This is a genomic window from Actinacidiphila glaucinigra (assembly GCF_900188405.1).
Classification (GTDB): Bacteria; Actinomycetota; Actinomycetes; order Streptomycetales; family Streptomycetaceae; genus Actinacidiphila; species Actinacidiphila glaucinigra.
On the sequence record NZ_FZOF01000017.1, the window covers coordinates 1 to 182,918 of the forward strand.

142 protein-coding genes and 4 pseudogenes are annotated in these 182,918 nt (G+C 72.6%); 86 read left to right on the top strand and 60 right to left on the bottom strand.

Annotation, left to right across the window (positions count from 1 at the left end; all coding sequences use genetic code 11):
* Window positions 1-264, bottom strand: a pseudogene (locus CHF15_RS27495) (RNA-guided endonuclease TnpB family protein); the annotation flags it as partial.
* A gap of 145 nt (window positions 265-409) precedes the next feature.
* Between CHF15_RS27495 and CHF15_RS27500 the strand changes: the two are divergent.
* Window positions 410-718 (top strand): annotated as a pseudogene (locus CHF15_RS27500) (VOC family protein); the annotation flags it as partial.
* Between the two features lie 25 nt (window positions 719-743).
* Here the strand turns inward: CHF15_RS27500 and CHF15_RS27505 are convergent.
* On the bottom strand, window positions 744-2,024 hold the full coding sequence (locus CHF15_RS27505; protein ID WP_245939068.1) for an MFS transporter: 1,281 nt from the start codon (window positions 2,022-2,024) through the stop codon (window positions 744-746).
* A gap of 417 nt (window positions 2,025-2,441) precedes the next feature.
* Here CHF15_RS27505 and CHF15_RS27510 point away from each other — a divergent pair, with 417 nt between their 5' ends.
* The 7 genes from CHF15_RS27510 (at window position 2,442) to CHF15_RS27540 (ending at window position 18,226) form a co-directional block, all read left to right on the top strand.
* A complete protein-coding gene (locus CHF15_RS27510; RefSeq protein ID WP_245939069.1) occupies window positions 2,442-6,233 on the top strand; it encodes a S8 family serine peptidase in 3,792 nt (1,263 codons plus the stop codon).
* Window positions 6,234-6,434: 201 nt separating this feature from the next.
* Complete coding sequence (locus CHF15_RS27515) at window positions 6,435-9,872, top strand: phosphocholine-specific phospholipase C (protein WP_089226571.1); 3,438 nt, start codon at window positions 6,435-6,437, stop codon at window positions 9,870-9,872.
* Window positions 9,873-10,407: 535 nt separating this feature from the next.
* Complete coding sequence (locus CHF15_RS27520) at window positions 10,408-11,514, top strand: maleylacetate reductase (RefSeq protein ID WP_179279989.1); 1,107 nt, start codon at window positions 10,408-10,410, stop codon at window positions 11,512-11,514.
* Window positions 11,507-12,394 (top strand): dioxygenase family protein, encoded by an 888-nt coding sequence (locus CHF15_RS27525; RefSeq protein ID WP_089226573.1) that lies wholly within the window; start codon window positions 11,507-11,509, stop codon window positions 12,392-12,394. Before CHF15_RS27520 ends, CHF15_RS27525 begins: the two co-directional genes overlap by 8 nt.
* A complete protein-coding gene (locus CHF15_RS27530; protein WP_089226574.1) occupies window positions 12,375-15,299 on the top strand; it encodes a BTAD domain-containing putative transcriptional regulator in 2,925 nt (974 codons plus the stop codon). Before CHF15_RS27525 ends, CHF15_RS27530 begins: the two co-directional genes overlap by 20 nt.
* Before the next feature lie 106 nt (window positions 15,300-15,405).
* Entirely contained in the window at window positions 15,406-15,900 is a 495-nt protein-coding gene (locus CHF15_RS27535) for a flavin reductase family protein (RefSeq protein ID WP_245939070.1), read from the top strand.
* A gap of 94 nt (window positions 15,901-15,994) precedes the next feature.
* Window positions 15,995-18,226, top strand: coding sequence for a LuxR C-terminal-related transcriptional regulator (locus CHF15_RS27540; protein WP_089226576.1), 2,232 nt, complete (start codon window positions 15,995-15,997; stop codon window positions 18,224-18,226).
* Here the strand turns inward: CHF15_RS27540 and CHF15_RS27545 are convergent.
* On the bottom strand, window positions 18,199-19,713 hold the full coding sequence (locus tag CHF15_RS27545; RefSeq protein WP_089226577.1) for a 4-hydroxyphenylacetate 3-hydroxylase family protein: 1,515 nt from the start codon (window positions 19,711-19,713) through the stop codon (window positions 18,199-18,201). The two genes, CHF15_RS27540 and CHF15_RS27545, sit on opposite strands and share 28 nt — an antisense overlap.
* Before the next feature lie 158 nt (window positions 19,714-19,871).
* On the opposite strand from CHF15_RS27545, the gene CHF15_RS27550 reads away from it, so the two are divergent.
* From CHF15_RS27550 to CHF15_RS27615, 14 genes are all read left to right on the top strand, one after another.
* Window positions 19,872-22,697 carry a helix-turn-helix transcriptional regulator gene (locus CHF15_RS27550; protein ID WP_089226578.1) on the top strand — a complete coding sequence of 942 codons (2,826 nt, stop codon included), beginning with the start codon at window positions 19,872-19,874 and terminating at the stop codon, window positions 22,695-22,697.
* A 588-nt stretch (window positions 22,698-23,285) separates the two neighbouring features.
* A complete protein-coding gene (locus tag CHF15_RS27555) occupies window positions 23,286-23,879 on the top strand; it encodes a malonic semialdehyde reductase (RefSeq protein WP_089226698.1) in 594 nt (197 codons plus the stop codon).
* A gap of 355 nt (window positions 23,880-24,234) precedes the next feature.
* Complete coding sequence (locus tag CHF15_RS27560) at window positions 24,235-24,711, top strand: cupin domain-containing protein (protein WP_245939071.1); 477 nt, start codon at window positions 24,235-24,237, stop codon at window positions 24,709-24,711.
* A 465-nt stretch (window positions 24,712-25,176) separates the two neighbouring features.
* Window positions 25,177-25,953 carry an HpcH/HpaI aldolase family protein gene (locus CHF15_RS27565; protein ID WP_245939080.1) on the top strand — a complete coding sequence of 259 codons (777 nt, stop codon included), beginning with the start codon at window positions 25,177-25,179 and terminating at the stop codon, window positions 25,951-25,953.
* Complete coding sequence (locus tag CHF15_RS27570) at window positions 25,950-26,681, top strand: CoA transferase subunit A (protein ID WP_089226581.1); 732 nt, start codon at window positions 25,950-25,952, stop codon at window positions 26,679-26,681. Before CHF15_RS27565 ends, CHF15_RS27570 begins: the two co-directional genes overlap by 4 nt.
* On the top strand, window positions 26,678-27,337 hold the full coding sequence (locus tag CHF15_RS27575; protein WP_089226582.1) for a 3-oxoacid CoA-transferase subunit B: 660 nt from the start codon (window positions 26,678-26,680) through the stop codon (window positions 27,335-27,337). Before CHF15_RS27570 ends, CHF15_RS27575 begins: the two co-directional genes overlap by 4 nt.
* The gene (locus CHF15_RS27580) at window positions 27,334-28,488 is read left to right on the top strand and encodes a thiolase domain-containing protein (protein ID WP_089226583.1); all 1,155 of its coding nucleotides are present in this window, start codon (window positions 27,334-27,336) and stop codon (window positions 28,486-28,488) included. The genes CHF15_RS27575 and CHF15_RS27580 overlap by 4 nt, the downstream gene beginning before the upstream one ends.
* Window positions 28,485-28,877: a Zn-ribbon domain-containing OB-fold protein gene (locus tag CHF15_RS27585; RefSeq protein WP_089226584.1), complete on the top strand. Its 393-nt coding sequence runs from the start codon at window positions 28,485-28,487 to the stop codon at window positions 28,875-28,877. The genes CHF15_RS27580 and CHF15_RS27585 overlap by 4 nt, the downstream gene beginning before the upstream one ends.
* Complete coding sequence (locus tag CHF15_RS27590; RefSeq protein WP_089226585.1) at window positions 28,874-29,785, top strand: cupin domain-containing protein; 912 nt, start codon at window positions 28,874-28,876, stop codon at window positions 29,783-29,785. Before CHF15_RS27585 ends, CHF15_RS27590 begins: the two co-directional genes overlap by 4 nt.
* A gap of 46 nt (window positions 29,786-29,831) precedes the next feature.
* A complete protein-coding gene (locus tag CHF15_RS27595) occupies window positions 29,832-31,184 on the top strand; it encodes an MFS transporter (RefSeq protein WP_089226586.1) in 1,353 nt (450 codons plus the stop codon).
* A 21-nt stretch (window positions 31,185-31,205) separates the two neighbouring features.
* Window positions 31,206-32,420 carry an MFS transporter gene (locus tag CHF15_RS27600; RefSeq protein ID WP_107418576.1) on the top strand — a complete coding sequence of 405 codons (1,215 nt, stop codon included), beginning with the start codon at window positions 31,206-31,208 and terminating at the stop codon, window positions 32,418-32,420.
* Window positions 32,383-33,384 (top strand): cyclase family protein, encoded by a 1,002-nt coding sequence (locus tag CHF15_RS27605; RefSeq protein ID WP_089226588.1) that lies wholly within the window; start codon window positions 32,383-32,385, stop codon window positions 33,382-33,384. The genes CHF15_RS27600 and CHF15_RS27605 overlap by 38 nt, the downstream gene beginning before the upstream one ends.
* A gap of 41 nt (window positions 33,385-33,425) precedes the next feature.
* Window positions 33,426-34,370: a DUF6282 family protein gene (locus CHF15_RS27610; RefSeq protein WP_089226589.1), complete on the top strand. Its 945-nt coding sequence runs from the start codon at window positions 33,426-33,428 to the stop codon at window positions 34,368-34,370.
* A 59-nt stretch (window positions 34,371-34,429) separates the two neighbouring features.
* Window positions 34,430-35,212 carry an IclR family transcriptional regulator gene (locus tag CHF15_RS27615; protein WP_179279990.1) on the top strand — a complete coding sequence of 261 codons (783 nt, stop codon included), beginning with the start codon at window positions 34,430-34,432 and terminating at the stop codon, window positions 35,210-35,212.
* Between the two features lie 55 nt (window positions 35,213-35,267).
* On the opposite strand, the gene CHF15_RS27620 is transcribed toward CHF15_RS27615, so the two are convergent.
* Both CHF15_RS27620 and CHF15_RS27625 read right to left on the bottom strand, forming a co-directional pair.
* The gene (locus CHF15_RS27620) at window positions 35,268-36,188 is read right to left on the bottom strand and encodes a MurR/RpiR family transcriptional regulator (protein ID WP_089226591.1); all 921 of its coding nucleotides are present in this window, start codon (window positions 36,186-36,188) and stop codon (window positions 35,268-35,270) included.
* 62 nt (window positions 36,189-36,250) lie between these two features.
* Window positions 36,251-38,044 (bottom strand): serine hydrolase domain-containing protein, encoded by a 1,794-nt coding sequence (locus CHF15_RS27625; RefSeq protein WP_089226592.1) that lies wholly within the window; start codon window positions 38,042-38,044, stop codon window positions 36,251-36,253.
* 531 nt (window positions 38,045-38,575) lie between these two features.
* On the opposite strand from CHF15_RS27625, the gene CHF15_RS27630 reads away from it, so the two are divergent.
* The 3 genes from CHF15_RS27630 (at window position 38,576) to CHF15_RS27640 (ending at window position 45,606) form a co-directional block, all read left to right on the top strand.
* Window positions 38,576-40,594, top strand: a complete 2,019-nt coding sequence (locus tag CHF15_RS27630; protein ID WP_089226593.1) for a HEAT repeat domain-containing protein — start codon at window positions 38,576-38,578, stop codon at window positions 40,592-40,594.
* An 815-nt stretch (window positions 40,595-41,409) separates the two neighbouring features.
* Window positions 41,410-44,814 carry a S8 family peptidase gene (locus tag CHF15_RS27635; protein ID WP_089226594.1) on the top strand — a complete coding sequence of 1,135 codons (3,405 nt, stop codon included), beginning with the start codon at window positions 41,410-41,412 and terminating at the stop codon, window positions 44,812-44,814.
* 168 nt (window positions 44,815-44,982) lie between these two features.
* Window positions 44,983-45,606 carry an isochorismatase family protein gene (locus tag CHF15_RS27640; RefSeq protein ID WP_089226595.1) on the top strand — a complete coding sequence of 208 codons (624 nt, stop codon included), beginning with the start codon at window positions 44,983-44,985 and terminating at the stop codon, window positions 45,604-45,606.
* A gap of 92 nt (window positions 45,607-45,698) precedes the next feature.
* Here the strand turns inward: CHF15_RS27640 and CHF15_RS27645 are convergent, their stop codons facing one another.
* Entirely contained in the window at window positions 45,699-46,886 is a 1,188-nt protein-coding gene (locus tag CHF15_RS27645) for an alpha/beta hydrolase family protein (RefSeq protein WP_220093335.1), read from the bottom strand.
* A 354-nt stretch (window positions 46,887-47,240) separates the two neighbouring features.
* Here CHF15_RS27645 and CHF15_RS27650 point away from each other — a divergent pair, with 354 nt between their 5' ends.
* Window positions 47,241-47,693 carry a MarR family winged helix-turn-helix transcriptional regulator gene (locus tag CHF15_RS27650; RefSeq protein ID WP_179279991.1) on the top strand — a complete coding sequence of 151 codons (453 nt, stop codon included), beginning with the start codon at window positions 47,241-47,243 and terminating at the stop codon, window positions 47,691-47,693.
* 21 nt (window positions 47,694-47,714) lie between these two features.
* Here CHF15_RS27650 and CHF15_RS27655 read toward each other — a convergent pair whose 3' ends face one another.
* From CHF15_RS27655 to CHF15_RS27665, 3 genes are all read right to left on the bottom strand, one after another.
* Window positions 47,715-48,494 carry an SDR family NAD(P)-dependent oxidoreductase gene (locus CHF15_RS27655; protein ID WP_245939072.1) on the bottom strand — a complete coding sequence of 260 codons (780 nt, stop codon included), beginning with the start codon at window positions 48,492-48,494 and terminating at the stop codon, window positions 47,715-47,717.
* A gap of 227 nt (window positions 48,495-48,721) precedes the next feature.
* On the bottom strand, window positions 48,722-50,230 hold the full coding sequence (locus CHF15_RS27660; protein WP_089226598.1) for an FGGY-family carbohydrate kinase: 1,509 nt from the start codon (window positions 50,228-50,230) through the stop codon (window positions 48,722-48,724).
* 218 nt (window positions 50,231-50,448) lie between these two features.
* The gene (locus CHF15_RS27665; protein WP_089226700.1) at window positions 50,449-50,814 is read right to left on the bottom strand and encodes a DoxX family protein; all 366 of its coding nucleotides are present in this window, start codon (window positions 50,812-50,814) and stop codon (window positions 50,449-50,451) included.
* 106 nt (window positions 50,815-50,920) lie between these two features.
* On the opposite strand from CHF15_RS27665, the gene CHF15_RS27670 reads away from it, so the two are divergent.
* Together CHF15_RS27670 and CHF15_RS27675 are read left to right on the top strand one after the other, a co-directional pair.
* On the top strand, window positions 50,921-51,295 hold the full coding sequence (locus tag CHF15_RS27670) for a winged helix-turn-helix transcriptional regulator (RefSeq protein WP_089226599.1): 375 nt from the start codon (window positions 50,921-50,923) through the stop codon (window positions 51,293-51,295).
* Window positions 51,296-51,486: 191 nt separating this feature from the next.
* Window positions 51,487-52,236 (top strand): lysophospholipid acyltransferase family protein, encoded by a 750-nt coding sequence (locus tag CHF15_RS27675; protein WP_089226600.1) that lies wholly within the window; start codon window positions 51,487-51,489, stop codon window positions 52,234-52,236.
* A 178-nt stretch (window positions 52,237-52,414) separates the two neighbouring features.
* Here the strand turns inward: CHF15_RS27675 and CHF15_RS27685 are convergent, their stop codons facing one another.
* A complete protein-coding gene (locus CHF15_RS27685) occupies window positions 52,415-52,969 on the bottom strand; it encodes a winged helix-turn-helix transcriptional regulator (protein ID WP_089226602.1) in 555 nt (184 codons plus the stop codon).
* A 110-nt stretch (window positions 52,970-53,079) separates the two neighbouring features.
* Here CHF15_RS27685 and CHF15_RS27690 point away from each other — a divergent pair, with 110 nt between their 5' ends.
* Both CHF15_RS27690 and CHF15_RS27695 read left to right on the top strand, forming a co-directional pair.
* Window positions 53,080-53,385 carry a putative quinol monooxygenase gene (locus tag CHF15_RS27690; RefSeq protein ID WP_089226603.1) on the top strand — a complete coding sequence of 102 codons (306 nt, stop codon included), beginning with the start codon at window positions 53,080-53,082 and terminating at the stop codon, window positions 53,383-53,385.
* Between the two features lie 56 nt (window positions 53,386-53,441).
* Window positions 53,442-54,209, top strand: coding sequence for an SDR family oxidoreductase (locus CHF15_RS27695; protein WP_089226604.1), 768 nt, complete (start codon window positions 53,442-53,444; stop codon window positions 54,207-54,209).
* Here CHF15_RS27695 and CHF15_RS27700 read toward each other — a convergent pair.
* The 3 genes from CHF15_RS27700 to CHF15_RS27710 all read right to left on the bottom strand — a co-directional run bounded on the left by CHF15_RS27700 (window position 54,199) and on the right by CHF15_RS27710 (window position 57,865).
* Window positions 54,199-54,927, bottom strand: a complete 729-nt coding sequence (locus CHF15_RS27700; protein ID WP_089226605.1) for a DinB family protein — start codon at window positions 54,925-54,927, stop codon at window positions 54,199-54,201. The two genes, CHF15_RS27695 and CHF15_RS27700, sit on opposite strands and share 11 nt — an antisense overlap.
* A 160-nt stretch (window positions 54,928-55,087) precedes the next feature.
* Window positions 55,088-56,113, bottom strand: a complete 1,026-nt coding sequence (locus tag CHF15_RS27705) for a C40 family peptidase (RefSeq protein ID WP_089226606.1) — start codon at window positions 56,111-56,113, stop codon at window positions 55,088-55,090.
* A 504-nt stretch (window positions 56,114-56,617) separates the two neighbouring features.
* The gene (locus CHF15_RS27710) at window positions 56,618-57,865 is read right to left on the bottom strand and encodes a phosphodiester glycosidase family protein (RefSeq protein WP_245939073.1); all 1,248 of its coding nucleotides are present in this window, start codon (window positions 57,863-57,865) and stop codon (window positions 56,618-56,620) included.
* A 251-nt stretch (window positions 57,866-58,116) separates the two neighbouring features.
* Here CHF15_RS27710 and CHF15_RS27715 point away from each other — a divergent pair, with 251 nt between their 5' ends.
* Window positions 58,117-58,545, top strand: coding sequence for a DUF6210 family protein (locus CHF15_RS27715; RefSeq protein ID WP_089226607.1), 429 nt, complete (start codon window positions 58,117-58,119; stop codon window positions 58,543-58,545).
* Between the two features lie 111 nt (window positions 58,546-58,656).
* Here the strand turns inward: CHF15_RS27715 and CHF15_RS27720 are convergent, their stop codons facing one another.
* The 5 genes from CHF15_RS27720 to CHF15_RS27740 all read right to left on the bottom strand — a co-directional run bounded on the left by CHF15_RS27720 (window position 58,657) and on the right by CHF15_RS27740 (window position 63,879).
* Window positions 58,657-59,889, bottom strand: a complete 1,233-nt coding sequence (locus CHF15_RS27720) for a L,D-transpeptidase (protein ID WP_089226608.1) — start codon at window positions 59,887-59,889, stop codon at window positions 58,657-58,659.
* Window positions 59,890-59,915: 26 nt separating this feature from the next.
* A complete protein-coding gene (locus CHF15_RS27725) occupies window positions 59,916-60,713 on the bottom strand; it encodes a hypothetical protein (RefSeq protein ID WP_089226609.1) in 798 nt (265 codons plus the stop codon).
* 394 nt (window positions 60,714-61,107) lie between these two features.
* Window positions 61,108-62,337: a CU044_5270 family protein gene (locus tag CHF15_RS27730; protein ID WP_089226610.1), complete on the bottom strand. Its 1,230-nt coding sequence runs from the start codon at window positions 62,335-62,337 to the stop codon at window positions 61,108-61,110.
* Window positions 62,334-62,918, bottom strand: a complete 585-nt coding sequence (locus CHF15_RS27735; RefSeq protein ID WP_089226611.1) for an RNA polymerase sigma factor — start codon at window positions 62,916-62,918, stop codon at window positions 62,334-62,336. Before CHF15_RS27735 ends, CHF15_RS27730 begins: the two co-directional genes overlap by 4 nt.
* 514 nt (window positions 62,919-63,432) lie before the next feature.
* Complete coding sequence (locus tag CHF15_RS27740) at window positions 63,433-63,879, bottom strand: nitroreductase family deazaflavin-dependent oxidoreductase (protein ID WP_089226612.1); 447 nt, start codon at window positions 63,877-63,879, stop codon at window positions 63,433-63,435.
* 252 nt (window positions 63,880-64,131) lie between these two features.
* Between CHF15_RS27740 and CHF15_RS27745 the strand changes: the two genes are divergently transcribed.
* Window positions 64,132-65,754, top strand: coding sequence for a flavin monoamine oxidase family protein (locus CHF15_RS27745; protein WP_089226613.1), 1,623 nt, complete (start codon window positions 64,132-64,134; stop codon window positions 65,752-65,754).
* A 99-nt stretch (window positions 65,755-65,853) separates the two neighbouring features.
* On the opposite strand, the gene CHF15_RS27750 is transcribed toward CHF15_RS27745, so the two are convergent.
* The 5 genes from CHF15_RS27750 to CHF15_RS27770 form a co-directional block, all read right to left on the bottom strand.
* Window positions 65,854-66,573 carry a helix-turn-helix domain-containing protein gene (locus tag CHF15_RS27750; protein ID WP_089226614.1) on the bottom strand — a complete coding sequence of 240 codons (720 nt, stop codon included), beginning with the start codon at window positions 66,571-66,573 and terminating at the stop codon, window positions 65,854-65,856.
* Window positions 66,574-66,662: 89 nt separating this feature from the next.
* Window positions 66,663-67,934, bottom strand: coding sequence for an MFS transporter (locus CHF15_RS27755; protein ID WP_089226615.1), 1,272 nt, complete (start codon window positions 67,932-67,934; stop codon window positions 66,663-66,665).
* Window positions 67,931-69,082 (bottom strand): PLP-dependent cysteine synthase family protein, encoded by a 1,152-nt coding sequence (locus tag CHF15_RS27760; RefSeq protein ID WP_089226616.1) that lies wholly within the window; start codon window positions 69,080-69,082, stop codon window positions 67,931-67,933. Before CHF15_RS27760 ends, CHF15_RS27755 begins: the two co-directional genes overlap by 4 nt.
* 110 nt (window positions 69,083-69,192) lie before the next feature.
* Window positions 69,193-69,633, bottom strand: coding sequence for a hypothetical protein (locus tag CHF15_RS27765; protein WP_143681644.1), 441 nt, complete (start codon window positions 69,631-69,633; stop codon window positions 69,193-69,195).
* A 61-nt stretch (window positions 69,634-69,694) separates the two neighbouring features.
* Window positions 69,695-72,094: a glycoside hydrolase family 65 protein gene (locus tag CHF15_RS27770; protein ID WP_089226618.1), complete on the bottom strand. Its 2,400-nt coding sequence runs from the start codon at window positions 72,092-72,094 to the stop codon at window positions 69,695-69,697.
* A 350-nt stretch (window positions 72,095-72,444) separates the two neighbouring features.
* Here CHF15_RS27770 and CHF15_RS27775 point away from each other — a divergent pair, with 350 nt between their 5' ends.
* From CHF15_RS27775 to CHF15_RS27795, 5 genes are all read left to right on the top strand, one after another.
* Complete coding sequence (locus CHF15_RS27775; protein WP_089226619.1) at window positions 72,445-72,714, top strand: SHOCT domain-containing protein; 270 nt, start codon at window positions 72,445-72,447, stop codon at window positions 72,712-72,714.
* A 33-nt stretch (window positions 72,715-72,747) separates the two neighbouring features.
* Window positions 72,748-73,389: a CBS domain-containing protein gene (locus CHF15_RS27780; protein WP_089226620.1), complete on the top strand. Its 642-nt coding sequence runs from the start codon at window positions 72,748-72,750 to the stop codon at window positions 73,387-73,389.
* Between the two features lie 18 nt (window positions 73,390-73,407).
* Window positions 73,408-74,070 carry a helix-turn-helix domain-containing protein gene (locus CHF15_RS27785; protein WP_089226702.1) on the top strand — a complete coding sequence of 221 codons (663 nt, stop codon included), beginning with the start codon at window positions 73,408-73,410 and terminating at the stop codon, window positions 74,068-74,070.
* Window positions 74,071-74,694: 624 nt separating this feature from the next.
* Complete coding sequence (locus CHF15_RS27790) at window positions 74,695-75,330, top strand: CBS domain-containing protein (RefSeq protein WP_089226621.1); 636 nt, start codon at window positions 74,695-74,697, stop codon at window positions 75,328-75,330.
* A gap of 75 nt (window positions 75,331-75,405) precedes the next feature.
* On the top strand, window positions 75,406-76,083 hold the full coding sequence (locus CHF15_RS27795; protein ID WP_089226622.1) for a helix-turn-helix domain-containing protein: 678 nt from the start codon (window positions 75,406-75,408) through the stop codon (window positions 76,081-76,083).
* Window positions 76,084-76,131: 48 nt separating this feature from the next.
* Here the strand turns inward: CHF15_RS27795 and CHF15_RS27800 are convergent, their stop codons facing one another.
* A complete protein-coding gene (locus CHF15_RS27800) occupies window positions 76,132-76,923 on the bottom strand; it encodes an SAM-dependent methyltransferase (RefSeq protein ID WP_089226623.1) in 792 nt (263 codons plus the stop codon).
* Between the two features lie 570 nt (window positions 76,924-77,493).
* Between CHF15_RS27800 and CHF15_RS27805 the strand changes: the two genes are divergently transcribed.
* Both CHF15_RS27805 and CHF15_RS27810 read left to right on the top strand, forming a co-directional pair.
* Window positions 77,494-81,225, top strand: coding sequence for a S8 family serine peptidase (locus tag CHF15_RS27805; RefSeq protein WP_245939075.1), 3,732 nt, complete (start codon window positions 77,494-77,496; stop codon window positions 81,223-81,225).
* Between the two features lie 460 nt (window positions 81,226-81,685).
* Window positions 81,686-85,117, top strand: a complete 3,432-nt coding sequence (locus CHF15_RS27810; RefSeq protein WP_089226624.1) for a CARDB domain-containing protein — start codon at window positions 81,686-81,688, stop codon at window positions 85,115-85,117.
* Between the two features lie 77 nt (window positions 85,118-85,194).
* Here the strand turns inward: CHF15_RS27810 and CHF15_RS27815 are convergent, their stop codons facing one another.
* Entirely contained in the window at window positions 85,195-86,649 is a 1,455-nt protein-coding gene (locus CHF15_RS27815; protein ID WP_089226625.1) for an MFS transporter, read from the bottom strand.
* 165 nt (window positions 86,650-86,814) lie between these two features.
* On the opposite strand from CHF15_RS27815, the gene CHF15_RS27820 reads away from it, so the two are divergent.
* The 6 genes from CHF15_RS27820 to CHF15_RS27845 all read left to right on the top strand — a co-directional run bounded on the left by CHF15_RS27820 (window position 86,815) and on the right by CHF15_RS27845 (window position 92,056).
* Window positions 86,815-87,255 carry a MarR family winged helix-turn-helix transcriptional regulator gene (locus CHF15_RS27820; RefSeq protein ID WP_089226626.1) on the top strand — a complete coding sequence of 147 codons (441 nt, stop codon included), beginning with the start codon at window positions 86,815-86,817 and terminating at the stop codon, window positions 87,253-87,255.
* A gap of 138 nt (window positions 87,256-87,393) precedes the next feature.
* Window positions 87,394-88,089, top strand: a complete 696-nt coding sequence (locus tag CHF15_RS27825; RefSeq protein ID WP_089226627.1) for an SDR family oxidoreductase — start codon at window positions 87,394-87,396, stop codon at window positions 88,087-88,089.
* 144 nt (window positions 88,090-88,233) lie between these two features.
* The gene (locus tag CHF15_RS46740) at window positions 88,234-88,605 is read left to right on the top strand and encodes a ClpX C4-type zinc finger protein (RefSeq protein WP_089226628.1); all 372 of its coding nucleotides are present in this window, start codon (window positions 88,234-88,236) and stop codon (window positions 88,603-88,605) included.
* Window positions 88,606-88,824: 219 nt separating this feature from the next.
* Window positions 88,825-89,295, top strand: coding sequence for a cation:proton antiporter regulatory subunit (locus CHF15_RS27835; protein ID WP_089226629.1), 471 nt, complete (start codon window positions 88,825-88,827; stop codon window positions 89,293-89,295).
* Window positions 89,296-89,297: 2 nt separating this feature from the next.
* The gene (locus CHF15_RS27840; RefSeq protein ID WP_089226630.1) at window positions 89,298-90,554 is read left to right on the top strand and encodes a cation:proton antiporter; all 1,257 of its coding nucleotides are present in this window, start codon (window positions 89,298-89,300) and stop codon (window positions 90,552-90,554) included.
* A 179-nt stretch (window positions 90,555-90,733) separates the two neighbouring features.
* Window positions 90,734-92,056, top strand: a complete 1,323-nt coding sequence (locus tag CHF15_RS27845) for an MFS transporter (RefSeq protein WP_245939076.1) — start codon at window positions 90,734-90,736, stop codon at window positions 92,054-92,056.
* Here CHF15_RS27845 and CHF15_RS27850 read toward each other — a convergent pair.
* The gene (locus tag CHF15_RS27850; protein ID WP_089226631.1) at window positions 92,022-92,909 is read right to left on the bottom strand and encodes a LysR family transcriptional regulator; all 888 of its coding nucleotides are present in this window, start codon (window positions 92,907-92,909) and stop codon (window positions 92,022-92,024) included. The two genes, CHF15_RS27845 and CHF15_RS27850, sit on opposite strands and share 35 nt — an antisense overlap.
* Window positions 92,910-93,222: 313 nt before the next feature.
* Here CHF15_RS27850 and CHF15_RS27855 point away from each other — a divergent pair, with 313 nt between their 5' ends.
* The 7 genes from CHF15_RS27855 to CHF15_RS27885 all read left to right on the top strand — a co-directional run bounded on the left by CHF15_RS27855 (window position 93,223) and on the right by CHF15_RS27885 (window position 105,587).
* Window positions 93,223-100,572 (top strand): non-ribosomal peptide synthetase/MFS transporter, encoded by a 7,350-nt coding sequence (locus CHF15_RS27855; RefSeq protein WP_245939077.1) that lies wholly within the window; start codon window positions 93,223-93,225, stop codon window positions 100,570-100,572.
* A 79-nt stretch (window positions 100,573-100,651) separates the two neighbouring features.
* A complete protein-coding gene (locus tag CHF15_RS27860; protein WP_089226632.1) occupies window positions 100,652-101,572 on the top strand; it encodes a pyridoxal-phosphate dependent enzyme in 921 nt (306 codons plus the stop codon).
* Window positions 101,562-102,515, top strand: a complete 954-nt coding sequence (locus CHF15_RS27865) for a fatty acid desaturase family protein (protein WP_089226633.1) — start codon at window positions 101,562-101,564, stop codon at window positions 102,513-102,515. Before CHF15_RS27860 ends, CHF15_RS27865 begins: the two co-directional genes overlap by 11 nt.
* A 118-nt stretch (window positions 102,516-102,633) precedes the next feature.
* Window positions 102,634-103,272, top strand: a complete 639-nt coding sequence (locus CHF15_RS27870) for a helix-turn-helix domain-containing protein (RefSeq protein ID WP_089226634.1) — start codon at window positions 102,634-102,636, stop codon at window positions 103,270-103,272.
* Window positions 103,273-103,349: 77 nt separating this feature from the next.
* The gene (locus CHF15_RS27875) at window positions 103,350-103,886 is read left to right on the top strand and encodes an NUDIX hydrolase family protein (RefSeq protein ID WP_179279992.1); all 537 of its coding nucleotides are present in this window, start codon (window positions 103,350-103,352) and stop codon (window positions 103,884-103,886) included.
* Window positions 103,887-104,055: 169 nt separating this feature from the next.
* Window positions 104,056-105,081 (top strand): baeRF2 domain-containing protein, encoded by a 1,026-nt coding sequence (locus tag CHF15_RS27880; RefSeq protein ID WP_089226635.1) that lies wholly within the window; start codon window positions 104,056-104,058, stop codon window positions 105,079-105,081.
* Window positions 105,082-105,143: 62 nt separating this feature from the next.
* Window positions 105,144-105,587, top strand: a complete 444-nt coding sequence (locus CHF15_RS27885; RefSeq protein WP_245939078.1) for an ATP-binding protein — start codon at window positions 105,144-105,146, stop codon at window positions 105,585-105,587.
* A 70-nt stretch (window positions 105,588-105,657) separates the two neighbouring features.
* Here CHF15_RS27885 and CHF15_RS27890 read toward each other — a convergent pair whose 3' ends face one another.
* Window positions 105,658-106,389 carry an SDR family oxidoreductase gene (locus CHF15_RS27890; RefSeq protein WP_089226636.1) on the bottom strand — a complete coding sequence of 244 codons (732 nt, stop codon included), beginning with the start codon at window positions 106,387-106,389 and terminating at the stop codon, window positions 105,658-105,660.
* A gap of 191 nt (window positions 106,390-106,580) precedes the next feature.
* Here CHF15_RS27890 and CHF15_RS27895 point away from each other — a divergent pair, with 191 nt between their 5' ends.
* On the top strand, window positions 106,581-107,420 hold the full coding sequence (locus CHF15_RS27895) for a helix-turn-helix transcriptional regulator (protein ID WP_089226637.1): 840 nt from the start codon (window positions 106,581-106,583) through the stop codon (window positions 107,418-107,420).
* 96 nt (window positions 107,421-107,516) lie between these two features.
* Here CHF15_RS27895 and CHF15_RS27900 read toward each other — a convergent pair whose 3' ends face one another.
* Window positions 107,517-109,997 (bottom strand): XRE family transcriptional regulator, encoded by a 2,481-nt coding sequence (locus CHF15_RS27900; protein WP_265737411.1) that lies wholly within the window; start codon window positions 109,995-109,997, stop codon window positions 107,517-107,519.
* Between the two features lie 178 nt (window positions 109,998-110,175).
* Between CHF15_RS27900 and CHF15_RS27905 the strand changes: the two genes are divergently transcribed.
* Both CHF15_RS27905 and CHF15_RS27910 read left to right on the top strand, forming a co-directional pair.
* Window positions 110,176-110,631, top strand: a complete 456-nt coding sequence (locus CHF15_RS27905) for a carboxymuconolactone decarboxylase family protein (RefSeq protein WP_089226639.1) — start codon at window positions 110,176-110,178, stop codon at window positions 110,629-110,631.
* A gap of 200 nt (window positions 110,632-110,831) precedes the next feature.
* Entirely contained in the window at window positions 110,832-111,182 is a 351-nt protein-coding gene (locus CHF15_RS27910) for a hypothetical protein (RefSeq protein ID WP_089226640.1), read from the top strand.
* Window positions 111,183-111,283: 101 nt separating this feature from the next.
* Here CHF15_RS27910 and CHF15_RS27915 read toward each other — a convergent pair whose 3' ends face one another.
* The 3 genes from CHF15_RS27915 to mmsA all read right to left on the bottom strand — a co-directional run bounded on the left by CHF15_RS27915 (window position 111,284) and on the right by mmsA (window position 115,325).
* Window positions 111,284-112,402, bottom strand: a complete 1,119-nt coding sequence (locus CHF15_RS27915; RefSeq protein ID WP_089226641.1) for a substrate-binding domain-containing protein — start codon at window positions 112,400-112,402, stop codon at window positions 111,284-111,286.
* A gap of 80 nt (window positions 112,403-112,482) precedes the next feature.
* Window positions 112,483-113,781, bottom strand: a complete 1,299-nt coding sequence (gene mmsB / locus CHF15_RS27920; RefSeq protein WP_089226642.1) for a multiple monosaccharide ABC transporter permease — start codon at window positions 113,779-113,781, stop codon at window positions 112,483-112,485.
* On the bottom strand, window positions 113,778-115,325 hold the full coding sequence (mmsA, locus tag CHF15_RS27925; RefSeq protein WP_089226643.1) for a multiple monosaccharide ABC transporter ATP-binding protein: 1,548 nt from the start codon (window positions 115,323-115,325) through the stop codon (window positions 113,778-113,780). Before mmsA ends, mmsB begins: the two co-directional genes overlap by 4 nt.
* Window positions 115,326-115,590: 265 nt before the next feature.
* Here mmsA and CHF15_RS27930 point away from each other — a divergent pair, with 265 nt between their 5' ends.
* Window positions 115,591-116,781 (top strand): ROK family transcriptional regulator, encoded by a 1,191-nt coding sequence (locus CHF15_RS27930; protein WP_089226644.1) that lies wholly within the window; start codon window positions 115,591-115,593, stop codon window positions 116,779-116,781.
* 53 nt (window positions 116,782-116,834) lie between these two features.
* Here CHF15_RS27930 and CHF15_RS27935 read toward each other — a convergent pair whose 3' ends face one another.
* The 4 genes from CHF15_RS27935 to CHF15_RS27950 all read right to left on the bottom strand — a co-directional run bounded on the left by CHF15_RS27935 (window position 116,835) and on the right by CHF15_RS27950 (window position 120,453).
* Complete coding sequence (locus CHF15_RS27935; RefSeq protein ID WP_089226645.1) at window positions 116,835-117,455, bottom strand: TetR/AcrR family transcriptional regulator; 621 nt, start codon at window positions 117,453-117,455, stop codon at window positions 116,835-116,837.
* Window positions 117,455-118,339, bottom strand: coding sequence for a class I SAM-dependent methyltransferase (locus CHF15_RS27940; protein ID WP_089226646.1), 885 nt, complete (start codon window positions 118,337-118,339; stop codon window positions 117,455-117,457). The genes CHF15_RS27935 and CHF15_RS27940 overlap by 1 nt, the downstream gene beginning before the upstream one ends.
* Before the next feature lie 123 nt (window positions 118,340-118,462).
* Complete coding sequence (locus CHF15_RS27945) at window positions 118,463-119,797, bottom strand: sensor histidine kinase (RefSeq protein WP_089226647.1); 1,335 nt, start codon at window positions 119,795-119,797, stop codon at window positions 118,463-118,465.
* Window positions 119,794-120,453 carry a response regulator transcription factor gene (locus CHF15_RS27950; protein WP_089226648.1) on the bottom strand — a complete coding sequence of 220 codons (660 nt, stop codon included), beginning with the start codon at window positions 120,451-120,453 and terminating at the stop codon, window positions 119,794-119,796. The genes CHF15_RS27945 and CHF15_RS27950 overlap by 4 nt, the downstream gene beginning before the upstream one ends.
* A gap of 114 nt (window positions 120,454-120,567) precedes the next feature.
* On the opposite strand from CHF15_RS27950, the gene CHF15_RS27955 reads away from it, so the two are divergent.
* Entirely contained in the window at window positions 120,568-121,179 is a 612-nt protein-coding gene (locus CHF15_RS27955; protein ID WP_089226649.1) for a PepSY domain-containing protein, read from the top strand.
* A gap of 20 nt (window positions 121,180-121,199) precedes the next feature.
* Here CHF15_RS27955 and CHF15_RS27960 read toward each other — a convergent pair whose 3' ends face one another.
* The 4 genes from CHF15_RS27960 to CHF15_RS27975 form a co-directional block, all read right to left on the bottom strand.
* A complete protein-coding gene (locus CHF15_RS27960; protein WP_089226650.1) occupies window positions 121,200-121,823 on the bottom strand; it encodes a histidine phosphatase family protein in 624 nt (207 codons plus the stop codon).
* Window positions 121,824-121,914: 91 nt separating this feature from the next.
* Window positions 121,915-122,754 (bottom strand): MBL fold metallo-hydrolase, encoded by an 840-nt coding sequence (locus CHF15_RS27965; RefSeq protein WP_089226651.1) that lies wholly within the window; start codon window positions 122,752-122,754, stop codon window positions 121,915-121,917.
* 6 nt (window positions 122,755-122,760) lie between these two features.
* The gene (locus CHF15_RS27970) at window positions 122,761-123,276 is read right to left on the bottom strand and encodes a hypothetical protein (RefSeq protein WP_143681645.1); all 516 of its coding nucleotides are present in this window, start codon (window positions 123,274-123,276) and stop codon (window positions 122,761-122,763) included.
* A gap of 81 nt (window positions 123,277-123,357) precedes the next feature.
* Window positions 123,358-124,368 carry a helix-turn-helix domain-containing protein gene (locus tag CHF15_RS27975; RefSeq protein WP_089226653.1) on the bottom strand — a complete coding sequence of 337 codons (1,011 nt, stop codon included), beginning with the start codon at window positions 124,366-124,368 and terminating at the stop codon, window positions 123,358-123,360.
* Between the two features lie 251 nt (window positions 124,369-124,619).
* Between CHF15_RS27975 and CHF15_RS27980 the strand changes: the two genes are divergently transcribed.
* Window positions 124,620-128,381: a S8 family serine peptidase gene (locus CHF15_RS27980; RefSeq protein WP_245939079.1), complete on the top strand. Its 3,762-nt coding sequence runs from the start codon at window positions 124,620-124,622 to the stop codon at window positions 128,379-128,381.
* 148 nt (window positions 128,382-128,529) lie between these two features.
* Here the strand turns inward: CHF15_RS27980 and CHF15_RS27985 are convergent, their stop codons facing one another.
* From CHF15_RS27985 to CHF15_RS28005, 5 genes are all read right to left on the bottom strand, one after another.
* Window positions 128,530-130,233: an ABC transporter family substrate-binding protein gene (locus CHF15_RS27985; RefSeq protein ID WP_143681646.1), complete on the bottom strand. Its 1,704-nt coding sequence runs from the start codon at window positions 130,231-130,233 to the stop codon at window positions 128,530-128,532.
* Window positions 130,234-130,331: 98 nt separating this feature from the next.
* Window positions 130,332-132,446 carry an ABC transporter ATP-binding protein gene (locus CHF15_RS27990; protein WP_089226656.1) on the bottom strand — a complete coding sequence of 705 codons (2,115 nt, stop codon included), beginning with the start codon at window positions 132,444-132,446 and terminating at the stop codon, window positions 130,332-130,334.
* Window positions 132,443-133,471, bottom strand: a complete 1,029-nt coding sequence (locus CHF15_RS27995) for an ABC transporter permease (RefSeq protein WP_089226657.1) — start codon at window positions 133,469-133,471, stop codon at window positions 132,443-132,445. The genes CHF15_RS27990 and CHF15_RS27995 overlap by 4 nt, the downstream gene beginning before the upstream one ends.
* A gap of 78 nt (window positions 133,472-133,549) precedes the next feature.
* Window positions 133,550-134,518 (bottom strand): ABC transporter permease, encoded by a 969-nt coding sequence (locus tag CHF15_RS28000; RefSeq protein ID WP_089226658.1) that lies wholly within the window; start codon window positions 134,516-134,518, stop codon window positions 133,550-133,552.
* Window positions 134,519-134,837: 319 nt separating this feature from the next.
* The gene (locus CHF15_RS28005) at window positions 134,838-138,116 is read right to left on the bottom strand and encodes a GH92 family glycosyl hydrolase (RefSeq protein ID WP_089226659.1); all 3,279 of its coding nucleotides are present in this window, start codon (window positions 138,114-138,116) and stop codon (window positions 134,838-134,840) included.
* Between the two features lie 398 nt (window positions 138,117-138,514).
* Here CHF15_RS28005 and CHF15_RS28010 point away from each other — a divergent pair, with 398 nt between their 5' ends.
* Window positions 138,515-139,339 (top strand): class I SAM-dependent methyltransferase, encoded by an 825-nt coding sequence (locus CHF15_RS28010; protein ID WP_179279994.1) that lies wholly within the window; start codon window positions 138,515-138,517, stop codon window positions 139,337-139,339.
* 454 nt (window positions 139,340-139,793) lie between these two features.
* Here CHF15_RS28010 and CHF15_RS28015 read toward each other — a convergent pair whose 3' ends face one another.
* Window positions 139,794-140,525 carry a DUF7873 family protein gene (locus tag CHF15_RS28015; RefSeq protein ID WP_089226661.1) on the bottom strand — a complete coding sequence of 244 codons (732 nt, stop codon included), beginning with the start codon at window positions 140,523-140,525 and terminating at the stop codon, window positions 139,794-139,796.
* Window positions 140,526-140,604: 79 nt separating this feature from the next.
* On the opposite strand from CHF15_RS28015, the gene CHF15_RS28020 reads away from it, so the two are divergent.
* Entirely contained in the window at window positions 140,605-141,129 is a 525-nt protein-coding gene (locus CHF15_RS28020; RefSeq protein WP_089226662.1) for a GNAT family N-acetyltransferase, read from the top strand.
* Window positions 141,130-141,149: 20 nt separating this feature from the next.
* On the opposite strand, the gene CHF15_RS28025 is transcribed toward CHF15_RS28020, so the two are convergent.
* A complete protein-coding gene (locus tag CHF15_RS28025; protein WP_089226663.1) occupies window positions 141,150-142,118 on the bottom strand; it encodes an alpha/beta hydrolase in 969 nt (322 codons plus the stop codon).
* Window positions 142,119-142,270: 152 nt separating this feature from the next.
* Window positions 142,271-142,501, bottom strand: a pseudogene (locus CHF15_RS46745) (hypothetical protein); the annotation flags it as partial.
* 176 nt (window positions 142,502-142,677) lie between these two features.
* Between CHF15_RS46745 and CHF15_RS28030 the strand changes: the two are divergent.
* The 3 genes from CHF15_RS28030 to CHF15_RS28040 all read left to right on the top strand — a co-directional run bounded on the left by CHF15_RS28030 (window position 142,678) and on the right by CHF15_RS28040 (window position 145,424).
* On the top strand, window positions 142,678-143,538 hold the full coding sequence (locus CHF15_RS28030; RefSeq protein ID WP_089226664.1) for a hypothetical protein: 861 nt from the start codon (window positions 142,678-142,680) through the stop codon (window positions 143,536-143,538).
* Window positions 143,539-143,769: 231 nt separating this feature from the next.
* On the top strand, window positions 143,770-144,921 hold the full coding sequence (locus CHF15_RS28035; RefSeq protein ID WP_089226665.1) for a methyltransferase: 1,152 nt from the start codon (window positions 143,770-143,772) through the stop codon (window positions 144,919-144,921).
* A gap of 50 nt (window positions 144,922-144,971) precedes the next feature.
* Window positions 144,972-145,424 (top strand): archease, encoded by a 453-nt coding sequence (locus CHF15_RS28040; protein WP_089226666.1) that lies wholly within the window; start codon window positions 144,972-144,974, stop codon window positions 145,422-145,424.
* A gap of 22 nt (window positions 145,425-145,446) precedes the next feature.
* Here CHF15_RS28040 and CHF15_RS28045 read toward each other — a convergent pair whose 3' ends face one another.
* Window positions 145,447-146,859, bottom strand: coding sequence for an RtcB family protein (locus CHF15_RS28045; protein WP_089226667.1), 1,413 nt, complete (start codon window positions 146,857-146,859; stop codon window positions 145,447-145,449).
* Between the two features lie 229 nt (window positions 146,860-147,088).
* Between CHF15_RS28045 and CHF15_RS28050 the strand changes: the two genes are divergently transcribed.
* The 6 genes from CHF15_RS28050 to CHF15_RS28070 all read left to right on the top strand — a co-directional run bounded on the left by CHF15_RS28050 (window position 147,089) and on the right by CHF15_RS28070 (window position 152,213).
* Window positions 147,089-147,445 carry a PRC-barrel domain-containing protein gene (locus CHF15_RS28050; protein ID WP_089226668.1) on the top strand — a complete coding sequence of 119 codons (357 nt, stop codon included), beginning with the start codon at window positions 147,089-147,091 and terminating at the stop codon, window positions 147,443-147,445.
* Window positions 147,446-147,479: 34 nt separating this feature from the next.
* Window positions 147,480-147,647, top strand: a complete 168-nt coding sequence (locus tag CHF15_RS45095) for a hypothetical protein (RefSeq protein ID WP_179279995.1) — start codon at window positions 147,480-147,482, stop codon at window positions 147,645-147,647.
* 88 nt (window positions 147,648-147,735) lie between these two features.
* Window positions 147,736-149,616 carry a transketolase gene (locus CHF15_RS28055; protein WP_089226669.1) on the top strand — a complete coding sequence of 627 codons (1,881 nt, stop codon included), beginning with the start codon at window positions 147,736-147,738 and terminating at the stop codon, window positions 149,614-149,616.
* Window positions 149,617-149,943: 327 nt separating this feature from the next.
* The gene (locus tag CHF15_RS28060) at window positions 149,944-150,996 is read left to right on the top strand and encodes a hypothetical protein (protein WP_143681647.1); all 1,053 of its coding nucleotides are present in this window, start codon (window positions 149,944-149,946) and stop codon (window positions 150,994-150,996) included.
* 167 nt (window positions 150,997-151,163) lie between these two features.
* Window positions 151,164-151,613, top strand: coding sequence for an SRPBCC family protein (locus CHF15_RS28065; protein WP_089226671.1), 450 nt, complete (start codon window positions 151,164-151,166; stop codon window positions 151,611-151,613).
* Window positions 151,614-151,757: 144 nt separating this feature from the next.
* Entirely contained in the window at window positions 151,758-152,213 is a 456-nt protein-coding gene (locus CHF15_RS28070) for an ATP-binding protein (protein WP_179279996.1), read from the top strand.
* A gap of 46 nt (window positions 152,214-152,259) precedes the next feature.
* On the opposite strand, the gene CHF15_RS28075 is transcribed toward CHF15_RS28070, so the two are convergent.
* Entirely contained in the window at window positions 152,260-152,478 is a 219-nt protein-coding gene (locus CHF15_RS28075; protein ID WP_089226672.1) for a hypothetical protein, read from the bottom strand.
* Window positions 152,479-152,621: 143 nt separating this feature from the next.
* Between CHF15_RS28075 and CHF15_RS28080 the strand changes: the two genes are divergently transcribed.
* Both CHF15_RS28080 and CHF15_RS28085 read left to right on the top strand, forming a co-directional pair.
* Window positions 152,622-153,806, top strand: coding sequence for a serpin family protein (locus tag CHF15_RS28080; RefSeq protein WP_089226673.1), 1,185 nt, complete (start codon window positions 152,622-152,624; stop codon window positions 153,804-153,806).
* Between the two features lie 48 nt (window positions 153,807-153,854).
* On the top strand, window positions 153,855-154,394 hold the full coding sequence (locus CHF15_RS28085) for a precorrin-3B C(17)-methyltransferase (RefSeq protein ID WP_089226674.1): 540 nt from the start codon (window positions 153,855-153,857) through the stop codon (window positions 154,392-154,394).
* Between the two features lie 19 nt (window positions 154,395-154,413).
* Here the strand turns inward: CHF15_RS28085 and CHF15_RS28090 are convergent, their stop codons facing one another.
* The 4 genes from CHF15_RS28090 to CHF15_RS28105 all read right to left on the bottom strand — a co-directional run bounded on the left by CHF15_RS28090 (window position 154,414) and on the right by CHF15_RS28105 (window position 161,178).
* A complete protein-coding gene (locus CHF15_RS28090) occupies window positions 154,414-157,272 on the bottom strand; it encodes an FAD-binding and (Fe-S)-binding domain-containing protein (protein ID WP_089226675.1) in 2,859 nt (952 codons plus the stop codon).
* A 50-nt stretch (window positions 157,273-157,322) separates the two neighbouring features.
* Complete coding sequence (locus CHF15_RS28095) at window positions 157,323-158,501, bottom strand: anhydro-N-acetylmuramic acid kinase (protein ID WP_089226676.1); 1,179 nt, start codon at window positions 158,499-158,501, stop codon at window positions 157,323-157,325.
* A gap of 86 nt (window positions 158,502-158,587) precedes the next feature.
* The gene (locus CHF15_RS28100; RefSeq protein WP_089226677.1) at window positions 158,588-160,174 is read right to left on the bottom strand and encodes a sodium:solute symporter; all 1,587 of its coding nucleotides are present in this window, start codon (window positions 160,172-160,174) and stop codon (window positions 158,588-158,590) included.
* A gap of 8 nt (window positions 160,175-160,182) precedes the next feature.
* Window positions 160,183-161,178, bottom strand: coding sequence for an N-acetylglucosamine kinase (locus tag CHF15_RS28105; RefSeq protein ID WP_089226678.1), 996 nt, complete (start codon window positions 161,176-161,178; stop codon window positions 160,183-160,185).
* A gap of 205 nt (window positions 161,179-161,383) precedes the next feature.
* On the opposite strand from CHF15_RS28105, the gene CHF15_RS28110 reads away from it, so the two are divergent.
* From CHF15_RS28110 to CHF15_RS28130, 5 genes are all read left to right on the top strand, one after another.
* Entirely contained in the window at window positions 161,384-162,334 is a 951-nt protein-coding gene (locus CHF15_RS28110) for a MurR/RpiR family transcriptional regulator (protein WP_089226679.1), read from the top strand.
* 49 nt (window positions 162,335-162,383) lie between these two features.
* The gene (gene murQ / locus CHF15_RS28115; protein WP_089226680.1) at window positions 162,384-163,280 is read left to right on the top strand and encodes an N-acetylmuramic acid 6-phosphate etherase; all 897 of its coding nucleotides are present in this window, start codon (window positions 162,384-162,386) and stop codon (window positions 163,278-163,280) included.
* A 185-nt stretch (window positions 163,281-163,465) separates the two neighbouring features.
* A complete protein-coding gene (locus CHF15_RS28120) occupies window positions 163,466-165,880 on the top strand; it encodes a SpoIIE family protein phosphatase (protein ID WP_089226681.1) in 2,415 nt (804 codons plus the stop codon).
* A gap of 103 nt (window positions 165,881-165,983) precedes the next feature.
* Window positions 165,984-166,358 carry a DUF488 domain-containing protein gene (locus CHF15_RS28125; RefSeq protein ID WP_089226682.1) on the top strand — a complete coding sequence of 125 codons (375 nt, stop codon included), beginning with the start codon at window positions 165,984-165,986 and terminating at the stop codon, window positions 166,356-166,358.
* Window positions 166,359-166,544: 186 nt separating this feature from the next.
* A complete protein-coding gene (locus tag CHF15_RS28130; RefSeq protein ID WP_089226683.1) occupies window positions 166,545-166,925 on the top strand; it encodes a thioesterase family protein in 381 nt (126 codons plus the stop codon).
* Window positions 166,926-166,956: 31 nt separating this feature from the next.
* Here the strand turns inward: CHF15_RS28130 and CHF15_RS45100 are convergent, their stop codons facing one another.
* On the bottom strand, window positions 166,957-167,130 hold the full coding sequence (locus CHF15_RS45100; RefSeq protein ID WP_018557743.1) for a hypothetical protein: 174 nt from the start codon (window positions 167,128-167,130) through the stop codon (window positions 166,957-166,959).
* A 134-nt stretch (window positions 167,131-167,264) separates the two neighbouring features.
* Between CHF15_RS45100 and CHF15_RS28135 the strand changes: the two genes are divergently transcribed.
* Window positions 167,265-167,576 carry a hypothetical protein gene (locus CHF15_RS28135; RefSeq protein ID WP_089226684.1) on the top strand — a complete coding sequence of 104 codons (312 nt, stop codon included), beginning with the start codon at window positions 167,265-167,267 and terminating at the stop codon, window positions 167,574-167,576.
* A 15-nt stretch (window positions 167,577-167,591) separates the two neighbouring features.
* Here the strand turns inward: CHF15_RS28135 and CHF15_RS28140 are convergent, their stop codons facing one another.
* A complete protein-coding gene (locus CHF15_RS28140) occupies window positions 167,592-168,377 on the bottom strand; it encodes an SDR family NAD(P)-dependent oxidoreductase (RefSeq protein WP_089226709.1) in 786 nt (261 codons plus the stop codon).
* A 138-nt stretch (window positions 168,378-168,515) separates the two neighbouring features.
* Between CHF15_RS28140 and CHF15_RS28145 the strand changes: the two genes are divergently transcribed.
* Complete coding sequence (locus CHF15_RS28145) at window positions 168,516-169,484, top strand: LysR family transcriptional regulator (RefSeq protein ID WP_089226685.1); 969 nt, start codon at window positions 168,516-168,518, stop codon at window positions 169,482-169,484.
* A 34-nt stretch (window positions 169,485-169,518) separates the two neighbouring features.
* Here the strand turns inward: CHF15_RS28145 and CHF15_RS28150 are convergent.
* A pseudogene (locus tag CHF15_RS28150) lies at window positions 169,519-169,963 on the bottom strand (hypothetical protein).
* A 258-nt stretch (window positions 169,964-170,221) separates the two neighbouring features.
* Between CHF15_RS28150 and CHF15_RS28155 the strand changes: the two are divergent.
* On the top strand, window positions 170,222-173,938 hold the full coding sequence (locus CHF15_RS28155) for a S8 family serine peptidase (RefSeq protein ID WP_089226686.1): 3,717 nt from the start codon (window positions 170,222-170,224) through the stop codon (window positions 173,936-173,938).
* Between the two features lie 112 nt (window positions 173,939-174,050).
* Here the strand turns inward: CHF15_RS28155 and CHF15_RS28160 are convergent, their stop codons facing one another.
* Window positions 174,051-174,656 carry a TetR/AcrR family transcriptional regulator gene (locus CHF15_RS28160; protein WP_179279997.1) on the bottom strand — a complete coding sequence of 202 codons (606 nt, stop codon included), beginning with the start codon at window positions 174,654-174,656 and terminating at the stop codon, window positions 174,051-174,053.
* A 327-nt stretch (window positions 174,657-174,983) separates the two neighbouring features.
* On the opposite strand from CHF15_RS28160, the gene CHF15_RS28165 reads away from it, so the two are divergent.
* On the top strand, window positions 174,984-176,420 hold the full coding sequence (locus tag CHF15_RS28165) for an aldehyde dehydrogenase (protein ID WP_089226688.1): 1,437 nt from the start codon (window positions 174,984-174,986) through the stop codon (window positions 176,418-176,420).
* Between the two features lie 249 nt (window positions 176,421-176,669).
* Complete coding sequence (locus CHF15_RS28170; protein ID WP_089226689.1) at window positions 176,670-176,873, top strand: hypothetical protein; 204 nt, start codon at window positions 176,670-176,672, stop codon at window positions 176,871-176,873.
* 67 nt (window positions 176,874-176,940) lie between these two features.
* Here CHF15_RS28170 and CHF15_RS28175 read toward each other — a convergent pair whose 3' ends face one another.
* The gene (locus CHF15_RS28175) at window positions 176,941-177,648 is read right to left on the bottom strand and encodes a TMEM175 family protein (protein WP_089226690.1); all 708 of its coding nucleotides are present in this window, start codon (window positions 177,646-177,648) and stop codon (window positions 176,941-176,943) included.
* A 188-nt stretch (window positions 177,649-177,836) separates the two neighbouring features.
* Here CHF15_RS28175 and CHF15_RS28180 point away from each other — a divergent pair, with 188 nt between their 5' ends.
* From CHF15_RS28180 to CHF15_RS28190, 3 genes are all read left to right on the top strand, one after another.
* Window positions 177,837-178,271: a VOC family protein gene (locus CHF15_RS28180; protein WP_089226691.1), complete on the top strand. Its 435-nt coding sequence runs from the start codon at window positions 177,837-177,839 to the stop codon at window positions 178,269-178,271.
* Window positions 178,272-178,387: 116 nt separating this feature from the next.
* Window positions 178,388-179,293 (top strand): LysR family transcriptional regulator, encoded by a 906-nt coding sequence (locus CHF15_RS28185; RefSeq protein WP_089226692.1) that lies wholly within the window; start codon window positions 178,388-178,390, stop codon window positions 179,291-179,293.
* A gap of 68 nt (window positions 179,294-179,361) precedes the next feature.
* A complete protein-coding gene (locus tag CHF15_RS28190) occupies window positions 179,362-180,231 on the top strand; it encodes an alpha/beta fold hydrolase (protein WP_089226693.1) in 870 nt (289 codons plus the stop codon).
* 29 nt (window positions 180,232-180,260) lie between these two features.
* Here CHF15_RS28190 and CHF15_RS28195 read toward each other — a convergent pair whose 3' ends face one another.
* Window positions 180,261-180,869 carry a CGNR zinc finger domain-containing protein gene (locus CHF15_RS28195; RefSeq protein ID WP_220093336.1) on the bottom strand — a complete coding sequence of 203 codons (609 nt, stop codon included), beginning with the start codon at window positions 180,867-180,869 and terminating at the stop codon, window positions 180,261-180,263.
* Window positions 180,870-181,049: 180 nt separating this feature from the next.
* Here CHF15_RS28195 and CHF15_RS28200 point away from each other — a divergent pair, with 180 nt between their 5' ends.
* Together CHF15_RS28200 and CHF15_RS28205 are read left to right on the top strand one after the other, a co-directional pair.
* Window positions 181,050-181,910 (top strand): DUF427 domain-containing protein, encoded by an 861-nt coding sequence (locus tag CHF15_RS28200; protein ID WP_089226694.1) that lies wholly within the window; start codon window positions 181,050-181,052, stop codon window positions 181,908-181,910.
* A 43-nt stretch (window positions 181,911-181,953) separates the two neighbouring features.
* The gene (locus tag CHF15_RS28205) at window positions 181,954-182,676 is read left to right on the top strand and encodes an SDR family oxidoreductase (protein WP_089226695.1); all 723 of its coding nucleotides are present in this window, start codon (window positions 181,954-181,956) and stop codon (window positions 182,674-182,676) included.
* A 75-nt stretch (window positions 182,677-182,751) separates the two neighbouring features.
* Here CHF15_RS28205 and CHF15_RS28210 read toward each other — a convergent pair.
* A partial coding sequence (locus tag CHF15_RS28210; protein ID WP_143681648.1) for a zinc ribbon domain-containing protein occupies window positions 182,752-182,918 on the bottom strand: 167 nt, incomplete at its 5' end.

Here is a 182,918-nt window from a genome sequence, read left to right on the forward strand (position 1 = left end):
CGCCTTGATGTTCGCGTGCAGAGTTGTGTATGCGTCGCTGACCTTCTTGATCGTACGTATCGCTGCCTGGGCACCCAGCCCAGCGGCCTTCAGGTCCGCATAGACGAGCTTCTGCAAGCCGAACTTCGAAAACTCCCGCTCGGTGAAGGCAACCTCGGCAGCCCGGTCAGCGCCGGCGTTGCATGCGTGCAGCGTCGACCGCAACGCGACCGCCTGATCGGCGGTCGGCAGCAGCTTGACTTGCACGACAATCTTCACGCCCACGACCAGTACCGTATTCGCCCGGACTGACAATCACCGCCGATGACGGCCGACTTGAGGCGCAGCGAGGTCTGGGCATTTCACGCCCAAGCGTTCAGGACCCGATTCCTCCAGGGGCTGAAACCCCGGGCTTCCTCGGCAGAACACGGTGAAGGTCGCCAACAGCTGGCTCATCATGAACCCCGGCGGCGGCCCCACCCCCGACAAGCCGGACGTGACCCTGGAAGTGCCCCAGCGCACCGACCGTGTGTCCGGATTCCTGAACGTGCGCGTCGCCGACATCGCCGCTTTCCACGCGCATGCCGTCGCCAAGGGCACCCGCTTCCTGACCGAACCCCTGGACCGGGGATCCGAGCTGCGCTGCTACCTGCGCGACCCCGACGGCTATCTGATCGAGGTGGGGCAGGCGACCGGCCTGCTCCGCGGGATCCTCGCCGATCCGCCCGCGGGGTCGTGACGGGCCCGTCCCCCTCGCGCACCGGTCACGGCAGGGCTGCCTCCGGGGCGGCGTGGGGGACGGTACCGTCCGCGGCGGCGGGATACGCCGGAAGGCGTCGTACGTCCGGAACGCAGAGCAGGGCGATGGCGGCGGGGACCGCGATGACGGTCATCGCGTACAGGGTGGGACGTACGCCGAGGCTCTCGGAGACCGGGCCGGCGAGAGCCAGGCCCACCGGCATGAGGCCGGCCGACAGCAGGTAGTCGTAGGAACTCACCCGGGACAGGGCGGCCTCCGGCACGTGCGTCTGCAGCGCGGTCTCCCACAGGACGAAGAAGAGCGAGACCGCGACGCCGGTGACCGCTTCGAGGACCGCGATCAGGGCCAGCGAGCCGCCGCTGCCGATGATGACCGCCTGGCAGGAGGCCACGGCGAGCGCGGCGGCGCCCACGGCCATGGGGCGCGCGATCGTGAGGCGGTAAGCGCAGACGTCCCCGACGACGGCGCCGACGCCGAAGGCGGCGACCACCACCGACCAGCTCGCCGCGCCGCCCCATTCGCGTTCGGCCAGGACCGGTCCCAGTACGAACACCGACGGCAGCACGACGACGTGGTAGACCGCGATGGCCGCCATGCCGGACCACACCCAGGTACGGCTGCGCACCTGCCCCCAGCCGGCGCGCAGTTCCCCGAGGAACGTCGTCGCGGGGGCTGCCTGCCCTGTCACGGGTTCCGTCTCGCGGGGCCTCAGCCGGGCCAGGAACGCGGCGCTGACCGCGAAGGTGAGGGCGTCCAGGGCCAGTGCGCCGCCGGGGCCCGCCAAGGCGATCAGCCCACCGGCCAGTGCGGGGCCGAGCACGAGTCCGGACGACTGCACCAACCCCCGCAGGGCGTTCGCCTCGCGCAGCCGGTCGGGCGCGACGACCAGCGGCAGCAGGCCGGTCGAGGCGGGCATGAAGAACGCGTCCGCCGTGCCGAACACGACCATCAGCAGGGCGAGGGTGGGAACCCCGGCGACGCCGGTCAGCAGCAGCGCGGCGATGAGCCCCTGAGCGGCGAACCGCACCAGGTCGGAGAGCAGCATGATGCGGTGCCGCCGGAAGCGGTCCGCCCACACACCGCCCACCAGCGTGAAGAGCAGCATGGGCACCAGCGGGGCGGCGGCCACGAGTCCGACGTCGGACGCGGACCCGCCCGCCGAGAGCACGGCGAAGGGCACCGCCACGAACGACACCCGGTCGCCCAGCACCGACAAGGACTGCCCGATGAACAGGCGGGCGAACTGCGGCTCGTCACGCAGCACGCCGGGAATCACGGATTTCACGGGTGACCGATCAGGGGCAGGGGGACACAACGGGCAGCGCCCGATCGTAAGGAATACCGGCTCGCCGGTCACCTGGATTTCCCGGGGCGGCGGGCCGTGGCCCGCGGACGCCCGGGCGGCGTGTGGCGCCCTTGTGACATGGCCCAGTTGTGCCAGGCGGGATCGCTGACAGGGCCCGCCGGCGCACCGGATGATTCCGAACGGCTTCTGAACCGCAGTTGTACGAGGGTCCTCGGGCGCACTCGTGCGGGCTTCGCCCGCACGGGGCCCGGCCTCGCGTTCCCGCACCGTCGACGGCGGTGGGGTGCCACGACGACGGTCCAGGCCACCCGATCACGAACGCTCTGCCCGCGTGCCGGGATGACAGAAGGGGTGCAGACACCGATGAGACGGATCCGCCTTTGGGCGGCGATAGCGATGTCAGCGACAGTCGCGACGGGTGCTGTCGTGCCCGCCTCCGCCCAGGCCCCCTCGGGGTCCGGCGCACGGACGCCGGCGCCGCAGGACCGTACGACCACCGTGCGGTTGATCACCGGCGACCGGGTCACCCTCGGCGACGCGCCGAACGGCAAGAAGACGGCCTCGGTGCAGCGCGCTCCGGGTCGCGAGAAGGTGTTCTTCCAGATCGCCGAGAAGGAGGGCGCCCTGACGGTGCTGCCCTCGGACGCGGCGATGCTGGTCCGCACCGGGCGGCTGGACGCGGACCTCTTCGACGTGACGGCCCTGGTCGCACAGGGATACGACGAGGCGCACACCGACGCCCTGCCCATGATCGTGTCCACCCCGGAGGGCACCGCGCGTACGGCGGCCAGGAAGGCCGACGCGCTCGCGAAGTTCCACGAGGACTCCGCCGAGCCGCGGCACCTGGCGAGCATCGACGCCCAGGCGCTGAGCGTGGGCGCCGAGGATCTGGCCGCGTTCTGGAAGCAACTCGCGCCCCCGGCCGGTGCGTCCATGGCGAGCGCCGCCGCGGCGACCCCGAAGGTCTGGCTGGACCACAAGGTGCGTCCGACGCTGGACCGCAGCACCGCGCAGATCAACGCGCCCGCCGCGTGGGCGGCCGGATTCCACGGTGAGGGCGTCAAGGTCGCGGTCCTGGACACCGGCGCCGACCAGACGCATCCGGACCTGGCGGGCCGGGTGCGCGAGGCGAAGGACTTCTCCGACAGCGGCTCGACCCAGGACCACTTCGGTCACGGCACACATGTCGCCGCGACCGCGGGCGGCAGCGGCGCGGCCTCCGGCGGCCTGCGCAAGGGCGTCGCGCCCGGCGCCGACCTGCTGATCGGCAAGGTGCTCGGGGACGACGGCTTCGGCAGCGAGTCCCAGGTCATCGCGGGCATGGAGTGGGCCGCGGCCGAGGGCGCCAGGGTCGTCAACATGAGCCTGGGCGCCGACATGGAGACCGACGGCACCGACCCCATGAGCCAGGCGGTCAACGAGATCTCCCGCAGCAGCGGCGCGCTGTTCGTCGTCGCCGCCGGCAATATCGGCGAGCTGGGCGAAAGCACGGTGGGGTCGCCGGGCGCGGCCGACGCCGCCCTCACCGTGGGCGCCGTCGACCGCGACGACTCCCTGGCCTCCTTCTCCAGCCGCGGCCCGCGCCTCGGTGACAAGGCCGTCAAGCCGGACATCACCGCCCCGGGTGTCGGGATCGTCGCCGCGCGCGCCGCGGGCACGACCATGGGCACCCCGGTCGACGACAACTACGTCTCGGCCAGCGGCACGTCCATGGCCACTCCGCATGTGGCGGGCGCGGCGGCGCTGCTGGCGGGGCAGCACCCCGACTGGACGGGAGAGCAGCTCAAGGACGCGCTGGTCAGCACGTCCCACACGGTGTCAGGGCAGCTGCCGACCGAGCAGGGCGGCGGCCGTGTCGACGTCAAGGCGGCGTTCACCTCCCCCGTGACCGCCACCGGGACGGCCCTCCTGGGCCCGCTCGAGCGGGACGGGTCCCCGGTGGAGCGGGCCGGCGTGGTCCGCTACACCAACCACTCCGGCAAGGAGGTGTCGCTGAGCCTGCGTGCGGCGCTGACGGCCAAGGGCGGCAAGGAACTCCCCGCGCAGGCACTGACGCTGGGCTCCGACTCCGTCCGGGTCGCTCCCGGCGCGACCGTCGAGGTGCCGGTCGGCATCGACCCGGCGAAGGCGGGCCGCGGCTCCTTCTATGGCTACGTCACCGCCACGTCCGCGGACGGAGCGTCGGTCCACACCACCCTCAGCCTGTGGGTGCGCGCCCCGATGCACAAGCTCACCACCCAGTCCTACGGGCCCGACGGGCAGCCCACCGTGTGGTCCCTGCTGGACGTCTACGGAGGTGACGCCGAGGTCCGCTTCACCGACGTGGGGGTCGCCGAGGTCGAGGAGGGCACCTACCTCGTCGGCGGCACGCTGGCCGAGGACTCGAGCGACGGCGTCCGCCTGATCCAGGTCGTCGAACCCGAGGTGAAGGTCACCAAGGACACGACCGTCACCCTGGACGCGCGCAAGGCCAAGCTGGTGCGGGTGCAGACGCCCAAGCCCGCCGAGCGGCGCAACAACGTGACGTACCAGATGTACCGGAAGATCGACGGGGTCGAGCAGACGCTGGGCATCTACTACGAGGACGGCGGCGGGTTCGTGGACCTGTACGCGAATCCCACGTCGAAGGTCACCGAGGGCGCCTTCGAGTTCAACGCCCGCTTCGAGATGACCGCTCCCGAGCTCAGGACCGAGGTCCGCGGCGCCGACTTCGACCTCGAGCCGTTCTACGCCAAGCACTCCACGCCGTTCGACCCGCGGGGCGAGCAGCTGGTCGCGGTGGACGCCGGGACACGGGACAAGCCGGACCTGCGGCCCGCCACCGTGCGCGGCAAACTCGCCGTGATCCGCGACGAGTACGCGATGGACGGGTACGACCTGGCGGAGACGGCCGCGAAGGCCGGCGCCAAGGGCGTCGTGATCGTCCTGCCCGAGGGCCTCATCGCCTGGACCCGCTGGAAGCCGATGGACACCCGCTCCGCCCTGCCCGTCATCCGGATGACCGCGGGCGACGGCGCCAAGCTGCTGCAGTACATGAAGGGGCACAAGGCCGTCGTCGGCATCTCCGGCACGGTCACGAGCCCGTACCTGTACGACGTCGCGACGCAGTGGCAGCAGATCCCGCAGGACGTCACGTACACCGTCTCGGACCGCAACACCGCGCAGGTGAAGGCGTCCTACGCGAACAACGGCGACCTGCACTGGACCAGCGAGCAGCGCTTCAGCTGGCGCCCGTACACCGACGTCGCGTGGGAGACCTCGCGCTGGGTGCCGACGGGAACGCCCCGCACCGAGTACGTCACCGCCGGCGACACGCAGTGGATGCACGACGTCGACTTCATGACCGGCCCCGAGCAGTTCTTCGCGGGGGCGCTGGAGTCCGGCCTGCGTGACACCCCGCGCACCTTCAAGGCGGGCGAGAAGGCCACCGAGGAGTGGTTCAGGGCCGTGGTGCGGCCGTCCATCCCGCGCGGCTGGGACCGGCCCGCCGTCCGCGACGGTGACGTCCTCAGCCTGGCGATCCCGGAGTACACCGACGCGGTCGCCGGCCACTGGGGCCGCAAGCAGGTTCCCGCGTTCGGGGGAGGCATCGGCGGAAGGGCCGGGGCGCCCGGGACGATGGACGATCCGTCCTACCTGAAGGGCGACACCGTGGCGGCGGTCCTCTACCGCGACGGCAAGAAGGTGAGCGAGGCCGAGGACGCCTGGCGTGACTTCACCGTCCCCGCCGGCGCGGCCGAGTACCGCCTGGACCTGACGACCGAGCGCGACACCGAGTTCTGGCAGACCGGCACGAGGACCGCCACGTCCTGGACGTTCCGTTCCGGCACCGCGGCGAAGGAGACGCTGCTGCCGCTCCTTCAGGTCGACTACGGCGTCCCCGCCGACCTGGGGAACAGCGTCGGCGGCGGCAAGCGGCACGAGCTCGACCTGACCGTCAGGAACCAGGACGGCCTCGCCGCCCCCGCCGGGGTCAAGCTCAGGGTCGAGGCCTCCTTCGACGACGGCAAGACCTGGAAGGGCCAGGTCCGCGTCGAGGACTGCGGCCGCGACCGGTTCACCGCCACCATCGAACGGCCGGGCGACCGGCGTGACGGCGGGTACGTGACCCTGCGCGTGACCGCCACCGACAAGGCGGGCAACTCGGTCCGGCAGACCGTGGAACGCGCCTACCGGTTCGGCGCGTAGGCACATCCGTCCGACCGACGGAGCGGGTGCCGGGGGCGCGATCCCCGGCACCCGCTCCGTCATTTCCGGACCGTGTGCGTGGCCCATGCACGTGGACACGCCGGACCGGCAGGGGAACGTCCGGTGCCACCCGGTGAACGGTCGACGAAGATCGGTCACCCAGGGTTATGTCACGCGGCGGAGGCGACCTAGCCTCCGGGCATGTCTGACGTTTCCCGCCGTAAGGTCCTCGGCGCCCTCGCCGGTGGAACCGCGCTTTCCTTCCTGCCCCCTTCGCTGCACCAGGCGATGGCAGCACCCATGCCGCGCGGTGGCATGCGGGCCATCGAGCACGTGATCATCCTGATGCAGGAGAACCGTTCCTTCGACAACTACTTCGGAACCCTCAAGGGCGTGCGCGGATTCGGCGACCGCACTCCGCTGCGACTGCCCACCGGGGGAACCGTCTTCGAGCAGCCGCGGCCCGGCGGCGGCGAGGTCCTGCCCTTCTCGGCCCGGCGGGCCGCCCTCGACGCGGGCCGCCCCGAGAGCGACATCCAGTACCTGGGGTCGCTCGCGCACGGGTTCTCCGACGCCAACCAGGCCCGGGGCAACGGCTGGTGGAACGATTGGGTCGCCGCCAAGAGCCAGAGCACCATGGCCTTCTACGACCGGCACGACATCCCGCTGCAGTACGAACTGGCCGACCGCTTCACCATCTGCGACTCCTACTTCTGCTCCGTCTACGGTTCGACCAACCCCAACCGGAACTACCTGTGGACCGGCACGACCGGTTACGAGCCCGGCGGCGTCAACCGGGCCGTCACCAACGCCGCGTACGACTACGGCCACGCCGGCTACGACTGGACGACGTACCCCGAGCGCCTGGAGGCCGCCGGCGTCTCCTGGCAGATCTACCAGGAGTGGGACAACTTCACCGACAACGCGGTGGAGTACTTCCGGCCCTGGAAGGAGATCGGCCGGAAGGTACTGGCCAAGGTCAGCGGCCAGTTCGCCACCACCGAGCAGTTCTACGACAGCCTGTGGGACAGGACCGCGGACCAGCGCAAGGCCGCGCTGGCGGAGTTCCAGCAGGGCGTCGACGCGCTGACCGAGGCCGAGCGGCGGCTGTTCATGCGCGGCGCGTACCGCTCCGAGCCGGACACCCTCGTCGGGCGGCTCGCCTCGGACATCGAGAACGGCACGCTGCCGCAGGTCAGCTGGATCGTCCCGACGGCGGCCCTGTCCGAGCACCCCGGCAGTTCCACCCCGGTCGGCAGCGCCAACCTCGTCTACGACCTCCTCGACGCGATCGCCCGCGACCCCAAGACCTGGTCCAAGACGGCGCTGTTCATCAACTTCGACGAGAACGACGGCTACTTCGACCACGTGCCCGCGCCGGTCGCGCCGAAGCCGGCCTCCGGCAACGGCGACGACTGGTTCAAGGGAAGCCCCGTCGGTCCCGGCCCGCGCGTGCCCATGACGGTCGTGTCGCCCTGGACGGTGGGCGGTTTCGTCAGCTCGGAGGCCTTCGACCACACCTCGGTCATCCGGTTCCTGGAGAAGTGGACGGGCGTCCACGAGCCCAACATCAGCGCCTGGCGCCGCAGCGTCTTCGGTGACCTCACCTCCGCCTTCGACTTCGACCGCGCACAGCGGCAGCCCGAGGTGGAGCAGCCCGCCCGGGTCCCGGCGCCGATAGGCCGGTGGAACCCCGTCCCCCCGAAGGAGCAGTCGCTCCCGGAGCAGGAGTCCGGCACCCGCCGCACCCGCCGCTCCCCGTACCGGCTGTCCCTGCGTGCGGAGGTCACCCGCTCCGCCGTGGAACTGCGGCTCGGCAACGAGGGCGGCACCGGCGCGGCGTTCACCGCCTACCCCGGCGACGACTCCGCCCCGCGGGCCTGGACCGTGTCCGCGGGCAGGAGCGCGGTCGAGACGGTGGAGTTCGGCGCCGACGGCTACGACCTGCAGGTCCACGGCCCCGGATGGTCGGTGTGGGAACTGCGGGGCGCCGGTGTGGGCGGCGAGGCGTACCTCGTCGAGCACTCCGCGCCCGGCCAGGTGACGGTGGTGTGCTCCAACCCCTCCCCCACCACCCGGACGTTCCTCGTCGGCGAGTCGGCCCACTCCGGCGGCCACGGCGACCGCGTGGAGACCGTCACCCTCAAGCCCGGCAAGTCCCACACGGTGCGTCTGCGGCTCCCGGACCACGGCTGGTACGACGTGGTCGTCGTCGACCGGGACGACCCGTCCTTCCTGCGCCGCATGACCGGCCGGCTGGCCGACGGCAAGCCCGGCGTCACCGACCCGGAGACCGGCACGGCCCTCGCCCTGGCCGCGGCCATCGGCCTCCCGGCGTCGCTGCCGAACCTGGACACGCCGTTCGCCCAGGGCAACCCGACCGATGTCGTGGTCACCGTGCGGAACCAGGGCCGGCACCGGCTCGACGATCTGTCCGTCGCCCTTCTCGCCCCGTCCGGCTGGACGGTCCGGCGTGACGGCGGGGCACCGACCGCGCTCCGGGCCGGTGACTCGGCCGACGTGCGCTTCGAGGTCACGCCCGCCGGGAACGCCGCCGCCGGCCGGCTGGCCGTCGCCGCGCACGCCGACGGCGACGGGCTGCTGCGGATCGCCGACGCCCGCGTCCGGACCAAGGTCGCCCCGGCCATGAGCGTCACACTCACCGGTCCGGCGAGCTCCCCCGGAACGGACGGCACGGTCCTCTCGCCGGGCAGGCCGGTCACCGTGACGGCCACCGTCACCAACGCCGGCGGCACACCGCTCACCGGTGTGGCGGCCACGCTGGCCCTCCCCGAGGGCTGGACCGCCACCGCGAAGGGCGGCACGCCCACCTCGGTTCCGGCCCGCTCGTCGGCCTCGCTGGCCTGGGACGTCGTCGCGCCCGCCGCCGCGGCCCGCGCCTCGGGCAGCCTCAAGGCGAGCGTCACCGCGAAGCTGAACGGCGCCGACACGCAGGCGTCCGCGTCCCTGTCCGCCAAGACCGGTCCCGTCATGACCGGTCATCTGCTCGCGGAGGACTTCGAGTCCGTCGCCCCCGCGCTCGCCGCGGCGGCCGACCTGAGCCGGCCCGGCCTGCTCGGCTGGACCCGGACCGCCCCCGAGGGCTGGACGGTCACCAACGCGCCGGCCATGCCGCAGGGCACGCGGGAACTGCAGGGCTGGAGCTTCCTGTCCAAGCAGTTCTGGTTCCCCGCCGGGCAGGACCGCCCCAACTTCAGCCGGGGCCTCGGCGTGGTGGCCGTGGCCGATCCCGACGACTGGGACGACACCGGCAGCCCGTCCGGCCGGGGCACGTTCGACTCGACCCTCAGCACCCCAGCGGTGGCCATCCCCTCGGGCACGTCCACCCTCCACCTGGGCTTCGACTCCCACTACCGGCAGGAGAGCCCGCAGGAGGCCGAGGTCACCGTCACCTTCGACACAGCCGACCCGGTCCGGCTGCTCCACTACAGCAGCGCGACGTCCGGGAACACCAACCTGGGCCAGGACCAGCAGAACCGGCTCGTCCGGCTCTCCTGCCCCGTCCCCGCGGGTGCGACCACGGCGAAGGTCGGCTTCCGGATCTTCAACGCGGGCAACAACTGGTTCTGGGCGATCGACAACGTCCGTGTGGGCACCGGCCCCATAGCCGACGCCTGACCGGCCGTAGGCCGACCGCTTCCGGCGGGGCGGCGGGCATCAGCCCGCCGCCCCGCCGCGTGCGTTGAGGAGCGGGCGCGGAGCGGCAGGCCCCGAGCAGCGGGCGCGGGACTTCGGGCGTGAACACCGCGGCCGATTCGGTCGCTCCTCCGGCAGCGGGGCACGGGAACTCAGGCTGCCTTGACCGTTTCCCCAGGAATTCACGGCGAAGGTCCCCGCATACGTCGCCTCGGCCATGGGAACAGCGGCGCACCGGGCCCATCGACGGAAGCCGCATTGTCGAGGAATTCCGCGAATTGCGGTTCCAGTCGGACGCAGCCCGTAGTCTGCGGGGCTCGTGGGCACGTCGCACGGTGCGCGCATCGCCTGTTTGGGTGATATCCGCTCCCCTGGCCCCCCATGGGCAACCGGTCGTTCGTCACGCGAATGCGGTAATCGGTCCCGCCCGAACTCAATCGCGCGAAGCATTCGTTGACGCGTCACCTCGCGGACGACCAGACTCCATTTCCGGTGAAGAAATATGCGAGGGGCAGCCATGAAGTCGTTCGTGCACAGAGGACAGATCACGAAAGTGGTCTTCGGCAGCGGAACGCGCGCGGGGCTCGGCGGCGAGGTCGAGGCGCTGGGGCGCGGCCGGGCCCTGGTGCTGTGCACCCCCGGGCAGACCGCCCAGGCCCGGGAAGTGCGCGAGATCCTCGGGTCGCTCACCGCGGGTGTCTTCGACCAGGCGGCCGCCCACACCCCCGTGGCGGTCACCGGGAAGGCGGTCGACGCGGCGCGGGCCGCCGACGCGGACTGCCTGGTATCGGTCGGCGGCGGCTCGACGATCGGCCTCGGCAAGGCCGTCGCGCTGCGCACCGGGCTTCCGCACCTCGCCCTTCCGACCACCTACGCCGGATCCGAGATGACCCCGATCCTGGGCGAGACCCAGGAGGGCGTGAAGACCACCCGGCGGCTGCCCGAGGTCCTGCTCGACACCGTGGTGTACGACGTCGATCTCACCCTGACCCTGCCGCCCCACGTCGCGGCGGTCAGCGGGCTCAACGCCATGGCCCACGCAGTGGAGTCGCTGTACGCCCAGGACGGCGACCCGCTCGCCTTCCTGACGGCCGGTGAGGCTCTCGACGCCCTCGCGGTGGCGCTCCCGGCGATCCTGCGCGATCCCGCGGACACCGAGGCGCGGGCGACCGCGCTGTACGGTGCCTGGCTGGCCGGGACCTGCCTGGGCACGGTCGGCATGGCCCTGCACCACAAGGTGTGCCATGTCCTGGGCGGCTCCTTCGACCTGCCGCACGCTCAGACGCACGCCGTCGTACTGCCCCACGTCGTCGCGTACAACGCCCCGGCGGCCGAGGCGGCCATGGCCCGGATCGGCCGGGCGCTGCCCGGCCCCGATCCCGCGGGCGCGGTCTTCGACTTCGCGGGCGGCATCGGCGCCCCCAGGGCGCTGCGCGACCTGGGCATGCCCGAGTCGGGCATCGCCGAGGCGGCCGACCTGGTCGTCCGGGACGGCTACTGGAATCCGCGGCCCGTGCACCGGGACGCCGTACGCGACCTCCTCCGACGGGCCTGGGCCGGCGAACCGCCGGCCCGGGCCGCCTCCGACCGTTCCTACGACCCGACGGGAGCCCGTCATGCGTGACCTCACCGACACCACCATCACCGAGGCCGTCATCTCCACCGTCCGAGAAGCGAAGGACGCCCGCCTCGCCGCGATCCTCGAGGCGCTGGTCCGCCACGCGCACGACTTCGTCCGCGAGACCGGCCTCACCGAGCAGGAGTGGGCCCGCGGCATGGACTTCCTCACCCGCACGGGGCAGAAGTGCACGCCCACGCGGCAGGAGTTCATCCTGCTCTCCGACGTGCTGGGGATCACCATGCTGGTGGACGCGCTCGGCAACAGGCGCGCGGCGGAATCGACCCAGAACAGCGTCCTCGGCCCCTTCTTCCGCGACGACCGTCCGCAGGCGGCCGACGGCTCCGACATCTCCGCGGGACTGCCGGGCACACCCTTCTTCTTCGAGGGCCTGGTCACCGACGACCACGGCGCACCGGTCGCGAACGCCGGGGTCGACGTCTGGCACAGCGACGCGGACGGCCACTACGACGTGGACGTCCCCGGCCTGTCCGATCCGGCCATGCGGGCCCTGCTGCGCACCGACGGCGAGGGCCGTTTCCGCTTCCGCTCGATCCGCCCGTCGAGCTATCCCATCCCGGACGACGGGCCCGTGGGCGAGATGATGCGGGCCACCGGCCGGTCCGTCATGCGGCCCGCGCACCTGCACGTCATGATCGCCGCCGAGGGGTTCCAGCGCGTGACCACGATGCTCTTCCCCGCCGACGACCTGTACCTGGACCAAGACCCCGTCTTCGGCGTCAAGCAGTCTCTGGTGACGGACTACGCGAGCCACCCGGCCGGTATGGGCCCCTACGGCACGCGGACCGACGAGCCCTACACCCTGCTGCGTCACACCTTCGTACTCGAGCCGGGACGGTCGGCTCATGACCCGCGGCCTTCCTGACAGGCCGCTCCCGGGACTGCCGGACCTTCCCGCCGGCGTCGTCCCGCGGCCGCGGGTGACCCGCCGCATCCTCCAGGAACTGGCCGGGCATCCGGTGCTGGTCGTCGCGGCCTCCGCCGGGGCGGGGAAGACGACCGCGGTACTCCAGGCGGCGCGGGCAATGCCCGGCCCGGCCGCCTGGATCCCGCTGGGCGGCCTCGCCACCGGCGACATCGCCGCCGAAGCGCTCCGAGGTCGTCTGGCGCGGGCGGTGCCCGCCGACGGCGCGGGGCCGCCCGTGCTCGTGGTCGACGGGCTGGAGCACATCGCGGGCCGTGCGGCAGCCGAGGACGCGCTCAGCGCACTCGTCCTGCAACCGCCCCCGGGGCTGCGGCTGGTGCTCGTCACCCGGGCGGAGCCACCGGAGGGCATCGCCGGTCTCGGCGACGTCCATCGCGTGGCCTTCCTCGACGACACCGACCTCGCCTTCGACGTCTCCGAGGCCGCCCGGGCCCTGCGCCCCGCCGGACTCCAGGAGCAGGCGCAGTTCCGGGTGCGCGCCATGAGGGGCTGGGTCACGGGTGTCCTGCACGACTGGTGGACCACCGATCCCGAGGCCGCGGCCGGCAGGCTCGACCTCCTCTGCGCCGGCCTGGTGCGGCAGCTCACCGAGGCGGAGGCGGCACTGCTGGTCGCCACCAGCGTGCTGGACGAGGTGACCGCCGAGTCCGCCAACGCCCTCGGACTGTCCTGCCCGGACCGGACCATGACCGCCCTGCGCCACCGCCGGCTGCCGCTGGCCTGGTCCTGCGACGGCGCGCGCATGCGGCCGCTGCCACGGTTCCACGGGTACCTGCGCATGCGCGCCGACGCCATGGACGAGAACTCCCGGCGCGAACTCAGACGCCGCCACGCCCGGTTGCTGGAAGCGGCAGGCCGTCACGAGGAGGCCGTGACGGAACTGCTGATGGCGGGAGAACCGGCGGCGGCACGGCGCGCCGCCGAGCAGGTCCTGCCCGGCGTCCTGGACCGGCTGGACCTGGCCACGGCGGAGAGCTGGCTCGACCGGATGCGGCCCGTGCCCGGCCCGCCGGCCCCGGGGCTCGTATCCGCCGCACTGCGCGTCGCGTTCGGCCGCGAGCAGTGCTGGCGCGGGCTGCAGTTGGCGGACCAGCACGGACCGTCCTGGTGGGGCGGGCTGCCCGGGCGGCCCGGCGGCAGCGAGGACCTGGCGCTGCTGGTGTGGTGCTTCTGGCACGCGGGCAGGACCGACGAGGCCCGGCAGATGCTGCGCGTCATGCCCCCCGGCCGCCACCGCGACATCGCCGCGGCCCTGATGTCCCTGGCGGACGGCACCCCCCTCACACCGCTTCCGGACCTGCGGGCCGACGCGACGGGTCCGGTCGAGGTCATGCTGATGCGGATCGCCTACATGGGCGGCCGACTCGCCGAGTTGCAGGGCGATCCCGCTCCGCCCGGCGGTTGGCGCCGGGCGACCGGTGCCCCGTGGACCGTGGCGGCGCTCCGTGCGGCGGGACGCATCTCCCGGGCCGGCGAGATGTACACGTCCCTCGGTGACGGGCCCCGGCCGGTGTGGCTGACGGCGATCGACGACGTGGAGTTGATGGCGGACCTCGGACGGCGCGAGGAAGCCTGGGCCGCGCTGACGGCCGGACGCCAGGCCGTCGCGGCGACGGGCTCGCGCGTGTACGAGATCCTCAGCCTGCTGCTGGAGGCCAAACTGGCCCTGCGGCTCGACCGCGACGCCGCACGGGCCACCCGGGCGCTGGCCGAGGCGGCCCGCCACGGCAGTGCCCGCTACGCCTTCACCGGGGAACTGGCCGCCACCTGGCACGGACTGCAACTCCTCCTGGCGGGCCGGGACGGGGAAGCGGCCCACCGACTGGCCGTCGCGGTCGCCGCCATGACCACGGGCGACCGACTGCTGGAACTGCCCACCGCGGCCGTCTACCTGAGCGAGGCGATGTGGCGCGCCGGTGACGCGGAGGCCGCGGACGCCGCGGCCGACCTCGCCCTGGGTGTCGCATCGGCCCACGGGGGCCGCCATCTGCTGCTGCAGGCACTGGACGACGTCCCGGCGGTCGCCGTGCGCAGGGCCGACGCCGAGCCCTCGCACTCCTCCCCGTGGCACGAACTCGTGGCGGCGCTGTCGTCCGGGCGGGCGGCACTGAGCGCCCCCGTCTCTCCGCGGCTGGTCCTCGAGGAGTTCGGGGTGGTCCGGCTGTCCGCGGACGGGCGGGAGGTCCGTCCACGCCTGGCCAAGAGCACCGAACTGCTGGCGTTCCTGCTGAACAGACCGGCCGCGACCGCACGACGCGCGCTGCTGCTGGACTCCCTGTTCCCCGGCCGGAGCGACGCCGCCGGGCGCAGTTACCTGCGGCAGGCGGTGTACCGGCTGCGGGAGGTGCTGCCCGAAGGGGTGGCGCTGCTGCAGGAGGGCGACGTCCACCGGTTGACGCCCCATACGTCCGTGGCCGGGTCCTCGGGTGCCTTCGGGCGCCTGCTGGCCGAGGCCGGCAGGCAGGACGGCGAACACCGCTTCCACACCCTCCTGGAGGCGCTGCGGACGGCGGGGAGGGGCCCCTACTTCGACGGCGTCTCCACCCCGTGGCTGGACGCCCGGCGCGAGGAACTGGCGGCGGAACTCACCCAGGCGCAGGTCGACGCCGGCGCGGTCGCCCTGCGCCTGGGCCGGATCCGCGAGACCCGGGAGCTGGCGGGAGCGGCGCTGGAACGCGATCCGTACCGCGAGCAGGCCTGGCGGCTGGCGCTGGCGGGTGCCGAGGCGGCCGGGGACGACGGCGAACTCCTGGAGCTGTACCGGGGTTACCTGCGGGCCATGGCCGATCTCGGCGTGCGCCCGTCGCAGGAGATGAGACATCTGGTCGAGCGGCTGCGCCGATGAGACCTGAACCCTCCGCCACGGTGCGGTTTCCCCGGCATTAACAGGTGGCAGCGCACAGTTCACCACGTCCACCAGGGCTCGGCTCACTCCTTCCCGGAGGTCTCCCATGACTGAAACCCTCGACATGTCCGTCGCCTTCCGCGCCACGATGGGACGCCTGGCCACCGGGGTCAGCGTCATCACCACCAGGACCGCAAGCGCCCCCGTGGGCATGACGGCCAGTGCGGTATCCGCGCTGTCGCTGGACCCACTGCAGCTGCTCGTGTGCATCGGCAACCACCTGTTCACCCGCACCGCGATCGCCGAGCACGGACGCTTCGCCGTCAACGTCCTCGGCGAGGACTGCGAGCACCTGGCCCGCACCTTCTCCGCCCCGGTGCCGGACCGCTTCGCCGGCGTGGCCGTGGACGAGGACCACGGGGTGCCCGTGCTCAGGGACGCGATCGCCACGGTGGTCTGCGACGTCTCCCAGGCCCTGCCGGGCGGCGACCACACCATCTTCGTCGGCGACGTCCGGCACTTCGAGCACCGGGCCCAGGCCCGTCCGCTGCTCTATTTCGCGGGCGGGTTCGGTGTCCTGAGCCCGCAGAGCGGTCTCTGACGACCGCGCCCCCTCAAGTCCCCCCGGTGCCCGGTGCCGTGTCGTGCCCGCCGGGCACCGGGGGCCCCGACCGGCCGGCCCGATGGGAGGCCCCGTGCACACCATTGCCGCGTACAAGCTTCACCCGCCCACGCGGCCACGGCAGTTCGTGCCGCGGCCGCGGCTGCTGCGCCGCCTCGACGCGGCGACCGAACCCGTGCTCGTCGTCTCGGCGCCCCCGGGCGCCGGGAAGAGCGTGCTGCTCGCCGACTGGGCCCGCGCCCTTCAGGCCCGTGACGGCCGGGTGGCGTGGCTCGAACTGGACGCGTACGACAACACACCGGCACGCCTGTGGGCAGGGATCCTCTCGGCGCTGCGACCGTTGCGGCCCGGGCTGCCAACTCCCCCGCCGGCCGGGGCCTGGACGCTGGAGGCCTGGGTCGAGGACCTGCTGCCACGCCTCCTGGGCGCGCTGGGCGAAGGCGCGCCGCTGACCCTGGTGCTGGACGGGGTGGACCGGCTCACCGACCAGGCGGCCCTGCGCTGCCTGGGGGACTTCCTGACCGCGCTCCCCGACGGCGTACGGGCCGTGCTGGCCACCCGTCACCTCCCGGGGGCTCCCGTCCCGGCGCTGCGTGCGCGGGGCCTCGCCGCCGACCTCGGCGCGGACGAGTTGCGCTTCACCCTCGCGGAGGCCGCCGCCCTGCTGGCGAGCCGGCGCGGTGGCCCGCCGGGCGAGCGGGCCCTGCGCGAGCTGTACCACCTGACCGAGGGATGGGCGGCGGGCCTGTGCGTCCTGGGGCGCCCGCCCACCACGTCCGGGGCCGGTGCCCGCAGCGGCGACGGGGCCCGCGCCGTCGCCGACTACCTCGGCACCGAGGTGCTGGACCGGCTGACCACCGAGCAGCGCGCCTTCCTGGTGCGGACCAGTGTCCTGGACGAACTGAGCCCCGAGTCCTGCCATGCCGTCACGGGCAGCGACCACGCCGGAGTCCTGCTGCGGGAACTCGCGCGGACCGTCCAGCTGCTCCTGCCCTCCGCCACCGCCCCGGGGGCCTACCGGCACCACCGGGCGCTGCGCTCCGTGCTGGCCGGGCTGCTTGCCGCCGAGCAGCCCGGCGGGGCCGCGGCACTGCACCACGCGGCCGCGCGCTGGTGCCGCGAGCGGCAGCGCACGACGTCCGCCGTACGGCACTTCGTCCAGGCGGGCGACTCCCCCGGCGCGGTCGCCACCGTCCTAGACGCCTGGGAGGAGGCGCTGGCCGGGGGCCGGACCGCGGACGTCGCGCGGTGGCTCGGCATGCTGCCCGCTCGCGAGGTCCGCTCCGACGCCCGGCTGTGCGTCGTGGCGGCGATGACCTCGCTGTGCGAGGGGGACCCCGAGGCGGCGGAGCGCTGGCTCGACGTGGCGAGGGCCCGGCCGTCCTGGCAGGGAACCGTGGGGGAAGGGGGAACCGTGGCGCAGGCGGCGGCCGTGGCCCGGGCCCTCGTCCGCTGTCTGCGAGGGGAAGGCCAGGTCCCGCTCGCCGGAGGAGACGTCGAGGGTGCCTCCTCGCTGACCGGCTGGCGGGCGCTGGCCTGCGTCGCCCAGGGCACCGCACTGCTGTGGCAGGGACGTACGGAGGAGGCGGACGTCCGCCTCGCCGAGGCGGTCCGCGACGCGTACGGCGCCCGGCACACGCTGGTACTGGTCCGCGCCCTGGGCTCGCGGGCCCTGTGCGCCTATCTGGCCGGGCGCCCGGCACGGGCTCGAACCCTCGTGGATCAGGCGCTGGACGCGGCCCGCGCCGAGGGACTGACCGGCCACTTCACCGCCGCTCCCGCCCAACTGTGTCGGGCGGGGTTGCTGTTGGACGATCTGGCGCGTACCGAGGCCGCCGAGGTCCTGGCCGGCGCCACAAGGGCGCTCACGGCAACCGTCCACGGCGGCGAGCCGCCTCTGCGGGCCCTGGCCGGCGTCATCGCGTCGGGCCTGCCGGGCGGCCTTCGCGGCACCGTGCCCCTGCCCGCGCAGGAGGAAGAGGGTTCCGTTCCGCAGGTGCTCGGCGGTCTGATCGAGCGCCTGCGCGCGGCCCGGCCCACCCCGGCCACCCCCCTGCCGCCACGGGCGCAGGACCTGTCCCCCGGGGAACGCCGGATCCTGCGCGCGTTGTGCGGCCCGCTGACGCTGCGGGAGATCGCCGCCGAACTGCACGTGTCCCGCAACACGGTGAAGACACAGGTCAGTGCGGTCTTCCGGAAGCTCGGCACGCACAGCCGCAGCGGCGCGGTGGCCCGGGCCCGGGAGTGCGGCATGCTGCGACCCGGGCCCGGCACCGCCTACGAGGCGTCCTGCCGGCGGGCGTAGTCCGCCTGGGCCGTGTACGCGGTGTCCTGCTCCTCGGCGGCGCTCTCGATACCGCACACCTTCCGGGCGAGGTCGGCGATCGGCCCGCTCGGGGACAGTTCGGCACGCTTCATGGTGAGCGTGCGGATCGCCAGCAGTGGCGTGCCGTTGAAGTTCTCGAAGGTGCTGATGCGGTCGCCCCAGTCGGACAGGAACAGGTCGCGGATGACCCGGCTGATCCTGAGCCGGTCGTGCGGCCTGCCGACCGGACCGGTCTGCAGTGCCTCCAGCCAGGGCCGCAGCTCCGGGCGCTGCCACTGTCCCTCGGTCGGGAAGATCAGCGACGCCCGGCCGGCCAGGTCGATCACCTCGTTGACCATGCGGGCGATGTTCTCCAGGTAGTACGCCCGGCCGTAGTCGAACATCAGGACGTTCGGCTTGTACAGGCCGCCCGGGGTGGTGAAGCCCTCCTCCTCGCAGGCGATCACATGGGCCTTCAGCGTCTGGTGGAACCCGGCGAACTGCGAGATGCGCGCCTGCACCGGGGGCAGCTGGTACGTGCCGATGTGCTCGGTGATCAGCAGGGTGAGCCCCAGCATCAGCTCGGCGCGCACCATCTGCCGCACCAGCGCCTGGTAGTGCAGCCAGTCGAAGACGCGCTGCGGGTACAGCGCGGCGTGCTGGGGGTTGCCGATGTGGAAGACCCGGTCCCAGGGGATCAGCACGTCCTCGAAGAGGATGACGCTGTCCAGCTCGTCGCCCTGCGAGGCCAGCGGATGCTCGACGTCCTCGCCGTCGCGGACGTTGCTCTCCCGGCAGATGATGGTGACGCCGGGCGCGTTGGGCGGGACGGCGCCGAAGATGACCTGCTCCGGCTGGATGCCCGGGCGGTAGAACACGCCGACGTGGATCCAGTCGCCGAAGGCCGCGCCCGTGCCGATCGCCTTCACGCCCCGCACGGTGATGCCCTCGTCCGAGGTGGCCACCACCTTGAGCGCGGGCGACTCCGCCTGCGCGGACTCCCGGGAGCGGTCGGTCTGCGGGTCCACGAACGCCGGCGTCGTGTTGAGGTCGCCGTCCCGCACGAGCTCCCAGAAGCCGCGGATCCCCTCGGTGAGGTCCCGGCCACCGGTGCCCACGGCCTGGCTGCTCCACGGCTCCGGGTCGTCGACGTACGTCAGCAGGACGTAGTTGTTGACGTCGGGCGTGCGCGGGGTCGCGCCGCCGCCCAGCTCGCGCAGCACGGTCTCGATGTAGCGCCGCTTGCGCTTGAGGTCGTCCTTGCTGCGGTGCCGGAACCAGGTCATGGACCGGCGGACACCGCCCTCGTCCACGAACGTCATGACGTCCTGCAGGTCCGGGCGGTGGTGGAGGTCGTAGAACTCGGCGATCCGCCGGGCGTACGCCCTGGTCTTCGGGTGCGTGGCGACGTTGTCGACGAGTTCGTCGCCCACCCACAGCTGCCGGCCGTCGTCGAGCGCCGCCAGGTATTCCTTGCCTGTACGCACGTCGTGCTCCTTTCCGGGACACGCGATCTGGACGGGACGGAGCCTGCGCCCCGACGGGGTGAGAGCGAGCCCCGCCGCGGGACTTCACCCCGGGTGAAACCGCCGGTCACAGGCCCTCCGCCATTGAGGAGGCCAGGCACCTGCGGCACGATTGCGGCATGCACGATGCGGTCTCCCGGACGACGTACTCCCCCCACCTGAGGGGCCGCGACGACGAGATCGGCGCCCTGCGCGCGGCCTTGGACTCGGTCCTGCGCGGGGAGGGCACGTGCGTCCTGCTGGAGGGCGCGTCCGGCACCGGCAAGAGCGGACTGCTGACCCGCCTGGACGAGCTCGCCGGCGCGGCCGGGTTCGACGTCCTGTGGGTGCGGGCCGACGAACTCGACCAGTACGCCCCCCTGGCCGCCCTCCACTCCGCGGTGCAGGGCTCCGCCGCCCCTGCCCGCGGGGCCCCCGACGCCACCGGCGACCGGCGCCTGTGGCTGCTGGACGGCATCACCGACGCCCTGGAGGAGCGCTCGCAGCGCGCGCCGGTGGCGGTGCTCGTCGACGACGCCCAATGGGCGGACCCCGCCACCTTGTTCGCCCTGCGGACACTGCCCGGGCGACTGGCGGCGTACCGGGTCCTGTGGGTGATCGCCGTACGCTCCGACGCCGAGCGGGCCGACGTCACCCGGATGAGCCGGGTACTGCGCGATCGGGGGGCGCAGGGGCTGACCCTCGGGCCGCTCCCGGCCGCGGCACTGGGGCAGCTGGCGACGGACGTCCTCGGGGCCGCGCCCACCCCCGCGCTGTCCCGGCTGCTGGACGGCAGCGCGGGCAACCCCTTCCTGGCGATCGAACTCCTGCGCTCGCTCCGCGACGCCGACGCGGTCGGGTTCCACGGCGGCACCGCGACCCCCCTGACCCGGGAGATCCCCGCCGGATTCCGGCGCAGCGTCCAGGAGCGGCTGGACCGGCTCCCCGAGGACGCACGGCATCTGCTGCAGATCGGCTCGGTACTGGGCCGCGCGTTCGACCTCGGCACCGTCGCCCGGATGCTGGGCAGGCCGGTCGGCGGGCTGCTGTCCGCCGTGGACGCTGTCATGCGCGCGCAGTTGCTCGTCAGCGCGGGCCGCCGGTTCGCCTTCCGGCACGACCTGATCCGGCAGGCCGTCCACGACGAGCTCCCGCTGCCCGTGCGAGTGGCCCTGCACCGGGACGCGGCCGACGCCCTGCGGGAGGGCGGCGGAGACCGGGCGGAGATCGCCTGGCACCTCGTCCTCGCCGGCGGGACCGTCGACGACGCGTCCCTGCACACTCTGACCACCGCGGTCCGTGAACTGTCGCGGACCGTCCCCGGGTCCGCCGCCGACCTCGCGCGCCAGGCCGCGGACCTGCTGCCCGCCCATGACGCGCGGCGCGTCGAGCTGCTGACGAACGCCGCCGAACTCCTCGGCTGGACCCGGCGCGTCACCGAGGCGCTCGAACTGGTCGACGCCACCATCTGCGACGGACCGGCACCCGCCCAGGAAGCCGCGCTACGGCTGGTCGGCGGCGAGATCCACCAGGCCGCCGGCGACGACGCGGCGGCCATGGCGCATCTGGAGCGGGCCCTGGAGCTGCCCGACCTGCCCGAGGACCTACGCGTCCGGCTGCTCAAGGCCAAGGCGACCGCGCACATCCACCGCCGCGAGATCGCGGCCGCCGAGGAGACGGACACCGGGCTGGTCGAGGCGGCCTACCGCAGCGCAGATCCAGCCGTCGTCGTCAGCGCCATGGTCTTCCAGTCGCAGACCGCCTTCTACCGCGGCCGGCTCTCCCGCGCCCTCGAACTCGCCGAGCACTCCGCCCTGCGTGCCGCCACGACCGCCGACGGCCTGCGGCTGCGGCCGCCCCGCATCCCTGCGCTGTGGCTCGCCATCGCCCTGGTCTCCTCCGACCGGTTGGAGGACACAGCACGCGTTCTGCGCGAGGGCCGGCGGTCCGCCGAATCCCTCGGCCTCGGCTGGTCGCTGCCCCACTGGCACGCCTGCCAGGCCATCGCCCTGCTGGAAGGCGGCGCTCTGGACGACGCGGCCGTGGAGGCCGAAGCCTGCCTGACCGTCGCCGGCGAGCTGGAGACCGCCCGCGCGGTGCCCCTCGCCCGCGCGGTCCTGGCCCTGGTCGACACCGCCCGCGGCGACGTCGCCCAGGCCGGGGCCCATCTGCGGGCGGCCACGGCGGCCACCCCCGGCGCCACCCCCTACGGCCCGTGGACGGCGCTCGCCCACGCCCGCGTGCTGCAGGCCCAGGGCCGCGGCACCGCCGCCGCCGAGGCGCTCGGCGCCTTCCACTCCGGGGACCGGACGGCCTGGCTGCTCTCCCTGCCCCCGGGCCACTGGCCCGCGCTGGCCCGCACGGCGCTGCGCGGCGGGGACCGAGCGACGGCCGGGGCGGTGGCCGCGGTCGTACACACCCTCGCCGAGGAGAACGGCGACCAGGGAGTCGTCCTCGCCGTACGGGACCACATCGACGGGCTCCTCCACGACGACCCCGTGGCGCTGCGGGCAGCCGTCGCCGGGCACGGTCTCGACGGCCGCCTTCCGGCACTGGCCGCGGCCCACGAGGACCTGGGCGCCCTCCTGGCCGCGACGCGGGGCCGTACCGACGAAGCGGTCGCAGCGCTGGAGGAGGCGGCGCGACTCACCGCCGCGAGCGGGGCGGTCCACGACCACGAGCGCGTCCGCCGCCTCCTGCGGGACCTCGGAGTGCGCGCTGCCGGCATGCCCCGCCGGGCGGCCGCCACCTCCGGCTGGGAGAGCCTGACCGAGTCCGAACTGAAGGTGGTCCCGCTCGTCGCGGAAGGACTCACCAACCGGGCCATCGCCGACCGCCTCTACGTGTCCGTGCACACGGTCAACACCCATCTGAAGCACGTCTTCACCAAGCTCGGCATCAACACCCGTGTCGAACTGACCCGGTTGGTGGTGGAACGGGCGCGCTCCGGTACCGACCGGCCTTGAGGAAGCGGGCCGCCGAGATCCCTTGAATGGGCGATGCCCGCCCATGCCACCCCTCCCGATGCTGGTGACGGGGCAGGCCACCGGCCCGGTGGCCTCCTCACCCAGTTCCGGGAGTGAGTGACCATGACGACCCCACGCGGATACCGCGGCTCTCTCCAGGGCGTCGTGGCGGCCGGCGCGGCACCTCACGGCTACACCCTGGCCCTGTGGACGGCCACCGCGGTCACCGTGTCCGCACGGGACACCCCGTCCGCCACGGATGCGCTGGCGCTGCTCACCGGCGCCACGCTCACCTACGTGACGGTCGGGGCCGCCGCCCACGGCGGCCCCGGGCGGCCGCTGGCCCGCACGGCACCACCGGCCGGGCCCGTGTGGGCCGCACTGCACCTGCCCACGGCCGCCCTCGGCGCCGTGCTGAGTGCGCTGCTGGCGCATGTCCTCTCCGGCCTCCTGCTGTGGGGGCTGGTCGGGGCCACCGCCACCGGCGTGTACCTGCTCGGCTCGGCCGCCCAGTTCCGGTGGGCCGGGAGCGACCGGCGCCCCTCACCCCCGTCACCCGTTCCGACCGCACCGACCCGAGGAACCGCCATGACGCTCGTACTCGACCCCGCCGCACAGAACCTGCTCTTCCGTGAGGCGCGCACCGCCAACACCTTCACCGACACCCCGGTCACTGACGAGCAGGTCCAGGAGATCTACGACCTGGTCAAGTACGGTCCGACCTCCATGAACCAGCAGCCGCTGCGGATGGTCCTGGTCCGTTCCGACGACGCCCGGGCGCGCCTGGTCCGGCACATGGCCGAGGGCAACAGGAAGAAGACCGAGACCGCGCCGCTGGTCGCCCTGCTCGCCGCCGACAACGAGTTCCACGAGCAACTGCCGACCGTCTTCCCGCACTTCCCGCAGGCGAAGGACGTCTTCTTCACCGAGCGCACGGTCCGTGAGCGGTCGGCGGCCCTCAACGCCGCGCTGCAGGTGGGCTATTTCATCATCGGCGTCCGCGCCGCAGGCCTCGCCGCCGGCCCGATGACCGGATTCGACGCCGACGCGATCGACAAGGAGTTCTTCCCCGACGGCGACCACTCCGTCCTCGCCGTCGTCAACATCGGCAACCCGGGAACGGACCCGTGGTTCGCCCGCAACCCGCGACTGGCCTACGACGAGGTCGTCAGCACCGTCTGACGCGGGGCGGCGAACAGGCCGCGCTCAAGCCCCCGGGCCCCACCCCGGGGGTTCGGCGCACCCGGCCACGTCGGCGGCCCCGCACTCACGGCGGGCAAGGCGTGCGCGGCCCGGGTTCGCGATGCACCGCTATGGCGTACTCCGCACAGGGTCCTCGGTGAGGACGACGCGCTTACGGAACCGGCAGGAGAGGGCCGCGACCGGACGCATTCGCCTTTCCGGCCGGCATCCGCAGCCCGGGCGGACGGGCCGATTCCGTTTTAGGCTCCTCGATGGGTTCCGGACGCGGGCGAATTCGCGGACCGGATCGTGCACCGTACATCGGAGAATGTGAACAGGACAGGAGATCGCCGCCATGACCCGAATGGCGTTCCGTCGAGGCCTGCTCGCTCTGGGTCTGACCATGGCGGCGGTCGCCGCGTGCGCTCCCGCGGCAAAGGACGTCGACGGCGACGCACCGGCCGCCGCGGTCTCCTCGGCTCCGTCCACGAGGCCGCCCGACAAGCTGTCCATCCAGTTCGAGCAGGCCCTTCCGAACGTCAAGGGCAAGACGTTCACCTCGGCGATCGTCGACTACCCGCCGAACGGGAGTACGCCCCCGCACCACCACGGGCAGGCTTTCGTCTACGCCTACGTACTCAAGGGCGCCGTACGCAGCCAGCTCGCCGGCGAGGCCGTTCACACCTATCGCCAGGGCGATTACTGGATCGAGCCGCCGGGCGCTCACCACGTTCTGTCGGAGAACGCCAGCCGTACGGAGCCCGCGCAATTGCTGGTCGTCTTCATCAGCAATACGGGCGAAGCGATCAAGGTCAACGATCCCTCGAATTAGGACGCCGGCGGGGTAGGTGGCCCCACGACGGCCCGGTCCGCCACCCGCCGGCAGCGTCCTCGCGGGTCTCCGGCCGGCGCCCCACACCCCCCATAGCCTCACCGGCGGTTACGCCGTCCAGGTGCACCCGCCGGCCGCGCTACCGCGGCCGGCGGGTTCTTGTCGTGGGTAGCCGACCCACCGGGCCGGCGGTCTCTCGGCACGTCCGCCCGGCCGGCCTCCGGCCGTCCCCGGCATGACCGGATCAGGCCCTTCCCGCGTGCCGTCGTCCGCGCCGAACCGGGCCCCCCATCGGCCGCGAAGTGCGCAGTGCCGCCGTCCCGTTGGGCCCGTCGCCTGCCCCGGATTTCCGATCCCGTTCCGTCTCTTGCCCGGTCGACCCATCGGTGCCATGCTGCGTATCGCGAACAAGGTGTTCGCAATATGAACTCCTCCTGGTACTGCTGACCATCGGAGAGCGTGATCATGTTCCAGCAGTTGTTGAAGTCGTCCGGCCCTCCCGTGGTCGGCACGTTCGTCAAGATCCCCTCCCTGGAGATCGCCGAGATCATCGGCGAGGCAGGGTTCGACTTCGTCGTCATCGACACGGAGCACGCCCTGCTCTCGGTCCGCGACGTGTACTCCCTGGTGGTCCTCTACTCCCGCATGAACGTCGCGCCCCTGGTCCGGGTCACCGACCACGGGTACGGCGACGCCCAGCGCTACCTCGACGCGGGAGCGGCCGGGATACTCGTGCCGCACGTCTCCGGCGCAGCCCAGGCGGAGATGACGATGCGGCAGTTCCTGTTCCCTCCGGCCGGCACCCGGGGGATGGGGCTGGCGGCGCGTGCCGGGTTGTGGGGCGGCATCCGCGGCGGATCGGCCGAGTACGTCCGCGCGGGTCAGGAGGACGTCGCACGGATCGCGATGATCGAGGACCAGGGGGCGGTCGAGGACATCGAGGCGATCCTCGCCGTGCCCGGTGTGGACGCGGTGTTCATCGGGCCCGGTGACCTCTCGCTCAGCCTGGGGGTGCCCGGCGGCTCGCCTGCCGTGCACGAAGCCGTGACCAGGTCCATCAAGGCCGCGGTCCGCGCCGGTGTCCCGGTCGGCACGGTGGTCGCCGGCGAGGAGCAGATCCGCCTGCGGGCGGAGCAGGGCTGCCGGTTCATCCTGGTCGGCAACGACACCGGGATGGTCTCCGCGGCCGCGAGGCGCACCCTCGCGCGGGCGCGGGAAGCCCTGCCGGCGGCCGTCCGATGATCGACAAGATCCGGCCCGGCGCCGTGGACTGCCTGACCGGGATCCGCAGCGGCTCGTCCGTCGCCATCGGCGGGTTCGGCCAGACCGGTGTGCCTCTCGACCTGATCGACGCGCTCTGCGACCGCGACGTGCGCGGATTGCACATCATCGCCAACAACGGCGGCCGTGGCCTGCCCGGTGAGCGCGGGATCGGCAGGCTGCTCAAGGAGAACCGGGTCCGCAGGCTCTCCTGCTCCTTCCCGGTCAACCCCGACTTCTTCCGGCGGTACTTCGCCGGCGACGTCGAGATCGAACTCGTGCCGCAGGGCACCCTGGCGGAGCGGCTGCGGGCCGGCGGTTCGGGGCTCGGCGGTTTCTACACCCCGACGGCGGCCGGGACGATGCTCGCCGACGGCAGGTTCGTGGTCCGTTACGGGGAGGGCGGCGTCGTCCGGGAGACCCTGGCGCAGAAGGAGAGCCGGGTGATCGACGGCCGCACGTACGTGCTCGAGTCGCCGTTGCGCCCGGATTTCGCCCTGGTGAAGGCGCACTTGGCGGACCGCTACGGCAACCTCCGGTTCCGCCTGGGCGCCCGCAACTTCAACCCGCTGGCCGCGATGGCCGCCGGCTGCACGATCGTGCAGGCCGACCACATCGCACACGACGGCTCCCTGCCGCCCGACGACATCCACCTGCCGGGCCCGTTCGTGGACCACGTCGTGGAAACCGCAGGGGAGACGGTCCGATGACGACTGCGCAGCAGGGCCTGACCAGGGCGGAACTCGCCCGCCGCGTGGCCGACGACCTGGTGGACGGCTGGTGCGTGAACGTGGGCATCGGTGTGCCGCTGCTCCTGCCGGAACAGGCCACGCCGGGACGGGAGATCGTCTACCACTGCGAGCACGGCCTGCTGGGCGTCGGCCCGGCGCCCCAGGGCGCGCCGGACCCGGACGTCACCGACGCGGGCAAGAACCCCGTGACGCTGGTCGAGGGGGCGGCGTCGTTCGACTCGTCGCTGTCCTTCGCCATCGCCAGGGGCGGCAGGCTGGACCTGTGCGTGCTCGGCGCGCTGCAGGTCGGTGAGAACGGCGACCTCGCGAACTGGCTGGTCCCCGGCGGCAACCCCGGGGTGGGCGGCGCGATGGACCTGGTGGCCGGCGCCCGCCGCGTCTGGGTGATGATGACCCATCTCGACAAGCAGGGACGTCCCAAGCTGCGCAAGCGTTGCAGCTTCCCGCTCACCGGGCCGGGCGTGGTCGACCGCGTCTACACCGACCTGGCCGTGTTCGAGTTCGTCGACGGTGTCCTGACGCTGCGCGAGTGCGCCCCCGGAGTCACCCCGGAGCGGATCGCCGCGCTGACCGAGGCGGCCTACTCCGTCGATCTGCGAGGGGAGTCCATATGACGAGGCAGGTGTCCGCGCGCATAGCCGGAGCCTTCGAACACCCCCTGCGCAGGATCCCCGACCGCACCGTGCCGCAGGTGCTCGCCGAGGTCGCCTACGGCGCGCTCGCCGACGCCGGGCTCGGCGTCGCGGACGTCGACGGCTTCTTCTGCTCGGAGGTCCCCGGGCTCGGCTCGATCGCGATGGCCGACCATCTCGGACTGACCGATCTGTCGTACGTGGACGTCACGGAGGGCGGCGGGGCGTCCTACCCCATGCACGTGGGGCACGCCGCGGCCGCCGTGGCGGCCGGCAAGTGCCGGGTGGCCCTGATCGCGATGGCGGGGCTCCCGCTGAGCGGCGGGGGGACCACCGGCGGCGCCCGCGGTCCCGAGCACCCCTACGAGGCGGGTTACGGCGTCACCGTGCCCGCCGGATACGCCCTGGCGGCCCGGCGGCACATGCACGAGTACGGCACCACCTCCGAACAGCTCGCGGAGATCAAGGTGGCGGCCGCGCACCACGCGCAGTACAACCCGAACGCGTTGCTGCGCAAGCCGGTCACGATCGAGGACGTCGTCAACTCCCCGCTGATCTCGGACCCGTTGCGCCGGCTGGACTGCTGCGTCACGACCGACGGCGGCGGCGCGCTGGTCATCGTGTCCGAGGAGGTCGCCCGCACACTCCCCCGCCGTACCGTCAAGATCCTGGGGCACGGCGAGACGGTGAAGCACAGCGCGAACGGCCGGATCGACCTGACCCGCACCGGCGCCGCGGTGTCCGGTCCGCGCGCGTTCGCCGAGGCCGGGCTGACACCGCGGGACGTCGACTACGTCTCGATCTACGACTCCTTCACCATCACCGTGCTGATGAGCCTGGAGGACCTCGGCTTCTGCGAGAAGGGCAAGGGCGGTGGCTTCGTCACCGGCGGCACCCTGCGCGCCGACGGCCGGCTGCCGTTCAACACCGACGGCGGCGGCCTGTGCAACAACCACCCGGATTCCCGCGGCGGCATGATCCGCACCATCGAGGCCGTACGCCAGTTGCGCGGCGAGGCCGCGCCGCAGGTCCAGGTGCCGGACTGCCGGATCGCGCTGGTCCAGGGCCACGGCGGCAGCCTCGGCTTCCGCACCGCCGCGGCCACCCTGCTGCTCGGATCGGAGGAGGCATGACCCCGCACGACCCCGTCCTCGCCCGCCTGGAGGAGGGGCTGGCCGAGGGCCGCCTGGAACTCCCCCGCTGCGCCGGCTGCGGAACGCTCCTGTGGTACCCGCGCGCCCGCTGCCCGCACTGCATGTCGGACGCCCTCGCCTGGGAGGCGCTGTCCGGCAGCGGCACCGTCCACTCCTACACCGTCAACCACCGCGGTCAGGGCGAGTACGCCGGAAGAGAACCCTTTGTCATCGCCTACGTCGAGCTGGCGGAAGGCCCCCGTGTCCTCTCCCACGTGGACGCCGAACCGGACTCGCTGCGCGTCGGCACGCCCGTGCGGCTCGGCCGGGGGCTGGACCGCGAGGGACGCCTGCACCTGCGGTTCGAGCACGCCGAGGAGAACGCATGACCTACACCAAGGACGACCCGCGGTCCGCACTGTCCGCCAAGGCGCCTCCGCGGACCGGAGAGGCGATCGCCGCACCGGAGTTCCACGACTTCTCGATCACCGCGCCCGCAACCGTCACCGAGGCGGGCAGCCGGCAGTGGATCGTGCGGGGCCAGAACTTCGTGCTGATCCACACCCGGCCGGAGCCCGGAGACACGATCTTCTCGGCCGAGCTGGCATCCGAACAGGTCCTGCTGCTGATCGACCACACCAGCTCCGTGCACGGCTCCGGATCCGGCGAGGAGCACACGGTCACCGGCCCGGCGCTGGTCGTCGTCCCGCCCGGTGCCAGCGAGATCGTCAGCACGGGCACCGGGACGATCGTCCAGCTGATCCAGTCCGACGAGACGGAGTGGGCGCAGCGGGCGGCCAACGCCGACCGCTACGCCGAGCCGCACCCGCGGGTCGCACCGCTGGAGCCGTGGCCGGAGCCGGTCGGCGGCTACCGCTGGCGCACCTACCTGATGGCGGACGTGCCGGAGGATCCGCAGCGGTTCGGCCGGCTCTTCCGGACCCGCGCCTTCATGGTCGGCTTCTTCAAGCCGGGCGACGGCCCCCGTGATCCGCGCAGGCTCTCGCCGCACACGCACGACGACTTCGAGCAGTGCAGCCTGGTCGTCGCGGGCACCTACATCCACCACATCCAGACGCCGTGGGGCCCAGACGCCACGGCCTGGCGGCCGGAGGACCACGCTCGCGTCGGCAGCCCCTCGGTCGCCATCATCCCGCCGCCCACCGTGCACACCTCACAGGCCATCGGCTCCGGCGTGAACCACCTCATCGACATCTTCGCCGGGCCGCGCCACGACTTCTCCGCCCAGCCCGGCTGGGTGCTCAACGCCGACGAGTACCCCGCACCGGGCAACTGACCCCGTCCCCGCACACCGTGCCTTCAACGCCGAAGGGACCCTCGCCATGTCCTCCACCACCGAAGTCGCCAGATCCGCCGACACCGACCTACAGGCCCGCAGACGCCGGGCGATCACCAGCGCCTGGGCCGGATTCGCCGTCGACTCCTACTCCATCTACGTGGCATCGACGGCCCTGCTGCCCGCGATGGTCTACTTCCAGTCCAGCCTCTCCCCCAGCCAGCTCTCGGTCTTCGTCGGCATGACCTTCGCCGCGACCCTGATCGGCCGGCCGATCGGCGCCCTGCTGTTCGGTCACTTCGCGGACCGCATCGGCCGGCGCAAGGTCGGGTCGGTCACCATCTACGGGTTCGGCACGATCTCCCTGCTCATCGCGATGCTGCCGGGCGCCGAGGTCGTCGGCGCCACCCTGGCCACGACGCTGCTCATCGGGCTGCGGTTCATCGAGGGCATCTTCCTCGGCGGGGAGTACACCGCCGCCACGCCGATGGCGCTGGAGTACGCACCCCAGGGACGCCGGGGGTTCACCGGAGCGCTCATCCAGTGCTCGGCCAGCGGCGGCCCGTTCTTCGTGGCCGTACTCACGTCGATCGTCCTGCTGTTCGCGCCGAACGCCGGGCTGCACTCGCCGTACGTCCAGTGGGGCTGGCGGATCCCGTTCGTCATCGGCGCCCTGCTGTCCTGGGGCGTCGCCTGGTTCCTGCGCCGGCGGGTCGAGGACTCGGACGTCTACAAGGAGACGGCACGGTCCAAGTCGCCGTTGCGCGACATGCTCAAGGGCTCGTCCGGCCGGGCGTTCCTCCAGTCCTACCTCATCATGACCGGCGTCTTCTTCGCGGTGAACATGCTCGGCAGCGTCATGCCGCAACTGCTGCTGTCCAACAAGGGCTACACCGCGTCGGACCTGGCGCACACCCAGCTGGTCAACGCGTGGCCGGGCATGGCGACCTACCTCTTCTACGGCTGGCTGAGCGACCGGATCGGCCGCAAGCGCGCGCTCTACATCGCCGCGTCGACCACGGTCCTGCTGACACCGGTCACGCTCACCCTGATGGGCAGCGGGAACGTGCACGGCTGGCTCGCACTGACCGCCCTGGCCTCGCTGACCAACGTCTTCATCGTCGGCTCGCTCGGCGTGCTCCCGGCCTACATCAACGAGCGCTTCGCCACCGCGGTCCGGTCGTCGGGCTGGGGCGTCGCCTACAGCACCGCGGTCGTCATCCCCGCGTTCTTCTCCTACTACCAGCTGTGGCTGGCCCACCTGGTGCCCTTCCACTACACCGCGGGGATCCTCGCCGCGTTCGGCGGGCTGATCATCCTGGCGGCCGTCTCGGCGGGGCCGGAGACCCGCGGGGTCGACCTCAACACGGTGGGCGAACGAGCCGGCGCGAAGGCATGACACTCCCCACGAAGGCCAGGTATGCGCCCGGACAGGAAAGCCACGCCCGTCGCCGTAGCCGTGTTCGTCCTGCAGACCGCCGGCAGCGGTGTCGCGGTGTACGGCATCCCGGTCTACATCGCGGCGTTCCTGCGCTCGGGCACCGTGAGCGCGGCGGGGCTCTCGCTGGCGAGTACCGGCTTCTTCGTGGTGGGCGCGCTGACCGGGCCGGTGTTCGGCCGGTTCGGGCAGCGCAGGCCGAACCTGGTGATGCTGGGGGCGGTACTGGGAGGGACGGCGGCCATCGCGGCGATGGCCGTCCGTCCCACCGGGGCCGTCGTCATCGTGGCGTTCGCGACGCTGGGCGCCGTCTTCAGCGGCGGACTCGTCGTCGTCGGGACGATCGTGCTGGTACGAGTCTTCGACGGCCGGCCCACGGCCGGGATGGCGCTGGCAACCTCCGGCTCCTCGGCCGGCGGCATCCTGGTCTCGCCGGTGCTGGCGCTGCTGCTCACCACCCAGGCGGCGATCGCCCGCTCCTTCCTGGTCGTCGCGGCGGGCTTCCTGGTGATCAGCTGCGGCGCGCTGGCGCTCAGCTCGTGGGCGACGGCCCGGTCCGCTCCGGCACCTGCGCCCGCCGCCGCGGCGGGAACGGTGCCACTGCTCCGGCACTGGCCGTTGGTCGTGGCCTTCGGCCTGGTCAGCGCCTCGCAACTGGGCGCGACCTCCTACATCGTGGCGACCGGGCTGTCCCGGGACTTCACCGGCGCGCGCCTGGCGGTCTCGGCCGCCACCGGTGCGGCGGTCGCCTCACGATGGATCGGCAGCGCCGGTATCCGGCGGCTCGGCCTGCACCGCTGGACCGTGGCCAGCTTCTGCGCGCAGGCCGTGGGAGTGGCCCTGGTCGGGGTGGCGCCGTCCGGGTGGGTCCTGTTCCTCGGGGCCGTACTGATCGGGCAGAGCCTGGGCATCACCATCCTGATCCGCTCGCAGGTGATCGTGGAACTGTTCGGGATCGACGACTTCGCCCGGAAGTTCGCCCAGTTCCAGACGTGGACGAGCCTCGGCTCCGCGGCCGGCCCGCTCCTCCTCGGCCAGGTCTACTCGGCGACCGGGGACTACGTCCCGGCGTACCTCCTGCTGTTCCTGCTCAACGCCGTCGCCGTGCCGTTCCTGCTGCCGTGGATGCGCGCGTCCCGACCCCGATCCTGGAGGACCGATGAAGAACCCCGGCGCTCCGACCGTTCCCCGGTATGAGGAGCTGCTGCGCCGTACCGACGCCCCTCCGGGGTCGTCATGGCACCTGTTCGGCCCGGGCGACCAGCTCGGCACCCTGAACTTCCTTACCCCGCAGACCGCAATCGACGGCGCGGCCCTGGTCCGGCGCGGCCGGACGTTCAACCTGGACTACCCGATCAACACGTTCGTGCCCAGCCTGGCCGGCACGCGCCCGCCGACCGCGCACCACATCTTCGCGAACAACCCGCATCACCGGGACGACTGGCTGGACTCGTTCTACCTGCAGTCCACTTCACAAGTCGACGGACTGCGGCACATCCGCCATCCCCGGTACGGCTTCTACGGCGGCGTCGCGGAGGCCGACATCGACGAGGGCACGCCCTCGCTGGGCATCCAGCTGCTCGCCGAGAAGGGCATCGTGGGCCGGGGCATCCTCCTCGACGCCGTCCGCTGGTTCGACAGCATCGGCGAACCGCTCGCCCCGAACGCGCCCCGCGGCATCACGCCGGCCGATCTGGACGCCATGGCACGGCACTTCGGGGTCGAGGTCCGCTCGGGCGACATCCTGCTGCTGCACACCGGATGGGCCCGGCACTGGCTCGAGTCCACGCCGGAGCAGCGCGCCGCCCGCACCGGCAGCCCCGGCCTGCACCAGTCGGAGGAGATGCTCGCGTGGCTGTGGGACCACGGGATCTCCCTCGCCGCGTCGGACAACGGCGGCCTGGAGTCGTTCCCGGTCGATCCGGGCTCCGGCTGGGTGGACCCGGACGAACCGCCGCCCCCGCGCGGCCCCTCCCACAACGGCATGATGCACCGCCCGCTGATCGCGCTCCTCGGCCTGATCATCGGCGAGCTGTGGAAGCTCGACGAACTGGCCGAGGACTGCGCCGCGGACGGCACCTACGAGTTCCTGCTGACGGCCAAGCCGCTCAACCTGGAGGGAGGCGTCGGATCGCCTCCCAACGCGCTGGCCGTCAAGTAGCCATCACCCGGCACGAAACGACACGAGACGAGGACGAACGCATGACGCAGACGGTCAACGAGCTGTGGGACCCGACGCTGGACGCCGACCGGCTGAGGGCCGACCCGGAGGCCGACGAGTTGCTCACCGGCGCCGTGGACCTCCACACCCATCCCGGGCCCAGCCCGTTCCCGCGCAGGATGTCCATCATGGACGCCGCCGCCGACGCCGCGTCCCTCGGATTCCGCGCCCTGGTGGCGAAATCGCACCACCACAGCATGCAGACGGACATCCTGGCGCTGGAACAGGCCGGCCTGCAGGACATCCCGGTCAAGGTCTACGGGGGCGTCGCCCTCAACCACACCGTCGGCGGGCTCAACCCGTACGCGGTCGAACTGGCCCTGCGCATGGGCGGCAAGGTCGTGTGGTTCCCGACCATCGCGTCGCGGGCGCACCTGGAGTTCCACGCGCACAACCACAGCGGTTTCCCGGTCGCGGGCGTACCGTTGCGCGAGAACGAGCCGATCAGCGTGCTCGACGGGGCCGGCAGGCTCAACGCCGCCACCCGTGACATCCTGGACGTGATCGCCGCCGAGTCCGGGATCCTCAACTGCGGGCACCTGCCGGCCGCCGAGATCGACGTGCTGATCCCCGGGGCGCTCGAGGCGGGCGTGACGCGGATCGTGATCAGCCATCCCGACTTCGTCCTCGGCGCGTCGCCCTCGCTCATCGGCGACTGGTGCCGCAAGGGCGCCTTCGTGGAGCACTGCCTGGCGATGCTGGTCGGCCGGGAACCGAAGGACAGGCCGTTCGACCGGATCGCCGACTTCTACCGGGCGGCCGGTCCCGGCCGGACCATCCTCTCCTCCGACCTCGGTCAGAAGGGCAACCCGCTGCCGGTCACCGCGTACCGCAGGATGGTGCGCGTGCTGCTGGACGAGGGCGTGGCACCCGCCGACATCAGGTCGATGACGGGAGGGAACGCCGCCGGGCTCCTGTCCATTTGAACCGCGCGCCGGTCGCTCGGTAGAGTCCGCTCGGCGTGATGACGACGTGAGGAGTGGGCTTGAGCAGCGGGGGCGGCACCGGCGACATCCAGGCGGTGCACCGCGTCGCGGAGATCCTGCGTCTGTTCACGCTCAACAAGCCGAAGGTCACCGTGGCCGAGGCCGCCGCACAGATCGGCCTCAACCGGACCACCCTGCACCGCTACTTCACCTCCATGGTGCTCGACGAGATCCTCGAACGCGTGCCCGACGACGCGACGGCGTACATGCCAGGTCGGCTGCTGCTGCAGCTCGGCGCCGTCGCCCAGGGCCAGCGGCGGGTGCTGGACATCGCTCCCCGTCACATGGACGCGCTGTCGGTCGAGACCGGCCGCTCGGTGGTGCTGTCGCTGTGGGGTGCGTCCGGCCCGGTGGTCTCGCTCGTCTCGGAGGCCGGCACCCACCCGATCCTGATCACCGTCCGGATCGGTTCCACCCTGGGGCCCGACTCGGCGCAGACCCGGCTCTTCGTCGCGCTGTCCAAGGACGAGGAGCGGGTGAAGAGGTACCTGGCCCGGATTCCGGACGAGGCGCGGACCAAGCTCGAGGGCACGCTGGAACCGTGCCGGTCGCGCGGGCTCAGCCGGATCCGGGTGCCCTCCATCGACGGCGTGGTGCTGGCCGCGGCCGTCTTCGACGAACACGACGTCGCAGCCACCATTGCCCTGGTGGGCACCACGTCGTCGCTGCCGGAGCAGGCGCCGGAGACGGAGTCGGCGCTGCTGCGCGCGGCAGCCGCGATCACCGAGGAGTTGGGCGGCGCCGCGACCCGCGGGGCGGCCCTCACCGACGCCGCTGTCTGAGCCGGCCTCGGTCAGTGCCCGCGAGACCTTGCCGGCTCCGGGACGCCCGCCCTGCTCACCTCGGGCGCCTGCCTCCGGCCGGGCGTGGGCCGAGACGCTGCCCGCTCACGGCTTCGTACGTCGCCGCCAGGGCCTTCCCCGACTGCTCCGGATGCCGCTGGGCGATACCGATGAACAGGCAGTCGATGACCGTCAGCTGCGCGATGCGGCTGGCCGTCGCGCCCGACCGGAACGTGGTCTCGCGCGCCGCGGTGGTCAGCACGAGATCGGAGACCTCGGTGATGGGCGAGCGGGGGAAGTTGGTCAGGGACACCGTGGTGGCTCCGTGCCCCCGGGCCACGCGCAGCGCCTCGACGGTGTCGGCGGTGGCGCCGGTGTGGGAGAGCCCGAAGGCCACGTCCCCGGTCCCCAGCACGGCCGCCGACGTCAGCATGATCTGCGTGTCGCTCCAGGCGAAGCCGACCCTTCCGATCCGGTGCAGCTTCTGCTGGAAGTCGGCGGCCACGAAGGCGCTCGCGCCCACTCCGTACACGTCGATGCGTCCCGCGCCCGCCATCGCGTCGACCACGTCACCGAGGACCGCCACGTCCAGCTGCGCGCCGGTCTCCTCCACCGCCCGGGCGTCGGCGAAGGCGACCTTGCCGACGATGCCGGCCAGGTCGTCGGTGGAGGTGATGTCGTCGCCCAGGTGGCTCTCGGCGCGGATCCCGGCGCGGGCGGCCTCGGCGGCCATCGCGATCCGCAGTGCGGGATAGCCGTCCAGACCGATCGACCTGCAGAACCGGATCACCGTGGTCTCGCTGGTGCCCGCCGCGGCGGCCGCCTCGGAGATGCTCCGGCGGGCCGTCTGGGCGGGGCTGTCCAGCACCGCCCGGGCGACCCGCTGCTCCGCCCGGGCGAGGCCGGGCAGGAGCGAGCGGATGCGCACCAGGAGGGCGCTGTCCTGCAGGTCGTCGGCCGTGTTCTCGCTCACCACGCGGGAAACCTACTGAGGGCCTTGCCGCAGGTCAACGTGGAGCAGGCGCCGCGGCGCGGGCGTCAGTGCCCTCCGCCCGCCGGAAGCTCCCGCCAACCGGCCGAGGTCAGCGGGGCGTCCGGCTTGTCGCCGTCGATCAGGACGTGCGTTCCGTCGGTGACCCGCAGCCCGCCGAGGTTCACGCCGCGCCCCTCGTAGACCGAGTCGGTGGTGTAGCGCCAGCGCAGTTCGAGACCGGACGCCGCGTTCGGGACCTCCGCGTGCACCCGCCACCAGGCGCGTACGGCCTGCCCGGACAACGAGGTGACGCCGCCTGTGGGAGCACCGGTGCCGGTGACCTGCAGCGCCACGGGCTGCCAGGTGGCACCGCCGTCGGAACTCGCCTCGAGACGGAGGCGATCGGTCGATTCGGTGTTCACGAAGGACCTGAAGTCGACGTCGACCGTCCCGGAGGCGTTCAGCGGACCGGTGGTCAGTGTGCTGGTGGCACCGCCGCCCTGTCCCGAGAACCACGAGCGGCCGCCGCCGGGCGCCTTGACCGGCATCGCCTGGGCGAGGGCCCCGGCGATCCCGCGGCGGGCGGGGTTGGTGGAGGGGGTGGTGCGTGTGGCGTGGACCCGGTTGGTCAGCAGGATGGCGAACGACCGCGACTCGGGGTCGATGACCAGCGAGGTGCCCGTGAAGCCGGTGTGGCCCATCGTGCGCGGGCCGGACAGTCCGCTCATGTACCAGATCTGGTCCAGCTCGAAGCCGAGGCCGTGGGAGTCGCCGGGGAAGGCCTGGTTGAAGTTCTCCTCCAGCAGCGAGACTCCGTGCCGGCTGAGGACCCGGTGGCCGCGGTAGGTTCCGCCGTTGAGGATGGCCTGGGCCAGTACGGCGAGGTCGTCGACGGTGGAGAAGACGCCCGCGTGCCCGGCGACGCCGCCCATGGCCCAGGCGTTCTCGTCGTGCACCTCACCGTGCACCAGACCCCGCGCGGGGGTGGCCTCGTACTCGGTCGCGGCGATCCGCGGCAGCTTCGAGGCCGGTGGGTTGTATCCCGTGTCGGTCATGTGCAGGGGCCGCGTGATGTCCTCGCGGACGAGGGTGTCGAGGCTCCGCCCGGTCACCTTCTCCAGCACCAGCTGCATCGTGAGCATGTTGAGGTCGGAGTAGGTGTAGGTGGTCCCGGCCGGGTTCACCGGTGCGGTGTCCAGGATGGCCTTCACCCGTGACGGGATGTCGGGGTAGCCCTGCCACAGCGCCGGCTCGGGGTCGGGCGCGAGGCCGGAGGTGTGGGTGAGCAACTGCCTGACGGTGATGGCGCCCTTGCCGTTCACCGCGAATTCGGGCAGGTAGTCGGCGACCGGGCTGTCGAGCCGGATCGTTCCGGCCTCCAGTTGCTGCACGGCCACCAGGGACGTGAACAGCTTCGACAGCGAGGCCAGATCGTAGATGGTGTCGGTGCGGGCGGGTGTCCACTGGTCCTCGGGCAACTCGGTCTGCGGGGCCGAGTACCGCGTCGCGTAGCCGGCCGCACTGCGCTCGACGACCTTGCCGTCGTGGACCATCAGGCTGGTGGCACCGGGGAAGAGGTAGCCGGCGCCGCTCGCCGGGTCCGCCCAGGCGTCGACCTGCTCCTCGAAGGCGGCGATCGGGGCCGGGTCGAGCCCGGCGGCCCTGGGGGAGGCCGGCCGCAGCACGGTGCCCGCGGGCGCGAACCCGGCGTACGGCTGGTCGAAGCGGCGGCCGCCGCCGTCGGCCCCGGCCGCGGCCGACGCGGCAGCGGTGGCGGTGGCGGCCGTGGCTCCGGCCGGCAGGGCGAGGGCGGCCACCATGGCTGACGCCGCGGTGAGAGCGAGTACAGGAATCCGCATGGGTACCTCGTGGGTGAGGAGTTGGCTTCGCTGTGCGGCACGCCTCCGGCCTGGACGGTCAGGGGACGGAGCCGTGGTCACTCGGCACGTCGGCAGGGAGGTCCGACCCCCTGAGGCCGAAACTCGTTAACCAACTTGGAGCGATGTTCGTAAGTTAGTAACCAAACCGAGGGTGGTCAACATCCCGGCCGGTACCGGGATCCGGACGCCACGGCCACAGCCCGCAGCCCCCGCCCAGGACATGGCGTGCCGTCGACTCCAGCAGGTGAGGCGGTCACCGGGTTCGTGACAACCATGCGCGCCGGCCAGCCGAACTCGGGTCCACTCGCGATCCCCGTTGCCCCTCGGCAGTGGGACGTGCGCTCCAGGGCGGCCACCGGGCCGTGCCGACAATGCGGGGCGCCGTTCGTCGTCACATGCGTCCGGCCGCACCTCGAGACGTCACACCAGCGGCATCGCAGGCAGTGCCCGGCATTCAGACAACGGCACTATGTTCGAAGCGGGCCCATCGTCAACTTGCGGGGAGTACCGGTGACAGCAGCTCTTGCAGTACTGGAACAGCTGCCGTGGGACGAGGCCGAGTCAGCGTTCGGACGCCAGCAGGCGAAGGACTTGCGCCGCGGTCTTCGGAGCCTGGTACTCAAGCGCGGCGCGGCAACCGAGGAGGACTACTTTCCCCTCTCAAACTGCTTCGCCCCCGGCGGCGGACGGATCGGCGCACTAGCGGCCGCAACCCTGCCGTTCGCCGTTGCGCTCGCAACCGACCTCGACATGGGCAGCAGGTCCACAGTCGTGGAGATGCTCGGCCACGCAGCCCAGACGGCGTCCGAAGACGCAGTAGGTGCCATGCACGCCGGATGGGCTCAGGCCTGGAATCACCACAGCGCCCAGATTCGCGCACTGCTCGGCGACCCTGTCCCCGCGGTGCGGCGGGCAGCGCTCCCCCTCGCGGACGGCGTCGATCAGCTGCTGGAACGGTGGAATGCCGAAGCCGACCCGTCCGTTCGCCTGCCCTTGCTGCTGGCGCTCGGGACAGCCGCGGCAAGCTCCACGGATGCCGGGTCGCTGGACCGCGCGATGGCAGTACTGACCGAAGAGCTGCGGGCCGGCACGCCTGTGATGCAGGTAGCAGCCGTACACGCCTGGGCAGCAATCGATCCCGAAGCCCCAGTCCGCGAACTGGACCTCCTGGTGGAGGTCCTGTCCGAGCCCGCTACCCGACCGCAGTTCGAGGCCAACTGGTACCTGGCAGACGACGGCATCCCCCGTACCCGGGAAGATGTCCTCGCCTGGACGGCGGCCCTGTACAACGACGCGCAACGATCGGCCGCGCTCTCCTTCGCCGTTCGCCTCATCGATGCGGCACATCAACGCGAAGACGCCCTACTGTGCCAGGCTGCACTCGACGAAGGCTGGCAGCTGCTGGTCGTACAGCCATCCGTCGCCTCTGCCCTCCTCCCCCGCGCAGGTGAGCTCCTTGCCGACACGGACGACGGCGTGCGATACCGGGCAGCACACCTACTCGCAGTACTCGGCACCCAGGCAGCCGCGTACGCGGACCAACTGGCCACACTTCTCGACGACACAGGTCAAGCCGAATACCTTGAAGGCACCGTGGGCGACCACGCCCGGTGGGCACTGGCCCGCATAGGGGACCGGCGCGCCCTGCCCGGACTCGTCGAGCAGCTGTATGCGCCGTACGAAGACGACTACTCCCGCGGCTACACCGCAGGAGACCCGCGCCTTCCAGAAGTCGAGGACGTCCTGATCCCCATGCGGGACCATGCGGCAGGCCTGCTGCCGGCAATACGTCAGCGGCTCAAAAAGGACGGCGCAGACGGTCCGCTGACAGGTAACTTCCTCAAAGTCCTCATCGCCTGGGGGCCGGCCGCAGCCCCCGCACTTCCCGAGGTGGTGGCCCTGCTCAACGACGCCCGGCGCTCCCTCACCGCAGTCGACGCACTCGTCGCAATGGGACCAGCCGCATCGTCCGCCGAACCTGCCGTACGTGAATGTACGGTCCTCGACCACCCCGGCAACCATCAGATGGTGGCATGGGCTGCCTGGCGTCTCAGCGGAGACCGGGACACGGCCCTGCGGCACATCGGCGAGGCCGTACTGACCGCCGAACCACCCCACCCCGGGCCCATCGCCCTACTCGGAGACTTCGGCCCAGCGGCCGCACCGTACGCCAACCACGTACGGCAAGGAATGGAGCACGGATCCGCCTGGGTCCGGATTCCGGCAGCAGTCGCGCTGTGGGCAATCACGGGTAACCCGGGGCCGAGCGTGTCCGTACTCGAGGAGTACCTGCATGCCCTTGCCGACGGGAGCGACGCCTACGGCGACGCACTTCGCGCACTGCAGGCCCTGCTACAAATCGGCACAGTCACCGCGGAGACGCGCGCCCTCCTGCGCAGCCTGCAGAACTCCGACCGACGACTGTCCAACTGCCGGGACTACCGGGCATTCCTCGAAGACGAAGAGCTTCGCTCCATGGTGGATGGCGCGCTCGCCTTGCCCCAGCGACCGTCGGACGTCGGCCCGTAGAACGGAACCGCCAGGGACGCTTTTGCGTGGACAGGCGCAGGCGCCATCGCAGCTTGCGGGCGCCAGTTCCCACGTTCAGCCACAGCCCGCGGAGCGCACAGACTTCACGAGTCCGGGCTGTACCAGGCGACAACGCTCATACCGGTCGTCAATGACGAATGGCCCAAACTTTGGATGAGGGGATCGCGGCACTGGCAGGCGCTGCAATCGGCGGAGCCGCCGCAACCCTGGCACCGGTCATCGCGGGCAGAGCCGTGCGCCACCAGGTACGCGGTCAAGAGCGAATCTGACGCAACGGCACACGCCGGGAGAGCAAGGGGGGCTGGAACAACTCAAGCGGGAACGTAGCCCAGAGCGGCTAGCCGAACGCGTAAAGCAACGCATTGACGAACTCGCACCCCTCCATGTGAGAGCTGCCTTCGCAAGGTCCGCCCTCCGCGCGAGACGTGACAAAGGTACTGACCGTGGCTTTGGGCGAATCCGATGCCGTGCTCAGCGAGGCCGGGTGCCCGTGCACAGGGTGAACGGTGACGGTCCGTCACAACAGCCCACCTCCCGCCCCGCCAGGGCCCCGCGTGGAGCCGGGAGGGAAGGGGGATTCCGGCTGCGGAGGCGCGGACCGCTAGGCAACCTTGATCAAATATGCTTTTCTCATCGCTCGTGACCAGGACTCGATCCGGAGTTCGAACCGAGCGGGGCGTCAGCAACCCGGCGCCGGGCTCCCGGAAAGGGTTCCGGGTGCCCGGCGACCGCCGGGCAGCCAACTGCCCGCCGTCCGCGCACAGGTCTCCCGGGCGGCTCGAAGGTACTCATACATGCGCATACACGCCCGATGGGCCCTGCTGCCGGCACTCGCCGGTCTGCTCGCGGGGGCCGTGCCCGGCGCCGCCCAGGCGTCGCCGGCCCCCACGACCGTCAGACCCGACGCCGGTGTCGCGTCGTCCCAAGGCAGAACGGTCGGCACCCTCACGCTGATCACCGGTGACAAGGTCACCGTCACCCGCGGAGCCAGTGGTACTCCCGGGGTGGGCGTCCAACCCGGCCCCGGCCGCACACGCATCGGCTTCCAGGTGTCGCACCAGTGGCACGGGACCGACCACCACATCTCCGTGGTTCCGTCGGACGCGCAGCCGCTCCTGGCCGCCGGGAAGCTCGACCCGCGCCTGTTCGACGTCACCGAGCAGCTCGACGCCGGGTACGACGACGCCTCCAGCGACTCGCTGCGGCTGATCTACTCCAGCCGCCGCGGCACGTCCGCCGCCGCCCGCGGCGCGATCCTGCGGCACGGCGCCAGGATCACCCGGACGCTGGACGTCCTGAACGGGGGCAGCGTCGCCCCGTCCAAGCGGGACGCCGCCGCGTTCTGGACGTTCGTCAGCGGGGCGCAGGGGCTTCGCGGTCCGCTGGACAAGGTGTGGCTCAACGGTGTCAGCCGGGTCGCCCTCGCCGAGAGCACCCGCATCATCGGCGCCCCGAAGGTCTGGGACAGCGTCGACTCCACCGGTGCGCACGTCACGGGCAAGGGCGTCACCGTCGCCGACCTCGACACCGGCTACGACCCCACCCACCCCGACCTCGCGGACAAGGCCGGCGGCGACCGCGCCAGGGACTTCACCGGCACCGGTTCGGTGGTGGACGGCAACGGCCACGGCACCCACACCGCCTCCACCATCGCGGGCACCGGCGCGGCCTCCGACGGGACGTACAAGGGCGTCGCCCCCGACGCCGAGTTGCTGATCGGCAAGGTCTGCACCGACGACGGCTTCTGCCCCGACGACGCCGTCATCAACGGCATGACCTGGGCGGCCGAGGCGGGCGCGACAGCCGTCAACCTCAGCCTGGGCTCCGCCCCCTACGCACAGACCGACCCGCTCACGGAGGCCGTCGACGCGCTGAGCGCCGAGCACGGCACCCTGTTCGTGATCGCGGCGGGCAACGAAGGCGCCCCGGCGGCCGACTACTTCGGCGGGACCGTGGGCTCCCCCGGCATCGCCGACTCCGCGCTCACCGTCGGCAGCACCACCAAGCAGGACGCGCTCAGCACCTTCTCCAGCCGCGGCCCGCGGATCGGGGACTTCGCCGTCAAGCCCGACATCGTCGCCCCCGGCCAGGACATCACCGCGGCCCGCGCCACGGGCACCACCATGGGCGACCCCGCCGGCCCCTCGTACGTCACCGCCTCCGGCACCTCGATGGCCACCCCGCACGTCACAGGGGCGGTGGCGCTGCTCGCCCAGAAGCACCCGCAGTGGAAGGCCGCCGACTTCAAGTCGGCGCTCACCAGCGCCGCCAAGGGCCTGCCCGGCCTGACCGCCTACGACCAGGGCACCGGCCGGCTGGATGTGGCCCGCGCCGCCGAGCAGGACATTCGCGCCATCTCCGGCAGCATCAGCCTGGGCAAGGCCGACTATCCGCACGACGACGTCACCCGGACCGGCACCGTCACCTACGCCAACGACGGCGCCGAGGACGTCACGCTCCACCTCACCGTCGACGCGTACGGGCCCAGGGGCCAGGCCGCGCCCGCGGGGGCCTTCGCCCTGTCGGCCGACACCGTGACCGTCCCGGCCGGGGGCACGGCGTCCGCCGGCATCACCGCGAAGGTGGACGGCGCGATGGCGGGGGCCTACGGCGGTTCGGTCGTGGCCACCTCGGACGACGGCGCCACCACCGTCCGCGACGCCTTCGGCGTCTACGCCGAACCCCTCACCCACGCCCTGTCGATGACCGTCCTCGGCCTCGACGGCAAGCCCGTCGGACCGGACATCAGCGTCTCCGCCTTCGACAGCCGGACCGGCCTGCAGTACAGCCTCCCCACGAACGCCGACGGCAAGGTGTCCATGCAGCTCCCGGAGAGCGAGTACGACATCTCCGCGAGCAAGTTCGACCCCGTGGCGCAGACCTCTGTCCTCTTCTCCCGGCCCGGCCTCAGCCTCACCACCGACACCCCGATCGTCCTCGACGGCCGCAAGGCGAAGCCGGTCGACCTCACCGTCGACAAGCACGGGGCCCAGAACGACGGCATCTTCGCCAGTACGACCTCGATCAGCGCGGACGGCCGTTACGGCACCCAGAAGTTCGTGCTGGGCTTCCCGGGCAGCCGCGTCTACGCCACGCCGACCAGCAAGGTCAGCAGCCACCCGTTCTGGTTCCTCGCCACCCAGCGCTGGAGCGGCACGGTACGCGGGACCGCGGGCAGGCCGGCGTCGAGCTACGCCTACAACCTCGCCGTCAACAGCAAGGGCGCCATCCCCGCCACCTTGACCCGCCCCGTGCACGACCGCTCGCTCGCCCGGGTCGAGGAGACCTACGCCGACCAGGGCGGCAAGCCGCTCGGCGTGCGGATCGACACCCCGGTCCCGACCTACGGCGCCATCACCTTCGTCGACGGCAACCAGATCCCCGTCCCCGGCAGGCAGACCCGGTACTACACCGACGACCCCGCGATCGTCTGGGACCGCACCCTCGGCATGCGCGCGCAGGACACCGCGGGTTACGACGAGATCCAGTTCGCGGGCACCACGCGGTTCACGCCGGGCCGCAGCTACACCCGGGGATGGAACCAGGCGCCGCTGCGCGCCCGGTCGGTGGACGCCGTGCGCGTCGAGGACCGGATGTCCCTCACCCCCGGCCTGTTCTCCTCGGCCGCCGCGGACACCCCGACCCACTCCGGCGAGGCCCGGGACACCACGGGCTCGTCGACGCTCTACCGCGACGGTGAGAAGATCGCGTCGCTGGACTCCCTGGGCCGGCTCGAGACGGCGGTCCCGTACGACAAGGCCGTCTACACCCTGACCTCGTCCGGCACCCGCAAGGTCGGCTGGTCGAGTCTGGGCAGCAGGGCGTCCGCCACCTGGACCTTCGCCTCGGCACGCCCGGCCGGGCCGGGGCCGGCGGAGCTCCCGGTGATGAACGTCCGGCTCGGCGGCCCGCTGGGCACCTCCGGCACCGTCACGGGCGGCCGCCCGTACCTCTTCACCGTGACGGCGGAGCGGGGCGGCACGGCGGCCACCCGGAAGCTGGGTGTCCAGGTCTCCTTCGACGACGGCAGGAGCTGGAAGACCCTCGAGGTCCGGCGCGTGGGCGACCACGGCTTCGTCAAGCTGACGCCGCCCTCGGCCGGCGGTTACGCCTCGGTCCGCCTCACGGGTGCGGACGCCTCAGGCAACACGGTCGACCAGACCGTCATCCGCTCGTTCCGGGTGGCACGCGGTCGGTAGGGCACCCGCGTACGACGACGCGACCCCGGGCACGCGGCCTCCCCGCCGCGCGCCGGGGTCGCGGCCGGTGTGCGTTTGCACCGCGCCGGGGTGAGAGTTAACGTCAAAAGAAGTCACTGATTTTGACTATTTGGGACGGTTCCATCCCCGACTGCAGGAGTGTGCAGCATGTCGGACACCAAGTTCCACGAGTTCCTGACCCCCGACAACAGCGCGCTGGTCCTCGTCGACCACCAGGTATGCCTCTACAGCGGTGTCCGGGACACCGATCTGCTGGAGCTCAAGCACAATGTGGTGGCCTTGGCGAAGGCGGCACAGGTCCTCCAGGTCCCGACCGTCGTCACCACCACCTCCGCGGAGAGTCTGTGGGGCCCGCTCATCGACGAACTGGCCGATGTGCTCCCCGACACGGTCAAGGTCATCGACCGCAGCACCGTCAACGCCTGGCACGACGACCGGGTACGCGAGAGCATCACGTCCACCGGGCGCCGCAAGCTCATCTTCACGGGCATCTCGCTGGAGGTGTGCGCGTCGCTCCCCGCCATCGCGGCCGCCGCGGAGGGCTACGACACCTATGTGGCGCTCGACGCGTCCGGAACGTTCTCCGACGCCAAGCGGGAGGCTGGCCTGATCCGGCTCCAGCAGGCGGGCGTGATCGTCAGCGACTACGCCACGCTCATGGTCGAGATCCTCGGCGACAACGCCGCGCCCAAGGCCGGCGCGGTGTACGAGGCCCTCGACATGCCGTTCGCCGTCCTCGTCGGCCAGATCTCCGCGGCGTACAGCAGGTGACGACCCGCTCCCCCGGAACGGCTCTCCTCCCCCCGGCACCGGGCCCTGCGGTGCCGGGACCTTCGCAGGCCCCGGCACCGGACGGCGCCGGGCTACTCGCCCGTCGACCTCCACAGCCGCAGCCGCTCGTCCAGCCAGGCGCGCGTCACACCCCAGGCGTGTCCGTCCGGGTCGATCACGTCGAAGTGGTCGGCTCCGGGTGACATGACGAGCGTGACGTCCGCCCCCTTGGCCGCGGCGGCCTGGGCGTACGTCTGCGCGTAGGCCGGCGGGATCACGTCGTCGGCCGATCCGTGGACGATCAGGACGGGCACGGGTACCCCGCCCGCCGCGAGTTCGACGGGTGAAGCCGCCGCGTACCGGTCCGCGTGTTCGGCCACGCTCCCTCCGAGTAGCAGGCGGGTGATGCCGTCGCCCGCCCGCTCCGCCACCGCGGGCCAGACCTCGGCGTGGGAGGGCGGCGGCACGTTAGGCGGGATGTCGGGGTCGGAGTCCGTCAGGCCGTCGCCGAGTGCCACGGAGTCCGCGTCGACCAGGTCCAGCACGCCGGCCAGCGACACCACTCCGATGGGCTCGACCTTGGGATGCGCGCCGGGGAGGCCGTCCGGCTGGGCGGAGCGGTGCGCGACCCAGGCGGCCAGGTGACCGCCGGCCGAGTGGCCGACCACCAGCACGCGGCCGGTGTCGACCGCCGGGTCGAGGTGTGCGACGGCGTCCACGGCCGCCGCCATGTCGTCGAACGTCCCCGGCCAGCCGCCACCTCCTTCGCCGATCCTGCGGTACTCCACGTTCCAGACGGCGAAGCCGCGCGACACGAGGTCCTCGGCGAGCGGCACGACCTGCCGGCGGTCGAACATGGCCGTCCACCATCCGCCGTGCACCAGCACCACGACGGGGAAGGGCCCGTCGCCCTCGGGCAGGTACAGCTCTCCGACCTGTGACGGCTCGGATCCGTAGGCGATGGTCCGCACGGCGCGGGAGCCGTCGGCGGCGTCGTCGTAGCGCACTCCGCTCTTGGCGCTGACGAGTTGGTCGATCGTGGCGAAGAACGCGGCGATCTCCGGGAGGTTCGCCCCCTTCGCGCGCGACTCGTCGAAAGCCAGCGCATCCGTCCATTCGACGATGTCCAGCCAGGTGTCGTCGGCGACGCGCACGAGGCGTGCGGCGACGAAGCCCCGGCGGTCCTTCCGGAACGCCGACAGCATGCCGGACCGCGCCGACAGCATCTCCGACGTCCTGTCCGGTGCTACGACGAACGTGGTCAGCTCGATGACAGACATCCTCAGCTCCTGAAAAGGTGGTGCAGGGAACGCGTTTGGTGAGCAAAATTGACAGTCACTGATCTTGACTACTTACCCTAGGCGCCCGAGGGGACGGCTGCAAGCTCGAACGGAGTTCCCGGCGAGGAGGGGAGACCCGGGCCCGAGGCGCCGTCAGGACCACACCTGCGCGGGCCGGACCGTGCGCGTCGCACCGCCGCGGATCGGCGGGCGGGTGACGCGCCCCGGATGCGCGGCGGTCACCCGGCGAGGCCGCCCCACTACGATCGACCGTAGTCATGGACACACGACACAGAGGGGTGGCCGGCCGTGCGGCGCAGTGAACGGAAAGTGACGGATCCCGACATCGGGATCATGTCCGCACGTCTGCTCTTCTCCGTCCAGAAGGAACTCTTCGAGAAGCTCGCCGAGCAGGGCCATCCCGAACTGCGCCCCCAGCACGGCGCGGTGCTGGGATACATCGACGAAGAGGGCAGCAGGGCGACGGACCTGTCCCGGCTGTCGGGAACCCACAAGCAGGTCATCGGGAATCTGATCGACGAACTCGAAGCCCTCGACTACGTGGAGCGCCGCCCGGATCCCAGCGACAGGCGCGCGAAACTGATCGTGCCCACGCCCCTGGGACGCGACCAGATGCGCAAGTCCGATGCGATCATGGCCGCCATCGAGCAGCGTCACGCCGAGGAGATCGGCGAGCGGGAGTACGCACGCTTCAAGGCCGCTTTCCGGCGGATCACCACGCTTCAGACGGCGCACCTCGACGACGCCGCGGCCCCCCGCGGGCGCCGTTCCGCGGCCGGGGGCTGACCAACCGGCCGCCGGCGCCGGCTACAGCCGGGCCGTCATCCCGCCGTCTATCGCGAGCGCGGCTCCGGTGATGAACCCGGTCTCGTCGCTCAGCAGGAACGCCGCGAACGCGGCGACCTCGTCCGGCCGGGCCATCCTCCCCAGCGGATGCATCGCTTCGGCCGAACGCCAGGACTCCTCCGGGGTCGGGCCCGGGTGCCCTCGTGCGAGAGCCCGCGACAAGGGCGTGTCGACGCCGCCGGTGATCAGTGCGTTGACCCGGACGCCGGTCGCGGCCGCGTCCAGGGCCGCCGACTGCGTGAGCCCTATGACGCCGTGCTTGGCGGCGTTGTAGGAGGCCCTGTTCGGGTACGCGGCGACGCCGCACACGGAGGCGTTGTTCAGGATCGCGCCGCCGCCGCTCGCCTGGAGGGCGGGAATCTCGTACTTCAGGGCATAGAAGACGCTGGTGAGGTTGAGCGCCAGGTCCGCGTGCCAGGCCTTGCTGTCGACCTCGGTGACCGGGCCGTCCGCGGTGGGGGCGCCCGCGTTGTTGAACGCGCCGTCGAGCCTGCCGTACCGGCTCAGCGCCAGCCCGACGGCCTCGGCCACCTCGGCCTCCTCGGTCACATCGGCGCGGACGAAGACGGCCTCGCCCCCGGCGGCGCGGATGTCCGCCACCAGCGCCTCGCCGACCTCCCGGCCGCGCGCCACGAGGACGAGCTTCGCGCCCTCGCCCGCGACGCGCTCCGCGGTCGCCCAGCCCATGCCGGAGGTGGCTCCCGTGATCAGGATGACTTTCCCTGCGAAACGTGCGTACACGATCACTCCCATGGCCACCTGCGGTGCGACGCCCTGGCGACACGCCCTTGCGCGAGGCGGAAGCAGACGGTAACAAGTCTTGATTGTCCTGATTTTTACGATTAAGGGTAACGGCCTCACGCTCGGCGGCAAAGGCCCTTGGCCGGTGCGGGTCACGCCTGCCGCTCGCCCCGCACGATGGGACCGGAGGAGCACCGGCGACTCTCCTGCCGTTCCTTAGAGCACGGTCAGGACGGCGTGCCGCCGAAGTCCGCGCTCGCGGCGTCACGCTGGAGCCGGGCGAGAGCGTGGACCGTGTCGCGTGTCGACGGATACAGGTTCCGGTACAGGCTGTGCAGCCCGTCGTACGCTGCGCGGGCGGCCGGGTCCGGGAGGCACCGGTCACGCACCGGGTTCCACGACGCGGTCGCCGCTGGGTCCGCCAGTCGGGCGGCGAGCCGGGCGGCACCGTAGGCGGCCCCGACGGTGACGGTGGGGATGTCCTGGGGCAGCCCGGTGACGTCGGAGACGATCTGCGTCCACAACCTGCCCTGGGTGCCCCCGCCGACCGCGACGACCCGTTCGATGCCGGCACCCGCGCGCCGCATGGCCTCGATGTTGTGGCGTACGCCGTGCGCGGTGGCCTCCAGCGCGGCCCGGTACAGGTCGCCGCGGGTGTGCTCGACGGTGAGACCGGCGATTACCCCGCGAGCGTCGGGGTCGGCGACCGGGGTGCGCTCGCCGGCGAAGTACGGGAGCATCACGAGGCCGCGCGCCCCGACGCCGCTGTCCGCGGCCTCCGCAAGCAAGGCCGCCCGGTCGGGTGCGCCGAACAGGCCGCGCAGCCACTCGGTGACGGCTCCGGAGGTGGCCATGCCACCGGCCAGGGAGCGGGTGCCGGGGTGGGCGCCGACGGTGCTCCACAGCTCGGGCACGCGCAACTGCCCGGTGACGGTGGCGATCAGGAACATCGTGGTGCCGTACATGAGCATCAGGTCGCCCGGTCGTGTCGCGTCGACACTGACGGCCTCGGCCCAGGCGTCGATAGTGCCGGTGAGGACGGGTGTGCCCGGCGCGAGCCCGGTCGCGGCCGCCGCCCCGGCCGTCACCGTCCCGGCCTCATCGCCCGGCCAGCGCAGCTCGGGCAGGTCCGCGTGCGGCCATACCGCCTCCACCCAGGGGCGGTACCAGTCCTGTGCCCGGGTGTCGTAGAAGGGGGCGGACTGGCTGGCCGAATGGTGGTCCAGTACGTAGGCGCCGGTGAGCCGGTGGGCGAGGAAGGAGGCCGGCATGAACAGCCGCCGCGCGGCGCGGAACACCTCCGGCTCGTGCTCGGCCACCCAGGCCACCTTCGGGCCCACCGCCTGGGTGGACAGCACGCTGCCGCACCGGTCGAGGACGGCCTGGCGGCCGAGTTCGGCGTCGAGCCGGGCGATCTGCGCGACGGCCCGCGTGTCCACGCCGTAGAGCACCGCGGGGCGCAGCGGCCGGTTCGCGGCGTCGGCGAGCGCGACGCACGGGCCCATGCCGCTGACTCCGACCGCCTCCACCCGTGCCCCCCGTGCACCGTCGGACAGCAGCTCGCGGGTGATTCCGCAGAACTCCAGCCACCACGTCTCGGGGTCCATCTCGACGTGCCCGGGTCTCGGGCGGGAGACGGTGTGCGCGCGCACCGCGGTCGCGATCACCGTGCCCGAGGCGTCGACCAGGACGCCCTTGCTGCTGGATGTGCCGATGTCGACGCCGAGGAAGGTCATGACTGCATGTCACCACACGGGTGGACCGTGACGCCGTACACGCGGCGGCGGCCGTCGGCGGCGTGTGCGGATCGGCCCGCGCCGGCGGCTCGGCGGATTCGTCGACCGACCGCCGAACGCCCCGCTTTTCGGGCGTATTCGACTGCTCGCCCGATCCGGCCGAAACCGCCCGGGCCTTGGTGCCGGGTGGCGTCAGGGCCCGAGGGCCGTGGCGGCGGTCAGAGCCAGGTCGTCCCGAGCCAGGCGACCGCGACGGCGGTCGCCAGCAGGACGATGTTGAGACCGGTCTGCCGTGTCTCCCCGCGCGAGACGTGGACGACGATCCCGCCGACCTGGATCAGGGCGAGTCCGATCGCCGCGGCGATGGCCAGCCAGGGTGCGATCCCGGTCAGCGGCGGCAGGATCATGCCCGCCGCGCCGAGAACCTCCGCCGTCCCGATGAACCTGACGAGCGGCATGGGAACGCGATCTACCCAGCCCATCATGGGCTGGAGCCGTTCCCGGCTCTGCGCGACCTTCTTTCCTCCCGCGTAGAGGTAGAACACCGCCAGCAACACGGCGACTATCCAGAATGCGACGTTCACGGTGACCCCCTGCGCGACGGTGCCGGGCGTAAGTGGCCTCATCATGGGTGACTGTCGGCGGGCCTGCAAAAGGCACACGGATGTGCGCAAGGCACAGGGAGTTGTGATGTCGCAGTACGAGCACACCTGCATGATCCGGGGCGACGGCGGACGGACGATCCGCGCGGTGCTGGACCGCATCTGCGACAAGTGGACGCTGCTGATCGTGGTGACCCTCGACCAAGGGCGCCTGCGCTTCTCCGACCTGCACCGCCGGATACCCGGCATCTCGCAGCGGATGCTGACGCTGTCCCTGAAGAACCTGGAGCGCGACGGACTGGTGTCCCGCACGGCGTACGCCGAGGTCCCGCCCCGGGTCGAGTACGCGCTGACCCCCATGGGGCAGAGCCTCATTCCGCCCGCCCTCGCCCTCGCGGGCTGGGCCACCGAGCACATCGCGGAGATCGAGGCCAGCAGAGCGGCGTACGCGGAGCGGATGTGACCTTTCCGGACCCGAAACAAGTTGATCGTTGCGTCATGCAGCAATTACGCTCTTGCATGGTCAAGTAAATTGTCGGCCCCCGGACCGGGACCACCCGACGAGGACACCTGACACGGCACCGGTCTGCCACGCACCGGGAAACGACACAACGAGCGGCCCATCGGCGCCGCCCGAGCAGAGGAGGACCCGGGGTGACCGGCAGATCGCACAACCCGTACGGATTCTGGTACCGGCTGGCCGCGGCCATCGCGAAGCCCGTGCTGTTCGTCCTCGTCAGACACCGGTGGCGCGGGCACGAACACATACCCGCCGAGGGCGGTTTCATCACCGCCGTCAACCACATCTCGTACTTCGACCCGCTCACCTACGGGCACTTCCAGTACAACACCGGCCGGCCGCCCCGCCTCCTCGCCAAGGCGTCCCTCTTCAAGATCCCCTTCGTCGGCATGGTGCTGCACAAGACCGGCCAGATCCCCGTCCACCGCGGGACCGCCGATGCCGCCACCGCACTCCGCGACGCGATCGCCGCCGTGAACAAGGGCGAGTGCGTCGCCGTCTACCCCGAGGGCACCGTCACACGCGACCCGAAGCTGTGGCCGATGACCGCCAAGACCGGTGCGGCGCGTATCGCGCTGACGACCGGCGCGCCCGTCATCCCGGTCGCCCAGTGGGGCGCCCACCGCATCGCACCGCCGTACGCGCGCGGAGGACGCGGAAACCGCCGCGTGTGGCTGGTGCCCCGCCAGACCGTGCACGTCGTGGCCGGACCGCCGGTCGACCTCAGCCGCCACCACGGCAAGGACATCACCCCCGACGTCCTCAAGGCCGCCACCGAGGACATCATGGACGCCATCACCGCGCTCCTCGCCAACATCCGCGGCGAGCAGCCGCCCGCCGAGCGCCACTCCACGCGCCGTTCCGCACGTCAGCACGCCGAGTAGTCGTGCGACCGCCGTCCACGGACGGCGACACCGCCGACGGGAACATGTCGCCGGTGGCGATCGAGGCGGCGGGGTCCCCCCGGGGGACCCCGCCGAAGGCGCACGACCTCGCCACGGCCGTCGACGACGCACCTCAACCCACCCGCGGGAAGCGGCCGGTCGCCGATGAGACGGCCCCCTAACCGCGTCGCCGCGCCTGCGCCGGGGTGCGTGTGGTCGCGATGGGCTCGAGAAGCCGCCTGGGGGTGTTGATCGCGCTGGACACGGGATCGAGCTCGGTTCCACCCGACTGGAAGCCGGGTCCCGGTTCGATGCGGATGTCCGGGACCGGGACGGCCGCCCCGCAGTCCTGGCAGCGTCCCTCGTGGTCCAGCACCCCGCCGTCGAGGTCGTGACGGAGGAGGCGCTTGGTGCCGTTCGGGGAGTAGAAGGACTCTCCCCAGTTCATCAGAGCGTGCACGGCCGGCCACAGCGCGATGCCCTTGGCCGTCAGCCGGTACTCGACGCCGCCGGCCGCGTCGTCGTCGCGGGTGAACACGCCTTCCTGCACGAGCGTCTTCAGCCGGCCGGTCAGTACGGCGCGCGGGATGCCGAGCTGGGTGGCGAAGTCCCCGAACCTCCGCACCCCGTAGAACGCGTCGCGGACGATCAGGAGCGTCCACCGCTCTCCGACGACTTCCAGCGTTCGCGCGAGGGGGCAGTTCCCGTCGGCGTAGGTGTTGGGCAGGGTCATGCCCTCGATTCTACCAGCGGCGGTTCACTGACCGAACCGATCGGTGCTACGGTGGAAACCGGAGCAGTTCAGTCACTGAACTGGCCGCATCGATCTCGGGAGCATGCCGCATGTACCAAATCCTCGTCGCCTTCACCGTCCAGCCCGATCACCGCGCGGACTTCGTGCGGGCGGCGCGGAAGACCGCACGGGACTCCCTCGCGAACGAACCCGGCTCCCACCGGTTCGAGGTCATCGCCGACGAGGAGAACCCGGACGTCTTCTACCTCAACGAGGTCTACGCGGACGTCGAGGCGTTCAACACCCACGCCACCGGCCCGTACTTCGCGGCGTTCTTCGCCGAGGCCGGCGCCTACGCCAAGGGCCCCACCTGGCTCATGAGGGGCAACCACGTCGACGACAGCGCCACCGTCTGACGTCGCTACGTCCTCACGGAGCGGCCCCACACCCACCACGAAAGCCGAGGTCCCACATGCCGTCCGTACTCGTCACCGGAGCGTCCAAGGGCATCGGGCGGGCCATCGCCCTGGAGCTGTCGGCCCGCGGCCACCGCGTGATCGCCACCGCCCGCAGGCCGGAAACGCTGGCCGGTCTTCCCGTCGACCAGCGGCTGCGCCTCGACGTCACCGATCAGGAGAGCGTCGACCAGGCCGTCCGGGACGCCGGCGACATCGACGTACTGGTCAGCAACGCCGGGGAGACCGTGCGCGCTCCCCTGGAGAGCGTCCCGCTCGCGGAGGTCGAACGGCTCTTCCGGCTCAACGCCCTCGGTGCGCTGCGGGTGGCGCAGGCAGTGCTGCCCGCCATGCGCGAGAGGGGCGCGGGCAGGCTCGTGTTCGTCTCCAGCATCCAGGGGCGTCTGGTGCTGCCGATGATCGGCGCCTACGGCGCCAGCAAATGGGCGCTGGAGGCACTCGCCGAGACGCTCGCCATCGAGGCGGGTCACTTCGGCGTCAAGGTGAGCGTCGTGCAGCCCGGCGCCGTTTCCTCCGGTGGCGGTGAGCGGGCGAAGGTGTTCCTGTCGGAGAACGATCCCTACGCCCCGCTCTACGAGGCCCTGCCCGCGCTCCGGGGCGAGGTCATCACCCCCGAGGACGTGGCCGCCGCGGTGGCCGACACGATCGAACAGCCCGCGCCCGCGCTGCGCGTACCGGTGGGCGCGCCCGCCGAAAAGGTCCTGCGCGCCCGCAAGGAGGCCCCGGAGGACGAACCCTTCCTCGCGGCGGAACTCAACTGGTGAGGCTGGCGGAGGCGCCTCTCGCCCGCCACAGGTCCCGGAGCAGCGCGATCTCGGCCATGTGGTGGATGAGTTCCAGGTTGGCCCCCGCCAGCACGGCGGCGAACGGCTCGTCGGGGTCGGAGCCGTACGGGTACTGCGAGAAGCCGATCGTGTCGAGTTGCTCGTCGGTGACGGTGGCGACGCTGTCACGCCAGCGGTCGATCACGGCCCAGAAGCGCTCGAGTGCCACCGTCGCGGACGGCGTGAAGTCGACCAGCAGCTTGGGCTCCTGCCGCAGTTCGCCGAAGGTCCACTCCCATCCGCCCGCGAAGCAGAAGTGCAGGTGTCCCAGGCGCCATGCGATGGTCGTGACCGGCGTCTCGTCGGGCTCCGCCGGACCGGTGTGGGCCAGCACCTCCTCGACCCGCGCGACGCTCACGCTCCAGTCCTCGGCGATCTTGCCGACGCTCATCCCGCCGGCGGCCTGCCGGGCGACCTCCGCGTATTCGCTCGCCGGAATGTCCGGGGCGCCCAGGTCGAGCACCCACTCCCCCGGCCCGAACGCCCTGGGCGTCGTCGCCGCACCGCGCTGCCGGATCGACCAGCAACCGGGCACGGGCTCCCAGAGGTACTCCTCGTCGCCGAGGCCCGCCAGCCGTACCCGGGCCATCTCGCTGGCGTGGTCGAACTGGTCGAGCAGCAGGCTCAGTCGGTCGATCCGCGCGCCCTCTGTCGCCATGGGACGGCTCCCTTCGCGTCGGCTTCACACGTCGTCGCGCTCCGCCGGAAGCTAGCGGCTCGCGGCCCCGGACACGAACGATTTCCGGGCCGGCCAAAGGGTGGGGATTGCCTCTGGCGGTGCCTTCAGTGCTCCGCGCCCGGTGCCCGGCGGTCCCGCATCAGATGCGGACGCCGAACTGGAACGGCATGTTGTTGATGGACTCGAAGCGCACGAACGTGCCGGTGCGCGGCGCATGCAGCACCAGGCCGTTGCCCGCGTAGAGGCCCACGTGGTGCAGGTCGCCGTAGAACAGGACGAGGTCGCCGGGCATCAGCTGGCTCATCGACAGCCGTGTACCGGCGTTGGCCTGCAACTGCGAGGGCCGCGGTATGCCGGCTCCGGCCTGCGCGTAGGCCCAGGATGTGAGGCCGGAGCAGTCGAAGGCATTCGGGCCTGACGCACCGAAGACGTACGGCAAGCCGACCTTGGTCTTGGCCGCGGCGAGGGCCGCGGCGGCCAGCGAGGTGGCCGGGAGGTCGTTGCCCAGGTCGACCCGCTCGTTGGAGCGGTTGGCGCGGTCGTCCGCGGCGGCGAGAGCGGTGCGCTGGGCGGCGGTCAGCGAGTTGAGGAGCTTCTGCGCCTCGCCGAGCTTCGCCTGGACTTCCTTCTTCTTCTTGCCCAGCTCGGTGCGGGTCTCGTCGAGCTCGTTGAGCTTGCTCGCGGCCTCCGCCTTCTGCTGGTCGAGGGTGCGCTTCTTCTCCGCGATCTGCTGGAGGCCCTCGGCCTGCTTGGTGCTCAACTGGTCGAGCGTGGACGCCTTGTCGAGGTAGCTGTCCGGGTCGGCGGAGAGGAAGAGCTGGAGCGACGGGTCGATGCCGCCGCTGCGGTACTGCGCGCTGGCCAGGGTGCCGAGGTCGTCCTGCAGGTCGTTGAGCTCGGACTGCTGGCGGGCCACCTCGTCCTGGATGTCCTCGACCTGCTTCTGCAGCTTCTGCTGCTTCTCCTTGGCACCGTTGAACTTCTCGGTCGCCTGCTCGGCCTGCTCGTAGAGGCCGTCGACCTTGGCCTTCACGCTCTTGACGGACGGCTTGGCGGGAGCGGCCTGGGCCGCCTGCGCGGACAGGGCGACGGCTGCGGCGGCGGTCGCGGTGAGCACGGTGACACGTGTGCGGCCGGCCTGCTTGGGACGACGGTGGGACGCCACTGGCGCGAGCTCCTTCTTCCTCCAGCCGCCTGCCGCATGTATTGCGAACTGCGTTCCCCGTCGCACGCACGGCATTTCGGATCGGCGGGTCCTCCGCCGCCATCCTGAATGGATGATCGACCGGGCGGAGGTCCGGGGCACGACACTAATCATCAACGCGCGGCGGAATCAAACCTCTGGCGGGAAAAGACGGAACAGCTGTTGTTTCTTTACCCACTTAAGAACTTCTCCGAGGATGTGGCGCAGGTCACACCCCGAAAAGTTGCCTCATGGTCAGGCGGTTTTCGGCCGAACCCGCGGCGGCCCCGGCGCCCATCTCCAATACCTCGTGCGGGATTTCCCGAATTCCGCGCGACGCGGAATGGCAATGCCTTTTCAGCGCCGCATTCGACATGGTGCCGGGACGGGCCGATCCGGCCGTTTTCATCCTGGCCCCGGCAACCGTGGCTCTCAGCTCGCACCGGCGCACCCGGGCGGCGGGCATACCGCCCGGGTGCGGAAGGGTCAGCCGCGCGAGAAGAGCCCGATGCCTTCGGGAACCGCGCGCTCGGCGCCACCGGTGGGGTGGTTCCGGACGACCGGCGCGCCGGACACGGCGTCGCGGGTCACGAGGGTGGAGGAGCCGCCGCCGTCCAGGTTCACACCGTCCTCGGCGCCCACGGCCTGGAAGACGCCCGCGAGTTCGGCGATCGTCAGACCGGCGCCCGCCTCCGCGGTTCCGTCGAGCACCAGGAGGTGGAGCAGCCGTCCGTTGTCGCCGATCGCCGCTCCGGTCCTGGTCGCGACGGCCTTGGTGTCCAGGCCGGGCAGGGGTGCGCCGTCGCGCAGGACGGGGTAGCCGCCGACCGCGAACTGCAGGCGCTTGCCGCTGGTGCTCCTCAGCTTGTCGGAGACGCGGACGCGCTCGCCCATCCGGAGCGTGCGGAGCTCCGCCGCGCCGGCCTCGCGGCCGACCAGGACCACCGTGCCGGGCTCGATGGCGCCGGCGCCGATCGTGTCGGACTGCGCGACCACTCGGCCGTCGCGCACGGTCACCTCGTAGGCGTCCGTGGTGCACGCCCCGGCGCGCAGGGTGTCGGTGCCGCACACGGCGCGCCGGCGGGACACGTCTCCCCAGTGGGAGTCGAAGGCCCCGATCCCGCCCTCCGCGACGGCGTACTGGTTCAGCCCCTCGAGGTCGAACCGCTTGCCCTTCCGTGCCCACACGGTGCCGTCGAGGGTGAGCTCGTCCAGCCGCGCCTTGTGGTCGTACCCGACGCCGATGACGTCACGGGTCGACGTGCCGGGCGGCAGGCCGGGGCCGAAGCGCTGGCCGTTCGGCACGGCCGCCTTGAGGGCCACACCGTCCGAGATCGCCGGTCCGACCGCGGAGCCGGTGGCCTGGACGCCGGGGTGCTGCGTCTCGTCGATGTTGAAGAAGTCGGCGTTGACGCCGGCCACCGCGCCCTGGGCCGCCACGAGCTGCGAGAGCTTGGCGCGGGCCGCGACCTTCCCCGGGGAGAGCAGTCCCACGGAGACGTGGTTGTCGCGCAGGTCGGCGGTGATCACGTGGCCCGTGACGGTGCCGTGCGACGCGGTCACCGAGAAGGACTCGTAGGTGATGCCCGGGGCGACCGTCACGCCGTCCGCCACCCGCACCCGCCCGACGGCGTCCGCCTGGCCGGCCCCCATGCCGAGCACCATCGTCGTCGTCGTGATCACCGTCGCCGCGGACACGGCTGCCGCGCGGACCCGACCCGTCGTTCTCGTCATCTGATGTCCTGTCGTCTTTGCGTGCATGACGCACAAGTACTGGCCGGAGCAATCAGAAGGGGCCCGGAGGAAGGGCTGGTAGCAGTTTCCTGACAGATCGACGAACCCTGGCGGACCAGGGACATCGCTGGCGGGCCGCCTGCCCCCGGCCCATCGCGGGCCCGTACGGCGGGACTTGCCTCCGCCGGGGGCGTTTCAGGTCACAGGTCGTTGAGTTCGCGACCGCGGAACGGATCGGGGAGACTGGCGCCGTGGTCGTTCCGCGTTTCGTCTTCCTGGATCCTGACGGCACCAGCGCCGGTGGCTGGTTGTACGCGGTGGTCGAGGCGAGGACCGGGGTCTTCTATCAGCAGCAGTACGGTGGGACCGCCTGCCGGCAGGGACAGGTCGAGGGCTTCCTGGTGCCGCTGTTCGGCCCGGAGGGCCTGGCGGTGCTGCGCGAGCTGTTCGAGAAGGACTTCCGTGGCGCCGGAACGTGCAACCACCCGTGGCCGGACGACGAGCGCGACAGACTCCGCGGTGCCGTCGGTGCCGTCCGCTACTGGGCATCCGACGGCACCACGGAAGTGCCGCACGCGTTGCGGCTGGACGAGAACCGGATCCGCGAGGCCGACGAGGCCTGGGTACCGGTGATCACCCCGGACGGGCCCGCGGTCCTGGTGTGGCTCAACTCGGACTGAAACCGCGAAGGTCGGGGTCTTCCGAGACGCGAGCCCGGGGCCCCGGACAGGCGCGTCGCACATGACCGTGTCCTGAACCGCACGAGGTCGAGCACGGCCCGGCCCGCGCTCCTATGCGAGTGCCGAGCCCGCCTTCCACTGCTCCCAGGACATGTTCCAGCCGTTGAGGCCGTTGTCCGGGGCAATCGTGTGGTCGCGCGAGTGCTTGACGACGACCACGTCGCCGATGAGGGAGTTGTTGTAGAACCACGCCGCGTCCTGCCCGGAGTCGCCTCCGCCCTGGACGTCGTTGAGCCCCACGCAGCCGTGGCTGACGTTGGAGTTGCCGAAGACGGAGTCCTGCGCCCAGTAGTTGCCGTGGATGAAGGTGCCTGAGGTGGACAGGCGCATCGCGTGCGGGACGTCGGGGATGTCGTACTCCCCCGCGTAGCCGACCGTGGCGCCGTCCATGCGGGTGCTGATGAGCTTCTGGGAGATCACCATCTGCCCGTTGTACGTGGTGCTGCCCGGCGCGCCGGAGGTGATCGGGATCGTGCGGACGGTGTCGCCGTCGCGGACGACGCGCATGGTGTGCGTGCCGGCGTCGACGGTGGAGACCTGGCGGCGGCCGACGGTGAAGTGGACGGTCTTGTCCTGGGTGCCGTAGGCGTTCGCGGAGCCCTTCACCCCGTCCAGGCGCAGGCTCAGGGTGACCTTGGTGTGCGCCTTCCAGTACGTCTCGGGGCGCAGGTCCAGGCGCTGGTCGCCGAACCAGTGACCCACGACCTCCTGGTCGCCGTCGCTGGTGACGCGTATGCCGCGTTCGACGGCCTTCTTGTCGGTGACCGGCTTGTTGAAGTTCAGCGAGACGGGCATGCCGACGCCGACCGTCGAGCCGTCCTCGGGGGTGAAGGTGCCGATGAGGCGGTCGTCCTTGGCGAGCGTGGTGAAGGACAGGCTGCGGGTCTGCTTGCCGCCCGCTTCGTCCGAGGCGTGGACAACGAGGCGGTACGCGGTGCCGTGGGCCAGGGCGGCGTCCGGGGACCAGCGGCGGTGGTCGGCGGCCGCGGTCCCGCGTACCGGAGTTCCGCCCGAGGTGGTGAGGGTGACGGAGGTGATCGTGCCGCCGGAGACCTCGACGTCGCCCGCGCTGCCGACGGACGCGTGCTTCTCGCCGTCGGCGGCGCCCGTGGTGAGCTTGAAGGCGGCAGCCGCGGCCCGCGGCCCGGTCGAGGACGCCTTGGTGGAGGGCGCCGCCCCTTGCGCGGCGGGCGCGTCGGCGGGCTGCTCGCCACCGCAGGCGGTCAGCACCGACGCTCCGACGACGGCGAGGGCGATCACGGTGAGGTTGGGATGGGACGACACGCTTGCTCCTGTTGGCCGCGGAACTGTCATCGGGCGAGAGAGGCCGCGTCGCCCATGACGACGACGGGGTGGTCGGCGGGGTCCAGCACCCACAGCAACTGCTTCATGTGCGCCTTGGCGATGCTGACGCAGGCGTGCGTGGGGCCGCCGTGGTCGACGTGGATCCAGATGCCAATACCGCGGTTCGCGCCCATCGGCGCGGCGCCGTTCATCGGCGAGGTACCGGGCTGCCGGTTGTAGTTGATGGCGATGACGTAGTCGAAGGAACCGGCGAGAGACTCACCCAGGAAGCCAGTGGCGTCGGTGGAGAACGCGTTGGAGCGGTGGTAGGTCAGCTTGGTGCCGGGGTCGGCCAGGAGTCCCCCCGCGTCGGTGAGACCGAACACCCCGATGGGGCTGTGCAGATCGCCCGCGTAGTGCTCGTCGGTCCAGCCCTTGTAGCCGTTGTGCGCGTTCCACACCGCTCCCGGACGCCAGCCGCCGTCGACGCGCTCGTAGAGCACGACCTTGGACTTCGGGGACTTCTTGCCGGCTCCCGTGACCAGGACGACCTGCCGGGCGCGGGCCGGGATCTGCGACAGGGTCTTGGGGCCGAGCCCCGGCAACTGGTCGGGGTACTGCGGCTTCGGCGGGGCCGTCGTCCGCGGCGCGGCGGGCGCACCGGCCGGCTCCCCGGTCGCCGGCGCGGCGACGTCCTGGGCGACCGCGGCGGTCTCGGGGGCCGGGGTGGACTTCCCCTCGGGCAGGTGCTGGTAGGCGGCGATGCCGAGCGAGGAGACGACGACGGCGGCGGCCGCGGATATGTAGGGCTTGTGAAGGCGCATGGGTGCAGGCTTTCTCGGGAGAACGGGAGATCGTCGGGGAGTCGCGTGGCGGGGCTCGCGGTCCCTGAGGACCGGGTGGTGTCCGCGGGTGATGCGGCCCGCCCGGTATCGCCGCCCGTGGCGGGGGCCCGCTCCTGAGCGGAAGGGGTGGCTTCACACCCGTTCAACCGGGCGGACTCCAGTTCGGGTTGCCCGGATGTCGGGGACCGCGCCGGGTCGATGGGGCCGCGTCGGCCACCTGGGCGGCGGCAGCCGGAAGGCGGGGACGCCGGCCGTCACCCGGGGATCCGCGGCGTCGCGTCAGCGGCGGATCCCCGGGTCCGTCAGTCGGCGTCCGCCGGGGGCCGGTCGCCGTGGTGCGTGTTCCCTCCGGGCCGCGCGATGCGGCCCGGGCTCAGCTGCGGGCGTTCCCCGGCACGGTGATCTGGCGCTCGCCCCAGCTCATCCGGGTCGTCGCGTTGTAGTTCACCGTCGTACCGGCGGCGAGTCCGGCTTCCCTGGCCCGGGCGGACGGGTCGACCAGTACGAGCACGTCACTGAGCATGGCCCCGGTCGACGGGTCCACGATCAGCCGCTCCCGTGTCGTCCCCAGCGGTCCGCGGTAGCTGATGGGGAAGTCGACCCCGACTCCCTCGCGTCCGAGGGGGTCGGTGACCCGCCCGGCCACCCGGACTCCCGGCAGATCCGCCATCACCCGGTACGCGGCCGCCCGGACGGCGGGCTTCACGGGCATGGTGACGAGGTTGCCCGCCTGGCGCAGCATCCAGGCGCTGCGGTTCGAGGTGCCGGTGTCGGCTCCGTTGTCCCGCGCGTAGAGCCGCTCCAAGTGGCGGCGCAGCTCAGCGCTGGTGGACGGCAGAGCGCGCAGGTCCTTGTAGGTGACGTTGTCGGGGCCGACGGCGTAGATCTTGTCGTCGACGTTCGTATGCATGACCATCGGCCGCCTGGTTCCGATGACGGTGACGAGCCTGCCGGACCCGGCCTTCTTCCCGACCTCGATCTCCACCGTGCGAGGCGAGCCCGCGGCGCGCCAGCGGTCCTTGTCCGCCGCGGTCCGGGGCTCGGTCACGGAGTCCAGCCCGGAGACCTCCAGGCTCCCGGTCCCGGGCCGCACTCCCACCGACCACTCGTCGGTCGACGCGCTGCGCACGGCGAACAGGTGCCCCTCCTCACCGGCGACGTCCACGTTCTCCGATCGCGTGGTGGTCTGCCAGTACGTCCCCTCGGCGACGGCGCTCTCCGCCTGCCGGGCCGCGCTGAGCAGCTCGATGTGGCCGTCGACGCGGAGGTCCGCGCCTTCGCCCGGCGCGTCCGATCCGGCGGAGGACGGCGGCTGAGCGGTCGGCCGGTCGACCGGCTCCCGCCAGTCGACGGTGCTCACGACCACCACGGACGCCGCCACGGCCGCGAGGGCAGCGGCTCCCAGCGGCCGGAAGGCACTTCTGCGGCGCGGGGCGAGGAAGCGTGCCGCGCGGCCGTCCGTTGACCCGGCGACGATGCGCGCGAGGTCCTCGCGCTGCCGCGCGGGGTCCACCAGCCGGGACGGGTCCAGTTCCTCGGGCCGTGCGTCCGCGAGCACCTTCAGGACGTCGGGCCGCCCGGACGGCTTGCGGGTGTTCTTCACGCGGGTGCTCCTTCGCGATGGCTGGGGTACGGGGTCTCTGCGGGAGGTGCGGGCGCCGGCTCCGGCTCCGGCTCGGGGGCAGCGGCGGGAGCCGCCTCCAGGGCCTTCTCCAGTCGGCGGCGGGCCCGGTACAGGCGGACGGTCAGCGTCGCGGTGGTGCAGTCCAGGACCTGCGCGGCCTCCCTGGCGCTCAGGCCGTGCCAGGCGATCAGCGTCAGGAGTTCCCGGTCGGCCTCCGGCAGGCCCGCCAGGGCCTGCAGCGCGTCGTGCCGGCCGGCGACCTCCGCCGCGACGTCCGCGGCGTCGGTCCGGGCGCCGCTGCTGATGCGCTGCGCTTCCTCGGCGGCCAGGAGGTACTGGTGGGCGTCCCGGCGGCGCAGCTCGCGCACCAGGTTGCGCGCCACGCCCAGCAGCCAGGGCAGCGCGGGGTCGGGGACGTCCCGCACCCGCCTCCAGGCGACGGTGAACGTCTCGCTGGTGATGTCCTCGCCTACCTGCCGTCCGACCAGGCTGGTGGCGTAGGCAAGCACACGCGGATAGCACTCCTCGTAGACGTCCCGGAAGCGTTGGGCATGTGTCACGCGCCGTCCCCTCATCTCGCACTCTCACCATGCAATGAGCGGGGCGGCCCGTTTCTTACATCCCGGAGCCGGATTTTCCGCGGATGTGGTTCACATCACGCCGGGGGCGGGGTTCGCTGCGGTGGTCGCCGGCCGGGACGGGCGAGGTCGTGGCATTGTGTGCCGGCGAGCGGCCCGGCGGCAGGGGCCGGGGCGTCCCGGATGTGGCGCGGTCGATGTCCCGGGGCTCCGCTCGCCACGTCCGGTGATCGCGCGATCCCCGACGTCGGCGGCCGCCTGGCGGCCAGGTGCCGGATCCGCGCGGCCTCTGCGCCGGAGGTCCGGTTCACGTCGCGTCGGGAGTCGCGGAGGCGGTTGTGAAGGGGCCGCAGGCGCTCCACCGCTCCGCGCGCCACAGCGGCACGCCCGGCCGACCCGCACGCGGATCCGCCGACCGACCGCCGGCGACGCCGCCCGCCGGACACGACGACGGCCGCCGCCCTGCATGGGGCGGCGGCCGTCGGCGGGGTACGGGTCAGTGGGGTGCGGCCGCCGGCTCCAGGATGAAGACCGGGATCTCACGGTCGGTGTTCTTCTGGTACTCCGCGTAGTCGGGCCATGCCTCCACCGCGCGGTCCCACCACTCGGCCCGCTCGTCCCCCGTGAGCTCACGCGCCGTCATGTCCTGGCGCACGGGGCCGTCCTGCAGCTCCACCCGGGGGTCGGCGACCAGGTTGTGGTACCAGACCGGGTGCTTCGGGGCGCCACCCTTGGACGCCACGACCGCGTACCGGCCGTCGTGCTCCACGCGCATGAGCGGCGTCTTGCGGATCCTGCCGGACTTGACGCCGAGCGTCGTCAGGACGATCACCGGCTTGCCGCGCAACGTGGTGCCGTCCGTCCCTCCGGAACCCTCGTACAGCTCGACCTGGTCGCGGACCCACTGCTCGGGGCTCGGCTGGTACTCACCCACCAAGGGCACGTCGTTCTCCCATCTCTGCGTGCGACATCGCCAACCTCAACATCCTCACCCACCCTCCGTCTTCCCGGCGGCACCGCCGCTACGCGCCGCCGGTCCCGCTGCCGATCACCCGGACGGCGGGGAGGCGGCCATCGACGTCCGTTCACACACACGCGGCACGCGAAATCGCTCTGTCATGTCTCGGCCACACCATCCGTAACAGCCCGCCCTGAAGATCGGCGTGCACACCGGCAGATCGAGAGAGGGCGACTCATGACGCAGGGGCAGCCAACAGGGCTCGACCGCAGGGGATTTCTGCGCGCCGTCGGCATCACCGGCGGTGCCGGAGCGATGTTCGCGACCATGGGCGCGCTGGGGCTCGCGCCGACCGCGCAGGCGGCCGGCCGCGGCGGCGACTTCCGCGCGCCGAGCACGGCCGACTTCCACCTCACTGGACGCAGAGCGGGCAAGGTCGTCGTGCTGGGCGCGGGACTGGCCGGGCTGACGACCGCGTACGAACTGGGCAAGGCCGGATACGACTGCACGATCCTGGAGCCGCGCGACCGGCCTGGCGGCCGCAACTACACCGTGCGCGGCGGGGACACCCACACCGACCTCGACGGGCGCACTCAGACCGCGGCCTTCTCCCAGGGCCAGTACCTCAACGCCGGACCCGCCCGGCTGGCGCAGTGGATGGTCACGCTGGACTACTGCCGTGAACTCGGCGTCCCCATCGAGGTCTTCACCAACTCCAACGCCGACGCCTACATCTACCACGAGTCGGCGGGCATGCGGCCCGGGCAGCCCGTGCGGTACCGCACCGCCAAGGCCGACACCTTCGGGTACGTCAGCGAACTCCTCGCCAAGGCCACCGACCAGGGCGCCCTGGACCAGGAACTGACCGCCCAGGACAAGGAGCGGCTCCTGTCGTTCCTGGAGGACTTCGGCGAGATCGGCGGACGATCCGACGGATGGGCGTACGCCGGGGGCGCCAACCGGGGCTACGCCACCTGGCCCGGTGCCGCGGGCACCCCGGGGGCCCTGCTCGGGGACCTGCCCACCGCCTCCGAGGTCTTCGCCTCGGGTGTCGGGCGGCACTTCGCCTTCGAGTTCGAGTTCGACCAGGCGATGCTGATGTTCCAGCCGGTGGGCGGCATGGACCGGATACCGCGGGCCTTCGCCCGCGCCATCGGCGATCACCGGATCCGCTACGCGTGCCAGGCCACCTCGCTGGTGCAGTCGGCGGGCGGCGTCGCCGTGGGCTACACCGACCCCGGCGGACGGCCGCGGCGGATCGAGGCGGACTACTGCGTCGCGGCCATGCCGCCCCATCTGCTGGCCAGGCTCACGCACAACCTGGGCCCCGACGTCCAGACCGCGCTCACCACCATCCGCCCCTCGTCGGCGGGCAAGATCGGCCTGGAGTACCGCAGCCGCTGGTGGGAGACCGACCACCGCATCTACGGCGGCATCACCGAGACCGACCTGGACCTCTCCCACATCTGGTACCCGTCCTACGGTCACCACGGCAGGCGCGGCGTCATCGTCGGCTACTACAACACCGGGTCCAACGCCGACGCCTATGCCGCCCTGACGCCCGCCGAGCGTGAGGCGCGTGCCGTCATGCAAGGTGTGAAGATCCACGGCGAGAAGTACCGCAGCGAGCTCTCGAATTCCTTCTCCATCGCCTGGAAGCGCGTCCGGCACCTCGAAGGCGCCTGGCACAGCATCCCCGGCGGCACCGACGCCGCCGTCTACAAGCCCCTCAACGAGCCCGCCGGACGCGTCCTGTACGCGGGCGACTGGCTGTCCTACATGGACGCCTGGCAGCACGGCGCGATCCTCTCCGCACGCAAGGCCGTCACCGCGCTGCACAGCCGCGCGCTGAAGGCCTGATCGCCGCCGGGGCGGGGGCGAGGTGTCCGGCCGGATCTCCCGGCCGGACACCCCGTCCCGGCGACGGTGCCGTCCCGGCGACCGGGCGCGCCCGTGGCGCTACCCGGTGTGTCGGTCCCCGGCCGGGGGCAGCGAACGGATGGCCCGCCCGCTCACCTCGCCCGGCACCACGCGGACCCACAGCTCCCGCGTCCCGCCGGCCCAGGGTTCGCCCCCGGGCCGTCTGCCGAGCGCCTCCGTGGCGGCGGTGTCCGTGATCGGCTCGGCGGTACCCGTCACCAGGACGCTCCAGCCCAGACGGTTCTCCTCGTCGACGAAGTCGGTCTCGAAGGCGAGCTTCGTGCCGGGTGCGACGGCCGCGGCGCCGGCCTGGTCCGTGCGGTAGACGACCGTCCGCCCGTCGACCAGGAAGTTGACGGGCACCAGCACGGGAGCCTCCTCCCCCGTACCAATCGTGTGGGCCACGCGGCCGATGCCGTGGGTGCCCAGCCGTTCCCAGCACTCGCCCTCGGACAGGCGCTGCAGCACCGGCCGGGCCGCCGGGCCGCCCCGTCCCGGTGGCGCCTGACGGGAGCCCGAGGCCAGCTCCTCGTACGACACCCCCAGCACGTGGGCGACCCGCTTCAGCGCGGCGGCGTCGAAGCCGGAGCCCAGCTCCTCCACCTGCCGCAGGTACGCCGTCGACATCCCGGCCCTGGTGGCCAGCTCCTCGCGGGACATGCCCAGTTGCTCCCGCCGCACGGCGACACGACCGGCCACGTCCTCGCCGTTCGAAGCGCCTCCGCCCGCCGGGCCGCCCTGGTCCGGAGCACCCTGCACAGCCGCTCACCTCCCGCGTGACGTCTCCCTTCAGCGCAGCAGACGCACCGGCTGCCCGCCAGTCCAGAGCCGGCGGACGCCGGTGAAGGTCAGGCGAGGGCCGGCTCGCGGGTGGCCGCGGCGAGCCCTCCGGCCCGCGACAGCAGCTGGACGCAGGCCGCGCACAGCAGGCCGGTCGCCGTCAGGGCCAGCCAGGGCAGCCACGGCTTGTGGATGTCGTCGGCGATGCCCCAGACGGCGCCGGTCGCGAGGTTGCCCAAGGTGATGCCCACGCCGGAGACGGTGTTGTACCAGCCGTAGTGCGTGGCGACGAGGCGCTCTCCGGAGAGGGTGACGATGGTGTCCATCTCGAAGGGGTAGACCACCGCACTGCCCACCGCCAGCACCGCGACGGCGGTGACGAGCAGGGCCACCGCGATGACGGCGTCGGACGTCCCGCCGGACGGGTCGGGGCTCACGGCGAGGGGGGTGAAGGCCAGCCCCATCAGCAGGATCCCGCCGACGATCGCCTGCGGTCCGCTCCAGCGGGCGCGTACCCAGCCGGTGATGCGGAGCTGCCCGAGGACGGCCACGACCGCCGAGACGATGAACAGGCCGCTGGTGACGGCCTGTCCGCCGCCGCCGAGGAGTTTGTGCGCCTGCAGGGGAAGGGCCAGGTAGACCTGGAAGGACAGCACATAGGAGCCGATCATGGCCAGCGAGAACAGCATGAACGGCCGGTTGCCCAGCACCTGCCGCCAGGAGCCGAGGACGCCGGCCGCCGCGCCGGAGCCGCCGACGTGTCCGGGCCTGCGGTCGGGCAGGGCCCGGCACTGCAGGACGGTGAGCACGGCGAAGACGGCCGCAGCCGTCAGGCACACGGCGCGGAAGTCCAGGGCGAGCAGGGCCAGGCCGACCAGGGGGCCGATCAGGACACCCGCCTGGTAGAAGACGTTGAACAGGGCGAAGCCCTCGACCCGCCGATCGCCGGCCTCCACGGCCAGGTAGGCGCGGACCGCGGGGTTGAACAGCGCGCCGGCGAACCCGGCGGCGGCGGAGGCCGCCACCAGCGCGGGCAGGGATTCGACCAGGCCCAGCAGCGCGAAGCCGAAGGTGCGCAGGGTGCAGCCGATGACGATGGGCGTCTTGTAGCCGAAGCGGTCGGCGATGGTCCCGCCGAGCACGAACATGCCCTGCTGGGAGAAGTTCCGTACGCCCAGGACGAGGCCGACGGCCCAGGCGGCCAGACCGAGGCCGCCGGCCAGGTGCTCGGCGAGGTAGGGCATGAGCATGTAGAAGCCCAGGTTGATGGCGAACTGGTTGGCCATCAGCAGCCGGGCCGGGGTGTCGAAGGAGCGGACCTGCCGCCACAGGCCCTTCACCGGGCGCCCTCGAAGGACATGCCGTCGAGCCGGCTGTCCGGCGCGGCGGCCAGCGGATCCCGGACGGTGGTGCAGCGGGTCCAGCGGCCGACCACGGTCTCGCCCGGGTGGGCGATCTCGTCGGGGTCCTCGGACGGTTCGTGGTGCAGCAGGCCGTGGTCCCGGCAGTAGGAGTCGTCGAAGACGGTGCCGACGTAGCGTTGCGGGCCGTCGGGGAAGATCGTCACGATCCTGGTCTCGGCCGGCAGCGTACGGGCCAGCCAGCGGGAGACCAGGGCGACGGCGCCGACACTCCAGCCGCCGGTGGCGTAGTGGTCGCGGGCGAGACGCCGGCTGGCCCACACCGCCTCCGCGGCGGCCACCCAGTGCACCTCGTCGAAGGCGGGGTAGTCGACGTTGCGGGGATGGATGCTGCTGCCCAGGCCGCGCATGAGCCGTGCGGCGGGCGGCTGCCCGAAGATCGTCGACCCGGTGGTGTCGACGCCGACCAGCCGCAGGTGCGGGAAGAACGCGCGCAGCGGGCCGCTGACCCCGGCCGAGTGCCCCCCGGTACCGACGCTCGCCACCAGGACGTCGATGCGGCCGAGCTGGGCGACGAGTTCATGGGCGAGGACGGCGTATGCGGCGACGTTGTCCGGGTTGTGGTACTGGTCCGGGCACCAGGCGGCCGGCTCGGCGGCGAGGAGTTCCCGCACCCTGTCGCGGCGGGCCTGCTGCCAGCCGCCGACCGGGTGCGGTTCGGTGACGACGTCGACGGTCGCTCCGTAGGCGGTGAGCAGGGCGACCAGGGGCGGTTCCATGCCGGGGTCGGTGACCACCGTGACCGGGTGCCCGTGCACGGCCCCAGCGAGGGCCAGGCCGAGGCCGAGCGTACCGCTGGTCGACTCCACGACCGGCGCGCCGGGGAGGAGTTCGCCGCGGGCGCGGGCGGCCTCGATCATGTACAGCGCGGAGCGGTCCTTGATGCCGCCGGGGTTGAAGCCCTCGAGTTTGGCCCAGAAGCCGCGGCCGTCGGGGACGAAGGGCGATCCGACCCACAGCACGGGCGTGTTGCCGACCAGCCCGGCCGGGGTTCGGCGCGGGGGCGCGGTGGCGGCCAGGAGTTCGGCCGGGGAGGTGGGCGTGCCGGGATAGGGGAGGGTGCTCATAGGTGTTTCTCCTGCCGCCGTCGCCGTGGCGCGGCCGCTGCTCGTACGGGTCCTGGGGGCGCGTTCGGCCGTGCCCGCCGCGCGGTGCGCCGGGCGGGGCCGGGGCGCTGTCAGGTCCGCGATACGCAGAGCAGGCTCAGTGTCGCTGGGCCGGACCGTGCGGGCGCGCAGGGATGTCCGGCGCCTCCGGGTGCGGCCCGGCCGGGGTGGATCGCCGGTGCCAGTGGGCGCGGCGCGCCCTCGACGCCGGGGGCCGCGGGGGCGTCGGCCCATCGGGGGCGGGGATCGGGCAGCCGGTCGAGGGCGACTCCGCACAGCGCGTGGTGGTCGTCCTGTGGCCGGTTGCCGCGGGCGAGGTCCTGGTCCGGAAGCGTGGCGCCGCCCCCGGGCCGGCAGAGGGCCGAGGCGGACGGGGCGGCGGCGAGGGTGTCGTTGCCCGCGCGGTCCGGGCCGTGCGCGCAGGCCAGCAGATGGACGCCCGTCAGCACGAGCATGCCCAGGAGCAGGAGCACTCCGCGCAGGGAGACGCGCCGACCCACTCGCCACATCATGCTACGTACAGTAGTCGATCAGTCGCCGAGCGCGGTCACCCGCCCGCACCGCGGGGCCGTGTCATCGGGGCGGCAGGTCGAGCCGCCGGAAGCGGCCCGGCGGGACGGACCAGGTCCGGCCGCCGAGGCGGACCCGCAGGGGTGCCGCGGCGGAGGCGGGGACGGCGATGCTGACGCGGTCCCCGTCGACGTGGATCCGCACGCCCCAGTGGTCCCGGTAGCGCACCGTGAAGGCGAACGGCGAGAGCTGCGGCAGCGGCACCGGATCGAGCCACAGGGCGTCCTCGCGGGCGTCCAGGCCGGTCAGGCCGCGCTGCACGAGGTCGAGGGTGCCGGCCATGGCCCCCAGGTGGATGCCCTCCTCGGTGGTGCCGCCCTGGATGTCGGTGACGTCGCCCAGCAGGGCCTCCTCGGCGCACGACCAGGCGCCCGTCCGGTCGGCCCTGGCCAGCACCCAGGCGTGCACCAGTCCGCTGAGGGTGGATCCGTGGCTGGTGCGCCGCAGGTAGTAGTCGACCGTCGACCGCCACGTGCCGTCGTCCATGGGGTATCCCAGACGCGCGAAGAGGCGGTGCAGTTCGCTCGGCGGGAACAGATAGCCCAGCATGAGGACGTCGGCCTGCTTGGACGCCCGGTAGCGGTTGACGGAGTCCCCCTCGGCCTCCAGGATCCGGTCCAGTCGGCGGATGTCCCTGTGGCGTGCGCGGCAGCCCTCCCAGTCCAGCTCCTCCAGCTCGCCGTAGCCGGCGAACTGGCTGAGCACACCGTCGTGGCGGGGGACGTACAGCCTGCGCGAGACGTCCTCCCAGTGGTCCGTCTCCTCCGGTCCGAGGCCCGTGCGCTCGCGCAGTTCGTCGCGGCGCGGCGCCGGGAGGGTGCGCCACAGCTCCAAGGTCCGGTCCATCACCCAGGCGGCGGTGACGTTGGTGTACGTGTTGTCGTCGACGCCCGGCGTCGCGGAGTCCGGGTAGGCGTCGTGGTACTCGTCGGGTCCGACGACTCCGCGGATGCGGTAGCGGCCGCCGGTGTCGCAGTCGGGGTCCCAGGTGGCGAGGCAGGCCCAGAAGCGGGCGATCTGCAGCAGCATCTCGGCACCCTTGGTGTACAGGAACTCCGTGTCGCCGGTGGCCTGGCCGTACCGCCAGACGTTGTAGGCCACGGCGGAGCCGACGTGGCGCTGGAGCCTGGTGTGGTCGGGCAGCCAGCGTCCCGAGCGCGGGTTGAGGTGGAGGGTCTGGGTCTCCTCGCGTCCGTCGCTGCCGCTCTGCCACGGGTACATGGCCCCGACACAACCCTCCTGTTCCGCCGCCCGGCACGCCTCCTCCAGGCGGCGGTGGCGGTACTCCAGCAGTGCCCGGGACACCTCGGGGAAGTGCAGGTCCAGGTAGGGCAGGACGAACAGCTCGTCCCAGAAGACGTGGCCGCGGTAGGCCTCGCCGTGCAGTCCCCTGGCGGGCACGCCCACGTCCAGTTCGGCGGTGTGCGGGGAGAGGGTCTGCAGCACGTGGAAGGCGTGCAGCCGCAGGATCCGTCCGGCCTCACCGGGGACGTCCAGCCCGGCGCGGCGCCACAGCCGCTCCCAGGCGGCGGCGTGCGAGTCAAGGAGGCCGGCGAAGTCCGGGGCCCGTTCGACCCGGTCGAGGGCGGCGTGCAGCGGGTCGCTGATCGCCCGGTCGCGGGAGGTGTGCAGGGCGACCGTCTTCTCGACGACCGCCGGCCGGTCCGGCCCCACGGGGACGGTCAGCCGGTGGACCGCGGTGCTCTCCCCCGCGTCCGACGACCGGGCGGCCGCCGGATGCGGCGTGGCGTGCGTGCGGGCGGCGAGCGCGACGCCGATGTCGGAGGCGGTCGTACGGCACCGCAGCCAGACCGTGTCGGGTTCCGAGGTCCCGGTGCGCACCCGGGTGAGGTGACGGCCGTTCAGGTCGCCGTAGCGGGAGACGCCCGCGTTGCCCACGTCCCCGTCGAGCGCGGACTCCACCTCCAGGTCGGCGGACCAGCCGCCCTCGGCGCGGAAGACGGTGCGCAGGGCGGCGAGGTGCGGGTCCTGCATGTGCACCAGCCGGGTCTGCTCGACGGCGAGCATGCGCCCGCGCGGGTCGCGCAGCCGGAACGTCCTGGTGAGGGTGGCGTGTTGGAGGTCGAGGTCCTGCCGGTGCTCCAGCAGCGAGCCGTCGTCGGGGGTGAACCACGCCCCGCCGTCCCGGAGTCTGAACCTCAGGGGCAGCCAGTTGGGCAGGTTGACCATGTCCTCGTTCGCGACCTTCCGCCCGGCGACGGCGGAGTTCAGCCGGTTGTAGCAGCCGGCGGCGTAGGTGCCCGGATAGTGGTGGGGGCCGGCGACGGTCTCCGGGGCGGCGCCGCGGGTGGCGAAGTAGCCGTTGCCCAGGGTGCACAGTGCCTCGCGCAGGCGCTCCCGGGCGGGGTCGTAGTCCTCGTACGACCAGGTCCACTCCCCCATCGTCGCCCCTCTCCGGGATCCGGCCGCCGGGGTCCTCCCGTCCAGTCTCCCCCGGATGCACATGCCCCGCCCGAGGTGCCGGGGCCGGGGCAACCACGACCGGCGGGTCCGCGGCGTCGAGCGGAGCGGGCGGCACACCGCGGGCGTGCCCCTCGGCCGAGCGCTCCGGGCCCGGCCTGCGGCTCTCCGTGCGGCGGAGACCGGTGCGCGCATGGGCCACTCGGCCCGGCCGGAGGGACGCCCGGCCGCGTCGGTGGCCCCACCGGCCCAAGCGGCGCCGGGTGGAGTCGACCGACAGTGGGAGCGGACCGGAGGGCCCGGACTCCACCGTGTGCAGGGAGGCGGGGACGATGTTCGTCTACGGCCACATGAACGGCTGGGGCTGGGCCCTGATGTCCCTCGGCTGGCTGGTGCTGCTGGTCCTCGTCGGCCTGGCCGTGACCGTACTGCTGCGGCACGCCCCGGACGGCGGTGCGGGTCGTGCCGCCGACCGATATCACCCGGGTGCCCGGGCGCTGCTCGCGGAGCGGTACGCCCGCGGCGAGATCGACGACGAGGAGTACCGGCGTCGGCTCGCCGTACTGGAGGAGGTCACGGCTCACCGGCAGGGGTCGAGGTGACCTGACCCGGCACGCTCGTCGAAGGAGGCGGCCATGAATGCCGACCGGCATCCGGCGTCGGTGGGCGACGTGATGACCAGGAAGGTCGTCGCGGTCGCCCTGGGCACGTCGTTCAAGGAGATCGTGCGGACCCTGGAGCAGTGGAAGGTCAGCGCCCTGCCCGTGGTGGCCGAGGGCACCCGGGTCGTCGGCGTGGTCTCCGAGGCGGACCTGCTCCGCAAGGAGGAACACCGCGAGGACGACGCCCCACCGGTCGGCGCGGTCCCGGACAAGGCGTCCGCGGTCACCGCCGGGCAGCTCATGACGGCCCCGGCGATCACCGTGCGCGAGGACGCGCCCCTGGCGCAGGCGGCGCGGGCGATGGCGCTGCACCGCGTGAAGCGGCTGCCCGTGGTCGACGCCGACGGCGCGCTGCGGGGCGTGGTGAGCCGGGGGGACCTGCTCAAGGTGTTCCTGCGGACGGATGAGGACCTCGCAAGGGAGGTGCGCCGACTCCTCGCGGGTGAACTCCTGCCCGATTCCTGGCAGTTGGTGGACATCGAGGCGGCCGACGGGGTCGTGACGGTGAGCGGCCTGCTCACCGACCGGTCGCTGGTGCCGGTCGCGGCCCGGATGGTGCGCTCCGTCGAAGGTGTCGTGGACGTGCGCTTCGACCTCACCTCGGCCCGCGTGTGAGGAAAGGACGTGACCGCCATGACGAACCATCCCGCGACCACCGCGACCGGGGACATCGGGCGGCGCATCGCGATGCGCCGTGCGGAGCTCGGCCTGTCCCAGGAGGACGTCGCGGCACGCACGGGCATCGCGCCGGGCTATCTGCGGTACGTCGAGCAGGAGGCCACCGCCGCTCCCGGCGTCGCGACGCTGCGCGGTCTGGCCAGGGCGCTGGACACGAGTGTGTCCGCGCTCAGCGGAGGCGAGGCCGATCTGCCGGCCGGCCGCGGGCAGGCGGCGGGACACGCGGAACTGGTGGAGCTGGGCCGCGAGGAGTGCTGGAAGCTGCTCTCCACCCACGGGGTGGGCAGGCTCGCCCTGTCCATGCCCGAGGGGATCACCGTCGTGCCGGTCAACTACTGCGTCGCCGACGGCACCATCGCCTTCCGCACCTCTCCGGCCGCCACCCCCGCGGAAGCCACCGACACCAAGTGCGCCTTCGAGGTCGACGAGGCGGACGACGCCCTGAGCCAGGGCTGGAGCGTGCTCGTCCGCGGCATGGCGCACACCGTCACCGACCCCGCGGGCGTCAGGCGGCTCGACGAGCAGGCCTACACCGGGCCGTGGGCCGGCGGGGAACGTGATCTGTGGCTGCGCATCACCCCGTCGAGCGTGACGGGCCGCCGCATCGTGGTGGGCTGACATGCCGACGACGGGAGGACGCACATGGGCGACTCCGCATACGCGGCAGGGGCCCCACGCACCGCATGGGGTGGTCGTCGTGGGGGTCGGCGGATCCGATCCCGCCGTGCCCGCCCTTGACCAGGCGGCTTGAGGAGGCATGCCGGCGGGACACCGTCCCGCGGATCGTGCTCGCGCTGGCGTGGCCCGATCCCGGCGACGCCGGATACGGACCGGACACCGATCGCGACCGCCCTCCGGGCGATCGCGGAGTTGGCCGCCCGGCGGGTGGCCGACCGGCACCCGGGGCCGCGGCGGCTTCGCCGGGCTGCTCCTCGGCTTCGTGGGACTGCGGGTGGCGGCGCACGGCTGCGGTGCCGCAGACGTGGACGTGTCCCACCGGCACGATCTGGCCGTGCAGGCACGACAACAGGCCGGCCCGGTTCGCCCTGTCCGAGCCCGCGGAGCGACGGCGACTGGGGCCGCTCACCCACGCGGCGTCCGCCGGGCCGGCCGTCTCCGCCCCGGCGGACGCCGCCCCGGTACCGGCCGGACCCGCGCAAGGGCCGGAAGGCCCCTGCGCACGGCGGGGCCGGGGAAGCAGGCTGGGGACGGGGACCGGGCCACGCCCGCGAGGAGGACCTCATGCACGGCAGCCCGCACGTCGTCGGCGACGTGATGACGCGATCCGTCGTCGCGGTCGGCCGGGACGCCTCGTTCAAGGAGGTGGTCACGACGATGGAGGAGTGGAAGGTCAGCGCCCTGCCCGTGCTGGAGGGCGAGGGCCGGGTCGTCGGCGTGGTGTCCGAGGCCGACCTGCTGCCCAAGGAGGAGTACCGGGACAGCGCCCCTTCCCGCCACGAGCAGATGCGGCGGCTGCCGGACCTGGGCAAGGCGGGCGCCACCACCGCCGACGAGCTGATGAGCGCCCCCGCGGTGTGCGTGCACGCCGACGCCACCCTGGCGCAGGCGGCGCGCGCGATGGCGCGCCGGCACGTCAAGCGGCTGCCGGTCATCGACGGTGAGGGAATGCTGTGCGGCATCGTCAGCCGGGGCGACCTGCTGAAGGTCTTCCTGCGCCCGGACGGCGAGATCGCCGAGGAGGTCGGCCGGGAGATCGTCGCCTACCTGTTCCCCGGTGAGCCCCCGCCGGTGCGGGTCCGCGTCGAGGAGGGCGTCGTCCACTTCTCCGGCCCGCCGGGCGACCTGTCGCTGCTCCCGGTGGCGTCGCGGTTCGCCCGCGCCGTGGAGGGCGTCGTGGACGCCGTCTGGGATCCGTGAACGGACGACGATCAGCGGGGTCCGATCACCGTGCGCGGCGGTCCGCGGCGCCTCGGACCCCCGGCACCTGAGGAGATGAGCGGCATGGCACCGAAGCCGTTTCCGGCCGCCCCTGGTGACATGGGGCGACGCGTGGCCAAGCGGCGCGACGAGTTGGGTCTCACCCGCGAGGAGGTCGCGGCCCGGGCCGGCATGGCCACCAGTTATCTGCGGTTCATCGAGGAGCAGTCCACCGCCGCTCCCGGACCGGGGACGCTGGGCACCCTGGCGGCGGTACTGGACACGACGGTCACGGCGCTCAGCGGCGGTGAGGCCGACCTCCCGCCCGGCCGCCGCGGACGCGCTTCGCCGCACGCACGCCTGGTGGAGCTCTCCCCCGGCGAATGCTGGTCGCGGCTCGACGGGCACGGTGTGGGCCGGGTCGCGGTGACGACTCCCGGTCGCGAGGCCATCCTCCCCGTGAACTACAGCGTGGTCGACCGTTCCGTCGTCTTCAGGACCGCGCCGGGCTCCGGCCCCGCCGAAGTCGTCGGAACGGAGGTCGTCTTCGAGGTGGACCATGTGGACGAGGCGCTCAGCCAGGGCTGGAGCGTCCTGGTACGGGGCCTCGCCCGGCGCGTCGAGGACCCGGAGGCCGTACGGTACCTGGCGCAGCGGGTGTACAGCGGCCCGTGGCCGGGGGACGACGACCGCGTCATGTGGGTCCGCATCGAAGCGGGCGCGATCAGCGGCCGCCGTATCGACGTCCCCTGACGGGCCCGCTCCGTCGCCACCGGGCCTTGGCCGTTCAGAACGGTGGCGTCAGCGGACGCGGGCGACCCCGGCGTAGATGCCGCTGTCCTCGGGGAACGGTGACGGGGGCGGCGTCCCGTGCCACTCCGGGGCCGTCACCAGGCCGGGGGCGACGAGGTCCAGCCCGTCGAAGAAGCGGGCGACTTCGGAGCGGGTGCGGAAGCCGAGGCGGATGCCGCCCTTGGCGTACTCGGCGGTGACCTGCGCCGCGAGCTCCGGGTGGAGATCGGACGCGGCGTGCGACAGCACGAGGTGGCTGCCCGGGGGCAGGGCGGAGAGCAGGGTGCGCACGATGCCGTGGGCGTCCTGTTCGTCGGGGACGAAGTGCAGCAGGGCGATGAGCGAGAGGGCGACGGGGCGGGTGAAGTCCAGGACGCCGCGCGCGTGCTCGAGGATCTCCTCCGGACGGTGGACGTCGGCCTCGATGAAGTCCGTGACGCCTTCGGGACGGCCGGCCAGCAGCGCCTGTGCGTGGTGCAGCACGAGGGGGTCGTTGTCGGTGTAGACGACCTTCGCGGCCGGCGTCGCGCGCTGGACGATCTGGTGCAGGTTGGGTTCGGTGGGGATGCCCGAGCCGATGTCGAGGAACTGGTCGACGCCCTGCGCGGCGAGCCAGCCGGCGGCCCGCTGCATGAACTGCCGGTTCTGCCGGGCCGCGTCACGTGCCTGAGGGGGCAGTTTCTCGCCCACCGCCTCGTCGGCGGGGTAGTTGTCCTTGCCGCCCAGCAGCCAGTCGTAGACGCGTGCCGGGTGGGCTCTGCCGGTGTCGATCCGCGGTGGATGGGGGGTGCCGGTCGTCATGACGGACTCCGTGGCGCGAGGGGGGTCGGGGTGGAGGTCGATCTCGGCAGTCTGGCACACCAAGTAGCAGGCCGGTACAGGTAGTTGACGCGCCTGGTGGCCCCCACGGGCTTTGGCGCCACAAATGGCGACATCTTCGGGCGCTCCCGAATTCACGGCGCAAGGGCGGAAGTTCTCTTTAACCACTCCGCCCCGTCGAAACTTTCGCGGAAAGCGGGACCCGGCCACACCGGCAGCGGAATTCCCATGTTTCCGATGAGTTAACTTTCCGGCCACTCGACGACGCGCCATGCGGATTTGCCGCCGCGCCGACGAATCCGCAGGTCACGGCGGCTGTCTGAGGTTGCATCAGATATCTTCCCACCGGTTGTCGCCGCCGGGGATCCGAACCGGACCACCCGGCAGGAAAACAGAGCACGCTACAGTCCGTTGGTGCCGAGTTCAAGTGCTTTACACGGGCTCTTCAGGGTGATCAGATTCCTCCGATAGTCCACCCTGGAGGGCAATGTGAGACCCCGTTTCCCCCGAAGATGTGCAGCGGCCGCAGCCACAGCCCTGGTCGCCGCTCTCGTGACCCCCGGAGCGGCGCAGGGCGCCGCTCCCTCGGCTCCGGACGCGAACACGTCCACCGCCGCGGCCGCGGCGCAACGCCCTCCCGCGACGGTCACGTTGATCACCGGCGACAAGGTGATGGTGGCGCAGGGGCCGAAGGGCACGGCCCCCGCGGTGCAGGTCGAGCGCGCACCGGGGGCCACGGGCTCGGTGCGTGTCGCCACCGAGGGCGGGGACACCTACGTGTACCCCTCCGAGGCGATGGCGTACATCGCGACGGGACGCCTGGACAAGCAACTCTTCAACGTCACGCAGCTGATGGCCCAGGGCTACGACGACGCGCATCTCGGCGCGCTCCCCCTGATCGTCACGCGCACCGAGGGCTCCGCCGCACTCAGGAAGCGAGCGGAACTGCCGGGGGCACAGACCACGCTCAGTCTCCCCTCCGTCCGCGGTGAGGCGGTCCGCGCCAAGCGGTCGAAGGCCGCCGACTTCTGGTCGGCGCTCACCGGCACCGCGCAGGCAGCGGGTCAGCCGTCGGCGCGCCTGGCCGCCGAGGAGACAGGGGAGGCCGGGGAGGCACCGCGCTTCTCCGCCGGCGTCGACCAGGTGTGGCTGGACGGCAAGGCGAAGGCCACGCTCGCCGACACCACGGCGCAGGTCGGGGCGCCCGCCGCCTGGGCCGCGGGCGGCACCGGGGCCGGAGTGCGGGTGGCCGTCCTGGACAGCGGGGCGGACACCACCCATCCGGACCTGGTGGACCGCATCGTGGCCACCCGCAGCTTCGTCCCGGGTGACGATGTCATCGACCGCAACGGGCACGGCACCCACACGGCGTCCACCGTCGCGGGCACGGGCGCCGCCTCGGGCGGCAAGGAGCAAGGGGTCGCGCCCGGCGCCGACCTGCTGGTGGGCAAGGTCCTCGGGGACAACGGATCCGGGACGATATCCGGGATCATCGCCGGCATGGAGTGGGCGACGCGGACCGAGCACGCCAAGGTCGTCAGCATGAGCCTGGGCGTCAGCGGCTGGCACACCCAGGACGATCCGATGAGCCAGGCCGTGAACCGGCTGAGCGCCGAGACCGGCGCGCTCTTCGTCATAGCCGCGGGCAACGACGGGCCGGGGGCCTACAGCGTCGCCGCGCCGGGGACGGCCGACGCCGCGCTCACCGTGGGCGCGGTCGACGCGTCCGACCACCTCGCCGAGTTCTCCAGCGCCGGACCGCGCATGAACGACGACGCCCTCAAGCCCGACATGACCGCCCCCGGAGTGGACGTGCTGGCGGCGCGCTCGCAGTACATGGAGTGGGGCGAGGGCTTCTACCGGGTCGACAGCGGCACGTCCATGGCCACGCCCCACGTCGCGGGGGCGGCCGTGCTCCTGGCGCAGAAGCACCCGGGCTGGACGGGACGGCAGATCAAGGACGCCCTGATGGGCACCAGCGTGCCGACCCCCGGCTACAGCCCCTACGTCGCGGGAACCGGCCGGCTGAACGTGGCGGCCGCGTACGGCCAGGACCAGGTCGTCGCGACCGGATCGGTCGACGCGGGTCTCGTTCGGTGGTCGCCCGGTACGCAGCGGCAGCCGGTCAAGCGGAAGATCACCTACACCAACACCACCGACCGTCCCGTCACGTTGCGGCTCTCCGTCGACCGCGGAGACTCCCCGGCGCAGGCGTTCGCGCTGTCCGCCGACCGCGTGACGGTGCCGGCGAACGGCACGGCCACCGCGGAGGTCGTGGCGAACGCCCAGGGCCTCGCGGCTGGCCAGTACGCCGCCCGGGTCACGGCGCGCCACGCGGGCGGTGAGGTGCACACGGCGGTGGGGATCTCCGTCGAGTCCGAGAAGCACGACCTCACCATCCGCCTGAAGGACCGTGACGGCCGGCCCGTGAGCGGCGAGGTCGAGATCAGGAGCGCGGACGGCGCGTCCACGTACATGTGGGTCCCCGACGGGTCGCTCACCAGCCGCTGGGCTCCGGGTTCCTACATGGTCTCGTCGTTGGCGGACGTGCAGGGCCTGGGCGGCCGCCACTCCCTCGGGCTCGCGGTGCTGACGGCCCCCGAGGTCGAGCTCACCGGCGCCCGGGTCGTGGAGCTCGACGCCTCCCGCGCCCGCCAGGTGAAGGTGGCCACACCCCGGCCGACCAGCGTGGCGAGCAGCAGGATCGACCTGTACCGCTCCTTCACCTCCGCCACGCCCACGCCCGGTGACGGGAACGCCCTGCGCGAAAGGATCTGGCCCTCGGCGGCCTACGACAGCCTGTGGGCGCTGCCGACCAAGGACAAGGTGAGGAAGGGCAGTTTCGCCTTCACCACCAGGATCCGCGCCGAACAGCGGCCGCTGGCGATCACCTACCGGGGGCGCCTTCTCGACGACGCCCTCGTGCAGCCCGGTTCCCGGCCGCTGCGGGACGGCACTTCCCGTCTGGACGCCGTCTTCGCCGGCAACGGCACGCAGGCCGAGTACGCCGGCGTGTCCGCCCGCGGCCGGGCCGTGGTGATCCGCGGCGGCGGCGCCGTGACCCCCGCCGATCAGGCGGCGGCCGCGCGTGCCGCCGGTGCGGTGCTGCTCCTGGTGGTCAACGACGGCGAGGGCCGCGGGAGCGACTGGTACGGAGACCCGGACAAGGTGACGACCGGGCAGGTCCCGGTCGCCTCGCTGACCCTGGACGAGGGCGAGGCGCTGATCAGGGAGGTCGCCGCCGCGGGCGGTAAGGGCCTGCGGCTCGCGGTCGAGGCGCATCCGGCGCCCGCGTACCTGTACGACCTTCTCGACCAGCACCTCGGCGGGGTTCCCGCGGATCCCTCCGCCAGGACGGAGGCCCGCGACCTCGCGCGCGTCGACCTCGACTTCACCCCGCCTCCCGGACGGCGGGTCACCGAGTCCCGGCTGGACTTCCCGTCGTACGACTACGCGCCGTACAAGGGGTTCTCGCCCAACGCCCTTCCCGCGGAGGTGGTCGCGCCCGGACGGCGCACCGACTTTGTCACCGCGGGTGTCCAGTGGCAGCAGAACGCCGGGCTGGACGGCTGGGGCGGTTCGTCGACCGACCTGGTGACCTACCGGCCGGGCAGCGTGCAGAAGGACCGCTGGTTCGGGCCGATCACCCGGCCCCGCATGATCACCTCCGATCTGCCGTACCGCGGCGAGAACGCGATGAGCGCCTACATCCAGGGCTTCGGCGACGCGGGGTCGGCGCACAGCGGCGGATCGGGCATGTACCAGGCGATCTCGTTCTACCAGGGCGACCGGGAGCTGTCCCGGATCGAGGGCTACCCCTGGTTCGGGGTCGGTGACCTGGCGCCCGAGAAGCTCCCGTACCGGCTGGTGGTCGACACCAAGGGCGACACCGCGCTCAGCCCCTACTCGACGGCCACCCGCACCGAGTGGCGCTTCACCTCCGGCGCCCCCGAGACCGTCCAGGCCGTCCCGTTGGTGCAGTTGGACTACGGCACGGACCTGGACGCCGAGGGCAGGGCGGAGCGCAGGACGGAGCTCGCCGTCACCCCGGTCGTGCTCGGCGGTCAGGCTGCCGGTGACGCGGTCTCCTCGGTGCGGCTGGAGGTGTCCTACGACGACGGGGCCACCTGGCTGCGGCAGGGACTCAAGGAGAAGAAGGGCACCTGGCAGGCGTCCCTGAACGCGCCGGGCCGCGCGGGCTATGTGTCGATCCGTGTCACCGCCGAGCAGCGCAACGGCGGCGGCGTCACCCAGACCGTCACCCGGGCCTTCGGCCTGAAGTGACACCGTGAGGGGCCGGTGCCCGGTACGACCACGTACCGGGCACCGGCCCCTTCGCGTTTCCGTAGCCAGCGATCTTGCGTAGAGCACTCAATAAATTGCGTTGCCTCCGTGCGCGCCGCCCATCGGCGCCGCCCCACCCATGGGCCACCCGAAGGAACTGCCTGGTGCTATGCCGCCGGCGCGTACGGCTCGCCGCACGCAAGCGCTCCGCAAGCAGCGCAAGCACCGAGAGCCCTCAACTGCGCCCGGATTACAAGCTGTTGACAAACCCGAGACGTCCGAGAAACCTAATGACGCGCTTTCCGCAAGAAGTTGACTGCCTTACTCAATTGGCGTGCATGGCCGGCTCTCGTGTCGGGACGGCACCCTTCGGTCCCTGCTTCCCGCGCTTCCCGTGCTCCCCCTGGTTCCTCCTCGCCCGCCCGCCGCGCGCCCCGCCCCCCACGGAATAGAGGACCCCATGCGTTGGAGACCCCTCGGCCGACGGTCGCTTTCCGCCGCCGCCCTGGCCGGGCTCATGACCCTCGCGCTGTTGCCGATGTCCGCCCCCGCACTGGCAGCCCCCACGGCCTCGGACGCTGCCGCCGCCGACGTCAACCTCGCCCTCGGCCGCCCCGCCACCGCGAGCGGCTCCCACGGCGAGTACCCGGCCGGGAACACCACCGACGGCACCCAGGCCTCCTACTGGGAGGGCCCGGCCGGCTCTTTCCCCCAGTGGGTGCAGGTCGACCTCGGCGCGACCCGCAGCGTCGACCGGATCGTGCTCAAGCTGCCCTCCGGATGGGAGACCCGGACCGAGACGCTCTCCCTGCAGGGCAGCACCAACGGCTCCTCGTTCAGCACGCTCGCCGCCTCGGCCGGACGGGTGTTCAACCCGGCGCAGGCCAACACCGTCACCGTGGATCTGGCCACCCCCTCCGACGCCCGGTACGTCCGCGTCAACGTCACCGGCAACACCGGCTGGGGCGCGGCGCAGTTGTCGGAGCTGGAGGTGTACGGCGAGGAGGGCGGCCCGACCGACCCTCCGCCCACCGGCACCAACCTGGCGCGCAACAAGCCGGTCGAGGCCACCTCGTCGGTGCACAACTTCGTCGCCGCCAACGCGACCGACGACTCCACCTCCACCTACTGGGAGGCCGCCGGCCACCCGGCGGACCTCACCGTCAAGCTCGGCTCGGCCGCGGACGTCACCGGCGTCGTGGTCAAGCTCAACCCCGACCCGGCGTGGGGGGCCCGCACCCAGGCCGTCCAGGTGCTGGGCCGCGCGCCGTCCGGGACCGGATTCACCTCGCTGCGCGACCGCGCCGACTACTCCTTCAGCCCCGGCACGGGCAACGCGGTGACCATCCCGGTCAGCGGGCGCTGGGAGGACGTACGGCTGCGGTTCTTCGCCAACTCCGGCGCGCCCGGCGGTCAGGTCGCGGAGTTCCAGGTCGTCGGCACCGCCGCGCCCGCTCCCGACCTCACCGTCACGGGCCTGAGCTGGTCACCGGCGACCCCGTCCGAGCGGGACGCGGTCACCGTGAACACCGGGGTCCGCAACGCGGGCACCGCACGCTCCGCGGCGACGACCGTGGACGTGAGCGTGGAGGGCACGGCCGCCGGTTCCGCCTCGGTGCCCGCCCTCGACCCGGGCGAGTCCGCCACCGTCGCCGTCTCCACCGGCACCCGCGCGGCGGGAAGTTACGCCGTCTCCGCGGTCGTCGACCCGCGCAACACGGTGGCCGAGCTGGACGACAGCAACAACAGCCGCAACGCCGCGGACCGGCTGGTCGTCAGCCAGGCCCCGGGGCCGGACCTCGAGGTCACCGGCATCACCACCGACCCGTCCAATCCGGCCGTGGGTTCGTCCGTCTCCTTCACCGTCGCCGTGCACAACCGCGGTACGACGGCCGCGGCGGCGGGTTCGGTGACCCGGCTGCAGGCCGGCTCCACCACGCTGAACGGCACGACCGGCCAGGTCGCGGCGGGCGCGACGGTGAACGTCGCGATCAGCGGCACCTGGACGGCGACCGCCGGCGGCGCCACCCTCACGGCCACCGCGGACGCCACCGGGGTGGTCACCGAGACCAACGAGAACAACAACGTGCTGGCCAAGCCCCTCGTCGTCGGGCGCGGCGCGGCCGTGCCGTACACCGAGTACGAGGCGGAGAACGGCCGCTACCAGGGCACCCTGCTGACGGCCGACGCCAAGCGGACCTTCGGGCACACCAACTTCGCGACCGAGTCGTCGGGCCGCAAGTCCGTCCGGCTGGACTCCGGCGGCCAGTACGTCGAGTTCACCTCCACCACCTCCACCAACTCCATCGTGGTCCGCAACTCCATCCCCGACGCCGCGGGCGGCGGCGGATCGGACGCCACGATCAGCCTCTACGCCGACGGCGCCTTCGTGCAGAAGCTGTCGCTGTCCTCCAAGCACAGCTGGCTGTACGGCAGCACCGACGACCCGGAGGGGCTGACCAACCGGCCCGGCGGCGACGCACGGCGACTGTTCGACGAGTCGCACGCGCTGCTGTCGCGCACGTACCCGCAGGGCACCACGTTCCGGCTGCAGCGTGACGCGGGAGACTCGGCGGCCTACTACGTCATCGACCTGATCGACCTGGAGCAGGTCGCTCCCGCGCTGAGCAAGCCGGCCAACTGCGCCTCGATCACCGAGTACGGGGCCGTCCCCGGCGACGGGCTCGACGACACCGACGCCATCCAGCGGGCGGTCACCGCCGACCAGAACGGCCAGATCCCCTGCGTGTGGATCCCGGCCGGGCAGTGGCGCCAGGAGCAGAAGATCCTCACCGACGACCCGCAGAACCGGGGCCAGTACAACCAGGTGGGCATCCGGGACGTCACCATCCGCGGCGCGGGCATGTGGCACTCCCAGCTCTACACCCTGACCCCGCCGCAGAACGCCGGGGGCATCAACCACCCGCACGAGGGCAACTTCGGCTTCGACATCGACCACAACACCCAGATCTCCGACATCGCCATCTTCGGCTCGGGCACGATCCGCGGCGGCGACGGCAACGCCGAGGGCGGCGTCGGCCTCAACGGGCGCTTCGGCAAGGACACGAAGATCACCAACGTCTGGATCGAGCACGCCAACGTCGGCGTCTGGGCCGGCCGGGACTACTCCAACATCCCCGAGCTGTGGGGGCCCGGCGACGGGCTGGAGTTCACGGGGGTGCGGATCCGCAACACCTACGCCGACGGCATCAACTTCGCCAACGGCACCCGCAACTCCACCGTCTTCAACTCCTCGTTCCGCAACACCGGCGACGACGCCCTGGCGGTGTGGGCCAGCAAGTACGTCAAGGACACCTCCGTCGACGTCGGCCACGACAACCACTTCCGCAACAACACGATCCAGCTGCCCTGGCGCGCCAACGGCATCGCGGTCTACGGCGGCTACGGCAACACCATCGAGAACAACATCGTCTCCGACACGATGAACTACCCGGGCATCATGCTCGCGACCGACCACGACCCGATCCCCTTCTCCGGTCAGACCCTCATCTCGGGCAACGCCCTGTACCGGACGGGCGGCGCGTTCTGGGGCGAGGCGCAGGAGTTCGGCGCCATCACGCTCTTCGCGCAGGCCACCGACATCCCGGGGGTCACCATCCGGGACACCGAGATCCACGACTCGACCTACGACGGCATCCAGTTCAAGACGGGCGGCGGCTCCATGCCCGGTGTGAAGGTCACCAATGTCCGCATCGACAAGTCCGTGGGCGGCTCCGGCATCCTCGCGATGAGCGGTGCCCGCGGCAGCGCCACCCTGACCGACGTCACGATCACGAACTCGGCCCAGGGTGACGTGCTGATCGAGCCCGGCTCGCAGTTCACCATCGCCGGCTCACCGAACGGCGCGTCGGCGGCGCGCAGGTCCCACTGAGAACGGCGGGGTCCCCGGCTCACCACGAGCCGGGGCCCCCGTACGCCGCCGTACCGCACGCCGTGCGGTGCGGCGGTTCAGCCGGCCGGGGCCGCCTTGCTGAGCTCCGGGGCGGGCGCGGCCTCCGCGTCACCCGACGCGGCACGGGCGGCGGGGATGGCGGCGGCGATGAGCGCGGCGAGCAGCGCGATGCCGCAGCCGATCACCAGGCCCGTGCGGAAGCCGCTCTCGGAGGTGAACGTGTAGCCGCCCGCGGTCGTGGTCATCTGGGAGAGGACGACGCCGATCACGGCGGCGCCCACCGAGGTGCCGAGCGAACGCATCAGGGCGTTGAAGCCGTTGGCGGCGGCGGTCTCCGACAGCGGGACCGAACCCATGATCAGGGCCGGCATCGAACCGTACGCGAGTCCCACGCCGCTGTTGACGACCATGACCGCCAGCATCAGGCCCCAGGCTGTGCCCGTCAGCGCCAGCGACAATCCGTACCCGGCGGCGAGGACCACGGCGCCGCAGATCAGCGTGAACTTGGGGCCGCGGGAGTTGGTCAGCTTCCCGCCGAGGGGCGAGACGATCATCATCATGATGCCGCCCGGCAGGAGCCACAGACCCGCCGCCAGCATGGACTGGCCGAGGCCGTAGCCGGTCGCCTTCGGGAACTGCAGCAGCTGGGGGACGACCAGCATCCCTGCGTACATGCCGAAGCCCACGAAGACCGAGGCCACGTTGGTGATCAGCACCCTGGGCCGGGCGGTGGTGCGCAGGTCGACCAGCGGGTCGCGGGTGCGCAGCTCCCACCATCCCCACGCGCCGAGGACGACGACGGCGGCACCGAACAGGCCGAGCGTGGTCGCCGACCCCCAGCCCCAGTCGGCGCCCTTGGAGACGGCCAGCAGCAGGCAGACCAGTCCGGCGCCCAGGCCGAGCGCGCCGGGCACGTCGAAGCGCTGGCCCCTGGCCCCGGCGGGAACCTCGGGGATGAAGAACCAGATCAGCACCGCGACGACGGCGGCCAGGCCCGCGGAGCCCCAGAACAGCACGCGCCAGTCGGCGTACTGGGCGATGGCCGCGGCGATCGGCAGGCCCAGGCCGCCGCCGATGCCCATGGAGGCGCTGACCAGGGCGATGGAGGAGCTGAGCTTCTCCGCGGGGACCACGTCGCGGAGCAGGGCGATGCCCAGCGGCACCATGCCCATGCCCATGCCCTGCAGACCGCGTCCGACGATCATCGGCACGACGGACGACGACAGGGCGCACACCACCGAGCCCGCGATGAGCGGCACGGAGCAGACCACCAGCATGCGGCGCTTGCCAACCAGGTCGCCGAGGCGCCCGAAGACGGGCACGCACACGGCCGCCACCAGGAGGGTGGCGGTGATCACCCAGGCGGCGTTCGAGGACGAGGTGTGCAGGATCTGCGGCAGCTCCGTCAGCAGCGGGGTGACCAGTGTCTGCATGATCGCGGCGGTGATGCCGGCGAGGGCCAGCGTGGCGACCACGCCCCCGGCACGTGCTGTGGGTTGTGGGGCGTTCATGACGGCACTCCTCGCCTGGCGGTCGTACGTTCGGGGTCGATGTGCATCGTACATAGGAAGTGCATCGCGCACATGATGTGGCTGGTGCACGCCCTGTGCGAGGATGGCAGCGGGCGCCGAGGACGCACACCGGCGGCCCGGTGAACGGCAGGAGGCGGAAGGCACATGGGCAGGTCCACCCACGACGTCGAGTACGAGCAGATGCTCCTCAGCCGCCACGAACTGCTGCGCCACAGGTCCGGCGCCCTGGACCGCAGCGCCTACATCCTCCTCAGCCGGATCCGGGTCCAGGGGCCGATGTCGATCGGCGAGCTGAGCGAGGCCTTCGCACTCGACACCTCCACCCTCAACCGGCAGACCGCCGCGGCCATGCGCGCCGGCCTCGTGGAGCGCATCCCCGACCCCGAGGGCGGGATGGCCCGCAAGTTCCGCATCACCGCACAGGGCGCCCGGATGCTCGACGAGGAGCGGGACGCCATCATCGGCGGCCTGGACAAGGTCATGGCCGACTGGCCGGACCAGGACATCGCCGCCTTCGCGGGCTACCTCAGGCGCTTCAACACCGACATCGAACGCCTCGCCGGACGGCCCTGGCCCCGCCCCTGAACCGGCACAGCCGATCACCACAGCTGACTTCCATAAATAAATTCAGGTGTTAGCCTGAGTGCGCGGGCCTGCGAAGGCCCGCGTTGTCGAGCTGTGCACGGAGCCCCGCCGAGAGGGCGTGTCGCAAAGGAAGTCCGTATGGAGATCAAGGGATCAGTCGCCCTGGTGACGGGAGCCAACCGGGGGATCGGGTACGCGTTCGCCCGGGCGCTCCTGGAGCACGGCGCGGCGAAGGTCTACGCCGGCGTCCGCGATCCGAAGAGCGTGACCGACCCGGACCTCGTCCCGCTGCGGCTGGACGTGACGGACGAACGGCAGGCGGCCGCGGCGGCCGAGGCCGCGGGGGACGTCTCCATCCTGGTCAACAACGCCGGCGTCGGCGGCGCCACCAGCGGACTCCTGACGGGCGGCCTCGACGGCGCCCGCCAGGCCATGGACGTCAACTACTTCGGCACATGGGCGGTCTCCCAGGCCTTCGCCCCGGTGCTGGCCCGCAACGGCGGCGGGGCACTGGTGAACATGCTGTCGCTGGCCTCCTGGGTCGGGCAGCCGCAGTTCCCCGGTTACGCCGCGTCCAAGGCCGCGCAGTGGTCTCTGACGGACGCCCTGCGCAAGGGCCTGCACGGTCAGGGCACCCTGGTCGTCGGCGTGCACTGCGGATTCGTGGACACCGACCTGAGCGCCTGGACGGACGCGCCGAAGATCAGCGCCGCCAGTGTCGCGGAGCTGACCATGGAGGCCCTGACCCACGACCGGTTCGAGGTCCTCGCCGACGAACAGACGCGCAGCGTCAAGGCCGCCCTCGCGCACCCCCCGACGGTGCCGGCCGCCTGATCCGGTGCTCCGCCCCGGGGGCCCCGCCCAGCGGGGGCAGGACCGCCTTCCATCGCGCGCTCACCGCCACCGGCCGGGTGGTTGTCAGGGTTTCCCTGACACTCCTAGGGTGTCAGGGAAACCCTGACACCCTAGGAGTGAGCCGTGACACTCTCCGACACCCAGGACGAATTCGCCCGCTGCTCCTTCTGCGGCAAGCCGGACCGCGAGGTCGAGAAGCTGGTCGCGGGCCCCGGAGTGCAGATCTGCGACCAGTGCGTGGCGCTGTGCGCGTCGATCATCGACGGGAGCGTGGGCACCCCGGCCCGGCAGCCCGCCCCCCTGTGGGCGTCACTGACCGACCCGGAGATGCTGGGTCACATCCCGCGCGTCGCCGCGCACATCGACCAGGCCGAGACCGATCTGCGCTCATGGGTGCAGGAACTGCGGCGCCGCGGCGTCACCTGGACCCGGATCGGCGAGGCCCTCGGCATCACCCGCCAGTCCGCATGGGAGCGGTTCTCCGGCGAGGAGTGAGCGGATCCCCGGCCCGCCCGCCACCGTGCACCGATCGCCCCGCGCCGCCGCACCGAAAAACGCACCCGCACGCGCGTGCACCCGACCCGGACCGCGGAATAGAACCCGTCCGGTTGAACGTAATAAGGGTGTAAAAGACGCTGGTCAGGCCACCCCGTCGTCCAGTGGCGGACGGGGGGCCCGGCCGGCGTGGAGCGCGGGCCTGCCTGGGAGGCAGCAGTGGGCATACGGCGGACGACCCTTCCGGGCATCGGGACGCAGTACGACGTGACCACGCGCACCGGGCGGAACCTGTCGGTGGTGGTGCACCAGGACGGGCGGCGGTTCCTCGGCTTCTACGAGGCGGACGATCCCGACGCCTGCCGGATGTCGGTCCCGCTGGAGGCCGAAGAAGCCGCGGGGCTGGCGCGGCTGCTGGACCCGACGCCACTGGAGGCGGTGCGGACGGACGGCATCGGGCTGGTCACCGAGCAGATCCCGGTCGGCTCCAGGTCGCCGTACGCCGGGCGGCCGCTGGGCGACACCCGGGCGCGGACACTGACCGGGGCCTCCGTCGTGGCGGTCGTGCGGCGGACGAGCGCGCACCCCTCCCCCGGGCCGGACTTCCGGCTGGCGATCGGGGACATCCTCGTGGCGGTCGGCACGCGTGAGGGTGTGGACGCCCTGGCCGCGATCGTGGCGGGGAGTTGAGGATGCACGACACCACGGCGCTGCTCGTCGAACTCGGTGCCGTCATCCTCGGGCTGGGCATCATCGGTCGCTTCGCGGGCCGGATCGGGCTGTCGCCCGTGCCGCTCTACCTGCTGGCCGGGCTCGCCTTCGGGCACGGCGGCGTCGTACCGCTGTCGGCGAGCGAGGACTTCATCTCCGTGGGGGCCGAGATCGGGGTGGTCCTGCTCCTGCTGCTGCTCGGGCTGGAGTACAGCGCCTCGGAACTGGTCGGCAATCTGCGCGCCCAATACCCCTCTGGGGCCGTGGACTTCGTCCTCAACGCGGTGCCGGGCGCCGTGGCGGCGCTGCTGCTGGGGTGGGGGCCGGTGGCCGCCGTCGCGCTGGCCGGGGTCACCTGGGTCTCCTCGTCGGGAGTCATCGCCAAGGTGCTCACGGACCTCGGCAGGCTCGGCAACCGCGAGACGCCCGCGGTGCTCGGCGTCCTGGTCATCGAGGACCTGGCCATGGCGGTCTACCTGCCGCTGCTGACGACCCTGCTGGCGGGCCTCGGACTGGCGGCCGGAGGGGTGACGCTGGCGATCGCCCTCGGCACCGTGGGCACGGTGCTGTACCTGGCGTTGCGCCATGGACGGCTGCTCAGCAAGGCGGTCTCGTCCGACAACCCCGAGATGCTGCTCCTGGTCGTGCTCGGGCTGGCGCTGGTGGTGGCGGGCATCACGCAGAAGCTCCAGGTGTCGGCGGCCGTCGGCGCGTTCCTGGTGGGCATCGCCCTGTCCGGTGAGGTCGCCAAGGGTGCGGGACGTCTGCTGACCCCGCTGCGCGATCTGTTCGCCGCCGTGTTCTTCGTGTTCTTCGGGCTGTCCACCGATCCGGCGGCCATACCGCCGGTGCTGCTCCCGGCCCTGGCCCTGGCGCTGGTCACCACGGGAACCAAGATCGTCACCGGTTGGTACGCCGCCCGGCGGGCGGGTGTCCACGCGCGGGGGCGGCTGCGGGCGGGCGGCGCGCTCGTCGCACGCGGGGAGTTCTCGATCGTCATCGCGGGCCTCGCCGTCGCCACGGAGCCCCGTATCGGGCCGCTGGCCACCGCGTACGTCCTGATCCTGGTCGTCGCCGGTCCTGTGGCGGCCCGCTACACCGAGCCCGCGGTCGCCGCGCTCGGCCGGCGGCTGGGGCGGGACACGTTCGCCCAGCCGGTGCCGGAGCCCGCCGAGGCCGTCGAGGTCCTCGGGACCTTCGAGGTGACGCCGCCCGAGGACTCCGCCGCCCGGCGGTGAGGGCGATCGGCGATCATCTCCGGTCGAGATGACTGACATCGCGAGTCATCTCCTTCACGGGGGAAGCAATCCTCCGGTGCGGGCGCTGCAGCAGTCGGCCGGGCGGTGCGAGAAGCAGCCCGACCGGCACTCCGCCCGCCCGAACCGCACCACCGGTTCCCGTCACGAGAAGGGCCCTCGTGTCCCCTGCGTCCAAGACCCCCTCCACGCGGCGCCCGGCGCCCGCCGCGACCGCCCAGGGCGTTCCCGGATGGCTGGTCGTGCTGCTGGCCGTCGCTTCCGGGATGACCGTCGCCAACCTCTACTACGCCCAGCCGCTGCTGTCCTCGCTGAGCCACGTCTTCCACCTCGGCACGGCGGCGGCCGGCACGCTGATCACGCTGACCCAGATCGGCTACGTGGCCGGGATGATCTTCCTCGTCCCGCTCGGCGACCGGCTGGAGAAGCGCCGGCTGGTCACCGTGCTGCTCGCCGTCACCACCGTCGCCCTCGCGGTGGCGGGGACCGCCGCGGACTTCCCGGTGCTGCTCGTCGCGTCCCTGGTCAGCGGTGCCACCTCGGTCGTCGCGCAGATCCTGGTGCCGTTCGCCGCGAGCCTCGCGCCCGACCACGCCCGCGGCCGCGTCGTCGGCCGGGTGATGAGCGGCCTGCTCGCCGGGATCCTGCTGTCCCGCACGGTCAGCAGCCTGGTCTCCTCCGCCGCGGGCTGGCGCTACGTCTACCTCGGCTCCGCGGTCCTGATGGCCCTGCTGGCCCTGGCGCTGCGCGCCGCCCTGCCGCAGCACGCGCCGACGACCTCCCTGCCCTACTCCCAGGTCCTGCGCTCGACGCTCCGCCTGGTGCGGACGCATCCGGCGCTGCGGCGCCGGGGGCTGTACCAGGCGGCCATGTTCGGCGCGTTCAGCGCCTTCTGGACCACCGTCTCCTTCCTGCTCACCGGTCCGTTCCACTACTCGCAGATCGGCGTCGCGGTCTTCGCGCTCGTGGGCGCCGCGGGTGCCGCGGTGGCACCGCTGGCCGGCCGCTGGGCGGACCGCGGACTCGTACGTCCCGTCACGGGCATCGCCTTCGGCGTGGCGGCCGTGGCCTTCGCCGCGGCGGGCTTCGGACAGCACAGCATCGTCCTGATCGCCCTCGCCGCCATCCTGCTCGACATGGCCGTGCAGACCACCCTCATCCTCGGACAGCACACCGTCTACCAACTCGACGCCGCCGCACGGTCCCGGCTGAACAGCGCCTTCATCGCCGTCTTCTTCGCGGGAGGCGCGCTCGGGTCGCAGCTCGGGTCGCTCGCATACCACGCGGCCGGCTGGACGGCGGTCAGCGCCCTGGGGGCCGTGCTTCCCCTGATCGGCCTCGCCTACTGGGCGACGGAACGCCGCCGACCGCGAGGGCGCGCCGGCCGCCACCGCGCAGGACCCGGCCGGGCAAGGCCCGACCGGGCAGGCCCCGTCCCGCTGACCGCGCTCAGCCGCGTCCCCCGGCCGCGGTGCGAGGGGTGATGTACCGCAGCAGCGCCTCGACGGCGGGCGCCGGATCGCCTCCGGGCCTGACCACCATGACCTTCCAGGAGGGCGCGTGGCGCTCGAAGCGGCGTACGGCGAGGTCCGGGAAACGGGCGGCGATCGAGGCGGGCATGATGCAGACCCCCAGATCGTGCCGGACCAGTTCGGCCGCGGCGACGATGTCGTTCACCTCGAACACAGGGGTCCGTTCGGTGGTGGCGGCCCGGAACACCCGGTCCACCTCGGAGCGGATCGCCCAGCCGGACGGGAAGTCCACGAAGGGCAGACCGGAGACCTCCTCGAAGGTCACCACGTCGTCCTCCGCGAAGCCGCGCCCCGGCGCGGCGACCAGCAGCATCTGCTCACGCGAGAGCAGACGGGTCACCAGCCCCCGTTGCTGCTGCCGGTCGAGGGCCACCACGGCGAGGTCCACGGTGCCCTCCCGCAGCGCCTGCCGGATGTCGGCCACCGCCGCCTGCCGCAGGCGCACGGTCACGCCGGGATGTTCCGCGCGCAGGCGGGCCAGCGCCCTGTGCAGACCGGCCCAGACCCCCTGCATCGTGCCGACGGTCACCAGACCCCGCAGCTCGCCCCGTACGGCGTCGACCGCCGCACGCGCCTCCTCGGCCGCGCGGAGCGCCGCACGGGCGGCCGGTACGAAGGCCTCCCCTGCCGGGGTCAGCGACACCCGGTGCGTGGTCCGCTCGAAGAGCGCGCTGCCCAGTTCCCGCTCCAGCGTCCGTACGGTGCCGGACACCGCGGACTGCACGACGTGCAGCCGCTGGGCGGCCGCCGTGAACCCGCCCTCCTCGGCGACCGCGACGACCACTTCCATCTGCCGCAGATCCATGCGTACCCAGCTGCCCTTCCGTCGGCCGGCCGGAAGCCGGTCATCTCCGCCGGCGATGATCCACTGCTTACAGCATCGCACCACCGCCGGACCGACGGCCGACCCGCGCGGCACGGATCCGGCAGCCCCCACAAAATGACCATTCGTCACGGGGTCGCATTTGCGTCAACTGCTCTTTCACCACGCTCCATTCACGTGATCGCAGACGAGGTGACCTAGATCATTCACATCATCGTCGCGCGCGTCCCACAAATTCACCGAGGCGTTCCGCTTGGTGCCGCCACAGTGCAGGGACAGTTCCCAGGGAGATCGCGTGCGCACTACACCGGCCGTGGACCCGGCCGCTCCGGCCGGACCCACGGTGGCCGATGCCGTCACCTTCGGCGCCATCGAGAATGCGTCGTCGGACGTGTTCGCCGCGATCGAGGAGCAGGCTCGGCTGACCCCGGACGCCCCGGCCGTCGTCGACGCGACGGGCACTTCCACCTACGCCGAACTGCTGGCCGCCGTCACGCCGTTGGCGCGGGCGCTGCACTCGAACGGGGTGCGCGCGGGGGACCTGGTGGGCCTGTCCCTGCCCCGGGGCCGGGACGCGGTCACGGCGATGCTCGCGGTCCTGCGGGCCGGAGCCGGTTACCTGCCGCTCGACCCGGGCTACCCGGCGGCGCGGCTGGCGGTGATGGTCGAGGAAGCCGCCCCCCGAGTGGTGATCGTCCCGGCCGGCGGCACGGACGGGATCGCCGGCTCCCTCCCGGCGGGGACGCCGGTCATCGCGGTGGACGCCGCCGGAACCGCTCCCCTGCCGGGCACGGCCGCGGCGCCGGAGGACCCCGCGTACGTCGTCTTCACCTCGGGCTCGACGGGTCGGCCCAAGGGCGTGGTCGTTCCGCGGCGCGCCCTGGCGCACTTCTGCCGGGCGGCCGGGGAGCGCTACGGCTTCTCCCCCACCGACCGGGTGCTGCAGTTCGCCTCGCTCAGCTTCGACGCCAGCGTGGAGGAGATCTTCCCGCCGCTCACCGCCGGCGCCACGGTCGTCGTCCGGGACGAGGACATGATCAGCCGTCCCGACGTCTTCCTGGACCGCTGCGCCGGACTCGGCGTCACCGTCCTCGACCTGCCGACCGCGTACTGGCACGAGCTCGTCGGCGCGCTCGAGCACGGCGAGGCGGCGCTCCCCGCGACAGTGCGCACCGTGATCATCGGCGGTGAGGCCGTCCACCCGGAGGCGGTCACCCGCTGGCAGGCGCAGGCCGGCTCCGGGGTGCGGCTGCTCAACACGTACGGCCCCACCGAGACCGCGGTCGTGGCGACCGCCGCCGACCTCACCACGTGGACCGGCGGCGGACCCGTGCCGATCGGCACGCCCCTGTCCGGGGTGACCGTGCGGGTCGTCGCCGCGGACGGCACGACGGCGGCGCCCGGTGAGCCCGGCGAGCTGCGCATCGGCGGCACGGGAGTGGCCACCGGCTACCTCGGGCGTCCGGACCTGACCGCGGACCGCTTCCGGGAGGGACCTGACGGGCGGCGGGAGTACCTGTCGGGCGACCGGGTGCGGCAACTGACGGACGGCGGCCTGGAGTACCTGGGCCGGCTCGACCAGCAGGTCAAGATCCGCGGCTTCCGCGTGGAACCGGGCGAGGTCGAGAGCGCGTTGCGCGAGGTGCGCGGCGTCAGGGACGCCGTCGTCCTCGTCGACGCCGGCGCGGGCGCGCCGCGGCTCGCGGCCCACCTCGTCACCGAGGACGGCGCGCCGGGTACCGATGCCGTCCGTCGCGAGCTGGCCGCGCGGCTGCCGCACTACCTCGTGCCCGCCGTCCTCTCCGTGCACGCCGCCTTCCCGCTGACCGTGCAGGGCAAGGTGGACCGCGCGGCGCTGGCCGCCGCGCCGCCGCCCGTACCCCCGGTCGCTGCGGACGGAGCAGGGGGCTCCTCGCCCGAGGCGCTCGTGGCCGCCGTGTGGAGGGAGCTGCTCGGCGCCGCCGACATCCGTCCCGGCGACGACTTCTTCGCCCTCGGCGGGGACTCGCTCTCCGCCATCCGCATGATCAGCCGGCTGCGGCACGCCCACGGGGCTGAGCTCACGCTCAGCGCGCTCTACGCCGCACCGACACTCGCCGAGGTCGCCGGCGTCCTCCCCGCCGCCGACGCCGCTCCGGGGCCGGCTGCCGCCGCGCGCGACGGCGAGCCCGGTGAGGAGCGCCCGGCCGAGGAGCCGTCGCGCTTCCCGCTCACCGCGCTGCAGCGGGACTTCTGGATGGCCGAGCAGGTGAGCCCCGAACTTCCGGTGCACACCCTCGGCATCCGCTACCGGTGGGCGGATCCCGTCCGCCCCGAGCTGCTGCCCCGGTGCCTCGCCGTACTGGCCGCACGCCATCCCGCCCTGGTGTCCCGTTTCCCGTACGAGGGCGACGGGCCCGTGACGGACGTCGACCGCTCCGCGACCGTCCCGTACGGCGAGGTCGATCTTCGGGACCTGGCGCCGGACGCGGCACGGGCGCGGGCGGCCGCGGAGCGCCGCCGGATCGTGACCGAGCGGACCGACCTGGAGCGCGGCCCGGTGGCGCGCGCGGTGCTGCTGCGCACGCCGGACGGGGACGAACTCCTCCTCGCCGTCCACCACCTGGTCTTCGACGGCTGGTCCGTGGGCGTCCTCGGGGACGCGCTGGCCGAGGTCTACGGCGACCTGAGCGCGGGTCTCGAGCCGCGCCACGCCGCCGCCGACCGCCTCTCGGAGGTGGCCCGGCAGGGGACGGCCGTGTCCGGTCACGCCGGGCTCGCCGCGTACTGGCGCGACCGCTTCGACGGCGCCGACCTGGACCTGGAGCTCCCCGCGGACCGGCCACGGCCGGCCATGGCGACCCACCGCGCGGGCCGGGTCACCCGCGACCTCGACCCGGCGTCGCTCGCGGTGCTGCAGGCATGCGCCAGCGAGCACCGGGTCAGCCTCTTCATGGTCGTCCTGGCGGGCGTGCAGGTCGTCCTCGGCAGGTACAGCGGGCGCAGCGACGTGACGGTCCTGGCACCGGTGGCGGGACGGGAGGATTCCGCGCTGGACCGTGTGGTCGGCTCCGTCCTCAACATCCTGCCGCTGCGTGGCGACCTGACGGGCGAGCCGAGCTTCGCCGCGCTGCTGGGCCGGGTACGGGACGCGGTCCTTCGCGACCTGGAGCACCAGGGCCTGCCGCTGCCGGAGATCGCGGCGGCGGTGCGGCGGGCCGGCGGGGGCAGGCTCGACCCGCTGAGCCGGGTGAGCGTGACCGTGCACAACACGGCGGCGCCGCGCGACCCGCTCTTGGCCTACGCCGGGGACGAGGCGCCCGCCGCGACCATGGCGGACCTGGCGATCGGCCTGGACTTCCCCGCGGACGGACCCGTCCTGACCGTCGACTACGCGGCCGAACTCTTCGACGCCGAGCGCGTCGAGGCCTTCGTGGACCACCTGCTCACCCTCCTGCGCGCCGCGGCCGCCGAGCCCGGCACCGAGGTGGGCCGGCTGCCGCTGCTCACCGAGGCCGCGCGCCACACGGTCCTCCGCACCTGGAACGACAGCGCCGCCGAGATCCCCCCGGCGCACAGCCTGCAGGAGGTCTTCGAACGCTGCGTCGCGCGGCGGCCGGACGCGCCCGCGCTGACCTCGGGCCGGCGGACCGTCAGCTACGACTGGCTCAACCGGAGGGCGAACCGCATCGCCCACCTGCTGCGTGAGCGCGGCGTCCGCCCGGGCGAGCGGGTGGCGATCTGCCTGGACCGCGGGATCGACCTGTTCGCGGCGATGTGGGGCGTCCTCAAGGCGGGCGGCGCCTACGTGCCGCTGGACCCGGCGTACCCGCGCGAGCGTCTGCGCTACATGCTCGAGGACAGCCGGCCGGTGGCGCTGGTCACCCTGCTCGGCCTGGAGGGAGCCCCCGACGCCCCCGGGGGCACGGCCGTCCTCGCGCTCGACCGTGACGCCGCGCTGGTCGACGCCGCGGCGGACTCCGATCCGGTGCCCGCCGGGACGCCGGACGACCCGGCCTACGTCATCTACACCTCCGGTTCCACCGGCCGCCCGAAGGGCGTGGTGGTGACCCACCGCAATCTGGTGCACGCCGCGGCCATGTGGCAGCGCGCCTACCACCTCGACCCCGACTGGACGTACCAGCAGGCCGCGAGCTTCTCCTTCGACATGTTCGTCGGCGAGACGCTGCGCGCGCACTGCACCGGCGGCCGGCTCGTCGTCGTCCCGCGCGAGACGCTGCTGGACCCGGCGGAGCTGTACGCGCTCATGCGCGACGAGGGCGTCCAGTGCACCGAACTGGTGCCGGCCGTACTGCGGGCGCTGCTTGCCCACGCCGAACAGGCCGGTGAGAGCCTGGACTTCGTGCGGCTGCTGATCGGCGGCGGCGAGAAGTGGCAGGTGCGCGAGTACCAGCGGGCGCAGCGTCTGGTCGGCCCCGGCAACCGGGTCGTCAACGCGTACGGCGTCACCGAGGTCACCGTCGACAACGTGTACTTCGACGGGGACGTCGACGACCTGCCCGCCGAGGCGCCACTGCCCATCGGCCGTCCGTTCCCCAACAACCGGGTCTACGTACTGGACGCGTACGGTGCGCCGGTGCCGCCCGGTGTGGTGGGTGAACTCCACCTGGGCGGCGCCGGGGTGTCGCCCGGCTACCACGAGCGGCCGGAGCTGACCGCGGAGCGGTTCGTCCCCGACCCGTACGCCGCCCCGGACGGCGCGGACGGCACCGCGCGCATGTACCGGACGGGGGACAGCGCGCGCTACCGCCGCGACGGCACCGTGGACTTCCTCGGCCGTCTGGACGACCAGGTCAAGGTGAACGGCTACCGGGTGGAACTCGGCGAGGTCGAGGCCGCACTCGGCGCGCTCCCCGGGGCTGCGGCCTCCGCGGCCGCCGTGCACACCCTGCCCTCCGGGGCCGCCCAGCTCGTCGGCTACCTCGTGGCGGCGCCGGAGGCCGCGCTCACCGAGGCGGCGGTGCGCGAGGCCCTGGCGACCGGGCTGCCCACGCACATGGTGCCCGCGCGGGTCGTGTTCCTGCCGCGGCTGCCGCTCACCCCGAACGGCAAGCTCGACCGGCGCGCCCTGCCGGCCCCGCCCGACGCCTCCGACGCCCCGGCGCGCACCGCCCCCCGGAACGCGGCCGAGCGGCGCATCGCGGCGATCTGGGCCGGGACGCTGGGCGTGGAGGAGGAGGCGATCGGCATCGACGACAGCTTCTTCTCCCTCGGCGGGGACTCCTTCGCGGCGCTGCGGATCGTCCGGCAGATCGACCCGGGGCTGGCCCTGGTGGAGCTGTACCGCACCCCGACGGTGCGCGCCCTCGCCGCGCTGCTCGCGGACCGCGCGGAGCGCGGCGAGGAGCAACGGGCGGAACCGGCGCCGCTGCTGCACCGGCTGACCGGGCACGACGCGGATCCGGGCGCGGGCGGCGTCACGGTCGTCGCCGTGCCGTTCTCCGGCGGCAGCGCCGTCGCGTACCGGCCGCTGGCCGAGCAACTGCCCCCGCAGTGGGGGCTGTACGCGGTCGAGCTGCCGGGCCACGACATGAGCAGGCCGGACGACGCGCTGCTGCCGGGCGCCGAGGTCGCCGCCCGGGTGGTGGCGGAACTCGACGCGGTGAAGGGTCCCGTCATGCTTTACGGGCACTGCCTGGGCACGGCGGTGACGCTGGAGGTCGCACGCCAGGCGGAGGCCGCGGGCGTCGACGTCGTGGGCGTCGGCCTGGGCGCGAGCTTCCCCACGGCGCGGCTCCCCGGGCGGTTCTTCGACTGGGTGCACCGGCTGGTGCCCACCGACTGGCTCACCTCCGACCGGGAGTACCTGTCCTACCTGCGGGCGCGGGGCGGTTTCACCGACCTGGACGACCCCGAGCAGGAGCAGTTCGTGCTGCGCAACGTGCGGCACGACGCCCGGGACGCGGAGGAGTACTACACCAGGGCCTACCAGGACGCCGCGGCACCCAGGCTGCGGGCCCCGGTGCTCAGCGTGGTGGGCTCCAGGGACCGGGTCACCGAGCTTTACCAGGAACGCCACCACGAGTGGGAACACTTCGCGGACGAGGTCTCCCTGGCGGTGCTGCCGAAGGCGGGCCACTTCTTCGTCAAGACGCACGCCGAACCGCTGGCCCGGACGCTGGTGGAGCACGCGGAGCGGTGGCAGGGGCCACCGCTCCCGCCGGACGTCCCGCCGCAGGACGGGGTCCGGCCCGCCGGGCGGCCGGTGGCGGACAGGGCGGACGAGCCGCTTCCGCCGCGCGGGCGGCGGGCGGCCGGCGCCAGGGGCGGTGGGGACACCAGGGACACCAGGGACACGAGGCCGAGTCTTTCCCGGTTCGCCGTCGTGGCACTGGGCCAGTTCCTGTCGATGATCGGCAGCAGCCTGAGCACGCTCGTCCTGAGCATCTGGGTGTACCAGCGCACGGGCTCGGTCGCCGACTTCGCGGTGGTCAACGCGGTGGGCATGCTCCCCGGCATCCTCGCCGGGCCGCTGGCAGGAGCAGTGGCGGACCGCTGGAACCGCCGCATGATCATGCTGACCAGCGACGCGGTGGCGGGCCTGGCGATGGGCGGGCTCGGCCTGCTGGTCCTCGGCCGCGGTCTGGAGATGTGGCAGATCTATCTGGCCGTGTCGGTCACCTCCGTCGCGGGCGCCTTCCAGCGCCCCGCCTACCTGGCCGCGGTGGCCCAGCTCGTCCCCAAGCGGTACCTCGGGCACGCGAACGGCATCAGCCAGCTCGGCGTGGGTGTGGGCACGGTCTTCGCGCCCATGATGGGCGCCGGGCTGATCGGGGTCATCGGCGTCTCCGGCGTGATCATGATCGACGTGTGCAGCTTCGCGGCGGGAGTCGTGACCCTGCTGGCGGTCCGTTTCCCCGACACCCTCTTCCGCCGCCGTGACGAGTCGTTCGGCAGGGAGATCACCGGCGGCTGGCGCTACATCGCCCGCCGGCCCGGGCTCCGCGCGGCGTTGCGCTTCTTCGTCATCGACCACGCCTTCTACACCCTCGGGTTCGCGGTCATCACGCCCATGCTGCTCATCGAGCAGTCCCCCCTCATGCTGGGGGCGGCACTCGGCGCCGCCGGTGTCGGCGGCCTCTGCGGCAGCCTGGTGATGGGTCTGTGGGGCGGCACCGCCCGCAGGGCACAGGGCATGATCATCTCCATGGCGGTGGCCAGCCTGGCGATGGCGATGGTCGGCTTCGCCAGCCCGCCGCTGATCGTGGCCGGGATGTTCCTGCTGGCCTTCGGCGAGTCCCTGGCCGACGGCCACTGGATCGCCCTCGTCCAGACCAAGGTCGGCCTGGAGCTCCAGGGCCGGGTACTGGCCATCTTCATGACGCTGATGATGCTGACCATGCCGCTCGGCTACCTGGTCGTCGGCCCCCTGGCCGAGCACTACGTGACGCCGCTCCTGGAGCCCGCCGGCGCCCTTGCGGACACGGTCGGCGTACTGCTCGGCACGGGGCCCGGACGCGGACTCGCGCTGCTCGTCGTCGTCAGCGGACTGCTGCAACTGGGCTGGGCGGCCCGCGGCTGGGCCAACCCCCGGCTGCGCCTGCTCGAGGACGACCTGCCCGACGCCCTGCCCCCGGCGGAGCTCGGCGACCTCGACGACCTCCAGGGCCACGCCGACTCCCAGCTCGTCACGGCCCGCGTCTGACACCCCCGCACGCCGGTGCCCGGCACGACCGTGCCGGGCACCGGAGGCACGTCCGTCCACCACCCCCGAAGGAACCGTCATGCCCACCCCCGCACCGCTGTCCGCCGAAGCGCCCTCGGACGCCTTCGGCACCCCCCTCATCGACGTCTCCGCCCTGGTGCCCGGCGCCCGGGTCCTGGTCAAGGACGAGACGCGCTACGCCTCGGGAAGCCACAAGGAACCCGCCGCCCGCGCCGTCGTGGCCCGCGCCGTGGCCGACGGCCACCGGCACGTCACCATCGCGACCTGCGGCAACTACGGGCGCGCCATGGCCACGGCCTGCCAGGTCGCCGGGGTGGAGTGCACGGTCGTCCTCCCCGCCGGCTGGAGCGACGGCGGCGAGGCGATGCAAGCCGCCGGAGCCCGCGTCCACCTCGTGGACGGGGCCTACGAGGACGCCGTGGACGAGTCCCGCCGGCTGGCCGCCACCGGGGACTGCGTCGACGGCAACGTGGACGGCCCGTACGTCGAGGCCGTGTTCGAGGGGCACGGCGTGGTCGTGTCCGCGCTGCGGGCCGCACTGCCCGAAGCCCCCGCGGCGATCTGGCTGCCCGTCGGCAACGGCACGACCGCCATCGCCGTGCGGCGCCAACTGGAGCTGCTCGGCTGGAACACGGTGATCAACGGTGTCGGCTCGGCCGGCAACAACCCGATGGTGACCTGCTGGCCGGGCCCGTACCGGACCCTGCCGCCGGAGTCCGTCTCCACCACCGACCACAACCAGCCGCTCGTCAACTGGCACGCCCTGCAGGGCGACGAGGCCATGGCGGCGATCGCGGCCACCGGCGGTACCGTCATCGGCGCCGACGACCGGGAACTGTGCGACGCCCGCGACGCGCTGGCCGAGCACGGTGCGTTCCCCACCGCCGCCGGGGCCGTCGCCCTTGCGGGACTGCTCCGCACCGCCCGCTCCGAGGGCCTGGTGCCCGGTACCCACGTGGTGGTGCTCAGTGGCCGTTGACCGGCTCCTCCCCGAGCGCGAGAGCGCCCCGCCCGGCGCCGCGGCCGTCCTGTTCGCACGGCTGCGGGTGACGTCCTTCGACGAGCGGGTCTTCCTCGCCAAGCTGGCCGTCCTGGCGCTCCTCACCTGCGCCGGAGTCGTGCTGGCCGTGCAGCGGAACCTGTGGGCGGCGGGCGCCGGGATCGTCCTGCTGGCGGCCATGTTCACCCACGCGGTCGAGCTGCAGCACCAGTGCCTGCACCACTCGGCCTTCCGGCGCGCGTTCCCCCACCGGCTGGTCGGCGTGCCCCTGGGGATGCCGCTCCTCGTGGTCTACAGCCACTACCGCGTGCGCCATCTGCAGCACCACCGCTACCTGGGCACCCCGCAGGACACGGAGTTCTTCGGCTTCGACACCCGGGGGCCGCTGACCTTCCGGGCGCTGCTGCGCGGGCTGCTGGACTACCCGCGCCTGGGCACCGTCGGCGCGGACGTCGTACGCGCGGTCACGGGACGCTGGACGTACGCGTTCGGGCACATCGCCCCGGCGATGCGGCGGCGGATCGTGACCGAACACGCCCTGCTGGGCGCGGCGGTGGCAGGCGCGGTCGTCCTGGCGTTCCTCGGACACGGCGAGTACGTGCTGCGGTTGTGGGTACTCCCGCTGCTGCTCGCCGTCCCGCTGCACTTCCTGGTGGAACTCCCGGAGCACCTGCTGTGCGACACGCAGACGACGGACGTGCTGCGCAACACACGTTCGATTCGCGGCAGTTGGCTGAGCACCTGGTTCACCAACGGCAACAACCTGCACATCGAGCACCACGCGGCGATGACGGTGCCGATCAACCGCCTCGGCGAGCGCCACGAGGAGACGCGGTCCCTCGCCGTCCACGTGGAGCGCAGCTACGCGGACTTCTACCGGCTCCTCTGGCAGGCGCTCAGAGACCGGCCCGCGGCCCCGTAGCGCCACGGTTCCGCCCGGCACCGCCCGGCACCGCCACAGGACACGACGGCCCTTCCCCGCGGCCACGGCCGGCTCGCCGGAGCCGCGGGGCGGTCGACAGGGAAGGAAGGGGTTCCGGGTGGACGACGACATCGATGCGCGCGTCGCGCTGTGGGGGCCGGCCTGCGAGGCCGTGGCCAGGCTCCTCAGCCCGCACGCCGAAGTGGTCCTGCACGACGTCGGGGACGAGCGCGTCCTGGCCGTCTGGAACCCGGTCACGCGACGTACCGCCGGGGACCGGGCGCTGCCGGGCGAGCTGGGGCCGCCTGGGCGTCCGGCGGACGACGTCGACGGCCCGCGGGAGACGCTGCTCCCCGGCGGCCGGCGGGTGTCCTCCGTCAGCGCGGTGCTGAGCGACGCCGACGGCACCCCGTCGGCCGTGCTCTGCGTCCACCTGGACCGCACACCGCTTGACCGGGCGGCCGCCGTCCTGACCGCGTTCGCCGCTCCGGCCGCCGCACCAGGCGAGCAGGCGCCCCTGGCGGAGGGGTGGACCCGGCAGGTGGACCGGGTCATCGCCGCCCGCGTCCGCGCGCGGGGCCGGCCCGCCGAACGCCTGGACCGCACGGACCGCCTCACCGTCCTCGGCGAACTCGAACGGGCCGGGGTCTTCGCGAGGCGCGGCGCGGTACCCGTCGTCGCCGAGGCCCTCGGGACGTCCCGCTCGACGATCTACGCGCTGCTCGCCGAGCTCAGGGCAGGAGGGGAACGGGCCTGACCGCACGTGTCGAACAGGTTCGCGGCGCACGCCGTCGATCGCCCCCACGTGGCGTTCTCTCCGCGTACGATCACCCGATGGCCGACATGACCGAAACCACGCCCGGCTGGCTGTCTCCGGACGACCTGGAGCTGACCCGCGCACGCATGCCGATCCTCTACGTGGACGCCGTGCCCGTGCGGGTCGACGACAGCGGGGAGGTGACACACATCGGTCTCCTCCTGCGCATCGGGCCGGACGGGAGCGTCAGCCGCGCCCTCGTCTCCGGGCGGGTGCTCCACCACGAGCGTGTCCGCGAGGCGCTGGTCCGGCATCTGGAGAAGGACCTCGGGCCCATGGCGCTGCCACGCATCCCGGTCTCCCCGCAGCCCTTCACCATCGCCGAGTACTTCCCGACGCAGGGCGTGACGCCTTTCCACGACCCCCGGCAGCACTCGGTGTCGCTGGCCTACGTCGTCCCCGTGGCGGGCGACTGCCACCCCCGGCAGGACGCCCTCGACCTGGTGTGGTTCACCCCTCAGGAGGCGTCGTCGCCGCAGCTGCAGCAGGAGATGCAGGGCGGTCAGGGCGTACTGCTCCGGCAGGCCCTCGCGCACGTCGGCTGCCTCTCCTGAGTCCCGTGGCGGCGCGGGCGGCCCGCCGCCGGCGCCGCCACGCATAAGGGATCACGGCGCGGGTACGGGGAGGCACGAGGGGGGCCGGCGCCGGTTGCCGGCGCACACTCCGATCGCACGGGCCCCGTTCGCCTCCCGGCGCCGGGAGCCCGCTCCGGGAGGCACCCTGATGAAGCTGTCGTTCCTGCAACCGCTGTTCACCCGGCCGGGCCCCTGGGCGAGCGCCTACCTGGATACCTCCCGGGACGTCGAGGATCCCGACCGCGTCATCGCGCGGCGCTGGCGGCACCTGCGGGACGACCTCACCGCCCACGGCGCCGACCCGGCCACCGTCCACGCCCTCCACGCCGCCGTGGGCACCGACGACGACCTGCCCGGGCGGCACGGCCAGGCGCTGTTCGCCACCCGCGGGGAACTCGTGCTGGCCGAGGAACTGCCGGAGCCGCCGGTGCGCGACACGGCCGGGCTCGAGGCCCTGCCGGACGCCCTGCCGCTGGTGATGCAGCGTGCCCCGGACGTGCCCTATCTGGAGCTGTTCGTCGGCCGCACCGAGGACGGCGCCGGCGTCCGGGTCGCCGCCCGGACCGGACGCTGGCCGGCCGGACGCCCCGACCCGGATCCGGCCGTCCGGCAGACCGTCCCGGTGGAGGACTGGCCCCGGACCGCGCCGCAGCTCGCCGGGGACCTGGGCGACCTGGCCGACCGCGGCGCGGCCGAGGTGCTCGTGCTGGTCCGCGACCCCGACGACCCCCGGACGGCGCAGGTGCTCGTCCACCACATGCCGGAACGCCTGAGGAGCGACCTCGTCACGGTCGGCACGGCACGTCCCGACGGCACGCCCGGCCAGGCCCCACTGGAGGAGCGCCTCGCCCGTGAGTTCGGCGGCCGCCTCAACGCCGCCGACCAGGCCCGCCTCGAGGCGTACCGGGTGCAGCGGGCCCGGGACCGCACCGGCTGCGAGGGCACCGCGGCCGTCGTCGATGCGCTGCGGGGCGCACGGGCGGCGGCCGTCCTGGTCAACGATCCCCCGCCGCCGCCCGGGCGTCTGTGGGCGGGGCCGGAGGAACCCGCCGGGGCCGCCCTGCTGCGCGCCGCGGCGTGCGGCGGTGCGGAGCTCGTGGTCGTACCCCGCGCCACCCTCGCCCTGGACGACGGAGTCGGTGTCCTGCTGCACCGGAGCGACCCCGGTACGTAGCCCGCGGCCTGCGGAATCGACGGTGACCCGGCCGTGTTGTACCTGGAGGTACAACGAGAGGGATGGGGATGGACACCGTCGAAGCGGGTCAATGGCCGGGCCGGCAGCCCGTGCCGGCCCAGGAAGAAAGCTGGACGCTCTCCTATCGGCCCGAAGCCCCCGCAGAGGCCCGCAAGCTCACCAAGGAGGCTCTGCGGCGCTGGCAGGTACCGGCGGTCACTGCCGACGGAGTCCTGCTGGTCGTCTCGGAGCTCGTCACCAACGCGTTCGAATACGCACGGCCGCCCATCGTGCTGCATCTCGGCCGCGACCGGAGCACCGGACAGGTCCGCGTCGAGGTCACCGACGGCGGACCGGCCCCCGCCATCGGGGAATGGGCCGCCAGCTGCGGCGACTGCGAACACGGCCGGGGCCTGACCATCGTGGACCAGGTCGCCTCGGCGCACGGCGACCACTGGGAGACCGGCCGCGCGACCCACTGGGCGGAGCTCGCCCCCGCGGCCTGACAACGGCGGTACGTGACACGGGGCGGGCCCCCTCCGCCCGGTGCCGCCGTGAAGAAGCGCCCCGCCCGGGTCAGCCCTGCGCCGTGGGGCGTACCACGAGTTCGTTCACGTCGACGTCCGCCGGCCGGTCGATCGCGAAGGCGATGGCGTCGGCGATGGCGGACGCCGGGAGCGCGAGCAGCTCGGCGGCCGCGTGGGCGGCGGCCCTGGCTTCGTCGGAGCCGCCCCGTTCGGTCAGCTCGCTCCGGGTGAAGCCGGGGCTGACCACGGTGACACGCACGTCCCGGCTCTCCTGGCGCAGCCCCTCGGAGAGCGCGGCCACGGCGAACTTGGTGGCGCTGTAGACCGCCGCCGTCGGGTCGACCCGGTGGCCGGACACGGATGAGACGTTGATGATGTGCCCTCCGTCCTGCCGCCGCATGACGGGGAGCGCCGCCGCGACGCCGTAGAGCACCCCGCGCAGGTTGACGTCGATCATCCGCTCCCACTCGTCGACGCGCAGGTCCGCGAGCGGCGAGAGGGGCATCACCCCGGCGTTGTTGACCAGCACGTCGATGCGGCCGTACTCCTCCAGCGCGGCGGCGGCGAAGCAGCGCACCGATTCCAGGCTGGTGACGTCCAGCTCGCGATGGGCGACCGAGGCTCCTTGGGCGCGCAGTTCCCCGGCGAGGGCGGCCAGGCGCCCGGTGCGCCGGGCACCGAGGAGCAGCGCGTGCCCCTGCGCCGCCAGACGGCGGGCGGTCGCCTCGCCGATGCCGCTGCTGGCACCGGTGATCAGGATGGTCTTCGGGTTCGTCGGCATGGTGGTTCTCGCTTCTCGAAGGTGTCACGGCGGCGTCCTGCCGCGTCCTCCATCCGACAGGGCGGCCGAAGGAGGAGGAAGGGTGTGTGTTCCTGGGTGCCGCACACCCACCTGGTACCGGTGACCCCGCGCGCCCGCACTCCGCACGCCCGCACCGGCCCCCGCCGGCGGGCACGGTTAGCATCGGTGGCATGAAGCCGCCACGCGACAACGAGCTCGGCGCGTTCCTGCGCGCGAGCCGGGCGCGCGTGGAGCCGGCCGACGCCGGACTGGCCGCCGGGGGCTCCGGGCGGCGCGTCCGGGGGCTGCGGCGTGAGGAGGTGGCGGTGCTCTCGGGGGTGAGCGCGGACTACTACGCCCGCCTCGAGCAGGGGCGCGAGCGCAATCCTTCCGCCCAGGTCGTCGACGCCATCGGCAGGGCGCTCCGCCTCGCGCCGGACGCCCGCGGGCACCTCCACCATCTGGCGGGACTCGCTCCCCGGCTCACGGCGCACGGCCCGCGCGAACGGGTGCACCCCTCGCTCCTGCAACTGCTCGGGGCGTTCCCGCGCGCCGCGGCGTACGTGCTCGGCCCGGCCTTCGACGTCCTCGCCGCGAATGCGGTCGCCGACGTGCTGCTCTCCCCGTTCGGGGACGAGCGGAACATGCCCCGCATCCTGTTCACCCATCCGCGCGGCCGGGAGGTGTTCACGGATCGGGAGCTGCTGCGGCGCAGCACCGTGTACGCGCTGCGCCTCAACGCCGGGCGGTTTCCCGGTGATCCTGACGTCACCGGCCTCGTCGCCGAACTGACCGAGGCCTCGGCGGAGTTCCGCGCGTTGTGGGAGGACCACACCGTGGGCAGCCTGCCGCGGGCCTTCAAGGTGTTCGTCCACCCGGTGCTGGGGCGCGTCGAACTCACCTACCAGACCTTCGACGTGGTCGACGCCCCAGGGCAGCTGCTGCACGTGGGGACCCCCGAGCCGGGGAGCCCGAGCGAGGCGGCGCTGGCCTCCCTCGGTGACGCCGGCGGTGGGACGGCCGGTCGGTGACCGGCAACACGCCGGGCATCGGCAGGGAGTCCGTCACCTCGAAGCCCGGCTCCTCGTTCCGCTACGTCCCGGCGGCGGCCTGAGGCACCCCCGGGGTCAGGCGCCCGGCGTGGGTTCGCGCAGGAGGGCCTGTCCCGCGGCGCGGTGCTCGGCGGCGGCGGACGGATCCGTGGCGTCGAGCACGGCCGCGATCCCCTCGTGGGCCATGGCCTCCTCGTGGCGGTACCCCACCTTCGGTGCGAGGTCGAGGGCCTGCCGGTGCAGCCGCAGGGCCTCGTCCGGCAGGCCGGCGAGCCGGCAGGTCTCCCCGTAGCCGTTGAGGAAGTGGATCTTCCACTGCTCCTCGAAGATCTCGTCGAGCAGTGCGAACGCCTCGCGGTGGCTGGCCAGCGCCTCCTCGTAGCGGCCCATGCGGCGCAACGCGACACCCAGGCAGTTCAGGCACCATGCCTCGTTGTGCCGGTGCCCGTCCTCACGGGCCAGGGCGAGGGCATGGTGCAGATGGCCGAAGGCGTCCTCGGGTTCCTCGCGGGCGACGGCCACCCCGAGGGTGATGTGCGCGGTGAGCGCCGGCGGCCACGCGAGGTCGGTGTGCGGGATCTCCAGCGCCTCGCGGGCCAGCCGCGCCGCCTCCTGGCGGTGCCCCGACTGCAGCAGGGCCCAGGCCTCGTAGGCGGTGGCGTGGGCGGTGCCCATCGGGCAGCCGGCGTCCGCGTAGAGCTTCCCCGCCAGCCGGAACAGCTCCAGCGGCTCCTCCACGTAGCCCTGCTCCCATCCCAGGTAGCCGCGCCGCATGGTCAGTTCGGCCTCGGCCGGCACGTCCCCGGCCTCCGCGATCAACGCGGCGGCCGCCGCGTACGCGTCCCCGGCCTCCGCCATACGGCCCGCGTTGTAGCGGGCGAAGCCCAGGTCGCTGTAGGCCTCGCCCAGTTGCCGCGGGTCCCCCAGGCGGCGGGCGGCGGCCAGGGAGCCCTCGAAGAGGACGTTGAGCTGGGTGGTGCCGCAGCGCCGGGCGAAGTACGACCGCATGAAGCGCGGCAGTTCGCACACGTGCGCGTCGGCCCCGGCGGCGAGTGCCGCTTCGAACGCGGTCAGCAGGTTGGCGTACTCGGCGCCGAACCAGGCCAGGGCGGTGTTCTTGCTGGCGAACTTCGGCAGCTCCGCCGGGGCGGGTCCCGCGCAGGGCACCGCGCTGCGGGACAGGAAGGGCATGGTGGCGTCGGCGGCGGCGGCCGCGTGCACGTAGTAGTCGAGCACCCGGAGCAGGGCCCTTTCGCGTTCGGCCGCCGGGTCATGCTCGGTGGTCGCCCGCAGCGCGTGCCGGTGCACCAGGTCGTGCAGCCGGTAGCGGCCGGGGGCCGGCTGCTGGACCAGGTGTGCGTCGAGGAGGTCCTCGAGCATTGTCCGGGCGTCGCGCAGCGGCACGTCGGCGAGGGCGGCCACGACGTACTCGTCGAAGGCCGAGCCCGGCAGCAGGCTCAGCAACCGGAACAGGCGGCGCTGGCCGCGGTCCAACTGGTTCACGGACATGGCGAAGGCGGTGTCGAACTCGCTGGGGCCCTCCGCCATCCGCTCGACGAGGATGCCCACGGTCCAGCCCGGCCGGTGCCGCAGCCGTGCCCCGGCGAGCCGCAGGGCCAGCGGCAGGTTGCCGCACAGCCGCAGCACCTCGGCCGCCGCCTGCGGTTCGCGGGCCAGCCGCCCGTCGGTGCCCGCCGGCTCGCCGCCTGCGCGGGCGAGCAGTTCCGCGCTGTCCTGCGGGGTCAGGACGTCCAGTGAGACCGGCGGAACCTCTTCCAGCCCCAGCAGCCGGTTGCGGCTGGTGACCAGGGCGACGGAGTGGCCCGCGCCGGGCAGCAGCGGGCGGACCTGGTCGGCGTCGGCGGCGTTGTCCAGGACGACGACGGCCCGCCGGTGGGCCAGCTCCGACCGCCAGCAGGCGGCCAGTTGCTCGACGCCCTCCTGCGGGATCCGCTCGGAGGGGACGTCGAGCGCGGCGAGCAGCGCCCGCAGCGCGGGGTCGGGGTCGAGGGGCCTGCGGCCCTCGGTGAAGCCGTGCAGATCGAGGTAGAGCTGGGCGTCGGGGTAGTCGGCGGCGAGGCGGTGCGCGGCGTGCACCGCCAGGCAGGTCTTGCCGACACCGGCCATGCCGTCGACGGCGACCACCCGGCTGCCGCCGACCGCGGCGAGCACGGCGGCGAGTTCGGCCTTGCGCCCGGTGAAGTCCGGCACGTCGCGCGGGAGATCGTTGCGGGGCGGGTGCGGGGCCGACGCGGGCGGCGTCGGGGGATGGATCTGGCGGCTGGTCCTCGGGGGCGCCGGCAGCGGGTGGGAGGCCCGTTCCCACAGGGGGCGCAGCGGGCGCGGGTCGCGTGTGACGAGACGGCAGAGCGCGACGACGGCGGGCCAGGGCGGCACGGTCCGGCCCGTGAGGTAGCGCGACAGCGACGACGAACTCAGCCCCGTGTCCCGGGCCAGCGCGCGGACGCCGCGCCCGGAGAGCTCCTGGAGCATCCGCAGCCGCTCGGCCAGTTCCCGAGGTGGGTCGGCCTCCGCCGTCCGTTGCTGCGCAACCACCTGTCCCCCGCCTTCCTGTCCCACCCCGGCTGAACCCGTCCGGACCGCATTGCCGCTGTACACGGCCGTTCCGGGTGTCCCACGGTGTCCCACCGCCGTCGCCGTGGCAAGTCCCGCGCGCTGTCATGGAGTCACGCCCCGGGGCACGGGGCGCCGAAACGGAAGAGGGAGAACCACGATGCAGTCCCGTATGCAGAACCCGGCCATGGTCCTGTCCGGCGCGATGCAGCCCATCCAGGAGCTGATCAAGGCCGCGCACTCCGGCGGAGTGGACGGGCAGACGCTGGAGCTGGTGCACCTGCGGGTGAGTCAGATCAACGGCTGCAGCGCCTGCGTCGACGGCGGCGCGAGGACGGCGCGCAAGGCCGGGGTGAACGACGAGCGCCTGGCCACGGTCGCCGCGTGGCGGGAGGCCCCGTACTTCAGCGAGGAGGAGCGGGCCGCGCTCGCGCTGGCCGAGGCCGCCACGCGGCTGGCCGACCGTCCCGAGGCGGTCGGTGACGAGGTGTGGGACGCCGCCGCCACCTACTTCGACGAGAAGCAGCTGGCCGCGATCGTCCTGATGATCGGCGTCACCAATCTGTTCAACCGGCTCAACGCCACGACCCGGCAGATCGCCGGCGCCTGGGGATGAGGGGCGCGCCGTCCGCCCCGGGCCGCGGACGCGCCCGGGGCGGACTCCCGCGGGGCGGGGCTGACAGCGGGCCCCGCCGGGCCTGGGCGACAGGCCGCGGGTCCGTGTCACACCCGCGGCAGCTGCCCGGTCAAGAGGTGGACGGCTCGACTTCTTCCTGTGCGCCGTCCGGGCACGACCGACGGGTGAGGAGGCGCGCCATGCGGCACATCGCCAGGGCCGTGTCGGCGATCGGGGACGCGCGCGGACCCGGCCACGAGGGGTACGCCCTCGCGCCGCGGTGCCCGCTTGCGACGGCGTGTCGCGCCACCTCGGCGGACAAGTGGCTGGTGGGGTTCCGGGTCCGCGCCGGGGGAACCGGGGCCACCTGGCTGTACTACGTGGTGGACCATGCGAACGACGCGATGGACGCCAAGGAGAGGGCCATCTCCATGGCAGGTGACGAGATCGACGTCCCGTGCCCGCTCGGGCGCGACGGCGTGGGCAGCACGGAGATCCGGCTCATCCACGACGACGGCATCGGGCCACGGCGTCTGCTGCCCTGCCCGTGACGGGGCTCCCTGGGCGAGGGCGCCCCGCACGGCCCGGGAACGCGGCTGCCGCCGGTGCCCGGACGTGGTCCGGGCACCGGCGGCAGCGGGAGTGCGCGCTACTACTTGGTGAGCGGGGAGAGCTTCGGGTCGTTGGCGTAGGCCTCGGCCGCGTTCTCCTTGGTCACGATGACCGGCGGGAGCAGGTACGACGGGACGACCTTGCTGCCGTTGTTGTACGACTTGGTGTCGTTGATCGTCGGCTTGTCGCCCTTCTGCAGGGACTGGACCATCTTGATGGTCTCGGCGACGAGCTTGCGGGTGTCCTTGTTGATGGTGGAGTACTGCTCACCCGCCATGATCGACTTCACCGACTCGACCTCGGAGTCCTGGCCGGTCACGACCGGGACTGGCTTGCCGGCGCCCTTCACCGAGGTGATGATCGCGCGGGCGAGGGTGTCGTTCGGCGAGAGCACGCCGTCGAGCGTCTTCTTGCCCGTGTAGGTGGAGTTCAGCAGCGAGTCCATGCGGCTCTGGGCGTTCTCCGCCTTCCAGCCCTGGGTCGCGGTCTGCTTGATGTCGGTCTGACCGGAACCGACAACGATGTCGCCCTTGTCGATGGCGGGCTTGAGCACCTCCATCGCACCGTCGAAGAAGACCTTCGAGTTGTTGTCGTCCGGCGAACCGGAGAACAGCTCGATCGTGTACGGGCCCTTCGCCTTCTTGGCCTTCATGCCGTCCAGCAGCGCCTGACCCTGCAGCTGGCCGACCTTGAAGTTGTCGAACGCGATGTAGTAGTCGACGTCCTTCGTGTTGGTGATGAGCCGGTCGTAGGCGATGACGGTGGCGCCGGCCTGCTTGGCCTGCGCGACCTGGGTGGACAGCTGCGCGGCGTCGGTCGCGCCGATGACGATGACCTTCGCGCCCTTGGTGACCATGGAGGAGATCTGCGCCTGCTGGTCCGCGACGGTGGTCGAGGCGCCCGCGTACTGCACGTCGGCCTTGAAACCGGCGTCCTTCAGGCCGTTGGTGAACAGGTCACCGGCGAGCACCCAGTTCTCCGAGGTCTTCGCCGGCAGCGCGACACCGACCAGTCCGTCCTGCGCGAAGCCGCCCTTGGCGTCGCTGGTGTCCTTGCCGGTGGAGCCGGAGCCCTCGCGTTCGTTGGAGCACGCCGTGCCCAGGGCGAGCAGCGCGGCGGCGCCGATCACGGCGATGCCTCTGGTGATGGTTCTGCGCATGTGGGTTGTGCCCTTTCCGGGTGATGCGGTGAGAGACGAGCGCCGCCAGGTGCGGCACCCTGGGGGGTACTGCCGGTCGGTCAGCCTGCGACCGGAGCCTTGTCTTGGTCGGAGGCCGGGTTCGGCGGGTCGACCGGTGTGGACGTCTCGTTCTGGCGGAACGGACGCATCAGGGTGCCGATGATCGAGAAGCGCCCCTGGCTCTTGCTGTAGACGTCGAACGCGACGGCGAGGAGGAGGACCAGGCCCTTGATGATCTGGACCATGTCCGAGCCCACGCCCTCCAGTTGGAGGCCGTTGTTGAGCAGCGCCATGACCAGACCGCCGACGATGGAGCCGCTGATGGTGCCGAGCCCACCGGACACCGCGGCGCCGCCGATGAAGACGGCCGCGATGGCGTCGAGTTCCCAGCTCAGACCGTCCTGCGGGCCGGATGCCGCGGAACGGGCCACGAAGATCATGCCGGCGAGCGCGGCCAGCACGGACATGTTCATCATGACCAGGAAGTTGACGCGCCGGAGCTTGACGCCGGACAGCTCGGCCGCGCGGGAGTTGCCTCCGACGGCGTAGATGTGCCGGCCCCCGATGGTGTTGCGGGTGTAGTACGAGTACGCCAGCACCAGGGCGATCAGGATGATGCCGGAGATCGGGAAGCTGGTGCCGACGCGGCCGCCCGCGAAGCGCAGCGTCGTGAAGACGATGATGCCCACCATCACGGCCAGGCGGATCCCGGTCACCCACAGCGGCGCGGCATCGGCGTGCATGACGCGCCGGGTCTGCCGGGCCCGCCACTCGCGCCAGACCACGCCCGCGCAGGCGAGCAGGCCGAGCAGCAGCGTCAGGTTGTTGTAGCCGGTGTCCGGACCCACCTCGGGCAGGAAGCCGGCGCCGATGTCACGGAACCCGGTGGGGACCGGCACGGTGTCCGCGTTGCCGATGTACTGGTTGCCGCCGCGGAACAGGAGCATGCCGGCCAGGGTGACGATGAACGCCGGCACTCCCACGTAGGCGACCCAGAAGCCCTGCCAGGCGCCGATCGCCGCGCCGACGAGCAGGCCGAGCAGGATGCCCAGGGGCCAGGGGAGCGAGTGCTCCTGCATCGTCTTGGCGACCACGATCCCGGTGAACGCGGCCACCGAGCCGACCGACAGGTCGATGTGCCCGGCGACGATCACCATCAGCATGCCGATGGCCAGGATCAGGATGTAGGAGTACTGGCTGACCACGGCGATGAGGTTGCCGGAGGTCAGGGTCAGTCCCCCCGTCCAGATCTGGAACAGGAGCACGATCGCGACGAGCGTGGCGATCATGCCGAACTGGCGGGCGTTGGAGGCCGTGCCCCCGAAGAGGTTCTTCTGCAGGTCTGAGATGCGGCTCATGGGCTCGGTGTCTTCTTCATAGAGGTCATCTGTTTCATGAGGAGTTCCGGGTTCGCGTCGCGGCGTGTCACCTCACCGGTGATGGCGCCTTCGAACACCGTGTAGATGCGGTCGCACAGTCCGATGAGCTCGGGCAGCTCCGAGGAGATGACGATGACGCCCTTGCCCTCGCCCACCAGCCGCTGGATGATCCCGTAGATCTCGTACTTGGCACCGACGTCGATGCCGCGGGTGGGCTCGTCCAGGATGAGCAGGTCGGGGTCGGTGAACATCCACTTGGCGAGGACGACCTTCTGCTGGTTGCCGCCGGAGAGCTTGACGACCTCCTCGTCGACGCCGGGGGTCTTGATCCTCAGGCTCTGCCGGTACTCCTCGGCGATCCGGTGCTCGCGCACCGGGTCGATGACCTGGTGGCGGGAGATCTTCGACAGCTTGGCGGCGACCATCGAGGTCTTGATGTCGTCCAGCAGGTTGAGGCCGATCGACTTGCGGTCCTCGCTGACGTAGGCGAGGCCCTGCCGGATGGCCTCCGACACCGTCTTGAGGTGGATCTCCTTGCCGTCCTTGAAGACCCGTCCCGACAGGAAGGTGCCGTAGGAGCGGCCGAACAGGCTCATCGCGAGTTCGGTGCGCCCGGCGCCCATGAGGCCGGCGAAGCCGACGATCTCACCGCGCCGCACCGTGAAGGTGGAGCCCTTGCAGACGAGCCGTTCGTCCGAGGCGGGGTGCCGCACGGTCCAGTCGCGGACCTCGAAGAACACCTCCCCGATGTCGGGCGTGTGGTCGGGGAACCGGCTGTCGAGTTCCCGGCCGACCATGCCGCGCACGATGCGGTCCTCGTTCACACCGTCGGCCTCGACGTCCAGGCTCTCGATCGTCCGGCCGTCGCGCAGGATGGTGATGGTGTCGGCGACCGCCTCGATCTCGTTCAGCTTGTGCGAGATCATGATCGAGGTGATGCCGCGGTCCCGGAAGCCGCGCAGCAGGTCGAGCAGGTGCTGCGAGTCGGTCTCGTTCAGGGCCGCGGTCGGCTCGTCGAGGATGAGGAGCTTCACGTCCTTGGCGAAGGCCTTGGCGATCTCGACGAGTTGCTGCTTGCCGACGCCGATGTCCTTGACGAGCGTGTCCGGGTCCTCCTTGAGGCCGACCTGCTCCATCAGCTCCAGCGCCCGGTGCTGTGCGGCCTTCCAGTCGATCGAGCCGCGTTTGCGCGGCTCGTTGCCGAGGAAGATGTTCTCCGTGATCGACATGCCGGGGACCAGCGCCAGTTCCTGGTGGATGATGACGATGCCGGCCTGCTCGCTGGCCCGGATGTCGTGGAACCTGACGGTGTCGCCCCGGTAGACGATCTCACCGGTGTAACTGCCGTGCGGGTGGACGCCGCTCAGCACCTTCATGAGGGTGGACTTGCCTGCGCCGTTCTCGCCGCAGATCGCGTGGATCTCCCCCTCCTTCACCACCAGGTTGACGTCCGCGAGCGCCGTCACGCCCGGGAACGTCTTGGTGATGGACCGCATCTCCAGCAGTACCGGGGCGCTGCTCATGCGCGGAGCTCCACGCCGCGGACGCCGCGACGATCACGCGGGCCCGCCTCCCCTGGGATGCGACATTTCGTGGACATCAACTTGCCTCCGATGACACTGCGCCGTGCCTCCATGCCGGACCTGTTACGGCTTGGGCACCGGACTTTAAATCCATTTGTTTTACTAAGTCAACGCCCCTGAGCGGTATCGTCATTGCGGCAAGAGAGGAACGCGTGTGCGGCAAGCAGGAACAAACCTCCCCAAAGTCGGGCGGTACAACCGGGCGGTGGTCCTGGACCAGATCCAACTCGCGGACGGGATCAGCCGGGTCGAGATCGCCCAGAAGACGGGCCTGACCCCGCAGACCGTCTCGGGGATCGTGCGCCGTCTGCTGGACGAGGGGATCGTGCGCGAGGACGGGGCCAGCCGGGGTGCCGGCGGCGGCAAGCCCCGCACCACCCTGCGGGTCAACGCGGACGCGGGCAACGCCGTGGGCCTGGTCTTCGACCCGGTGGAACTCACCTGCTCCGTGGTCGACCTGCTCGGACGGCCGCTGGTCGTCAAACGGCGCCCCACGCCCCCCGGCACCGATCCGACACACGTGGTGGCCGCCATGGCCGACCTGGTCGCCGAGGTGCTGACCGAGGCCGACGTACCGCGCGGCAACGTCCTGGGGCTGGGGCTGGCCACCCCCGGCCCGATCGACCAGCGGAACGGCATGATCGTCGCCCCGCCGCAGCTCGCGCACTGGACCCGGGTGCCGCTGCAGCAGATGCTCAGCGACGCCACCGGCCTTCCGGTGACCCTCGACAACGACGCAACCGCCGCCGCGGTCGGCGAGCGCTGGTCCGGCGCGGGCCGGGGCGTGGCGAACTTCGCCTACCTGTTCTTCGGCACCGGCATCGGCGGCGGACTGGTCCTCAACCACCAGGTCTACCGGGGTGGTTCGCTCAACGCCGGCGAGTTCGGCCATTCCACGGTGGTGTCGGACGGCCCTGAGTGCTACTGCGGCAACCGGGGCTGCCTGGAAGGACTGGCGAACCCGTCCGCGATCGTGGCCGAGACGCACCGCCGCCTCGTCGACAAACCCGGCGGCAGCGTGCTGTCACCGGCGTTCGACCGGGACCCGGCCTCCGTCGACCACGCCGCGGTCCAGCTCGCGGCGGGAGCCGGTGACCCGGTCGCGGCGGCGGTCATCGACGAGGCCGCGCAGCACGTCGCCACGGTCGCGGTGACGATCGCCAACTTCATCGACGTGGACCTCATCATCCTCGGCGGTCACGGCATCCAGCACGTGGAGGCCCGCTACGTGGGCGCCGTGGCCACCGCACTGACCGCGAGACCCCTGGCCCGGCACATCCGCGTCGTCCAGGTCGAGGCCTCCCCGCTCGGCGCCGACGCGGCCGTCGTGGGCAGCGCCGCGCTCGTACTGCACGCCACCTACTCGCCGCAGTTGTCGTCGCTCGTCCTGGACTGACGAGAGGGCGGATGACGGGAGCGGATGACAGGAGCGGATGACGGGCGGTGACGTCAGCGTGCGAGCGCACCGATCAGGCGCTCGACCGCCGCGACGTACCCGGCGTTGTCCAGCTCGGGATCCCAGGCGGTCTGCAGCGCCAGCCCCTGGTAGATCGCGACGAACACCCTGGCCAGGCCGTCGGCGGGCCACGCGGCGTCCAGTTCGCCGCGCTCCTGGGCCGCCCGGACCAGGTCGGTGACGACGGCACGGGGACGGTCCACGCCCTCGCGCGCCACCGCGTGCACCCGCGGTTCCCGCAGGGCCTCGGCCCAGATCTGGACGCCGAGTTGCACACGCTGCCGCTCGCCGGAGCCGGCCAGCGAGCGCAGGAGTTCCAGGTAGCCGCCGGCGACGTTGGGGAAAGCGTCGGCTGGGTTCCCGGCGAGGTTCCCGGCGGGTCCGTCCAGATGCAGCCGGCGGGCCTGCTGATCGTGCCACCCCTCCGCGATGGCCACGACCATGTCGTCCTTGTCGGCGAAGTAGCGGTAGATCAGCCCGGCGCTGAAACCGGACTCGGCCGCGATGTCCTGGATGGTGGTGCGGTGGAAGCCCGCGCGGGCGAAGCAGCGGGCGGCGGCGTCGAGGATCTGCGCGCGCCGTGCTCGCAGGTGCTCCTCACTGACCTTGGGCATCACTTCACCTCGGCCTGGGCGATGCGGTAGAAGGGCGCGGCGGGCTCGTGCCGCCCCAGGGGCTCCAGATAGCGCGCGGCGGCGTCCCTCGCCGACTGGTCCAGGGTGAGCTCCAGTCCCCGCTCGGCCAGGTACGCCGGGAGTTCGTCGGGGAGGAAGCCGAAGGTGAACGGTTCCCCGGCCGCACGCACGGTGTCCGCCCAGGCGGTGACGCCGTCGAAGTCCCCGGTGCCGTCCAGGGCCCGCCGGTCCATGTAGGTGAGGACGATCCGGCTGCCGGGCGCCAGCGCGGCGCCGAGCGCCGTCAGTGTGGCGTGCACCGAGGCCGCGTCGAGGTAGTTCGTCACGCCCTCCCAGACCACCACCGCCCGGTCGTCGCCCGGTCCCGCGTCGCGCAGCACGTCGCCGAGGTCCTCCCGCATCAGGTCCGCCGGAACGAACCGGACGCGGTCGCCGGGCCGGCCCGCGCGGGCGGACCACGTACCGGCCAGGCCGCGCTTGACCGCCTGCGTCGCCGGGTGGTCGACCTCCAGGACGGCGGCGGTGCGCGCGGCGTCCAGCCGGAAGGCCCGGCTGTCGTACCCCGCGCCGAGCAGGACGAGTCGCCGGGCGCCGTTTTCCAGGGCGTCCACGACCAGGTCGTCGATCAGACGGGTGCGGACCACGGCCGAAGCGCGCGGACCGGCCGGCCAGCGCCGGTCGATCCGGCGCTCGAGGAACCGCGCCACGCCCGGGAAGCGGGCGACCGTCACGGCCAGGCGGAGGCCGGGGCCGAGGCACGAGGCGGCGTACGGGTCGGTGAACAGGCGCGGCCCCCGGCGCACCGACTCCAGTGCCCGGAACAGGGCGACGTGCTGCGCGGTACGGCTGGGTCTGCTCTGCATGGGCCCATCATAATGAATGGACGTCCATTTTTTTCCGGAGCTCCGGAACGACCGCCCGCAGCAGCCCGACCTCGAACGGGACCCGGCGGCCGCATCGGCCCGGAATCGGCGCGGGGCCTGCCGTCACGTCGACAGGAGCCTGACCCTCAGCAACGCCCCGCCCTGCGGGGCCGATCCGGCGTCGGCGTACCCGCCGTGCCGGTGGACGATGTCACGGACGATCGCCAGGCCGAGCCCGGCGCCTCCGGCGTCGCGGGTGCGTGACTCGTCGAGCCTGATGAAGCGGTCGAAGACGCGCTCCCGGTCGGCCTCCGGGATGCCCGGGCCGTCGTCGGTCACCTCCAGCACGGCCCACCGGGCGTCACGGGTGACGCGCACCGCGACCGAACCGGTCGCATGGCGCCGGGCGTTGTCCAGGAGGTTGTCCAGGACGCGTTCCAGCCCCTGCCGGTCACCGCGGACCGTCACGGTCTCCGTGGCCTCGACGGTCACGGGCACCGCGCCCGGGCGCAGCGCGACCTTCTCGCGGGCCAGTTCGTCCAGGGCGACCGGCTCCATGGGGGTCTCCTCCCCCGCGTCGAAACGGGCGAGCAGGAGGAGGTCGGAGGCGAGCGCCTGGAGCCTGGTGACGTCGTCCACCGCGCTGTCCAGGTCCAGCAGGGCCGGATGGGCGGCCGCCACCTCCAGTTCGGTGCGCAGCGCCGCGATCGGGCTGCGCAGTTCGTGGGACGCGTCGGCCACGAACCGCCGTTGCCTTTCGACCGCGGCCTGCAGGGCCGTGAGCGTCTCGTTGGTGGCCCGGGCCAGCCGGGCCACCTCGTCGCGGGCCGGGGGCACGGGCACCCTGCGGGACAGGTCGGTGCTGGAGGTGATGGCCTCCATCTCGGCGCGGATGGCCTCGACGGGGCGCAGCGCGTTGCGTGCGCCGAGCCACGTCACCGTCCAGACCACGGCGAGCATCACGGGCAGCCCGGCCGACAGGAAGACGACCGCCGTGCGGACGGCGTCCTGTTCGGCGGTGAGGGAGGCGCCCGCGGTGACGGTGTAGCGCTCGCCGTCGCGTTCCCCCGAGAGGGCGGCGAACCGGTACGACTCCTGCCTGCCGTCCACGGTCGCGGTCCCCGTGCCGTACTCCGCCTCGGTGTCGCCGTCGTCGTCCGGGTCCGGCACCGGCGCGCCGGTGATCCGCTGGACCTCCTCCCCGACCGCTAGGAGGGTGCCGCCGCCGTCGGTGACCCGTACCGGGTACTCGTCGCCGTCCGGCAGGTCGAGGCGGTCGTACGGGGTCCCGGCGGCGATCTGGGCGGCCACCTCGCGCGCGGCGACCTCGGCCCGCAGGCCGGCCTGCCCGGTCAGGTTCGCCCGCAGGGCGAGGACGAGGCCGAGGCCCGCGAGGACCAGGGCGACGCCCACCACCGCGGTCGCGGACAGTGCCGTGCGGGCGCGGACGGACCTCATCCGGCCTCCATCACGTATCCGGCGCCGCGGACGGTGCGGATGGTGGCTGCCCCGAGCTTGCGGCGCAGGGCGCTGACGTAGACCTCGACGATGTTGGGGTCGCCGCTGTAGGCGAAGTCCCACACGTGCTCGATGATGTCGGCCTTGGTGACCACCTCGCCGGCGTTGAGCACCAGGTGCTCCAGCACGGCGAACTCCCGTGCGGTGAGCGGGATTTCGGTCCCGTCGCGGGTGACCCTGCGGCGGCCGGGCTCGACGGTCAGCGCGCCGATGGCGATGACGGGTGAGCCGCCGTGGGAGCGCCGCCGCAGCAGCGCGCGGACGCGGGCCAGCAGCACGACGTAGGCGAAGGGCTTCGTCAGGTAGTCGTCGGCGCCGGTGTCCAGGCCCTCCGCCTCGTCGTACACCCCGTCCTTGGCGGTCAGCATCAGGATCGGGGTGTCGTCGCCCGCGGCCCGCAGAGCGGCGCAGACGCGGTAGCCGTTCATGCCGGGCAGCATGATGTCCAGCAGGATCAGGTCGTAGGCCTGCTGCGCGGCCTGGTGCAGCGCTTCGGCGCCGTCGTGCACCACGTCGACGCCGAAGCCCTCGGCCGTCAGCCCCTTGGCCAATGAGGCGGCAAGGCTGCGCTCGTCCTCCACGATCAGCAGGCGCATGCGTACAGGGTGCCAAAACGCTCCTGAGGATTCCTTCAGGATCCTTCAGCGTGGCTTCAGGTGCGGCGGGCGACGGTGGTGGTCGTCGGATCACCTACGGAAGGACACACCATCATGAGGCGCAAGACGCTGATCGCCACCGCGGCCGCCGTCGCCGTCCTGGCCGGAACGGGCGGTGTCGCGGCGGCCGCGATGGCGGACGACGACGACCGTCAGCGGCCCGCCGCCGTGGCCACCGACGACCCCGGCGCCGACGACGGTCCCCGTGACGACGACCGCGACGACCGCGACGCAGGCGACGACAAGGCCCGGGACGGCGGCACCCGCACGGTGAGCCTCGCCGACGCGGTCACCGCGGCGCGGGCCGAAGCCCCGGGCACCGTGGTGTCGGCCGAGCTCGACGAGGACCGCGGACGCGCCGAATGGGAGGTCGAGACGCTCGCCGAGGACGGCACCTGGCACGAGGTGACGATCGACGCCGCGAACGGCGAGGTCGTCACCACCCGCGAGGAGCAGGACCGGCAGGACGCCGACGAGGCCCGGGACGCACTGCGCGGCTCACGCACCGACCTCGTGGAGGCGGCAAAGGCGGCCGCGGGCGCCCGCCCCGGTACGGTCACCTCCGTCTCCCTCGACGACGACACCCGCGGCTGGGAGGTCGAACTACACCAGGACGGCGCCGAGCACGAGTTCCACGTCGACCCGGCCACCGGCGACACCACCTGACGCGGGGCCGGGACGCGGACTCAGATCCGCGGCTCGGGCGGGAAGCCGGTCCAGCGCAGTTCCTCCGGCAGGTGGCGCATGTCGTTCTGGACCATGACCGACACGGGCCGCCCCGGCATGTAGCGGATGACGGTGAGGGCCGCGTTGGCCTGGTTCACACCCAGCCATCGCCATGCCGGGGCGTCCATGGCGTGCCTCACCAGCCAGCCCACCAGGAAGTTGTGGGTGACGACCAGTTCGTGCCGCTCCCGGTCGCCCTCGGCGGGGCCGGTGAACTGCTCCAGCGCGCGCAGGGCCAGCGAGGAACCGAGCGCGCGCTCCTCCGCCGTGGCGCCCTCCAGGAAGCGCAGGAGGTGGTCGGCGCTGTCCCGCGGCAGCTCCTCCCGCCGCGGGAAGTACGGGACGTAGTCGCCGGCGGTCTCCGAGACGCGGAGGTCGGCGCCGTCCAGGTGCTCCCCGATCAGGGCCGCGGTCTGCGCGGCCCTGGGCAGCGGGCCGTGGTGGACCACGGATATCGGCAGGTCCGCCAGCCGGCGGCCGAGCAGGGCCGCCTGGCGGCGCCCGTCGTCCGACAGTCCGCTCTCGTCCGGCAGGGCCTCCCCGTGCCGGACCAGATAGAGGTACCGCGTGGCCGCAGCCGCCATGCCCGGGCTCCTTCGCGAAGCGTCATGATCGTGTCCGTTGTCCCTGGGCACGACGCCGCGGCCGCCGCCCCGGTTCCCTCGGGCGCGGGTGTCACGGCAGCAGGGCGAGGGCGCTGTACCAGACCGGGCCCGGGTTGAGGCGGTCCGGGTGGAGCCGCAGCATCCGGTCGTAGAACGGGCGGGGGCGCGGCTTCTCCGCCAGCAGGCGTTGCGCGTCGAGCAGGTAGTCGCGGGTCTGCTCCAGGATCACGGGGTCGTCGGGCAGGGTCTTGTCCTTGTGGCCGGCCACGACCGCGCGCGGGTTCAGCGCGAGGACGGTGCCGATCGCGGTGAGCCACTTGTCGATGCCGCCGCCGGCGCTCTCCCGCAGGTACTGGTGGACGCCGTTGTAGGCCACGTCGCCGGCCACCACGAGGCCGATCGACGGGACGTGCAGGACGGTCGTGTCGTCGGTGTCGGTGTGGCCGGTCTCCACCACGTGCAGCGGGTGCCCTTCCAGCGCGAACCCGTCGTCCGGGACAACCCGGTAGACCACGGGGCTGTCGGGGATGAGCCCGGGGAAGTCCACGTCCCACCTGGTCCGGCGGCCCTCGCCGGCCTGCCGGTGCATCAGCCCGATGGTGCCCTCGGTCGCGTACGGCACCGCCCCGGGGAAGCGCCGCAGCAGCAAGCCGGTGCCGAACCAGTGGTCACCGTGGCCGTGGGTGGCGTAGACGTACGCCAGTCGTCTGCCGGAGCGTTCGATCCAGTCGCCGACGTCGCGCACCTGCTCGCGGGTGAACGGCGGGTCGACGAGGACCGCTTCCTCCTCGCCGAGGACCAACGTCGAGGTCAGCGGCGAGGAGAAGATAGGGCTCCCGTCGGGCAACCGGGGGCCCTGGGCGCGGCGCAACCCGTCGCACACGTAGGTGTCGTAGCGCAGATCCGTCATGGCCGTTCAGCCGAGCCCGTCGGGCACCGGCGCCTCCATGAGTGTCAGCAGGCGGGCGACCTTGTGGTCGAGTTCCAGGCCCACTTGGGCGATGTCCTCGCTCCCGTAGCTGCCGAAGTGGGAGCTCGGCCTGTCGATCACGAATCGCGGCGCGTCGGCGCCCCGGTAGATCTCGGTGCGCAGCGGCGCGTGCATCATGGCGGACGGGTCGTGGCGGAACATCCGCTCGGCGATGGCGTAGTTGCCCATGAGGTACATCACGAACGGCGTCGCGTCCCCGGCGAGGGTCATGAGCGCCGTTCCCACGTTCTTCCAGAAGATCATGAATCCATGGGGCGCGTTGCTCGCGGCCAGGGCGAGTGCGCTCTCCCACGAGCCGCCGGAGCGGATGACGTCCTGGACCTCCGTCGCCCGGTAGTCCGGCACCAGGGACTCGTAACGCCGCACGGCCTCCTCGAACGTTCCCGGCAGGGGGACGTCGAACCTGGTGACGGCGTAGTCGACCGATCGCACCTCGGGCACCCGGACCACCTCGTACGGTGCGGCACACCGCCACACCCTCCTCCCATCGTCCCTCCGCGGCACGTCGGCGCAACTCCGCGCTCACACCCAGTTGCGCCGGGCCGCCGCGACGCCCGCGCCGAACCGGTTGGTGGTGCCCAGTTCCGCGTAGAGATCCTGGATCCGCCGGCGCAGGGTGCGCGTGGAAACGCCGAACTGGCGGGCGATGGCGTCGTCCTTGACCCCGGCGGCGAAGAGCGCGAGCAGGTTCCGCTCCTCGTCGGTGGGTTCGCGCACCGGGTCGACAGCGTCGCCCAGGGTGCACGGCTGCGGCGCCGGCGGCTGCTGGGAGCCCGGTCCGGCCAGCGGGACGGCACCGGCCCAATAGCGCTCGAAGAGCTCGGTCAGTGCCTCCAGCAGCGGGGGCGCCTCGGTGTAGAGGGTGTCGGTGCTGTCGGGGCCCAGGCTCAGCGAGACCATGGCCGCCGAGCGGTCCGCCATGGTCAGCTTGATGGGCAGCGAGGACACGACCCTGGCCTCCTCGCCGCGCGACACGAGACTGCCCAGTTCCTGCCCCCCGCCGTCCTCGTCGAAGCTCGCGGCCGCGTAGACGACCCGCACCCGCACACCGCGCCGTACGGCGGCCTCGTCGAGCGGACCGTTCGGAACGAACAGGAAGGGTGGCCGGGCCAGGCCGCACATCTCGTACGTGGCGGCCTGGTGCAAACGGTAGTAGCAGTCCCCGACTTCCTCCGGGCCGCTGATCGTCCGCGTTGCGGGTTCGCCGGCGCTGGACCGCCTGGCCTGGTCGAACAGCGCGCCGAGCGGGCCGGTGGCGTCGCGTATGGCGGCCAGCTGGCGTTCGCGGGACTCCACCAGCGCCCGCAGCGCGTGACGCGGATCCACGGTCAGGTACTCGCCGGAGGAGCGGCGGCTCAGCAGTCCGGAGTGGTGCAGGCGCTCCAGCAGGGCCACCGCCGCTCCGGTGCCCAGCCCGAACGCCGCGGTGACGTCGTCCGCCGTACCACCACCCTGGGCGAGCAGACCGCGGTAGACGGCCTCCGCCCCGGCGTCGAGGCCGACCAGCTCCAAGGGCACGGCGCCATCCGTCATCGTTCTCCACCTACGATCTTCTTGCACATGAGCGAATTGACGTCATACCAGAACGTGTGACAGGTGTGCCGCGGCGCGGCGACCGCTCACACCGTGCAGTGTGTCTCGCTTGCCGATCATTGCGCCGCTTTGCGCCCTGTCCACTTGGTGACATGGCACAGAAGTGCCAAAGGGCCGCCTTTACAGGGATCCGAACGGATGGCTGACTGCGTTCAACCCCAGCCCATCGAGTCCATGAGGTTCCCTTGCGCATGCCTCCGTCCCGCAGACGCGGGTTGACAGCCGCCGTCGCCGCCCTGGTGGTGCTGACGGCCACGGGTCCGGTCGCGTCGGCCGACCCCTCGGCGACGTCCCCCTCCCCCACCGCGACCGGTGCCGCTCCCGCGGGCGTGCGCACCCTCACGCTGATCACCGGTGACAAGGTCACCGTGACCGGGAACGGCCGCACCGAGTCCGTCACCACGGTCACCGGCCCGAACGGCAGGACCGCCGGCGCCCACGTGATGTCGGTGGGCACGGACACCTACGTGTACCCCGACGCCGCGGTGCCCTACATCGCGTCAGGAGCCCTGGACGAGGGCCTCTTCAACATCACCGCGCTGCTGGCGGACGGCTACGACGACGCCCGCACCGACCGGCTGCCGCTCATCGTCACCTACACCGACGCCGCGGCCCGCTCCCGCAGCGCGAAGACCCCGGAGGGCGCGCGCAGGACGCTGACCCTCAGCAGCATCCAGGGCGCGGCGATCTCCGCCGAGCACGACCGGGCGGCGGACTTCTGGTCCTCCCTGACCGGCACCGGGGCGAAGGCCGCCGGGACCGCCGCGAAGACGGCGGACGGCGCACGGCTGGCCGGCGGCGTCGCCAAGGTGTGGCTGGACGGCAAGGTCAAGGCCACGCTGTCCGACACGACGGCGCAGATCGGCGCCCCGGAGGTGTGGGGCGGCGGGGACACCGGGCAGGGCGTGGACGTCGCCGTGCTGGACACCGGCATCGACGCCGCGCACCCGGACTTCGCCGGCCGCATAGCGGCGGCGGAGAGCTTCGTGCCCGACCAGGACGTCACCGACCGGAATGGCCACGGCACCCACGTCGCCTCCACCGTCGCCGGCACCGGCGCCGCCTCGGGCGGCACCGAGAAGGGCGTCGCCCCGGGCGCGTCCCTGCACATCGGCAAGGTACTGGACGACTTCGGCAGCGGACAGGACTCCTGGATCCTCGCCGGCATGGAGTGGGCCGTCCGCGACCAGCACGCCAAGGTCGTCAGCATGAGCCTGGGCGGCGACCCCACCAACGGCACCGACCCGCTCAGCGAGGCCGTGAACCGGCTCAGCGAGGAGACCGGGGCACTGTTCGTGATCGCGGCGGGCAACTCCGGCCCGGCGCCCTACACCGTGGGTGCCCCCGGTGCCGCCGACGCCGCGCTGACGGTGGGCGCGGTGCAGGGCCCCGGCAAGGGCGTGGACCAGCTGGCCCCGTTCTCCAGCCGCGGGCCCCGCGTGGGCGACAACGCCGTCAAGCCCGATCTGACCGGCCCGGGTGTGGACGTGCTGGCGGCGCGCTCGCAGTACGCGCTGGAGGGCGAGGGCGCGTACCAGACGATGAGCGGCACCTCCATGGCGACGCCCCACGTGGCGGGCGCCGCGGCCCTGCTGGCCGCGAAGCACCCGGACTGGACGGGGCAGCAGCTCAAGGAAGCGCTGATCAGCACCACCGCGAGCACCCAGCGGTTCAGCCCCTTCGAGGCGGGCAGCGGGCGCGTGGACGTCGCCGCCGCCGTGAAGGCCACGCTGGTCGCCTCCGGTGACGCGTACGCGCAGGCCCACTACCCGTACACGCCGGGTCAGACGGTCCGCAAGGACGTCACCTACACCAACTCCGGCGCCGAACCGGTCACCGTGGACCTGTCCCTGAGCCCGGGCCAGCTGCCCGAGGGCCTGTTCACGCTGACGGAGACGCGGTTGACCGTGCCCGCCCACGGCACCGCCTCCGTGGGCGTGATCACCCACCTCGACGCGGCCGAGGACAACGGCGCCTACACCACCCGCCTTCTCGCCACCGGCGCCGACGGCACGACCCTGGCCCGCACCACGGTCGGGGTGAGCAAGGAGGGCCGCCGGGTCAACCTGACGGTCACCGCCAAGGACCGGCACGGCAAGGCCCTTCCCGGCACCCTCTTGCTCAAGGACGTGGAGCGCAACACCGCTCCCAAGGTGTACGCCGTCGACGCCTCGGGCCGCATCGAGCTGCGCCTGTCCCCGGGCACCTACTCGGCGTGGATGAACGCCGACGTGCCCGGTGTCGACGGTACGCACACGCTGGGCTTCGCGATGTTCTCGGCGCCGCAGATCGACCTCGACACCGACCGCACCGTCCGCTTCGACGCGGCCGACCTGCGCAAGGCGGCCGCGCTCACCCCGCAGCCGACCGCCAACCAGTTCATGCGCGTCGACCAGTACCGCACCAACGACGCGCTCTCGCTGTTCCCCTTCATGGACAGCTACATGCCCCAGTCCTGGCGCTACGACAGCCTCTGGGTGACCCCGACTCCGAAGGTGACGAAGGGCTCGTACCACTTCGCGACCCGCTGGCGGCAGATCCAGGCGCCGCTGACGTTCTCCTCGGGCTCGCAGACCTACGGCGACGTCACCGTCCAGAGCCTGTCCCCCAAGCTGCCGGACGGCACCGGCACGTACCGGGCCGTCTGGGCCGGTGACGGCTCCGCCGCGGACTTCGGCAGGACCAAGGTGCGCGGCCAGATCGCGGTCGTCCGCCGCAGTGACACGGTGTCCGCCCCGGACCAGGCCGCCGCGGCGGCGAAGGCCGGCGCACGGCAGCTGCTGATCCTGAACAACGGCTACGGCAAGTACGACCCCTGGGCCGACCTGCCCGAAGGCGCCCCGCTCCCCGTGGCCTCCCTCGGCACCGACGACAGCGCACGGCTGCTGAACCGGCTGCACAGGCCCGGCACGGCGACGCTGAAGGTGGTTTCGCACCCGTACCCGCGCTACGCCTACGACCTGATCCGCCACCAGGAGGGCTCGGTCCCGAAGGACCCGTCCTACCGGCCCGGCGCCGGGGAGCTGGCGCGCATCGACGAGTCGTTCCGCAACACCACGCAGGGCAGGGCCGTGGCGTACCGCGAGGACGTCTCGCTGATCTTCAACCGGCCCTCGCTCATCGATCCGACGCAGGTCGCGGCCCAGGGCACCCTCACCTCATGGGTCACGGCGGGCGACGACGCCCGCTGGGTCTCCTCGGCCGCCATGCCCGACCTCGGCCAGCGGGGCGTCGTCCGCACGTACAAGCCGCGCGCCACGAGCAGTGAGACCTGGTTCTCACCGATCCAGCGCCCGCGGGCGCTCAACGACCGCATCAGCTGGACGGCACCCTTCCGGGTGGGCGACATCATCAGCACGTCCAGCCTGCCGGCCTGGGGCGACTCCGGCGGTCACGCGGGCGTCACGTGGGCCGACGGCGACACGTCGAAGATCTCGCTGTACCAGGGCGACCAGCTGCTCGGCGAGGACTACAACGAGCGCATCGTCACCGTCGAGGAACTGTCGCCGGACCCGCAGCCCTACCGGATCGTGGTGGAGGGCAAGCGGAACATGCCGGACCGCCCGTACTCGACCCGCACCCGTACCGAGTGGGGATTCACCTCGAGCACCACGGACTACTCGGCCATCACGCCCCTGCCGCTGGTGCAGCTCGACTACGCGGTGGCCACCGACCTGTCCGGCAAGGCCAAGCGGCGGACCGGCCTGACGGTCACCGCCTCGCACCTGAAGGGCGCGGCGGGCGCCGGGACGATTCGCACGGCGACCCTCGAGGTGTCGTACGACGACGGCGCCACCTGGCGCAAGGCGACGCTGCGGCAGTCGGGCGGCGGCTGGAAGGCGCAGCTCGACGCGCCGTCGCGGGCCCGCTTCGCGAGCCTGCGGACGACGGCGCGTGACGCGAAGGGGAACAGCGTCAGCCAGACCCTGATCCGCGCCTTCGGCCTCAGGTAGCCGGCGGCGCGACGGACGAAGGGCCCTTGTCCCCGGTGACGCACCGGGGACAAGGGCCTTTCCAGGGGTGTCGGCTCGGGTCGGGGCCGACGCGACGCGGGAGGGCTCGAGGAGGGGGTCGTCCTCCCGCGCCGCGGTTCAGGGGTGGTTACCCGGTGAATCCGATCCGGGTCCAGTCGGTGTCCTGGAACCCGAAGGCGCCGTAGTTGGCCACGTCGGACTTGGCCGCGACGATCTGCGGGCGCTGGTAGAGCGGCAGGTCGGCGGCCAGCTTCCACAGTCCGGCGTCGGCGGCGTCGAGGTCGGCGAGATAGGCGGCGTGGTCTACCTCGGTGCCGGCCTTGTGCATGTCGGCGTCGATGGCGGCGGTGCCGATGCGCGCGTAGTTCTGGCCGATGTTCCCGTGCTTCGGGGAGACGAAGGTCGCCGCGCCGTTGGTCAGCGGGAAGAACGGCACGGAGCCGATGCCGCTGAACAGCGTGAGGTCGAACTTGCCGGCGCTGACGTCGTTGAAGAAGTCGTCGCTCGGCTTGACCTTGGTGTCGAGCTTGACGCCCACGTTCTTGAGCATCGCCGTGAACAGCTGCGCCTCGTTGGCGGCGATGGGCGTGCCCGACGGGATGGTCAGCGTCAGCTCCAGCGGTTTGCCGTCCTTCTCGCGGACGCCGCCCTGCATACGCCAGCCCGCGGCGTCCAGTTGCCGCCCCGCCCCGGCGGGGTCGTAGCGGCCGAGGGAGCCCGCGTTGTCGCGGTAGGCGACGTCGTTGTTGACGAGGAAGTGGTTGTCGAGGGGCTTGGCCGGGAAGGGCAGGCCGTTGAGGTCGGCCTTGCCGATGGCCTGGCGGTCCAGTGCCGTGAACAGGGCCCGCCGGACCCTGACGTCCTTCAGCAGCGGACTCCGGCCGTTGACGACCATCTGCCGGAGGTTGGGGGCGCCCGCCACGCGGATGGAGGTGTGCGGCACCTTCTGCGCCTGCTTGTAGGCGGCCACGTCGGGCCCGATGTCCTCGACGTCGATCTCGCCCGAGGCGAAGGCCCCGGGTGTCGAAGCGGCGTCCAGGGTGCGGAAGTTGATGCCGTCGAGCACCGGCTTCGACCCCCACCAGTGGGGGTCGCGGACCTCGGAGACGACCTTGGTCGTCGGGTCCATCCTGCTGACCTTGAACGGGCCGGCGGTGACGGGGATGCGGTTCTTGTAACTGGTGTCGAACTTCCCCGGGGTGTCGATCTGCGACGCCGGGTACAGCGGCGAGAACAGCGTCTGCCACTCGGAGAACGGTGTGGCGTAGGTGACGACGACTTGCCGTGCGTCGCTCCCCTGCGCGACCGAGGCGATCTGCTCGTAGCCGGAGGTGCTGACGGGCGTGTACTCGGGGTTCCTCCCGTTCTGGGCCTGCCAGTCCGCCCGGAAGTCCTTCCAGGTGATGGGGGTGCCGTCGGACCACCGTGCCCTGGGGTTGATCACATAGGTCGTGACCTGCCTGCCGTGCTTGACGGCGGTGGCCACCTTGCTGAGGTAGTCCGGGTTGGGGGTCCGCTTGTTGTCGGGGGTGCTGTGGAAGAGTGCCGGCAGCAGCGGGGCCATCGTCGTGGTCACGGCGACGGTGTTCTGCGAGGCCGCGTTGAGGCTGTTCCACTGGGTGGCGTACTCGTCGACGGGGAAGTTGAGCGTGCCGCCCTGCCGCAGGCTCGCGGGGTCGACGGGGTTGATCTGGTTGAGCGTCGCCTTGGGCGGGGCCTTCGGCGCCGACGAGTTCGCGTCGCCCTTGCCTGCGCCGCACGCGGTGGCGCCGGCGAGGAGACCCGCGGACACCACGACTGCCGTGGCCAGCCTTACGGACTTTCGGTTCAACGGGACTCTCCTTGTGGGTTCCGTGGGTGGGGTGCCCGCCGCGCGGGGCGGCCGGGAACGCGGCACGGGCCGTGGATGTCCCACGGGCCGTGGGCGCGTCACAGGACCTCCAGGGCGGCCGCGAAGTGGCAGGCGGCGCTGTGGTCCTCACCGAGGACCCCGGCGGCGGGGTCCTCGGTGTCGCACCGCCCGGACTCGGCCGGCGCGAGGTCGCGGTACTTGGGGCAGCGGGTGCGGAACCGGCAGCCCGAGGGGGTGTCCGCGGGGCTGGGGAGGTCGCCCTGCAGGATGATCCGGCGGCGCTGCCGCTCCTTGCGGGGGTCGGGCAGCGGTACGGCCGACAGCAGGGCCTGGGTGTACGGGTGGGCGGGGCGGGCGAACACGTCCTCCACGTCGCCGGCCTCGACGATGCGGCCGAGGTACATGACGGCGACGCGGTCCGCGATGTGCCGGATGACCGACAGGTCGTGCGCGATGAACAGGTAGCTCAGGCCGAGTTCGGCCTGCAGCTCGTCGAGCAGGTTGATCACTCCGGCCTGGATCGAGACGTCCAGCGCGGACACCGGCTCGTCCAGCACGATCAGCTTGGGGTCCAGGGCGAGCGCCCGGGCGATGCCGATCCGCTGCCGCTGCCCGCCGGAGAACTCGGCGGGGTAGCGCTCGGCGTGCTCGGGCAGCAGCCCGACGAGGCGGAGCAGTTCGGGGACGCGCCCGGCGATGCGCGCCCGGTCCCAGCCGTGGGTGCGCAGCGGCTCGGCCAGGATGTCGCCGACCGGCATGCGCGAGTCCAGTGACGCCATCGGGTCCTGGAACACCACCTGCAGGTCCCTGCGCAGCTCCCGCCGTCCCCTGCCGTCCAGCCGCCCGACGTCCTTGCCGAGGACGGCCACGCTGCCGGCGCGCCGGCCCGCGAGGTCGAGGATCTGCAGCATGGTGGTGGTCTTGCCGCAGCCGGACTCGCCGACCAGCGCGAGCGTCTCGCCCTCGCGGATGTCGAAGTCCACGCCGTCGACGGCCCGCACCGTGCCCACGCGGTGCTTGAACACCGAGCCCCTGAGGAGCGGGAAGTGCTTGGTGAGGTTGGTGACCCGCAGGACCTCGGGCCGCTCGGCGCGCGGGAGCCCGCCGGGGCGGCGCGGGGATGCGGGGGTGGGGAACATGCCCGGCGACGGGATCCCGCCGGGCGCGTCGATCTCCTGCGCGCGATGGCAGGCCGTGGCGTGCGCGGCTCCCGTCGTGACGGCGCGCAGAGCGGGCTCCTCGGTACGACAGCGGTCCACGGCCACCGGGCAGCGCGCCGCGAAGGGACAGCCGGCCGGCAGGTCCACCATCGACGGCGGCGTGCCCTCGATGGGGGTCAGGGCCGTGCGGTCCCCGGCGTCCAGCCGCGGCACCGAGCCGAGCAGGCCGATGGTGTAGGGCATGCGGGGCGTGGCGAACAGCTCGTCGGCCGTCCCGGTCTCCACCGGTTTGCCGGCGTACATGACGACCACCCGGTCTGCCATCCCGGCCACCACCCCGAGGTCGTGGGTGATCATGAGGATGGCCGCTCCGGTGACCTCCTGAGCCTTCCTCAGGACCTCCAGCACCTGCGCCTGGATGGTGACGTCGAGCGCCGTGGTGGGCTCGTCGGCGATGATCACCTCGGGGTCGTTGGCGATGGCCATGGCGATCATCGCCCGCTGGCGCATGCCGCCGGAGAACTCGTGCGGGAAGGCGTCGACGCGCCGCCTCGGGTCGGGGATGCCCACCAGGTCCAGCAGTTCCAGGGCCCGTTCGCGGGCCTGGGCGGCGGTGAGGTCCTGGTGGATCCGCAGGGCCTCCACCAGCTGGGTGCCGACGGAGAAGACGGGGGTGAGCGCGGACAGCGGGTCCTGGAAGACCATGCCGATGTCACGGCCGCGGATGGCGGACATCCGCCGGTCCGACAGCCCGAGCAGCTCGCGGTCCCCGAGCCGTACGGAGCCGCTGACCTCGGCGTCGTCCGGGAGCAGTCCGAGCACGGCGGTGGCGGTGACGGACTTGCCCGAGCCGGACTCGCCGACGACGGCGAGGGTCTCGCCGGCGTGGAGCGTGAAGTCCACACCGCGGACCGCGTGCACCCGTCCGGCCTCGCCGGGGAAGGACACCCGCAGGTCGCTCACGGTCAGGACCGGGCTGCCGGCGGCCGGCCGGGAGGTGGGGACGCCGAGGACGGCGGTGGGGTGGGTCATGGGGTGACTCCTTCCTGGGTCGCTGCCGCCGGGACGACCGCGGCTGTGGGCTTGCGGCGCGGGTTCCGCGCGGTCCGCGCGGTCCGCGCGTGGCGGGACCGGGGCACCGCCGGGCGGGCGCGCCTCCGGGACTTCGCTCCGCGCGCCGTCGGGTCGAAGGCGTCCCGCAGTCCGTCACCGATGAACGCGACGGAGAGGCCGATCAGGACGAGGAAGGCGGCGGGGAAGAAGAACAGCCACGGGGAGGTGTTGGCGTCCGGAGTTCCGGCGGCGATGAGGGTGCCGAGCGAGACGTCGGGCGCCTGGATGCCGAACCCGAAGTAGGACAGCGAGGTCTCGCCGAGCACGATCGCCCCCACCTGGACGGTCGCGTCGATGATGAGGATCGACGCCGCGTTGGGGAGGATGTGGCGGAAGATGACGACCAGCGGGTGCACGCCCATGTAGCGCGCGGCGAGCACGTACTCCCGTTCCCGCAGGGTCTGGGTCATGCTGCGCACCACCCGGCCGGTGATCATCCAGCCGAACGCCGCGAGCAGGATCACGAAGAACAGCCAGGTGCCGTGCTGGAACGCCGGTGAGAGCACCGCGAGCAGCAGGAACGCCGGGATCACCAGCATCAGGTCGAGGAACCACATCAGGACCCGGTCGGTCCAGCCCCCGAAGTAGCCGGCCGAGGCTCCCACCACCGCGGCGATCAGCGTGGTGAGCGGCCCCCCGACGAGTCCGACCACCAGTGACTTCTGCAGGCCCCTCAGGGTGAGCGCGAACAGGTCCTGGCCCGAGTGGGTGGTGCCGAACCAGTGCGCGGCGCCGGGGCCGGTGTCCAGGCTGGCGAAGTCGTTGTCGTGGTACGTCCAGTGCAGGAACGGCGGTACGGCGTACGCCAGCAGTACCAGGGCGACGACCAGGGCGATGCCCACCAGGGCCAGCCGGTTGCGGGCGAAGCGGACGAGGACGAGCGCGCCGCGGCTCCTGCTCCGGGGTGGCGCCGCCGTCCCGGTGGCGCTTGCGGGGGTGGTCATGGGGGAAACTCCTCGAGTCGGGCGATCCGGTCGTTCACCTGGGTTCACGTGCGTCGACCTGGGGCGACGTGGGCCTTCTCAGGTGCGGACCCGTGGGTCGAGCGCCGCGTAGACGAGGTCGGAGAGCAGTCCCGCGATCAGGACGATGCCGGCGGTGAAGATCGCCACGGCGGCGACCGCGTTGACGTCGTTGCTGGTGATGGAGTCGACCAGCCACTCCCCCATGCCGTGCCAGCCGTAGATCTCCTCGGTGAAGGTGGCGCCGGTGAAGAGCAGCACGACGTTGTAGACCACCAGCGGCATCACCGGGATGACCGCGGTGCGCAGTCCGTGCCGCAGGACCGCCTGACGGCGCCGTAGCCCCTTGGCCCGGGCCGTCCGCAGGAAGTCGCTGCCCAGGACGTCGAGCATGGTGCTGCGCTGGTAGCGGCTGAAGAACGGGATCTGGGCCAGCAGCAGGGTCAGGGTCGGCAGCACGAGGTGTTCGAGGTTGTTGAGGACGACCGGCAGGGTGCCGTGCACCTTCGGGTCGTACATCCCGATGTACTGCACCAGCGGCCCGTCACCGGCGGTGTCCAGGGTCCGCAGTCCGACCGCGATCACCACGACCGGGGTGGCCAGCAGGACGTAGGAGAGGATCGTGGACACCCGGTCGGACGGCCGGTACTGCCGCAGCGCGTTCCAGGCGCCCACCGCGACGCCGCCGACGGCGCCCAGGACGGTCGCGACGAAGAGCAGCTCGGTGCTCACCAGGACGCGGCGGCCCAGCTCGGTGTTGACGGACGCGCCGTCGTAGGTCCTGCCGAAGTCTCCGTGCAGCACGATCCCGGTCAGCCAGCGCCAATAGCGGAGGCACACGGGTGTGTGCGGGTCGAGGTTGTAGCCGTGCAGGATCGTGTAGATCGAGTGCAGCGGCGGCCGGGGATTCTTCGACAGGTAGTTGATGTCGGGGTGGAGGGTGAAGGAGGCGAGAAAGTACGTCGCGCTGGCCGCGATGAACACCAGGATTGCGTAGTTGCCGAGGCGGCGCAGTAGGTAACGGCCCAACGTGCTTTCTCCTTCGTCCGGCCCACCGTGTGAGCAGGGCCTTCAATCGAGTCGGTGGGGGGCTCTCGAACAATGGGTGGCCATCGCCCAACGGCTCGGTAAATATCCTCCTGCAGCCTGCATCCATACCAGGCAATCCGCGCACAAAGAATTGGCAATGCGCATTGTCGGACGGAATTCGAGAAAAAGGGTTCCAGGTCTCCGAGAATTCCCTCTATGACCTGCGCCACCTTATTCGGCGCTTATCCGGCGGGCCGCTGCGGACAACACGAAGGGCGGGCGCGGAATCGCTCCGCGCCCGCCCCTGGGGTCGTCCGGGTCAGTCCACCGCGAGGGTGAAGACGTGGAGGTCCGTGTTGGCCGGGAGCTTCACGCTCGTGATGGTCTTGCCGTCCGGCGCGGCGAAGGGCTTGGTGGCGAAGACGTACGTGGCCACCGGGTCCTTGTCGGCGCCCGCCACGTTCCGGTACGCGGTCTTGGCGACGACCTCGTTGCCGAAGCGGACGCTGCCGCCGCCACCTCCCACCGTCCAGTCGGTGAAGGACAGGTCGACGGCGCCGGTGCTGCCGTCGTCGTAGGTGACCGTCGCCGTCGTCTGCTGGTCGCCGTTGACGGCGCTGCCGACGAAGGACAACCGCGAGGCGGGAGCGGCCAGTTCGATTGTCTGGCCGGTCGCGGAGGCGTTGTCGGGACGGCCGGCCGGGGATTCCGGCCAGGTGAAGGCGAGGCCTTCGGTGACCGTGCCCTGCGTGCCGCCGGTCAGGCCCGCCTCGGCGAGGGCCTGACGGGAGTAGCTCCAGCCGCCGCCGTCGTAGTCCGCCTCGTCGTGGTCACCGGAGTCGTCCGAGATGCCGGTGCTGTTGTACGCCGCGATGAGGGAGCCGGGAGCGGCCACCGTCAGGGACACCGGCTGCTCGTACGACGTGTCCCCGTAGCTCACCGCGACCTTGGCGTCGTAGAAGCCCTGCTTGACGTCCCCGGCCGTGGACAGGGTGATCTCCTGGGAGCCGTCCGTGAACGTCCCCTCCGCGGGGGACGCCGTGACGCCGTCGGGCACCTCCACGCGGAAGCTCACCCGCGGTGCCTGACCGCCACGCAGCGACAGGGCGCGGATACCGACCTTGGTGCCGCCGCCCGGGGCGATCGTCGCCGTGGTGGGGCCGACGCCGACCTGGTACGGCTGCTCGCCCTCCCGGAAGGACGGCGGCGCGTCGGCCGCGTCCGCTCCCCAGGTGCGGTCCGGCGTGCCCGACAGCGTGTAGTCGAGCCGGCCGCCGTCCTCGACGAAGGAGGCGGGCAGCCACGGCCGGTCGCTGGTGCGGCCGTCGACCTTCAGCGACCGGACGTACGGAGCGTCGGCCGCCGCGCCCGCGGCGCGGATCGAGATGTCGTTCCCGGCGGGGCGGTCGATCTCGATCCGCGGGAACAGCGGGGAGCCCAGGACGAGTTCGGCGCGGGAGGGCACCTGCGGGTACATGCCGAGCGCCGAGAAGACGTACCAGGAGGACATCGCGCCGAGGTCGTCGTTGCCGGGGATACCGCCCGGCTGCGTGGACCACAGGGCGCCCATCGCGGCCCGCACCGTCTCCTGCGTCTTGTAGGGCTTGCCGGCATAGGCGTAGAGGTACGGCACGTTGATGGACGGCTCGTTGTCCATCTCCGACTTCTCGCCGCCGCTGCCGGTGAACGCCCAGCTGCCGTCGGCCTTGCGGAAGAAGGCGTCCAGCCGGTCGAGGGCCTCGTCGCGTCCGCCCATGGCGGCGAACAGCCCGGCCGGATCGTGCTGCACCATCCAGGTGTACTGGGCGGCCGTGCCCTCCACGAAGCCGTTGCCCGTGGCCGGGGTGAAGCCGGTGACCCAGCTGCCGTCGGCCGCGCGGTTGGCGATGTAGCCGCCGCTCGGGTCGGCCGCGAGGTTGAAGTTGTTCTGCCACCACTGGGAGCGCCGGGCGAAGTCGGCGGCGGTGCGCTTGTCCCCGGCGGCCGTGGCGAGCTGGGAGAGGGCGAAGTCGGCGCCCGACATCTCCAGGGTCTCGGCGGCGCCGCCCCAGGCGTTGGACACGGACGGCATGTAGTGCAGCTTCAGGTACTTGTCCAGGGAGGGGCGCTGGCCCACGGAGAGGATGGGCTTGCCCGCCGGCGAGAGGTCCCGCTCGGTCGGCACGGTCGCCGCCTTCACCAGGGAGTCGAGTGCGCCGCGCAGGTCGAAGTCCGTGCCGCCGAAGGCCCGGATCCCGGCGAGGGCGGCGGGCGACGGGTCGCCGTTCATGACGTGCGTCCCGGAGGCGCCGTGCAGCCAGCGGTCCCAGACGCCGCCGTTCTGGCGGGCGAACTCGTACAGCGACTGCGCGATGTCGGAGCCGGTGCGCGGGCTCAGCAGGGTGAGCAACTGGACCTGGGAGCGGTAGACGTCCCAGCCGGAGAAGGTGCCGTACTGGGCCTGGTGGCCGCGGGCGACCGTGTGGACCTCACCGTCGCTGCCCCGGTATCTGCGGTCGCTGTCGCTGATGACGTTGGGGTGCATCATCGCGTGGTAGAGCGCGGTGTAGAAGGTGGTGCGCTCGGCGTCCGTACCGCCGCCCACCTTGATCGCGCCCAGCCGCTCGCGCCACGCGCGGCGGGCCGCGTCCCGTACGGCGTCGAAGGAGCGGTGCCGGGGGTTCTCAGCGGCGAGGTTGGCCTCGGCGCCGGCCTGGCTGACGTACGAGATGCCGACCTTGACGTTCACCGGTCCGCCGCCGGGCGCGAACTCCACCCAGCCGCCGGCGCCCTTGCCCGCGACCGGGTTCCCGCCGTCGGCGAAGCCGCCGGTGCCGCCGGAGGCGCTGGTGGAACCGGGGGTCACCTTGTCGTCCTGCCAGGTGCCGGTCGCCTTGAAGGAGCGGTCGAAGCGGGCGGTGAAGTACAGGGTGTAGTAGGAGCGGCGGCCCTCCGGATCGAGATAGCCGCAGAAGTTCCCGGAGGTGACGGAGCCGGAGACGGTACGGGTCTTCGGGTCGATGGACACGGTCGAGTCCGTCGACCCGACCTCGGAGTTGGCGGTGCGGATCAGCAGGGAGGCGGGCTTGTCCGCGGGAAAGGTGAAGCGGCCGGAGCCCGTGCGCGTGGTGGCCGTCAGGTCCGCGGTGACGCCGGAGGACAGACCGACCTTGTAGCGGCCGGGCTCGGCGGTCTCGTCGGCGTGCTTGAAGTCGGCGGCGTAGACGGCGTCCTTGGTGTCCGCGGCGGGCGAGGTGGTGACCTCCCCGGCGAACGGGAGGAACGGGATGTCGCCGCTGCCACCCGCGCAGCCGGTGCCCGACATGTGGGTGAGGCTGAAGCCCCGGACGCGGGTGGCGTCGTAGTGGTAACCGCCGGGCGCCGTGGTGCGGGTGGCGTCGCCGCCGGTGGTCTCGGGGCTCCAGGACAGCATGCCCTGCGGCACGACGGCGCCGGGGAAGACGTTGCCGCCGTTCTTGGTGCCGATCAGGGGGTCGACGTAGGAGGTGGGGTCCTGCACGAGGTCGGGTGGCGGCGCGGCGGGCGCCGCGAGGGCGGGAGTGGCGCCGCCGACCGCCAGGACGGCGGCCAGCAGCACGGACGTCGGACGCAAGCGCATGACGCGGCCCTTCTTCTCACGGACGGGTCGCGCGCCACGGATCACACAAGCCGCGGGGACAGTAACGCGCCCCACCGGCGTCCCGGAAGACCGCCTCGGCTGCACGTCAACTCCCTTGACAACGTTGCCTCCAGGGCCGGTATAGTCATGCTCGGTTCAAGTTGACAACGTTGTCGCGCACCACGGTTCCACAAGCCCCCACGCACGTACCGGCACCGCCCTTCCCCCCTCCGCCTCCCCGTTGCCGTCCCGGCCGCTCCCGGCCCCGGCCAGGACTCTGAGCGCCTCGCCGCGTCCAGGACAGATTGCCGTTGCCCACACCGTCGACGGGTTCAGCCTCCAGGAAGTCGTTGGCCACCTCGTCTTACGCGCTGCCGGTACCCTCTCCCCGCACACACATGAGAGGTGCCACGGCAGTGACAGGCTTCGATCAGAGCGAACGACATATCTGGGCAGGTCGAGCTACGGCTTACGCGCGTTCGTACGCCGCGCTGTGCGCTCATCCGGTGCCGCGATTGCTGGACGTCGCGCAGGTGCGTCCGGACGTACGGGTGCTCGACGTGGGAACGGGTCCCGGGACGGTCGCCCTTGCCGCGGCCACCCGGGGTGCGGCCGTGACGGCCGTCGACGCGGAACCCAGCATGGTCGAACTCGCCCGCGGGGCGGCAGCAGCGATCGACTTCCAGGTCGCCACCTTGCCCGAGCTTCCCTTCGGTGACGGTGAATTCGACTCCGTCACCTCCAACTTCGTCCTCAACCACGTGGGTCGACCCCGGCGCGCGGTGGCCGAACTGCGACGCGTGGTGCGGCCGGACGGCTGGATCGCACTCACGATCTGGCCGGTCCCCCCCGCGGCAGGCCAGGACCTGCTCGGCCGTGCGATCCGAGCCGCCGACGCTGTTCGGCCGGCCCATTTGCCGGCTATCGCGCCCGAGGAGGACTTCCCACGTGACGAAGAGGGCCTGACCGATCTCCTCCGCTCGGCCGGCTTGCGGGAGACCATGTGCGAGACGCTCCGGTGGGACCACCGGACCACCGTCGAGCAATGGTGGAGCGGTCCCGCCGCCGGCGTGGCGTTCTCCGGACACCTCGTGCAGAGCCAGCCCACGGGAACACGGTCCGCGATCGAGACACACTTCCGCAGGTTCAGCGAGGAGTTCACCGACGCGGACGGCATGCTCACGCTGCCGCATGCGGCCTTGCTCGCCTGGGGACGTCGCTGAACCCGTGCGCTCAAGGGATTCCGGGAGCCGTCATGCACCGCGCACCGGCCGGGTGAACGGCGACGTGACGGAGCCCGGGAGCGGTATCCAGCTGCCCGGGCTCCTGAGGTGCCACCCAATTGCGCACACCGGCGGCGTTTAAGAGCCGCGGATCATTCTGAGATCGACGTGTTCTACCTTTGAACTACCGCGCCACGGAAGAGGCGCAGAGGGGAATTGAACCCCCATCCGTCGATGATCGTCCGCGCTCGGTCGATCCGGCGTTCGGCGGCGAATGCTGAGACTGGAGCGAGAGTCTGAGATTCACGGGGCTGCCTCTACCCTTTGGGCCACCCCGGCCTGTGATGCCGGGGGAGGGACTCGAACCCCCACTGATACCCCTGTTCAGCTTCAACGTCAGTTTCAGCTTGCGCTCTCGGCGCACCCCCCGCTCTCACGGGGGGCGTTGATGAGGCTACCCGAACAGGTAACCGAAGACCGCCTCCCCCACGCGCTGGTCGGTGACGTCCGCGCCGTTGGCCTCCTCGCGGGCGAACTTGACGGCCTGCTGCAGCTTCTCGACCCTGCCGAGCAGCTCGTTCACTCGGCGCGCCGGCAGCGCGCCGGAGAACTTCACGGTCGTCCAGTACCCCACGGGCACGTCCTCGTAGTACACCTCGACCTGCGCCGGGTGCTTCTCCGTGGCCTCGGCCTTCACGTGGTTGCGCGGCACCTTCCTGGTGCGGATCGTCCGGACCGGGTCGGTCTTCCAGCAGTCCGTCGACGGGTCCGGGTTCCACGACTCCGACGCGTCGAGGACGGGCAGCTTGCGCACGAAGGTGTGCAGGTCGGTGAGCTGCTTCTCCAGGAACAGCAGGTACGGGACGGGGACCTGCGCGAGCAGCACCCGCCCGTCCACCACCACGTCCGCGGCGGCGGTCCGGTTGGCCCAGTCCTTGGTCGCCGTCACGTCGAAGAGCCGCGTCAGGGTCCCCCCGACCGCGTGCAGGACGTCCTCGGCCTTCACCTGGACCCGGGTGGACTCCGGCGGCAGTTGCTCGCCCTCCTCGTCCTTGGGCTGGTACGTCCGCGAGATCCCGGCGAGCAGCGCGGGCTTCTGGACGTCGTGATGGGCCTGGGTCAGTTCCTGGAGGGACTTGGACTTGACGCCCTTTTCCACGGCGATGATCTGATTGAGCTTCGGCACGTCATGGAAATTAGCAGTGCCCCGCCCGTACACACACCCGATTTTCGGGCCCACGGCGACGCATCGGTATCGTCGCCGCATGCCCGAACTGGTCGCGCCCACCGTCCGTCTGCGCTCCGCCTGGCTCGAGGCCCACGACGAGTGGGGTCCCGGCCGGCACGAGGACGGATTCGGGCTGGGGCCGTCCGACGAGGTCGGATCGCCGGACGGATTCGCGGCCTGGGTGACGTCGCTGGCCGAGCAGTCCGGTCCGGAGGCCGTGGCGGCGGGCCGCACGTGTACGTACCGCTGGATCGTCGAGGGCGACCGTGTGCACGGCGGCGTCGCCCTGCGGCTGGGACCCGACGACTACGTGCTGCGGTTCGGCCACGTCGGCTACGGCATCCGGCCGTCCTCGCGCCGCCGTGGACTGGCCACCTGGGCCCTGGGGCGGATGCTCGACGAGGCGCGCCGGCTCGGGCTGGAGCACGTGCTCGTGGTCTGCGAGGCCTCCAACACCGCCTCCGCACTGACGATCGAGCGCAACGGCGGCGCCCTCGAACCCGCAGGGCCCCGGGAGGCCGGGGCGGATGCGGTGCTGCGCTACCGGATCACGATCGCCTGAGGCGACGAGGCGACGCCGCCTCAGGGGTGCAGGGCCCGCTGCAGGGCCTCGACGGCCAGCGTGCGGGCGACGACGGTCGCCTTGGAGTCGCGGAGGCTGTCGAGCATGAGGAAGTCGTGCACCATGCCGAGCACCCTGACCGCGGTGACGTCCACGCCCGCCTCGCGCAGCTTGGCGGCGTAGGCCTCTCCCTCGTCGCGCAGCACGTCGGCCTCGTCGGTGATGACCAGCGTGGTGGGCAGGCCGCGCAACTGCTCGACGCCGGCCCGCAGCGGGGACGCGTAGACCTCGGCGCGCTGCCCGGGGTCGCTGGTGTAGGCGTCCCAGAACCACTTCATCCCGTCGCGGGTGAGGTAGTAGCCCTCGGCGAACTGCCGGTAGGAGGGCGTGTCGAAGTCCGCGTCGGTCACCGGGTAGAGGAGCACCTGGGCCGCCACGTCGATGTCGCCGCGGTCCTTGGCCATCAGGGCGAAGACGGCCGACATGTTGCCGCCGACCGAGTCTCCGCACACGGCCAGGCGCGACGCGTCGAGCCCCCGGTCCTCGCCGTTGCGCAGGATCCACTTTCCGACCGCGTAGTTCTGCTCGATCTGGGTGGGGTACTTCGCCTCGGGGGCCAGGTCGTAGACCGGGAAGACCACGGCGGCGTTCGTGCCGACGGCGAGTTCGCGCACGAGCCGGTCGTGGGTGTTCTCGTCGCCGAACACCCATCCCGCGCCATGGATGTAGAACACCACCGGGAGGGTCTGCGTGGCCCCTTCGGGGCGGATGATGCGGGCCCGGACGCTGCCGTACTCTCCGGCGTCGACGGTCACCCATTCCTCGTCCACTGCGGGCTTGGGCACGCCCTCCCCCGCCTGCAGGTCGTCGAGGATCCCGCGGCCGCTCTCCGGCGGGACCTCGTAGATGCGCGGGTGGGGTGCGCTGGCGTCCGCCAGTTCCTTGGCCGCGGGCTCCAGGACGGGCGCCCTGGACGGGGATTCGGGCATGGCGGGCCTCCTGCCGGGGTTTCCGTTCATGGGGCGGCGTACGCGGTCGCAAGGGACCGTGCCGGCCGCCTTTCCATCGTCCCTCGGCGATTCGGCGCCGCAACTCCGGGCATCCGTGCGGTCGCAGAGCGCTGACACGGGGGCACAGACCGTCACTCCGCGGGGCGGCGCCCGGCGGCGTGGTGCCTCGTGCCCGCCGGGGCCCGCCTCGAGCGCGGCGGTGAGCAGATCGTGGGTCGTGCGGTCGAAGGCCACGAGCCTGATCCACCGGACACCGGTCTGCGGCCCCTGAGGACGGAGACGGCGATCCGCGCCGCTTCCTCCGCCTGGTAGCCGTGGACGCCGGTGGCGATCGCGGGGAACGCGGTGCTCCTGGCCCCCGGTTCGTCCGCGGACTCCGGGTCGAGGTCGTAGGTGGGCGCCCATGGCGCTCCGTTCGAGCCGTGCCCTGATCGTTTACGCGTTCATCGATTGTTGTATGGTCCAAGGCCATTGATCGTTGTACGAATCTTTGCCTCCCTGGGGGGAACTTCTCATGCACATGCGTCGCCTTGTGGCGATGACGGCTGCGACCGGCACACTCGCACTCGGTCTCGCGGCCTGTGGTGACTCCGCCAAGGTGGCGCCGAAGGCCGCGTCGACGCAGGTCTCCGCCATGTCGGTGGAGAAGAGGGCCTCCCTCGTCGACGCGGTGCGCAGCGGCGCCAAAGCGGTGGGGCAGCAGGGGTCCGCGAAGGTCGCCGTCGAATCCGTCGACACAGAGGTGGGCACCACCAAGTCCGAGGGCACGCTGAGCTGGAAGAAGGGCGCCGAAGCGGCCGAGGTGAGCATGGACGCCGCTTCCCACCCCGACCTGCGGGACATGGCGGGCCCGGACGGCAAGGTGCACCTGACGATGGCGGAAGGCGACGTGTACCTCCCGGTCGAAGGGGTGTTGCTCGAGGCCGCGGGCGGCAAGAAGTGGCTGAGGCTCGAGGGCTCCTCCGCGGAGGACAACCCGGCCAAGGACCTGCCGCACGGTCCCGCCACGGTGCTTGCCGCCCTGTCCACGGCGGCGGACCTCGCCGCGGTCGGCGAGGAGCAGGTGGCCGGCGCCGCGGCGACCCACTACACGGGCACCGTGGACATCGAGAAGCTTGCCGCGGACACCGCTGTCCTGGAGCTCGTCAGCAAGGGTGAGCGCGACGCCTACGTCGACGAACTGCACGCCACCGGCTTCAGGAACACCGTCGACATCGAGGCGTGGATCGGCGCCGGCGACCTCGCGGTCAAGGTCGTGGAGTCCGGCAAGACCGCCGAGGGCCCTGCTGAGCTGACCATCGCGTACTCCGGCTACGGCCGGACCTCCGCCATCAAGGCACCCCCGGCCAAGGATGTCACCACGTTCGCCGAGGTGATCCAGAACGCCGCCCAGGGCTGACCTCATCGCGCCGGGGGTGCGTCGCTGCCACGCGCACCCACCGACCGCACGGGGTGTCCGTGGCGCATGACAGGAGCCGGAGCCTTGACGAGCCGGAGCCCGTCCGCGTCGCGCGGGGTCTGCGGGACTTCCCCAACCTGCTGCGACGGCCCCCGACCCGCTTCGTCGCGGCCTGCGGCCCCGGAAACCCGCAGCCTGGGGCACTGCCGGCAGCCCGTACCCTGAGGGGCGATGAACCTCTTCAGCACGCCGTGGGGCGCACTCGAACTGACCCGATTCCCCGCGGAGCCGCGGGAGACGCTGCGTGCGTGGGACGCCGCGGACGACTACCTTCTGCGGCACCTCGCTGAGACGGGTACGGACCTGGCGGGCACGACCGTCGTCCTGGGCGACCGCTGGGGGGCGCTGGCGACGGCGCTGGCCGCGCACCGTCCCGTGCAGATCACGGACTCCCACCTCGGGCAGCAGGCCACGCGCGCGAACCTGCGGCGCAATGTGCCGGACGCCGAGGTGCGGCTGCTGACCACGCGCGACGAGCCGCCCGCCCGCATCGACGTGCTGCTGGTCCGGGTGCCGAAGAGCCTCGCCTTCCTGGAGGACCAGCTGCACCGGCTGGCGCCCGCGCTCCACCCGGGCACCGTCGTCCTGGGGACGGGGATGGTCACCGAGATCCACACGTCCACGCTGCGGCTGTTCGAGCGGATCGTCGGGCCGACCCGGACCTCGCTGGCCGTGCGCAAGGCGCGGCTGATCTTCAGCACCCCCGATCCGGCGGCGGACGGCGGGCCCAACCCGTGGCCGCTGCGGTACGCGCTGCCGGACGGCATCGGGCCGTTGTCCGGCCGTACCGTCACCAACCACGCGGGAGTGTTCTGCGCCGACCACCTCGACATCGGCACCCGCTTCCTGCTCGAGCACCTGCCGGTCCGCAAGGGCCCGGACCGCGTGGTCGACCTGGGCTGCGGCAACGGTGTGGTCGGCACCGCGGTCGCCCTGGCCAATCCCGACAGCGACGTGCTGTTCGTCGACGAGTCGCACCAGGCGGTCGCCTCCGCCGAGGAGACCTTCCGCGACAACGCCGGCCCCGGGGGCAGGGCCCGGTTCCTCGTCGGGGACGCCGCCGACGCCGTGGCCGCCGTCCGGCCCGAGGGGGCCGACCTCGTCCTCAACAACCCGCCGTTCCACTCCCACCAGGCGGTCACCGCCGCGACCGCCCAGCGCATGTTCGTCACCGCCCGGTCCGCGCTGCGGTCCGGGGGTGAACTGCTGGTCGTCGGCAACCGGCACCTCGGCTACCACGTGCGCCTGCGGCGGCTCTTCGGGAACTGCGAGGTCGTCGCGTCGAATCCGAAGTTCGTGGTCCTGCGGGCCGTCAAGAGCTGACGCCGGGCCGCCGGACCCTTGAGGCCGCCGGAACCGGGCAGGCGTTCCTCATGGTGGACGAGACCTACGGCGGCGGCGGGGCGGAGGCGGGCGGGCACCGTACGGTGCCGCACACCGCCGATGTGCGGATCGAGGCGTGGGGGCCGACCAGGGAGCAGTGCCTGGTCGAGGCGGTGATGGGGCTGGTCGAGTGCTTCGCGGACGTCGCCGGGGTGCGGCCCGCGTGCGTACGGCGGGTTCCGGTGGCGGAGGCCGCCGACGACGATCTGCTGGCCGACCTCCTCGACGAGGTCATCTACCGGCTCGAGGTGCACGGGGAGGTGCCCGTCGACGTCGAGGCCGAGTCGGACGACGACGGCGGCGGGCTGGACGTACGGATGGCGGTGGCCGACGTCGGGTCGGTCGAGGTCGTCGGCGCGGTACCGAAGGCCGTCTCGCTGGGCGAGCTCCACCTGGCCCCGGGCCCGTACGGGTGGACCTGCGCGGCGACGGTCGACGTCTGACCGCCCGTCTCGCAGGGCGCGGCTACCCCTTCACCACGCCGAGAGGCACCAGGCGGACGACCCTGCGGCACAGTCCGGCGCCCTCGCTGGCCTCGACCACCGCCGAGACGTCCTTGTACGCCTCCGGCGTCTCCTCGGCGAGCCCGCGCCAGGACGAGGCGCGCACGGCGATCCCGCGGGCCTCCAGCCGCGACCGCAGCTCCCTGCCGCTGACCCCGCGCGCGGCCTGGTGCCGGCTCTTCTCCCGGCCGGCCCCGTGGCAGGTCGAGTGGAAGGCCTCGCCTCGGGGGACTCCGGTGAGGACGTACGAGCAGGTGCCCATGGTGCCGGGGATGAGCACGGGCTGGCCGACGCCGCGAAGGTCGGCGGGCAGGTCCGGATGGCCGGGCGGGAGCGCCCGGGTGGCGCCCTTGCGGTGGACGCACAGGGTGCGCGGCGTCGCGTCCACCTCGTGCTCCTCTATCTTGGCCAGGTTGTGGGACACGTCGTAGACGAGGGTGAGACGGACGCCCGCCTCGCGGCGGAAGACGCGGCGGGACAGCTCGCCCAGCAGTTGGCGGTTGGCCCGGGCGTAGTTGGCGGCGGCGGCCATCGCGCCGAGGTAGGCGCGGCCCTCGGGCGAGTCGACGGGGGCGCAGGCGAGCTGCCGGTCGGGGACCTCGATGCCGTACCGCCGCATCGCGCGGTCCATCGCCCGCACGTGGTCGGAGCAGATCTGGTGGCCCAGGCCCCGGGAACCGCAGTGGATCATCACGCAGACCTGGCCGAGCGCGAGGCCGAAGGCGGCGGCGACCGGCTCGTCGTAGACCTCGGCGACCTCCTGGACCTCCAGGAAGTGGTTGCCGGAGCCGAGGCTGCCGACCTGCCCGAGGCCGCGTTCGCGGGCGCGTGCGCCGACCTGGCCGGTGTCCGCGTCGGCCACCGCGCCGTCGTCCTCGCAGCGGCGCAGGTCGCCGTCCTCGCCGTGGCCCTCCTCCACGGCGTAGCGGGACCCGCCCGCCAGCACGCGTTCCAGCAGGCGGTCGCTGCCCAGGTGCCAGACGGCTCCGGTGACCGCGCCGCGCGGCGTGTCCTGGCCCAGTCCGTCCATGATCGCGGGCAGGGCGGGGCCGATGGCCGTGCGGTCGCAGTCGGCGGCCAGCAGCCGTACGCCGCAGGAGATGTCGAAGCCCACCCCGCCCGGTGAGACCACGCCGCCGTCGGCGACGTCGGTCGCGGCCACCCCTCCGATGGGGAAGCCGTAGCCCCAGTGGACGTCGGGCATGGCGTACGAGGCTCCGACGATGCCCGGCAGCGCCGCCACGTTGACGACCTGCTCAAGGGCCTTCTCAGCGTGGCTCAGCAGGTCGCGCGAGGCGAACACGACGCCGGGCACCCGCATCCGCGCGCGCCGGGCGATGCGGAAACGGTAGGGATCCTCTTCCACGACTTCCATCACAGCCTCCCTGACAGCCTCCGGAGCCGGCCGCCGGCGAACACACCCCCCATGGGTCGCGTTGCCACCGCTGACGGCCTCAAACGGCGCCCCGGCCGGATCCCGGTTCCGGACGTAGCATGAGAAAACGAGCAGGAACGCACTCACCTGCGACGGTCCGGCCAGGGCGGTCCCGGTGCGGCCACGCCGGGGCACCGCGCCATTCCGGCGCTCCACCGAGGAGCAGCTCATGATCCATTCAGCCGATATCCGCGAGTGGCGCGACCGCGACGTCATCGACCCCAAGGGTCACAAGATCGGCGCGCTGGAGGCGGTCTACGTCGACACCGCCACCGACCAGCCCTCCATGGCGACGGTGCGCACCGGGCTGCCCACGCGGCAGCGACTGGTGTTCGTCCCCCTCGACGAGGCGGTCGTGGGGCCCGGTTACGTCCAGGTCGCCCAGTCCAAGGGACTGGTGAAGAAGGCTCCGTCCATCGGGACGGACGACGTCCTGCCCGTCGAGCAGGAAGGGGAGATCTTCCAGTACTACGACATGGCCTACCACCCGGGCGCCGGCGGCGAACGCAAGCTCGCCCGGCGCTGAGCGCACCACGTCGCACCGGGGAGGTGTTCCGACCATGGCGCTCTTTCTCTTCCTGCTCCTGGCGGCCGTCGTCCTCGGCCTCATCGGCGTGGTCGCCGACGGTCTGTTCTACCTGCTGATCATCGGCATCGTCGTGCTCGTGATCGATCTGGTCTTCGTCGGGGTCAGGTGGCGGCGTTCGCGCCGCGGGCCCCTGCGCTGACGCCGGCCGGCCGAGACGAGTGCCGCCCAAACCGGTGGGTAGCAGGCATCAGGTACGAAGAGTCCTCCGTGCGAAGAGGGAATCCGTCATGACGGACCAGAAAGCCGCCGCCCGCCCGATCGGGCCCGACAGCGACCTGGAACAGGTCTTCGAACTCGCCCAGCAGCTCCGTGTGGATTCCGTGCGGGCCAGCACCGCGGCCGGCTCGGGCCACCCCACCTCCAGTCTGTCCGCCGCCGACCTGATGGCCGTGCTGATGGCCCGTCACCTCAGGTACGACTGGCAGCAGCCGAAGAACCCGGCCAACGACCACCTGATCTTCTCCAAGGGGCACGCCTCTCCCCTGCTGTACGCGATGTTCCACGCCGCGGGCGCCGTCGACGAGCAGGAACTCATGACGACGTACCGCACGTTCGGAGCGCGCCTCCAGGGCCACCCCACGCCCGTCCTCCCCTGGGTGGACGTGGCGACCGGATCGCTGGGCCAGGGCATCGCCTACGGCGTGGGCATCGCCACGGCGGGACGCGACCTGGAGCACGAGCCGTACCGGGTGTGGGTGTTGTGCGGCGACAGCGAGATGGCCGAGGGCTCGGTCTGGGAGGCCCTCGACAAGGCCGGCCAGCGGAATCTGCCCAACTTCGTGGCGATCGTGGACGTCAACCGGCTCGGCCAGCGCGGCCCGACGGAACTGCAGTGGGACACCGAGGCGTACGCCCGCCGCGTCGAGGCCTTCGGCTGCCGTGCCCTGGTCGTCGACGGCCACGACCTCCAGTCCGTCGACCGGGCGCTGACCACCGCCGCCGACGGGCAGGGGCCCACCGTCATCGTGGCCAGGACGGTGAAGGGCCAGGGCGTCCCTGAGGTCGCCGACCACGAGGGCTGGCACGGCAAGCCGCTGCCGCCGGACCTCGCGGAGCACGCCATCGCGGAGCTCGGGGGCGTACGTCACCTCACCGTCCGCGGCCCGCGGCCGCCCGAGGCCGCGCCGCGCCCGCCGATGGCGGCCACGGCCCCCATGGACCTGCCGCACTTCCAGCTCGGGGACGAGGTCGCCACCCGGGTCGCCTTCGGCAAGGCGCTCGTCGCCGTCGGCGTCCGCCCCGACGTCGTGGTGCTGGACGCCGAGGTCGGCAACTCCACGCACGCGGAGGACTTCGGCAAGGCCTACCCCGACCGGTACTTCGAGACGTACATCGCCGAGCAGCAGATGATCGCCTCCGCCGTGGGCATGGCCGTGCGCGGCTACCGTCCGTACGCCGCGACGTTCGCGGCCTTCCTCACGCGGGCCCACGACTTCATCCGCATGGCGGCCATCTCGCAGATCTCGATGGCCCTGTCGGGCAGCCACTGCGGCGTGGAGATCGGTGCGGACGGGCCGTCGCAGATGGGCGTGGAGGACCTGGCGATGATGCGCGCGGTCCACGGCTCCACGGTGCTGTACCCCAGTGACGCCACGTCCGCGGCCGCGCTGACGGCAGCCCAGGCCGACCTCGACGGCATCTCGTACCTGCGCACCACGCGCGGGGCGTATCCCGTCCTGTACGGGCCGGACGAGTCCTTCCCCGTGGGCGGTTCCAAGACCCTGCGGCAGTCCGGCGACGACGAGGTCACCCTCGTCGGGGCCGGGGTCACGCTGCACGAGTGCCTGGCGGCGGCCGACGCGCTGGCCGGTGAGGGCATCACCGCCCGGGTGATCGACCTGTACTCGGTCAAGCCCGTGGACGCCGACGCCCTCGCACGCGCCGCCCGCGACACCGGTGCCCTCGTCGTCGCCGAGGACCACCACCCCGAGGGCGGCCTGGGCGAGGCCGTCCTGTCGGCCCTCGCCGCACGGCACCAGGGCCCGGCCTTCGCCCACCTGGCCGTCCGCGACCTGCCCGGCTCCGGCACGGCGGAGGAACTGATGGACGCCGCCGGCATCTCCCGCACGCACATCGCGGACGCGGCGAGGCGCCTGGCCTCGGGCTGACCCCGCCTCGTCCGGTACGAGAACGAGCACCGGCGGCCGCCGTCCCCCGTGACGGCGGCCGCCGCGGTGTCCGCGGGCCCGCGCCGAGCGCGCCGAGCCGGGCCGCCCGTCACCTGGACGGGCTAACCGGGCCGCCGGCCGGGGCGCCCCTCGGCTGTCCGCCGGGACCGGCCCCGGGCGCCGGGGCGCGCCCCGGCCCCGGGTCCCTCGCCGGGCGATCTTCCTCCGCGTCGCCCACGCTGGTGCCGGTGCCCGCCCACCCGGCGGCGCCGCCGCACGGCAGGGCGGCCCTCACGGCCGCCACGACACCCCCACAAGGGAGCAGGCATGACATTGACGACGGATGCGCTCATACCCGCGCTCGAGGATGTGCGGGAGGCACACGCCGCGGTGGTCGACCGGTTCCGGGCCGACATGGCCGTCACCCCGGTCGGTCCCCATCGGCAGACCCTGGAACGTCATGCCGCCCAGACCCAGCACCACATCGCCCGGATCGAAACCCACGTCCGGGACATGCGCCCGCGCCATCTGCTCCGGGACACCGGCGACATGGTCCGCACCGCGTCGGCGGGCGCGTTCCACACCGCGATGGCGCCCCTGCACATCGGCGCCCGCATGGTGCGCGGGATGCTGCCGGGAGGGGCGCACGCCGACGAGCACCAGTTGCTCAGGAACACCGAGGACGAGTACACCGCCACCGCGCGGGCACTCGCCGCCTGCCGCGCCGGCGAGAGCATCGCCACCCTCGCCCAGGACGACCGCGCCGCCGCGCTGCTGAGCACGCTGCGCCGGCAGGACGAACAACTGCTGCGCGAGCTGGAGTCCAGCGTCGAGGACCAGGCGCTGGCGCTGGCCACCACCGCGGCCGGCAACGGCCACCACCCCCACGGCGCGGCCGGCATCGCCGACGCCGCCGTCCGCACGCTGCGCGCCACCGCCCAGCGGCTGCAGGCCGTCTGGACGGGCGGCGGGCGCCCGACCGCCCGTCCCGCCGGAGACGCCGGGCGCCCGGCCGGGAAGGCCCCGAGGGCCCAGGCACCGATGGCCCGCACCGTGGACCTGCCGCTGGCCGACTACGACCGGCTGCCCGTCGCCGAGATCATCCAGCGGCTGCGCCTGTTCTCGCAGGCGGACCTCTCGATGATCGAGGACTACGAACGGGAGCACGGCGACCGGGTCGGCATCCTGAACGCCATCGAGAACCTGCGCGGCAACCAGCCCTGGCCCGGCTACGACACCATGAGCCCGGATCAGATCACCGCGCGGCTGCGCGGAGCCGAACCGCTGCTGGCCCGGCAGGCCATGGACTACGAGCGGCAGCACCGCGGACGTCCCGACGTCATCAGCGCCGCCAAGCAGCGCACCCGCGCCGCCGTCTGAGCCGCCGCCGCACGAGGTCCCCGCCGTGGCGAAACGGCGGGGACCCTCGCATGGGCCCGAAGGCGGTTCAGGCGGGGCCGTTTGGCACCGTCCCGTCCGGGCAGGCGCGGGCCACGAGGCGAAAGACGCCGCATCCCGAAGCGGATGCCGACCCGAAAGGTGGGCACATGTCGACGGTTGAGGAGTCTGTCGAGGTCGCGGTGCCGGTCACGACGGCGTACAACCAGTGGACGCAGTTCGAGGAGTTCCCCCACTTCATGGAGGGGGTGGAACGCATAGAGCAGCGCACGCCGACCCTGACGCACTGGGTCACCGAGGTCGACGGCGTTACGCGCGAGTTCGACGCCGAGATCAGCGAGCAGATCCCCGACGAGAGGGTCGCCTGGACCACGGTCGGCGGCGACGTCCACCAGGCGGGGGTGGTCACCTTCCACCGCCTGGACGACCGGCACACCAAGGTGATGCTGCAACTCGTGCACGAGCCGCACGGCGTGGCCGAGACGGTGGCCGACAAGCTGGGCGTCGTCAGGCGCCAGGCCAAGGGCGACCTCAAGCGCTTCAAGGCGTACATCGAGGCCCGCGGCATGGAGAGCGGCTCCTGGCGCGGCGCGGTCTGACCTCCCCCGCCCGCAGCGAGCCCCAGGCGCGGGTCCCGGACACCCTTCGGTGTCCGGGGCCGCGCCGTCCGTTCGCGCCGCCATGGGCGACGGCAGGCGGGGTAGGCGTACTTCTGCCGTCACGGAGCAGAAGGGAGCACTCCGATGGCCGACGCATCATTGAGGGCCGTCGGCTGGGCGCGGTCGTTCCCCGTGTCCGGCGGGGTCAGGGCCGGCCGCCGGTGGACGCGGGACCATCTCGCCGCCCTGGACTGGACGAAGGACGCGCCCGGCACGGTGGACGACATCCTGCTGGCCGTATCGGAGCTCATCACGAACGCACACGTCCACGCCCACAGCGACGCCGAGGTCGTCCTCACCTGGGACAGCCGGTGCCTGCACGTCAGCGTCCACGATGACGACGACACGGTGCCCACCCCGCGCGACGCCGACGAGAACGCCACCGGCGGGCGCGGCCTGGCGCTCGTGGACGGCCTCGCCGACCACTGGCAGACGCACGCCCAGCACCACGGCAAGACGATAACGGCGTGCTTCACGCCGCCCGGCCCGAAGCCGCCCGGTCCGCAGCCGGCCGGTCCGGATGAGGAGCCGATGCGCTGAAGACGCGTCACCGGCGTTCCGGCCTCCGGCCGGCCGCGGCCGCCGGTCAGGGGCGGAACACGTTCGGGTCGTGAGTGAGGGGGGCGTTGTGCACGGACGCCGAGTTGTACGTCCAACGGTCGTCGCTGGCCTGCCGGCGGCGGGCCTGCTCGATCAGCAGGCCGTCGGCGTTCTCCGTGCGGCGGTTGCTGCGGCGCAGGAGCTTGACGACCAGATACGCCACGAAGGACACGAGCACGAACAGAAGAATCCCGAGTTCGACCACAGCAGCTCTCCCCCATGTGTCAACAGCTACATGACCTGCATCGTAACCGCGGGAGGGTGTCCTGTCCCTCCCTCTTGAGCCTCATTTGAGCTTGTGGGAAACCCGGTTGGCGTCAGACGGGCGCGCTGCCAGGGTCGCGGGTCATGGGAGACGCGAGGACGGTGCGCGCGGTCAACGCGCTGACCTCGGGGTGGGCGGGTCGGGCGCTGCGGCGGAGCGAGGAGACCGTGTTCTCCGCCGCGGGGGTGTGGCCGCTGCTGGCCCTGCTGGCGGCCGGTGCGGACGGTGCGGCCCGGGACGAGCTCGAGCGGGCGACGGGGGTAGGGGCCGGTGAGGCCGCCGGGGCCGCGGGGCGGCTGCTGGCGCGACTCGACGCGCTGCCCGGCGTGGCCTCCGCCATCGGGCTGTGGAGCAGGGCCACGGTGCCGCTGGAGCCCGGATGGGCCGGCGCGCTGCCTCCGGCCTCGCACGGCGTCTTGAGCGGTGACGTCGCCGCCGACCGCGCGGCGCTGGACGCCTGGGCCGACAAACGCTCCGGCGGTCTGGTCCCCCGACTCCCGATCCCCTTCGGCGAGGGGACGGAACTCGTGCTGGCCGGTGCGCTGACGGTCAGGACGGACTGGCTCCGGCCGTTCGACGAGCACGGCGGCGTACTGTACCGGACCACCGCCTTGCTGGACCGCGTCGAGGTGGTGGAGGCTCCGTGCGGCCGGGTGACGGTGCTGAAGGTGCTGGGCACCGGCGGGATCGACGTCCATCTGCTGCGCGGCGAGACGGGCGTGCCCGGGGGCGAGGTGCTCACGGCGGGCGTGGGCGCGCTGCGGCGTGCGTACCCGGCCGTCCCCGGGGACCGGCTGCCGTACGGGGAGCCCGGGCCCGGGGTCACGGTGTCGCGCGTGCACGGCTGGGACCGCCGGCCGTATCTGTCGGTGACCACGGTGCCGTTCGAGGTGACGGCACACCACGATCTGCTCGACCACGCCGGGCTGTTCGGGCTCGCTGCGGCCACGGACGACTCCCGCGGCCACTTCCCCGGCATCAGCCGTAGGCCGCTGGCGGTCGGCGCCGCCGGGCAGACCGTGACAGCCGCCTTCAGCGCGCTGGGCTACCGCTCCGCCGCCGTCACGGCGATCAGCGGTATCGCGGGGGGCGTGGCGCCGTCCACGGCGAAGCAGGTGGACGCCGAATTCACCGGGTCGATCGGCTTCCTGACGGTGCACCGGACCTCCCGGCTGGTGCTCAACGCCGGATGGGTGAACGCCCGGCTCCCAGAAGAGGACTGGGACGGATGGGACGAGTCCGGCGACGACGCGGGCGGCGCGGCGTGACGCGAGGCCGCCCCGCGCCGCCCTCACGACCCCTGCCATGATCGAGACATGACATACGCTCGCCGCCGCTTCGCCGGCACGCTGGGGCTGGTCCTGCTCGCGGTCACCGTCGCAGGGTGCGCCGATCCGACCGCCACCCCCGAAACCGTGGGCCGGGACCGCCCGCCGAAGGGCTTCTGCCCGCCGCCGGAGGCTCCGCAGGCGGAACCCTCGCCGTGCATCACCTTCGACTGGAATCAGCGGGTCGCGGAGAACCACGCCTTCCGCAGTCCCATGCCGATCACCGAGGAGCAGCGGCGGCAGGCGTTGCCGAAGGCCGAAGCTCTGGCGGCGGTCCTGAAGAAGCTGGCGGCCTCGGGGACCTCGCAGGACGCCCTGCGCGCGGCGGCGGCGCGGGCCCTTTCGCTGACGCCCGATCAGGTCGATCTGCGGGGCGCCCGTTTCGACCCCCTGCGCGACGTGCTGGTCGGCGGTGGCGAGGGGCGGGTCTGCGTCAACGGCTCCGTGGACGGCACGGGGAAGGCGGACGCCGAGGTGGTCGGGCGCACCGCGGACGGGGCGTGCCTGCCGGGGCTGGGCGGGCACTGAGCCCGCCCGCCCGTCCCGGTCAGGCGGTCGCCTCGTCCAGCAGTTCCAGGACGTGCCGGTAGGGGCGGCCGGTGGCGCGGGTCATGCCCATCTCGCAGGTGCGGTTGCACGAGGCGTACGCGTCGAACGCGCCGGCGGCGATCTCCGCCGCCTGGGCGGCCGTCGCGGACTGCGTGACCTCGGGGTGGAGCAGGCCCCGGTCCCCGGCGAAGGCGCAGCAGCCCCAGTTGTCGGGGACGGTGACCTTGTCGCTGACCGCGGCCGCGACGTGGCGCAGGGCGGCGTCGATGCCCAGGTGGACGGTGGAGCAGGTGGGGTGCAGGGCCATGGTGCGCATGCGGCGCGCGGCGGGCAGGGCGGGGAGCAGGTGCTCGGCGGTGAAGGCGACGCTGTCGACGAACCGCAGGGCCGAGTAGCGGGCGCGCTCGGACTCCGCGAGGGTGTCGGCCAGTTGCTCGAGGCCGTGGGTGCAGGAGGAGGCGTCGCACACGACCGGCAGCCGCCCGCCGTCGCTGGCCTCCCACAGTGCCTCTAGGGTCCGGCCGGCCATGGTGCGGTGCCCGTCGGTGTAGCCCTTGGACTGCCATGGCGTGCCGCAGCACAGGCCGGTCAGGCCGTCGGGGACCGTGACCTGGACGCCGGCGCGTTCGCACAGCCGCAGGAAGGCGGCGGCCGCGCCGCCGGAGTCCCCTTCGGGGGCGAAGACGCTGCCGATGCAGGCGGCGAAGAACACCGCCCGCGCTCCTTCGGGGTGCCGGGGCGCTGGACGGGCGGGGCCGCCGCGCGGGATGTCGCCGGACCAGGTGGGCACCAGTTCCGTCGCTCCCAGCTTGCGGATCGCGCCGGTGGCGCCGCGCAGGACCGGGGCGGGCAGGACGTGGGCGGTGTTGAGGGCGGCGCGCACTCCGGTGACGGCGCTCCCCCAGTGCCGGGCGGTGGTGTTGCCGAGGCGCTGGGCGGTGGGGCTGTGGCGCTCCGCGCGCAGGCGCTTCATGACGGCGCCGGTGTCGATCGTGACGGGGCAGGCGGTGACGCAGAGGCTGTCGGCCGCGCAGCTGTCGACGGCCGCGTAGGCGTAGTCCGCCTCCAGGGCGCGGCGGCGTTCCTCGTCGCCGGCGGCGGTGGCGAGCGCGATCTCGCGCTGCAGGGCGATGCGTTGCCGGGGTGTGGTGGTGACGTCGGCGGTGGGGCAGACCGGTTCGCAGTAGCCGCACTCCACGCATGCGTCGACGGCCGGGTCGACCGGGGGGACGCTCTTGAGGTCGCGCAGGTGCGCGGCCGGGTCGTCGGTGAGCAGGACGCCGGGGTTGAGGATGTCGTGGGGGTCGCAGAGCCGCTTGAGCTCGCGCATCACGTCGTACAGTTCGTCGCCGTACTGGCGGTGGACGAAGGGGGCCATGGCACGCCCGGTGCCGTGCTCGGCCTTCAGCGTGCCGCCGGCGTCAAGGACGAGGTCGACCATGGCGTCGGTGAAGCGGGCGTAGCGCTCGGTCTCGGCGCGGGTGTCGAAGTCCTGGGTGAGCATGAAGTGCAGGTTGCCGTCGCGGGCGTGGCCGAAGATGACCGCGTCCTGGTAGCCGTACCGGTCGAAGAGACCGATCAGGCCCTCGCAGGTGCCGGTCAGCCGCTCCATGGGCACCGCGATGTCCTCCAGGAGCGCGGTCGTCCCGGCCGGGCGTGCTCCGGCGACGGCCGTGTACAGGCCCTTGCGCAGGTGCCAGAGCCGGCCGCGGACCGCGGCGTCGCGGGTGAGCGCGGCCCCGGTGACGGCGGGCAGCCGGTCCAGGACGGGCCGGGCGGCGGCCACGGTGGCGTCGAGCGTTTCGGCGCTGTCCTCGGCGAACTCCACCAGCAGGGCGGCGTGGTGTTCCACGCGCAGCCCGCGCAGTTCGTCGACGGGGTCGGCGGCCTGCTGTGCGACGCGCAGGGAGGCGGCGTCGAGGAGTTCGGCGGTGCGGGCGCCGGCGGCCAGCAGGGCGGGCAGGGCGTCGGTCGCCTCGGCGAGGCCCGGCAGGATCAGCAGGCCGGTGGCGGTGTGCGGCAGCAGGGGGACGGTACGGAAGACGGCCTCGCCGACGAAGCCGAGGGTGCCCTCGCTGCCGATCATCAGGTGGGCGAGGATGTCGGCGGGGTCGGTGTGGTCGAGGAACGAGTTGAGCCCGTAGCCCATGGTGTTCTTCATCGCGAACAGCCGCTCGATGGTGGCGCGTGAGGCGGCCGAGCCGCGGACCCGGTCGCGCAGCCGGAGCAGCCCGGTGTGCAGGTCGGGCTCGTGGGCGCGCAGGGCGGCGTCCGCGTCGGGTGCGGCGGTGTCGACGACGGTGCCCGAGGGCAGCACGAACTGCAGCGACTCCATGGTGCGGTAGGCGTTGTCCTGGGTGCCGCAGTTCATGCCGCTGGAGTTGTTGGCGACGAGCCCGCCGATGGTGCAGGCGCTCTCGCTCGCCGGGTCGGGACCGAGCCGGCGCCCGTGGCGGGCCAGCCGCGCGTTGGCCTGGCGCACCGTGAGTCCCGGTTGCAGCCGGATGCGCAGGCCGTCGTCGAGGACCTCGGCGGAGCGCCAGTGCGTACGGACGTCCACCAGGACGCCGTCGCCGCCGGCCTGCCCCGCCAGGCTCGTACCGCCGGAGCGCAGCGTCAGCGGCACCCCGGCCCGGCGCGCGCCGGCCATGAGCGCGCCGACCTCGGCGGCGGAGGCGGCGCGCACCACGGCCTGCGGTGTGAAGAGGTACGGCGAGGCGTCGTGGGCCGCAGCGACCCTGCGGGGCACGTCGGTGGAGACCCGGGAGGGGTCGGCCACGCAGTCGGCCAGCCACGCGGCCGGGCCGGGGTCGGCGGTGCGGGACGTGGGGGCGGGGGTGGCGGCGGAGGTGCTCATGGTTCCTCGGGTACGACGGTGCGACGGTACGACGCGGGGGCCTGCGGCGCTCAGTGGGCGGGGTCGGTGATCCGCAGCAGGCGGGGCGGCTGTGCGGCGGGTTCGGGCAGGCGCAGCGGGGCCAGGCCGGGGGTGATGCTGCCCAGCAGCGTGGCGCGGCGGGCGCCGGTGCCCGAGGTGAGGGTGCCGGGCAGGCCGTTGACGGTGAGGAAGCCGAGCACGGCGAAGGCGAGTGCCTCCTTGGCGTCGGAGGGCAGGCCGAGGTCGTCGCTGGGCCGCAGCGTCACGCCGGGCAGTTCCTCGCCGATCATGCGCATCAGCACGGGGTTGTGGGCGCCTCCGCCGGACACGACCAGGCTGGTGACCGCGTGCGCCCGGCAGGCGTCGGCGACGGTGACGGCGGTGAGCCTGGTCAGGGTGGCCAGGACGTCGTCGGTGCCGGGTGCCGGCACGGCGGCCAGGGCCCGCTGCAGGTACGGCAGGTGGAAGAGTTCCTTGCCGGTGCTCTTCGGCGCGGGCCTGCGGTAGTAGGGGTCGTCGAGGAGGACCTCGAGCAGGTCGGGGTCGGTGCGTCCGGCGGCCGCGCGGCGGCCGTCCTCGTCGTAGGCCGCGGCGCCGCCGGTGAAGTGGCGTACGGCCGCGTCCAGCAGGGCGTTGGCGGGGCCGGTGTCGAAGGCCAGGGGCTCCGCGCCGGGGGCGACGACGGTGATGTTGGCGATGCCGCCGAGGTTGAGCGCGGCGGGCACTCCGGGGAGCCCGCGCAGCAGCAGGGTGTCGGTCATGCCGACCAGCGGGGCGCCCTGGCCGCCCGCGGCCACGTCCCTGCTGCGCAGGTCGGAGACGACCGGCAGCCCGGTGGCCTCGGCGATCCAGGCCGGCTGGCCCAGTTGCAGGGTGCCGCGGACGGTTCCGTCCTCGACCCAGTGGTGCATCGTCTGGCCGTGGGACACGACCAGGTCGGCGGCGCCCCCGCACAGCTCGTCGAGCGCGCGTGCCGCGGCCCCCGCGAAGGCCTGGCCGACGCCGGTGTCCAGGGCGCAGACGTCCTGGGTGGTCGTCGTCGAGGGCGGCAGCGTGGCGGTGATGAGGTCCCGCAGTCCGTCGGCGTAGGGCACGGACAGATGGCCGAGCGGCCGCATGAGCAGGGTCTCGCCGTCCAGGGTGAGGTCGGCGGCGGCCGCCTCGATGGCGTCGTACGAGGTGCCCGACATCAGGCCGATCACGCGCATTGCTTCTCCCAACTCTTGTGTGCGGGGCGGTCATGTGGTGCCCCGGGGTGGGGGCCGCCCGTCGGCGGCCCCCACCCCGGGAGTCCTCATTCGGCGCCCGCGCCCGCCGCGACGCGACCCGGGCCGGAGCCGGACTCCGGGCCGCCGTCGGTCAGCTCGACCTCGTGCACCTCGCGGACCTCGGGGGCCGGGTGGAACAGGCTCATCACACCGCCGATCACCAGGGTGATCACCACGCCGATCGGCACCAGCCACTGGGCGGCGATGGCGGTCGGCACCGTCGCGCCCGCCACGGTGACGTCGATCTTCACCGAGCGCACGATGTAGGTCATCACGCCGACCGTGACCAGGAACGCGACGACCGCGTCGACCTCGTTGGCGCGCCTGACGATCCGGCCGAGCAGGAAGGCGCCGAGCAGCGCGCCGTAGGTGTAGCCCGCGATGGTCAGGCCGGTCAGGTAGACGTTGCCGGTGCTGGTGCTGAAAGCGCAGGCGAAGACCGCCATGAGCACGGCCCACACCAGTGTCATCACCCGGGCGAGCTTGAGCAGCGACTCCTCCGAGGGGGTGCTGCGGAAGAAGCTGTGGATGATGTCGGCGACGGTCGAGTTGGACATGGAGTTGAGCGCGGAGGACAGGGAGCCCATCGCGGCGCCGAGGATGCCGGCCACGAGCAGGCCGGAGATCACCACGGGCAGCCCGTGCAGGATGAAGTTCGGGTAGAGGTTGTCGGAGCTGTGCAGGCCCAGCTCGGAGAAGCTCTTGCCCTTGTTGTACGACCACAGCAGCGCGCCGACGAGCGAGAAGGCGGCGAACTGGAGGGTGACGAAGACGCCGGAGGCGATCATGGCCTTCTGGCCGTCGCGCAGCGTGCGGGTGGCCAGGACGCGCTGGACGATCAGCTGGTCGGAACCGTGGCTGGCCATCGCGAAGATGGCGCCGCCGATGATCGCGGTCGGCAGGGCGAACGGGCTGGTGAGGACGTGCGCGAGGTCGAAGTTGGTGTCGAACAGCTTGAAGTGGCCCGAGTGCAGGGCGTCGGAGAAGCCGCTGCCGCCGACGTGGCCGGAGAGCACGGCGATGGCGAGGATGGCGCCGCCGAGGTAGAGGCCCATCTGGATGGCGTCGGTCCAGATGACCGCCTTGATGCCGCCGAGGTAGGTGTAGACGACGGTGATCACCGTGAGGACGATGATGATCAGGCGGTAGCCCGCGTGCACGCCGAACTCGTCGAGCAGCAGCTTGATCGGGATCGCGGAGGCGAACAGGCGGACGCCCTCGGCGAGGAGGCGGGTGAAGACGAAGGTCACCGAGGCGAGTCCTTGCAGCTTCAACCCGAATCTGTTGCCCAGGTACTGGTAGGCGCTGACGAACCCGCCGCGCTTGTACAGGGGGATCAGCACGGTGGCGACGACCACGCGGCCGATGACGTAGCCGAGGGCGAGTTCGACGTTGCCGAAGCCCTGCCCGCTGTAGGCACCGCCGGGCACGCTGATGACGGTCAGCACGCTGGTCTCGGTGGCCACCACGGAGAAGGAGACGGTCCACCAGGGCATGTGCCCTTCGCCGACGAAGTAGTCCTTCGCCGTCTTCTGCCGTCCGGCCAGTCGCAGTCCGATCCACGCGATGGCGATCAGATAGACGACGATCACGACGAGGTCGAGTTGACGCACGCTCGCTCCTAAGCAACAGCCGGCGGGATCACCGGCGTGGTGGGGACAGTGGGTGACGTCGTCCGGCGGACTCGGACGACGTGGGGTTCGTGCGGCACGGTGGCGTCCCGTGCCAGCAGGCGAGCGCCGTCCAGCGGGTCCCCGAGCGGGGGCCGCGGGTCCAGCGGTCGCGGGGAGGCCTCGAGCGCCGCGCGCAGCGGCGCCATGAGCGGTTCGCCGAGGCCGGTCAGCCCGCCGGTGACGGTGACGGGCAGGATCTCGCCGCCGATCCGGGCCGCGGCGGCGAGCACGGCCTCACCGAGTGCGGTGGCGGCGTCCCGGACGATCACGCCGGCGACGGGGTCGCCGGATGCGGCGGCGTGGGCGACGTCCGGGGCGAAGGAGGCCGCGGTACGGGCGGGGTTGCCGCCGGCGGCCAGCGCGGCGGGCAGCGTGTCCGGGTCGCCGAAGCGCCGGGTGGCCGCGGCCAGCAGCGCCGTGTACGGTCCGCGGGCGTCGTGGGCGCGGAGCGCCGCCCGCAGGCCGGTGACGCCGATCCACGCGCCGCTGCCCTCGTCGCCGAGCCACGGGCCCCAGCCGTCGACGCGGGCGTACGAGCCGTCCTCGCCGATGCCGATGGCGACCGAGCCGGTGCCGATGGCCAGCACCACGCCCGTACGCCCGCCGAGGGCGCCCGCGTGTGCGGTGACGGCGTCGCTGGTGACGGCGACCTCGTCCGCGGGCAGGTCCTGCAGCAGCAGCTCGGCGAGGGCGCGGGCGGCCTCGGGGGCCGCGGCCGCTCCGGCGGCGCCCACGCAGACGGCGGCGAGCCGGCCGGGAGTGTGCCGCTCGATCAGCGGCAGGACGGCGGCGAGCACCGCGCCATGCGCGGCCTCGACACCCCCCTCGGCTGCGAGTCCGGGTGCCCCCGGAACCTCGTGGACGGGGCCGGCGGTGCCGTCCGTGCTGATGAGCACGGCACGGCAGCCCGTCTTCCCCAGGTCCACAGCCACTGCTGCTGTCATGCGGCACGCCCTCGTGTCGTACGGGATCCGGCACGGCGGGTGGTCACGGTCGGCGGTGACCGGTGCGGATCGCGGTGCAGCGAGTATCGGAAGGCAGACCTCCGTATGTCAATAAGTAACTTCACGAAATGCATCACGTAAATTTTTGACGCAGCCGACGGGGCGTGGTTACGCTGACGCCACCCACTCAGGAGGGAACCCATCCATGGCCTCCCAGGACCCGACCCGCACCTCCGCGCAGCCGGCACAGGAGACCGCCTCCGGCGGCGACACCCTGGCCCGCATCCGCGCGGCCCTGCCCGGCCTGGCGCCCTCCGAGCGGCGGGTGGCCGAAGCCGTCCTGGCCGATCCCGCACAGGCCGCCGAGCTGTCCATCAGCGCCCTCGCCGAACGGGCCACCACCTCGGTCGCCACGGTCATGCGCTTCTGCCGGACGATGAAGCTGGGCAACTACCCGCAGCTGCGGCTCGCGCTGGCCGCGGCCGCGGCCCGCGAGCACGCGCTCGGCGGCGAGCGCCCGACACCGGGCACCGACATCAGCGCCACCGACACCCTCGAGCAGATCGTCCAGAAGATCGTCTACAACGAGGTCCGCGCTCTGGAGGACTCCGGGGCCGGACTGGACATCGAGGCGCTCGGCCGGGCCGTGGACGCCGTTGCGGGAGCCCGGCGCGTGGACATCTTCGGCGTCGGCGCCAGCGCCTTCGTCGGGCAGGACCTGCACCAGAAGCTGCACCGCATCGGCCACATGGCGTTCATCTGGACCGACCGCCACGCGGCCCTGACCGCCGCCGCCCTCCTCGGCCCCGGCGACGTGGCACTGGCCGTCTCCCACTCCGGGGAGACCGAGGACACCGTCGAACCCCTCCAGGCGGCCGCCGAACGCGGCGCCACCACCATCGCCCTCACCAACGTCCCGGGCTCGACCCTCGCCGACAGCGCCGACCTGGTGCTCGCGACCTGCGCCCGGGAGACCCCCTTCCGGTCCGGCGCCACCGTCAGCCGGATCGCCCAGCTCGCCGTGATCGACTGCCTGTTCGTCGGCGTCGCCCAGCGCTCCTACGACGCCACGACCGCGGCACTGCAGAAGACCTACGGAGCCGTGCAGCGCCGCAGGCGCCCGCAGCCCCAGCGCCGCACCCCGGCCGACGACTGACGGCCGGCCCCGCACCACACCCCAGCACCACCGAAAGGACGACCGCGCCGTGGACCTCAGCACACTCGGCACCGAGACCCGCAACGAGCGGACCGCCGAACTGGACCGCATGCCGGTCTCCGAGCTCCTCACCGTGATGAACGCCGAGGACCAGACCGTCGCCCTCACCGTCCGCGAGGCGCTCCCCGACATCGGCACCGCCGTCGAGGCCATCACCGAGTCCCTGCGCCGCGGCGGCCGCCTCATCTACCTCGGCGCCGGCACCAGCGGCCGGATAGGCCTGCTCGACGCCGTCGAGTGCCCGCCGACCTTCGGCACCGCGCCCGAGCAGGTCGTCGGCCTGCTCTCCGGTGGCCCCGGCGCCTTCATCGTGGCCGTCGAGGGCGCCGAGGACGAGCCCGCCCGGGCGATCGCCGACCTCGACGAGATCGGCGTCAACGAACGGGACACCGTCGTCGGCCTCGCCGCCAGCGGCCGTACCCCCTACGTCATCGGCGGCCTCCAGCACGCCGCGACGCGGGGCGCCGTCACCGTCTCCGTGGCCTGCAACCGCGACGCCCTCGTCAGCCGCTACGCCGACATCCCGATCGAGGTGCCCACCGGCCCGGAGATCCTCACCGGCTCCACCCGGCTCAAGGGCGGCACCGCCGAGAAGATGGTCTGCAACATGCTCTCCACGGCGTCGATGGTCCGCGTCGGCAAGGTCTACGGAAACCTCATGGTCGACGTGCGCGCCACCAACAACAAGCTGGTGGACCGCGCACAGCGCATGGTCGTCCAGGCCACCGGGGCCGACCCCGACACCGCCGCCGAGGCCCTGACCGCCGCCGGCGGCCACGCCAAGACGGCCATCGTGATGCTGCTCACCGGCGCCACCGCCGAGGAGGCCGCCCGGCGCATCGAGCAGGCCCACGGCGACACCCGCACGGCCGCCGGCCAGGCCTGACACCGCCGTACCGCCGGGCCGGGGCGGCCCGGCGGTACGCGTCCACTCACGCCACGGGCGCCACATCCGGAACGCCGACGTCCGTGTAGGCCCCGGTGATCGGGGGAATCTGCCGCACATCGCGGCAGTTTCCCCCTGGGGAGGCGAGCCTCCCCACACACGGCCAAGGACGAGACGATCCCGACATGCACGCAGCGGAATCGGGGGGCACACACGGCGGAGCGGCCGCGCACCAGGGCGCGGTCATCTCCGTCGACCCCGACGGCCGCGTCGACGGCTGGAGCGCCGGAGCCGAGAGCATCCTCGGCTACCGCCGGGACGAGGTGATCGGCCGCCCCGCGCTGGACCTCGTCGACTCCGACGCCCGCCGGGCCCTGGCGTCGGGCCTGACCGACCGCCGCTGGGCGGACCGCGCCGTGTTCCGGGACAAGGCGGGCCGCCCGGTGGAGGCCGACGTGCTGATCCGGCCGGCGTCCGCGGACGGAAGGTCCACCGTGTGGTTCGTCAGCGGGCCGCGCAGTCCCGCGGCGGGCGAGGACAGCGGCGACGCCGGCGACCGGACCGAAGCCGACGGCATGGTGGAGCGGGCCTGGTCGCAGTCGTCCGCCGCCATCGTCGTGTGGTCCCCGGGCCTTCGCCTCCTGTGGGCCAACGAACGCACGGTCCGGCTGTTCGGCGCCGACGTCGACCGGATGCGGGGGCGGCTGCTCACGGAGATCCTCACCCCCGACAGCCAGCACTACGCCGTCGAGGAGGCGCTCCGCCGCGCCCGCGACACCGGCACGACGCAGTACGTCGTCACCCACGAGCAGGTGCCCGGCGAGAAGCGGCCCCACGAATGGGCGATCCACATCGACCCGCTCCGGGACGAGGACGGCACCCTGGTGGGGCTCTGCTCCATGGCGCGCGACAACTCCGCGGAATTCTGGGCACGCCGGCGCCTGGTCCTCCTCAACGACGCCCGCCGCAGCATCGGGCTCTCCCTCGACGTGGGCAGGACGGCCCAGGAACTCACCGACCTCGCGGTGCCCGACCTCGCCGACGTCGCCATGGTGCATCTGCTGCCGCAGGCACTCGGAAGCGGCGGTACGGCCTCCCGCGACCCGGTGGAGGTCCGGCTCGCGGCCGCGAGCGGGCGCGAGTGGCCCCTCCCCCGGCCGGACCGCCTCCCCGACGACCCGGGCACGCCCCCCTGGCACGTCGTGGACCGGCGGTCCCTGCCCGGCCGCGCGCTGTCCGAGCGGCGGGCCGTACGGGTCGACCTGCCGCACGAGGCCGCGATCTGGGCCGAGCGCGAGGGCGGCTTCGACCGGGACGCGCGCGGCGGAGCCGTCTGCGCCCCCCTGACCGCCCGCGGCAGCACCCTGGGCGTGGTGACGTTCCTGCGCCGCGGGGCGGCGTTCGACTCCGACGATCTGCTGCTCGCCGACGAACTGGCCGCCACCACCGCCATCTCGATCGACAACGCCCGCACCTACCAGCGCGAGCACAGCACCGCCCTGACCCTGCAGCAGAGCCTGCTGCCCAGGGAACCGCCCGCCCAGAACGCGGTCGACGCCGCGTACGGCTACCGGCCCGCCGACCTCGCCGCGGGCGTGGGCGGCGACTGGTTCGACGTGATCCCGCTGTCCGGCGCGCGCGTCGCCCTGGTCATGGGAGACGTCGTGGGACACGGGGTGCGGGCGGCCGCGACGATGGGCCGCCTGCGCTCGGTCGTACGCACCCTCGCCGACGTCGACCTCCCCCCGGAGGAGCTGCTCACCGGCCTCGACGACATCGTGAACCGGCTGGACCGGGAGACCCAGGCCAACGCCCCCGATCCGGAGGTCGGGGCGTCCGTCCTCTACGCGGTGTACGACCCCGTCTCGCGCCGGTGCCGGATGGCCCGGGCCGCCCACGTCGAACCCCTGCTGGTGCTGCCCGACGGCACCAGCCACCTGGTGGAACTCCCCGACGGACCGCCCCTGGGGCTGGGCGGGCTCCCCTTCGAGTCGGTCGAGCTGACCCTGCCCGACGGCTGCCTCCTGGTCCTGTTCACCGACGGGCTGGTGAAATCCCGGCAACAGGACCTCGACGAGGGGATCGCCAGGCTCCAGGCGTCCCTGGCCACGGCCTCGTCCTCGATCACGGCGGTCTGCGAGGACATCATGGACGCCCTGCTGCCCGAGGGCGGCAGTGACGACGCCGCACTGCTCGTCGCACGGCCCCGCGCGCTGGCCGCGGCCGACGTCGCCCACTGGGACGTACCGGCCGATCCCGCCGCCGTCGCGGCGGTGCGCGAGGAGGCGAGCGCGCAGCTCGCGGCCTGGGGACTGGAGGACCGGGCATTCGCCACCGAGGTCATCGTCAGCGAACTCGTCACCAACGCCCTGCGGCACGGACGCGCCCCCATCCGTCTGCGGCTCATCAGGGACCGTTCCCTGATCTGCGAGGTCACCGACGGGAGCAACGCGGCCCCCCACCTGCGCCGGGCGCGCACCTACGACGAGGGCGGGCGCGGGCTCTTCCTGGTGGCGCAGCTCTCCTCCCGCTGGGGCAGCCGGCCGACGGAATGCGGGAAGACCATCTGGGCGGAGCAGCAACTGGACCAGGCCGGCTGAGCCCTGCCGCCGCCCTTCGGAACTCCGGACGGGCCGCGGCGCCGCACCGCCGATAGAGTGAAGATCACGGGGGCCGGGCGACCACGGGAAGGCGGCGACGGCCATGGCCGGACGGTTCGGCTACCGGCGGATCTACGAGGACGCCTTGGCGCAGGAGGGCAAGCGCGTGCTCGTCGACCGGCTGTGGCCGCGGGGCGTGAGCAAGGAGCGGGCCCACCTGGACGAGTGGCTCCGCGACGTGGCGCCGTCCTCCGACCTGCGCCAGTGGTACCACCACGACACGGAGCGCTTCCCCGAGTTCCGCGACCGGTACATCGCCGAACTGGAGGACTCCGATCACCGGCCCGCCGTCGAGCACCTGCGCGACCTCGCCGCCCACGACAGGGTCACCCTGCTGACCGCCACCAAGGACGTCGACCACAGTGAGGCGGCCGTGCTCGCCGCCTGGCTGGACTCCGCGGGGGCCGCGGGCAGGTAGTGACTCGGCCTCGCGTCGACCCGGTGGTCCGCCCGGACGTGGCGTTCGGGGAAGCGGGCCGGTGACGGGTGACGGGCACCGTTCGCAGGCCGCTCTTCCTCGTGTCCCCGCCCGCGCGCCACATCGGGGCGCCAAGCTGCTGCCCGACCGCGTCCCGGACGCAGAACAGCGCGCTAGCGTGGACGCATGCGCCACGTAGTGACCGATGCCGACACCGCCACGACGGCGGGCAGCGGCGACGTACCCGTGCTGTCCACACCCCAGCTCATCGCCTGGATGGAGGCGGAGACGGTGCACGCCGCGGCACCCTTCACCGCGGTCGGCCAGACAACCGTCGGGACGGCGCTGCGCGTCGAGCACGTCCGCGCCACGCCGGTCGGCGGCAAGGTCGACGTCTCCGCGGACCCGCCGCCCTCCCCCACCGGGCGCCGCCTCACCTTCCGGGTCCGGGCCGTGGACGACACGGGCCGGCTCGTCGCGACCGGCGAGATCGACCGTGCCGTCGTCGACCGTGAGCGTTTCCTGGCGGCCGCACTCGATCCGGAGCACCCCGACGAGGCTTCCTGACGGGGGCCCGACGCCGGTGGGCGCGTGGGGGTCAGTGCTTGAAGACGTCCTTGGTCCTCTCCTTCGCGCCCCGCATCTTGCCGCGCGATTCGAGGGCCGCGCCCTTGGCCGCGAGCTTCTCCTTGTGCATCGCGTGGGCCGCCTTCCGCACCGACTTCCCGACGACCTGCTCCATCTTCGCCTTGGTCTTCTCTCCCGCGCTCATCTCGGCACCTCCACGACCTCTCACCGGCCGCGTGCCCGTGCGGCGGTGACCCAAACCCCCTGCCGCGAGCACCCGGAGACGCGGGTTCCGGGCCGTATGATCTTGATGGAGGCGCTCGTCGCGGACAGGGGGGCATGATGACGTGGCGGCTGATGCGGGGCGACACCGTGATCGGCAACCTCGCCGACGACGGCTGTGACATGCCGTTCTTCCTGCTCCGCTTCACGCCCGAGCCGGGTTGGGAGGCTGTCAGGCCGCGGTTCGAGGCGCTGGCGGCGGCCGTCGGCTGCACGGACCCCGACGGCAGACGACTCGTCGCCGCCGTCAAGGCGTTGCAGGACCTGGAGCTCACCCTCGAGGACGTAGAGGGCCGCGAGGCCTCGCTGCGCGTCTGGCGCAACTGCTTCCTGCACATCTGGGGAACGGACGCCAGGTTGCGCTACTGAGTCCGCTCCGCCAGGTCAGAGCAGCGAGGCGGTGACCTCGGCGAGGCGCCTGCGGTACTGCGCGTCGTAGGCCTCGGCGGCCGCACTGGCCTCCTTCTCGCCCTCGAAGTAGCGGCCGGTGACGCCCGCCGTCTCCGGCGCGTCGACCAGGCGCCGGGTGGCGGCGACGCCCTGCTCCAGGGAGTCGACCACCTCCATCCCCGAGCGCCGGGACATGGCGGTGGGCATGAAGGTCGCCGGGTGGACGCTGTTGACGGTGATGCCGGTGCCGGAGAGTTCTTCTGCGAGGTCGAGGCTGTGGCAGATGAGCGCCAGCTTGGAGCGGCAGTAGGCGGCGACGTCGGTGTAGCCGCGGGTGAGTTCGGGGTCGTCGAGGTCGAGCGGCTGCTGGCCGATGGAGGCGACGTTCACGATCCGGGAGGGCGCCGCGCGGTGGAGCAGCGGGAGGAGCTCCCGGGTCAGCACCACCGGTGCCAGGTAGTTGACGGCGAGGCGCAGTTCGTGTCCGTCGGCGGACGTCTGCCGACTGGTGCCCTCCGCGTGGAAGCCGACACCGGCGTTGTTGACGAGCACGTCCAGCCGGTCGTGCCGGGCGGCGATGCCGGCGGCCAGGCGCCGGACCTCGGCGAGTGAGGAGAGGTCGGCCCGATGGGGCTCGCCGCCGGTGGCCGCGGCGACCTCGGCGAGGCGCTCGGGGTCGCGGCCGTGCAGCAGCAGGGTGTGCCGGCCGTCGGCGGCGAGGTCCTCCGCGAGGGCGCGGCCGAGCCCGTCGGACGCTCCGGTGATGAGGATCGTGGCCATGTCGTACACCTTTCGGTTCCGGGGGCACGGGGGTGCCGCCCGGTGAAGCGGGGGGGTGACGATCCGCCCGTTGACCTGCGGCGGAACGTTTCCGACCCTAGGTCGCACATCCATCAGCGGGCCAATAGGATCGTCGACATGGCTCATCAGAATGCCGATGGCAAGGCCGTCCCGCCGGACGACGGGGCGGCCTCCGCCCCGCCTCCCGGCGCCCCACTGGACCTCGGGCTGCTGCGCACGTTCCTGGCGGTCTACCGGGCCCGTTCGCTCACCACGGCCGCGCGGACGCTGCGCGTCTCGCAGCCCACCGTGACCGCGCAGGTGCGCGCGCTGGAGCAGCAGCTCGACCGGCAGCTCTTCGAGCGGCTCCCGCGGGGCGTGGCCGCCACCTCCGTGGCCGACGAACTGGCCGGGCGGATCGCCGGACCACTGGACGCGCTGGCCGAGGTCGCCCACCGCGGACGTCCGGGCCCGGATGCGCCCCACGAACCGGTGCACCTGGCGGGGCCCGCGGAGATGCTGTCCGTCCGGGCGCTGCCCGTCCTCGCGCCGCTGGCGGCCGGGGGCGTGCTGCTGCGCGTCACCACCGGCCTCGCCGAGGACCTGCTAGAGGGCCTGCACGGCGGCCGCTTCGACCTCGTCCTGTCGGCGGTGCGGCCGCGCGGCCGCTCCCTGGCCGCGGTGCCGCTGATGGACGAGGAGTTCGTGCTGGTGACGACGCCGGAGTGGGCCACCGGGATCGGACCGCTCACCTGCGACGACCCGGGCCCGCTGCGCGAGGTCCCGCTGGTGGCGTACGCGGAGGACCTGCCGATCCTGCGCAGGTACTGGCGCCATGTCTTCCGCACGCGCCTGAGCGCCCGGCCCGCGGTGGTCGTCCCCGACCTGCGCGGCGTGCTCGCCGCCGTCGTCGCGGGCGCGGGCGTGACGGTGCTCCCCCGTTACCTGTGCGAGGCGGAACTGGCGTCCGGCGCGCTGGTGGAGTTGCTGACGCCGGAGGATCCGCCGATCAACACCGGCTTCCTGGTCGGACGGGCGGGCGCCCCCGCCCGCGCGCCCGTCACCGCCGTACGTGAACGGCTGCTGGCGGCGGCCCGCGACTGGTGACGCCGAACCTCCGGTCGCCGCAGTGTGCGTGACGTTACGTCAACTGTCGCCCCGACCGGGGGTCCACCAGGAGCACCACGCGCCCGACCGCGGGATCGAACCCGAGCACGGGGTTGCCGTAGTCGCCCTCGGGCGAGATCAGCACCGGCTTGCGCAGACGGCGGCCGATGGCCCGGAGGAAGGCGCACAGGACGTCCACGCCCCTCTGGCCCCGCAGTTCGCGGAGGTCGACGTCGAAGCCGACTTCGCCGGCCGAGATGAGCCGGAAGATCGCAAGCACTCGGAACCGGCGAGACGTGCAACGTCGCCGTCTCCGCGCCCTCCTGACGCACCAGGACCTCCGCGGCCCGGGGCAGCCGCGCGGCGGCGCCTCCCTCCACGTACGTCCACGCCCACCCGCGTGCCCGGACGAGATCGAACACCGCCTGCCGGTCCTCGGCCGTCGTGCCGGGCACGCACACGTCCGGAAGGCTCCCCATCAGGTGGGGGTCGAAGAGGTCCTGGACGTCGTCCCACAGCAGATCCGGCACTGCACCGTGCTGCCCGCCGGCAGATCCCGGCCGCACCCCTGTTTCGCCGTGTGCCCCGACCCCCGGTCGTGGCGGGTCTTGTCGGCCGGCTCCGCGGTGACACAACTGTGCCATGGCACAAGAGCGACGCCTGGATCCCTTGAGCGGGGGCACGGCCGCCTCGAAGATCAATGGCCGTCCACTCTTCACATGGCTTGAGGAGTTCCCTTGCCCACGGTTCACATCCCCCGGCCCAGGCCAGGGGCGATCGCGCTCGGCGTGGTCGCCACCCTGGCACTCGGGGTCATACCGGCCACGGCCGCCGTATCCGCGGACCACGCCGGTCGCGGGCCCGCCGCCGGTGCCGCACAACGCTCACCCGGCAACGGCGGCACGCACACCGTCACCCTGATCACCGGTGACAAGGTCACCATCGGCACCGCGCCCGACGGCACCGTCGTCCGGTCCTTCGAGGGCGTGAACGGGACCACCACCGGTTTCCACCGCGCCGTCGTCGACGGGGCCACGTACGTCTACCCCGACGCGGTCCTGCCCTTCGTCGGCGCCGGCACGCTGGACAAGCAGTTGTTCAACGTGACGAAGCTGATCGCCGACGGTTACGACGACGCGCACTCCGCCCGTCTGCCCCTCATCGTCGGCTACACCGACGCCGCGGCCCGGTCCCGGACCCAGCCGGCCATGGCCGGTTCGAAGGTCGTCCGCCGGCTGGACAGCGTCCAGGGCGCGGCCGTCACCCAGGACCGCGCGCAGGCCTCGAAGTTCTGGTCCGCGCTCACCGGGGGTTCCGGTGCCGCGGCCCGCTCGGCGAAGCCGTCCTTCGCGGGCGGGATCGCCAAGATCTGGCTCGACGGCAAGGTGAAGGCCGACCTGGCCGACTCGACGGCGCAGATCGGCGCGCCGGAGGTCTGGGCGCAGGGCAACACCGGAGAGGGCGTCAAGGTCGCGGTACTCGACACCGGCGTGGACGCCGAACACCCCGACCTCGCCGACCGGATCGACACCAGTACCAGCTTCATCCCGGACGAGCCGGACACCCTCGACTACCAGGGTCACGGCACGCACGTCGCCTCGACGATCGCCGGTACGGGCAGCGCGTCGGACGGCAAGGAGCGGGGTGTCGCCCCCGGTGTCCGCCTGGACATCGGCAAGGTGCTCAACAGCGAGGGCAGCGGCCAGGAGTCCTGGATCATCGCCGGCATGGAATGGGCGGCCCAGGACCAGCAGGCCAGGATCATCAGCATGAGCCTGGGCGGCGGCGGTGACCACACCGACCCGATGAGCCAGGCGGTCGACCGCCTCAGCCGCGAGACCGGCGCGCTGTTCGTCATCGCCGCGGGCAACAGCGGCCCGCACTCCATCGGCAGCCCCGGTGCGGCGGACTCCGCGCTGACCGTCGGCGCCGTGGACTCCGCGGACCGGCTGGCCGACTTCTCCAGCACCGGCCCGCGCGCGGGCGACGCCGGGCTGAAGCCCGAGATCACCGCGCCCGGCGTCGACATCCTGGCGGCCCGCTCCCACTACAAGCGGGGCTCGGGCTACTACACCACGATGAGCGGCACTTCGATGGCGACGCCGCACGTCGCGGGCGCCGCCGCGCTGCTGGCCGCCGCCCACCCGGACTGGACGGGCCCGCAGTTGAAGGAGGCGCTGGTCAGCAGCGCCAAGGCCACCCCGTCGTACTCCCCGTACGAGGCCGGTGCCGGCCGGCTCGACGCGCCGGCTGCCGTCCGCGCCTCGGTCTTCGCGACCGTCAGCGCCTTCTCCGGCTTCTACCCCTGGCCCCAGAAGTCGGGTGAGACCGACGTCCGGAAGGTGACGTACACCAACACCGGCGACGCACCGGTCAGCCTGGACCTGGCGATCGACTCGAAGGCCCCGGCAGGGCTGTTCACGCTCTCCGAGGACAGGGTCACCGTCCCGTCGCACGGCACGGCCTCGGTCTCCCTGACCGCCGCGCTGGACCGGCTGCCGCTCGACCAGTCGGTCAGCGGCATGATCACCGGAACGGACGGCACCGGAACCGTCCGGGCCAGGACCCTGATCGGCGCCGCCAAGGAGGGCCGCCGGCAGACGCTGACGATCAACGCCAAGGACCGCTCGGGCAAGCCCCTGGCGGGCCGGGTCATGCTCACCGCCGAGGGCCTCTTCACGACGATCGACCTCGACGAGTCCGGCACCGGCACCGCGCGGCTGCCCGTCGGCACCTACAGCGGATGGCTCACCGCGGACGTCCAGGGGGCGGGCGGCCCGCACACCCTGGGCATGGCGTTGCTGGCCTTCAACGACGTGCAGATGGACCAGGACCGCACCGTCACCCTCGACGGCCGCAAGATGCGTCAGATCCTGGCGCGCGCCCCGCAGCAGACCACCGCCGTCGCCCCGCGCCTGGACGTCCACCGCTCGTTCGGCGACAGCCTGGTCGAGTCCTCGATGCTGCCCAACGAGACGTACGACAGCATCTGGGCGCTGCCGACCGGCAGGAAGGTCACCGACGGCGAGTTCGAGTTCGGTGCCCGCTTCCGCCTGGAGCAGCCGGCACTGACCGTGGGCACGGCCTCCAGGACCTATGCCGACCCGCTGGTCAAGCGCGGGGCCGAGCCGCTGCCCGCCGGCACGCGGACGCTCACGGCGGTCTACGCCGGTGAGGGTACGGCCGCCGAGCTGGCCCGCCACAAGCCACGCGGCAAGGCCGTGGTGGTGCGGGGCGGCGACCCGGCCGGAATCCGGGCTCAGGCGGAGGCCGCCGCGGCGGCGGGCGCGCAGGTGCTCGTCGTCGTCAACGACGGCATCGGCCGGCTGCAGCCGTGGGACGAGTCCCCGTGGAGCCCGGAGAGCCCGGCCCCGCTGACGGTGGCGACCCTCGACGCCGACCAGGGCGCCGACCTGATCGCAACGCTCGGGCGCGGCACGGTCAGGCTGAAGGTCACCTCGAACCCCACGACGGACTACGTGTACGACGTGGTGCACCACTGGTCCGGTGCGGTACCGGCGGACCCGACCTGGCGCGTCACCCAGCGCGACCTGGGCAAGGTCAACGTCTCCTTCCGCAACCACCGCCAGGGCAAGGCGCTGGAGTTCCGCCCCGACGTCTGGCGCGGTTGGGTGGTCGGCAACCAGCTCACCGCTCCCGCCCAGGGCGACCGGACCGACTGGGTCACCGCCGACGCCAGTTGGCTGGACGACGCCTTCATCGCGGGCGAGACGGGGCAGCACTCGATGGACCTCCTGCGCTACCCGGCCGAGAAGACGGCCGAGGTCAGCTGGTTCGGCCCGATCCAGCGGCCCCGGATGGGCCTCGGCTACCAGCCGGTCCGCTACCTCGACGGGGTCTACATCCCGGCCCCGGGCTGGGGCGACTCGGGCTCGGGCCACGTCGGCGAGGCCTACGCCAACTTCAAGGTGAAGGACTGGATGTCGCTCTACCAGGGCGACCGGCAGCTCGACTGGGGCAACGCCGAGTACCTGCCGGTCACCGGGCTCGCCCCCGAGCGGCTCCCCTACCGGCTGGTGGTCGACAACGACCGTGCGGAATGGACCGCCCCTTACTCGACGCACACGCTGACGGAGTGGAACTTCACCTCCGCGGCCACGGGCAGCGAGTCGGCGGTGTCCCTGCCGCTGATCCAGCTCGACTACGGCGTGGACACCGACAAGGCCGGCCGGGCCGACCGGCACGCCGGGCTGACGGTGACCGCCTCGCACCTGCCCGGCACGACCGCCGCCATCGGGAAGCCCTCGCTCGAGGTCTCCTACGACGACGGGAAGACCTGGCAGCGGGCCGGCCTGGACCGCAGCGGTGACGGCTGGCGGACGGGCCTGCGTGCCCCGAAGTCCGCGGGCTTCGCCACGCTCCGGGTCACCGCCCGGGACGACGCGGGCAACACCGTCTCGCAGACGATCACCCGGGCGTTCGGCCTGCGCTGACGCACCGACGCACCACCCGGTGGGCGGGACCGCGAGCAGCGGTCCCGCCCACCGGCGTTTCCGGCCGGATCCGGGCGCGTCCAGGCGCGTCCGACTGCGAGACGGCACCCTGTCAGCGGCCCCCGGGCGGAACGCCGGCGCCGAACGCGGCGACGGCGTCGAAGAAGCGGAGCGCCTGGCCGACGAATTCCTCCCGGGAGAACTCGAGGCCGCCGTCCGCCCAGTTGAGCAGGATCTGGTTGACCCCGCCGACCACGGCCACGGCCATCGCGGTCACGTCGGCGCCGGGGGCGTTCCAGTCCTCGCGGAGCAGGGACTCCACGAGCGAGGCGAGGCGGCGGAGGCCGCGGCGTCGTTCGGCGGCGGTGAGCGGCCCGCCGGCGAGGGACTCGACGAGTTTGATGCGGCCCTTGCGGGGGTCGTCGACGACGCCTGCGGCCAGGACGTCGAGCATGCCGCGCGCCCGGTCGCGGCGCGTGCCGGCCGCGGCGAGCGCCGCCTGGCACTTCGCGGCCTCGTCCCGCTGGATCTCCTCGAGGATCGCGGCGAGGAGTTCGTCGAGGGAGGCGAAGCTCTCGGTGAAGTAGCGGTCCGGCAACCGGCAGTGGCGGAGCACCGCGCGCATCGAGGTTCCGCCGTAGCCCCGTGCGGAGAACAACTCGGTCGCCGCGTCCATGATCCGGCGCCGCCGCGCCGCGACGCGCTCTTCGGCGGTCATGCCGCCGTACTTCCTCATGATCCGAGCCCGATCGCCGGTCCACCGTGTCCGCCGCCTGGTGGGACACGTCCGTTTGTATCCCGGGAGGATCCCCGTCGCATCCAGGTCAGGCGGGCCCGGATCGGATAATTGCGGCATCTGGGGGCAACTGTCATCAGATAGGAGTATTCTCGTCCATCAGTTGCGAAATGAAGACCTCACTCGCGGCGGAAGCCGCCTCCGGCCGCTCGACGGCCGGCAGGACGCACACGTACCGGCTTCGCGCCGCACCGATCATCGGAGGCCGGGTGAAGACCGGCCCGGCCGCGGCCGAGAGAAGTACCCGTCATGGATGTGAAACGCCTGTTCATCGGGGGACAGTGGACGACACCGGCCGGTAGCGGCACCATCACCGCCGCGTCCGCGGGCACCGGCGCCCGGCTGGGCTCGGTGCCCGAGGCCGTCGACGCGGACGTCGACGAAGCCGTGCGGGCGGCCCGCGCCGCCTTCGACGCGCCCGGCGGTTGGCCCGAGTGGGAGCCGGGGCGCCGCGCGTCGGCGATGCTGCGGCTCGCCGACGCGCTCGAGACCCGCGGCGGGCTGACGGCACGCACGGTCAGCGCGCAGAACGGCATGCCGATCTCCACGGCCCGGCCGTTCGAGGGGGCGGTCCCGGCCGCCCTGCTGCGCTACTACGCCGACCTCGCCACCAGGGCGCCCTCCGAGGAGCGCCGCGCCGGACTGCCCGGCGGCAGCACTCTGGTCCGCAGGGAACCCATGGGAGTGGTCACGGCGATCATGACCTGGAACTTCCCGCAGACCATCGCCTTCTTCAAGATCGCGCCCGCCCTCGCGGCCGGCTGCACCCTGGTGCTCAAGCCGGCGCCGGAGACCGTGCTCGACTCCATGGTCCTGGCGGAGGCGGTCGATGAGGCGGGCCTCCCCGGCGGGGTCGTCAACATCGTGCCGGGCGGTCCGGAAGTGGGCGCCCGCCTCGTCTCCCACCCCGGGGTCGACAAGGTGTCGTTCACCGGGTCGACCTCGGCGGGCCGGAAGGTCGCGGCCGCGTGCGCGGCACTGCTGCGGCCGGTGACGCTGGAGCTGGGCGGCAAGTCCGCCGCGGTCGTCCTGGACGACGCCGACCTGGACCCGCTGACCGAGCGGTTCTTCATGGCCGGCCTGCTGAACAACGGCCAGACGTGTTTCGCCAGTACGAGGATCCTGGCCCCCGGCAGCCGCTACGGCGAGGTCGTCGAGTTCTGCACGGCCATGGCGGGCGGGGCCGTCGTGGGCGATGCCCTGGACCCCGCCACACAGATCGGCCCGCTCGTCAGCGCCCGGCAGCGCGACCGCGTGGAGGGCTACATCGCCAGGGGTCTGGACGAGGGCGCCCGGCTGACGACGGGCGGGGGCCGGCCGGCCGGTCTCGACCGCGGCTGGTTCGTGGAGCCGACCGTCCTGGCGGACGTGGACAACGCCTCGGTCGTCGCGCAGGAGGAGATCTTCGGGCCGGTCCTGACGATCACGTCGTACGACGGCGAGGACGAGGCCGTCCGGCTCGCCAACGACTCGGCGTACGGCCTCGCGGGCACGGTCTGGACCGCCGACCCCGAGCACGGCACGAGCGTCGCCCGGCGCATCCGCAGCGGCACCGTCGGGATCAACGGATACGTGCCGGACATCGGCTCCCCGTACGGCGGCATGAAGTCCAGCGGCCTCGGACGGGAACTGGGCCCGGAGGGACTCCAGGCGTACCAGCAGTTGCAGTCGGTCTACCAGCCGTGACGTCCGCGTCATGCCGCGGGGGCCGCCCCCGGCCGGAAGATCGTCACCTGCTTGACAGGTGACGATGGCTGTGCGAACGTCGGCATCAGCCGCGGTGGTATCCGACTCCGCCGATCCCGCACCGGAGGGTTCCCGTGAAGGTGCTCAACGTCATGAAAGTGGCCACGGTGGCCGTGGCCATCGTCACCGTCGCCTGCGGGTGTTTCCTCCAGGTCTTCTGAGGACGACACAGCGAGAGAGAGGACCGGCATGCCGAACACGCAGCAGGCCGTCAAGGTCGTGAAGGTGGTCGTGGCCGCGGACAGCGGCGCGGCGACGCGGCGGGCCCGCTTCGGCGCCCTGCCCGAACGCGTCCGGCCGGAGGACACCACCGAAGTGGTCCCCATAGTCGAGCGCTATCCGTCGCAGGACCTCTACGACCCCGAGAAGTGGCTCACCTGCAGGTGGGTGTAGCCGCGGGCGCCGCGCCCCCGGTCGGACTCTCGTCCGCCCGGGGGCGCGGCCGTGGGTCCGCCGCGGCTCACCGCCGCCCGGCCACTCCCAGGAGCCTGCCGAGGGGCCCCTCGTGGAGGCCCTCGCAGGTGAGGGCGTGGTAGAGGATCACCACGGCGATGCAGACCACTCCCACCGCGGGGCCGATGAACCAGCCGCCGATGCCGCAGACCACGTACATGGCGAGACCGGTCAGCGGCCGGATCCTCTGCGTCTGGAGGTAACGGGGCGACACCCCTGGCTGCAGCAGCTCCGGATGGTCCCGCAGATAGGTGAACACCCCCCACCACGGAGCCGACATGACGGCCGCGACCAGCGCGTACAGGACCACCGCGACGCGCTGCCCGTGAGGGTTCCCCTCGTCGCCGAGGGCGTCCCCCAGCACCGCGGTGGGGAACGGCACGATGACGGCGCTGAAGAGGATGGCGAGGTTGATCCACAGCAGGCCGACGTCCATGCGCCGGATGCGGCGGAACAGCCCGTGGTGGTTGAGCCAGATGACGCCGACGTAGACGAACGAGACGAGGAACGCCACATAGGCGGGCCACGCGGCGGCGAGCCCCGGCACGAGTTCACCGGGCCCGTGGTGCGGATCGTAGAGGTCGAGGACGAGCAGCGTGATCACGATGGCGAACACGGCGTCGCTGAAGCCCTCGACCCGGTCGGTGCCCGACAGGCGCATGCCGTCATCGGCGGCCGGGCTTGACGGAACGTCACGATCCGGTGGGTTTGCCATGGTGTGATCCTATGGACCGGGGCGCGGGGGCGATCAGAGGTCGCGCAGCATGTCGGCCCTGGGGCACCGGGGTACCGCGCGGCGGTCCGGCGCCTCCGGTGCGGGATTCCCTCTTCCTTCGCCCGCCATTCGAGCCGCGCATGCCCCATCGGTCGCGGATTCCCCGGGTGTTGATCAAAGATGGAGTGATGGACTACAGCATTGAGGTCATGATCGTGCCGGTGACGGACGTCGACCGGTCGTCGGCGTTCTACACCGAGCGCGCCGGGTTCGCCCTCGACGTCGACTACGCCCCCGCCGACGGCTTCCGCGTCGTACAGCTGACGCCGCCGGGGTCGGCCTGCTCGGTGCAGATCGGCGTCGGCCTCACCGATGCCGTCCCGGGGTCGCTGCGCAACCTCCACCTGGTCGTCGACGACGTCGAGCGGGCCCGCCGGGAACTGGCGGAACGGGGCGTCGCCGTCGGCGAGGTGCGGCACAAATGGCCGGTCGGAGAATGGCGGGGCGGCTTCCGGCCCGGGGTGGACCCGGAGCGCCGCGACTACGCCAGCTTCGTCGGCTTCGCCGACCCGGACGGCAACACCTGGGTGGTGCAGGAGCGCGGTTTCCACCGGGCGGCATGAGCCCCGGGAAGCCGTGGAGGCCCTCGGGAGGCCTTTGGGGGCCTTGGGGGACCGCCGTAACGCCGGGGCGGTTTTCGGCTTATGTACGTTTCGAACAGTTCGGATAGATTTTACATATGGCGACACTGCGGGCACTGGAGTGCCTGGTGGCCCTGGTCGACGAGGGTTCGGTCACCCGGGCCGCGGCCTCCCTGCACATGTCCCAGCCGGCGCTCTCCCACCAGGTCGCGGCGCTGGAGCGGGAACTCGGCACCCCCGTCGTCGAGCGGCTGGCCCGCGGTGTGCGGGTGACGGCGGCCGGCCGCGCCGCGGCCGACGAGGCACGGATCGCACTGGACGCCGCGGCCCGGGCCGTCCGCGTCGGACGGCAGGTCGGCGCGGGCAACGGCGGGCGGCTGCGGATCGCCTGCGCGGAGACCATGACCGCGTGGCTCCTGGTGCCGGTGCTGCGGCGCTGGCGCGCGCGCCGGCCCGGGGTACGGCTGGAACTGACGGAGTTCACCAGCGCCGACCGCATGGTGGAACACCTGATGAACGGCGCGACCGACCTGGTCGTGGGCCCGGAACCCACCGCGACCACGGCCCACGTCGAGGTGCTGGGACGGGAGGAGATCGTGGTGGCCACCTTCCCCTCCCATCGGTTCGCCTCGCGAGGGTCGGTCGCGGTCGAGGAACTCGCCGACGAGCCCTTCGTGCACTACGACCCGGACAACGGGATGGCGGTCTGGGTGGACCGGTTCGTCACGGAGCACCAGGTGCGCCTCAGTCCCGTACTGAGGACCCGCAGCCCGCGCACCGCCGCCCAGCTCGCGGGCGCCGGCATGGGGGTGAGCCTGGTGCCGGTCTCCGCCCTGGCCGGCCGGCCCGCGGCGGTCGTCCGGCGGCTGGAGCCGCGTGTCCACCGCGAGATCGTGGCGCTGACGCTGACGCCCTCGGACGCCCTGGTCCGGCGGTTCGTCGCCGACCTGCGCGGCCGGGGGCTCCCCGAGGTGGACACGGCCGCCGCTCTCCCGACCGCGTAGGCCCGCCCGGCGGTCCGTCGGTGGTCACCGGATACGCAACCCGATCACAGCGCCCAAGGAGGCCCGAGATGACCGGCACCGTCCACTACCGCACCGTCGAGGTCAACGGCCTGGAGGTCTTCCACCGGGAGGCCGGTGACCCCCGGGCCCCCGTCCTGCTGCTGCTCCACGGGTTCCCGACGAGTTCGCACATGTTCCGGAACCTGATCCCCGCCCTCGCCGACCGCTACCGGGTGATCGCGCCCGACCACATCGGCTTCGGCCAGTCGGCCATGCCGGCGGTGACGGACTTCCCGTACACCTTCGACGCCCTCACCGAGGTCACCTCCGGGCTGCTGGAACAGCTCGGCGTGGACCGCTTCGCCATGTACGTCCAGGACTACGGCGCCCCGATCGGATGGCGTCTGGCGCTCGCGGACCCGCGGCGGGTCACCGCGATCGTCAGCCAGAGCGGGAACGCGTACACGGAGGGCTTCGCGAGGCCCTTCTGGGACGGCCTGTTCGCCTACGCCGAGGGCCCGAACCCCGGGACCGAGGCCGCGGTGCGCGGCGCGCTCACCCTCGAGGTCACGCGCTGGCAGTACCTGAACGGGGTGGACGACCCGAGCCTGGTCAGTCCCGACAACTGGGTCCACGACCAGGCGCTGCTGGACCGCCCGGGCAACGCCGAGATCCAGCTGAGCCTGTTCCGCGACTACCCGCGCAACGTCGACGCGTACCCGGCGGTCCACGAGTACTTCAGGAACTCCCAGGTCCCGCTGCTGGCGGTGTGGGGCGAGCGCGACGAGATCTTCGGGCCCGACGGTGCCCGCGCCTTCCGCAAGGATCTGCCGGACGCCGAGGTCCACCTGGTGGAGTCCGGGCACTTCGCGCTGGAGAGCCACCTGGAGACGGTCGCGGAGCACATCCGCGGCTTCCTCGGCCGGGTTCCGACCTGAGCCACGGGACGCCGCCGGGGCCGGGCGGCTCAACCGGCCGGGATGCGGCCGGCGCGGCTGCGTTCGTAGTGGCGGGCGACGCGCGTCCGGTTCCCGCAGATGTTGCCGGTGCACCACTTGCGGCGCCGGTTCCCCGCCAGGAACAGCATCGAGCACTCCGGGTTGGCGCAGCGCCGCAGGAGCGCCAGCCGGCCGGGACTGCCGAGCAGCGCGACGGCCTCGGCCGCGATCACGGCGAGGGCGGCGTTCCCTCCGTACTCGGTGTGCCGCCGGGAGGTCTCCCGCAGGCCTTCGGGGGTGACGACGAGCCGGGGGCTGACGGGCGCGGAGGAGGCCGCGGCATTGATGTCCTCCACCGCGACGGGGTCGACGGGCCGGCCCTCCAGATGGGCGTCCAGCGCCTCCCGGACGGCCGCGCGGAGCCTGCGGGTCGCCACCGGATCGGGGGCCGGTCCCGGTGGGAGCCTCCTCGCCTGGATCCCCCACCAGGCGGCGGCCGCGGCCGGGGTCTCCAGCAGGTCGACGGCCGGGCGGCGGGCGGTCATGACGGTGTCGGCGAGGTCCAGCACGACCAGGGGCTCGCCGCCCATGGGGAAGCCCGCGGCCTGCAGCTCCTCGATCCCCACGTGAACACTCACGCGCCAACGGTATCCATCAGGACACGGGGAATCCAACGGGTCCCGGACCGCCGGAATCGCGAGGCCTTCGAATTACGAGGCACTCGCATCCACAAGACGAATCCTTGATCGCTTGTCCGGCACCGCTAACGGTTCTAGCGTCGAAGTATCCATTACAACGCCCACGAGGAAGGAAGAGCCATGGGACTGTCCTGGCAGCAGGGGCCGCTCTCCACCACCCGGATCGGACACTTCCTTGTGCCCGAGCCGCTTCCCGAGCGGATGCTCTTCGCCGAGCGCCTGCGACGCCGCATGAGGGTTCGGTTCGCGGGCGAGTGGATCGCCGACAGCGAGGACGTGGTGCTGCTCCACGAGCCGGGCCGCTACCCGGTCGCGTACTTCCCGCGCTCCGACGTCCTGCCGGAGGCGCTGGTCGCCGGCGACCACGTCACGCGGCACAAGGACCTCGGGGACACGGCCTGGTTCGCGGTACGGGCCGGCGGCCGGACGACCGAGCGCGCCGCCTGGGAACTGGTCGCGCTCCCGGACCACGCGGCCGACCTCCGGGGACGCATCGCCTTCGCCTGGCGGGCGATGGACGCCTTCTACGAGGAGGACGACCGCATCCTCGGCCACGCCGCCGACGCCTACCACCGCATCGACATCCGCGACACCTCCCGTCTGCTGGAGGTCCGCTCCGAGGGCCGTGTCGTGGCCCGTTCCGAACACCCCGTGGTGCTGTACGAATCGGGTTTCGCGCCCCGGTGGTACGTGCCGCGCGCGGACGTCGACCAGACGGCGCTGACCGCCGTCGAGGACCGGACCTTCTGCCCGTACAAGGGGATCGCCGACTACTACGACATCGGCGGCGTCCGGAAGGCGGCGTGGTCGTACCGCGACGCCTATGCGGAGGTCGGCCGCGTCGCCGACCTGGTCTCCTTCGAGCCGGACAAGGTCGAGGTCACCCTCGACGGCAAGCGGCTGGAACCCGAGCCGGGTCAGCAGGTCCTGCCGCACGGCGTGGACCGCGGCCTGGACACCGACGAGGTACGCCGCCGCTGACGGCCGCACACCGACACACGCCACGAGAACGAGGAGGAATCCCATGTCAGCTTCACTGCAGGACCGGACGGTCCTGGTCGTGGGCCGCGGCAGCGGCATCGCCCGGGCGGTCGTCGACGCGGCGCTCGCCGAGGGCGCCCGGGTCGTCGCCGCCGGGCGGACGCCGGGGGACCTGGAGGACGCCTACCAGGGCACGGACGTCACCGTACGACGGGTCGACCTCACCGACGAGGCCTCGATCGCCGCACTCGCCGAGGACCTCGGCGGCGTCGACCACGTGGTCTCCACGGCGTCCGCCCGGGCCCGCGGGAAGGTCTCGGAACTGGACCCCGAGGCGATCGTCCTGTCCTTCCGCACCAAGGTGGTCGGGCCGATCATGCTCGCCAAGCACTTCGCCCCGCGTATGCCCGCGGACGGCTCCTTCGTCCTGTTCTCGGGCGTGGCGGCCCTCGAACCCGACCCGGGCTTCCTCGCCGTGGCCGCGACGAACGGCTCGGTGAACACCGTCACGCGCTCGCTGGCCGTCGAGCTCGCCCCGATCCGCGTCAACGCCGTATCGCCCGGCACCATCGACACCGGCGCATGGGACGGGCTGGGCGACGAGGGCAAGTCCGAGTTCTTCGCCCGCCTGTCCGCGAGCAATCCCGCGCGGCGGATCGGCACGCCGCGGGACGTCGCCCAGGCCGTGGTGTTCGCGATGACCAACACGTTCATGACCGGGGTCTCGCTCGCCGTCGACGGCGGCCAGCCGCTGGTGTCAACTTGACCCGGCCCTGGCGGACCGGGCTTGCAGGTAGGTACACGACTGGCTGTCGTGTGCTCTCCCGCATCTGAGCCCCTGCTAGGCAGGGGCTGGGACGCGTGACGCACGCCCCGCAAGCCACGCAGCCTCGCCCTTACGGGCGATGTTGCGGGAAGCATTCAGGTCAGCGTGCGCAACGACGCCGCACGACCTGCACTCGAACCGGGCCTGTGAGGCCCGGTTCCTCTTGTCTGTGTACTGGCACT

Bases quoted from the DNA above. Each gene is read 5' to 3' on its own strand.
- CHF15_RS27980 (WP_245939079.1), top strand. From the start codon at position 124,620: ATGCCTCCGTCCCGCAGACGCGGGTTGACAGCCGCCGTCGCCGCCCTG.
- CHF15_RS27625 (WP_089226592.1), bottom strand. From the start codon at position 38,044: ATGCGGATTCCTGTACTCGCTCTCACCGCGGCGTCAGCCATGGTGGCC.
- CHF15_RS28105 (WP_089226678.1), bottom strand. From the start codon at position 161,178: ATGACAGCAGCAGTGGCTGTGGACCTGGGGAAGACGGGCTGCCGTGCC.
- CHF15_RS27535 (WP_245939070.1), top strand. From the start codon at position 15,406: ATGACTGAAACCCTCGACATGTCCGTCGCCTTCCGCGCCACGATGGGA.
- CHF15_RS27650 (WP_179279991.1), top strand. From the start codon at position 47,241: ATGTCCGCACGTCTGCTCTTCTCCGTCCAGAAGGAACTCTTCGAGAAG.
- CHF15_RS28125 (WP_089226682.1), top strand. From the start codon at position 165,984: ATGGCCGGACGGTTCGGCTACCGGCGGATCTACGAGGACGCCTTGGCG.
- CHF15_RS27640 (WP_089226595.1), top strand. From the start codon at position 44,983: ATGTCGGACACCAAGTTCCACGAGTTCCTGACCCCCGACAACAGCGCG.
- CHF15_RS27800 (WP_089226623.1), bottom strand. From the start codon at position 76,923: ATGACGACCGGCACCCCCCATCCACCGCGGATCGACACCGGCAGAGCC.
- CHF15_RS27595 (WP_089226586.1), top strand. From the start codon at position 29,832: ATGTCCTCCACCACCGAAGTCGCCAGATCCGCCGACACCGACCTACAG.
- CHF15_RS27915 (WP_089226641.1), bottom strand. From the start codon at position 112,402: ATGCGCAGAACCATCACCAGAGGCATCGCCGTGATCGGCGCCGCCGCG.
- CHF15_RS27950 (WP_089226648.1), bottom strand. From the start codon at position 120,453: ATGCGCCTGCTGATCGTGGAGGACGAGCGCAGCCTTGCCGCCTCATTG.
- CHF15_RS28055 (WP_089226669.1), top strand. From the start codon at position 147,736: ATGACGGACCAGAAAGCCGCCGCCCGCCCGATCGGGCCCGACAGCGAC.
- CHF15_RS28140 (WP_089226709.1), bottom strand. From the start codon at position 168,377: ATGGCCACGATCCTCATCACCGGAGCGTCCGACGGGCTCGGCCGCGCC.
- CHF15_RS27780 (WP_089226620.1), top strand. From the start codon at position 72,748: ATGAATGCCGACCGGCATCCGGCGTCGGTGGGCGACGTGATGACCAGG.
- CHF15_RS28205 (WP_089226695.1), top strand. From the start codon at position 181,954: ATGTCAGCTTCACTGCAGGACCGGACGGTCCTGGTCGTGGGCCGCGGC.
- CHF15_RS27710 (WP_245939073.1), bottom strand. From the start codon at position 57,865: ATGACGAGAACGACGGGTCGGGTCCGCGCGGCAGCCGTGTCCGCGGCG.
- CHF15_RS27790 (WP_089226621.1), top strand. From the start codon at position 74,695: ATGCACGGCAGCCCGCACGTCGTCGGCGACGTGATGACGCGATCCGTC.
- CHF15_RS28080 (WP_089226673.1), top strand. From the start codon at position 152,622: ATGGGAGACGCGAGGACGGTGCGCGCGGTCAACGCGCTGACCTCGGGG.
- CHF15_RS27660 (WP_089226598.1), bottom strand. From the start codon at position 50,230: ATGACCTTCCTCGGCGTCGACATCGGCACATCCAGCAGCAAGGGCGTC.
- CHF15_RS28010 (WP_179279994.1), top strand. From the start codon at position 138,515: ATGAGAGGTGCCACGGCAGTGACAGGCTTCGATCAGAGCGAACGACAT.
- CHF15_RS27685 (WP_089226602.1), bottom strand. From the start codon at position 52,969: ATGACCCTGCCCAACACCTACGCCGACGGGAACTGCCCCCTCGCGCGA.
- CHF15_RS27550 (WP_089226578.1), top strand. From the start codon at position 19,872: ATGCACGATGCGGTCTCCCGGACGACGTACTCCCCCCACCTGAGGGGC.
- CHF15_RS28160 (WP_179279997.1), bottom strand. From the start codon at position 174,656: ATGACCGCCGAAGAGCGCGTCGCGGCGCGGCGGCGCCGGATCATGGAC.
- CHF15_RS27515 (WP_089226571.1), top strand. From the start codon at position 6,435: ATGTCTGACGTTTCCCGCCGTAAGGTCCTCGGCGCCCTCGCCGGTGGA.
- CHF15_RS27860 (WP_089226632.1), top strand. From the start codon at position 100,652: ATGCCCACCCCCGCACCGCTGTCCGCCGAAGCGCCCTCGGACGCCTTC.
- CHF15_RS27600 (WP_107418576.1), top strand. From the start codon at position 31,206: ATGCGCCCGGACAGGAAAGCCACGCCCGTCGCCGTAGCCGTGTTCGTC.
- CHF15_RS27770 (WP_089226618.1), bottom strand. From the start codon at position 72,094: ATGGGGGAGTGGACCTGGTCGTACGAGGACTACGACCCCGCCCGGGAG.
- CHF15_RS27695 (WP_089226604.1), top strand. From the start codon at position 53,442: ATGCCGTCCGTACTCGTCACCGGAGCGTCCAAGGGCATCGGGCGGGCC.
- CHF15_RS27605 (WP_089226588.1), top strand. From the start codon at position 32,383: ATGAAGAACCCCGGCGCTCCGACCGTTCCCCGGTATGAGGAGCTGCTG.
- mmsB (WP_089226642.1), bottom strand. From the start codon at position 113,781: ATGAGCCGCATCTCAGACCTGCAGAAGAACCTCTTCGGGGGCACGGCC.
- CHF15_RS27670 (WP_089226599.1), top strand. From the start codon at position 50,921: ATGTCGCAGTACGAGCACACCTGCATGATCCGGGGCGACGGCGGACGG.
- CHF15_RS28110 (WP_089226679.1), top strand. From the start codon at position 161,384: ATGGCCTCCCAGGACCCGACCCGCACCTCCGCGCAGCCGGCACAGGAG.
- CHF15_RS28200 (WP_089226694.1), top strand. From the start codon at position 181,050: ATGGGACTGTCCTGGCAGCAGGGGCCGCTCTCCACCACCCGGATCGGA.
- CHF15_RS27955 (WP_089226649.1), top strand. From the start codon at position 120,568: ATGAGGCGCAAGACGCTGATCGCCACCGCGGCCGCCGTCGCCGTCCTG.
- CHF15_RS27700 (WP_089226605.1), bottom strand. From the start codon at position 54,927: ATGGCGACAGAGGGCGCGCGGATCGACCGACTGAGCCTGCTGCTCGAC.
- CHF15_RS28065 (WP_089226671.1), top strand. From the start codon at position 151,164: ATGTCGACGGTTGAGGAGTCTGTCGAGGTCGCGGTGCCGGTCACGACG.
- CHF15_RS28095 (WP_089226676.1), bottom strand. From the start codon at position 158,501: ATGCGCGTGATCGGCCTGATGTCGGGCACCTCGTACGACGCCATCGAG.
- CHF15_RS27525 (WP_089226573.1), top strand. From the start codon at position 11,507: ATGCGTGACCTCACCGACACCACCATCACCGAGGCCGTCATCTCCACC.
- CHF15_RS28050 (WP_089226668.1), top strand. From the start codon at position 147,089: ATGATCCATTCAGCCGATATCCGCGAGTGGCGCGACCGCGACGTCATC.
- CHF15_RS28170 (WP_089226689.1), top strand. From the start codon at position 176,670: ATGCCGAACACGCAGCAGGCCGTCAAGGTCGTGAAGGTGGTCGTGGCC.
- CHF15_RS45095 (WP_179279995.1), top strand. From the start codon at position 147,480: ATGGCGCTCTTTCTCTTCCTGCTCCTGGCGGCCGTCGTCCTCGGCCTC.
- CHF15_RS27825 (WP_089226627.1), top strand. From the start codon at position 87,394: ATGGAGATCAAGGGATCAGTCGCCCTGGTGACGGGAGCCAACCGGGGG.
- CHF15_RS28045 (WP_089226667.1), bottom strand. From the start codon at position 146,859: ATGGAAGTCGTGGAAGAGGATCCCTACCGTTTCCGCATCGCCCGGCGC.
- CHF15_RS28165 (WP_089226688.1), top strand. From the start codon at position 174,984: ATGGATGTGAAACGCCTGTTCATCGGGGGACAGTGGACGACACCGGCC.
- CHF15_RS27745 (WP_089226613.1), top strand. From the start codon at position 64,132: ATGACGCAGGGGCAGCCAACAGGGCTCGACCGCAGGGGATTTCTGCGC.
- CHF15_RS27575 (WP_089226582.1), top strand. From the start codon at position 26,678: ATGACGACTGCGCAGCAGGGCCTGACCAGGGCGGAACTCGCCCGCCGC.
- CHF15_RS27935 (WP_089226645.1), bottom strand. From the start codon at position 117,455: ATGCCCAAGGTCAGTGAGGAGCACCTGCGAGCACGGCGCGCGCAGATC.
- CHF15_RS28035 (WP_089226665.1), top strand. From the start codon at position 143,770: ATGAACCTCTTCAGCACGCCGTGGGGCGCACTCGAACTGACCCGATTC.
- CHF15_RS45100 (WP_018557743.1), bottom strand. From the start codon at position 167,130: ATGAGCGCGGGAGAGAAGACCAAGGCGAAGATGGAGCAGGTCGTCGGG.
- CHF15_RS27645 (WP_220093335.1), bottom strand. From the start codon at position 46,886: ATGTCTGTCATCGAGCTGACCACGTTCGTCGTAGCACCGGACAGGACG.
- CHF15_RS28190 (WP_089226693.1), top strand. From the start codon at position 179,362: ATGACCGGCACCGTCCACTACCGCACCGTCGAGGTCAACGGCCTGGAG.
- CHF15_RS28145 (WP_089226685.1), top strand. From the start codon at position 168,516: ATGGCTCATCAGAATGCCGATGGCAAGGCCGTCCCGCCGGACGACGGG.
- CHF15_RS27785 (WP_089226702.1), top strand. From the start codon at position 73,408: ATGACGAACCATCCCGCGACCACCGCGACCGGGGACATCGGGCGGCGC.
- CHF15_RS27560 (WP_245939071.1), top strand. From the start codon at position 24,235: ATGACCCGAATGGCGTTCCGTCGAGGCCTGCTCGCTCTGGGTCTGACC.
- CHF15_RS27580 (WP_089226583.1), top strand. From the start codon at position 27,334: ATGACGAGGCAGGTGTCCGCGCGCATAGCCGGAGCCTTCGAACACCCC.
- CHF15_RS27815 (WP_089226625.1), bottom strand. From the start codon at position 86,649: ATGAACGCCCCACAACCCACAGCACGTGCCGGGGGCGTGGTCGCCACG.
- CHF15_RS27995 (WP_089226657.1), bottom strand. From the start codon at position 133,471: ATGACCACCCCCGCAAGCGCCACCGGGACGGCGGCGCCACCCCGGAGC.
- CHF15_RS27760 (WP_089226616.1), bottom strand. From the start codon at position 69,082: ATGAGCACCCTCCCCTATCCCGGCACGCCCACCTCCCCGGCCGAACTC.
- CHF15_RS27820 (WP_089226626.1), top strand. From the start codon at position 86,815: ATGGGCAGGTCCACCCACGACGTCGAGTACGAGCAGATGCTCCTCAGC.
- CHF15_RS27690 (WP_089226603.1), top strand. From the start codon at position 53,080: ATGTACCAAATCCTCGTCGCCTTCACCGTCCAGCCCGATCACCGCGCG.
- CHF15_RS27880 (WP_089226635.1), top strand. From the start codon at position 104,056: ATGAAGCTGTCGTTCCTGCAACCGCTGTTCACCCGGCCGGGCCCCTGG.
- CHF15_RS27910 (WP_089226640.1), top strand. From the start codon at position 110,832: ATGCGGCACATCGCCAGGGCCGTGTCGGCGATCGGGGACGCGCGCGGA.
- CHF15_RS27530 (WP_089226574.1), top strand. From the start codon at position 12,375: ATGACCCGCGGCCTTCCTGACAGGCCGCTCCCGGGACTGCCGGACCTT.
- CHF15_RS27510 (WP_245939069.1), top strand. From the start codon at position 2,442: ATGTCAGCGACAGTCGCGACGGGTGCTGTCGTGCCCGCCTCCGCCCAG.
- CHF15_RS27810 (WP_089226624.1), top strand. From the start codon at position 81,686: ATGCGTTGGAGACCCCTCGGCCGACGGTCGCTTTCCGCCGCCGCCCTG.
- CHF15_RS27725 (WP_089226609.1), bottom strand. From the start codon at position 60,713: ATGCGCCTTCACAAGCCCTACATATCCGCGGCCGCCGCCGTCGTCGTC.
- CHF15_RS28090 (WP_089226675.1), bottom strand. From the start codon at position 157,272: ATGAGCACCTCCGCCGCCACCCCCGCCCCCACGTCCCGCACCGCCGAC.
- CHF15_RS27765 (WP_143681644.1), bottom strand. From the start codon at position 69,633: ATGATGTGGCGAGTGGGTCGGCGCGTCTCCCTGCGCGGAGTGCTCCTG.
- mmsA (WP_089226643.1), bottom strand. From the start codon at position 115,325: ATGAGCAGCGCCCCGGTACTGCTGGAGATGCGGTCCATCACCAAGACG.
- CHF15_RS28130 (WP_089226683.1), top strand. From the start codon at position 166,545: ATGCGCCACGTAGTGACCGATGCCGACACCGCCACGACGGCGGGCAGC.
- CHF15_RS27555 (WP_089226698.1), top strand. From the start codon at position 23,286: ATGACGCTCGTACTCGACCCCGCCGCACAGAACCTGCTCTTCCGTGAG.
- CHF15_RS27960 (WP_089226650.1), bottom strand. From the start codon at position 121,823: ATGGCGGCTGCGGCCACGCGGTACCTCTATCTGGTCCGGCACGGGGAG.
- CHF15_RS28020 (WP_089226662.1), top strand. From the start codon at position 140,605: ATGCCCGAACTGGTCGCGCCCACCGTCCGTCTGCGCTCCGCCTGGCTC.
- CHF15_RS27990 (WP_089226656.1), bottom strand. From the start codon at position 132,446: ATGACCCACCCCACCGCCGTCCTCGGCGTCCCCACCTCCCGGCCGGCC.
- CHF15_RS28175 (WP_089226690.1), bottom strand. From the start codon at position 177,648: ATGGCAAACCCACCGGATCGTGACGTTCCGTCAAGCCCGGCCGCCGAT.
- CHF15_RS27875 (WP_179279992.1), top strand. From the start codon at position 103,350: ATGGCCGACATGACCGAAACCACGCCCGGCTGGCTGTCTCCGGACGAC.
- CHF15_RS27885 (WP_245939078.1), top strand. From the start codon at position 105,144: ATGGGGATGGACACCGTCGAAGCGGGTCAATGGCCGGGCCGGCAGCCC.
- CHF15_RS27585 (WP_089226584.1), top strand. From the start codon at position 28,485: ATGACCCCGCACGACCCCGTCCTCGCCCGCCTGGAGGAGGGGCTGGCC.
- CHF15_RS27565 (WP_245939080.1), top strand. From the start codon at position 25,177: ATGTTCCAGCAGTTGTTGAAGTCGTCCGGCCCTCCCGTGGTCGGCACG.
- CHF15_RS28040 (WP_089226666.1), top strand. From the start codon at position 144,972: ATGGTGGACGAGACCTACGGCGGCGGCGGGGCGGAGGCGGGCGGGCAC.
- CHF15_RS27905 (WP_089226639.1), top strand. From the start codon at position 110,176: ATGCAGTCCCGTATGCAGAACCCGGCCATGGTCCTGTCCGGCGCGATG.
- CHF15_RS27635 (WP_089226594.1), top strand. From the start codon at position 41,410: ATGCGCATACACGCCCGATGGGCCCTGCTGCCGGCACTCGCCGGTCTG.
- CHF15_RS27895 (WP_089226637.1), top strand. From the start codon at position 106,581: ATGAAGCCGCCACGCGACAACGAGCTCGGCGCGTTCCTGCGCGCGAGC.
- CHF15_RS28120 (WP_089226681.1), top strand. From the start codon at position 163,466: ATGCACGCAGCGGAATCGGGGGGCACACACGGCGGAGCGGCCGCGCAC.
- CHF15_RS28030 (WP_089226664.1), top strand. From the start codon at position 142,678: ATGACGGCTGCGACCGGCACACTCGCACTCGGTCTCGCGGCCTGTGGT.
- CHF15_RS27570 (WP_089226581.1), top strand. From the start codon at position 25,950: ATGATCGACAAGATCCGGCCCGGCGCCGTGGACTGCCTGACCGGGATC.
- CHF15_RS27775 (WP_089226619.1), top strand. From the start codon at position 72,445: ATGTTCGTCTACGGCCACATGAACGGCTGGGGCTGGGCCCTGATGTCC.
- CHF15_RS28070 (WP_179279996.1), top strand. From the start codon at position 151,758: ATGGCCGACGCATCATTGAGGGCCGTCGGCTGGGCGCGGTCGTTCCCC.
- CHF15_RS28060 (WP_143681647.1), top strand. From the start codon at position 149,944: ATGACATTGACGACGGATGCGCTCATACCCGCGCTCGAGGATGTGCGG.
- CHF15_RS27795 (WP_089226622.1), top strand. From the start codon at position 75,406: ATGAGCGGCATGGCACCGAAGCCGTTTCCGGCCGCCCCTGGTGACATG.
- CHF15_RS27840 (WP_089226630.1), top strand. From the start codon at position 89,298: ATGCACGACACCACGGCGCTGCTCGTCGAACTCGGTGCCGTCATCCTC.
- CHF15_RS28085 (WP_089226674.1), top strand. From the start codon at position 153,855: ATGACATACGCTCGCCGCCGCTTCGCCGGCACGCTGGGGCTGGTCCTG.
- CHF15_RS27890 (WP_089226636.1), bottom strand. From the start codon at position 106,389: ATGCCGACGAACCCGAAGACCATCCTGATCACCGGTGCCAGCAGCGGC.
- CHF15_RS27610 (WP_089226589.1), top strand. From the start codon at position 33,426: ATGACGCAGACGGTCAACGAGCTGTGGGACCCGACGCTGGACGCCGAC.
- CHF15_RS28180 (WP_089226691.1), top strand. From the start codon at position 177,837: ATGGACTACAGCATTGAGGTCATGATCGTGCCGGTGACGGACGTCGAC.
- CHF15_RS27945 (WP_089226647.1), bottom strand. From the start codon at position 119,797: ATGAGGTCCGTCCGCGCCCGCACGGCACTGTCCGCGACCGCGGTGGTG.
- CHF15_RS28135 (WP_089226684.1), top strand. From the start codon at position 167,265: ATGATGACGTGGCGGCTGATGCGGGGCGACACCGTGATCGGCAACCTC.
- CHF15_RS28005 (WP_089226659.1), bottom strand. From the start codon at position 138,116: ATGCGCTTGCGTCCGACGTCCGTGCTGCTGGCCGCCGTCCTGGCGGTC.
- CHF15_RS27965 (WP_089226651.1), bottom strand. From the start codon at position 122,754: ATGACGGATCTGCGCTACGACACCTACGTGTGCGACGGGTTGCGCCGC.
- CHF15_RS27850 (WP_089226631.1), bottom strand. From the start codon at position 92,909: ATGGATCTGCGGCAGATGGAAGTGGTCGTCGCGGTCGCCGAGGAGGGC.
- CHF15_RS27590 (WP_089226585.1), top strand. From the start codon at position 28,874: ATGACCTACACCAAGGACGACCCGCGGTCCGCACTGTCCGCCAAGGCG.
- CHF15_RS28185 (WP_089226692.1), top strand. From the start codon at position 178,388: ATGGCGACACTGCGGGCACTGGAGTGCCTGGTGGCCCTGGTCGACGAG.
- CHF15_RS28025 (WP_089226663.1), bottom strand. From the start codon at position 142,118: ATGCCCGAATCCCCGTCCAGGGCGCCCGTCCTGGAGCCCGCGGCCAAG.
- CHF15_RS27940 (WP_089226646.1), bottom strand. From the start codon at position 118,339: ATGCAGAGCAGACCCAGCCGTACCGCGCAGCACGTCGCCCTGTTCCGG.
- CHF15_RS27520 (WP_179279989.1), top strand. From the start codon at position 10,408: ATGAAGTCGTTCGTGCACAGAGGACAGATCACGAAAGTGGTCTTCGGC.
- CHF15_RS27975 (WP_089226653.1), bottom strand. From the start codon at position 124,368: ATGACGGATGGCGCCGTGCCCTTGGAGCTGGTCGGCCTCGACGCCGGG.